Here is a 196,348-nt window from a genome sequence, read left to right as displayed (position 1 = left end):
CTGGCAGAACGGCAAGGTCGAACGACTCAACCGCACCCTGGCCACCGAGTGGGCCTACCGACGAGCCTTCACCAGTAACACCGAACGGCAAGCGGCCCTTGCGCCCTGGATCGAGCACTACAACACTGAACGACGCCACAGCGCACTCGGAGGACACCCCCCGATCAGCCGCCTGCCACCAACGTGATGGCCGGATACACCTAGCGGCGCTACCGCCGCACCAGGCCGGTCTCGTAGGCGAACAGCACCAGTCCGACCCGGTCGCGGCACTGCAGCTTGGCGAGCAGCCGGCCGATGTGGGTCTTGACGGTGCCCTCGGCCATGTAGAGCTTGCCGGCGATCTCGGAGTTGGTGGCGCCGGCGGCGATCTCGACCAGCACCTCGCGTTCGCGGTCGGTGAGCACGTCGAGCCGATGGTCCGAGCCGGGCGAGGCGGGCAGGGTGGGCACCACGTGGTCGAGCAGCCGGCGGGTCGCCGACGGCGCCATCACCGCCTCGCCGGCGGCCACGTCGCGGATCGCAGCGGTCAGGTCGGCCGGCCGGGCGTCCTTGAGCAGGAAGCCGGACGCCCCGGCCTTCAGCGCCGCGAACACGTATTCGTCGAGGTCGAACGTGGTCAGCACCAACACCTTCGTGCCGAGGCCGGACTGCACGATCCGGCGGGTCGCCTCGACGCCGTCCATCACCGGCATCCGGATGTCCATCAGCACCACGTCGACGGGCTGTGCGGCCAAGGCGCGCAGCGCCGCGGCGCCGTCGGCCGCCTCCCCGACGACCACGAGGTCGTCCTCGGCTTCGATCATCATCCGGAAACCGCTGCGGACCAGCGCCTGGTCGTCGGCCAGGAACACCCGGATCGGGCTCATCGATTCGCTCCTTGTCGGTTCTGAACGGGCAGGACGGCGCGGACGACGAAGCCGCCCAGCGCCAGCGGATGGGCCTCCAACCGGCCATCCATCGACGTGACCCGCTCGGCCATGCCGCGCAGGCCGTGCCCGGGGGTGGTGGTCACCGTTTCTGGGCCGGGGCCGTTGTCCACGATCTCGACCATGATCTCCGCCGCCGAGTAGGCCAGGGTGACCACCGCGGTCGCCGTTGGCCCGGCGTGCTTGAGGAAGTTGGTCAACGCCTCCTGCACCACCCGGTAGATGGTCAACTCCAGGGCGGGTGAGACCCGCGGGGGGTCGCCGTGCACCACCAGCGTCGCCCGGTCGGACGCCCGGTGCACCAGGTCGGGAATGTCGGCCAGCGACGGGGCAGGCTCCCAATCGGCCCCGCGTCGCTCGGGTTCGCTGCGCAGCACCCCGACGATGCGGCGCATCTCGCTGAGGGCCTCGCGTCCGGTGTCGGCGATGGTGTCCAGCGCTGTCAGCGCCGCCTCGGGGCGTTTGGCCGCCAGTGCCCGGCCGCCCTCGGCCTGCACGATGATCACCGACAGCGAATGGGCGACGATGTCGTGCAGTTCGCGGGCGATCGTGGCCCGTGCCCGGGATTCGGCCAGCCTGGCCTGCTGTTCCCGCTCGGCGAGCAGCAACTGGTAGCGCTCGTCGGCGGCAGCGACCCGGTCGGCATGGGCGGCGGACGATTCGCGCACCCGGCGCCCGATCGCGTAGGGGGTGATGATCAGGCCAAGGCAGACGAAGGCGGCCAGCACGAACAGCACGATGCCTCGGGCGCTGATGGCGAACCCCTGGGCGGCAGTCGACCAGCGCAGCGGCCCGATCACCGCACCGAACGCACCGATCACGACCACCGAACGCGCCAGCGGGCCGGGCACCCAGCGAGCCACCGAATAGGCGACGATCGGCAGCACCACCAGCGTGGTGGTGAAGGTGTTCACCACGATCACCTGGGCGATCCCCGCCAGGGTGCAGCCGGCCAGCATCAGCAGCGGCGAGTGCCGGCGCAGCACCAGCGGCAGCACCATCATCGACAGCACCAGCAGCAGCAGCATCCGGGGCACCGTGTTCCAGGCCGAGAACGTGGCGTAGGGCAGCACCGTGACGAGCAGCATGCCGCCCGCCAGCATGCCGTCGAGCACCCAGTCGTGCCTGGTGGCACCGGGCGGGAACAGCAGGTCGCGGGCGTTCATCGCCCCCAGCGTAGGCGGCGGCACCCCTCGGTTGCCTCGGGAATCTAGCCTTGGTGCCATGCGTACCCGGAGCGATCAGCTGGTGGCGGTCGCCACCCTGGGCGCGTTGGTCGTCGTGGCCGGGGTGCTCGGGCTGGTCTCGCTGTACCTGGGCGCAGTCACCCAGGCGATGTCGGGGGTGCAGCGGGGCGCGGCGCTGCCCGACTACCCGGGCCGTCCCGAGGCGTCCGCAGCCGACGGTGTGGCGCAGCCGGTGCGCTACCTGGTGCTGGTCACCGACGATTCCGGCACGCTGGCCAGCGCCTACCTGACCCAGCTGTCCGGCGCCCGCGACGGACTGCACCTGATCGGCCTGCCCGCCGACCTGCTGGTCGACGACGCGAACGGCCACGAGACGAGCCTGGCACACGTGGTCGGCAGCGACGGAGCCGGCGCCGTGCGCGCGATCGAGACGCTGCTGCAGCTGCGGATCGACCACCTGGTGGTGATCGACCTGGACGGCTTCACCCGCATCGTCGACGTCATCGGCGGCGTGACGGTGCGCAACGACGCCGAGATGTCGGCTGACGGCTGGCATTTCGCGGCCGGCGAGGTGCGGCTGACCGGCCCGCAGGCGCTGGTCTACCTCAGTGCGAACAAGCATCCGATGGTGCGGCTCGAACGAAGCGAGGCGGTGTTCGTCGAAGTGTTGCGCGGCATCGTCAGCGGGGACGCCCTGACCAACCCGGCGAAGGTCGAGACCATCGGTGACGTGCTGCACCACTGCGTCACGGTGGACGCCGATCTCACCCCCTCGGAGATCCGCCGGATGGCGCTGGACGTGCATGTGGTCTCCGAGTCGATCGGTGCCGCGCCGCTGCCCCTGGCCGGCGCGAGCGAACTCGACGGCACGGCGGTCACCGTGCCGGACGCCGACCGGCTCGCCGAACTTGCCCGCGCCCTGGCCGCCGACCGGGCGTCGGCCTGGACGGCCCGGCAGAGCGACCCCTGGGCACCGCTGGCGCAACTGCCGCCCCGCTGAGCGGTGTGCCCGCTGGCGCCCGGTTGGGCCGGTGTCCGGCCCGCGTTGCGGCGTCTGGCTCGCTGACGGTCAAGCTGAGCGCGGTGTCGAGCCGCCACCGCCCCGCTGAGCGGCGCCTGGCCGCGTCCGGCCCGCGCCCGGGGGGGTGCCGTTCTCATCAACGCGCACTGTTTTCGGAAACCGTGTCTACTTTCATGTCACAACACGAAAGTAGGCACGCTTGTGGTCAGTAGTCGGCGTTGATGAGAACGCATCCCCCTGGATAAGCGGCCCCTGTGGAGAAGTGGGCCCCCGTGGAGAAGCCCCGTGCGGACGGCAGAATCTGCCCGTCCGCGTTCCGTAGACTGCCGGGGGTGAAGCTTGTGCTGGGAATCGGGGTGCTCATCACAGTCGCGGTCGCCGCGCTGCAGCCGCGACGCCGGCGGCGGGCCCGGGTGGCCGCCACCTGGGCGGCCGAGACGGACCGGCCGTGATCGCCGTGCGGACGCCGCTCGTCACCCCGCTCGCGAACGCTCACCGGCCATGACCGCACCCGAGGGGCCGGATTTCGACGTGCTGGTGGCCGGCATGGTGTTCGCCGACGTGGTGTTCACCGACCTGCCCACGCCACCGCGTCCGGGAACCGAGGTGTGGGCCGGAGGCATGGGTTCATCGCCGGGCGGCATCGCCAACCTGGCCGTGGCGTTGTCCCGACTCGGCCTGCGCACCGGCCTGATCGCCGGCTTCGGCGACGACGGCTACGGGCAGTGGTGCCGGCAGGTGCTGACCGAGCAGGAGGGGGTCGACACCTCGATGTCGCCCGACTTCCCCGGTTGGCACACACCGGTGACGGTGTCCATGGCCTACGACGGCGACCGCGCGATGGTGACCCATGGCCACGAGGCGCCGGTGCCCGCCTCGGGGCTGCTGGCCGCCGGCGCACACGCCAGGGCGGTGATCGCCGAACTGGACGGCGACCCGTGGTGGCAGCCACTGCGCGCGTCGGGGGCTCTGGTCTTCGCCGATGTGGGCTGGGACGGAACCGGCGCCTGGGACCGATGCATCCTCGACCGGCTGGCGGGTTGTCACTGCTTCATGCCCAACCACCGCGAGGCCATGGCCTACACCCGCACCGGCACCCCCGAGGAGGCGCTGGAGCTGCTCGCCGAACTGGTCCCGCTGGCGGTGGTGACTCTCGGTTCACAAGGGGCGATAGCGACCGATGCGCTGTCCGGCGAGTGGTGCCGGGTGCCCGCGGTCGGGGTGGCCGCGATCGATCCGACGGGGGCCGGCGACTGCTTCGGGGCGGCGCTGGTGGCCGGCACCCTGGCCGGCTGGCCGCTGCCGGTGCGGCTAAGGTTCGCCGCGCTCACGGCGGGGCTGGCGGTGCAACAGTTCGGTGGTGCGCTGGCCGCTCCCGGCTGGGGAGACGTCAGCGACTGGTGGAATGCGGTGCGCCGGTCGGCGTCCACCGGTGAGCCGGAGGCCCTGCGGTTGCGCGAGGACTACGGGTTCCTGTCCGAGGTGATCCCGGCCGGTGAGTTGTCGGCGGTGCGCCGCGCCGAGGCGACGATCGCCACCTTCGCCCACCTGCCCGAGCCGCGCTGAGGTTCACAACCCGTCGACGTAGTCCTTGGCCTCCTTCAGCCCCCAGCCGGTGACGGCTCGCACCTGCCTGATCGCCTCGATCGGCCGTCCGGACGCCTTCAGCGCGCGGGCCTCGGCGTCCCAGCCTGGGGAGCCGGGCTGCGAGGTCCATCCTGGCTGGCCCGGCGCCTGCTGCTGGGGGACCGGCGGGTGGCCGGCCGGCGCGGCATCCGCACCCGGCCCGGCCGGGCCGACCTGCAGGGCCTCGATCGCCCGCCACAGGTCGGAGACCTGCTGTTCGAGGTTGCGCACCCGGGCGTCCAGTCCGGGATCGGGGGTGTCGTTGCCGCTGAACCATGCCATCCGGTCACCCTAGGTCGGCGGGGATTCACCACAGTGTGAGTCTGGACATTGAACTCAATGCCCGGACTCACAGTCTGGTCGTGGCGTCGGCGAGGCTGGTGGAGACGAAGGGACTCGAACCCTCAACCTCGACCTTGCAAAGGTCTTGCGCTGCCAGTTGCGCCACGTCCCCGGTCGGCGTCCGCGGGCGGGACGCCGCCGCACGGAACGTCGCCGATCTTAGCCGTCGCGGCCTGCGGACGCCCAGTCGCGCCGGCGTCCGGGCGTCCGGGCGTCCCGCGGAGGATCGACCGTCGGGCGCCGTCCAACTACCCTGGGAGCCATGTGGTCCAAGCGCGAGGTGATCGACTACGCCTTGCAGCGCCGCAATACCCTGCAGGCGCTGCGGCGTTCCCCGCGCACGCTTTCCCGCTCGGACGCCTGCGACGCCGACCCGATGCTGATCCGCTCGGCCCTGCACCACGGCGAGGACGCCGCCGACCGCTGCCCGATCTGTGAGGCCCGGATGGTGCACCTGCACTACGTGTTCGGCGAGCAGCTCGGCCAGTACTCGGGCAGGATCAAGTCCACCGCCGAGCTCGACGAGATGCAGAGCGAGTTCGGCGAGTTCAAGGTGTGCGTGGTCGAGGTGTGCACCGACTGCGGCTGGAACCACATGATCACCTCCTACCTGCTGGGCGACGGCGTGAAGCGCCGGCCGCCGCGCCGCCAACGCACCGTCGAGGACATCTATGGCTGAGGCCGCACAACCCGATTCCGGGCCGACCGACACCACGAAGACCGCCAAGGGTTCCCGCAAGCGCAGCAGCGGCTGGCGCCGATTCTTCACCTGGTTCGGCATCACCGTGCTGGCGCTGATGGTCGCCGGCGGCACAGTGCTCGGGGTCGCCTACGCGACGGTGCAGCTGCCCGACCCCAACGCCGACTTCCAGACCAACACCTCCTTCGTCTACTACAACGACGGCAAGGAGACGATCGGCAGCTACCAGATCCAGAACCGGCAGAGCCTGGCCTACGACGAGATCCCGCAGAACGTGAAGGACGCTATCGTCGCCGGCGAGAACCGCACCTTCTGGACCGATCCGGGCGTCTCTATCCCAGGCATGGTCCGCGCCGTCATCTCGGTGATGCGTGGCGAGGACGTGGTGGGTGGCTCGACCATCACCCAGCAGTACATCAAGGTGCTCTACCTGACCCAGGACAAGAGCTTCAGCCGCAAGTTCACCGAGATCCTGCTGGCGGCCAAGATGGGCAACGAGCTGTCCAAGGAGCAGATCCTCGAGGGCTACCTGAACACGGTGTACTTCGGTCGCGGCGCCTACGGCATCGAGGCTGCGTCCCAGGCGTTCTTCGGCAAGCCCGCGGCGAAGCTGACCGATCCCGAGGCCATCGTGCTCACCTCGATCGTCAACAACCCCGGCAACCTCGACCCGGCCAAGGGCAAGAAGCAGGCGGCCGACCTGCTCGAGCGTTACCAGTACACGATCAACGGGCTGGTCGAGATGGGCAAGATGACCGAGGTCCAGAAGGCCGAGATCTACGACGAGCTGCCGGAGTTCCCCGAGGTCGAGCGCGACTCGCAGTTCGGTGGCCCGAAGGGGTTCCTGCTGAACATGGTGCAGGACGAACTGCGCGACAAGGGCTTCACCGACCAGCAGATCGCCGGTGGCGGGCTGCACATCACCACCACGTTCGACGCCAAGGCGCAGGAGGCCGCGGTCAAGGCGGCGCAGAAGGTCACCGCCGACAGCGTCGCGGTCACCGGCAAGAAGGCCAAGAACCTGCACGCCGGTCTGGCGTCGGTCGACGTCGAGACCGGTGCCGTGATCGCGCTGTACGGCGGTCCCGACTTCGTCAAGGACAGCCGCAACTGGGCCACCACGGCACGACCCACGGGCTCGACGTTCAAGCCCTACGCGCTGGGCACGGCACTCGGCCAGGGCTTCACGCTCAGTGACACGCTGAACGGCTCGGAGTTCACCCCGCCCGGCGAGAGCACCCCGGTGCGCAACGCGGGCAACTCCAACTACGGCACGGTCACCCTGCTGCAGGCGACCACCCATTCGATCAACACCGCCTTCGTCGACCTCGAGGGCAGGATGAAGGACGGGCCGGAAGAGACGCTGAAGTTCGCCCAGCAGGCCGGCCTGCCGAAAGCCGCCGGCTGGGAGCCGGTCAGCCGCATTCCGCTCGGCATCCCCGAGGTCAGCCCGCTCAGCCAGGCCAGCGGTTACGCCACCTTCGCCGCCGACGGCAAGCACGCCGAGGCTCATGTGGTCGACGAGGTGAAGGACGCCTCGGGCGCGGTGATCTACCGGTCGAGTGTCAAGCCCGAACAGGCCATCGACGCCGACGTCGCCAACGACGTCGCCTACGCCCTGACCAACGTGGTTCAGGACGGTACCGCCTCGCGCGCCGGCAGCATGGGCTTCCCGATCGCCGGCAAGACCGGCACCTACTACATCCGGGACGCCGCCGGCGGCTCGAAGACCACCGCCTGCTGGTTCGTGGGCATGACCAAGCAGATCGCCACCGCCGTGATGTATGTGGCGGGCGACGAGGGCACCGGTGACCTCAACGACTACTACCCGGGCTTCTTCGGCTCGGGCCCGCCGCTGAGCACCTGGATGGCCTACATGCAGGTCGCCCAGCGGGGCCTGGACGACGTCCCCTTCGACGGCCCGACGCACCGGGTGTCGACCCAGAGCCCGAGCGTCCCCCCGGCCACCCGGACCGCGACGGCCACGCCGACCAGGTCGGAGACCGCCGAGCCGACCGAGACGGCGACCACCGAGCCCACCGACGAGCCCAGCACCGAACCCACCGACGAACCGACCGACGAACCCAGCACCGAGCCGACCGGCGGGGCGACGGACGAGCCCACGTCGCGGCCGACCCGCACGACTCGATGACCGATCAGCGCGTGCTCGGTGGCCGGATGGGTCAACGGGCCGAGGCGGCGGGGCTGTGGTTCAACCCGCAGCCGTGGGTGTTCCTGGCCGGCACCGTGTCGTATCTGGTGCTGATGCTGCGCCAGCTGCCCTGCCAGCTCGGCGCGTCGGTCTACAAGGCGATGTGCTACAGCGACATCGGCCCGCTGTTCTACGCGCGCGGCATCGCCGACGGGAAGATCCCGTTCATCTCCGCCGACGTCGAGTATCCGGTGCTGACCGGGGCGCTGATGGATCTGGCCCGCCGGATCACGGTGCTGCTCGGCGGTCAGGTCGGCCCCGACGTCCCCGATTCGGCCGTCCAGCATGCGGCGGCACTGTTCGTCGGCGTGAACGCGGTGCTGCTGTTCGGCTTCTTCCTGGTCGTGCTCTGGGCGCACCTGCGGCTGTCGCGGCCGTGGGACGCGATGATGATCGCGGCGGCGCCCGCGGTGATCACCACCGGACTGATCAACTGGGACTTCATGGTGCTGGCGTTCACCGCGCTCGGCGTCCTGGCCTGGTCGCGCCGGCGCCCGGGCTGGGCCGGGGTGTGGTGGGGCCTGGGCGTGGCCGCCAAGCTCTACCCGCTGCTGGTGTTCGTCCCGCTCGCGGTGCTGTGCTTCCGCAGCGGGCGGTTGCGGGCGTTCTGGACGTCGCTGGGCGCGGCGGCGGCCGCCTGGCTCGCGGTCAACCTGCCCGTGTACCTGATGACTCCGTCCGGCTGGCTGTACTTCTGGACCTTCAACGTCGACCGTGGTGCCGACCTGGGTTCGTTGTGGTACGCGCTCAGCCTGGCCGGTCACCCGGTCGACGACGCGTCCTCGGCGCAGACCCTCTGGATGGTGGTCGGGACGGCTGCGATCTGTGCGTTGCTGCTGCTCGCGCCGCGGCGTCCGCGCCTGTCGCAAGGCTTCCTGCTGCTGATGGTGTTGTTCCTGGTGGTGAACAAGGTCTACTCGCCGCAGTACGTGCTGTGGCTGCTGCCGTTCGTGGTGATGGCCCGGCCGCGGTGGCGCGACTGGGTGATCTTCGGGGTCGCCGAAGGGCTGTACTTCATGGCGATCTGGGCGCACCTGGACGGCACGCTGTCGTCGGGCTCGGGCGGCGACGGGCTATACATCGCCTCGATCATGGTGCGCATCGGCGTCCAGCTGTGGATCGCCGGGCTGGTGGTCCGCGACATCGTGCAACCCGAGTTCGACCCGGTCCGTAACCCGCAGTGGAACAGCAGGCACGCGGCGGCGCCGAAGCGTCTCGACGATCCCGACGGAGGCGTCCTCGACGAGGCTCCCGACGCGCCGTGGATGCGGCGCTACGTGCCCTGGCTGCGGTGAGCCGATGGCGACGCTGACGACCTGGCCGACCGGCGCCCCGGCGCCCGTCGCGGTGGCCCGCGACGGTGGCCGGCTGGTCGTCCAGACCTGGCTGTTCAGCCGGCTGCTGTTGGTCGGGGTCGCGCTGTGGGTGAGCGTCACCACCGGCCGCTCGGCCTCGGACATGCTGGCCAACTGGGACGTCCAGCACTACTTCGCGATCGCCCAGCACGGCTACACCGGCGGCAACGACATCGCCTTCTTCCCCGGCTGGCCGCTGGTGCTGCGGGCCTTCGCCACGCTGGGGCTGCCCATGTTGTGGGCCGGCGTCGGGCTCGCGCTGGTCTGCTCGGCATTCGCCGCGTCGGCGTTGCACCGGCTCGGCGGCCCGATCGCGGCCGTGGTCTGGTTGTTGGCCCCGACAACGGTGTTCACCCTGGTGCCCTACACCGAGGCGCCGTTCTGCGCGGCCGCCTTCTGGGCCTGGGAGCGGGCCAGGCGGGGACGCTGGGGTGCCGCCGCTTCACTGGCGGCGATCGCCTGCAGCCTTCGGGTGTCGGGGCTGTTCCTGCTCGGGGCGCTGGCAATCCTGGCGCTGACCTCACGCGGGGCCCGGGGGTCAGCGCCAGGCGTCCGGCCGGCGGCCGGCGCGCTGGCGGCGCCCGGTCAGCGCTGGACGTGGCCGTACCGCGACGACTGGCCGCAGCAGGCCGGCGGTCGCGGGGCGGACCTGAGGCAGTGGCTGGCGCTGCGCTGGGCGTCGCTGCGCGGGTCGGCGCAAGGCCCGGTGTGGCCGGGCCGGACGCAATCCGGCGAGGCGGGCGCGCATCGTCGCCGGTGGAGCCCGCCGCCCGGCAGCGGACGGGCGTTGGCCTGGCTGGCCCTGCCGGCCGCGGTGCTGGCCGGCTACGCCGGCTACCTGTTCTGGCTGACCGGGGACTGGTTCGCCTGGTACCACGCCCAGTCGGCCGGCTGGCCGCGCGGGTTCACCTGGCCATGGGTGGCGTTGCAGCACACCATCGAGGCGGCCACCTCGACCGCCTACCCGGCCTTCCCGGAATGGTCGTGGGTGTTCCGCGCTGAGATCGTCTCGATGGCGATCGGTCTCCTGGTCACCGTCGTGTGCCTGCTGAAGCGGCGCTGGGCCGAGGCGTCGTGGGTGGGGGTGCAGGTGCTGGCGTTCTCGTGCTCGTACTGGTTCCTCAGCGTGAACCGGGCGCTGCTGCTGTGGTTCCCCCTGTACATCCTGATCGGTGAGGCCATGTCGGGGGGCTGGAACGTGTCGCCCGGACGCCGCCGGTTGCGCGTGCTGCTGACCGTGCTTGGGTTCGTGGTGGCAGGCGCGGCGCTGTGCTTCTGGGCCTGGCTGTTCTTCACCGGACGCTGGGCGAGCTGAGAGCTCTCGCGAGATTACGTCACAGTCCGGGAGTGCTGAGGCGCGCACGGCGTCCGGCCGCCCAACGGTGACGTCATCTCGCGACCTTCTCGGCAGTCTGGGCCGATGAGGGGCTGTGGATAACTCCCCAAGGCCGTGGCCGACGTGCTGCGATGGCCCGGTGGACCGTACCGACGACCTCATCACCCTGACGACCGTGATGGAACGCAACAACGGCGTCCTGCGCCAGCGTGATCACGGGGCGTCCCGGGCCGCCTTCGACCGCCTGGTCCGGTCGGGCGCGATCGTGCGCGTTCTGCCGGGCACGTTCGTGGACGCGACGCTGCTGACCAACCGGCAGACCCGCTGCGCGGCGGCCCTGGCCACCTACCCGGCGTCCGTGCTGTGGGGTGCGGACGCCGTGGCGGCGCTGGCGGGCACGCTCACCGGCGTGCCGTTCGGGCCCCGCGATCGCGTCCTGCTCGCGCATGCGCAGTCGCGGTACGCGGCGTCGTCGGTGTCGTGGGTGCGCCGTCGCATCCCCGCCACGCACCGCGTGCGGGTCAGCGGGCTGCGGTGCCCGTCCGCCGCCTATCTGGCGGTCGAGGCGGCGGCGCGTGACTCCGGCGACCTCATCGAGCGATTCCTGCGCGAGGGACGCGTCACGCCGGACGAACTGCCGGCGATCCTGTCGCTGCTCGCAGGCACCCCGGGGCAGGAAGTTCGGCGCCGGATCGTGCGAACCAGCCTCGACAACCCATGGTCGGGTGGCGAGCGACTGCTGCAGGCCACGCTCCGCCGGAGCAGGATCACCGGTTGGGTGGCCAATGCCGCGTTGGACGGCGTGACGCTCCACCCGGACGTGTACGTCGAACAGGCGAGACTGGTGCTGGAGTTCGACGGGTACGGCGTCCACTCCAAGGCCGAGGTGTTCGAGGCAGATCGCCGGCGGCAGAACGCATTGGTGCTGGGCGGGTACCGCGTCCTGCGTTACACCTGGAAGCAGTTGACTGAGCACCCGGAGACCCTGATCGATCAGGTGCGGGCAATGCTGGCTCGCGAGATTACGTCCGATTCGCCGGCCCCGGCAGGCGGGTGAGGCGGGTCTGCTGCTCAGTGTGACGCAATCTCACGAGCCCGGACGCCGCTCCAGCCACTTCAGCGCCTCCCGGCGCGACAGCGGCGACAGCCGGGCGGTGTTGGCCGCCACGTAGTCGCGGACCCAGTCGGCGTCCGTCTTCGAGTAGTCGCGCAGCGCCCAGCCGATCGCCTTGCGGGCGAAGAAGTCGTTGTCGTCGAGGCTGCCCGCGATGGCATGGGTGAGCAGGTCGGTGTCGGTGGCCTCCCGGTGCCCGAGTTGGGCGATGATCGACACCCGACGCAGCCACAGGTTCTCCTCGCGCGACCAGCCCCGCAGCACCCGGGTCATCGTCGTCCGGTCGGCCCGCAGCAGGTCGCCGGCGACGTGCGACGCGTCGTCCACGACGTCCCACCAGGCGCCGCTGACGACCAGGTGGCGCAGCAGTCCGAGCAACGGCTCGTCGGCGACCGACGCCCAGGCCCGGAAGCGCCGGTGCCGCAGGACGCCGAGCGCGGCGTACCACTGCTCACGGTGGGTGGCGCCGTCCCACAGGTCGCGGATCACGCCCAGCCAAGCCGCCCGGTCGGCCGGCGGGTGGGACGCCACGGCGGCCGCGACCACGAGGCGCACCTGCGGCACGGTCAGCCCGTGGAACGGCATGCTCGAGCGCATGTAGCGCTGCTGGCCGGCGGCGCGTCCGGGATCGGCGCCGGCGGCCAGGCCGGCAGCGATGGCGGTGATCAGGTCGTGGGTCGACACGGCACTCAGCCGGTCTGGGCGCGACGTTCGGCCGCGACCCGGCGCCGGTACAGCCGGCGCTGCTCGGGCAACGACAGGTCGAACACGACGGCGAGGACGCGGATCACCGCGGTGACGACGACGCACACCACACCCGCCCACAGCACCGGCGCACCAAGGGCCTGCGCGACCGCGAGGACGGTGCAGCCTGCCCCGGCGGCGACGGCGTAGAGCGAGCCGACGTGCATCACCGCGACCGGCAGGCCCATCAGCACGTCGCGCAGCATGCCGCCCCCGACCGCGGCGCTCACCCCGACGAAGATGGAGGGGATGAGCGGCATGCCGACCCCCAGTGCCTTGGTCGCGCCCAGCGCGCCGAACATGCCGATCGAGACGGCGTCCAGCACGACGATGGCCCGGTTGAGCCGCTGGAACACGCCGGCGAGCAGCATGCCGATCAGGGACGCCGACGTGGCGGTGACCAGATACCAGTTGCTCAGCATGGTGGCCGGGGTGACGTTGACCAGCAGGTCGCGGATGATGCCGCCACCCATGCCCATCACCACGCCGATGATGGTGACGCCGAGCAGATCCACCCGCCGCTTGCCCTGGAAACCGGACGCGAACAGGGCCCCCTGGATGCCGCCCACCGCCACCGCGGTCAGGTCCGCCCAGAGCGGGATCACGAAGTAGGTGTCGTCCACCGGGTCATTGTTGGGCCGGCCGGGCGGGCTTGTCGAAACCGCCGCCGTGTCGACGCCGCGCTGGTGGCGGGGTGGGACGGCGAGCGGCGCGGCTCAGTCGTGGATCAGCCCGTCGAGCAGGGCGACGAGCTGGGCGGTGAGGCCGGTCGGGGCGTCCTCGCCGTTGAGCAGGCTCATGCTCACGGTGTTCTCGTACATCGCCCCGAGCAGTTCGATCACCTGCGGCATGGGCATGCCGATGCGGCCGCCCACCCGGTCGAGGGCCATCTGCAGCTGGCCGGCGATCGAGGCGCACAGGTTGGCGTGCACCGCCAGCCAGCCCTCCCGCAGCTCCGGCGTCCGCAGCGCGTGCAGCCGCAGCTCCATCATGGCGATCAGCTCGGTGCGCTCCTTCGGCTGCGCCTGCAGGAACAGCCCCACCGCGTCGCGGATGACCTGGGCGCGGCTCAGGCCCGACCCGGCGCCCGGCATCGATTCGACCACCTGCTGCAACGCGACCAGATGCTGTTCGCCCTTGCGGCGCAGCACGTCGAGGCAGAGCTCGTCCTTGGAGTCGAAGTTGGAGTAGAACGCGCCCCGGGTGAAGCCGGCCCGCTCGCAGATCTCCTCGACCGACGCCGCCAGCACCCCGCGCTCGGCGAACAACTCGACCGCGGCGTCCATCAGCCGTTCCCGGGTCGCCTGGCGGCGCGCGCTGAACTCACCGCCCGGCCCCTGCCGGCGGGCTCCGCGCTGAGCCTCTCGGATGCTGGTCATCGTCGAGATCCTAACAGTTTGCATACACGCTTGTACTGAATACACTACTGCATCGGATACGCGACTGTATCGAAGACGGAGAGGACGGCCCATGTCGTCATTGCTGTACCGCATCGGCCGCGCGTGCTACCGCCACGGCGTCCGGGTGCTGCTGGTGTGGCTGGCCGTACTCGCCGCCCTCGGCGGCACCGTGGGCCTGATGGGCGGGGCGAAGTTCAACGACAACTTCACCATTCCCGGTGCCTCCTCGCAGGTCGCCCTCGACCAGTTGAAGATGACCTTCCCGTCGGCCGCGGCGGCCACCGCCCAGGTGGTGGTACTGCTGCCCGAGGGTGAATCGCTGCACGACAAGGGGCTCAAGTCCAAGGTCGTCGACGCGCTGGACACCTTCAAGGAACTGCCGATCGTCGACGACGTCACCACGCCCTACAGCACGCACGTCGACGGGCTCATCTCCGACAACGGACGCGCCGGCCTGGCCAGCGTGCAGCTCAACGTCTCGATGACCTCCATCACCGACGCCCAGCGCGACAGCCTGACCGAACAGGCCGCCACCGTGGCCGAGCTGCTGCCCGGCTCGGAGGTGCATCTGGGCGGTGAGGTGTTCTCCACCCACATTCCACACATCAGCGTCGTCGAGGCGCTCGGCGTGGTGGTGGCGATCGTCGTGCTGCTGGTGGTGCTCGGCTCGGTGGTGGCCGCCGCCATGCCGGTGGGCACCGCCCTGCTCGGCGTCGGAATCGCGGTCGCCATCACGATGATCGCCTCACGGGTGATCGAGGTGAACTCGACCAGCCTGATGCTCGCGGTGATGATCTCGCTCGCGGTCGGCATCGACTACGCGTTGTTCATCGTCTCCCGGCACCGCGACCAGTTGCGCGACGGGTTGGACGCCGAGGAGTCCACCGCGCGCGCCGTCGCGACCGCCGGCTCGGCGGTGGTGTTCGCCGGTCTGACGGTGATCATCGCCCTGGTCGGGCTGTCCATCTCGGGCGTGCCGTTCCTGGGCGTGATGGGCGTGTTCTCCGCGGTCGGCGTGCTGGTCGAGGTGCTGCTGGCCCTCACCCTGCTGCCCGCCCTCCTGGGCTTCGCCGGCGCCCGGTTGCGGCCCGGGGTGCGGCGCGCCGCGCGGGCCGCGAAGGCGTCCGCCGACGACGGCGACGCGGCACCCGTGGCGCCGCGCAAGCGGTTCGACCTGCGGGCGGTGTGGGTGCGGCTCGTGACGGCCGTGCCGCTGCTCACCATCGCCCTGGTGATCGCCGGGTTGGGGGCGCTGGCCTACCCGGCCAAGGACCTGTCCCTGGCGCTGCCCAACTCGGGCCGCAACCCGGTCAGCTACGCCGACCGGGTCACCTTCGACGTGATCAGCCGCGAGTTCGGCATCGGCTACAACGGTCCGCTGGTCGTCACCGGCACGATCGTCGAATCCGACGACCCGCTCGACATCGTCGACGGACTGAAGGCCGACATCGAGGCCATGCCCGGCGTCCAACTGGTCGCCCTGGCCACCCCCAACGAGAACGCCGACACCGCACTGGTGCAGATCATCCCGACCACGGGCCCCGACGACCCGGCCACCGCTGAACTCGTGCACGCCCTGCGCGACAAGCACGACGAGTGGCTGCAGCGCTACGACATCGACACCTCGGTGACCGGCGCCACCGCCGTCCAGATCGACGTGTCACAACGGCTGGCCGACGCCCTGCTGCCGTTCGGCATCTTCGTCGTCGGACTCTCGCTGGTGCTGCTGACCCTGGTGTTCCGCTCGCTATGGGTGCCGCTCAAGGCGGCGCTCGGCTTCCTGCTCAGCGTGGGAGCCGCCTTCGGAGCCACCACGCTGGTGTTCAACAAGGGCTGGTTCGCCCAAGTCGTCAACGTGGGCGAACCCGCCCCGGTGATCAGCTTCCTGCCGATCATCCTGATGGGCGTGCTGTTCGGCCTGGCGATGGACTACGAGGTCTTCCTCGTCTCCCGGATGCGTGAGGAGTTCGTGCACGGCAACCGCGACCGGTTCGTCGAGGACGGCTTCATCCACTCCTCGCGGGTGGTCGTCGCGGCGGCGCTGATCATGTTCGCCGTGTTCGCCTTCTTCGTGCCCTCGGGTGAGGGTGCGATCAAGCCGATCGCGTTCGCGCTGGCCATCGGGGTTGCGATCGACGCGTTCGTCGTTCGGATGACGCTGGTGCCGGCGGTGATGAAGCTGTTCGGCAGCCGAGCCTGGTGGCTGCCTCGCTGGCTGGCCAAGCGGCTGCCCATGGTCGACATCGAGGGCGAAACGTTGGCGCACCAGTTGAGGCTGCAGTCCTGGCCCGAGGCCGGCGGGCACGTCGTCTACGGCCGCGGACTGGCCTGCGGCGACGCGTTCGGCGGTGTGGACGTCGCGGTCAAGCCCGGCGAGGTGCTGGTCGTCGAGGGTGAGGTGACCGCCCGGCGCAGCCTGCTGCTGGCGCTGTCAGGACGCCTCACACTCACCGCCGGCGACCTGCTGGTGGCTGGTCGGGTGCTGCCCGAGCAGGCCTCCGAGGTGCGCCGCATCGCCGCGGTCGCCACGCCGTCCCACCCGTCCCCGATCGCCGACTTCGACGGCCCGCTGCTGCTGGTCGAAGAGGCCGACCTGTTCACCGGTACGCAGCGTGCCCGGCTGGCCGAACGGCTCCGCGCCCTGACGCAGGGCGGCGGCTGCGCCGTCCTGGCCCACAGCCCGGGGTCGGATCTCACCGACCTGCTGCCCGGCGCGTACCGCACCCTGAACCTCCAAGGAGAACTCAGCCATGCCTGACACCAACCGTTTCTCGATCAAGACCCTGCTGGCCCTGGTGCTGGTGCCGGTGCTGGTCGCCGGCGGGTTCCTGTGGGGCACCTGGAACTCCGGTGACCGGCTGCACCAGGTCGAGGCCGCCGTGGTGAACCTCGACGAGGGCGTCACCCTCAACGACCAGTTCGTGCCGCTGGGCCGGCAGCTGTCGGCCGATCTGGTCGACTCGAACAAGGAGCAGAACTTCGGCTGGGTGCTGGCCGACGAGGCACACGCCTGGCCGGGGCTCGCGTCCGGCCGGTACGCGGCGGTGGTGGTGATCCCGAAGAACTTCTCCAAGGCGGCCACCTCGTACGCCAACGACGACCCGACGACCGCCGAGCAGGCCACCATCGAGGTGCACACCTCCCCGGTGGCCGGAGTGGCGGACGCCTGGCTGGGCAACGTGCTCGCCAACGCCGCCTCGCAGTCGCTGAACCGGACCCTGACCGAGGCCTACCTCGACCAGATCTACATCGGCTTCAACGACACCGGCAAGCAGTTCCAGACTGTCGCTGACGCGGCCGACAAGCTGGCCGACGGCACCGAACAACTGAGCGACGGCGTGACGTCGGCCGCGGACGGTGCGGGTGAGCTGAGCACCGGCATGAACAAGCTGTCCACCAGCGGCGCCCAGCTGGTCAACGGCGTCCAGCAGGTCGAGACCGGCGCGGGCTCGCTGGCCAAGGGGCTGCAGACCATGAAGTCGCAGACCAAGGACCTGCCGACGCAGGGCAAGCAGCTGGCGTCCGGGGTGAAGCAGTACGTGGCCGGCGCGAACAAGTTGGCCGACCAGCTCAGCGCGGCGGCGTCCGGCTCCGCAGAGCTGGCCGGCGGTGTGACGCAGCTCGCAAACGGGCTCGATGCATACCACCAGGCGATGACGGCGGCGTCCGAGGACCCGGACACGCTCGGAGTCGAGTGCCCCTATGAGCAGGTGCCCGAGCTCGGCGAGCAGCTGTGCGACGCCTACAACAACGGGATCCGCACCGGCACCGGGGCGGCCGCAAAGGGCGTCAGCCAACTCGCCACCGGACTGGGGCAGCTCTCAGACGAACTGAACGACAGCCTGCCATCGGCGGCCGAGCAGCAGGCGGCGGCCAAGCAGCTCGCCGCCTTCAAGGCCGGCGGCAAGGAACTCGTCACCGGATCGGCGCAACTCGGCACCGGACTGGGCCAGCTCAGCACCGGCATCGGCCAGGCCGCCGACGGCGCCACCAAGCTGGCCGACGGCCTGCCGCAGCTGACCTCGGGGGTGAAGGAGTACACCGGCGGGGTGACCTCGGCGGCGAAGGGCACCAGGGAACTGGCGTCCGGCCTGGATTCCGCGGCCGACGGCGGCGAGCAACTGGCCAACGGGTCGCGCACGCTGGCCGACGGGCTGGCCAAGGGCGCCAGCAGGATCCCCAGCTACAGCAAGGCCGACCGCGAGAACCTGTCGACCGTGGTGGCCGCGCCGGTGAGCAGCAGCGGCATCGACGGCGTGGTCGCCCCGACCGTGGCCTGGGCCAGCCTGCTGATCGCGCTGGCCCTGTGGCTGGGCGCGTTGGCGAGCTACGCGGTGGTGAAGCCGCTGGATTCGCGGCTGGCGCTGTCCACGGCGTCCAGCGCAACCCTGATCTGGCGGGCGCTGCTGCCGGGGGTGATCGTGGCCGTGGCCCAGGCGATCGTGCTGACCGCGATCGGGGCCGGGGTGCTGAGCCTGGCGCTGCCCAAGGCTGCTGCTCTGGCCGGCTTCCTGGTGCTGGCCGGGGTGTCGTTCGTGCTGGTCAACCACGCCCTGGCGGCCTGGTTGGGCAACGCCGGACGCCTGATCGCGGTCGCCATGGCCGTGCTCACCACGGTGAGCGCTGTGACCAGTGCGGCGCCGGCCTTCTTCGACTCGGCGCGTTCGGTCTCACCCGTCTCGCCGATGCTGGACGGCCTGCGCGCCCTGCTCACCGACTCCACCGGCGCCCCGGCGGCGGTGTTCACCCTGCTCGGCTGGGCACTCCTCGCGCTCGGGGCCAGCGCGGCGGCGGTGCTGCGCCGCCGGTCGCTGCGGCTGAACGAGGTGCCCGCCCTGGCGTAGGGGGCGAGTGGCCTGAAATGGGGACGGTTCCATTTCAGGCCATGCGTGGCCCGCGTATCCCGCCTTGTGAACGCCGATATGCCGGCGTGGAGGGCTGGCCTGAAAAGGAACCGTCCCCATTTCAGGCCACGCCGTCCACCCACGTGCCGTGGTGCAGGACGCGGGTGACACGCAGGTCGTCGTCGAGTACCACCAGGTTGGCCGGGCCGCCGACGGCGATGCCCTCGACGTCGAGCCCCATCGCTCGGGCCGGGTTGAGGCAGGCCTGCTGGACGGCCACCTGCAGCGCCTCCTCGCGGGGGGCCGAACTCCACAGCACGGCGTTGCGGAAGACCTGGTCCATGGTGGCGGTGCTGCCGGCTATCGTGTCGGTGCCGGCCACCCGGGCCACGCCGCCGGCGACGTCCACGTCGAGCGCACCGAGGGTGTAGGCGCCGTCGGCCATCCCGGCCGCGGCCATCGCGTCGGTGATCAGGGTCACCCGTTCGGGGCCGGCCCAGCTCGTCACGTCGCGGTACAGGGCCGGGTGCAGGTGCACCCCGTCGCAGATCAACTCGACCGTGACGCGGGGATCCTCGAGCAGGGCGGCGATCGGACCGGGTTCGCGGTGATGCAGCGGTCGCATCGCGTTGAACAGGTGGGTGGCCACGGTCGCACCTGCCTCGATGCCCGCCTTCGCCTCCTCGTAGGACGCGTTGGTGTGGCCGATCGCGGCGACCGCCCCGGCGTCCACCATGGCGCGGATCGCGGGCACGGCCCCGTGCAGTTCGGGGGCGATGGTGACCATCCTGATCGTGCCCCGGCCGGCCGCGAACACACCCTCGACCTCGGCGAGGTCGGGGTCGCGTAGCGAGGTCGGCTCGTGCGCGCCACAGCGGTGCGGCGACAACCACGGCCCCTCCAGGTGGACGCCGTCGAGCAGGCCGTCCTGCACCTGCTCGGCCAGCATCGACACCTGCCGCAGCAGTTCGGCCGGGTGGGCCGACACCAGAGAGGCGATCATCGAGGTGGTGCCGTGCCGGCGGTGCAGGTCACGCGCCGCCACCGACTCGGCGCCGGTGGCCACCGGGAAGGCCCCGGACCCTCCGCCGTGGGTGTGCATGTCGACGAAACCGGGCACCACGGTGACCGCGCCCAGCGCGTGGTCGGCCGTGGCGTCCGGGACGCCCGCGCCGAGTGCGGTGACCACGCCGCCGGAGACCTCCAGCCAGCCGGTGTCGAGCACCTCGGCCCCGGTGACGATCCGTTCTGCGGTGATCAGCATGCTGACCCGCCCTCCCTGTTGCCCGGCGCCGATCAGAGACCCTGCCAATCCGGCTTGCTGGCGTAGGTCTCGCGGTAGTAGCCGGTCAGCTGCAGCCGGGACGCCGCCGCCTCGTCGAGCAGGACGGTGACGTGCGGGTGGTGCTGCAGGACGGTGCCCGGCCACATGGCGCTGACCGCACCCTCGGCCAGCTGGTGCACGGCCTCCGCCTTGTTGGTGCCGCTGGCGACCAGCACGATATGCCGGGCGGCCATGATGGTTCCCAGCCCCTGGGTGATGCAGTGCGTGGGCACCTTACTGACGTCGTTGTCGAAGAAGCGGGCGTTGTCGACCCGGGTCTGCTTGGTGAGGGTCTTGATCCGCGTCCGGGACGCCAGCGACGAGCCGGGCTCGTTGAACCCGATGTGCCCCACCGTGCCGATGCCCAGGATCTGCAGGTCGACCCCACCGGCCTCGGCGATCGCGGCCTCGTAGGAGGCGCAGAACGCGGGGATGTCCGCGGCCAAGCCGTCGGGGCCGCGCACGGCGCTGTCGTCGAAGTCGACGCGGTGCACGAAATCCTTGCGGATGACGTTGTGGTAGGTCTCCGGGTGGTCGGCGGGCAGGCCGACGTACTCGTCGAGCGAGAAGCCCTTCGCCTGCGCGAACGACACCTCGCCGGCCTCGTAGCGTGCGGCCAGCTCGTCGTAGATGTGCAGCGGGGACGACCCGGTCGCCAGGCCGAGCACGGCGTCCGGCTTGCGCTTGAGCAGCGCGACGATGGCGGCGGCGCCCAGCTTGCCGGCTTCGACGGCGTCGGGACAGATGACGATTTCCATGACTGGTTCTCCTTGTGAGCGTGAGGTGACAGGGGTGGTGGGGCCGGCGGGGGTGGGCCCGGCCGGCCCGGAGGTGGTCGGTCAGCGGGCGGTGAAGACCGACTGCAGGGCGGCGACCTCGTCGCCGATCACCGAGTCGGTGAAGCTGATCGAGTCCGACTTGGAATCCATCACGACGACCGGGACGATCGGGTTGCGGCCGGTGGCCTCGACGGCCGGCACGTCGTAGGTGATGACCGCCTGGCCGACCTCGACCCGGTCGCCCTCGGCGACCAGCGCGGTGAAGCCCTGGCCGTCGAGCTGGACGGTGTCGATGCCGAGGTGCACCAGGACGCCGGTGCCCTCGTCGGTGACGATCACGTAGGCGTGCGGCCACAGCTTCAGGATGGAGCCGGCGACCGGGGCGACGGCGTCAACGACCTCGCGGGGCGGGTCGATGGCCAGCCCGTAGCCGACGATGCCCTGGGCGAAGGTGGCGTCCGGGACGTCGCGCAGGGCGACCGGACGGCCGGGGATCGGCGCGACGATGGTCAGGGCCGCGGACGTCGCGGGCACGGCCGGCACGCTGGCCGGGACGGATCCGTCGGTGGTCACCTCGGGGGCCTCGACGGCCGGGCCGGCCGGGTTGGCCGCCAACGCCTCGTTGATGTCGTTCTTCAACGCGTCGGCCTGGGTGCCGAAGATGGCCTGAACGTTGTTGCCCACCTCGATCACACCTGCGGCGCCGAGGGCCTTCAGCCGCGCCTGGTCGACCTTGCCCTTGTCGCCGACCTCCATCCGCAGCCGGGTGATGCAGGCGTCCACGGTGATCAGGTTCTCCCGGCCACCGAAGGCGGCGATCAGCTGTTCCGCCTTGGCGGTGCCGGCGGAGACGCGTCCGGTGCCCGCGCCGGCGTCCTCGTCGGTCAGGTTCGCGGCCTGCTCGGCGTCGAATTCGGCGTCGGGCTCACGGCCCGGGGTGCGCATGTTCCACTTCACGATGGCGAACCGGAACATGAAGTAGTACAGGGCGAAGAAGGCCACGCCCATGATCAGCAGCAGCGGGATGTTCTGCGCGGCGGGGGCGGTGCCGTACAGCACCAGGTCGATCAAGCCGGCCGAGAACGAGAACCCGAGATGGATGTCGAGCAGGTAGGCGATGGCCAGCGAGAGGCCGGTCAGCAGGGCGTGGATGACGTACAGCGGGAAGGCGACGAACATGAACGCGAACTCGAGCGGCTCGGTGACGCCGGTCAGGAAGGCGGTCAGGCCGGCGGCGGCCAGGATGCCGATGGCGAGCTTCTTCTGCTTCGGCTTGGCGACGTGGATCATCGCCAGGGCGGCGGCCGGCAGGCCGAACATGAGCACCGGGTAGAAGCCCGAGGTCAGCAGCCCGGCGGACATGTCGCCCTGCGCGAAGCGGGTCAGTTCACCGGTGACGACGTCGCCGCCGGGGGTGGTGTACGAGCCGTAGATGAACCAGATGTAGGTGTTGAGAATGTGGTGCAGGCCGATCGGGATGAGCATCCGGTTGGCGAACCCGTACAGGAAGGCGCCGAACGCACCCGAGCCGGCGATGAACGTGGCGACGCCGGTGAGCCCGCTTTCGAAGATGGGGTAGAAGTAGCTGAGCCCGAAGCCGATGATGAGGCTGGCCAGCGACACGACGATCGGCACGAAGCGGCGGCCGCCGAAGAAGCCCAGGTACGAGGGCAGTTGGATGTTGTGGTACCGGTCGAACAGCCAGGCTGTGACCAGGCCGACGATGATGCCGGCGAAGACCGAGTAGTTGATCATCGCCTGGTCGCCCGCGGCGTCGGTGACGCCATCGAGCACCACCGGCGACATGTTGGTGAACACGGCGTCGATCACGAGGTAGCCGGCGACCGCCGACAGGGCGGTGGAGCCGTCCGCCTTCTTCGCGAAGCCGATGGCGACACCGACGGCGAACAGCAGCGGCAGGTTGGCGAAGATGGCGCCGCCGGCGGCGCTCATCGCCTCGAAGAAGGGGCCGATCACCGGGGTCTTGATCTGACCCAACAGGTCGGGCTGGCCCAGCCGCAGCAGGATGCCGGCGGCGGGCAGCAGGGCGATGGGCAGCATCAGGCTCTTGCCGAGCCGTTGCAACTGGGCGAAACCGGGGATGCGGAACCCGGACTTCTTCTTGGTTACGGTTCCCTCGGCGGCGGTGCTCATTGGACTCCTCTATAGAATGACGGCTGGCCCGATTGGTGTAGACCATTGACTACAGATTGGCATAGACCAATAACTTCGTCAACACCTGGCGGGGATTTGGTCCAGACCAATAGGATCGGGGGCGTTGCTGGCAGTCTGCTCCGAAGCGAGGAAGCTGTGAAGGTCCCGAAGTACTACCAGGTCAAGAGCGAGCTCCTGGCGATGATCGCCGATCTCGCGCCGGGCTCGGCGGTGCCGACCGAGCGTGAGCTGGCGTCGCGCTTCGGGACGTCACGCACCACCGTGCGGCAGGCGATCGCCGAGTTGGTGATCGAGGGCCGGCTGGTGCGCACCCAGGGCAGTGGCACGTTCGTGGCCCAGCCGAAGCTGATGCGGGTGCGCCCGCTCACCTCGTTCTCGCAGGATCTGACTTCCGAGGGTTGGCGGCCCGGCAGCGTGCTGCTCGGCATCGCCGAGGTACCAGCTGAAGGAGAGGCCTGCGAGCACCTGCGGGTGGCTCCGGGTGCGGCGATCCACCGGGTCGAGCGGCTTCGGACCGCCTTCGACGAGCCGATCGCCCACGAGGTGGCGCTGCTGCCCCGGGTGCTGCCGGGACTTCAGCGGCGGCTGGCCGAGCACGGCTCGCTGTATCGGACGCTGCACGAGGACTACGGCCAGCAGGTGGTGACGGCCGAGGACACCGTGGAGACCGCGATGGCCGACCCGGTCACCGCCGACCTGCTCGGAGTCGAGACCGGCCTGCCGTTGCTGCTGGTGCATCGCACCGGCTGGGACGCCGAGGGCGAGCCGGTGGAGTGGACGACGTCGAAGTTCCGCGGCGACCGGTTCCGGTTCGTGTCCAGGCAGCGGCTCGACTGGTCCGCCCCCGATGCCGGGGGCGGCTTCCACCTGGACGCCGTCGGCCCGGAAGATGCGGCCGGCCCGGTCCGCTAGCCGTCGACGGGCGGTTCGGCGTCCCTGGACGCCTCGGCGTCGGCGGCCTGGGCCTGCTCCGTCGCCGCCTTGCGCAGCGCGACCGCGCGGTGGAAGTCGGCCTGCGTGGGCATGCCGTAGGCGCGGGCCGTCGAATCGTGCAGTTCGACCACGTAGCGGTAGATCCGTTCGGCGAACTGGTGGGCGATCTCGCCCGGCGCCGCCTTCAACGCCCGGCCGAACACCACGTGCACGTGCGGACGCCCCTGCGGCGGACGGGTGGTGCCGTACGGCATCGCGGCGAAGGCGCCGACCAGGGCGATCGGCAGCACCGGCACGTTGCGGCTGATCGACAGCGCCGCGTGCCCGGGGGTGAACCCCTTCATGGCGCCGGTCCGCGAGCGGGTGCCCTCGGGGAACAGCAACAGTGGCACGCCCTCACTGAGCAGGACGCCGGCCATCCCGCGCCGATTGCGCAGGCCCTTGCGGTCGACCGGGAAGGCGTTGAAGAACAACCGGGTGGCCGCCGTGGTGTACCACGTGGTGAAGAAGTAGTCGGCGGCGGCCCCCGCCGCCAGGTTGCGGCTCAGCCGGCGGGGGAGCGCCCCCATGATCAGCGGCGCGTCCAGGTGGCTGGAGTGGTTGGCGACGGCGATGAACGGTGCCTTCAGGCTGTCGAGGTTGCGCCGTCCGTGTTCGTGGACGTGCAGGGCCGACCAGATGTACGGCTTCATGATCAGCTGCTGGGCAGCGAACCGTGCGGCCACTCCCTGGGGGGAGGTGTACTTCCTGGATTCGTCGTCAGCCACCACGTCCCTTCCCGCCGCATCGAAAGTTCACCGAATCGTCGCGCAGCACACCCTAGGCGAGGGCCGTCACTCCCGGCTTCTGCTCAACATACGGGAGGCCAACCGGACGGCGGAACGCGGCGCGTGCCTGGCTAGGAGTTTCTGTAGTTTCCAGCGTTTGGTGGGCACCGAAATGGCCCGCCCTTTGTCGGCATCGGCCAAAGTCTCGCGGGCAACTCTGTCGGGTTCCACCCAGACGAAATCGGGAATGGATGACGTCGTGATGCCGGCCCGGTCGTGGAACTCGGTTCGCACCCAGCCCGGGTTGACGGCGGTCACGGTCACGCCGCTGCCGTGCAACTCGTTGGCCAGGCCCTCCGAGTAGGCCAGCACCCAGGCCTTGATCGGCGAATAGGCGCCCTGGCTGATGTAGGCGGCCAGCGAGGCGACGTTGATGATCGTGCCGTGCCCGCGCTCGCGCATGGCCCGTCCGGCCGCCCCACCCAGGGCGAGCACGGCCAGGCACATCACGTCGATCGCCCGCTCGTGGGCGGGCAGATCGTCGTCGAGCAGTTTCACGTGCAACCCGTAGCCGGCGTTGTTGACCAGGACGTCGACCGGACGTTCGGCGTCGGCAAGCCGGGCAGCGACCACCAGCACGTCGTCGCGCACGGCCAGGTCGGCCGGGAGCGTCTCGACGCCGACCCCGTACCGATCGCCCAGCTCAGCGGCCACGGACGCGAGCCGGTCGGCGTCCCGGGCGACGAGCACCAGGTCGTGGCCGCGCTCGGCCAGTGCCCGGGCGAAGGCGGCGCCGATGCCCGAGGTGCCACCGGTGACGAGTGCGGTTGTCATCGGTCCACGCTAGCGGCAGCGCGGCGACCGACCTACTCTCAGGCATGGACAATGCCGACCTGATGCTGGCCACCGCCGAGGCGTTCGTGGCCGTGGTGAGCGAGATCCCGCACGACGCCTGGGAGCGTCCCGGGTTGGGGGTCTGGGACGTCCGTGCCCTGGTCGGCCACACCGGGCGGGCCATCAGCACGGTGACCACCTACCTGGACCGGCCGGCGTCGGTGGTCCGGTGCGAAACCGCCGCGGCCTACCTCTCGGGTCTCCACACGATGGACGCCGCGGCCAACGAGGAGGTGGCCGGACGCGGCGTGCAGGCGGGGCACGAACTGGGCGACGAGCCGGCCGAGGTGCTGGAGAACCTGGTCGAGGGGCTGCGGCGACGCCTGGCGGCGATCGACACCGACCCCGTGATCGACACGGCGTTCGGCGGCATGCGGCTCAGCGACTACCTGGAGACCCGGCTGGTCGAGTTGGTGGTGCACTGCGGGGACATCGCCGCCGCCACCGGTCTCGAGGACGGCCTGCCGCCGCAGGCCGTGCAGCGGACCCTGACGATCGTTGGTGAGGCGGCGGTGCTGAACGGCCGCGGCCTGGCCGCGATCCGCCGGCTCACCGGTCGCGACGGATCGGACTTCCAACTCTGACGGTCTCACTCGAAGCGGACGCGCCGCCGCCGCCGGCCCGGTAGGGCACGCTTGGCCCGTGACGCCCCTCTCGACGCGAGCCGCGGGGTCGTCGGCCGCGTCCGCCCGCCGGGTGCGGCCGATCCGTGGACAGGCGTGGTTGGTCACGCCGGGTCTGCTGGCGGCGCTGCCCGCAACGGCCGCGACCTATCTGCGGGTGGTCCCGCCGACCACCGAGCTCGGGGCGAAGATGGCCGCCTTCATCCCCTACGGGTTGGTGTTCTGGCTTCCGGCGTGCGTTCTGCTGGGGATCGCGACGATCCGGGCCTGCCGGCACGCGAGCCGCGGGCGCGGCGTCCTCGCCGCGCTGAGCGCGCTGGTGGTCGCCGGCCTGGCCGCGACCGTGGTGTGGGAGGGGCCGGCCTTCGTCGCCGACGGGCCACCGGCCCGCACCGCGCCGCTGCGGATCCTGAGCATCAACGTCGCCTCGCGGGCGGACACCGACGCGGTGGCCCAGGTCGCCGAGCGCGCCGACGTGGTGGTCTTCGTCGAGGCCGGCAGCGAGTGGGCGGGGACGCTGATCGACGGCTTCCACAAGCGGTTTCCGCACCAGGTGCCGCGGCCGGGCGAGCCGGGCTTGGGCGGATCGATGATCTTCTCCCGCTATCCGATCGAGTCCGCGCAGCCGCTTCCGGCGAGCTCGTTCCAGCAATGGTCCGCCGTAATCGACACCCCGCAACTCGGGCGGCTTCGGGTGGTGGGGGTGCACCCGTGCAACCCGTTCTGCGGGGTGGACCTCTGGCGGCAGGAGGCCGAGCAGCTGCGCGGGTGGCTGGACGGCCGCGATCGCAGCATCCCCACCGTGGTGGCCGGAGACTTCAACGCCGTCGACGATCACCTGCCGATGCGTGAGCTGTACGAGGACGGCTTCCGCAGCGCCGCCGACCTGGCCGGCGCCGGCTTCGTCCGCACCTGGCCGGCCGGCCGCCGGGTGCCGCCGCTGATCGGCATCGATCACATCCTGCTCGACGACACCCTCACCGCGACCGCGTTCACCACGACGGCGGTGCCCGGCACCGACCACCTCGGGGTGCTGGGCACCATCGCCGGGGTCGGCTGAGGAGCGCCGTTAGCCCTGGTGCGAGCCGGCCGTGGCGGCGTCCGCCATCGGTCCCGGGCTCGCCACCACGACCAGTTCGGCGCCGACCTTGCTTGCGATCCGGTCGAGGGCCCGGACGCCAATGTGGGTCACGTAGCCGGTGCGCCGCGTGGGTACCGGCGTTCCGGCGTCCGGTCGCCCGGTGAGCCGGCGGGCACCGGACGTCGGGGTCGCGGAGTTCACGCCCTCACCCTAGCCAGGTCAACCGGCGGGCCCGCCTCAGGCGCCGATCGCCTCCTTGGTCTCGCGCGCCATCGCCAGCTCCTCGTTGGTGGGCACCACCAGCAGGGTGATCGCCGAATCCGGACCCGAGATGACCCGGGGCTCCTTCGATCGGGTGTCGTTGGCGGCGGCGTCCAGGGTGACGCCCAGGAAGGCGAGTCGGTCGGCGATGGCCGCCCGCAGGCCCGGGTTGTTCTCTCCGACCCCCGCGGTGAAGGTGATCGCCTTCACGCCGCCGAGGACGGCGATGTACGAGCCGATGTAGCTCAGCAGCCGGTGGGTGTAGACGTCCAGGGCGAGCCTGGCGTCGGCATCCCCCTCGGCGATCAGCTCGTTGATGTCGCGGAAGTCGGTCACGCCGGACAGGCCGAGCATGCCCGACTTCTTGTTCAGCAGGGTGTCGATGTCGTCGATGCTCATGCCGAGCCGCCGGGCCAGGAAGGCGTGCAGCCCGGGGTCGACGTCACCGGAGCGGGTGCCCATCACGAGCCCGGCCAGCGGGGTGAGGCCCATGGACGCCTCGACGGCTTCGCCGCCGCGCACCGCCGAGATCGAGGCGCCGTTGCCGAGATGGCAGACGATCTGGTCGAACGACTCGTACGGTTCACCGAGCACCTCGGCGACCTTTCGGCTGACGTAGCTGTGCGAGGTGCCGTGGAAGCCGTACTTGCGGATGCCGTGCTCGGCGGCCAACTCGCGCGGGATGGCGTAGGTGTAGGCCTCGGCGGGCAGGGTGGAGAAGAAGGCGGTGTCGAAGATCGCCACGTGCGGCACGTCCGGCAGGCTGCGCATCGCGGCCTCGACACCGGCCAGCCCCGGCGGGTTGTGCAACGGTGCCAGCGGGGACACCTCGCGCAGGCGGTCGAGCACCTCGTCGGTGAGCACCGTGGTCGAGTTGAAGAAGGATCCGCCGTGCACGATGCGGTGCCCGACCGCGCGCACCGAGGTCAGGGCCGGGCCGTGCTCGTCGAACATCTTCACCAGCACGGTCAGCGCTCGGCCGTGGTTGGGGAAGCCGCGGGTCTCGTGGAAGGTCTGGCCGTCGACGGTGTGGTCGATGGTTCCGGACTCGTCGCCGATGCGCTGGATGATGCCGGACGCCAGGACGTCCTCGTCGTCGGCGTCGATGACCTGGTACTTGATCGAGGACGATCCCGCGTTGAGCAGCAGGATGGGGGTTGTCACGGGTGCTCCTAGGGTCGGGTCAGTGGGTCTCGGTCTGGGCCTGGATGGCGGTGATCACGACGGTGTTGACGATGTCGTCGACCAGCGCGCCGCGGGACAGGTCGTTGACGGCCTTCTTCAGGCCCTGCAGGATCGGGCCGATCGCCACCGCACCCGAGGACCGCTGGACGGCCTTGTAGGTGTTGTTGCCGGTGTTCAGGTCGGGGAAGATGAACACCGTCGCCCGGCCGGCCACCGCGGAATCCGGCAGCTTGGTGCGCGCCACCGCCGGGTCGACGGCGGCGTCGAACTGGATCGGGCCCTCCAGCGCCAGGTCGGGACGCCGCTCGCGGACCAACTCGGTGGCCTGCCGGACCTTGTCGACGTCGGCTCCCGAACCCGAGGTTCCGGTGGAGTAGGAGAGCATCGCGACCCGCGGCTCGATGCCGAAGGCGACAGCGGTCTCGGCCGAGCTGATCGCGATGTCGGCCAGCTGTTCGGCCGTGGGGTCGGGGTTGACGGCGCAGTCGGCGTACACGTGCACCCGGTCGGGCATGCACATCAGGAACGAACCCGACACCACCTTGACGCCCGGCTTGGTCTTGATGAACTCCAGCGACGGCCTGATGGTGTTGGCGGTGGTGTTGATCGCCCCCGAGACCATGCCGTCGGCCATTCCCAGGTGCACCATCATGGTGCCGAAATAGGACAGGTCCTTCATCTTCTCCCGGGCCTGCTCGACGGTGACGCCCTTGTGGGCGCGCAGTTTCGCGTACTCCTCGGAGAACCGCTCGACCAGCTCGGGGTTGGTCGGGTTGACCATCTCGGCGCCGTCCAGCACCCAGCCCATCGCCGAGGCGCGGGTCTTGATCTCGACCGGGTCGCCGAGCAGGGTCAGGTCGGCGACGCCGCGCTGCAGCAGGATGGACGCCGACTCGAGAATGCGGTCGTCGGACGACTCGGGCATCACGATCCGGCGCCGGTCACGGCGGGCCAGCTCGTTGAGCTGGTAGCCGAACATCAGCGGGGTGACCGCCTTGGACGGCTCGACCTCGATCGCCTTGATCAGGGCCTCGGCATCGACGTGTTCGGCGAAGATCCGCCGTGAAATCTCCACCTTGCGCGGCGAGGAGGTGAACAGGCCGTGGGTGTTGAAGACGGCCTTCGCCGTGGTGTAGGTGCCCTGGTCGGTCATCCCGATCGGCAGGTCGAGATGCATGCCGTCGAACAGCTTGCGCACGTTGTCGGGGATCGGATATCCGCCCGTGAGGATCACCCCGGTGAGTTGCGGGAACGAGCCGGAATGGTGGGCTAGGATGAGGCCGGGCAGCAGGTCCGAGCGGTCGCTCGGCATCAGCACGGTCGCCTCGGTGACCAGCCGGGACAGGATGTTCGGCAGGGTCATGGCGGCCACCACCACGTCCTGCGACTCGCGGTCGAGCAGATCGGGGTTGCCCAGCACCTGGCGGGCGCCGACCGCCTCGAACTGGTCGCGCAGCGTCGGCGCGATCAGCACCGGGTCGGACGGCAGCGCCGCCACCACCAGGTGGGTGAGGTCGCGCAGGGCCCGGGCCGTCCCCTCCAGGATCTCGGGGTTCACCCGGTTGGCGAACACGCCGATCGTCTGCACGTGGTGCGCGGTGAACTCGTTCAGTGCCGACTCTGCGGCGCTGCGGATGTCGTCCACGTCGCGATCGTGGCCACTGACGACCAGCAGCAGCGACGAGCCCAGGTTCGCGGCGACGTCGGCGTTGAACGACAGCTCGGTGGGGCTGGTCACGTCGGCGTAGTCGGAGCCGAGCACGACGATGGCGTCGAAGCGGGGGCTGATCCGGCCGAACTTGTCGACGATGGTCTGCAGGGCGCGCTCAGGGTCGCTGCGCATCTCGTCGTAGGTGATCCCGACGGCGTCGTCGTAGTCGAGCGTCACCCCGGGTTGGCCGAGCATCATCTCGAGGATGTCGTCCGGACCGCCGGAGCGGACCAGAGGACGGAACACGCCCACCGACTCCACCTCGCGCAGCAGGGTGTCGAGCAGGCCGAGCGCGACCACGGACTTGCCGGTCTGACCTTCGGGGGCGGCGACATAAATGCTTCGAGTCACGCCTGACAGGCTATTGGGTCGGCCGCACGATGTCTGCCGAGGGTCCAAGGTCGCGCGTTCCCGTGGTTGGACGAGCACGCGGGTGCGTCATCCCGGGGCTTGCCCCGGGATCTCGGTTGTCGAGCCAGTCGGGCGGAGCGTCTTGTCCGATTTATCAAGGGCTCTAAGGTGATCTGTGGATAACTAATACCGGTTTCTGATGCTTGTGGATTACTTGTTGGGTGTTCGAAACGCGTCAGGGGCGGTGTGTAGCGTGTGAGGTATGGAGAACTCGTTCGGGCATCACAGCGATCACGATCTGGTCGCGGTGCTCGATGGCGTTCTGGACGCCCTGACCGATGACCGGCTACGGCTGGAGTCTCCGCAGCAGCGGTTGGGGTTGGCGGTGGCGGCGGTGCGGGTCGCCTCCCGAGTAAGCGTCTGGGTGCAGGGACTGATGGCCGGTGTTGAGGCCGACGAGGTGGCGGTTCGGGTGTATGGCACGTCGACCACGACCTGGTTGGCCGACGCGGCCCGGCTCACCCCGCGCGAGTCGCGCCGGCTGATCCGTGCCGGTGAAGGTCTGGCAAAGTTCGGGTTGGTGGGTGAGGCTGCCCGCACCGGGGAGGTGTCGGCAGTCCAGGCCGAAGCGATCACGAGTGTGCTGGCCGAACTGCCCGACGACTTCGACACCGACCAGATCATCGAGGGTGAATCCACCATGATCGGGTTCGCCCAGACCCATAACAGTGCCGAGCTGCGCCGATTGACTCATCATCTGGTCGAGGTGCTGTCGCCCGAGACGGTCGAGGCGCGTGAGGCCGGGCGGCTCGAAAGGGAAGCAAGGCTGGCCCACGCCCGCCGGTTCCTCACCCTCACCGATGACGGGCACGGGTCGGTGCTGGTCCGGGGCAGTCTGCCCGTGGTCGATGCCGAACCGTTTAGGAAACTCATCGACAGCTACGCCGCGCAGCTCACACGCGGCCTCGAGGCAGCCGACCCGCTGCAGCCCACGGTGACTGCGGCGCAGCGCCGCGCCGATGCGCTGTGCCGGCTCGTGGAGCGGCACCAGCACCAAGCACTCGCACCCTGCCTGGGCGGGGACCGGCCCCGGCTGGTGGTCACCCTGTCCTACGACACCCTGCTGCGCAGGCCCACGACATCGGCACGACCGGCACGACCGGCACGACCGGCACGGGGCAGGGCATCGCGCCCAGCGTGCTACGGCGGCTGCTGTGCGACGCCGACATCCTGCCCATCGTGCTCGGCGGTCCCTCCGAGGTCCTCGACGTCCGCCGACAACAACGCCTCGTCACCGCGCCGATCCGGGCAGCCCTCAATCACCGAGACAAGGGCTGTGTGTTCCCCGGCTGCGACAACCCACCCGAAACCTGCCACGCCCACCACATCGAGCCCTGGTGGAACGGCGGCACCACCGCCCTAGCCAACCTGGCACTGCTCTGCCCCCACCACCACGCCCTCATCGAACCCAGCCACAACCCCACCACCCACCGATGGACCCTAACCCTGCGCCCCGACGGCACCAGCGAGATCCGGCCACCCCGCAGAGTCGACCCCCACCAGAAACCCCGCATCCACGCCCGCTTCCTCACCCGCAGACGCAACTGACAAACACCCCGCTTGAACGAGATCCCGGGGCAAGCCCGGGATGACGAGGACCGCCGACGCAACCGACAGGCGCCCGGGGAGACCCCGGAGCGACCAGGGCCGCTGGTGCGCTAGAACCGCTCGGCCAGCCAGGTCAGGTCGCGGACGTGCTCGGCGACGCCGCCGGGGGTCTCGATCACGACGGGAGCGTCGGCGCTGCGCAGCACGTCGGCGACCCCGTCGGGGTCGCAGTGGCCGGTGCCCCAGTTGGCGTGCCGGTCGGCACCGGAGTCGAAGGCGTCCCGGGAGTCGTTGGCGTGAATCAGGTCGACCCGGCCGGTGATGGCACGGACGCGGTCGACCAGGCCGAGCAGCTCGTTGCCGCCGGCATGCGCGTGGCAGGTGTCGAGGCAGAAGCCGACCATGTCGGCGTTCTTCGACTCCGAGACCGCCGCCCACAGCCGCTCGATGCTGGCCAGAGTGCGAGCCATCGCGTTGGTCCCGCCGGCGGTGTTCTCGATCAGCAACGGAACGGCGATGTCGAGGCCCTCGACCGCCTTGAACCAGTTGGTGTAGCCGATCTCGGGCGCCTCCTTGGCGCCCAAGTGGCCGCCGTGCACGATGACGCCCGCCGCCCCGATCTCTGCGGCGGCGGTGAGCTGCTTCTGCAGGTGCTGCCGCGACGGGATGCGGATGCGGTTGTTGGTGCTGGCCACGTTGAGCACGTAGGGGGCGTGCACGTAGAGCGCGACACCGGCGGCCTCGGCGTCCGCCCTGAGCGCCGCGGCACCCCCGGCATAGGCGACCTGCGGACCCTTCCAGCCCTGCGGGTCGCCGAGGAAGAACTGGCTCACCCGTGCGCCGCGGGCGTTCGCCTCGGCGATCGGGTCGGCCTGGTCGACGTGTGCTCCCATGGCGATCATGCCCGCGAGCCTAGCCGTGGCTACTCGATGGTCACCGGCCGGGACGTCGCCGACGTCGGCGCGTAGCGGGTGCTGGCGGCCGTCACCACGACCGTCAGTGCCGCCGAGCGCTGGCCGTCGGTCGGGGTGTAGGTCTGGGCTGTGGCGCCGTCGATCGGGGTGCCGTCGGCGTACCACTGGTAGCCGAAGGCCGGCGTCACCTTCACGTCGGGGTCGTCCGCCGACGACCAGGTGCCCTCGGAGGCGGTCACGGTGCCGCCCACGACGGCGTCCCCGCTCACCGAGACGCCGCTCGTCGACAGGGATCCGGCCGCCACCTTGGAGGTCTCGGCGGACAGCCGGTTCACCGCCGGGTAGCCCTCCTTGGTGCCGATCACCCGCACCCGCAGCCGCTTGCCGTAGTCGGCTGCGGTCACGGTGTAGCGGCGTGCGGTCGCCCCGTCGATCACCTCGCCGTCGCGGTACCACTTGTAGCGGTAGGAGACGGGATCGGGCTGCCAGACTCCGCGTTTGAGGCCGATGTTCTGCCCCACCCGCGGGGTGTTGTCCTCGATGGTCACGGGGTAGCTCGTGATACCCGAACCCACCGTTGCGGTCGCCTTGGAGTACGTGGCCACCGAGGTGTAGCCCTTGCGACTGGCGCTGACCCGCACCTTGATCGTGCTGCCCTTGTCGGCCGCGGTGAGGGTGTAGGTCTTCGAGGTCGCGCCGGAGATCTGCTTGCCGTCGCGGTACCAGCGGTAGCTGAACGTCGCCGGCGGCGTCCAGCTGCCGGTGTTCGCGGTCAGCTCGCCCCCCACCCGGACGATGCCGTCGATGACCGGCGTCGCGGTCGCCAGGAACGTCTTGGGCTGCACCGTGGCGTTGACCGTGTAGGTGTAGTCGGTGATCCAGCCCCGCAACTTGGCCCGCACCCGCAGCCTGAGGCCGCGGCCGATGTCCGCCTCCCGCACCTGGTAGGTCGACGACGAGGCGCTGGAGATGTCCTTGCCGTCGCGTTGCCACTGGTAGGCGAACGACGTCCCGGCCGGAAAGCCGGCCCCGGGCGTGCCCTTGAGGATCGACCCGTAGACGTAGGTGCCGCTCACACTCGGGCGGGGCGTCGGGAAGACGCCCTTCACGGTGTCGGTGGTCTCGTCGGAGGTCTTCACGACGCTGGACGCGCCCAGGGTGGCACGCACCCGGACCGTGATGGCGTGACCCACGTCGTCGGCGGTCAGGGTGTAGGTCTCGCCGGTCGCACCGGGGATCGATCTGCCGTCGCGCTGCCAGCGCTGGTTGAACGTGGCGCCGGCGGGTGGCCAGGTGCCTCGGACCAGCCGCAACGTCAGCCCGACCCGTGCGCTGCCGGCGATCGCCGGGACGTTGGACGGGTACGGGGTGAAGGGGCCGACGCTCACCCGCGTCCAGCTGGTCGACGACGAGCGTCCGATCACCGGCAGGCAGGCCGCGTAGGACCTGGTTCCGCACGGTCCCAGCTGCGGAACCGTCAGGACCTTGCCCGTCCACCACGAGGTCTGCGCCATCGCCCCGTCCCAGGACAGCGAGATGTGCACGTGGTCCTTGTGGTTGGCCGTCCACGAACCCCGGTCGGCCATCGTGCGCCAGCCCAGCTCCTGGTAGTAGATCGACCAGATCCGCTGGTTCCAGATGATGTACATGATGCCGAGCCGGTAGGCGACCTCACCGTTGTTCGCCGTCACCCACGTGATCATCTCGTTGACCTTCGCCCGATCGGACGCCTTGCGCGAGTCCATGTGCCAGTCGAGGGCCCGCCCCTCCTTGTGCTCGGAGACACCGCCGCTGCTGCAGAACCGGGAGATGCCCCAGTTGGCACCGCCCCACTTGGCGATCAGCGCCTTCATCAGCCGGGAGGTGCCCGGCTTGGCCTCGGGACTGCAGGTGCTCTGCGCCTTGTACCCCAGGTGGGCGTCGATGCCCGGCGTCTGCAGGGTCTTCGGCGGCGGCGGATTGCTCGCAGCGGTGGCCTGGCTGATCGGCGCCACCAGGACGAGAAGGGCGGATGCGGCGGCTAGCAGTGCTCGTGGGCGCATGAGGTCTCACAACGTCGGCGGGGGCTTTGGTGCAGGCTAAGCCGATTCGCCGCCGAGTGACACTAGGTCTCAAGGAAGCCTCGACACCTGTGCGTCCGCCCTGCAACCGCTGTGCGAAACACCGGTGCTCGTCACCGTCCCGGCTCGGGCGGACGCACGCTCAGGTTCCAGTCGACGCTCAGGTCCCCGCGGCGGAACCGTTCGTAGGCGTCCACGTCGCGATCGCGGAACTCGTTCCGCGAGCGGACCCGGTAGCGCACCACCTGCGCGGTGCCGATCACCCACGGCACGAACTGGAACGACATCGCCCAGCCGAATGCCTCGGCCGTGTGCGGCTGTCCTGCCGGCGTCAGGGCGTCCAGGATCAGCCCGACGGTCAACACGCTGACGATGGTGGCGATGAAGCCGCCCTGGTTGATCACGCCGGTCGCGCTGCCCTGCTGGTCGGCCGGGTTGGACGTCCGGGCGTAGTCGAAGCCGATCATCGACACCGGGGCACAGGTCCCCATCGCGGCCGCCAGCACGCCCAGCAGCCACAGCGGGGCGGTCCCTGGCCAGAGCAGCACCGCCGCCCAGGCGGTCATCTGGAAGCCGAGCGTGGCCAGCACCAACGTCGAACGGTGGAACGGCCGATGGGCGACGAACTGCCCGACCAACGGCGCGACCAGCACCGCCACCAGCGTGATGCAGGTCAGCATCAGCCCCGCGTTGATCGGGTCGACGTGCTGGGCCTCGACCAGGTACGGGTAGCCCCAGAGCAGGACGAAGAAGTTGCCGCTGAACGTGCAGGAGAAGTGCACCCAGAAGCCGAGCCTGGTGCCGGTGCGGCCCCAGACCTCGCGCAGGGTGCCGGTGATGTGCCGGCGCGAGATGGGGGTGCCGGATCGGTTGCGGTGTTCGGGGGTGTCGCGCACGAACGCCGCCAGCAGCCCGACGAAGACCAGGCCGAGGAAGGCCGGGGCCAGGAAGGTCGTCGTCCAGCCCGCGCTGCGCAGCAGCAGCGTCACCGGGACGGTGGCGGACATGGCGCCGAGCTGGCCGAGGAAGCCGGTGATCTGGGTGAACAACGGCACCCGCATGGTGGGGAACCACGAGTTGACCAGGCGTAACACGCTCATGAAGATGACGGCGTCGCCGGCCCCGGTGAACACCCGGGCGAGCAGGGCGGCGGGGTAGGTGGACGCCAGCGCGAAACCGACCTGGGCCAGCGCCAGCACGGTGATGCCGCCGATCAGCAGCCGGCGCGGGCCGAACCGGTCGACGGCCAACCCGGCCGGCACCTGGAGTGCGGTGTAGACGAGCAGCTGCAGCATGGTGAATGTCGCGAGCTGGGAGGCGTTGATGCCGAAGCGGTCCTGGGCGAGCAGGCCGGCCACCGACAGCGAGCTGCGCAGGAACACGGTGAGCATGTACGAGCCGACGCCGACACCCCACACCAGCATGGCGGTACGGGTGATTTTCGTCGGGGGGACCACTGGTCAGGTCTATCAGCGGGCCGGCCGGGTGCGGCTCTCGTGGTCGCGCCTCGGACGGCGTGGGCGTCCGACCGTGTCACGATGGGCGGGGCCCCCGGCGGGCGGGGCCGGCGGACGAAGGGGGTGGCGGTGACGGTGGCACGAAGGCGGCTGGCCGCGACCGTCGCGGCGCTGCTGGCGGCCACGGTCGGCGTCCAGCTCAGCGGGTGCACGGCCGGGGCCGGGACGGGCGCCACCGGCCCTGCGTCGGCTGCGTCGGATCCGACCAGCGATGCGTCGGAGGGTGTGCCCAGCCCGGGCGGCGCGCCGGGCACCTCGACGACCAGCCCGGCGGGCCCGAGCGCGACCGCGTCCGACACGCCGGCGCTGCGGCCCGCGTCCACGCCCGTCGACGACCGCTCGGGCAAGGCGCGCAACACACCGCTCACCGTCAACGGCATCGTGGTGGTCTCGGCCGAGCACCCGGTGGGCTCGCGCTACACGCCCGAGTTGGCGTCCGGCCAGCCGCTGGCGAAGCCCGCTGCGAGGGCCTTCACGAAGCTGCAGCGGGCGGTGCGCATGGCCGGACTGCGACTGGACGTGGTCTCCGGCTACCGCTCCTACGGTGCCCAGTCGGCGCTGTACAACAGCCGGCTGGCCAGCATGGGACGCGCCTGGACGGCCAAGTACGTCGCCAAGCCGGGCACCAGCGAGCACCAGACCGGGCTGGCCGTCGACCTGCGCAGCCCGTCCGGCCGCGGCACCAGCTTCGACGACACCAGGGAGTGGCGCTGGCTGCGCCGCCACGCCCAGGACTACGGCTTCGTGCTGCGCTACCCGCAGGGGACGACGAAGATCACCGGGATCGGCTTCGAGCCCTGGCACTGGCGCTACGTGGGCGTTGCGCAGGCCACGGCCATCCGGGCACTGGGTGCGGACGTCACGATCGAGGAGTACCTGCGCCTGACCTGAAAATGGGGACTGTCCCCATTTCAGGCCACCCGATTGGCGGCGGCGGGGTACGGACGGCTAATGTTGACCGTTGGTGCCTCCTGGCACCAACTGCATCACGCCCTCCTGCCATGGGAAATGCTCATGGCCGCTCGAGACCAGAGGAGGTGGAGTTCGCGTATGCGTCAGTACGAAGTCATGGTGATCATCGATCCCGACGTGGACGACCGTCAGGTGAACGGCGTCCTGGAAAAGCCGCTGGCGGCTTTCACGAAGTCCGGTGGAACCGTCGACAACCTGGACATCTGGGGACGTCGCCGGCTCGCCTACGACATCCGGAAGAAGTCCGAAGGCATCTACGCCGTCATCAACCTGACCGCTGAGCCCGCTGTCGTGAAGGAGCTGGACCGCCAGTTCACCCTGAACGAGCAGATCATGCGGACCAAGGTCATCCGGCCCGACACCCGCTAGGCGTTTCTGTCGGCCCCGGCCGGCAGGCTCTGATCGACACACTCACCCGATCGAAAGAACACACTCATGGCAGGCGAAACCCAAATCACCGTCGTCGGCAACCTGACGGCTGATCCCGAGCTGCGCTTCACCCCGTCCGGGGCGGCCGTGGCCAATTTCACCGTCGCCTCCACCCCGCGGACGTTCGACCGTCAGACGCAGGAGTGGAAGGACGGGGACGCCATGTTCCTCAACTGTTCGGTGTGGCGGCAGGCGGCCGAGAACGTCGCCGAGTCGCTGACCAAGGGCATGCGGGTCGTCGTCCAGGGCCGGCTGAAGTCGCGCACCTACGAGACCCGTGAGGGCGAGCGTCGCACCGTGTTCGAGATCGACGTCGACGAGGTCGGCCCCTCGCTGCGGTACGCCTCGGCCAAGGTCTCCCGAAACTCCGGCGGAGGTGGCGGCAACTACTCCGGTGGCGGCGGCAACTCCGGCGGTTCGGACGCCTGGTCGTCGGGCGGCGGCAACGCCGGGGGCGGCAACAGCAACCGGTCGGCCGGCAACGACCCCTGGGCGCAGGCCCAGAGCGAGGAGCCTCCGTTCTGATCGGCCGCGGCTGATCGTCGGTTCCGGCGACTCACCCACTCACTCACCCATGTCATTCCGGCTCCGGCCGGGCTCACTCAGAAGGAGAGCACCACAATGGCCTCATCGCAGCGCAAGCCTGTGAACAAGAAGAAGATCGCGCCGGCCAAGTCCGTGCGGATCGGCCACATCGACTACAAGGACACCGCGACCCTGCGGAAGTTCATCTCCGAGCGCGGCAAGATCCGTGCCCGCCGGGTGACCGGCCTGTCCGTCCAGGAGCAGCGCAAGGTCGCCATCGCCGTCAAGAACGCGCGCGAGCTGGCCCTGCTGCCGTACGCGTCCACCGCCCGCTGAGAAGGAAGGACCCACGCATGAAGCTCATCCTGACTGCACCGGTCGACCACCTCGGCATCCCCGGCGAGATCGTCGAGGTCAAGGACGGTTACGGCCGCAATTACCTGCTGCCCCGCGGTTTCGCGATCAAGTGGACCAAGGGTGCCGAGAAGCAGATCGACGGCATCAAGCGGGCGCGCGACGCCCGTGAGATCCGCAACGTCGAGCATGCCAAGGAGATCCGCACCCAGCTCGAGGCGCTGGCCGTCTCGCTGCCGGCCAACGCGGGCGACAGCGGCAGGCTCTTCGGCGCCGTCACCCCGGCCGACATCGTGCTGGCCGTGAAGAAGGCAGGCGGCCCGGCCGTCGACAAGCGCGCCGTCGAGATCGCCAAGCCGATCAAGACCGTCGGTACGCACACCGTCGGCCTCAAGCTGACAAGCGGCGTGACCGCCCACATCAACGTGAGCGTCGTCGCCGCCTGATCCAGGCACCACCACGGCGAGGCGGGGAATTCCCCGCCTCGCCGTCGTTTGTGCGGACCCGCCCCAACCGCCGGGGCCGCATCGAGTAACCCCAGCAGGAGAACGACATGGCGCAGCATCTGCCCTACCGGGCGCTGTTGCGCACCCAGGGCACGTCGTTCGTCGTGCTGGGCTTCCTGGGCCGGCTGCCGACCGGCGTGCTGCCGTTGTCGCTGCTGCTGTACGCACACCACCAGCTCGGCTCCTTCGCACTGGCCGGCCTGGTGGCCGCTGCGCTCAGCCTGGGCGGCGCCTTCGGCGCGGTGCTCGTCGGTCACCTGTCCGACCGGTTCGGGCACCGGCTGGTCGGTGTGGCGGCCACCGTCGTCCAGACCTGCGCACTGATCGGATTCATGCTGACCTGCCGGCCCGGCGCCGCCCTGGCCGTCCCGTTGGCCTGCGCCGCGCTGACCGGCTTCGCGAACCCGCAGCTGGGTGCGATGGCCCGGGCCCGCTGGTCGCAGGCCGCGGCGACGCGTCCGGACCGGACGACGTTCACCGCCTCCGCGATGGCGTGGGAGGGGGCCGTCGACGAGGTGTCGTTCGTGCTCGGGCCGGTGCTGGCCACCGTGCTCGCAGCGGTCTCGCCCCAGGCTCCGCTGCTGGCCACGCTGGTGCTGGCCTGGGTCGGTCAAGTCGGCTTCGCGCGGCACCGCACTGCGCTGCCGCCGGCCGGCCACGGCAGGCAGCGGCACGCCGAGGCCCCCGACCGGGTCGACCTGGCGGCGCTGGCCTGGCTGGCGCTGGCCGCCGGCGGCGTCGGGCTGATCTTCGGCGGTTCGCAGACCAGCGTCGCGGCGTTCTTCACCCTGCAGGATCAGGAGGCCGTCGCGGGCGCGGTGTACGGCGCGATGGCGCTGGGCAGCGCCGGCATGGGCCTGCTCAGCAACCGACTGCCGCGGCGGCTCGGGGCCGGGGCGCGGATCGCCTGGTTCGGCCTGGCGTGTGTGCTCGTGGCGCCGCTGCTGACGCTGGCCTGGGACGCCCCGAGCATGGCGGCGGCGTGCCTGCTGGTCGGCGTGATGGTGGGCCCGATGCTGGTGTCGTCGTTCGCCGCGGCCGAACGCATCACGCCACCGGAGCGGACGGGCACCGTGATGACCGTGCTGTCCACCGCCCTGGTGGTCGGGGTCGCGGCCGGTGCGGCGGTCGCCGGGCAGCTCATCGAGGCGTTCGACCCGCACGTCGCGGCCTGGATCGCCACGACTGGGGCCACGGTCTCAGCGGTCGCCGGGCTGGTGCTGCTGCGCACCGAGCGGGCCGGCACACCGCCTCAGCGCAGATCCTGATCGCGATCCGGCCGGCAGCGGGTCGTAACCCGGGGCGTCCGGCCCGCTCGCCTAGGGTGAACCGGTGGATCGACGCGAGACCAGACAGCCGAACTGGGGGCGGATCGGACTGATCGCGGCGTGCGTCGCCGCCCTGATCGGGCTGGTGGTCGGCGTGCGCGCGCTGTCCGCGCCCGTTGAGCGGGCCGGTGAGCCGACGATCGCCGTCCCCGCCCCGACCGGCACCCGGTTCACTGCGTCCGCGACCCCCACTACGACTGCGACGCAGACCGGGACGCCGTCCGGCACCGCGACCGCGACCGGCACCGCCACCGAACAGCCGACCACGACACCGACCAGCACGATGAAGTCCTCGGGCAGATACACCTGGTCGACCTCCACGGCGGACGCCGCCGGTTCGGAAGGCACCCTGTACCGCTACGCGATCGCGGTCGAAACCACCGCCAAGGTCAAGCCCGACACCGCCGCCGGCGCCGTCGCCGAGGTACTCAACGACCCGCGCAGCTGGACCGGCGACGGCGACGTGCGCTTCGCCCTGGTGCCGAAGTCCAAGGCCGACATCACGCTGTACCTGGCCAGCACCGGCACCGCCGCACAGCTGTGCGGGTCGGACGCCGACGCGGCCTACAGCTGCGCCACCCAGGACGCCGTCGTCCTCAACGCCGAGCGCTGGAAGGCCGGGGCGTCCACCTACGCGAGCCTGGCCGACTACCGCACCTACCTGGTGAACCACGCCGTGGGGCAACTGTTGGGCGAGAAGCAGCGGGACTGCGGCGGCGCGGGCAAGAAGGCGCCGGTGATGATGCAGCAGAGTGTCGATCTGGACGGCTGCACCGCCAACCCCTGGCCCTGAGCGTCAGTGACTCAGTAGCCCACGGTGAACCGCTCGCGTTGGTGCACGGGCCGCTCGAGCTCGTCCAGCACGGCGACGGCCAGGTCGGCGCCCGAGATGAACGAGTTGCCGTCGGCGTCGCTGACCAGCACGTCGCCGCCGACGCGGTAGTGGCCCGTCCGCTCGCCGGGAACCCAGGCGCCGAAGCCGGCGGCCGGATGGACGTAGAACCAGTCCCGACCGGTGGTGTCGGCCTGCAGGTCCTCCAGCACACCGATGGCCTCCTCGGCCTCGGCCCGGGCCTGTTCCGGGAAGTCGCCGTCGATCAGCCGCGGGCCGCCCGGCGCCACCAGGCTGCCGCCCGCACCGCCGATCACACCGAGCCGGACGCCGGGGTCCAGCGCCGCGAGCAACTCGCTCACCGCGGGCCGCACCTTGCCGCTCATCTCGCCCCGGCCGGGCACCGAGAACACGACGGCATCACTTCCCCGCACCGCCTCGGCCACCGCCGTGGTGTCCAGCACCGACGCCCGAACCTGCCGTAGGCCCTCGATGGGTTCGGCGGGTGCCGAGCGGGCCACCGAGGTGACCTCGTGGCCGCGGGCCAGGGCCTCGTTGACGATGTGGGCGCCGGCGTAGCCGGTGCCGCCGATGACTGCAATGCGCATCTGGAGCTCCTTCGGGAACGGTGCTGGTGGCCGTCGACGGACACCCACCCCGGATAAGGACACCGGGCCCCGATTCATTCCGGTATCTGCCGGACGCCCCCACCCCGCTTGTGGCGGATCGGAAGGCACCGCCATGACAGCCTCGCAGCACCCACCAGCCGTCGCACGCCGGCTGATCGCCTCGCACGCCCTCGCGGGTGGGCCCTGGGTCTGTCCGACGCCGCCCTGGTTGGCGCGGCGATGCTGGGCGCGCTGGCCGCCTCAGTCCTCGGCGGGGTCGGTCTCGGCGTCGTGCTGGGTCGGATGCACCGTGCCCGGCTCGTGGTCGGCGGGCCCGTACAGCGCGTACACCTTCATCGGCTCGTCGCCGATGTTGGTGATGTTGTGCCAGGTGCCGGCGGGCACCAGGACGGCCCAGTCGTCCTCGACCTCTTCACGGAAGCTCAGGTCTGACTTCTTGGGGCCCATCTCGACCAGCCCCTTGCCCTGCTCCAGGCGCAGGAACTGGTCGTTCTCGGGATGCACCTCGAGCCCGATGTCGCCGCCCACCGGAATCGTCATCAGGGTGAGCTGCAGGTGTGCGCCCGTCCACACCGTGGTGCGGAAGTTCTCGTTGGCGAGCGTCCGCTTCTCGATGTCGACGACGTACGGCTCCTTGCCGTAGTCCTTGTTCTTCCTCACGGTCATGCTGGTTTCTCCCTTCGGCGTCCCTGCCATCCTTGCCGATCGGCCCGACGGTTTCGAGCGAATCGGCGGAGACGTCCGGCCGGCTACAGGCCGATCCGGTCGAACTCTGCGGCGGCCAGCGTGCGGCCGAGGTCGATGAGTTCGGCGCAGCGCTGGAAGTCGAGCACCGAACACGTGTCGACGGGTACGCCGATCAGCACGTCCGGGGGCTCCAGCACCGTGCGGGCCACCTCGATCCTCGCCTGCATCACGTCGAGGGTGCGGCCCAGCAGGTCCATGATGTTCACATCCGACGGCAGGTCCTCGTACGGCTTGTCCGGCTCGGGCGGGCTGAGCAGTTCGTGGATGCGTCGGCCGGCCCAGCTGTCGCTGAGCGTCTCGCCGATCCGGGCGCCCCACGACGGCTGCTTCGCGTCGGTGGCGATGTCGCCGTTGTCGGCGCTGGCGGCGTCGGAGGACTCGTGGCTGGGGCTGCCCCCGTTGTGCAGCCCCGGCGGCCGGGCGAACAGCGACACCGCCACGCTCACCGAGCCGGGCATCTCCATGGCGGCGGCCATCGGCAGCGGGTTGAGCAGGCCGCCGTCCACCAGCAGCCGCTCATCGATCCGTACCGGAGTGAACACCGCGGGTATCGCGATGGACGCCCTGATGGCGGCGATCAACGGGCCACTGCGGAACCACACTTCGCGAACCTGATCGATGTCGGTCGCGACGGCCGTGTAGGGGATGGGCAGGTCCTCGATCCGGACGTCGCCGACGAACCGGTGCAGCTCCTTGATCACCCGTTGCAGCCGGACCAGTCCCGGAGCGCCCAGGGTGAGGTCGGTGAGGCGCATGTAGTCGGCCCTGGTGAGGGTGCGCACGTACGCGCTGAACTCGTCGATCGTGCCGGCCGCCAGGACGCCGGCCACCAGGGCGCCCATCGAGGTGCCGGCGACGCCGACGACCTCGTGGCCGCGTTCCCGCAGCTCTTCGATCACGCCCAGGTGCGCGAATCCCCGCGCGCCGCCGGAGCCCAGTATCAGGTTCACCTGCACGCCCCGAGTCAATCACGTCCGGACCGAAGGCCGATCCTGGTCGCTACGATCCGAGGAGGACCAACGGAGGTGTCGATGAACCACACAGACGTCCGAACGGCAGTGGTGGTCGGGGCGGGGGCAATGGGGTCGGGCATCGCCGCCCACCTCGCCAATGCGGGCGTGGCTGTCACGCTGCTGGACGTCGTGCCCGACGACGCCGGCGACGACCGTTCCCGACTGGCGCGCGAAGCCATCGCGCGGCAGGTCAAGGCCGGAGGCTTCATGCTGCCGGTGTTCGCCGAGCGGGTGAGGCCCGGCAACGTCGTCGACGACGTGGACGCCTACCGCGGCGCCGACTGGGTGATCGAGGCGGTCTTCGAGGATCTCGGGGTGAAGCGCGCCCTGTACGCCACCATCGAGGCGCAGCGCGGGCCGGACACGATCGTCAGCTCGAACACGTCCACGATCCCGCTGGCGCAGCTCGTCGAGGGCCGCGACGAGGGCTTCGTGCGGCACTTCGCAATCACCCACTTCTTCAACCCGCCGCGGCAGTTGCCGCTGCTCGAACTCGTGGCCGGGGCGGCGAGCGAGCCATCCGTGGCTGAGCGGCTGCAGCGGGCGGGGGACCACCAACTGGGCAAGACGGTGCTGCGCTGCCGGGACACCCCCGGCTTCCTGGCCAACCGGATCGGCAACTTCTGGATGGCCGCGGCGGCCGCCGAAGCGCTTCGCGGCGAGGTCGACATCGAGACCGCCGATGCGGTGATGGCCCGGGCCTTCGGCACGCCCCGCACCGGCGTCTTCGGCCTGTTCGACCTGGTCGGGATCAACCTGGTGCCGCTGATCTGGACCAGTTTCCTGAAGCTGCTCCCGGCCGGCGACGGCTACCACCGCTACGACATCACCGCCGATCCCACGTTCACCGGGCTGCTCGACCGCGGGCTGCTCGGGCGCCGTGGTCCGGGCGGATTCACCCGCCGGCAGAAGACCGCCGACGGGCCCGTCGACGAGGTCATCGACACCGCCACCTTCGAATACCGGCCGCGGCGCACCCCGGCCGACCCGGTACTGGCCGCGCGGGGGTTGAGGGCTGCCTGCGAGACCGACTCGGCCGGTGGCCGCTACACGTGGGCGGTGCTGCGCGAACTGGTCGACTACTGCTGCCTGACCGCACCCGCCATCGCCGACCACATCGGACTGATCGACGACGCGATGAAGCTCGGGTACGCCTGGCAGGCCGGACCGTTCGAGCTGGCCGACCAGGTGGGCGCCGGCTGGCTGGTCGAGCGCTTCGAGGCCGACGCACGCCCCGTGCCCACCCTGCTGCGGCAGGCCGCCGACGCCGGTGGGTTCCGGCCGCAGCCCGGCAAGCTGCTGGCCGGCGACGGCACCGTCGTCGACGAGCCCGCGGTGCCGCTGCGGGTGGCGGACGCGGTCGGCGTGCTGGCCGAGAACGAGTCCGCCGCCCTGGTGGACCTGGGCGATCAGGTGGCGTGCCTGACCCTCAGGACGAAGATGAACGTGTGCGAGCCGGGCCTGTTCGACCTCGTCGACCAGGCCCTGGAGCTGGGCGCGGCGGGACGGTTCGCCGCGCTGGTGATCGGCACCGACCATCCGCGGGCGTTCTCGGCCGGCGCCAACCTGAACGTGTTCGCCGGCCTGGTCGAACGCAACGACGCCGACGAACTGCGCAGGTTCACCGAACGCGGCCAGCAAGCCTTCGCCAGGCTGCGGGCCGCGTCGTTCCCGGTCGTGGCCGCAGCGCACGGGCTCGCCTTGGGCGGCGGCTGCGAACTGATGCTGGCCGGGCAGCACATCGTCGCCGCTGCCGAACTGTACGCGGGCTTCCCCGAACGCAAGGTCGGCCTGATCCCGGCCTGGGGCGGGGTCACCCGGTCGGTGGTGCGGGCCACCCTGCGCGGGCACCCCGACCCGGCCGCGCGGGCGTTCGCGCTGGCCTCGACCAGCGCGGTCAGCACCTCGGCCTTCGGCGCCCGAGCCGAGGGGTTGCTGGTGCCGTCCGACGAGATCGTGATGAACGCGTCCCGGGTGCTCGAGCGGGCGAAGGCGGTCGCGCTCGAGCTCGTCGGCGCCGAGCGGCGCGCCGAGCCGGCGTCCTACCCCCTGCACGACCCTCGGCTCGAAGCGCTGGACGCCGGCTGGGCGGACGCCTCGGCGACCGACCGGCGCATCGTCGGGGCGTTGGCCGGCATGCTGACCGGCGACGAGTCCGTCACCGAGCAGGAACTGCTGCGCCGTGAGATAGCGGTCGCGCTGGAACTGGTCGTGCTGCCCGCCAACCAGGACCGGATGCGGCACATGCTCACCACCAACCGCCCATTGGAGAACTAGCCGAGGCCTACCGCGCGGCTGGACATCGTGGGTCCCAACCCGGCGGGTTGCGGAAAAACCGTTCCCGTCCCCGCGCCCGACTGATTGACTGGTCCCATGGCGACGCGTGGACGGGTACCGGCGGCACTCGGCCTGGCTGTCGGCCTGGCCGTGACCATGGCGGGCTGTGGCTCGCCGCCCTGGGAGGAGGGCGCCTCAACCAGCGCGACACCCACGCCGTCGGCCTCGCCCTCGACCGCCGAGCCGGTGGTCAACGACCTCGCCGAAGGGTCGTTGAAGCGGAACCTCAAGGCGGGCGCGGCGTCGCTCGAGGTGCACTACTGGTCGACCCTCGACCTCGGGCAGTGGACTCCCGAGGTGTCCAAGCCCTTGACGGTGGCCGTGGTGGGCACCCTGCAGGGGGGCGCCAAGGGCCAGCAGATCTTCCTGACCTCGGTGCGTGCCGCGGGCACCGCGACCGGCGCCGACGGCACCGCCCACGAGCTGGACGCCGTGGAGGACAACGCGACCGTCAGCCCCGGCTACCTGATCAGGAAGCCGAACTCGTACCAGCAGGTGCTGACCCTGCCGGGGGCACCCGCCGGAAGCACGGCCATGCGGATCACGCTGACCTACCAGCTGCTCATCCAGTCGGAACCGAAGGCCGACACCTACCTGCGACAGGCCGTGAGCGACACCGTGCAGGTGCCGCTGGTGACCGTTGCGGCCACCTCGGCGACACCCTGACCAGCCGGTTCGCACCGGGTTGATCCAAACCTCAAGAACCTCAAGAACAGGCCGGTGTGAGTCTTGATCATCTCTTGATCGCAGGCTCACCGTTGCCTGGGGCCAGCTAATGGTTGAAGGTGCAATCTTTCCTCACAAGCCTTCCAGAAGTGAGAAACCATGAGCATCACCCACCTCGACGCAGCCCCTCAGGACGCTTCCGCCCTGATCGAGGACGCCGCCCCCGCCGCCCCGGCCCACCCGCACGGCGACCTGTCCCGCTACGTGCGTCAGCATATGGCCGACATCGAGTCGCTGCCGACCTACCGGCCGGTGATCGGCTGCATCATCCCGGCCTACAACGAGGCCGAGACCATCGAGGCGGTGCTGCGGTCGCTGCTCAAGCAGACCCGGCTGCCCGATCAGATCCACGTGATCGTCAACAACACCACCGACGACACCTTCGAGCTCGCGGCCAAGTTCGCCGGCCCCCGCACCGCCAAGAAGCGCAACAAGGGTGAGAAGCAGCGGCAGACCACCGAGGTCTTCGTGCACGACATCGGCGAGAACCCCGACAAGAAGGTCGGTGCCCTCAACTACGGCTTCTCCCTCGTCCCGGACGCCGACTACCTGCTGGGCGTGGACGGCGACACCACGCTGGCGAAGGACTGCGTCGAGCGCCTCGAGGAGGAGATCGTCTCCGATTCGCGGATCGGCGGCATCTCGGCCATCTACACCATCGACGACGGCGGGTTCAAGGGCTTGGTGGCCCCGCTGCTGATCGCCGGCCAGCGCGCCCAGTTCGCTGCCTTCAACATGCAGAACATGCTGCGGGGCCGCAACATGGCGGTGCTCGGTGGCCAGTGCTCGATCTTCTCGATGAAGGCGCTGCGCGAGGTCATGGTGGCCAACCACCAGAGCACCCCCTGGGTCAACGACTCCGAGGTCGAGGACAGCCTGCTCAGCCTGCAGATCAAGTCGGCCGGCCACCTGACCAAGATCTCCGCCCGGGCCCGCGCCTCGGTCGGCGGCATGACCACCCTGCGCGCCCTCGACGGGCAGCAGGTCAAGTGGAACTACGGCGCCATCGACCTGATGTGGCCCGGCCAGCGCGGCGACACCAAGGGCCAGCCGTTCCACCCGAACCTGCGGCTGCGCTGGGCCGAGAACTTCGGCATGGCGACCAACATCTTCACCCGCGTGCTGTTCATGCTGCTGCTCGCCGCGGCCCTATCGATCAACGCGTTCGTGTTCTCGCCCTGGTGGCTGATCCCGCCGGTCGTGGCGATCATGCTCAACGTCCGGATTGCGATGAGCATGAAGGAGCGCAACTGGAAGGACGTGCTGTTCGCCGCCAGCGGCATCGGCGCCGAGCTCTACATGTGGCTGCGGGCCGGCCACTTCGTCCGGGCCTGGGCGAAGTTTCTCTCCAAGGTGCAGACCGACAACTGGGCCGAGCAGGCCAAGGCCGAGCGCGGCTCGGGCAACAGCCACCTGGTTCCGCTGATCGTGCTGGGCGTGACCTTCGTGGTCCTCGGCTGGACCTGGTTCCAGCTGCCGGTGATGATCCAGAGCTCGATCCTGTGGCTCGGCTGGCCGCTGCTCTACGTGGTCACCATCGCCCAGACCATCGTGATGTTCGCCAAGCTGATCCGCCGCCAGCACGGCTACCGGGTCTGACAGACCTCGACGCAGCAGCCCCCCGTCCGCACGCGGACGGGGGGCTGCTGCAGTATCGGCGAGGGTGCCGGTGTCACCCGACCCACCGGGTTGTCCACAGGGTCATCCACAGCGGGGGATAACTACAACCGTGTAAGTCGGTGCCACTACTTCGCCGCGATCGCGAACCTGGCGCCGGTGCTGCCGTACATCACGCCGGGGCCGGTCCAGCTGTAGGACTTGGACGCCGAACCCTTCTTCAGCCGGTAGCTGAGGGTGCCCTTCATGCCGTGCCCGGCGGGCAGCTTGTCCATCGCCGCCAGCAACTGGTCGAAGCTGCCGGCCGACGACATTGCATCCTCCCAGTCGGAGCACAGGATCACGCCCTGGCTGGTGATGACGCAGCTGTCCTCGTCGGAGTCGGCGGAGGTCACCGACGCCTTGAAGGTGCCTGTCGTCCTGGCGCTGGACGGCAGGCTGACGGTGAACGGCGTCCCCGTCAGGGTGCCGGTCGGACGGTCGTTGCGGTAGCGGGTGTACACGGCCCGCAACTGGTACGAGCTGCCGGCCTTGAGCTTCTGCCCCGACAGTGCCGCCCAGCTCGAGCCGCCCTTCTTCTGCACCCGGTCCAGCGTGTAGTCGATCGAGTCGGACGAGGTCAGCTTCAGGGTCACCTCGACCCCGGTCAGCGTGATGTCCTCGAAGCTCTGGTCGTACAGCGACCACACGTCATCGGCCGGCGGAGTGCCTGCCTCGTCGGGGAAGAAGTACCGGTCGGCGACGTAGCTGGCGTTGCTGAGCGATCCCAGGGAGCCGTTGGCGCGGCGGAACCCGATGGTCCAGTTGACCTTGCCGGTGCCGGCCGCGTACTGGTCGAGTTGTTCGTAGGCCGCCTGGCCGACCAGGTACGCCGTCGCCGTGGCCGCCACCTCCTGGTCGGAGACCTCCGCGGAGTACCCGGCGACCCGGTCTCCGGAGGCATTCACCACGGTGACCGACAGCGGCATCGACGTGACCGCACCCATGCTGCCCTTGATGCCGGTGTTGCGGTCCTCGGTGATCATGCCGATCGGTTTGCCGATCGAGGTGACCTGCTTGTACGAGCCGACCACGCCGGTGGCGTCCGGCACGATCATCGCCGCGGACGCGTTGGCGAGCAGCAGCGACGTCCGGCCGGTGAACGCCATCGGGTGCCCGAAGGCCCAGACCGTGGTGCCGCAGACCGCGGTGACGGTGCCGATGCCGCCCAGCTGCAGGTCGCCGCTGGAGTACAGGGCGGCGACGTTGCCGCCAGCCACCAGCGGGACGTCGAGGTCGTCGTCGACCGCGTTCGGCGCCGGCAGGAAGTTTCCCGCGCGCAGGAAATCGGCGGACGCCGCGGCGCGGGGCGTGCGGGCCAGGGTCCGGTTGGTGAAGGCGTTGCTCTTGGCGCCGGCCCCGCCGGCCACGTTGACGGTGGCCATCTGGTGCAGCGAACTGCCGTTCAGCGACCTGCCGGCCACCTTGTCGCCGGCCCGGCTGGTGCGCAGGTTGGAGGTGTTCACCGTCACCCGTTCGGCCTGATTCAGGCCGGTGCTGCCGATCGACTTCATGTACTCGGCCGGGGTGACTCCGGCGATCGGCAGGTTGTCGTTGTTCAGGCTGTAGGCGACGGCGCCGATCAGCCGGCCGTCGGCGTCGTAGACGGGGGAACCCGACATGCCGGCCCAGATGCCGGCCGGCTTGAGCCCGTTGGTGCCGTCGATCACCGGGCTGCTCATCCGGAACAGCAGCATGTCCCTGCCCTTGCCGAGGGCGTCTTTGATGTGGCCGATGTACTCCCCGGTGAACTGCTCGGGGGTGACGCCGCTGGTCACGCTCAGGCCCGTGACGGCCGTGCCGGCCGGCATGGTTTCGGCGTCACTGACCGGCAGGTAGGGCTGGGTGCCGTCGGCGCAGAAGAAGACGTCTGCGGCCTGTGCGGCCGGCGCTGCGCCGACCGCTCCGGCCAGCAGCACGGCTGCGGCCAGCGTCGCCGTCACCGGCCGCAGCCGGCGCCCGACCCTCCCGTCCGCACTTGGTGGAATCCCGGCTTCGCTTCGTGCGCGCATGGGACGTGTCCTGTCCGTCGGGGGGAGGGGTGAGCCTACCGCCGGCACTATCGACCGCGGCGGTTGGGCGCCCCCGGATCCCCCGAACGATCCCCCCGCAGGCGCAGCCGCAGGCTAGCAGTCGAAGCGAGGGCACAACAGGCGCACAGGCGGCCCTGTGGATAATCAATTCGTGAGTGTCCTTAAGGTTCCAAAAAGCCTTGTCAGAGAGCTGATCGCGGCTTCGGAGCGGGTCTTTCAGCAGGCGAACACCCCGGTCGGATCGAACGTCGCACGCACCTGCGCCAGCCTCGCCACGGCGTCCGGCTCGAACAGTGCGGCGGCGTCGGCCGGCGCCTCGCTGAAGTTGCGTCGCCCGGCAGCTGTTCCTCTCCGCCTACACGGTTCAGGATCACCTGAAGTCGGTCTTCGAGAAGGCCGGTGTCCGCAGCCGCCGGGAACTGATCGCCCGGGTCTACTTCGACCAGTACGTGCCCCGGATGTCCACGCCACTCGGCCCGGACGGCTTCTTCCGGAACCGGCCGCCCGTCGCGGCCGTGGTCGGCGGTCAGGCCGGGGTGTCGGCCAGGTAGAACCAGCGCCCCCCGCCGCGCTTGACGAAGGCGGACCGTTCGCTGACGGTGCCGCGTCGCGCGTCGTCGCGCCAGCCCGCGACGAAACCGACGATTCCCATCAGGTCGTCGGCCGAGCCGTCCACCGTCTCGACGATCTCGAGCCCTGTCCACTCCCGGTCGTCCAGTTCGAGCGCATCGGGCCGGGTGCGCGGGTGCCAGGTGCGCAGCAGGTACTCCGGGTCACCCAGCGCGAACGCGGTGTAGCGCGACCGCATCAGGGCCTGGGCGGTCGGCGGCCAACTCTCCCGGCGCAGGTACGGCGCGCAGCAGTCGGCGTAGCGGCCGCCGCCGCACGGGCAGTCGGCGGTGCCGGCGAGGGTGCGGGTCATCCGCGGCCGCCTTCGAGCAGGGCGAGTTCCTCGTCCACGTACGGATCCTCCCGCCCGGCGGCGGCCAGATCGGCCTTCAACCGCCGCTGCTGGGCCAGTGCCTCGTCGGTGCGGCCCAGGTTCCGCAGCGTCCAGGCCACCATCCACCGCGCCGCATCGGTCGCTTCGACGTCGTCGCCGCTTCGTCGCTCGGCCAGGGCCTCGTCGAAGGCGGCCAGGGCAAGCTCCCAATGCCCCAGATCGCTGTAGGCCATGCCCAGATTGTTCAGGATGGACGCCGACCAGGCCCGGGCGGCGGGATCGGTCGAGCGCCGGGCCCGCCGCAGCAACTGATTGGTGTACTCGACCTGTTCCTCGCCGCTCAGGGTCAGCGCGACCATGTGCCCGGCGTCGATGGCCAGCACCTCGAGTACGGCGGCGTCCGCGGCCGTGAGGGCCGCCCGGAACATCGGCGCGCTGCCCTGCACGTCACCGCTGGACCGGTACACCCGGCCACGTTCCAGCAACACCCGCACGTGGACCTCGACCTGCGTCGACTCGATCGCGTCCAGCACCACCAGCGCCTCGGCGAAGCGACCCTGCAACCCCAGTGCCCGGGCCACCTCGGTGCGCAGCACCGCTGCCTGCAATTCCGACGCCCCCACCAACGCCAGCCGCAGCCGCTGCTCCGACCCGGCGGGGTCGTTGAAGTCCCACAGTCGCCGCACGTCGTCCACCATGCGACAAGTGTGCTCTTGGACTGCAGGCTCGAGGGTCCCGGTGCGGCGGCGCGGGGACCGGAGATAGTCAGCCGCCGGCCGGCGCGGGTGCATCGTCGGGTTGGCCGTACCGCTCGGTCAGCCGGCGGTACGACCGGGTGGTGAACGCGAACAGGGTGATCGCCAGCCCGGCGATGGCCGACAGCAGGAAGACCAGCGCGATGCCGCGCGCCTCGCCCTCGCCCAGCAGCCAGCTGAGCTGAGAGCGCCCGGCCTCTGAGTTGGTGTACGGGATCAGCCAGAACTCCGCGATCGGACCGATCGCGAAGGCGCTGAGGGGTGCCGCGGCGACCTCGACAGTCTGCGCCAACCCGAAGACCCGGCCCTGCTTGGCGAACGGCACCACCTTCTGCAACACGGTCTGCTCGGCGGCCTCGACGACCGGGATGAGCGCCATGTACAGCAGCACGCCGACCGCCATCAGCACGATGCTCTCGCGGATCGTGAACAGCCCGCCGATCACCCACATGACCAGGTTGGCCAGCAGCAGAGCGCGCAACGGTGCGGGACCGAGCCCCCGCTTCGTCACCCAGCCCGCGCCGATGATGAAGCCGAGGCTGAGCACGCCCCACAGCACACCCCACACCTCGACGGACACCAGCGAGAGCCCGTAGGGATCCATCAGGGCGATGAACACGCCGCCGAGCAGGTTGTTGAAGCAGGCGAACAGCACCAGGCCGGTCAGCCCGGGCACCTCACGCACGGCGCGGAAGGCGCCGGCGAAGTCGACCGGCGCAGCGGCTTCGGCGTTGTGCACCACCTCGGCCTCGGGCACGGCGACGGTGAGCAGGTGCACCAACGACACCATGGTCAGCGCACACGAGATGACGATGGCCCAGAGCATGCCCAGCTGGCCGACCACCAGGCCGGAGAACACCGAGGTGACCGCGAAGCCGAAACCGCCGACCATGCCGACCAGGCCGTTGGCCTTGTCGCGCTCGGACGCCGGGATCAGCAGCGTCACACAGGTGGCCAGGGCGATGCTGCGGGCGCTCTCGACGACGGCACCGAGCAGGACGAGCCCGACGAAGGCCGCGAACTGCCAGCTGCCGAACCGGAGCAGCTCGGCGGTCGGGGTGGCCAGGAACACGCCCAGCGCGAGCAGGAAGCAGCAACCGGTGATGATCGTCGAGACCACCATCACCTGTTTCTTGCGGGTGCGGTCGACCCAGCTGCCGAACGGGATGCCCATCACCGAGACGAACGCCATGAAGGACCCGCCGATGATCGCCGTCAGGAACACCGACTGGGTCTCGAGGTACACCCAGAAGGTGAGCGAGAACCACAGGAAGCTGGTGGTGACGTTGGCGATGAGGGTGTTCGCCAACAGCTGGTGGAACAGGCCGCGGCCGACCGCCGCGTCGACCGGTCGATCGGTCGCGGGTCGGTCGTTCACCGGTCCGTCGGTCACTGGGCCTCCAAGCGCTGGGCCCATCGTGCCAGCGACGACTGACACAAAACGCACAACCGGCCCCTGGGGGCGGCCAGCACCGCCCGGGTTAGGATTCGGGCATGGCCGAGACCCGCAAGTACCGCCCCGCCACCAGTGCCGTCGGCGATGCCATCCGTGCCGCGCTGGGCGAGTCCGTGCGGCCGGTGGCCCCCGGCAGCCGTCCCGAGCCCGAGCCCACCCCGCAGCAACCGGCCGCTCCGGTCACCCTGCGCACCTTCACCTTCGGAGGATCCCGCACGCCACAGGAGGATGAGTGAGATGACCGCCGAGCGACCTTCGCGACCCTTCGGCCGCTGGCTGCACCGCAACCACGGATTCGCCGACCGCCTGCACGCGGTCGGCTGGGACTACGTCTCGACCAACTGCGAGGTGCGACGCTGGTCGCACAACGCCACCAAGCTGCCCAAGGTTCCCTGAGGCCGGCCCAGCTCGGACGCCCCCGGCGTCCGCCGGAATGAGGGACCCCTGTTCCTCAGCCGTGGATGCGGGGTAGCAGGGCGGTGGACTCCTCGTCGGGGGCGTCCTCGGGGGCGGTGCTGCTGCCCGGCAGCCGCACGATGAACTCGGCGCCGCCCTCGGCGGAGCGTCCGGCCTTCACCCACCCGCCGTGCGCCTTGATCGTCTGCGCCACGATCGAGAGCCCGAGCCCCGAACCGGGGGTGTTGCGGGCCGAGGGGGAGCGCCAGAACCGGTCGAAGACGTGTGGCAGCTCGTCATCGGGGATGCCGGGGCCCTGGTCGGAGATCCGCAGCCGGTCGCCCTCGAGCAGCACGTGCACCGTGCCGGAGGGCGGGGAGAACTTCACCGCGTTGTCCAGCAGGTTGGTGATCGCCCGTTCGAGCAGGTCCGGTTCGCCGACCAGGTAGAACGGGTGCAGTTCCACGTCGAAGGTGAGGGAGGGTCCGCGTCGCTTGGCACGGGCCACGGCACTGTTCACCACGTCGCGCAGATCGACCGGCTCGGGATGCGGCTGCATCGAATCCTCGCGGCTGAGCAGCACCAGGTCGCCGACCAGGGTGGTGAACTCGCCGAGCTGGCCGGCGACGTCGCGCAGAATGTCGGCCCGGGCACCCTCGGGCAGCATCCGGCTGCGTTCGTCGGCCACCAGCAGCTCGACGTTCGTGCGCAGTGAGGTGAGCGGGGTGCGCAACTCGTGCCCGGCGTCCGCGATCAGCCGGCGCTGCCGTTCGCGCGACAACTGCAGCGACCGCAGCATGGTGTTGAACGAGCGGCTCAGATCCTCCAGTTCGCCGGAGCCGTCCACCTCGATCGGATTCAGTTCGTTGGTGTCGGTGACCCGGGCGACGGCCTCGCTCAGTCGTTCGACGGGTCGGATCGCCGAGCGGGCGATGACGAAGCCGATCGCGCTGGAGACCCCGACCCCGAGCACGCCGAAGAAGGTGAGCGACCAGGCCAGCGTGGCCATGATGTTGTTGGTCGGCTCCAACGGCCGGCCCAGCACCAGGGCGTAGCTCTCGTCGCTCGAGGTGAGTGGCACCGCCACGATGCGGTACGGCTGCCCGTTGGACGCCTCACCGGTGCGCGCGGACCAGCCCTGCTGGCGGCGGGCCACCGACAACTCCTGGACGCCGGGCACCAGCGTGACCGACGCGCCCGGCAGGGTGCTGATCCGGTTGTCGGAGCGCACCAGCATGACCGTCACGTTGGCCGCCTTGAGCGCGTTGGTGTCCAGCCCGCCCATGCCCTCGATGTCGACCGCCACCCAGTTCGCGGTGACCGCGGCGATGTCGACCAGTTCGTTGTCGAGCTGGTTGTAGACGGTGATCCGGGTGATCAGCCAGGCGGCGACGCCGGTGAGCGCCACCGCGGATGCCACCGCGGCGGCGGTCAGGGCCGCCAGCCGGGCCCGCAGCGGCCGCTCGCGAACCGCGAGCAGCTGGGTCAACCAGGCCCTCACGGGGGTGTCTCGCGCAGCACGTACCCGATCCCGCGGACGGTGTGGATCAGCCGGCTCTCACCCTCCCCTTCGGTCTTGCGCCGCAGGTAGCCGATGTACACCTCGAGCGAGTTGGCGGTGGTGGGGAAGTCGAAGCCCCACACCTCGTTCAGCAGCCAACCGCGTTCGAGCACCTTGCGCGGGTTCTCCAGGAAGGTCTGCAGCAGGGCGAACTCGGTGCGGGTCAGGCTGATCCGGCGTCCGCCGCGCTGCACCTCGCGGGTCTGCGGGTCGAGCGACAGGTCCCCGAAGGTGAGCACCTCGCTCCCGGTCTGCTCCTCGGTGGCGGGCTTCGAACGCCGGGTCAGTGCCCGCAGCCGGGCCAGCAACTCGTCCAGTGCGAACGGCTTCGCCATGTAGTCGTCGGCGCCGGCGTCCAGCCCGTCGACGCGGTCGTTGACGGCGTCGCGCGCGGTGAGCACCAGGATCGGCACATCGTTTCCCGTGGAACGCAGCATCCGGGTGGTCTCCAGCCCGTCGAGCCGCGGCATCATCACGTCCATGATCACCGCGTCGGGCCGCAGCGCCGACAGCCGGGCCAGGGCCTCGAGACCGTCCGAGGCCGCGGTGACCTCGTAGCCGGAGTACTGCAGGGAACGGGCCAGGGAGTCGCGAACCGCCTGGTCGTCGTCGACAACGAGGATGTGCATGCCCTCAGCCTGCCATGACGGCGAAGGCGCGGGTGCCCTGACCGGCGGTCCGACCCTCAACCCTGCAGTTCGCGGACCCGCCGAAGCACCCCCGGCATGGCCGCCTCGATCGCCGTCAGGGTGCCGTTGAAGCCGTCGGCCGAGCCGTACCAGGGATCGGGGACGCCCGAGCCGGGTTCGGCGTCCGGGTCGAAGTCGGTGAGCAGGGCGAGGTTGTCGGCGTCCGGCACCAGCCGGCGCATCCGCGACAGGTGCAGCGGTTCGGCGGCGATCACCAGGTCGGCGTCACGGATCTCCTGCGCGGTGATCTGGTGCGCCGAGTGGCCGCCGGTGCGGTAGCCGTTACGGGCCAGGACGCGCTGGGCGCGCGGGTCGATCGGCTCGCCCCGCTCTTCGCTGGAGACCCCGGCCGAGCTGAACGTGACGCCGGTGACACCCTCGGCGGCGGCGCGCCCTTCGGCGACCCGTTCGGCCATCGGCGAGCGGCAGATGTTGCCCCAGCAGACGAAGACGACCTCGGTCACGTCAGCGGTTCACCTCGCTGCGCGAGGTGAACGATGAGTTGAGGATGAACGACACGATCGACACGATCAGCGCGCCCCAGAACGCCGACCAGAAGCCGTCCACCTGCCAGCCCAGGTGCAACTGCTCGGCCACCCACGCCGTCAGCCACAGCATCAGCGCGTTGATGACCAGCAGGAACAGTCCCAGGGTGATCAGCAGCAAGGGTGCCGAGGCGAAGGCGAACAGCGGTTTCACCAGTGCGTTCACGATGCCGAAGATGGCCGCGACGGCCAGGATCGCGAGGAATTGGTTCTGCGGTTCGGACGCGGTGACCTTGATGCCCGGTACCACCCAGGTGGCGAACGCGAGCGCGGCCGCGCTGAACAGGAAACGCAGGAACATGACTGAATTCTGTCATGGCATTGTTCTCCTATCGAATTGACCGACAGATGGGCCCACCGTGAACCTGCGCCACCGTCACTTCCTCAAGGAGCTCGACTACGCCCCGGCCGAGTGGCGACGACTGCTCGACCTGGCCGCCGAGCTGAAGAAGGCGCGCGCCGACCGGGCCGAGGCGAAGCGGCTGGAGGGGCTGACCATCGCGTTGATCTTCGAGAAGCCCTCCACCCGCACCCGCTCGTCGTTCGAGGTGGCCGCCTACCAGCAGGGCGCCAATGTCAGCTACTTCGACGAGACCGGCGCACACATGGGTCACAAGGAGTCGATCGCCGACACCGCCCGGGTGCTGTCCCGGTTCTACGACGGCATCCAGTACCGCGGTTCGCGACAGGACATCGTCGAGACGCTGGCTGCGCACAGCAGCGTGCCGGTGTGGAACGGCCTGACCGACGAGTGGCATCCCACCCAGAGCCTGTGCGACATGTTCACCATGCGTGAGTCGTCCGGCCTGGAGGACCGCGACATCAGCTTCGCCTACGTCGGCGACGCCCGGTTCAACCAGGGCCGGTCGCTGCTGATCGCCGGCGCGATGATGGGCATGGACATCCGCATCGTGGCTCCCGAGCCGCTGCAGCCCGACGGCAAGCTGGTCGCCACCGCGCGCCGGATCGGCGCCGGCACCGGGGCCCGGGTGACGGTCACCGACGAGGTGGACGCCGTGCGCGGCGTCGACTTCGTGCACACCGACATCTGGGTGTCGATGGGCGAGCCGAAGGAGGTCTGGGCGGAGCGGATCGAGCTGCTCACCCCGTACCGGATCACCACCGAACTGCTGGAGCGCACCGAGAACCCCGACGTGAAGTTCATGCACTGCCTGCCCAGCTACCACGACCTCGGCACCACGGTGGCGCAGCAGATCCTCGCCGAGACCGGCCGGGAGGTGTTCGAGGTGACCGAGGAGGTGTTCGAGTCGCCCGCCTCGGTGGTCTTCGATCAGGCCGAGAACCGGCTGCACACGATCAAGGCGGTGCTGGTGGCCACCCTGGCCTGACAAACTCCGCCGCGAACTGCAACGCGGCGCCCGGCGTCGGCGTGTGCAGGGTATGACGCTCACCCGGGAGGCGCCTGTGACGGCCGGCTTCGACGAGTACGTGGCCGAACGTTCGGTCGCGCTGCAACGGTTCGCCTACCTGGTCACCCGCAACGCCGACGACGCCCGCGACCTGGTCCAGGACGCACTGCTCGGCCTGTTCCCGCGCTGGCGGCGGGTCAGCGCCGGCGGCAACGTGGACGCCTACGTGAAGCGCAGCATCGTCAACGCGTCGATCAGCCGGTGGCGGCGCAGCGGGCGCGAGCAGCCCGCGGAACTGCCGGAGGCGTCGCTCGCCACCCCCGACCATGCGCCCGGCGTGACCGACGCCGAGCTCGCCTGGCAGCTGTGCGAGACGCTGCCACCGCTGCAGCGGGCGGCGGTGGTGCTGCGGTTCTACGACGACCTGGGCTACGACGAGATCGCCGGCATCCTCGGCTGCCCGCCGGCCACCGCCCGTTCCCACGTGCACCGGGCGCTGACCCGGCTGCGGACCCGACTGATCGAGGACGACTCCGATGACTGAACACGACGATGACGCCACGACCGAGGCCGACGACCGCGCCGCGCGGGCCTTCCGCGAGACGTTCTCGAAGCACGCCGACGACGGCGGCTTTCAGCCGCTGACGGTGGCGGGGGCGACGGCGTCCGGACGCCGCGGGCTGCCGCGCTGGCTACCGGTCGCGGCCGCGGCGGTGGTGGTCGCGGCGATCGCGATCCCGGTGGTGCTGAACCTGCGCGGCGCGGCTCCGGCCTCCGCGCCCGGCGACCACGCCCCGGCGCCCGAACGGGCTACCGGCGCAGCCAGCACCGCCGATGACGCCCGGCCCGGGTGGCGGTGGGAGTCGCGGCGCACGCTCAGCTACCAGGTGCCCGCTTCGTGGGGGTACGGCTGGTCGCCGGCGAGCGACTGGTGCGCGTCGGGCGGCCAGCAGGCCACCGGGCCCATCGTCGACATCGCCCCGGACAACAGGGCCGTCCGGGCGATCGCCTGCCCGCGGGCGATCCCGGCCGGGCAACTGCCGACGTTCGTGTCGGTGGTCGCCACCGACGGCACCGCCGACCGGGGTTGGGACCTGCCCGCGGGGTGGTCGGTGACCCGCGGCGCCGACATCGAGGGCTACCGGGTCGAGGTCGTGCACTCCGCGGGCCAGGCGAGCGTCGCGGAGCAGATCGTCGAGTCGGCCCGGCCGATCGGCCGGCAGGAGCCCAACGGGTGCCTGGCCACGGCGGACGTCACGGACACCGGCTCGGACCCGGTCGTGCGGCCGTCGGGGGTCGCGCCCGCCTCGGCCTCGCTGTGCCAGTACGAGGTGGCCAGCGGGCAACTGCTGGCGGCCACGCGGCTGCCGGTCATCCAGGCCGGCCGGCTGGCGCGGGTCCTGGACGCGGCGCCCGCCGGCACAGGCCCGGACGACCCCTCGTGCGAATCGTCCGGCGACACTGCCGCGATCGTCCGGCTCTGGTACGGCGGACTCGCCCAGGACGTCGTGGTCCGCTACGCCGGCTGCACCGGCAACGGCGTCTTCACCGGCACGACGACCCGTGTGCTGACCGGTGAGGTGTGCACCACGGTGCTGCAGCCGCCGCTGACCTTCAGCACCGGTCATGGTGCGGCCGGACGCCTGTGCGCCCCGGTCGCGACACCGTCGGCGTCCCCGACGCCCAGCCGCACCCGGTGAGCCGCCGACCAACGCGCCCCTACCTGGTGACCTTCACCGCGAGCGTGATCATGGTGCGCGAGTCGTAGGCCTTCAGCACCAGCCGCTGGGTGCCGAGCGCCGCCTTCTTCGGCACCGTGAACTGCACCGTCGCCTTGCCGTCGACGACGTCGCCGAAGCCGACCGCCTTGCGCTTGTCGCCCACCTTCAGGAAGGCCAGCACGGTGTCGTTGGTGATCGCGTTCGACTTGAAGTCGAGGGTGTCGAGGGCGACGGAGTCCTGCGGGACGCCGACGGTGAACGAGACCTTCTTGTTCCGCTTGAGCGTGGCGGGCAGCGTGTGCACCGACACCGCCTGCTTGCCGAACGACGGCTTCACCGTGCCCTTGTCCTTGATCCACTGCACCCACGCCTCGAGGTCGGCGCGGCCGGTATCGGCGGTGTTGACGCCCTTGGCGATCTCGCGGAAGTTGTCGCCGCCGGCGATCAGGAACGAACCCGAGCCGATCGTGTACAGCTTCTTGGCCTTGATCGGCGATCCGTTGACCCTGATCGAGGTGATCCGGCTGCCCTCGGGCAGCGAGGCGTCGTAGGTGTAGGTGACGTTGCTGCTCAGCCCCAGCTGCAGGTAGGGACGGGTGGGCACGTTGCCGTTGCTGTCGCGCTGCCACTGCTGCTCGAGCACCGTCTTCACCTGGGCGCCGGTCAACTGCGTGGTCATCAGCGAGTTGGCGAACGGCAGAATGCCGGCGGCCTCGGCGTAGGTGATGGCGCCCTTGTCGAAGTCGGCGCGGGTGCCGCCCGGGTTCTGCATGCCGATGAACGTGTCGTCGCCGTCGCTGAGCACGTCATGGAACATCTGTGCGACCAGGTTCGACAGCGTCGACTCGCGTGCCCTGTCGTCACCGATCTTGCCGTCGGCGCCGACGGTCAGCGCCCGGGTGATGGGCTTGGACGCCTTGCCGATCACCTGCTGGCCGATCTCGTTCGCCTTGGTGATCGCGTCGTCGACGATGGCCTTCGCCTCCGCGACCCGTGGGTAGGTGCTGAGCAGGTCGGCGACCGGGGTCGAGGTGACCGGCAGGATCGTGGTCGCGTACGAGCAGGTCGCGCCGGTGGTGGCGTCCAGGGCGAGCTTGACCCGGCCGACGTTGGAGGCGTAGCTGCCGGCCTGGAACAGCGGCCTGGTGCCGCCCTGACCGGGGGCGTCGTAGGCGTAGACCTGGTGGGTGTGGGCGTTGACCACGACCTGGGCCCGGGGATCCAGGTCGTTGACGATGCTCGCGAAGGCGGGCGAGGCGGCCACGTTCTGAGCCATGGTCTGGGTGCCGTTCGCTGCCCCCTCGTGGATCACCGCGATCACCACATCGGCCTCGCCGTTGCCGGGATCGCCGTCCTTGAGGTCGTCGATCACGCCGTTCATCGCGGTCACCGGATCGGTGATGGTCAGCCCGGTCAGTCCGGCCGGCGACACCAGGCTGGGCAGGTCGCCGGTGACCGCGCCGACGAAGCCGATCGACAGCCCGCCCCTGTCGACGACGGTGTAGCCGGGCAGCACCGACTTGCCGGTGGCGTCGTCGATCACGTTGGCGCCAAGGTAGGGGAAGTTGACGCCGGGTGCGATCCGGTCGCGTAGGTCGGACCAGCCCTGATCGAACTCGTGGTTGCCCACGGCCGAGGCGTCCAGGTCGAGGGTGTTGAGCAGGTCGATGGTCGGCTCGTCGTTCTGCGCCGCCGAGTTGAACAGGCTGGCGCCGACGCTGTCGCCGGCCGAGATGACCAGCGTGTTGTCCTCGCCGGCCAGTGCCCGCTGCTCTTCGAGCGTGCCGACCCAGGCGACCGTGTCGGGGCTGCTGGCCGCGATCCGGCCGTGGAAGTCGTTGAAGGTGAGCAGGGTGAGCGGGGTGGTGTCGTCGCAGACGGCCAGCGGCAACGCCGCCCGCGCGTACCCCGAGGGGATCGCCGTCAGGACCAGAGCCGTTGCGATGCCGATGCCGAGCCGAAGCTTCATTGGGGTCCTCTCCCGGGGTTGGACCTCAGCATTCTTTGCTGTCGCAAGGCCGCCGCGCAAGGACTTCCTGAGTGATTGCTGAGTAACGATTCGGCCACGAACGGGGGGCGGCGCCGGAGGCCCTGCGTGGCCCGGCAACGCAGCCGAGTGTCGGGGGCAACTGTCATGATGACCCGATGGACACCTGGATGGGCGGTACGGCCGAGCGGCCGGCGCGGTTCTTCGCGGGTCCGTCCGCCTTCGACGCCTGGCTAGCCGTGCACCACGACGTCGAGACCGAACTGTGGATGGGCCTGTTCAAGAAGCATGCGGCCGACCGGGGGCTGACCTGGCCCGACGCCGTCCCGGTCGCCCTGTGCTGGGGCTGGATCGACTCCTCGATGCACCGCCTCGACGACGACACCGTCCGGCAGCGCTGGACGCCGCGGCGTCCGGCCAGCAACTGGAGCGCGGTCAACATCAGGCTCGTCGAGGAACTGACCCTCGCGGGGCGGATGCGGCCGCCCGGGCTGGCGGCGTTCGAACGTCGCCGTCGCGAACCCGCCGGCTACAGCTACGAGGCGGGCGATTCCGAGCCCGCGCCCGCGCTGCCGGCCGAGTACGAGCGGCGGTTGCGGGCCGACCCGGCCGCGGCGTCCTTCTTCTACGAGCGGGCCACCACGTCGTACCGGCGCACCTGCGTCGCGTGGGTGCTTCAGGCGAAGACCGAAGCCACCCGCGACAAACGCATGACCGCCCTGATCGCCGACTGCGCCGCCGGCCGGCTGATCGCTCCCCAGCGCTACGGCACGCCGCCGAAGTGGGCGCAGCCGTGACCGGCCGGACGCCGCGGGTCGCGATCGTCGGCGGCGGGCACAACGCGCTCACCGCGGCCGCCTACCTCGCCCGGGCCGGGGCAGAGGTGACCCTGCTCGAACGGCTCGACGTGCTCGGCGGCGCGGCGATCTCGGCGCAGGCCTTCCCCGGGGTCGAGGCCCGGCTGTCGCGCTACGCCTACCTGGTCAGCCTGCTGCCCCGATCGGTCGCCGCCGACCTCGGTCTGGGGGTCGAACTGGTCCGGCGGCGGTACTCCTCGTACACGCCGGTGCCGGGCAGCGACCGTGGACTGCTGATCGACAACGGCGACCGGGCGGCCACCGAGGCCTCGTTCGCGTCGATCGGCGCCGCCGCCGACGCCGAGCGCTTCGCCGCCTTCTATCGCCGGGTGGCGGCGTTCGCCGGGCCGCTGTTCGACACCATGACCGGCCCGCTGCCCACGGCGTCCGCAGCTCGCGAGGTGATCGGCGCCGACTGGGCGGGGTTCGTCGAGCGGCCGATCGGCGAGTTGATCGAGGCGTCCGTGGCCGACGACCTGGTGCGCGGGGTGATCGCCACCGACGCGCTGATCGGCACGTTCAGTGACCTGTCCGGCGACACCGAGGGCAACATCTGCCTGCTGTACCACGTCATCGGCGGCGGCACCGGCGACTGGGACGTGCCGGTCGGCGGCATGGGGGTGGTCTCCGGCGGCATCGAGCGCGCGGCACGGGTGGCCGGGGCGCAGATCCTGACCCTCGCCGAGGTGACCGCGATCGATCCCGATGGTCAGGTGACCTACTGCCGGGGCGGCGACGAGCACCGGTTGGCCGCCGACCTCGTGCTGTGCGGGGCGGCCCCCGGCGTGCTGGCCGGACTGCTGGGTGAACCCGTCGCGGCGTCCGGTGCCCAGGTGGGTGAGGGTCGTGCTCGAGCGGCGGAGGGCGCGCAGGTGAAGGTCAACCTGCTGCTGCGGCGGTTGCCGGCGCTGCGGCAACCGGGGGTGCCGGCCGAGGCGGCGTTCGGGGGCACGTTCCACATTCAGGAGGGATTCGGCCAGCTGCGGGCCGCCCATGCCGCGGCGCTGGCGGGCCGGCTGCCCGACCCGCTGCCCGCCGAGATCTACTGCCATTCGCTGTCCGATCCGTCGATCCTCGGCCCCGAGCTGCGTGAGCGCGGCTACCAGACGCTGACCCTGTTCGGGCTGCACGTGCCCGACCGGCTGCTCGGACGGTTCGGCAACGACGAACTGCGTGACGAGCTGCGCCGGGCGGCGCTGGCCAGCCTCGATTCGGTGCTGGCCGAGCCGATCGAGCCGCTGCTGGCCACCGACGCCGAGGGCCTGCCATGCATCGAGGTGAAGACCACCGCCGACCTCGAAAAGGCGCTGTCGATGCCGGGCGGGAACATCTTCCACGGCCCGCTCGCCTGGCCGTGGGCGGGTCCCGACGAGGCACTGGACACCCCCGCCCGGCGCTGGGGTGTGGCCACCGGACACGACCGCGTCCTGCTGTGCGGGGCGGGGGCGCGGCGGGGTGGTGGCGTGTCGGGCATCGCCGGGCAGAACGCGGCGATGGCGGCGATCGAGATGCTGGGGCTGTAGGGCCACCACCGTGACGACGGCAGACCGAATCCGAGGAGGCATCATGAGCGACGACAACGATCCCAAGGCAGTCCTGCTGCATTATCTGGACGTCGACCGCGACGCCGTGCTGTGGAAGCTCGAGGGGTTGAGCGACTACGACGTCCGGCGTCCGCTGACGCCCACCGGCACCAACCTGCTCGGCCTGGTGAAACACCTTGCCATGGTCGAGTTGGGCTACTTCGGTGAGGTGTTCGACCGGGTGCCCGAGGTGAGTGTGGGCTGGTGGGCGAGCGAGAACGCCCGGTTCGAAGAGATCAACATCGATATGTACGCCACGGCCGAGCAGACCCGCGACGAGGTCGTCCGGCTGCTGGTGGACGCCGCACGCAACACCACGGCGACCTTCGCCGCCCTCGAACTCGACGCCCCCGGGTTCGTGCCGTGGTGGGGGCCGGAGCGGGGCCGGGTGACGCTGCACCGCGTCGGAGTGCACCTGCTGACCGACCTGTGCCGGCACGCCGGGCACGCCGACATCCTGCGCGAACAGATCGACGGCTCGGCCGGGCTGGGGCGCCGGGTGGACAACCTGCCCGGCCTGGACGCCGACGGCTGGGCCGCGTACCGGGCCGAGTTGCAGACGATCGCCGAGCAGTTCCGCTGAGCGGGAGGAGCGTCAGTCCTCGTGGTCGGGTTTGGTCTGGGCCGGCGGGGTCGGGGCCGACGTCTTTCGGCGCAGGTGTCGCAGCACCGGCCAGGCGATCAGGCCCAGCACCAGAGCGAACGGCAGCAGGCCGCCGACCAGGGTGAGCAGCAGGGTGATCGACTGCTGCAACGCCTGCCAGGCCCGCTGCAGGCCGACCAGCAGCGGATTGTCGGGATCGGTGCCCTGCCCGGGCCGCACCAGGGTGACGGTGACCGGCGCCCGGTCGACGGCGTCCGCGAGGGCCTTCTGCCTGGCCAGCAGCGCTTCGAGCTCGGACTGCCGCTCGGTGAGCTCGGACTCGACCCGGGCGATGTCGGCGATCGAGCCGGCCCGCTCCATCAGCGTGCGGATCCGTTCGATCGACTCCCGCAGGGTGCGGATCCTGGCCTCGACATCGACCACCGCGTCGGTCACGTCGGTGGCGGTGACCGTGCGGGTGACCAGCTCGGCGTAGGTGGCGGCCTCGGTCATGAAGGCGTCCATCGACTCGGCGGGCACGCTGAACTCGATGCGGGCCGAGGCGCTTCGGGTGTCGTCACCGCTGCGGATCTGTTCGGACGCCACGAAGCCGCCCAGCCGCTCGGCCAGCTGCCGCAGCCTCTCGGCCAGGCCGGTCAGGTCGTCGCCGCGCAGGCTGAGTGCGCCGGTGCGGACGATGCTGCGGCCGGCCTCGGTGGGACCCAACTCGGTGGGGGCGGAGGTCGCCTGCGGGGCGGCGCCGTCACCGGCGCGCCCCACCTCGGGCGACTCGCCCGACGAGGTGGCGCCGAGCTGGGTGCAACCGATCAGGCCGGCCAGGGCCAGCAGCACCAGGGTGGTCAGGGCGAGGCGGAAACGTGACGTCTGCATGTCGTACTCCACGTACGGCGGTGCCGCCGCGTTGCACGTGTGAACACAGTGTGAGTCCCAGCATTGAACACGATGTCGAGACTCACACTGTCTCTCCGCCGACAGGTCAGCCGTCGGGACCGCCGCGCAGCTCCAGCCCGATCTGCGCCGCATCCACCACCGCAAGGGCGTGCGACAGCACGTCGGCGTTGAAGACACCGTCGTCGCGCGCGTCCAGCAGGGCCGCCCGCTGCGCGGCCAGCACGTCGAGCCGCAACTGCTTCATCGGCCTGCCCTGCTCGGCGGTGCGCTCGCGTTCGGAGACCTGGTGCAGCAGGTCGATCACCCGGGCGCGCTCATCGGCCTCGGCGGTGGCGTCCTCGGGGCTGTCCGGACGGCGCAGCCAACCCACTACCAGGGGCAGGCTGGCGCCCTGGATCAGCAGCGACCCGCCGGCCAGGAAGTAGGCGACCAGTACCAGTGCCGCCCGGCTTGGAGTGTCCGAGGGCAGCGTCTGCGCGGCGGCCAGCGACACCGCGCCGCGCATGCCGGCCCACACCAGCAGCCCGCCCTCGCGCGGACCCAACGGCTGGTTGAGCAGATAGTCCAGATCGGCACGCTGGCGCCGCAGCCGGGTCTGGAACATCTCCAGCCGGTCCGCACTCCAGGCGCGCAGCGTGCGTCGCCGATCCTGCCGCTGCTGCGCCCGCCGCGCCGCCCAGGGCCGCAGCGGCCCGCGCGGCCCGCGACCGCCCGGCCGGTGGTCGTCCACCTGTGGTGGGTCCAGCTCGAGGTGCGGGTCGGCGATCCGCTGCTCGATGTAGTCCTGGATCGCGGCCCGGCGCTCCTCCATGCCGAGGAAGCGCTTGGTGCGCCGACGCTGCCCGATGATCAAGGTGGTGACGTAGCCGGCCCGGATCAGCAGGGTGAACAGCAGGCCGACCCCCGCGACCCAGCTGACCAGGACGAGCGTCCCGTCTCCGTGCGTCGAGTGGGTGAGCAGGCCGTGCAGCTGCAGACCCATCAGCAGGAAGATGCCGCTCTCGAGCACCAGCTCGACGGTCTTCCAGTTCTGCGTATCGGACAGCCTGGCCCGGGGCGACAGCAGCCGTGGCGCCCCGTAGCCGGTCACCATGCCGGCCACCACCGCCGCCACCAGACCGGACGCCTCCAGCTGTTCGGCGGGCACGGCGGCGAGGAACGGCGCGGCGTAGGAGAGCACCGTCGACACCGTCGGATCGGCCACTCGGGAGCGGGCCAGCAGCAGCAGCCAACCGACCGCGAAGCCGATCACCACCGCCAGCCCGAGCGCCCACAGGAACGACAGGGCCACCCCGCCCAACGCGATGGAGCCGGCGCCGGCGGCGACCGCCGACCGCAGCAGCACCAGCGCGGTGGCGTCGTTGAGCAGGCTCTCGCCCTCGAGCATGGTGAGCACCCGCCCCGGCACCCCGACCCGGCGGGCGATGGCGGTCGCCACGGCGTCGGTCGGCGACACGATGGCGCCCAGCGCCACCCCCCACGCGAACGAGACGTCGAGCACGGCGGAGAAGAACCAACCCAGGGCAAGGGCGCTGACCAGCACCAGCACCACCGACAGGCCGGTGATCGAACGCAGCTCGCGGCGGAAGCTCATCGTCGGCATGGACACCGCGGAGGCGTACAGCAGTGGCGGCAGGATGCCGATCAGCACCCACTCGGGTTCGATCTCGAGCAGCGGCACGCCGGGCAGGAAGCTGACGACACTGCCCACCACCACCAGCAGTAGGGGAGCGGCGAGCCGCACCGCTCCGCTCAGCAGGGACGCGCCGACGATGCAGAGCAGTCCGACCGTCAAAAGGACGACGACGACCTCGGGTTCCATGGCCGTCGACTACGCAGCCTCGGCGCGGGCCCGCAGGAAGCGCCCGAAGTGTGGAACGGTGAAGGCGATCCGGCCCCGTTCGCTGGCGTAGATCAGGCCCTTCTTGATCAGCGCGTCCCGGGCGGGTGACAGCGACTGCGGCTTGCGGCCCAGGATCTCGGCCACCAGCGCCGACGGCACCGCGCCGGCATCGTCGGGGTCGGCGTCCGCCATCGCCCGCAGGTACTCGCGCTCGGCGCTGGTGGCACGCTCCAACCGGGACCCGAAGAAGCCGACGGCGAGTTCGTGCTCTGCCTGCGGGGCGGCGACCGCGACGTCCTCGACGGTGATCGGGGAAGCCGTGGCGACATCCCAGGCGACCTTGCCGTAGGCCTGGACGAAGTAGGGATAGCCGCCGGTCACGGCGTACATGGCCGCCAGCGCGTCGGCGGTGAAGGACGCCCCCTCGTCCTCGGCGGGGGCGACCAGCGCGAGATCGGCCGAGCCGCGGTCGAGCCGGTCGATCCGGCTGTAGGCGAACAGCCGCTCGGAGTACGATTTGGCCGCGCTCAGCACCGCGGGCAGGTGCGGCAGCCCCGCGCCGACCACGATCAACGGCAGCCGTTGCTGGCCCAGCTCGTGGCAGGCGGCGCACAGGGCCGAGACGTCGTCGGCGCCGAGATCCTGCAACTCGTCGATGAACACCGCCACACCCCTGCCCTGATCGGCGGCCAGCCCGGCCACGTCGGTGAGCAGTTCGACCAGGTCGATCTCGATGTCGCCGGAGTCGGCCCGCCCGGTGATGCTGGGTGCGCTGATGCCGGAGTTCCACCGGTCGAAGGCCTTCGCGGTGGGCGGCGCCGCCTTCTCGACGAACGCCTTGAGGGTCGAGAGCACGCCCAGGGCGTCCGGGTGACCCAGCTCGCGGATCGCCATGTGCAGGGCCGCGCCGAGCGGTCGCCGGATGCCCAACTCGGGTCGCGCCTCGAGCTTGCCGGTGCCCCAGCCGGCGCGGACGGCCTGGCTGCGCATCGCGTTCAGCAGCACCGTCTTGCCCACGCCGCGCAGCCCGACCAGCACGATGGACCGCTCGGGGCGTCCCTTCGCGACGCGTTCGATGACGAACCTGAATGCCTCGAGTTGGGTGTCCCTGCCGGCGAGTTCGGGCGGCCGCTGCCCGGCGCCGGGCGCGTAGGGGTTCCTGATCGGGTCCATGATCGGACTGTATTGCGATGTCTAGGGGGAACCCGAGAGCGAGCCAGAGTGTCGCAGAGGAACCGTCAGCCGAGGTCGGCGAGGGCCTCGATCGGCGCGGCCTGCGCCGCTTTGTGCGCCGGCAGCACCGACGCCACGGTCGCGGCGACCAGCACGAGTACACAGGTGCCCAGGGTCAGTGCCCAGTCGACCTGCACCGCCACCCGGGGCAGGCCGAGCTGGGTCTCCAGCGCGGACGCCCCGGCCCAGCCGAACCCGATGCCGAGGGCCAGCGACAATGCCACCGCGACGATGCCCAGCAGCAGCGCCTCGATCAGCAGCATCCGGCGCAGCCCGGCACGTTGCAGGCCGAGCGCGCGCAGCAGGGCCGACTCGCGGGTGCGTTCGAGCACGGACAGGCCCAGCGTGTTGGCCACCCCGACCACCGCCACCAGCACGGCGACGAACAGCAGTCCGTTCAGGATCAGGCTGACGGCGTCCAGCAACACCAGCAGGTTCGCCTTGCGGGTGGCGCCGCCGCCGACCACCAGCCCCGGATTGTCGGGCAGCAACTCGGTGGTGAGCCGCTGCAACTGCGTGGTGGCGGCAGCCGGGTCGGCGACCGAGGCGAGGATCAGGCCGGGGCGGTCGGTCACCCCGAAGGCCGCCAGCGTCTCTGGGGTGACCACGGCGACGTCGGTGCCGAGATTGACCTCGACGGGGCGCAACCGCTGCAGCGTGCCCAGCAGCGGCGTCACCTGCACCTGAGAGTCGGGGCCGAGCTTCAGCAGCACCATCACGTCGTGCGGCAGGCCGATCTCGCCGTTGGCGACGGCCACGGGACGGCCGACGATCGCCTCCGCCTCGGGGGGCACCGTGGTCACCGGCAACGGCTGGAACAACCCCGCACCGGCGATCACGTTCATCGGTTCGGTGACCTGCAGCATGGCCGCGCCGGTGACGCCGGGGACGGCCCGAACGGCATCCGACGCGCCGGGGGAGAAGCCTGCCAACTGGTTGTCGACGCGGTTGCCGCTCGGCCCCCCGCCGTTGGGGTCGGACAGGTCGGCCTCGAGCACTGCCGACTGCAGGGTGACGTCCACCGGGTACCGCTCGTCGACCTGAGAGAAGGCGCTGGCCCTGCCGGTGGCCGCGCCGACCTGGATGGTGATCACCAGCCCGACCGCGATCAGCAGGGCCCCGACGGTCGCACCGACCCGTCCCGGGTTGCGGCCGGCGTTGCCCAGTGCCAGCCGCAGTTCGGGGCGCAGCCGCGCCGGCGTCCGGCCCCACCGGCGCAACAGTGCCGACAGCAGGCCGGACGCCGCCAATAGCACCGCCACCCCCACCGCCGCCGCGCCCGATGCGGTCAGCGCCACCCCGGCCACCGCCGTGGGAGTGAGCCCGAGCGCCATCACGGCCGCCCCGGCCACCGCCAGGCAGGCACTCACCGCCAGCCTGGCGCGTTGATGCTGCAGGGCGGCCGCGGGAGGCTCGACCGGTCGCAGAGCCTCCAGCGGCGCCACCCGGGTGGCCTGCAGCAGGGGCACCAGTGCCGCCCCGACGGTGACCACCACCCCCAGGACGCCGATCAGCGCCACCCGGTCGACCGGCACCACCAGCCCGAACTGGAGCGACCTGGTCACGAGTCCGGCGATCAGTGCCGAGGCGCCGATGCCGAGCCGAATGCCGGCTGCGGTGCCGGCCAGCCCGAGCAGCAGGGCCTCGGCGAGAGTGCCGCCCAGTACCTGACCGCGGGTGGCCCCAACCAGCCGCAGCAGCGCGAGATGCCGGCGACGCTGGGTCATCAGCACCGCGAAGGTGTTGGTGATGATCAACCCGCCCACGACCAGTGCGATCAGGCCCGCCCCGCCGAGCACGGCGGAGATCCAGTCCGAGCCGGAGGCCACCTCGCGGATCGCGTCCTCGCGCACCTGCGCGGCGGTGTGGGACTGCACCAGGTACTTCATGAAGCCCCAGTCGGTGAGCTGCTGCTGCACCGCCGCCGCCACGGCGTCGGCCTGGTCGGGGTCCTCCAGCTTCACCAGCAGCCAGATTCCGACGCCGTCGCCGGACGAGCCGGGGGTGGTGCCGGCGAACTTCTTGGGGTTGACCAGGATGCGCAGGTCGGGCGGCGGGAAGGCGGCGTCCAACTGATCGATCAGGGCGAAGGTGATGTATCCGGGCGGGTCGGCGAAGCCGCGCTGGTCGGTGAGCCCGACCACGGTCAAGGTGTGGGGCGGCTTGCCGTCGAGGGTGACGGTGTCGCCCAGGCCGAGCCCGAGCTGGCCGGCGGTTTCGTCGGTGAGCACGATCTCGGACGCCGTGGTGGGCAGCCGGCCCGCGGTGACGTCGTACCAGCGCAGGGCGGGGTCGGCCGGCGACGACGTCAGCATTACCCCGGCGGTGGCCCGGCCGTTGCTGATCCGGCCGTACACCTGGCTGAACCGTTCGACCTGCTGCACCCCCGGCTGCTCGCCGAGCAGGTGTTCGGCCACCGAGAGCGCGCCGTCGCGCTGCTCGCGCGCGTTGTACGCGTGCCACAGGTGCGTCTCGACCACGACGTCCGCCTTCGACACGAACAGCGAGTCACGCTTGGCCAGCGTCTGCGACTCGGTGACCGCCGAGGTCTGGGTGGCGACCAGGAAGCCGATGGCCAGCACGATCGCCGCCAGCGTGGAGGCGTAGCGAGCGGGCCGCATCCGGATCTCGCGCCAGGCATCGCTCACACTTCGCACCGCCCCAGTCTTACCCCACAGGGGCCAGCCGCTGCGTCAACGCACGACGGACAGCTCGGCCCCCTCGGGTGCTGGGCGGGCGGCGCCGGCTGTGGCGGCGCCGGCCTTGGCCAGCAACCCGCCCACCACCAGCTGCACGGCGGGGGTGTTCTCGACGGCGCGCCGGACCATCACGTGGATGCTGCGCAGGGGTGTCGGGTTGACCACGTCGAGTGCGTGCACGCCACCCGGGAGCTGAAGGCTGCACAGCCGGGGCATCACCGCGATGCCGATGCCCGCTTCGACGAAGGCGATGGCCGTGGTGTGGTCGTCGGTGCGCACCGCGTACGAGGGGGTGAAACCCGCCGAGACCGCCGCGTTGTCCAGGTTGATCACGCACCAGGACGCCTGGGGGGCGTGGGCGATCCAGCGGTCGCCGGCCAGTTCGGCCAGGTCGACGGTGTGGGAGCCGGCCAGCCGGTGCCCGGACGGCACGACCGCCACGTAGGGCTCGTCCAGCAGGTGGTGGGCGACGAAGCCGGGCGGGCAATGGAAGTCGGGGCGCTCCACCATCACCTCGACGTCGGTGCGCTCGTCCTCACCGCTGGGCAGGTCGCGCACTCTCAGGTCGAGCCGCAGCCGGGGGTGTTCGGCGAGCACCCGGGCCACGATGTCGGGGATCCACGCCATCGCCGCCGAGGTGAAGTAGGCCATGCTGAGTGAGCCGGCGCGCCCCTCGCGCAGGTCGGACACCTTCTCCTCGACGTCGGCGAGTTCGCCGAACAGGCTCTCGGCCGCGGCCGCCAGCTCGAGCCCGGCGTCGGTGGGCTCGACGCCGCGCCCGGCCCTGCTGAGCAGCACCAGGCCGGTCTCCCGGGCCAGCGCCGACACCTGCTGGCTGACCGCCGAGGGTGTGTAGCCGAGGTTGGCCGCGGCGGCCTGGATGGATCCGGCGGCCACGACCGCGCGGTAAATCCTGAGGCGCTGTACGTCGACCATGGCGGTCATGCTAGTCCGACGCTGATGAATGAAGGTCGAATCGTCAGTTCTGCTTCACCGAGGTGAGTTGGGCCAGTTCGCGCAGCTCGGCCAATTCGCGGCGGTAGCTGGCCGTCGCCTCGGAGTCGGCATCCATGCCGAACGGGATCCGCGGCAGGTTGCTGGTGCGGCGGTGCGTGCGTTCCAGCAGGCCCAGCAGCCCGATCAACAGGGCCGCGGCGACGAGGTACTCGATAGCGCGGGGGCGGGGCCGGACAGGTGCGCGGCGCGGGGTCTCGACCACCGGCGTCCGTCGGGTGAAAGATGGGGACGCGGGCGAGGACGCTCGCGGAAGGGAGTCCGGTCCTGCTCCAGGTGCCCGGTCGAGCTGGCAGCCGAACCGGCCGGGATACTTTGACCTACGGTTACGTAACCGATAAGTTAGCCGAGCGTTAGGAGACGGCCCCCTGCGTCGGGGCCCGAAAGGAAGCGACGTGTCCGAGCCCGCTGTAGACGATTTCGTGCAACTCCTCACCCCCGACGGGGAGCGCGTCCAGCACCCGGAGTTCGACTTCGCCGGCAGTGACGACGAGATCGCCGGCTACCTGCGGGAAATGGTCCTGGCCAGGCGTTTCGACTCCGAGGCGACGGCCCTGCAGCGCAAGGGGGAACTGGGCCTGTGGCCACCCGCGCTCGGCCAGGAGGCGGCCCAGGTGGGGTCGGTGAACGCCACCCGATTGCCCGACCACGTCTTCCCGTCGTATCGCGAGCACGCCGTCGCCCTGCACCTGGGCGTCGACCCGGTCGAGATGCTCGGCACCTTCCGCGGCACCGCGATGGTGCCCTGGGACACCGCCGCGATGGGGCTGCACCTGTACAGCTTCGTCATCGGCACCCAGACCCTGCACGCCACCGGCTACGCGATGGGGCTGCAACGCGACGGCCTGGTCGGCAACCCCGAACCCGCCGACAACGGCGCGGTGATCGTCTACTTCGGCGACGGCGCCACCAGCCAGGGCGACGTCAACGAGGCGTTCATCTTCGCCGCGTCGTACACCGCGCCGGTGGTGTTCTTCTGCCAGAACAACCAGTACGCGATCTCCGAGCCGATCGCGCTGCAGTCGAAGATCCCGCTGTACCGCAGGGCGTCCGGCTTCGGCTTCCCCGGCGTCCGGGTCGACGGCAACGATGTGCTCGCCGTCCAGGCCGTCACCGCCTCGGCCATGCAGCGCGCCCGCCGCGGCGAGGGACCCACCCTGGTCGAGGCCTACACCTACCGGATGGGCGCCCACACCACCTCTGACGATCCGACCAAGTACCGCTCCCGCGACGAGACGGACGCCTGGCGCGCCCGTGACCCGATCAGTCGCGTGCAGACCTACCTGCTCAGCGCCGGCGCCATCGACCAGGCCTGGCTGGACGCCCTGGACGCCGAGAGCGAAGAGCTCGCGGTCCGCGTCCGGGAGGGTTGCCTGGCGCTGCGGGAGCCGAAGCTCGAGGAGTTCTTCGAGCACACCGTGATCGACCCGGGCGAGGTGCTCCTCGAGCAGCGCGACGAGTACCTCGAATACGAGGCGGGCTTCGCCGACGAGGGCGAGCCGGTACCGAGCGAAACCCACGAGCGGGTCCAGGAGGCTCTCTGATGCCGACGATGACTCTGGCCAAGGCGCTGAACGCCGGCCTGCGCCGGGCCCTGGAGGCCGACCCCAAGGTGCTGCTGGCCGGCGAGGACATCGGCAAGCTCGGTGGCGTGTTCCGGATCACCGAGCACCTGCAGCGCGACTTCGGCCCCGACCGGGTGATCGACTCGCCGCTGGCCGAGTCGGGCATTCTCGGCACCGCGATCGGGCTGGCGCTGCGCGGATACCGGCCGGTCGTCGAGATCCAGTTCGACGGCTTCGTCTACCCCGCCTACGACCAGATCGTGTCGCAGCTCTCCCGCTTCTACTTCCGCTCGCACGGCCGGCTCAAGATGCCGGTCGTGGTGCGCATCCCCTACGGCGGCGGCATCGGCGCCATCGAGCACCACTCCGAATCTCCCGAGGCGTACTTCGCGCACACCCCCGGGCTGAAGGTGGTGACCTGCTCGAACCCGGTCGACGGCTACTGGATGATGCAGCAGGCGATCGCCTCGAACAATCCGATCATCTTCTTCGAGCCCAAGCGGCGCTACCACGAGAAGGGCGAGGTCGACACCGAGGCCGAGCCGATGCCGCTGTTCCAGGCCCGGGTGGTGAAGCCCGGCGACGACCTGACGCTGATCACCTACGGCCCGATGGTGCGCACCTGCGTCGAGGCCGCCATCGCCGCCGGCGAGGAGGGCCACGACATCGAGGTGGTCGACCTGCGCTCGCTGTCCCCGCTCGACATGGCCACGGTGACCGAGTCGGTGACCAAGACGGGGCGGGCGATCGTGGTGCACGAGGCGGCGATGACGCTGGGCATGGGTGCCGAGATCGCGGCCCGGCTGCAGCAGGACTGCTTCTATTCGCTGCAGGCACCGGTGCTCCGCGTCACCGGCTACGACATTCCGTACCCGCCCAGCCGGGTGGAGAGCTCGTTCCTACCCGACCTCGACCGGGTGCTCGACGCGGTCGACCGATCCATGGCGTTCTGAGGAGGACCAGATGCAGGAGTTCCGGCTACCCGACCCCGGCGAGGGACTGGTCGAGGCCGACATCGTCCGCTGGGTCGTCTCCGAGGGCGACGAGGTGAAGGTCAACGACGTCCTGGTCGAGATCGAGACGTCGAAGTCGATCGTCGAACTGCCGTCGCCGTGGGCCGGCCGGATCGCCCGGCTGATGGTCGACGAGGGCACCACCGTCGAGGTGGGGACGCCGATCGTGCTGATCGACGACGGGGTGGGTGCCGGCGACGAACCTGCGCCGGCGGCCGACTCGTCCGCCGGCGTCCAGCCCACCGTCGAGCCGATCTTCGACGAGGCGTCCGGCCAGGTCAGCGTGGACGCCGGCGGCGGCTCGACCGCCACCACCGACCCGTCGGCGGAACCGGCCGGCGATCCTGAGTCGCAGTCGTTCCTGGTCGGTTACGGCGTGAAGTCGTCGTCGCTGGCCCGGCGTCCGCGCAAGTCGGCCGGCGGCATCGGCAAGCCGATCGGACCCGTCTCCGAGCAGGTGCAGGACGCCTACCAGACCGACCAGCCGGTGTCCCGGCCGATCGACCAGGCCACCACCACCGGACCGCTCACCGCCGAGCCGACCGGCGAGCCGCTGCCGCGTCCAGGCCGGACGCCCCGGCCGGCCTCGGCGTCCAGGCGGGCGCTGGCCAAGCCGCCGGTGCGCCGGCTGGCCCGTGACCTGGGCCTCGACCTGGACGAGGTGGACGGCACCGGACCCGACGGCACCATCACCGCCGACGACGTGCTCGCCGCGGCCGTCGTCCAGCGGGGTGCGCCCGCGCCTTCCGGGGTCACCTCGCGGGTGCCGCTGAAGGGCGTCCGGCGCGAGATGGCCCGAACCATGGCCGAGTCGTTCAAGGTGCCGACCGCGACGGTGATCATGCAGGCCGACGTCACGGCGTCGATGGAGCTGGTCGAGCGGCTCAAGGCCCGGCGCGAGTTCGCCGGCCTGCGGGTCTCGCCGCTGCTGATCTTCGCCAAGGCCGCCTGCCTGGCGATCGCGCGCAACCCCGACCTGAACTCGACGCTCGACATGGCCGCCAGCGAGATCGTCCGCAACGAGGACGTGAACCTGGGCATCGCCGCGGCGACACCGCGCGGGCTGCTGGTGCCGAACATCAAGCGCGCCAACCGGATGAACCTGCTCGAGCTGGCCGAGGCGCTGCACAACATGGTGCAGACGGCGAAGTCGGGACGGGTGCCCCCCGAGGACATGACGAAGGGCACGTTCACGATCACCAACGTGGGCGTGTTCGGGGTGGACGGCGGGACGCCGATCCTCAACCTGGGCGAGTCGGCGATCATGTGCTTGGGCACGATCGCCCGCCGGCCCTGGGTGGTGGGCAAGGGCGCCGAGGAGCAGATCGTGATCCGCTCGGTGTGCACTCTGTCGCTGACCTTCGACCACCGGCTGGTGGACGGCGAACTGGCCTCGAAGTTCCTCTCCGATGTGGCGGCGATCCTCGCCGACCCCGGTTTGGCGATGATGTTCTGAGCTGCCCCGCGCCGCGTCGTTGGCCTCGTGAGAGGCTGGGCGCATGGCGCGTGACGAGGTGCTGATCAGCGTCGAGGCCCTGGCCGGGCTCGACTCGGTCGACCTGCTGGACGTCCGCTGGCGGCTGGGTGAGCCGGCCGCGGCGGGCCGGCAGAGGTATCTGGAGGGGCACCTGCCCGGGGCCCGCTTCCTCGACCTGGAGACGGTGCTGACCCGGCACGGCGACCCGACCGAGGGACGCCACCCGCTGCCCGATCCCGACACCCTCGCCGAGGGCCTGGGCGCCCTCGGCGTGACCGGCGAGGTGCCGATCGTCATCTACGACGAGGCGGGCTCGTTCGCCGCGTCCCGGGCCTGGTGGGTGCTGCGCTGGGCCGGGCTCGACGTGCGCGTGCTGGACGGCGGCCTCGCCGCCTGGACGGCGCAGAACCGGCCGCTGGCCAGCGGGGACGCAGCGGTCGAGCCAGTCGCACTCGAGCTCACCGTCGGCCACCTGCCGACCATCGACGCCGACGAGGCAGGCGACTTCCCCGGCACCCTGCTGGACGCCCGCGCCCCCGAGCGCTACCGCGGCGAGACCGAGCCGATTGATCCGGTCGCCGGACACATCCCGGGGGCCGTCAACCAGCCGGTCAGCCGGTTCTTCACCGCCGACGGCCGCCTGCCCGACGATGACGCGCTGGCCGCGATGCTCGACCACCCGGGTCCGCTGGGCGCCTACTGCGGGTCGGGGGTGAGCGCCGCGCAGCTGGTGCTGGCCGGTGCCGCGCTCGGGTGTCCGATCGCTCTCTATCCGGGGTCGTGGTCGGCGTGGAGCAACCAGGGCCGCCCGGTCGCGGTCGGGGACCCGCGGCCATGACCTACCCGACGACCGCCACCACGCTGCTGGACGCCGTCGAGGCCAACCTGCGCGGCGTTCGGGCCCGGGTCGGTGACCGGCTGGTGCTGGCCGCGGTGAAGGCCGACGCCTACGGCCACGGCGCGGTCGCGGTGGCGTCCATGATCGAGCGCACCGGGGCGGCGGACTGGCTGGGGGTGGCCACCGTCGGCGAAGGGCTCGAGCTGCGCGGCGCCGGCGTCCGGTTGCCGATCCTCAAGCTGTCGCCGGTTCGCGAGGACGACGACGTCGAGGCCGCCCTGGCCGCTGACCTCACCCTGTCGGTGGTGGACGACGCGTCGGCCGACCAGGTCGCCGCCGCGATGCGCAGGCTGGGGCTGAGCGACGTGGCCGTGCACCTCAAGGTCGACACCGGCATGCGCAGGGTGGGGGTCGAACCCGAGGACGCCCCGGCGCTCGCCGGCCGGATCGCGGCGTCCGGGCTGCGGCTGCAGGGCTTGTTCAGTCACCTGCCGATCTCGGACAACCCGGCCGGAGCCGCGTTCACCCGCGAGCAGATCGAGCGCTTCGCCGGCACCGCCGCCGCCGTCGAGGACGCCGTCGGCCCGGTCGAGCTGAAGCACCTGGCCAACTCGGGCGCCGTGCTCGGCCACCCGGCGGCCTGGTTCGACCTGGTCCGGCCGGGGATCATGATCTACGGCAGCCTGCCCGACCCGGAGGCCGAACCTACGGTGCCGCTGAGGCCCGCGCTGCAGTGGCGCACCGCGGTCACCTTCGTGAAGCGGGTGGAGGCGGGCGAGACGGTCAGCTACGGACGCACCTGGACGGCGCCACGTGACACCTGGATCGCTACCATTCCGGTCGGCTACGGCGACGGCTACTCGCGCCTGCTGTCCAACCGCGGCCGGGTGCTGATCGGCGGCCGGTCGCACCCGATCGCCGGCCGGGTCTGCATGGACCAGACGATGGTCGATCTCGGCCCGGAGACATCGGTGCGGGTGGGTGACGAGGTGGTGCTGGTCGGCCGCAGCGGCGAGGAGGAGATCACGGCGACCGAGCTCGCCGACCTGATGGGCACCATCCCGTACGAGGTGACCTGCCTGATCACCCCCCGGGTGACCCGCGACTACCTCCCCGCGCTCGCCTAACTACCGAGCCGTGCAGCCGGAGAGCGGCTCAGTCGGGCGGTATCGGACCGCCTGGCCGTTCGCGCTGCACCAGGTCGAGCAGTTCGTGCCAGGCCTCGATCTTCATCCGCTCGCGCTCGTAGCCGGCACCGCGGTTCGCCTCGGCCGCCTCGATCCGGCGCCAGTCGTCGAAGGTGGACGGCGCGAAGCCCCTGGCCGCGAGGGCTTCCAGCAGGTCGATCCGGCCGGGCAGCGGTCCGAGCTCGGCCAGATCGGCCAGCACCTGCTCCACGGTCTCCTTGGCGTCGGACTTGTTGGTGCCGATCACCCCGACCGGTCCGCGCTTGATCCAGCCCACCACGTACTCGCGGGGGGCGACGGCGCCGTCGTCGGCCAGCACCCGCCCGTGCACCGACGGGATCACCCCGAGCTCCTCGTCGAACGGCACGTCGGGCAGCCGCACGGCGCGGTAGCCGATCGCCCGCAGCACCAGCTGGGTGCTGAGCTGCTCGGTCTCGCCGGTGCCCACCACCCGCCCGTCGGCGTCCATCCGGGTGCGTTCGAGCACCAGCCCGGTGACAGGGTCGCCCTGCACCTCGACCGGACGCCGCCAGAACAGGAAGTGCAGCCGCACCCGGGGGTGCCCGGCAGGCTCCGCCCTGGTGCGGTCGACCGCCTCGCGCAGCACCGTCAGGTTGGCACGGCTGCGCCGGTCGAGCAGGTCGTCCTCCACCCATTCGAACGACTCGGGTTCCACGCTCACCTGCACGCCGGGCGTGCGGCAGAGCTCCCGCAGTTCGGGGGTGGTGAAGCTGGCGTGCTGCGGTCCCCGGCGTCCGATCACCCACACGTCGGTCAACCGGGCCCGCCGCAGCTCGGCCAGCACGTCCTCGGGCATGTCGGTCTCGTCGAGCGCCGCCGGGTCCTTGGCGAGGATGCGGGCCACGTCGACGGCCACGTTGCCGACCCCCACCGCCACCGCCTGCCGGACGCCGAACAGCGACTGCGCGGCAGCGTCCGGATGCCCGGAGTACCACGCGACGAACTCGCGCGCCGAGCGGCTGCCGGCGGCGTCCTCACCCGGGACGCCCATCCGCAGGTCCTCGCTGGCTCCGACGGCATAGATCACCGCGTCGTAGCCGGCCAGCAACTCCTCGCGGGACACGTCGCGGCCGAAGTCGACCAGCCCCAGGAACCGCACCGCCGGGGCGTCGAACACCCGGGCCAGGGCGTTCGCGACCGACTTGATGGACGTGTGATCGGGCGCCACCCCGTAGCGCAGCAGCCCGTACGGGGTGGGCAGCCGGTCGAAGATGTCGACCGCGACGTCGTCGCGGGCAGTCAGCTGCTGCGCGGCGAAGAGGCCGGACGGCCCGGCCCCGACGATCGCGACGCGAAAGCGGGGCCCTGGCATGGCAGGCACCCTACGCGCAGAACGCCGGTCACCGTCGGACGCCGGCCTGGGCGCACACCGACAGGACCGGCACGAAACCGGCGTCGTTGCCGCCGACCTGCACGGTCACGTAGTCGGTGGACGCCGTCACCTGCGCCAACTGGCTGGACGCCACGTCGGCCAGCTCGGCTCCGCTACAGGCGGCCTGGGTCAGTTTCCAGCCGGTCGCCCTGGCGATCAGCCGGGGGCAGACCCCGATCACGGCCATCTCAGAAGTGTTCCTTCAGCACCGGACGCCACTTGTTCGACGGCAGGTGCGGATGCATCGCCCCCAGTGCCGTCGCGTACTTGGAGATCCGGTCCGGCCGATGCCCGAGCGACCACAGCAGCCGGTCCATCCCCGCCGGCCGGCCGGTCGACTTGGTCTCGATGATCGCCAGTTCCGGGCGGGCGAGCCAGCCCCCGGTACGGACGTCCCACCAGGCCAGGCCGGAGTCGACGGTCACCCGGGTGCGGCTCGGTTCGTGGAACAGGGTGATCCGCCGGTAGTCGACCCGCAGTGCCGCGGTGAGCGACGCCACGTCGACCCCGCTCACGCCGGCGTCGGCCAGGGTGTCGGCGACGAAGGCGGCCCCTTCGGCGGTGAGGCGTCCGTCGTGCAGGTGCTGCCCGGGCAGCCGGGTCTTCACGGTGTGCTCACGAAACCGGGTCTTCACCTCCAGGAAGCAGGCCCCGTTGGATTCGTAGCGCCGGGTGCGGACCTTGTAGCGGCGGCGCCGGTCGCGGGCCGCCCGCAGAAAGCTGTCGAGTCCCGGGGTGTCCAGATAGGTCGAGGTGTAGCCCAGGTCGGTTCGTCCGCCGATCTCCAGCACCCGGGTGGTGGCCCCGTCGACCAGATCGAGGGCCATCGCGGCGTCGCCGGCGGCCAGGGCGTACTTGCGGTCGACCCGGGTGAGCAGGCTGCCCCGGGCGATCAGCTCGTCGAGGTCGATGGTGGGCAGGGCCAGGGTCGTGGCGGTCATGACACTCCTTACCGGTGGCTTTCCGTTCACCGGAAGTTCACCAAGCGCGCCTGTGCCACGGCTGTGACCGCTCGGGCAGGCGGCAGTGAAGGGCAGGTGCGGGTCAGCCCGCGAATCTGTCGGGACCGCCCTGCGCCATCACCTCGACCGACCCGTCGGGACGTTCGATCAGGCTGAACGCCCGCCCGCCGGCCAGGAAGAACCACTCGATCAGGTCGAGCCCCGGCTCATGCACCGGGCGGCCGGCGGTCACCCCTTCGAACTCCAGGTGGTGCTCGGCGGCGTAGTGCCGGGCCGCCTTCACATACGACGGCTCGGCCGCCCGGGCGGCAGCACGCCGATGCTCGAGATCGGGAATCGCCGCCTGGCGCGCCGCCACGTAGCCGGGCAGGTCGTCGTCGTCGAGGACGACCAGCTCGTCGCGGCTGAGCAGCAGCCTGCCGTTCGCCACCGACAACTCGTCGCTGATCGCGAAGAAGCGGTCGTCCAGTGGCGCGAGTTGGGGCAGTGGGTGGAAGCCGTCGGCGTCCAGGTAGCCGCCGTCGAGGAAGGTCAGCAACTGCTCCTGCGGGACGGCGCCGAGCGTGTCGAGGAAGTCGGCCCACACGTCCGTGGCGTCGGCGCGGCCGAGTTCGTCCAGGGCCGCGCCGATGTGGGCGAACAACTCGCGCTGGCCCGGTCCGGCGGTGTTGGCCAGGAACTGGGAGTGCCCGCCGTTGGAGACCTGGGCGAAGTAGTAGTCGAGCAGGTAGTGGCGAACTGCTGCCGGGCTGACCTCCTCGGGCATGAGGAGCGCCTCGTACAGGTCGTTCAGCACATCGATCAGCGAGTACAGGGCCTCCTCGGGGTCGCCGGTGTCGGCGGCCGACCGCAGGATCACGACAGCGCGCTCATCAAGGCCGTCTGCGGGTTTGGGCATGCGGTCAGCCTGTCACTACGAGGCCGCGCCCGCGGAGGATTCGACCGAACCGTCCTCCGGAGACGGCTCAGCCTGCGGCCGCGGCCAGCGCACCGGCCAGCAGGGCCGGCTGGGTCACCTGCGGCCAATGACCAGAATCCAGGTCGACCAGGTGCAGCCGGGTCACCTTCGCCAGTTCTGGAAGCTCACCCGACGCGAGCCACTCCCGTGCGTCGGAGGGGGTGAACTCGGGGCAGATCAGCGTCACGTCCACGTCGTAGCGGGCCTCGTCGGCGAGCCGGACGACGCCGCGCGCCACCTGCTCGGGCACCGGAACCATCCGGTCGACCAGGGCCCGGCGGGTGTCGGGATCGAGGTCGGCGGCATCCGGGCCCTCGAACTGTTCCCAGCCCGGGAACGGCATCTCGCCGTCAGCGATCGGCAGGAAGTCCGCGTACGCCTCGCCGTCAGCGACGGGGAAGCCGCCGATCAGGGCGACGCCGGCCACCGGCCGGGCGTCCGCAGCCAGCCAGGCCAGGCTCGCCGCCGCCGAGTGGCCGACCACCAGGGGCGGGGCGTCGCAGTCGTCGACCGCGGCCAGCACCGCCGCCACCTGGTCGTCGAGGGTGACGTCGGTGGCGCCGTCGCCCTGCCCGGGCAGCAGCACCGGCAGTGCTCGGTGGCCGAGCCGGTCGAGTTCGGCGACAACGGCGTCCCATTCCTGAGGCCGCAGCCACAGCCCGCCGATCAGCACGATGTCGGTCACGGTGTCTCTCCTTCGTCAAGGGTCACCGGCGACGCTAGTCGGCAATGCGGACGGCCTGCGTCCGGAATAGTGAACCGGCTCAGCCGCGACGGCGGACGAACTCACGTCGCGCGTACTGGCCCAGGGCGTAGGTGAAATAGCCGTCCGCCGCCGCGCCGACACCGCCGCCCACCAGCGGAATGCGCTTGGCCACCTGCACCACGGCGTGCTTGCCGGCCATCTTGGTGCCCAGGTCGGCGAAGACGCGTTCGCTGATGGTGCGGTCCAGCGCCGGATCGAACACCGGGGCGGTCGCCACCACCATCGGGGCGGCGGGGAGCCTGCCCGAGCCGACCTGCTTGCGGACCTCGTCCTCGCCCAGCATCGCCAGGGTGAGCGCCACCCGGACCCGGCGGTCGTTCACGTCGTAGCCGCGCAGGTGTGCCACCGAGGCGATCATCCGCATCTGCACCACGGCCAGGCCGGCCAGGTTGGCCGGCAAGGCCACCGGCAGGGTGAGCAGGCCGCCGAGGTTGGTCAGGAAACCCTGCGCACCGGCCAGGCCGACGTGCTGCATGATCAGCCAGTCGACGGCGGCCTCGTGCTCGCCGCGGGACTGCAGCGACCGGGCCGCCGCGGCCCGAGCCCCGGGGATCCGGCCGTTGCCGTCGATCGCGAACTCGAGGATCTGCCGCAGCACGCCGCCCGCAACCTCCGGGGCGCGCTGGACGAGCGTCTTGCTGGGATCAGGGGTGGACATCGCGGCGACTCCTCGCGTGGCTGACTGCGGCGTCCAATCTACCCACCGGCGATCGACCGGCCATGGGGGAGTCCCCGGCGGCTCCCCTGATCGCGCCGCGGCGGGTGGCACAATGCAGAAATGAGTCGCCCCGGCATCTTCGGACCGCCGCGGGACTGGCCGGCGCAGGACCTGATCGGGCTCTCCGACGAACTCGACCCCGACCTGGTCGTGCTGGCCTACCGCTGCGGCGTGTTCCCGATGCCGCTGCACAACGCCTGGTTCCCGGCCCGCATGGGCTGGTGGTCGCCGATGCGCCGCGGCGTCCTGCTGCCCGACGGGTTGCGGGTCACCCGGTCCCTGCGCAAGTCGGCGAAACACTATGTGACGACGGTGGACGCCGCCTTCGACGAGGTGATCGCGCGGTGTGCGGACCCGCGGCGCCCGCACGGCTGGATCGACCACGACATCGTCGACGCGTTCACCGCGCTGCACCACCGCGGGGTGGTGCACAGCGTGGAGGCCTGGACGCCCGAGGGCAACCTGGCCGGCGGGCTGTACGGAATCTCGGTCGGCGGGCTTTTCGCCGGCGAGTCGATGTTCCACGACCCCGACATCGGGCGGGACGCCTCCAAGGTGGCCCTGCTGCGGTTGGTGTCCGCCATGCAGCGCGACGGGCAGGCCGATCGGATCATCGACGTCCAATGGCGCACCGACCACCTCGCATCGTTGGGGGTGATCGAGATCGACCGCGACGAGTACCTCGGCGTCCTCGACGAGACGCTGGCGTTGTCCGCACCTGACTGGGCCGCCGAACGTGGCCGGACGGATCGTGGAGGGGAGGAGACCGGTGCCTGAACTGCCCGAGGTCGAGGCGCTGCGGTCGTTCCTGACCGAGCACCTGGTGGGCCAGACGATCGCGCGGACCGAACTGCTGGCGTTCAGTTCGCTGAAGACGTTCCAGCTGCCCCTGTCGGCGTTGCACGGCGCCGAGGTCGACCAGGTAAGGCGCTACGGCAAGTTCCTCGCCGTCGACGCCGGCGGCACCTGGCTGGTGTTCCACCTGGCCAGGGCCGGCTGGCTGACCTGGAAGGACGCCATGCCGGCCAAGCCGGCCAGGCCGGGACGCGGCCCGCTGAGCCTGCGGGTGGTGCTGGCCGACGACTCGGGCTTCGACCTGACCGAGATGGGCACCCAGCGCAAGCTGGCCGTGTACGTGGTGGACGACCCCGGACAGGTCCCGGGGATCGGCAGTCTCGGGCCCGATCCGCTCGCCGACGAGTTCGACTCCACGGCGCTGGCCGGCATCCTCACCACCGCGGGCCGCTCGCAGCTCAAGGGGGTGCTGCGCGACCAGCGGGTGATCGCCGGGATCGGCAACGCCTACAGCGACGAGATCCTGCACGCCGCGAAGCTCAGCCCGTTCAAGCCCGCCAACGCCCTGTCGGCCGACGAGCACGAGCGGCTGTTCCGGGCGATCAAGGACGAACTGGGCGAGGCGATCGCCCGCTCGGTGGGCCGGGCCGCCAAGGAACTGAAGGGCGAGAAGAAGATCGGCCTGCGCGTCCACGGCCGCACCGGCGAGCCCTGCGACGTGTGCGGGACGCCGATCGCCGAAGTCTCCTTCGCAGACTCGTCGCTGCAGTACTGCCCGACCTGCCAGACCGGCGGCAAGCCGCTGGCCGACCGGCGGCTGTCGAAACTGTTGAAGTAGCGGCAGCCGTCGTCCCCGGCTCGAGCCGGGATCTCCCACCGCCCGCCCGTACCCCGATAACAAAGCAGTTGCGAGTCCGGCCGCCCACTACGGGCGGGACACTCTCGCCGCTAGTCTCGCCCATGCCCGTTCCTTGCCCCCGGAGGAGTTCCGCAGATGTCGAGCGCCCTGATCGATCGCGCTCGCGCCGTGCTGGCCCAGCCGTGGACGAGCAACGCCACCCTCGGCCTGCGGCTGATCGTCGGCGCGACGGCGGTGACCATCGTGGTGGCGTTCATGGGCCCCTCGGCCGTGGCGCTGCGGCTCGGCCCGCGCAGCAGCCTGATGCCGCCCTGGTACCTGCCCGCCGGGCTGGTCTCGCTCAACGAATGGGTCGCGGTGATCGCGCTGTGGCTGGCCCTGGCCGCCGGGTCCATCGGGTTGTGGGTCTGCTACCGGGCGGTGGACGCCGGCTGGCGTCCGAACGTGCGCCGGCTGTTCGTGCTGGGCGCGCTGCTCTCGACGGTGACCGCGCTGGTGCCGCCGCTCACCTCGGCCGACGTGCTGATGTATGCCGCGTACGGACGCCTGATGGTGCTCGGCTGGAACCCCTACGACATCGTGCCGGGCAGCATCATCCGGCAGGAGTACGACCCGGTGATGCGCTGGGTGGAGGCGCCCTGGCAGGACACCCCCTCGGTGTACGGACCGATCGCCTCGTTCAGCCAATGGCTGGCCGCCACCCTGGGCGGCGAGAGCATGCACCAGGTGGTGTTCTGGCTGCAGATCTTCGCCCTCGTCCCGTTCCTGGTCGTGGGGGCGATCGCGGTGAAGCTGGCGCACGACGACCCGGCCTTCCAGACCCGTGCGGTGCTGTTCACCGTGCTCAACCCGATCATGATCTGGTCGATCTGCGCGCAGGCGCACAACGAGCCGCTGACCCTGGTGTTCGCCGTCGCCGGGCTCTGGTTCATCCGCCGCAACGCCTGGCTGGCCGGGGTGGGCATCGGGCTGGCCGGCTGCGTCAAAGTGTCGCTGGTGTACTACGGCCTCGCCATGGTGTGGGGGTACCGGCACCAGCCCCGCAAGGTCCTCCAGCTCTGTCTCGCCGCGGCCGTCACCATCGGGCTCGGTTACGGCCTGTTCGCGCCCGAGGCGCTGTTCGCCGCCGCCCGCAACACCTCCTACGTCTCCGCCGGCTCGTGGGTCGAGTGGTTGCACGCGCTCGGCACGCTCACCATCGGTGACGCCGCCTCCCGCCGGGTGATGAGCGCGCTCGGCTTCATCGGGCTGCTGGTGATCGGCTGGATGCTGTCGCGCGTGCTGCCCTGGGTGACCGCGCCCGGTGCACCCGCCGGGACCGATCCGCGACGTGACCCGCTCACCATCACCGTGCGGACGGCGGCGCTGCTGACCGCGGCCTGGCTGATCACCTCGCCGTACACCCTCAGCTGGTACGACCTGATCACCTGGGTGCCGCTGGCGCTGATGGCGCCGAACCGGCTCGACGTGATCACCATGTGGCGCGGCACCTGGCTGTCGCTGGCCTACGTGACCGGACGGGTGATCGAGTTCGGTCCCGGGGTGTTCGTGGCGGGCTTCATCATGCGCGACGTGCTGTGCACCGCGGCGCAGATCGCCGCCATCGTGTGGGTGGTGTGGTGGTGGCGCCGCGAGGGCGCCGAGATGCCGAGGCTGCGGCTGCTGCGCGACAGCTGGCGGCGTTTCCGCGGGCGCTCGGCCCAGACCTAGCCGGGTCGCGGCCTGCACTCCGCTGCCGCGGCTGCTGCTGCCCCGTGCCTCGTTACACTCACCCGGGTGAGCACCGACCCCCGCCGACAGGGACTGGCCGGCGCCGGTCGCTGGCTCGTCGCGGCCGGTGCCGGCGTCCTCGTGGCGGTCGTCCTGCTGGGCGTCATCGGCGCGGTTGCCGGGCCGGTGTTGCCCGCGCCCACCGTTGCGGCGCCGACGCCCGGTCCGGCGTCCATGGTGCCGTCGAGGCCGGCGGAACGGGTGCTGGTCGACCCGCTGACCCACCGGCTCGAGGTCGAGCCGTACCTGGTCGGTGACCTGCCGGGCAAGCCGTTCGTGTTCGAATCGCCGACCTGGATGAAGGGCATCTTCGCCGAGGCGACGATCGGCGGGGTGACCGGCGACAAGGACTGGCAGGACACCCAGACCCTGCCTGCGGCGATCATCGTCGCCGACGTCGAGCCCAAGGCGGTCGTGGTCGGCGACCTGGCCGTGACCGGGCGCGGCATGGTCTTCGAACTCGGCACCCGGTTGTACAAGGCACTGGGCGACCTGAAGGTTAGCGAGCTGGCCTCCGACCCGGCCACCACCGTGGGCGACCTGCCGGCCCAGTGGGCGCACGGCGTGGTCAGCGGCACCCGCGCCGACGGCACCACCGAACGGGCCGAGCTGCGGCTGCTGCTGGTCGCGCTGCCGAACGAGCGGCACTTCGCCTACGTCGAGGTGCGGCCGGCGCTGCCCGCCGCGCAGCAGTACTTCGCCGCCATGGACGCCGCGGCGGCGTCCCTGCGCCGCGCGTCCTGACCCTCGTGGGGGAACCGCGGGCAGTTCTCCCTACACTGTCCCGGTGACCCAGACCCCCGCAGCCACGGACGCCGCGCGCACCGACGCCGGACCGACCCGGCTGGTGGTGGTGGGGGCCGCGGCCGGCATGGGTCGCTGGCTGTCCGACCATCTCTTCGCCGACCTGCCCTGGCAGCAGGTGGTGCTGGTCGACACCGCCGCCGCTCTGGCGCAGCTCGCCGGCGCCGCCGAGGCCTACCGCGGCGTCGACGTGACCACCGGCACGCTGGCCGAGGTGGCCGGCGAGCTCGACCGGCCGGGCTTCATCATCTGCCTCGCCGTGCCCGACCGGGCCGAGCGCGAGGTGCTCGCCGAACTGGACGCCGCGGTGCCCGGCGACGCGCCGATCATCGTGGTCGGCGCCAGCTTCGCCTGGACGATGGACGTGCTGGCCGCGGTTCCGGGCCGCACCGCCGTCGCGCTGCACCCGCTGATGGACACCGCGACCCGGTCGCTGGACGGCCAGACCGTCTGCGCGAGCGAGGTGCGGGGTGTCGCCACCGGCTGGCTGGCCGAGGCGATCACCAGCCGTGGCGGCCTGTACACCGTGCTGTCACCCGAACGCCACGACCGGATCATGACCTACGTGCTGACGATGACGCAGGCGTCCCTGCTGGGCTTCGTCACCGCCGTGGCCGACAGTGGGCTCGATCTCACCGACGAGCTGTGGGCGACCCGGACGCCGCTGTTCGAGGCGCTGCTGGGGCTCGGGGTGAGCGTGCTCGAGGAGAATCAGGAGCTCACCCTGGCGCACACCCACGCCACCCTCGACGGCGCCCGCGCCGGCGACGAGCTGGACGCCGCGGCCCGCGCGGTCGCGGCGGCGGCGGCGTCCGACACGTTGCCGGCCAGGATCGCCGCGACCCGCGACGCGTTCAGCGGGGCGCTGTTCGACACCGTCCGCAACACCGCGCAGGCGACGCTGGGCGCCGGGCAGTCGAAGCGGGCAGCGTTGGCCCGGGTGCGCAGGCTCGGCGGGCTGGTCGGGCTGCACCCCACCGGACGCCCCGACAAGCTGCGCGTCGGCCGGCTGGTCGAGCTGACCCCGGTCGAGCTGGTGCTGGAGGAACTGCTGATCGGCCCGCGCGGCGAGGCTGCGCTGCTGGCCGGCCCCGGCGTCCGCAACGCCGCCAAGCTCGGACGCCGCCGCAAGGTCGTCCGCACCCGGTTCGGGATCGGCCACGTCGAGGTGCTCGCCGAGGCGGAACTCGAGGTCGCCCTGGACGCCTGGCTGGCGCACCTGCGCCGCGACATCCGCTTCCTGGTGCCCGAATCGGTGGCCGGCGAGGGGGTGGCGTCGGTGATCCGCGAGCAGCGCGGGGTCGGCCAGGCCCGGCTGGTCTCCGAAGCGGTGCGCACCGGCCAGCGGGCCGTCGTGATCCGCACCGGCATCCGCGCCGACCTCGACGTCGACGAGACCATCGAACGCCTGCGCCGCGCCGTCGAGGTGGCCTACGCCTGGCCGCACGGCGTGGCCCGACCGGTGCACGCCCGTGGCCTGACACTGCGCTACCTGGGACCGCCCGGGTCGTTCTCCGACAGCGCGGCCCGGCAGTTCGCGGTCGGCCTGACCGGCTCGGGCGCCCACGACGTCGCGCTGGAGGCGGCCGGCTCGTTCGATGAGGTGCTGGCCGTCACCGCGGCGGGCGGGCTGGGCGTGCTGCCGATCACCAGTTCGGCATCGGGGCTGGTCAGCCGTGCCACCCGTGCCCTGCTGGCCAGCGACGCCCAACTCATCGCCGGCGGCGTGGTCGACGTCGCCGTCCGGTTCGACGCCTACGCCGCCGAGCCGCTGGTGCTCGCCGAGCTGAAGGGCGCGCCGGTGTTCAGCCACCCGCAGGCGCTGGCCCAGTGCGCCGGCTTCATCACCAGGTGGGGGCTGGAGCCGCAGCCGACGGCGTCCACCACCGACGCGCTGCTGCGGCTGGCCGAGGCCGGCCGCCCGGCGATCGCGATCGCGTCGTCGGGCGCCGAGGCCGACCATCCGTCGGTGCACGTGGTCGAACGTGAGATCGACGACCTGTCCGGGTCGATCACCCGCTTCCTGATCGTCGGACGCCCCGGCGTGTTCGACACCCACCGCGACGGGTCCGACCCCACGCTGCGCAGCATCGTGCTGGCACCCTCGGTGGCCTCCATCGCGCATCTGATCGGGCGCGGTGTCGGCTTCGACGAGTTGCTCACCGACCCCGACGGGCAGTGCCTGTGGGTGTCGAGCCACCCGGCGTCCGACCTGCCGGCCGGGGTGCGCGGCCTCGGCGAGGTGCCCTGGTCGCCGCGGACGCCGGTGGTGCGGCCCGCGCCCGGCTGAGCAGGCCCGCTCAGCGCTTCTCGGGCACCATCACGTTCAGGGTCTTCGGCACGATCCGGGCGTGCAGCTTGCGGCACTCGCCGGCGGCGTCCCCGTCGAGCTGGTACTCGACCGGCTCGGAGGTCTCGATCAGCACCTCGGAGCCCTGGCCGCGGTCGATCTCGGACGCCTCCTTACCCGGCAGCAGGACGCTGGTGGTGATCCGCAGCCAGTCGGCGACGCTGGCCGGCGACGCCACGAACAGGTCGAGCTTCCCGTCGTCGAAGCGGGCGTCCGGCAGCAGTTGCAGGTTGCCCTGCAGCGAGCCGACGTTGCCGACCATCACCAGCCCGGCATGCCGTTCCATCGGCTCGGCGCCGTCCAGGCTCACCGTCACGTCGAACGAGGGCAGGTTCGCGGCGTCCCCGGCGGCCACCACGTAGGCGGCCGGGCCGATGATCTTCTTCAGGCCGTCGTCGGTGCCGCTCATGATCCGGGCGTCCAGGCCCATGCCCGCCATGACCGCGATGTGCTCGGGGTGGTCGGCGTCGTCGATGGTGAGCTCGACCAGGTCGATGCTGTCCACCCGGCCGTGCAGCACGACGTCCAGCGCCTCGGACTCGTCCAGCGGCACGCCCAGGTTGCGGGCCAGCAGGTTGCCGGTGCCCGAGGGCAGCAGCCCCACCGGGACGCCCGTGCCGGACAGCTCCGAGCACACCACCCGCACGGTGCCGTCGCCGCCGGCCACCATCACCAGATCGACGCCGGCCTCGACCGCGGAGCGCGTCATGCTGCGGCCGGGGTCGTCGACGCTGGTCTCCAGGAACATGGGCGTCCAGCCGCTCTCCGAACAGGCGAACTCGACGTGCCGGCGGAACGCCGCCCAGTCGGGGATCTTGGTCGGATTGACCACGATCGCGCACCGTTTGGGCTTGTCGGACGCCGCTGCCGCGGCTTTGGTGGGCCGCGCGGGCTGCATGTGGACGCGGGTGATGGTGAGCGCCAGGCTGGCGGTGAAGCCGCCCAGCATGAAGCCGCCGACGATGTCGCTGAGGAAGTGTGCGTGCAGCAGCCAGCGGTCGAGCGCCACCAGCAGCACCAGGGCGACCCCCAGGTAGCGCAGGAACTCGATGACGCCACGCGGCTGCCGGGTCGTGGTGGTGACCGACACGACCACCAGGGCGGCGGTGATCGTCGCCACCATGTGTCCCGACGGGTACGACCAGCCGCTGCTGGTGATCAGGTCGCTGAGCGTGTCAGTGGGCCGCGGCCGCTGCACCAGGAACTTGACCAGTTCGTAGCCGCCCCAGCCCAGGCCGACGGCCAGCACGACGCCGACGGTGAGGTTGCGCAGCCGGCGCCGGTAGGCCCAGACCGCCACCCCGAGCAGGCCGGCGTACAGCACGAACGGGTGGAACACGATGGCCAGCGCGGCGGCGACCTGGACGACCGGGTTCTGCCAGTGCGGCAGCGGCGCCACGACGGCGTCCAGGCCGGTCAGCGCGCCGCCGTACAGCAGCGCCGTCCACACCCCGAAACCCACGCCGAAAGTGACCGTGGCAAGGGGTCCGACTCCGAGCCGCCTACTCCGCATGCGTCATTGTGGCACCCAGGACGAGGGCGTTTCGTCAGGGCAGCGTCGGATCGTCCAGGAAAATCAACCGAAGGGGTGGAGAGCAGCGACCCCGTGACGGTGGTGCAGAAGTCGAGGATCTGTGGATGGGCTCGCACCGACGCCAACCCCGGTCAGGACGGGGCAGCCGGGGCCGATAGGCTGAACCGGTGATCGACCTGAAGTTGCTGCGTACCGAAGCCGACCGTCTCCGTGCCGCGCAGGAGGCGCGCGGCGAGTCCGCCGAGCTGGTGGATCGGCTGGTCGAGGCGGACGAGGCGCGCCGCTCGTCCATCGCCGCGTTCGAGGGGCTGCGGGCCGAGCAGAAGACGCTCGGCAAGGAGGTGGCGAAGGCGAAGGGCGACGACAAGGCCGCCCTGATCACCCGCACCCGCGAGCTGGCCGGCCAGGTGAAGGCGGCAGAGGCGGCGGCGGCCGAGGCCGGCCAGGCCTTCGACGAACTGATGCTGGCGCTGCCCAACCCGGTCTTCGACGACGTCCCGCGCGGCGGCGAGGACGACTTCACGATCGTCTCCAGCCACGGCACCCCGCGCGACTTCGCCGCCGAGGGCTTCGAACCGCGCGACCACCTCGAGCTCGGTGAGCTGCTGGGTGCGATCGACATGCCGCGCGGCGCGAAGGTGTCGGGCGCCCGGTTCTACTTCCTCACCGGCCAGGGCGCGCTGTTGGAGCTGGCGCTGGTCAACCTGGCCATGGCGAAGGCCACCGAGTGGGGGTTCACGCCGATCCTGCCGCCGGCGCTGGTCAAGCCGTCGGCGATGGAGGGCACCGGTTTCCTCGGCCAGGCTGCCCAGGACGTCTACCACCTGCCGGCCGACGACCTGTACCTGGTCGGCACCTCCGAGGTGGCGCTCGCGGCCTACCACAGCGACGAGATCCTGGACGCCGCGACCCTGCCCCGGCTCTACGCCGGCTATTCACCCTGCTACCGGCGCGAGGCGGGCAGCTACGGCAAGGACACCCGCGGCATCTTCCGGGTGCACTGGTTCGACAAGGTCGAGATGTTCGTCTACTGCCGTCCGGACGAGGCGGACGAGTTGCACCGCAAGCTGCTGGGCTTCGAGAAGGAGTTCATCAGCGCGCTGGAGATCCCGTTCCAGGTGCTCGAGGTGGCCTCCGGCGACCTGGGGCTCAGCGCGGCGCGCAAGTACGACTGCTACGGCTGGATCCCCACCCAGGGCCGGTACCGCGAGATCACCTCGACCTCGAACTGCACCACCTTCCAGGCCCGCCGGCTGAACGTCCGGATGCGTACCGACGCCGGCACCGAGCCGGTCGCAACCCTCAACGGCACGCTGTGCGCGATGACCCGGACGATCATCACCATTCTGGAGAACCATCAGCAGCCGGACGGGTCGGTGCGCATCCCCGAGGCGCTGCGGCCCTACCTGGGCGGTCGCGAGTTCCTGACTCCGGTCGGCTGATCCAGCGGCGCGGTGAACCGCGCCTGCAGCCGGCACAACTAGCACGCGGCCACGTGCGCCCACAGGTAGCTGAGCCGTTGATGCCAGCCCTCCCAGCAGACGAACACCAGCCCGGCGGCGGTCAGCAGCAGCATGAAGGGGACTTTTCGTGGCGTCGTTGCCGCCCTCCAGCATGCTTCGCCGCCCGGCCCCACTTCAACGCCGAAGGCGGACGGGGGCGACGGTGTGGACGCCAGGTTTGCCGTCGGCGGCGTCGGCTGAAAGCCTGAACGGGCAATGGTGTACACGAACTCCGGATGGCGGCCCCGGCTGGTCGCCCTCGACATCGACGGCACCCTGATGGGCGGTGACGGCACGGTGCCGGACGCCGTCCGGGCCGCCGTGGCCGGCGTGGTGGCCGCCGGCGTCCCGGTGGTGCTGAGCACCGGACGGGGCTGGACCGGCACCAAGCCGCTGGCCGACCTGCTCGACCTGCCGCCCGGCCAGCACGTCTCGTCCAACGGGGCGGTGCGAGTCAGCTACCCGCCGCTGGAACTGCTCGAGCGGGTCACCTTCGATCCCGCCGACGTGGTCGACCGGGTGCTGGCCGAGCATCCCGAGGCGATGGTGGCGATCGAGGTGATCGGTGAGGGGTTCAAGGTCAACCGGCCGTTCCCCGAGGGCGAGCTGACCGGTGAGCTGGTCCAGGTCGAGTTGGGCGAACTGGTCGCCGAACCGGTGACCCGCGTCGTCGTGCGCGACCCAAACGCCTCCGAGGACGACTTCCTGCGGCTGGCGCACCGGCTCGGGCTGCAGGGGGTCAGTTACTTCATCGGGTACACGGCCTGGCTGGACATCGCCCCCGAGGGGGTCGACAAGTCCTACGGCCTGGCCGGAGTGTGCAGGGACCTCGGGGTGGACCCCGCCGACGTGCTCGCCCTGGGCGATGGCCGCAACGACATCGAGATGCTGCGCTGGGCGGGACGTGGAGTGGCGCTGGGCGAGGCCCCGGAGGTGGTGAGGGCCGCGGCCGACCACGTCACCGGGCCGTTTCTCGACGGGGGAACGGCCGAGGAACTGCGCCGCTGGTTCTGACGGCTATAACAGCTTGGGAACACTTCATCGACATCCAGTCGCGCTTACGTGATCGACCGCTAGCCCCGGGAACAGGCGGCAACCCGCTGCCCTCAGGGATGGGAATCACAACGTGACAAAGCTGAACACCCTACGCCGCGGCGTGGCTGTTGCGGCGGCGGTCACCCTGCTCGCCGGGTTCGGCGGCTGTGTGCAGAGCCAGCGGAACAGTAGCCCCGGCGCCTCCGGTGAGGCCGGCGGCGACACCAAGGACACGTTCGTCTTCGCGGCCTCCTCCGATCCGGTCATGCTCGACCCGGCGATGGCCAGCGACGGCGAGACCTTCCGGGTCGCTCGGCAGCAGTTCGAGGGCCTGCTCGCCGCATCCTGTTGATGGTGCCGGTGCTGTTCGGACTCAGCGTGCTGCTCTTCCTGTGGCTGCGCGCCTTGCCGGGGGACCCGGCCCGGGCGCTGCTGGGCGAGAAGGCGACACCCGACGCGATCGCCAGGATCAACGAGCAGTACGGCTTCGACAAGCCGCTGCTGCAGCAGTACCTCACCTACATCGGCGCCGATCTGTTCGGCCCAGTGGCACGACACCCGGTGACCCGGCCGAGTCGCTGGTGGTCGAGGCGGCGGTCCCCGAGTAGCCGCACGCAACTGGTGCGCCCCCGAGGGGGCGCACCAGTGGGGTGTCTCAGGCGACCCGGCGCTCGCGCGTCCGGGTGCGGCCCAACAGGGCCGCGAAGGCGTCCAGCACCCGCTGCATGCTGGGTCGCACGACCGCCAGCTTGTTCTCGGCCGGTGCGTTGCGGGCGCGCCGCATGTGCCGCTTCACGGTGGACAGCGAGCACCCCAGGCGCATCGCGAGCACCTCGAGGCTTTCGTGCGGGTTCGCCTGGCGCAGCCGGACGACCTCTTCGTGGTTGAGCTGGTGCGACCCGCGTACGACGCCGGCGAGGCTGTCCAGATCCTCGGGCTCGACGCGGACGCCGAGAGTGGCGCGGAGCTGCCCGCGCTGGGTTTCGGTGGTGCCCGCCACGAAACCGGCGACGTCGTGCTTGACCACGGCGTCGTAGAGGCAGGACTCGAACAACGGGCACTGGGCGCACGCGTTCGCGGCCCTGGCCTGCAGCAGTGCGGCCTGACGCTGGCGCGCGGCGTCCCCGCGGGCCCTGGCCGGCTCCTCCAGCAGTTCGTGCTGGAACAGCGCCGGATCCTCGATGCAGGCGGCGCGCTGGGCGCTGGTGCTATGCAGCATGTCGTACTCACTTCCGTGACTGGTCCTCATCGGGGTTGGACGCGGACAATCACGATTCGGTTGCAACTCCCCCGGAAAACCCGCCGAACCGTCCCTGGTGAGAACCTGTCGAGGGGAATCCGCTGCCGGCCTGCCCATTTGCGCGAGTCAGTCCCTGGCCGAACTAGCAGCGACGATAACCTGACCCTCACTACATGATCCAGGGGAGCACTACCCATGCAGGCGTTCCACCGGAAGCCGGAGTGGTTGTCCGTGATGGTGGACGGCACCGTCAAGCAACTCAACCCGTTCTCCGGCACCGAGGTCTGGACGGTCGCCGGACGCGGCAACAGGCCGCTGGGCGGTTCGCTGCCCGAGCCGTTGCCACTCGACCCGGAGGCGCACGGCCGCCACTGCCCGTTCTGCGAACAGCGCTACCTCGAGACGCCACCCGAGAAGGCCCGGGTGTGGCGGCGTCCGGACGGGGGGTGGCAGACGCAGTACGGCACCACCGCCGAGCAGTTGTTCAAGACCACCGCCGAGTTCCGGCGGGTGCCGAACCTGTTCGAGATCCTCAGCTACGACTACTGGCACGCCAACTACGGCTACACGCTGCCTCCGCGGGTGGCGGCCCGGAAGGCCGCCTACCTGGCCTCACCGGCGGGCCGGGCGCATGTGTTGGGGGTGGCCCGCACGAAACTGCTGGCGGGCGGCCGTACACCCGATCAGGTGGACGCCATGACCGAGGCCGAGCAGGTGGCCTTCGCGTCCGGCTTCTTCGGCGGCGGGCATGACGTCATCATCAGCCGCCGACACTTCGTAGACGGTGCGGTGGACAACACCCAACTGGCGGGCGCCGGAACGATGTCGGTCGACGAGCACGCCGCGCTGGTCGTCTTCACCGTCGAGTCGATCCAGGCGCTGCTCAACCTGAACCGCTACGCCCGCTATGTGGTGGTGTTCCAGAACTGGCTGCGGCCGGCCGGGGCGTCGTTCGACCACCTGCACAAACAGCTGGTGGCGATCGACGAACGCGGCGTCCAGGCCGAGCGGGCGGTGGCGATGCTGCGGGCGAACCCGAACGTGTTCAACGAGGACGCCGTCAACTACGCCGGCTACCGCAACCTGGTGCTGGCCGAGAACGACCACGCGATCGCCTTCGCCGGCTTCGGGCACCGGTTCCCGTCGCTGGAGATCTACTCCAAGAGCGCCGAATGCGACCCGTGGGAGCAGTCGCCCGAGGAGGTGCAGGGCATGTCCGACCTGCTGCACGCCATGCACGCCGCCACCGGGGTGGAGGTGCCGTGCAACGAGGAGTGGCACTACCGGCCGCTCGACGTCGACGTGGCCATGCCGTGGCGGGTGGTGCTGAAGTGGCGGATCTCGACCCTGGCCGGCTTCGAGGGAGCCACCAAGATCTACCTCAACACCCTCGACCCGTGGGCGATCCGTGACCGGATGCTGCCCCGGCTCGAGGCGCTGCGCGACGACGGGCGGATCGCCGCCGGCCTGCGGATCGGCGACGAGGCCGAAGTCCGGCCCAACTCCCTGCGCTACCACCGTGCCGGCGGCTGAGCCGGGCAGACGACGACTGCGCCGGCCTCGGGCAGAATGGTGACCGACGCCCCAGGAAGGAAGTGCATGTCAGAGCAGCAGTGGCAGAACCTGCCGATGCCGCCCGAGCGTGGCGGTCAGGGCTGGGACGGCTTCTCCGCCGACCCGCGCAAGACCAAGTTCCAGAGCCTGCGGGCCTCGGACGCCGACCGCGGCAACGCCGCGACGATGCTGTCCGCGGCACTGGCCGAGGGTCGGCTGGATTCCTACGAGTACGACCAGCGGCTCGGCCAGGTGATGAAGTCCAAGACGCTGGGCGAGCTGCTACCCATCCTCGGCGACGTGACTCCCGACCCGAAGGCGCAGGCCGCGGCGGCGTCCGTGGCGCGGCAGCAGAAGGCCGGAGAAGTCATCTGGGGGATGTTCCCGCGCTGGTGGCTGGGCCTGGCGTTGATGCTCAACGCGATCTGGCTGATGACCTGCCTGACCTCGGGACGGCTCATCTACTACTGGCCGATGTGGCCGATGCTGGGCACCGCGATCCCGATGATCATGGGCCTGATGGCGAACGGGGGACCCAAGCGCGCCGAGCGTACGGCGATCGAGTCGAGGCAGCAGCCGCCGGAGAACGACCTGCGCTGAGCCTGGACGCGCGCACGGGCCCGCCTGCTGGGACGGCGATTCCGGCGACCGGTATTCGGCGGCTGCCGGTCGAGGACGGGGGCGGCGAAGCCGATCCGTCCCCGGTGCAGTCTGCGACCCCGGTCATCGTCGGGGAGCCGGTCGTTGGTGGCTCCCTCGCCGTCGAGCCGGGAGCGTGGGAGGAGGGCGCCGCGTTCGGCTACCAGTGGCTGGCCGATGGTGTCGAACCTGGAAGCGGCGACCGGGCCGGAGCTGGCCGTGACCGCGGCCGAGCACGGCAAGCGGATAAGCGTCCGAGTCACCGGCGCCAAGGATGAGCCGGCGGACGTCACCGAGGAGTCGGCGCCGACCCTGCGGGTGGCGCACCTCGAGCGTCCGGGTATGGCCGGCGTCCCGGCTGTCCTCGAAACACGTGGGCACACGGGGTCATGGACCGATGAGCCCGCGGTTTTTTCCTGTCGGTGGCGGTTGCTAGGTTCGACGCCGTGCCTGTGATCGAAGCCCGCGGATTGGTCAAGTCCTACGGCGACCTGAACGCCGTCGACGGCATCGACTTCGAGGTCGCCGGGGGCGAGTCGTTCGGCTTGCTCGGCCCCAACGGGGCCGGCAAGTCGACCACGATGAGAATGATCGGGGGCACGTCGCTGCGCAGCGCCGGCACACTCACCGTGCTCGGCCTCGATCCCGAGACCCACGGCCCCGAGGTGCGGGCCAACCTGGGCGTCATCCCGCAGCAGGACAACCTCGACTCCGAACTGCGCTGCCGCGACAACCTGATCACCTACGGTCGCTACTTCGGGCTGCCGCGCAGCCATCTTGAGCAGCGAGCGGACGCCCTGCTCGAGTTCGCCCAGCTCACCGAAAAGGCCAACGACAAGGTCGACAACCTGTCCGGCGGCATGAAGCGGCGGCTCACCATCGCTCGCGGGCTGATCAACGAGCCGCGCATCCTGCTGCTCGACGAGCCCACCACCGGCCTCGACCCGCAGGCCAGGCACATCCTGTGGGATCGGCTGTTCCGGCTGAAGGAAGAGGGGGTGACCCTGGTCGTCACCACCCATTTCATGGACGAGGCCGAGCAGCTGTGCGACCGGCTCGTCGTGATGGATCACGGTCGGATCGTCGCCGAGGGATCACCGGCGCAGCTGATCCGGCAGTACTCGACGCGGGAGGTGCTCGAGGTACGGTTCGGCTCCGAGCGCAACGCGGCGGTCGTCGAGCAGCTCGACGGCATCGCCGAGCGGCTCGAGGTGCTGCCCGACCGCATTCTGCTCTACGCCGCCGACGGCGAGGCCACGCTCGACCGGGTCACCTCGCTCGGGCTGCAGCCGCTCACCTCGCTCGTGCGGCGGTCCTCGCTCGAGGACGTGTTCCTGCGATTGACGGGCAGGTCCCTCATTGACTGAAGACACCCGTCCGGCCCTCGCCGTCGCGGACTCCAACCGCCTCGCCTACTCGGGCGGAGGCGTGCCCGCCTCCGCACAGGCCCGGCGCGCCCGGCGCTGGGGGTGGTGGCTGTACGCCGAGTACCGGTTGGCGTCGATGCGCGCCTACCTGCAGACGATCGCGCTGCGGGCGATCGGGCTGCCCCTGCTCTATCTATCGTCGATGGGGCTGGGGCTGGGCGCCCTCGTCGACTCGGGCGCCGGCGGAGTCGACGGGGTGAGCTACCTGGTCTTCGTCGGGCCGGGGCTGCTGGTCTCGTGCATCGTGATGGAGGCCAGCGGCGAGTTCACCTTCCCGGTGATGAGCGGCTTCAAGTGGCAGAAGCACTACTTCGCGGCGTCCGCCAGCCCGCTCTCGCCCAGCCAGGTGGCACTCGGTGAGGTCGTCGCCGTAGGGCTGCGCTTCGTCGTCGAGTCCGCGGTGTTCTGGGGCTTCCTGTTGCTGTACGGGGCCATCACCGCGCCGTCCTCGTGGCTGATGATCGTGATCGCGCCGCTGGCGGCGCTGGCCTTCGGCGCCCCGCTGCTGGCGTTCGCCGCCACCCAGAACGACGAGGGCTTCCAGTTCTCATTCATCCAGCGGTTCGTGGTCATGCCGATGTTCCTGTTCGCAGGCACCTTCTTCCCGCTGGCCGCGATGCCGCCCTACCTGCAGTGGATCGGCTGGGTCTCGCCGATGTGGCACGGCACCCAGCTCGCCCGGGTCGTCGGCTACGGCATGCCCAACCCGCCCTGGCTGACGGCCCTGCACGTGCTGGTCCTGCTCGTGCTGCTGGTCGGCGGCACCTGGCTTGCCACCCGTGTCTTCACCCGCAGGCTGACCCGATGAGCGCCATGGCGGGCCTGTACGCGGGCAACGTTCGGGCCGTCCTCGAGCGTGGGTTCAAGGTGATCGGCAACCAGAACTGGGTGATCCTGGTTTCGGGCTTCTTCGAGCCGGTCTTCTACCTACTGGCAATGGGATTCGGGCTGGGCGGTCTGGTCGGTGAGGTGACCGGACCGGACGGGCGTCCAATGAGTTACCTGTCGTTCATCGCGCCGGCGCTGCTCGCCACCTCGGCGATGAACGGCGCCATCTACGACTCGACGTGGAACGTGTTCTTCAAGATGAAGTTCGCCCGCATCTACGAGGCGATGCTGTCGACCTCGCTGGGCCCGCTCGACGTGGCGGCCGGCGAGATCGCGATGGCGCTGTTCCGGGGGTTCCTGTACGCCTGCGGGTTCCTCGGCGTGATGACCGCGCTGGGCGTGGTCACGTCGTGGTGGGCGTTGGCGATGGTGCCGGTGGCCCTACTGATCGCGCTCGGGTTCGCGGCGGTCGGCATGGCTGTGACGAGTTGGTTCTCGACCTTCCAGCAGATGGAGCTGATCAACATAGTGCTGCTGCCGATGTTCATGTTCAGCGCCACCCTGTTCCCGATCGACATCTACCCGCAAGCCGTGCAGTGGTTCATCCAGGCGATGCCGCTGTGGCACGGCGTGGAGTTGATGCGGCAGCTGTCGATCGGGGCGTTCGGCGCGATGACGGCCGTGCACCTGGGGTACTTCCTGGTGATGTCGGTGGCGGGGGTCGCGTTCTGCACGATCCGGCTGCGCGCGCTGTTCCTGCGCTGAGGGTGGTCAGGCCGACTGGCCGACCTCCTTGGTGCCGACGCGGACGCGGTTGCCGTCGGGGTCGGTGACCTCGAAATCGCGGGCCCACGGGTGCTGCTCGATCTCGACCCCGAACTCGGCCGCCACGGCGTCCACGTCGGGAACCCAGACGAAGACCAGGGCGGGGCCGTCGGCGTCCGCGACGTTCTCGCTGAGGAAGATGTCGGCACCGTCGCGGCGAATGCCCATGAAGCGGTGCGTGGTGCCGCCGCCGTACCGGTGGGTGAAGTCGTGGCGGAAGCCGACACGCTGCCACCAGGCCAGGGACGCGTCGACGTCGCTCACTCGAAGGATCGGAACCACCTGGGTCATCGCGGGCCTCTTCCTCGTTGCCTTCGTCCATGATGCCGTGCGGGGTCGGCGACAGCGCTGCGGACCCGCCGGGTCGTCCGCACAGCGAATCGACAGACTCGCCGGTTCGGCGTAACGTTGCCCGGCTATGCACGATTTCCCCCCGCGGATCGACGCCTACACGCGCGCCGAAACCGCTCGACCTGACACGCGCAGCCCGGCACGTTTTCTGCTGTGGACGCTGCGGGTGCAGTTCGACGTGCTCGCGTTGCTGGCCCTGTCCAGCGTGGCGTGGTTCCTACCCGGGGCGCTCAGCCCGTTCCTGCTGGGACGGGCCATCGACTCCGGCATTCTGCTCGGCGACTGGGGGGCCACCCTGACCTGGGCGGGACTGCTGTTCGCGGTCATCGTGGTGGGTGCGGCCAGCGGCATCCTGCAGCACACGCTCGCCGTCCGCGGCTGGCTGATCTCCCTGTACGGCACCCAGAAGCTCGCCGCGCGCAAGTCGGCGCAGCTCGGCCACGTGCTGAACCGCAGACTGCCGACCGGCGAGGTGCTCAGCATCTCCTCCTCGGACAGCGACATCTTCGGTTCCACCTTCGAGGTGGTGGCCCGAGGACTCGGTGCCTTCGGGGCGTTCCTGCTGGTCAGCGGCCTGATGATAGGCACCTCGCCGATGCTCGGCCTGGTCGTGCTGGTCGCTGCGCCGCTGCTGGTGGGGGCGTCCGCACCGGTGCTGCGTCCGTTGAACACCGCGCAGACCGCCGAACGGGCGCAGAACGGCGAACTCACCTCGATGGCGGCCGACATCGTGGCCGGGCTGCGCATTCTGCGTGGCATCGGCGGCGAGAAGACGTTCGGCGACAACTACGCCGGCCAGTCGCAGCGGGTCCGGCGGCTCGGGGTGATCACCGGCACCTGGCGCGCCGTGGTCGAGACCCTGTCGGTGCTGCTGTCCGGCCTGCTGCTGGTGATCCTGGTCTGGCTCGGTTCACACGAGATGATGGCGGGCCGGCTCAGCCTGGGCCAGCTGATCAGCTTCGTCGGCTACGCGATCTTCATGGTGTGGCCGCTGCAGACGTTGTTCGAGGTGGCCCAGAAGTGGGTGCAGGGCCTGGTCTCGGCGCGGCGCACGATCGCCCTGCTCGGCGCCGAACTGCCGTGGCGCGACGGGTCGCTGGAACTGTCGCAGCGGCCGACCCTGCACGACCTCGCCTCGGACGTGACGATCCGGCCAGGCGAGTTCGTGGTGGTGGTGGGCGCCGACCCGGACGAGTCCGCAGCGTTGGCCGACCGGCTGGGCCGCTACCTGCCGACGGTGACGCACCCCGACTCGTCCGACGACGAGGAGGCGCGCGGCCGGGCGGCCCGGCGAGCGCGCGCCGAGGTGGAGCGGCGGCGTTCGGAGCGGGCCGCCGAGGACGCCGAGGTGGCCACCCGGCCGTGGGGCGTCACCGCAGACGGCCTGGACTACCAGCACTACCGGCTCGCCTCGCTGCGGGAACGGGTGCTGGTCTGCGACGCCGGCAGCCAGCTGTTCGCCGGCACCTTCCAGCAGGCGGTCGACCCGCTCGGCAGCCACAGTCGCGAGCAGGCCGAGGACGCGCTGCGCACCGCCGCCGCCGAGGACGTGTTCGCCGGCCTGCCGCACGGGTGGGCGTCCCGGATCGACGAGAAGGGACGCGGGCTGTCGGGCGGTCAGCGGCAGCGGGTGGTGCTGGCCAGGGCGCTGCTGGCCGACCCGCAGGTGCTGATCCTGGTCGAGCCGACCTCGGCCGTGGACGCCCACACCGAAGAGGCGATCGCCGGAAGGCTGGTCGAGCACCGGCGGGGCCGCACCACGGTGGTGATGACTGCCTCCCCGCTGCTGGTGCATCGGGCCGACAGGGTCGTCTTCCTGGCCGACGGACGCCAGGTCGCCACCGGCGCCCACAACGAACTGATCGCTGAGCGGCCCCAGTACCGGGCCGTGGTCAACCGAGGAATGGAGGAGAGCGATGTCCACTGACGTGTTGTCGGCGTCGGCCTCCACCTGGTCGGACGAGCCCAACGCGTTCCGGTTGCCGCCCGAGCTGGCCACCCCGTCCCGGCGCGGTCCGATCGCGATGCTCGCCGACCCGGTCGGGCAGCTGCGCGGACTGGCCACCCGCTTCCGCATCCGGCAGCGCCGCGCCCAGGAGTTCTTCGCGGCCTCGCGCAATCCCGAGCGCGGGCTGCCGGTGGCCCACAACAGCCGGGCGCTGGAGTTCGTGCGTGGCCTGCTGGCCACCCGCAAGGGCCTGCTGGCCGCCGTGATCGGGTTCAACGTGCTGGCCGCCACGGCCGGACTGGTGGTGCCGCGGATGCTGGGCGACCTGGTCGATGACGTGGCGGCCGGGACCACTCCGCTGGCCGCCGTCGACGCGATCATCATGGGCGTCGCCGGGGTGGTGGTGCTGCAGTCGGTGCTGACCTTCGCCGCCCGCCGGGTCTCGGCCGTGTTCGGCTACGACATGCTGGCCGCCGCCCGCGAGGAGATCGTGCGGACGGTGCTGCGCCTGCCGCTGGGCCGGGTCGAGTCGGCCAGTTCGGGTGACCTGCTCACCCGGATCACCTCCGACGTGTCGAAGATGAGCGAGTCGGTGCGCTGGGCCTTCCCGCAACTGGTGATGTCGCTGGTGGTCACGGTGCTGACCGTGGTGGCGATGGTGCTCAACTCGTGGTTCCTGGCGCTGCCGCTGGCGGCGTCCATGCTGGTGCTGGTGCTGGTCACCCGGTCGTACCTGCGTCGCGCCATGCCCGGCTACATCACCGAGTCGGGCAGCTATTCGCAGATCAACTCGACGATGACCGAGACCGTCGAGGGGGCCCGGACGGTGGAGGCGCTGGGCCTGGCAGAGCGTCGGGTCCGGATCGGGGACGACGACATCGAGGTGTCGAACAACGCCGAGCGGTACACGATGGCGCTGCGGAACCTGATGTTCATCTTCCTCGACATCGCCTACCAGACGCCGCTGGTGGCGGTCGTGCTGCTGGGCACCTGGGGCTACGCCAACGGCTGGGTGACGATCGGTGCGATCACCGCGGCCGCGATCTACGTGCAGTTGCTGGTGGAGCCGCTCGACAGGCTGATCCAGGTCGCCGACCGGTTGCAGATCGGGCTGGCCGCGACCACCCGCCTGCTCGGCATCGCCGAGGTGCCGCAGGACCGGACGCCTGGCGATCGGCGTCCGGTCGACAACCATCTGGTCGGCCGTGACCTGCGCTTCGCCTACCGCGAGGGCGTCGACGTGCTGCACGGAGTCGACCTGGACCTGCGGATCGGCGAGCGGCTGGCGATCGTCGGGCCGTCCGGCTCGGGCAAGTCGACGCTGGGCCGGCTGCTGGCCGGCATCAACGGCCCCCGCACCGGCTCGGTGCGGGTCGGCGGGGTCGAGTTGATGCAGTTGCCGCTGCAGTCGCTGCGCACCGAGGTGGCACTGGTCACCCAGGAGCACCACGTGTTCGTCGGCACGGTGCGCGACAACATCGTGCTGGCCCGCGACGAGCAGCTGTCGCCCGAGCAGGGGGACGCCGCGGTGCTGGCGGCGTTGAGCGCGGTGGACGCGCTGGATTGGGTGGAGCGGCTGCCCCGCGGGTTGGACACCATGCTGGGTCACGGACGCACCGAGCTGACCCCGGCGCAGGCGCAGCAGGTGGCGCTGGCCCGACTGGTGGTCGCGGACCCGCACACCCTGGTGCTCGACGAGGCCACCTCGCTGATCGACCCGCGCACCGCGCGGCACCTGGAGGGGTCGATGGCGGCCCTGCTGTCCGGACGGACCGTGGTCGCCATCGCGCACCGGCTGCACACCGCCCACGACGCCGACCGGATCGCCGTGGTGATCGACGGCCGGATCGCCGAACTGGGCTCGCACGACGAACTGATCGAGACCGGAGGCGAGTACGCCCGGCTGTGGCACACCTGGCGCAGCTGACCGGGAGCGGCGCGAGGCGCTTCCCCTCACCCGGTGGGGATGGGCCTCACCAGGTGAGGATCAGCTTGCCGAAGGCGTCGCCCGAGGCCAGGTGCCGGTGCGCGGCGGCCACGTCGGCGATCGCGAACCGGGTCTCGGCGGCCGGCCTGATCCGGCCGTCGGTGTACAGCGGCCACACCGAGCGGGCCACCTCGGCGCAGATCGCCGCTTTCTGCTCGACCGGACGCCCACGCAGGCTGGTGGCGATCACCAGGGCACGCTTGGCCAGCAGCGTGCCGAGATCCAGGGTGCCCTTGCGGCCGCCCTGCATGCCGATCACCACCAGCCGGCCGTCGTCGGCGAGGGCCTCGACGTTGCTGGGTAGATACTTGGCGCCGATCACGTCGAGGATCACGTCGGCGCCGTGTCCCGCACTCGCCCCCCGGACGGCGGCCAGCCAGTCGTCGTGGTAGTCGAAGGACGCCTCGGCGCCGAGGTCGCGGCACAGGTCGAGCTTCTCGGTGTTGCCGGCGGTGGCGAACACCCGGCAGCCGAGTGCACGGGCGTACTGGATGGCGAACGTGCCGATGCCGCCGGTGCCGCCGTGCACCAGCAGGATCTCGCCGGGACGCAATGCGACCCTGGTCAGGTTCGAGGTGACGGTGGCTGCGACCTCGATCAGCCCGGCTGAGGTGACCAGGTCGATGCCCTCGGGCGGCCGGACCACCTGCCCGGCCGGCACCGCCACGTACTCCGCGTAGCCGCCACCGGCCAGTAGCGCCACGCATTCGTCACCGGGGCTCCAGCCGGTGACCTCCGTGCCGACAGCGCTGATCACGCCGGACACCTCTAGCCCGATGATGTCGGTGATGCCGGGTGGCGGGGGGTAGTGCCCCTGTCGTTGCAGCAGGTCCGCCCGGTTCACCCCCGAGGCCATGACCCGGATGAGCACCTCTCCGGGTTCGGGCACGGGGTCGGGCACCTCGGACAGCCGCAGGACGTCTGGATCGCCGAAGGAATCGGTCACGACAGCACGCATGGCACCCAGCCTTGCACCATCTCGGCGGCGTCGGGCGTGGATCCAGTCGCACCGGACCCCGCCCGGACCAGTAGAGTGGTGCGTCGGGCGAGGTCGCATAGTGGACTAGTGCAGCCGCCTTGAAAGCGGCCGAGTGGAAACGCTCCGTGGGTTCGAATCCCACCCTCGCCGCGTGTCGTCCCGCATTCACGTGCTCACCCCACCCCTGCCGCTGCGCGCCTTCGCCGTTGCCGCCGGGCTCGCCCTTATCGGCGCTGTGCTGGTCGTCGCGACGTCTGCGGCGGGCCTACCGGCTGCGCTCGGGATCGTCGGGTGGGCGCTGCTCGCCGGGGCGGTGGCGTTGTTGGTGGCGTCCGCGGTGAGCTGGCGGCGGATGCGCGTGCGGGTGGAGCTGACCGACGACGGCTACATCATCACCGGCCCGGACAGGCAGCAAAGCGGCCGCTGGAGCGAGGTGACGAAGGTCACCCAGTCACCGACCAGCCTCACCCTGCACCACGGCCCGGACCAGCGCGTCCTCCTGGTCAGCCATCGCGGCGTGACCGCGGAACTGATCCACCTCAGTGGCGACCTGGCCCGCCGGCTGGACGCCAGTCGTGGCTACACCAGCCGGCTGTAGCCGCTACTTCTGCGGGTTGTAGGCGCACGAGTCGCTGAGGTTCTCCGACTTGCCGGTCGCCGACTTGGTGGGCGTGCGGGTGCTGGACTTCGTCGCCGTGGCGGTGGCGGTGGCCGACGCTGACGGGCTGGACGTCTTGGCCGCCTCTGCCTTGTCGGCCTCCTTCAGCGCCTGCTGCACCCGGCGCTGCACAGCCGGCCAGGGCGGGTTGGCGCTCACCCAGCCGGCCACCCCGGGCTGGAACACCACGCTGTGCAGGTTGGTGTTCTTCACCTTCAGGGCCAGGTCGATCATCTGCGGCAACACCCGCCGGGGAATGTCGGTCTCGATGGTCTTGGCCCCTGCGGAGGCGATCTTCTCGAAGTTGGCCAGCACGACCTCGGGTTTCGCCTGCTGCACCACGGCGTTGATCACGCAGCGCTGGCGCTCCATCCGGCTGTAGTCGGAGCCCTCGACGTGGTACCGGCCGCGGGCGTACCACAGTGCCAGCCGGCCGTTGAGGTGCTGGTCGGGACCCGGCTCGATCCAGCCCGACGGCGGGGTGCCCTCGGTCGTCTGGCCTCCGATCGGGATGCGGTAATTCACGTTCAGGGTGATGCCGCCGAGGGCGTTGATGAACTCCTTGAAGCCGTCCATGTTGATGATTACGTAGTAGTCGAGCGTGCCCAGCCCGAGCGCCTCGCCGACGCCGACCTTCATCACCTGAGCGCCCAGGTTCTTCACGTCGCCGAGCAGATCCTTCGGGATGCGTTCGGGAATGTTGTTGTACATGGCGTTGAGGAAGTATTCGGGGTTGGCGCCGTTCACCCCGTCGTAGAAGCCGTTGGGGTAGTACTGGTGCAGCGGCGAGTCCACCGGGAACGGGATCCGGGCCGTCTGCCGGGGCAGCGAGAACAGCGTGGTCACCCCGGTGTGCACGTCGATCGAGGCGACCATCACGGCGTCCGCACGCAGCCCGAGGCTGACGTCGCGATTGCCGCCGTTGTCGCCGCCGATGACGAGCACGTTGATCCGGTCCGTGTCGCCCCACGGGTCGGCCTCGGTCGTCGACCCGGGGCTGGCTGAGCCGGTGGCCTGGGGTTCCTCGTCGGAGAAGACGGTGCCGAGGAACTGGGCCGTCGACCAGGAATACTCGGCGCCGACCGCGAGCGGGGTGGCGACCGCCAGGGACAGTGCGCCCACCAGGACGCCGCCGGTGATGCGCTGGGCGGTGGTCGGGTTGGGTGGGCGCAGAGCCAGGTGGCTGGTCGCGATCACCGTCACCCAGGCGACGGCCAGCACCAGGAACCCGATGGCCAGGCCGGCGAGCACGTCGGTGTTGGTGGCCAGGGTGGTGATTCGGTTGCGGCCGCCGGTGCCCAGATAGACCAGGGTCAACAGCAGGGCCGCGAACAGGCCCATCGCGATGGCGCCCGACACCCGGCGCCCGGCCCGCCACAGGCCGAGGCCCGGAACGACGGTGCCCAGAACCGTCCACAGCATGGAGGTGCGGAAGCGGCCCGTGCCTGGTCCGGCGGCGCGACGCGGCTGCTCGGACGCGTCGGCGTCCGTCTCGGCGGTTTCGGCCGCGCTGCCGGCGTCGCCATCGCCCGCTTCCTCGGGCAAGGCGCGCTTGGGTTCGGTCATGCAGGTTCCTCTGTCCGGGTTCGGGACACGCCGATTCTAGATGTTGACTTGGCCGTAAACCATTGACCCGCATCCCGCCGTTGAGGGTTGCGGCTGGCCCGGGGTGCCCGGGTAGCGCTTTGGCGAGCGACGAGCGGGTGCAGTACGATCGGACTTCGGCTGAGGAGGTGTCGCCTAGTCAGGTCTATGGCGCCCGCCTGCTAAGCGGGTTTGGGGGTCAACCCCATCGTGGGTTCAAATCCCACCACCTCCGCTCTGAGAGCGAAGCGCCCCTCCCGAGGGTTACTCGGGAGGGGCGCTTCCTGTTCGGTGGGGCCGTCCAGTGGCTGCCCACGGTGCTCGGGGGTTAGCCGAGGTCCCTTCCTGCGGAGGAGATCACCGTGGTGAGCCAGCGGTAGGGTTCCGGTAACCGTCACGGTCGCCGGCGGCCCAGGCGTCGGCGTCCAGCACCGCGGTGTAACGCAGCAGCGCGGAGCGCCGGCGTCGTGGCGTGTCCACCTGGGTCTGCTTGGTGGCCTGCCGCTCGCGTCCCACATCAAAATGCTGTGACGCCGGGCCTTTGGCGGCGAATAGAGTGTCGTGAGTTACAGTGCCGTTAAGCGTGGAATGGTGCTTGTGGGTCGCAACTTAGCCATCTAAAATATCGGCTATGAAGAAGGCACGAGTGTCCCGATTGCGCAGCGCCACCGTTGGCTCTGGCGCTCTCACTAGGCCGTACGCTGGTGGTGCGGCCCGAATGTGTTGTCGTTGACCCTCGCTTGGCGCCGCCCTCGAGGCTTGGCACCTTCTTTCAAATCTGCGCCCACAACTGTTGCAGTTCGTGGGTTATACCGTGCAACTGGTTCCTGATATTCATTCATCCGCCAAAAACCGACGGCAGCATTGCCGCTACCGATCGGACGCCCCCAGCGAAGGCAGACATCATGACCGACATCGCCAACGATCCACCCCGCCGGTTACTACTGGTCGGCCACGGACTCATCCCGGGCATCAGCGCCACTGGCCTGTACGCCGGCCGCGTTCCGGGCCTGCCGGCCGACCTGGACCTGTACCAGTTGCCCGTGCCCGCCTTCGAGCTGAGACCTCAGGGTGACGCGTCGTCGACCCCCCACGTCGCTGAACGTCTCGCCGAGTTGGACGAGCTCGAGCAGGTGTTCGAAGAGCTCGCCGCGTTCGGTGAGCAGGGGCATCGGGTGCTCGGGCTCGCCGTCGCAGGGCGCGTGGTCAACTCGCGTTCCGGCCGAGCATGGCTCGAGCGGGTCCGTGCGATCGCACAGGGCATTGCCGGCCTGTCACTGGAGGTGTGGACGGTGACCGCGGGCCAGGCGTCCCTGTACGACGCGACCGCACAGCCGATCCGCACGGCGTCCTAGCCGCAACTGGCCGCGACGTACTGGCCCCGGCCGCGGCAGTGCGCCAGAGTGGGCGGATGCGCGCCGACAGCCATGACCTGATCCGCGTCCGGGGTGCCCGGGAGAACAACCTGGTCGATGTCGATGTCGACCTGCCGAAGCGGCGGTTGACGGTGTTCACCGGGGTGTCGGGTTCGGGCAAGAGCTCGCTGGTGTTCGGCACCATCGCGGCCGAGAGCCAGCGGCTGATCAACGAGACGTACTCGGCGTTCGTGCAGGGGTTCATGCCGACGCTGGCACGTCCGGAGGTGGACCTGCTCGACGGGCTGACCACCGCGATCATCGTCGACCAGGAACGGATCGGCGCCAACCCGCGCTCGACGGTCGGCACGGTCACCGACGCCAACGCGCTGCTGCGGATCCTGTTCAGCCGCCTGGGCGAGCCGCACATCGGGCCGCCGAACGCGTTCTCGTTCAACGTGCCCTCGGCGTCCGGCAGCGGCGCGATCACTGTGCAGCGGGGCGACAGGACGCTCGCCGAGAAGGCGTCGTTCAGCGTGCTCGGCGGCATGTGCCCGCGCTGCGAGGGACGTGGCAGCGTCACCGACTTCGACCGCACCGCGCTCTACGACGAGGCCAGATCGCTCAACGAGGGGGCCCTGCTGGTGCCCGGCTACTCGATGGAGGGCTGGTACGGCCGGATCTACCGCGCGTCCGGCTTCTTCGATCCGGACAAGCCGATCAGGAGCTTCACGAAACGGCAACTGCACGACCTGCTCTACAAGGAGCCCACCAGGATCAAGGTGGAGGGCATCAACGTCACCTTCGAGGGGCTGATCCCGAGGATCCAGAAATCCATGCTGGCCAAGGACGTCGAGGCGATGCAGCCGCACATCCGTGCCTTCGTCGAGCGTGCCGTCACCTTCGCCGACTGCCCCGAGTGCGGCGGCACCAGGCTGGCGCCCGAAGCTCGCTCGTCGAGGATCGCCGGGATCAACATCGCCGACGCCTGCGCGATGCAGATCACCGACCTCGCCGAGTGGGTGCGCGGCCTGGACGAGCCGAGCGTGGGCCCGCTGCTCGGTTCGCTGCGTGACAGCCTGGACGCCTTCGTCGACATCGGGCTCGGCTACCTGTCGTTGAGCAGGCCGTCCGGGACGCTGTCCGGCGGCGAGGCGCAACGGACCAAGATGATCAGGCACCTCGGCTCGTCGCTGACCGACGTCACGTACGTGTTCGACGAGCCCACCGCGGGGCTGCACCCGCACGACGTGCAACGGATGAACGACCTGCTGCTGCAGCTGCGGGACAAGGGCAACACCGTGCTGGTGGTCGAGCACGAACCGGAGACCATCGCGATCGCCGATCACGTGGTCGACCTGGGGCCGGGCGCCGGCTCGGCCGGGGGGCGGATCTGCTATCAGGGCAGCGTCGAGGGGCTGCAGGGCAGTGACACGGTGACCGGCAGGCATCTCGCCGACCGGGTCGCTGTCAAACAGTCGGTGCGGACGCCGTCCGGCGCCCTCGCCATTCGGGGCGCCGGCGCGAACAACCTGCGGAACGTGGACGTCGACGTCCCACTGGGCGTCCTGGTGGTGGTCACCGGGGTGGCCGGCTCCGGCAAGAGCTCACTGCTGCACGGGTCGATCCCGCCCGGCGAAGGCGTGGTGTCGATCGATCAGAGCCCGATCCGGGGGTCGCGGCGCAGCAACCCGGCCACCTACACCGGCCTGCTGGAACCGATCCGCAAGGCGTTCGCCAAGGCGAACGGGGTCAAGCCGGCGCTGTTCAGCGCCAACTCCGAAGGCGCCTGCCCGGCCTGCAACGGTGCCGGGGTGATCTACACCGACCTGTCCGTGATGGCCACCGTCGCCACCGTGTGCGAGGCGTGCGAGGGCCGCCGGTTCCAGCCCGCGGTGCTGGAGTACACCCTCGGCGGGCGCAGCATCGCCGACGTTCTGGCGATGCCGGTCGACGAGGCGTCCGACTTCTTCGCGGCGGGCGATTCGCGGGTGCCGGCCGCGCACGCGGTCCTGGCCAGGCTCGCCGATGTCGGGCTCGGCTACCTGAGCCTCGGCCAGCCGCTGACGACGCTGTCCGGCGGTGAGCGTCAGCGCCTCAAGCTCGCCGGTCGGATGGGCGATCCGGGCGGGATCTACGTGCTGGACGAGCCCACCACCGGCCTGCACCTGGCCGACGTGGCCAACCTGCTGGGGCTGCTGGACCGCCTCGTCGAGGCCGGTACCTCGGTGATCGTGATCGAACACAACCTGGCGGTGATGGCGCACGCCGACTGGATCATCGACCTGGGTCCCGGTGCCGGCCACGACGGCGGACGGGTGGTGTTCGAGGGGACGCCGGGCGAGTTGGCAGCGGCGGCGTCCACTCTGACCGGGCAGCACCTGGCGGCCTATCTCGCCTGAGCCGTCTCGCCTGTGAGTCGCGACGGTTGAGTCGCATCAGTCGTTGTCGCGGACCAGCTGGAACGTACCCTTGCCCACCGTGAGGGTGAGGTCGGCTCCGGAGCAGGTCGCCGAACCCTTGCCGTGCAGTCCGAGAACGTCGGCGACCTGACTCATCTTCAGCGTCCGGGACGTGCCGTCATGCGTGAGGCGCGCGGTTCCGTTGGAGCTGCCGAGGGTGAACCTGAGCGACGATCCGGAGCCGGAGTAGGTGCCCTTGATCTCGCCGTCGAGCACCAGCTTGCCGGTGTCGCCGGCAAGGGTGAGGCTGATCGGGGTGTCGTCGTCGAAGTCGATCTCGTAGCGGCCGTTGTCGAAATCGACCGACACGTCGCCGCCCGTGCCCTTGCCCAGCGAGCCGTCGACGCCGGTCACGTCGAACGACTGCAGGGTGTACTCACCGGCCGGGCAGTCGGCGGTGGTGCTTGCCGAAGACGTGGCCGATCCGGTCGTGGGCGCAGGCGAGGCGTTGACCGGGGTGGCGCTCGAGGTGACCGCGGGGGCTGGGGCCGAACTGGGCGCGGCCGGCTGGCCGCTGCAGCCGACGAGCAGCGCGACGAGAGCGGTCGGCACGATCAGGCGTCCTCGAGTGCTGGGCATGCCAGCGAGAGTACTCGGCGCGCCCGGCCCGGACGTGACCGCCCGCCTCGAGGCCGCCGGCCAAGCCGCAGTGCGCCGCTCGCGCCTAGGACGCGGCGATGCGATCGCGCAGGGCCTGCAGTTCCTCCCTCAGCTGGGCGGGCAGATGCTCGCCGAACCTGGCGAAGTACTCCTCGGTGAGGTCGGTCTCCCGACCCCACGAGTCGGGGTCGAGGGCGAACAGCTGGTCGAGCTGATCGGCGGTGATGGTGAGCCCCTCCACGTTGAGATCGTCGCGCCGGGGCTGGCGTCCGTTCAACGCGTCGACCGCATCCACCTCGCCGTTGACGCGGCGCAGCGCCCACTCGATGGCGCGGGCGTTGTCACCGAAGCCGGGCCACAGGAAGCGACCGTCGGCGTCCTTGCGGAACCAGTTGACCTGGAAGACGCGGGGCGCGTGTTCGCCGAGCTGCTCGCCGAGCCTCAGCCAGTGGCCCCAGTAGTCAGCCATGTTGTAGCCGCAGAACGGCAGCATCGCAAACGGGTCGCGGCGCAGTTCGCCGACCGTACCCTCGGCGGCGGCCGTCTGTTCGGAGCTGACTGTCGCACCGACGAACACACCGTGCTGCCAGTCGAACGTCTCGGTGATCAGGGGCACGTTGCGGGCTCGGCGTCCCCCGAACAGGATCAGGTCGATCGGGACGCCTGCCGGGTCGTCCCACTCGTCCGCGATCGACGGGATCTGCGAGGCGTGCACCGTGAAACGGCTGTTCGGGTGGGCTGCCGGAGTTGGGGACTCAGGGGTCCAGTCGTTGCCCTGCCAGTCGATCAGATGGGCCGGCGGTTCGTCGGTCATCCCCTCCCACCACACGTCGCCGTCGTCGGTCAGGGCGACGTTGGTGAAGATGGTGTCATGCGACAGGGACGCCAGAGCGGTGGGGTTGGTCTTCTCCGACGTGCCCGGCGCGACGCCGAAGATGCCGGCCTCGGGGTTGATCGCGTACAGCCGGCCGTCCGGACCGGGACGCATCCAGGCGATGTCGTCGCCGATCGTCTCGACCTTCCAGCCCGGGATCGTGGGTCGCAGCATCGCCAGATTGGTCTTGCCGCAGGCCGATGGGAAGGCTGCGGTCAGGTGGTAGGTGCGGCCGTCGGGACCGGTGATCTTGAGGATCAGCATGTGTTCGGCCAGCCAGCCCTCGTCGCGGGCCAGCACCGAGGCGATCCGCAGCGCGTAGCACTTCTTGCCGAGCAGCGCGTTGCCGCCGTAGCCGGAGCCGAACGACCAGATTTCGCGGGTCTCGGGGAAGTGGGTGATGTACTTCTCGTCGTTGCACGGCCACGGGATGTCGGGCCGTTCCACGCCGTCGGCGGTGATCAGCGGGTAGCCGACCGAGTGCACCGACGGCACCCAGTACTCGCCGGCGCCGATCCTGGCCAGCGGCTCGGCGCCCATCCGGGTCATGATCCGCATGCTGACCACGACGTAGGGGGAGTCGGTGATCTCGATGCCGAGCTTGGAGATGTCGCCGCCGAGCGGACCCATCGAGAACGGCACCACATACATGGTGCGGCCGCGCATGCAGCCGTCGAACAGACCGGCCAGGGTCTGCTTCATCGCGGCCGGGTCGGCCCAGTTGTTGGTGGGGCCGGCGTCCGCCTCGTTCTCGGAGCAGATGAAGGTGCGTGCCTCGACGCGTGCGACGTCGGAGGCCGATGACCGGGCCAGGTAGCTGTTGGGACGCTTGTCCGGGTTGAGCTTGACGAAGGTGCCGGCCTCGACCATCTCGGCGTAGAGCCGGTCCCGCTCATCTTCGGATCCGTCGCACCAGTACACGGCGTCCGGCTGGGTCAGCTCGGCCACCCCTGTCACCCACTTCACCAGCGCCTCTGGTGCATCGGTCGGCGCGTTGAGGGCTACATCTGGGGTGAAGATCGACATGGAGTACTCCTTCTGCCTGCGACGTTGCAGACGGTTGCTCCTCACCAGTCTGCCGCACCAAAAAGGGTGGCCGTGGTCGGTTGGACTCACTGCGCCGTGATCGCGTAAACTGATCCATCGTGGTCGGCATCGTCCGGCCCACCCGAGCGCTCGTAGCTTAACGGATAGAGCAGCTGACTACGGATCAGCAGGTTGGGGGTTCGAATCCCTCCGAGCGCGCCACAGGCGCCGGTGTTTCGGCCGCGCTTCCTGCTCTCGACAAGCTGTTTCACGCTCACTAGGGTCGGTGGGCATGGCGGTGCCCGCGAGCGTTCCCGAGTGGCTGAGACCAGTCGGCCTGCCTGTTCATCGGATGCCGTCGGCGCAGGCGCTGCAGCGACTCAAGGCCGGCAACGAACGCTATTGCAAGCAGCGCGCGGGCGAGGGCGCACCCCCCGGTGACGCTGCGCCTGCGCAGTTTCCGTTCGCGCTGGTCGTCGGATGCCTGGAGCCAGGGGCCGCTGCCGAGGAGTTCTTCGCCGAGCGACCGGGGGCGATCCTGTGCCTGCGCACGGCCGGGCCCAGTCTCGGCGCGGACGCAGTGGCGGGCATCGAGTACGCCGTGCTGGTCCAGAACGTGGCCGTGGTCCTGGTGCTGGCACACCGGGGGTGCGCGGCCGTGGAGACGGCGCGGGTGGCGCGACAGGCGGGCGTCGCACTGCCGGGCTCCCTGGACGGTTGGGTGCGTTCCGCCGCCGCGGGGACGCCGCCGCCCACCTCCGCCGACCCCGGGCGAGGCGGACTCGTGCCGCGACCCGTTGCGGCGCTGGTACCGGTCGCGGCAGCGGGGGGCCAGGCTGCACCGCCTACTGCCGGCGAGCCCGTTGAGGCTCACGTTCGAGCGTTGCGGGCCGATCTGCGCCGCGCCGACTCGTTGCTGACGTTGACCCGCTCCGGGAAGGTGAAGATCGCCGGCGGAGTGCTCGACCGCGACAGCGGTGCGATCGACTTCCTGCCCGACGAGCCGGACCCGTTCGATCTGGCGGACGAACCTGCCGCGGTGGTGCGGCCGGACCCCACCCGCTACGGCAGCTGAGCCGTACACCGCGGACCTCACGCGACCCGCCACGAGAGGTCGAGGGGGAACGGCAGCCGACGCAGCACTGTGTCGAGGCGGCTGTCGTTGGCGTCATGGTCATTGTCTGGTGACGGGGTGGACTCGTCGGCGGCGTTTTCGTGGGGCAGCGGTGGAGGCATGCTGGCGTAGTAGTGCCCGCTCGGGGTGCGGATCGTGACGCTCCCACCGGCAGCGGCACCGGCACCGGCACCGGCACCGGCATCGGCACCGCCGCTTTCGCCGAACTCGCCGGGCCGCGCGTGCCAGCCGGGGGACTCCTTGACTTGATTGCACCGTTCGCAAAGCCCTTGGCCGTTGTGGATCGAGGTCACGCCTCCCGCGTGGACCGGCAGCACGTGGTCGGCGTGCCGGATGGGTGCCCCGCACCACGGCGTCCGGCACACGACGTCGCGGAGTGCCAGGAACCGCCGCATCCCCTTCGAGAAGCGACGTGCCTTCGTCTCCATCGCGACGAGCCGCCCGGTGCCCGGCGCGGCGTACAACCGCCGCAGCCAGCCCTGGTCGCACGCCGCCGCGGCGCCGGCCAGGCGGCGCCCCATCGCTGCCGGGATCGGACCGTAACCGGACACGCGTGCCGGGACGTCACTGGTGCCGAGTAGGGCCCCGTCGGTGATGACCAGCTGCACCTCGATCGGTACGTGCGAGGCCTGGGAGTGGCCGATCACCCGCTCGACGAGGGTGTCGGCCATCAGCTGCCCCTTGCCGCGGTCATCGCCCGCCGCACGTGCCCGGGCGGCTTCGCGGGACAACGCAGCGAACACGCCCACACCCTGGGTCACCGGCAGCAGCGCCGACAGCAGAGCCATGCCTTCGGGTGCCGGCCGGAGCGAGACCCGGCGATCGGCCTCGGCTCTGGCGTTGCGCTCGACCACGCTCTGCGGATCGAGCTCGTAGCCGAGACGACGAGCCTGCGCCACCACCTGCCCATTGGCCAACCCTGCGAGCCGCCCCGAGAGGGCGGCGTCGACCAGGGCTCGATCACCTCGCGATAGGCACGCGGTCTCTCGCGCCACCAGGCTCGCCCGGTATTCAGAGATCTCGCCCGCCGCGAACAGCTTCATCGTGGCGGGCAACTCCGCCTCGAGCGCCCATGCCAGGCTGAGCAACCGGGCGCCACGGGAGGGGGACTCGCGACGCGCCAGGGCGACCTCCGCCGCCACCGACCGGGCAACTCCCTTCACGGGGCGATGCTGTGCGGCAGCCTCGGCCTTGCGCACGCTCAACAGCTCCAGGGCCAGCCGCGCCTGCTCGGCGGCTGCAGCATTCTTCGCCCGCTCCAGCTCGCCGATCCGCTCGACCAGGGCGGCCGCACCGGCGATGCCGCCTGGGTCGCGAAGAGTGTCGAGCGCATCCATGAACCGAGTATAATAGATCACCTGTACTATTACGAGGTCTGTGGATAGTGAGTCTTGGTCACTTTGCCAGGCTGCGCACCGTCTCGATGGTGTCCGCCTCGGCCGCGGTCTTGTCGTCGCGGTAACGCAGCACCCGGGCGAAGCGTAGGGCGAGCCCGCCGGGGTAGCGGCTGGAGCGTTGCAACCCGTCGAAGCCGATCTCGACCACCTGCTCGGGGCGCAGGTACACCGTCCCCTCGTCGCGGCGCTCCTCCAGGGCGAGGAAGCGCTCGGTCTGCCATGCCAGCATGGCGTCCGTCATTCCCTTGAATGTCTTGCCGAGCATGACGAAGCCGCCGGACGCGGGGTCGCGGGCGCCCAGGTGAATGTTGGACAGGGTGCCGCGACGGCGTCCGGACCCCCATTCGACCGCAAGGACCACCAGGTCGAGGGTCAGAACCGGCTTCACCTTCACCCACGACGAGCCGCGGCGCCCGGCCTCGTAGGGTGCATCGAGGCGCTTGAGGACCACGCCCTCATGCCCCGACGCCAGCACCCGGGTCGCGAAGTCGTCGGCGGCCTGCGCATCGTCGGTGACGAGGCTCGCCACCCGCAACGACGCCGGCACGAGCTCGGCGAGCAGCGCGACACGCTCGCGGAAGGGTAGATCGAGCAGGTCGTCGTCACCGGCGGCGAGCACGTCGAAGAAGAACGAGGACATCGGCGCCGCCGCCCGCACCGTGGTGGCGTCCGACGTCATCGACCGGGCAGCCGTCTCTTGGAACGGCCGGGGCCTGCCGTCGGGGCTGAGCGAGAGCGCCTCGCCGTCGAGGACCAGCCGTTGGGAATCGAGCCGGGCCACCGCCTCCACGACGTCGGGCAGTCGGTCGGTGACGTCGTCGAGACTGCGACTGAAGACCCGGATGTCGTCACCGTCGCGATGCACCTGGATGCGGATTCCGTCGAGCTTGGCCTCGACGGCCGCCTCTCCGCCCAACTGGGCCACCGCCTCGGCAACGGACTTGGCGCTGGCGGCCAGCATGGGCTTGATCGGACGCCCCACCTGCAGCCCGATCGCGCGCACGGCATCGGCCCCCTCGATCAGCGCGGCGCGGGCCACCGCCGGTGTGGAGCCGGACAGCATCACTGCCCGGCGGACGGTCGCCGCGGGCAGGCCGGACGCCCTGATCAGTGCATCCACCAGTACGCCCTCGAGGGCGCCCTGCCTCGTCTCGCCGGTGATCAAGCCGGCCAGCCAGCGTTGCTCGTCGTCGGTGGCTCGGGACATCAGCTCGTCGAGCCGGCTCTTCCGCGCCAGTTGGGAGCCGGGGCCGGACAGCCTCGACAGTTCGTCGAACCTGGCGTCGGTCTCGACGACGGTGAGGGACGGTTCGGCGGCGGGTGGCACCCCGGCCCTGGCCGACCGCCAACCCACGCCCGTGCGACGCTGCCGCAGCGACCCTGAGAGGTAGGAGGCGACGATCTCGACCTCGTCGGCGCCGGCCCGGGCGAGAGTGTCGGCCAGGGCAGCCACCTTGGCCAAGCGGGACCGGGTGGCGGACACCAGGGCCGAGGTGGTGACGAGCTCTGCCAGCAGCATGGGCTCATTCTGCAGGCCGGGTCCGACAGAACCTGGCTCAAACGGCTCTTCTGTGGACAGGTGAGGGCCACCAAAACTCTGCCTGTGGATAACTCCGAGACGTCGCGGAAAGCGGCTGATCGCATGTCAGACTTGCCGCCAACCCCCGGGAGGAGAGAAATGAGGCGAGTTGAACTGGGTGCCGTCGCGGCGCTGGCCGCCGCCCTGCTGGCGGGGTGTGTGCAGCCGGCGGAGCCGACGCCCAGTGCCAGCCCGACGCCCACGTATCTGTGCACTCCCGAGGCCGGTGGTGATGAGGCGCCCTGCTCCGAGGCGGACTACCAGAAGATGAAGGAGAAGGACGCCCTGTACGCCGAGGCCGAGCAGGTGTACCGGAAGTACTTGGCGGCGTATCACGCGGTCGCGGAGAAGGGGGGTGCAGACAAGCTGCCGAGTTCCATCAGCACACTGATTGGCGACAAACAATTGGCGTCGAATATTGAGCAGGATCTACTGGATTTGAAGAACTCTGGATTGCACGTCAGGGGCCCCGGCATCACCGTTAAATCTGTGGAACGCCTCCCGGGGAAGGCAATGTCAGGCTCAGACGTCACGCTTCGTTTCTGCTCCGATGCCAGTGCGAACGCGGTCCTCAAAGGAAGCAAGAAGGTAAATATGGGCGCAATCTCTGTCGATACTGTCTATCTTCGTAGCTTCGATGCTTCTGTGAAGATTGTGGCAATTCAGTATAAGGCGGGAAAATGTGGCGGCTAGTGACGGCACTCCTACTCATCGTGACCTCGTCTGTGTGGGCGGCGGCGGACGTTTCGGCTGCCACGTGTCCAAAGGGCTCGGTATGGGTGAAGACGACCAAGTATGTGAAGAACGCGTCCAGTGGCAAGCATGCAACGATCTTCTATCAGAGCAAGGATGACGAAAGGGCTCAGACTCAAGGGGGGTACTGCAAGAAGCTTGGTGGCGGCGCCGGTGCGGCTGCAGATGGCGGGGAGCAAGTCGATACCGTTAATGGCACCACCTACTGCCGGGTCGATTCAATCATCCAGGGCATCAGCAACGAAGAAATGAACGACGGCTATCTGACCATCGAAGGAAACCGCTGGGTACGCTGCCCGCCTGGAATCAACATCGAGGATGCCGTCTCCGCAACTCTCGACCTCGACGCCATAGCGCGCTCGCTCGCCGTCCAGCTGCACCTGCCCGATGCGACTCCGATCTTTTCACCAGATCCGAAGAACAACGAGTGGAAGATGCTCACCGTCGGATTCCCGGTCTGGTTGCGCACCGACGGTCCCGACAGCAAGTCGACCACCGCGTCCGCCCAGGGCCTCACCTTCCGGCTTAGTGCGACCCGCACCTCGACGAACTTCACCATGGGCGACGGAAAGACCCTCACCTGCACCGCCATGGCGCGCTACTCGGAGACCGTGAAGGCCGGCTCGCCGTCGCCGAATTGCGGGCACACCTATCAACAGCCCTCCGGCAAGGGGCGGTACACGGTGACCGGCACGCACCACTGGACGATCGCCTGGAGTGTCGACGGGTTCTCCGGGTCCTTCCCGATGACCTACTCCGACTCGGCCACGATCCGCATCGGGGAACTGAGCTCCCTGAACCGCTGACCGGCGCACCGCCCGCCACCCTCGCGCGTCCAGGTCTGTGGGTGCGGTACGGCACTATGGCGGCATGACGGCATCGGTCACGGTGGGGCAACCACTCACCCGCGCCTGGCGTCCGCTGTGGCCGTGCCCGGTCCGCCAAGTGTGGCGTCACTGGCAGCGCGGCGCCGGAGACCCCACCTACCGCATCGAGAACGGACGCCACTGGCGCGGCCTCCGCACCCCGCTCGGGCCCGCTACGCTGTGCGTCGAACCCCTCGACGCCACCGGAACGATCAAGGCCGAGGCGTGGGGTACGGGAGCCGACTGGGCGCTCAGCAACCTGCCCTCGATGTTGGGCGCCGACGACGACCCCACCGGTTTCGCCCCCCGTCACGCCAACCTCGCGCAGGCGCTGAAGGAGAATCCGCACTGGCGACTCGGCCGAGGCGGCATCGTGTGGCAGGCGCTGCTGCCGGCCATCATCGAGCAGAAGGTCACCGGTCAGGAGGCGTTCGGCGGCTTCCGACGACTGGTCCACTTCCACGGCGAGCGCGCTCCGGGCCCGGGCGCGACCCTGCACCTGTGGATTCCTCCCGGCCCCGACACGGTGCGGCTCATTCCCTCGTGGGAGTGGCTGAAACTGCACATCGACCCGGCCCGCTCGCGACCGATCGTGCGCTGTGCGCAGGTCGCCGACGCCCTCGAACGCACCCTGAACGTCCCGCTCGAACTGGCCGACACCCGGTTGCGTTCGATCGCGGGCGTGGGTGTGTGGACGTCGGCCGAAGTCCGCTTCCGGGCCCACGGGGACGCCGACGCGGTCAGCTTCGGCGACTACCACATCCCCAACGAGATCGGGCACGCCCTGGTCGGCCACGACCTCGACGATGACGCCTTGGCCGAACTGCTCGAGCCGTATCGACCGCACCGGCACCGGGTACAGGCGCTGCTCGGCATGCGCAGATGGCGTGAAAGGCACGGCCCGCGGCTGGCGCCGCGCACGCACCTTCCCGCTCAGTGAACCGGCCCCTCACCCGCTGGCCGGTACCCGGCGGTCGACCAGGGTGGACAGCACGATCGCGGTCTCGGTGTGGTCGATGCTGGCCGCGGACCTGATCCGCTCCAGCACCTCTTCCAGATGCCGCACGTCGGTGGCCAGCACCCGGATCAACGCATCCGGCTGCCCGGTGATCGTCCACGCGTTGGTGACCTCAGCGATGCCCTCCCAGGCGTGGCGGAGTGCCTCGGGACTGATCGCCCCCGAACAGTAGACCTCCACGAATGCCTCCGTGCGCCAGCCGCCGGCCGCCGGGTCGACCACCGCGGTGAAGCCGCGGACCACCCCTTCGTCCAACAGCCTGTCGACCCGACGCTTCACCGCGGGCGCCGACAGATTCACCTCGGCGCCGAGCTCGGCGTAGGTGGCCCTCCCGTCCCGGATCAGCAGCGCCACGATCCGTCGGTCCAGATCGTCCATCTCAACCCCCGACCAGTTGCGCAATGAATCACCGAAATTGGTGTTGAGGCGCAACATATCAGGGGTGAAGACGCAAGGGCCGTACGACGTAGAGCCTCACCGCCCTACCTACTCTGTAGCCATGACTCTCGCCGCGCCCGTCGTCGCCAGCCGGATCGACCGCTTCCGTCCGCGTCGCTACGCCATGACGCGGCCTGACCATTTCGCTGTCGAATACGCAATCAACCCCTGGATGGACACCTCGGTGCCGGTCTCGGCCGAGCGCGCCGTCGCTCAGTGGCAGGCGCTGGCCGACCTCTACCGCTCCCTCGGCCACACCGTCGACGAGGTGCCGTCGGTGGCCGGGCTGCCCGACATGGTGTTCGCCGCCAACGGCGCCACCGTTGTCGGCGGCATCGCCTACGCCGCGCGCTTCCGCTACCCGCAACGGGCCGCCGAGGCCACCGCCTACACGACCTGGCTCGAGTCCGCCGGGCTCGGCCCCGTCCACCCGGCGAGCGCGGTCAACGAGGGCGAGGGCGACTTCCTGGTCTGCGGTGACCGGATCCTCGCCGGTTACGGCTTCCGCACCGAACTGGCGGCCCACGCCGAACTGGCCGCGATCACCGGCCGCGCCGTGGCCAGCCTCGAACTGGTCAACCCCTGCTACTACCACCTCGACACCGCCGTGGCCGTGCTCGACGACGACCTGATCGCCTACTACCCGGCCGCGTTCAGCGCGGATTCGCAGCGCCTGCTCGCCGAGCTGTACCCGGACGCCATCATCGCCACCGACTCCGACGCCGAGGTGCTCGGACTGAACGCGGTCTGTGACGGCTACCACGTCGTGCTGTCGGCGCTGGCCACCGGGCTGATGGCGCAGCTGCGCGAACGCGGCTTCGAACCCATCGCTGTCGACCTCTCCGAACTGTTCAAGGGCGGCGGCTCGGTGAAGTGCTGCACGATGGAGATCCGGGCGGCGCAGTAGGCCCTCGATCGGGTGAAACAGGACCGGAAGAACCGTCCCCTCGGTCCAGCTACCGCGCGCGGAACACCAGGGTGAAGCCACCCGGTTCGATCAGCACCCGGCGCCCACCGATCAACCCCCCGAACGTCCGCGCACCGTTGCGGTCGTAGCTGCTCACCTGCACCCGGCCACCGGACGACGCCAGCACCCGCACCTCGCGGCGATCACTCTTCGAAGTGAGCAGCTCCACCGCACCGGTCGTGCCGGACGCCGTGAGCCGGGCCACCTCGGGCATCAGCAGCAGCGCGTCCAGTACGGCCGTGCCGCCGGAGACCTCGGCCGTCACCCGCTCGGCTCCGGCCAGCGCCGGACGCGCGAGGGCGACCGGGGTGAGCCGCACCGGGGAGGCCGCGTCACCCTGCTCGCCGACCGCCCCGACCCGCACGCTGCCCAGGGGTCGTGAGCCGGCCGCGAACCGCACCACCGCGTCCGAACCGTGCTCGAGGGCCAGCACCGGCTGCACCAGCACCGGCTCGTCGGACGCCGGCAACGCCCACTGCGCCCGCGCGCCGTCGCCGGCCACCACCTGCCGACCGCTCCACAACGACTCTCCGGTCCAGGCCGCGGCAGGGTCCTGGGTCACCGCGTCGCCGCTCCAGGTGCCGGCCTCCGCCTCGACCACCGTCAGCCCGTCGCGGACACCGATCGTCGCCGACGCCTTGGCGAGCGTGGCCAGCTCGCGATCGGCGTCCAGCACCTGCATGGTGAGCAGCCCGTGGATCGTCGACTCCGCACCCGAGTTGCGGTTCAGCCGCCCGTCGGCCTCGACGCCGTCGAAGGTGACGCCGGTCGCCGGGTCGTAGGTCGGCCGGCCCGAACGGTTCGCTCCGAAGAACCAGCCGGCGCTCACCCCGGCCAGCCGGCGGATGCCTTCGCGGCCCGCCACCCGGCCCACCTCGTAGCAGGCCCGCACCCGGGCGTCCGCCCCGTAGGCGATCTGGACCTTCTCCAAAGGCACCGGCAGCCAGCCGTTGTCGGGGCCGGTGGCGGTGAGCAGCTGGGCGGTGAAGCCGGCCGTGTCGCCGATCGCGGGGCTCAGCAGGCTGCGGTCGCCGAGGGCGCTGGACGCGGCGGCCAGTCCCTGCGCCATCTCGGCACCCCAGGCGTGCCAGTCGTCGAGTGATTCCGCCCACGGCAGCAGCGCCCGGAACGGCCACTGCGCGGTGCTGCCCGCGTGGAACTCGGCGATCCCGCGGGCCAGCCGGCGGGTGGCGCGAATGGCGGCCCGCGAACCCGTCGCCCTGGCATACGGCGCCAGCCCGAGCAGCGCCTCGGAACTGGCGTCCGCGCCCTGCGTGATCAGCCACGCCGGCACCCGCACGCCGTGCAGGTCGTGGTACTGCCCGTAGCGGACCAGCGTGTCCCGCTCGAGGGCGGCGATCGCCAGCTCCATCCGCTCGCGCAGGAAGGCGGCGAAGGCCCGGTCGCGCCTGGCGAACGCCACGTAGCCCTCGCCGAAGGCCCACAACGCCCGGGCCGTCCAGTACGACTCGCCTGCGTCGGCGGGGTTGGGGTTGTCCGGCGGGGTCGGGGTCGGGTTGAGCGTGCCGTCGGGCTGCATCCAGAGCAGGAACTCGCCCGCGTGGTCGCCGGTCAGGGTCTGGAAGTAGGCCAGGCCGCGCAACTGCTGGTAGGCCTGCCGGCGGGCGTGCGCCGATCCGGTTGCCCGCCACTCACGCAGGTACACCACCGCGGCCCGGGCGATGTCGTCGGAATCGTAGGCGCCCTGACCCCACGTGTCGGACTCCGCGTCGTAGCTGCCGCCGCCGACCGGGGTGTAACCGCCGTCGTCGTTCACGTTGGCGTACACCCACAGCAGCCCCACCTCGGGCTCACGCCCGAGCCGGTAGGTGGTGTGGGCGGCCGTCGCCGACAACCGCACCGTGGTGGTGAGGTCGTCCAGGTGGGCCAGGTTGGTGAGCCGGTCGGCCGCCCCGGCCGGGGTCGCCGCGGTGACGGCGCCGACCCCGGTCAGGACGCCTGCGGCGCCGGCCGCGCCGATCAGGGTGCGCCGGCGGAGGGTGGGTTGCTGGGTCATCGTCGACCTCCAAGGTTGGGGTGGTTCAGTCGGTGGCGTTCACCGTTGGTCTCGTTCGATGCGGGCCACACCGATCGCCTCGTCGGCCATGCCGTAGAAGGTGAACAGGGTGCCCTCGACCTCGGCGATGGCGGTGGGGAAGACCACGTTGGCGACGATGCCGACCCGTTCGTCGGCGGTTTCCGCGCTGAGCAGCGGCAACGGCGTCCGGGCCAGCACCAGCGACGGATCGTCGGCGTCCAGGATGAGGCCGCCGGCGGCGTAGTGCACGTCCTTCTGGGGGGTGAACGGGTCGTCGGAGATGCTGCCGGATACGCCGTGGTACAGCAGCAGCCAACCTTCGGGGACCCGAACCGGCGGCGGCCCGCCACCGATCTTGAGGTGCTCCCAGGCGGCCTCTGAGCGGGCGATCTCGCGGTGCCCGAACGGCCGCAGCAGCGCTTCGGGGTCGGCCACGGCGTCCGCGAGCCGCACGTACGAAAGCCAGATCGCCGCCCGCGGGTCGTCGATGCCGGTCGGCAACTGCGTCCGCTGGCCCGGCAACTCGAACATCGGCCGGTGCAGGAACGCCAGGCACGGCGTCCCGTCCGGGCCGGTCACCGGCTCGGGGAAGAAGGCCAGATCCTTGTTGGGGAACAGGTTCAGGTCAGTGTCGAGGGCGTCCTCGTAGCGGAACTGGAACGGTCCCAACCGGGTGAACTCCGCCAGGTCGGTCGAGACCGCCAGGGCGGCCCGCGGGCCCAGCGGTCCGTAGGCGACGTACGGCATCAGGTAGAGCCCCAGCTCCGGCACCCAGGTCAGCCGGGGGTCCTCCACGCCGCCGTGGTCGGAGCCGCGCTCCCAGGAGCGCTCCGGCGCCAGGGCGATCCCGCGTCGCTGCACGCCGATCGGCGTCCCATCGCCGATCACCACGTCGGCGACCGCGATCCGGGAGAAGTTGCCGTGCGCCACCACCCGGGGGAACAGCAGCAGCCGGCCGTCCGGCGTCCGGGCCGCTGCCGGATTGAGCACCCCCTCAGCCTCGCGCGGGTCGTGCGGATCGGGTCGCATCACCACCCCGGCCCGGACGAGCCGGTACGGGAAGTCCCTCGATGCAGTAGTCACGGTCACACCTCAGCCCTTCACCGCGCCGCCGACGACGCTGGCCACGAGATAGCGCTGCAGGAACAGGTAGACCAGCAGCAGCGGGGCGGCGACGATCATGGTGGCCGCCGACAGCAGCGTCCACTCGCTGGTGTAGGTGCCCTTGAAGTTGAACAGCCCCAGCGTCACCGGCCAGTGCTCCTGGCTGGTGAACAGGATGGTCGCCAGGATGATGTCGTTCCACACCCCGATCGCCTGCAGGATGAATGCCGTCGACAGCACCGGCATCATCAGCCGGGGCAGGAACGTGAACATGTAGCGCAGGTAGCCGGCGCCGTCCATCGCGGCGGCCTCGTCGATCTCGCGCGGGATCGAGTTCAGGTACCCGGTGACCAGCAGGGGTCCCACCCCGACCCCGGAGGCCATGATCAGGATGTAGCCCAACGGGGTGTCGTACAGGTTCAGCCGCAGCGCCAGCTGGAACACCGTCACCAACGTGTTGGGCAAGAACAGCATCGCCGCGAACAGCCCCTGCCACACCTTCGGGTGTTTGACGTAGCCGCGCGCCACCGGAAAGCCGATCATCAGCGACATCACGGTGCCCACCGTGGCGGCGACCAGCGTGTAGACGACCGAGTTCAGCACGTAGGCGGCGAAGTTGCCCTGCTGCCAGGCCTGGACGAAGTTGCCGAACTGCGGGTCCTTGACCAGGCCGGTCGGATCGACCAGGAACTCCGCGTTGCTCTTCAGGGCCGTGTTGACGAGGAACAGCAGCGGGTAGAGGTAGATGACGACGACCAGCCCCATCAGCGCATACGACACCCACGCCCAGGCCCGGTGCGGACGCCCACCGATGCCCTCGGACGCCGGGGTCTGCAGTCCGCTGCTGCCGGTGGGGACGGCGGCGACCGGCAGCGTGCTCATAGCGCTGTCTCTCGCCGGCGCAGGTAGGCCAGGCTGGCCAGCGAGATGATCGCGACGATGACGAACTGCACCATCGAGATGGCGGCCGCGTACCCCTGCGACAGGACGGTACCGCCCTGTGCGCCGCCGAAGCCCTGGGTGAAGATCGCCAGGCTGAGCACCTGGGTCGCCGGGTTGATCGGACCGGTCAGCACGTAGATCAGCTGGTAGCTCTGCAGTGAGCCGATGATGCACAGCAGCGTGTTCGCGGTGACCGCCGGAGCGAGCAGTGGAATCGTCACGTTGCGCAGCTTCTGGCCCGACGTGGCACCGTCGATGTCGGCCACCTCGTACAGTTCCTGCGGGATGGCCTGCAGGCCGGCCAGGTAGATCACCACCGCGACCCCGATGCCGCTCCACACCTGGACGAAGATGACCAGCGCCATCGCCAGGTTGGGGTCGCCGAAGAACGCCGACGACGACCCGAAGGCCGCCCAGAGCTGCTGAGCCGGGCCGGCGGCCGGGTTGAAGATCAGGGTGAAGATCAACCCGATCACCGTGACCCCCAGAATGGTCGGCAGGAACACCACGGCCCGGGCGAAGTTGCGGCCCTTGAGCCGCTGGTTGAGCAGCACCGCGATCAGCAGCGCCAGGCTGTTCTGGAACAGCGTGACGGCGAACGCGAACACGAACGTGTTGGTCAGTGCCACCGTGTTGTAACCCAGCTGGGCGGCGCTGAAGAACGTGCGGTAGTTCTCCAGCCCCACCCAGTGCACCGGCAGGAACGGCAACGAGCGGATGTCGGTGAACGAGATCACCAGGATCCCGACCGCCGGGATCAGCGAGAACACCACCACCAGCGCCATGCCGAGGGCGAAGGTCAGCTGCGCGGTGCTGCGCCGGCCGAAGACGATGTAGTTCCTCACCGTCGGCTACTTCGCGGCGTCCCAGTCCTTCTGCGCGGCGCCGGCCGCGCCCTGGGCGTCCATCGACCCCATCGGTTTCACCGCGTTCCAGTTGAACGGCAGGGCCGCAGCTTGACCGGCGGAGGTGTTGGCGATCCAGATGGTGTCCCAGGCCGGCTCGAAGTTCTTCGTGTACGGCGCGATCTCGGTGTAGAACGGGTCGCCCTCGACACCCTCCTGCGACGGTGCGAAGCCGGCCTTGTCGTTGAACAGCTTGTAGTTGTCGGCGAAGAACGACAGCCACGCCAGCGCGGCGGTCGGGTTCTTCGCATTGGTCGGCACCGCCAGGCTCAGCTCGACCTTGCCGCCCAGGTAGGCGTTGTCGGCGGCGTTGTTGCTCGCCGGCAGCGGGAAGTAGCCGAAGTCGACCTTGTCGGCCTCGTTCAGCGAGCCGACGTTCCAGGTGCCGTCGGAGATCATCGCGGCCTTGCCGGTGAGGAACTCGCTGGTCATCTGGTTGTAGTTCGAACCGGCGAAGTTCGCCTGGCCGTAGCCGTACAGCTGCTGCACCTTGGTCAGCACCTCGAGCTGGGTGCCCTCGTTGAGCGCAACGGTGTGCTCGTAGAGTCCCTTGGCGAGATCCTGCTTCGCCTGGGCGGTGGGGTACAGGCTCTGCACGACGCTCAGCATGACGATGCCGGCGGTGTCCTTGCCGCCGATCGAGATCGGGGTGATTCCCTTCGCCTTCAGGGTGTCGCACACCTTGATGAACTCGTCCCAGGTGGTCGGGACGGTGATGTTGTTGTCGGCGAAGATCTTCTTGTTGTAGGTCAGGCCGGTGTAGTAGGACAGTCCGGTGGGCACCGTGTAGTTGCGGCCGTTGTAGGTGATCTTCTCGAGCACCGAGGGCTGGAACTTCTTCATGAACGGCTGATCGGTGAGGTCCATGAACCCCCCGGCGTCCGCCAGCCTGGCGTCGTCGCCCTTGTTGCTCTCGGGCACGTAGTCGGGCAGCTGCTTCGGGTTGGCCAGACCGACGTCGATGGTGCCGGCGCTGAGCCGGGACGCGCGGGCCTGGTTGTAGTTCTCGTTCGGCACCGCGGTGAAGTTGAGCTTCACCTCCGGGTACTGCTTGGCGAAGGCGTCGTTGACGGCCTTGAAGCCCGCGTCCGAACCGGACGCGCTGGAGACCAGGATGTTCAACTCACCGGTGACCTGGGAGGCCTCGGTCGGCACGCTGGCCGAACTGGCCGGCGCTCCGCCGGAACAGCCGGCCAGGGTGAGTGCCCCGACCGTTGCGAGCGTGATCAGGCCGGTGGCCAGGGGAGCGCGGCGACCGCGCAACATCGTTGTTGCCATGAGTCCCTCCGGGTATCCGAAACGTTTCGGTAACTGACCGTAACACCGGGACGCCCCCGAGGGCGAGACCTGCGCGCCCACTTCCCTGCCCTCGGGAGTTTCCTCTCGGGGAGCCCAGCCCTGGAGGCGGGTCAGCGTCGGGGTCGGGCGGTCGAGGCCCGCACCAGCAACTCGGCCGCGGGGATCTCGGTGTGTTCGGGCTCGCCGCCGGCGATCAGCCGCAGCAGCAGCCGGGCCGCCTCGGCCCCCAGGTCGTGCGGCGCGGTCTGCACCGTGGTGAGCGGCGGCGCAGTGAAGCCGGACAGCTGGATACCGTCGAAGCCGGTCACCGAGACGTCGCCCGGCACCGTGAAACCCATCGCGTTCGCGCGGGAGATGAACCCGATCGCGGTCAGGTCGTTCGCACACAGCACCGCCGTCGGTGGGTCGGCCGACCCGAGCAGCTCGTCGGCGGCCCGGGCGCCGCCCTCGGAGGTGAAGTCGCCGCCCACCAGCGGCCCCGCCACCACCCCGGCGTCCGCCAACTCGGTCCGCCAGGCGTCCTCTCGCTCGCCGGAATGGACGAAGCCGGGGGACCCCGAGACGTGAGCGATCCGGGTGTGGCCAAGGTCGAGCAGATGCCGGAGCAGGGCCCGCAGCCCGGGCAGGTGCTGCTGGTGCACGGTGGAGACGAAGGGCCGCTTGTCGCCGGAGTTGATGGCGACGGCGGGCAGCCCCAGGCGTCCGACCACCTCGAAGCGGGGATCGTCGGCCTGCACATCGGTCAGGAAGATGCCGTCGACGGTCTCGCTGCGCGCCCACAGCGGAAGCCGCTGGAGCACCCGCTCACGGCTGCCGGCCAGCTGCAGCAGCAGCGCGTAGTGGGCCTCGTCCAGCACCGTCTCGACACCACCGATGAAGCCGGCGAAGAACGGGTCCGCCTCGAGAACGGACGCCGGCCGCTGCACCAGCAGCCCCACCGCCCACGCCTGCCGGGCGACCAGGCTGCGGCCGCGGATCGACGGTACCCAGCCGAGCCGTTCGGCGATCCCGGTGATCCGGACCCGGGTGGCCTCCGACACTCCCGCGCGTCCGTTCAGCGCGGCGGACACGGTGCTGATCGCCACCCCCGCCTCACGGGCGACGTCGGTGATGCTGACCCGCACGCCGGCGTCGGGGCGGGGGCGACGAGCCTGGCCGCGGGGCCCCGTCATCCGGGTTGGCATGCGCCGATCCTGCCACCGTCGCAGGGGTGCGCCCAAGCTCGGTAGGGTTGCGGCTCATGGCCCTGACTCCACTGGAACTGCCCGCCGACGACTGGATCGGGTGGCTCGACGAGCGTGGCCCCGGCCAGCTCGACGTGGCCCGGGCGGCCATCGCAGAGTTGAAGCGGTCCGACCCGGAGCGCGTGCTCGCGCTGTGGAACGATGCCGCGATCGCCCGACGCAACGCCGGGGCGGTGGCCGGCTTGCTGTCGTCGGTGCATCCGGAGGCCGCCGTCATCGAGGCGGCCGAGGCGCTGGAGGTCGAGGCCGACCGGTACTCCACCGACCTCTACCTCGACACCGACGTGTATGCGGCGCTCAACCGGGTCGATCGCGACAGCCTGGACGCCGGGGCGGGCCGGGTGCTGGACAAGGCGCTGCAGTCGTTCCGGCGCTCCGGCGTCGACCGCGACGAGGAGGTCCGCAACCGCGTGCGGGAGCTGGAGGAGCGGCTCACCGAGCTCGTTCAGGCGTTCTCGCGGAACATTCGCGACGGCCGGCGCGAGACCCGGGTACCGGCGTCCGCCCTGGCCGGCCTGCCCACTGACTACGTCGAGTCCCATCCCGCCGACGCCGACGGACTGGTGGCGGTGTCCACCGACTATCCCGACGTGCTGCCGTTCCTCACCTTCTCGACCGACCCCGACGCGCGCCGGGCGGTGGCGACCACGTTCTTCAACCTCGCCTGGCCGGTCAATGACGAGGTGCTGGCGGCGATGCTCGCGGCCCGCCACGAGCTGGCCACCCTGCTCGGCTATCCGGGCTGGCCCGACTACGACGCCGAGGTGAAGATGATCGGTTCGGGGGCGGCCATCGCCGACTTCATCGACACGATCAGCGCCGCGGCCGAGGCGTCCGCCCGGCGCGACCTGGCGGTGCTCGCCGAGCGGGCCGCCGCCGACGGCGAGACCGTCATCGACCTGTCGAACTGGCGGCACTACTACGAACTGATCAAGCGCGAACGGTTCGGGGTGGACGCCCACGAGGTGCGCCGTTACTTCGACTTCGGCAAGGTGCACGACGGGCTGCTCACCATCACCGGCCGGCTGTTCGGGTTGAGGTTCACCCCCGTGGAACAGGGGGTGGCCCGCACCTGGCATCCGGACGTGACCACCTTCGACGTCAGCTACGCCGCCGACGGTGCGCCGGTGGGGCGGATCCACCTCGACCTGCACCCGCGGGAGCGCAAGTACAACCACGCGGCCCAGTTCGAACTGGTGGCCGGCATCGTCGAGCGGCAGCTGCCCGAGGGCGTGCTGGTGTGCAACTTTCCTCGCGGGCTGATGGAGCACCGCGACGTCGTCACGCTGTTCCACGAGTTCGGCCACCTCATCCACCACCTGCTCGGCGGCGGCCAGCGCTGGCTGCGGTTCTCGGGCGTCGCCACCGAGTGGGACTTCGTCGAGGCTCCCAGCCAGCTGCTCGAGGAGTGGGCCTGGGACGCCGAGGTGCTGCGGCTGTTCGCCACGGACGCCGAGGGCGCCCCGATTCCCGAGGCGTTGGTGCAGCGGATGCGGGCAGCCGACGAGTTCGGCAAGGGGCTGCTGGCCCGCACCCAGATGTTCTACGCCACCCTCGCCCACCGGTTCCACGCCGAGCGGCCGGCCGACCCGACCGCGGCGATGCTCGACCTGTACGAGACGTACAGCATGGTGAAACCCCTGGCCGGGACGCACTTCTACGCCGGCTTCGGGCACCTGGCCGGGTACACGTCGGCCTACTACACCTACATGTGGAGTCTGGTCATCGCCAAGGACCTGTTCAGCGCCTTCGACCCCGACAACCTGCTCGACCCCACGATGGCCGGCCGCTACCGCGACGCGGTGCTGGTGCCCGGGGGGAGTGCGGACGCCGCCGACCTGGTCGAGGACTTCCTCGGCCGGCCCTACCGTACGGAGGCGTTCGAGCGCTGGCTCAACAGCTGACGGCGTCCCGGCGTCAGTCGGCGAGCACGGCGTCCCGGAGCACGCTCAGCGGCAGCGAGCCCAGGTTGAGCGCGCGGCTGTGGAAGTCCCGCAGCGAGAACGAAGCGCCCGCCTTGGCCTCGGCCTCGGCGCGCAGCTCCTGCCAGAGCCGCTGCCCGATCTTGTACGAGGGCGCCTGCCCGGGCCAGCCCAGGTAGCGGTTCAGTTCGAAGCGCAGGAACTTCTCGTCCATGTTCACGTTCGCGCGCAGCAGCTCCCAGGCCTTCTCGGCGTCCCAGGTGCCGCCGCCCCAACGCTGCGGGGCCGGCTTGCCGAGATGGACGCCGATGTCGAGCACCACCCGGGTGGCGCGCATCCGCTGCCCGTCGAGCAGGCCGAGCAGATCGCCCGGGTCGTCCATGTAGCCGAACTCCTGCATCAGCCGCTCGGCGTACAGCGCCCAGCCCTCACCGTGCCCCGACACCCAGCAGACCAGCCGCCGCCACAGGTTCAACTGGTCGCGGTTGTGCACCGCCTGGCCGATCTGCAGGTGATGGCCCGGCACGCCCTCGTGGTAGACGGTGGTCTTCTCCCGCCAGGTGTTGAACTCCGTCACGCCCGGCGGCACCGACCACCACATCCGCCCCGGGCGGGTGAAGTCGTCCGACGGCCCGGTGTAGTAGATGCCGCCGTTCTGGGTGGGGGCGATCATGCACTCGATGGTCCGCACCGGCTCGGGGATGTCGAAGTGCACGCCGTTCAGCTCGGCGACGGCCTCGTCTGCGGTCGACTGCATCCATTCCCGCAGCGCGTCGGTGCCGCGCAGCTTGCGCGCCTCGTCGGCGTCCAGCACCGCGACGGCGTCGGCGACGGTGGCGCCCGTCCCGGCGATCGTCTCGACCACGGCGTCCTGCTCGGCGGTCACCCGGGCCAACTCGTCCAGGCCCCACTCGTAGGTCTCGTCCAGGTCGACCTCGGCGCCCAGGAACAGCCGCGACCAGAGCCGGTACCGGTCGCGTCCCGACGCGTCGGCGGCCGGCGCCTGCGGCTCCAGGTCGCGCAGGAACGCGGCCAGGGTGCCGTACGCCTGCGCGGCGGCCACCCCGGCGCGGTCCAGTTCGAGCGCCAGCGCACCGCCGTGCTCGGCCGTGCGGTGGAAGGTGGTGAAGAACGAGTTCTCGGGATCGGCCAGCTGATCGGCCTGGACGATGCCCTCCCGCACCTGCAGCGCGGGCGGCACGTAACCGCGTCGGACGCCCTCGCGCAGGCAGGCGAGGTAGCCGTCGACGGCCTGCGGGACGCCGGCCAGCCGGGAGGCGATGTTGGACCAGTGCTCCTCGGTCCGATTGGGCATCACGTCGAACACGTCGCGGAAACCCTGCAGCGGCGAGGCGATGTTGTTCAGCGCCCGGAACTGCTCCCCGGCCTCGTGCAGCTCGTGCAGCAGGCCCAACCGCTCGCGCATGGCCGCCACGGTGACCCGGTCTGTCTCGTCGCGGGGGGTGACCGCGTCCAGCTTGGCGAGGGTGTCGCGCGCCAGGGCATCGTCGGCGTCGTGGAAGTCCGGGTCGGCCGCACTCATCAGGTGGTCGTAGCCGGACAGTCCGATCGCGGTGCCGAACAGGGGATCGAGCTCGGCGCGGGCCAGGGTGTAGGCGTCGGCGAGGGCATCGACCTCGCTCGGTTCACGGGTGGTCACCCGCCCGACCCTACCGCCGCCCGCGACCGACCGGACGCCCGGCCAGGGGGTCGGCGAAGGCTGCCGCCGGGCAGCGCCCGGCTAGACTGTGGCCCCTCATGACGAAGACCGCGCCGAGCGGGCGGGTGCGTCAGGACATTCAGGGGCTGCGTTTCGTCGCCGTCCTGCTGGTGGTCGTGTACCACGTCTGGCTCGACCGGGTCTCCGGCGGCGTCGACATCTTCCTGGCCCTGTCCGCCTACCTGCTCACCCTCGCCTTCGCCCGCCGGCTCGACGACGGGCGGGCGTTGGCCCTGCCCCGGTACTGGACGCGGACCTTCGCCCGGATCGTGCCGCTGGCGGTGCTGACCATCCTCGCCGTGGTACTGCTCGCTCCGGCGGTGCTGCCGGTGACATCGTGGTCGCAGACCCAGCAACAGGCTGTGGCCAGCGCGCTGTACTGGCAGAACTGGTGGCTGGCGGCCCACGACGTCTCCTACTACGGCACCGGTGTCCCGCTGCCGCTGCAGCACTTCTGGTCGCTGTCCATCCAGGGCACCGTGTTCGTCGTCTGGCCGCTCATCTTCGCCGTGGCCGGGCTGGTGGGGCGGCGCTGGCCGCAGGTGCGGCCGCGACGCCTGCTCGTCGCCGCGTTCGGCCTGATCTTCGTCGGCTCGCTGGCCTGGTCGGTCTGGATCACCGCCACCGACCAGGCCTTCGCCTACTTCGACACCCGCGGCCGGCTGTGGGAGTTCGCCTTCGGCTCCCTGCTCGCGCTGCTCGGGGTCCGGCTCTCGGCCGCCGTCCCCGCCCGCGTGGGCAGGGCGCTCGGCTGGGCCGGGCTCGCCGGCGTCCTGCTCGTCGGCATCGTGGTCAACGTCAGGGACGCCTTCCCGGGCTGGGTGGCGCTGGTGCCGCTGGCCGCCGCCGGGTCGGTCCTGCTGGCCGACCCCGACGACCGGCACGGGGTCGGACGCCTGCTCGGCCGGCCCTGGCTGGCCGGGCTCGGCAACGCGTCCTACGCGCTGTACCTGGTGCACTGGCCGATCCTGGTCGGCTATGTGGTGCTGATCGACCGCGACGAGCCCAGCGTGCTGGAGGGGGCGGGCATCATCGCCGCGTCGCTGCTGCTGGCCATCGGGTTGCACCGATTCGTCGAGGGACCGCTGCGGTCGCTGACCTCGCGCTGGGGGCCGTGCCGCAACCTTCTGCTGGTCGTGGTGGGTATCGGCCTGGTGCTGGCCTGCGTGACCGGCTGGCGACAGGTGGTGCGCAGCGCGCCCACCCCGGCCCCGAGCGTCGCGGTCGAGCAGCATCCCGGCGCCCGGGTGCTCGCCCCCGAATGGAAGGCGCACGGCGTGCCCACCGAACCCTCGGTGCCGACGCTGGCCGAACTGCCGCACCAGTGGGCCTTGGAAGGCCCCTCCTGCCCCACCGACTGGGAGCTGCCCGGCCGGGCGCAGCAGCAGTGCATGGTGCTCACCGATCCGACGATGGCCAGCGCCGAGGACGCCGACGACGCGGCGTCCACCCTGCCGCTGGTGGCCGGTCCGGACACCGAACGGGTCCTGCTGATCGGCAACTCGCACGTGCAGCAGTGGTCCACCGCGATCCGCGAGATCGGTCGCGAACGCGGCTGGCAGGTCCTGCTGATCTACGAGCAGAGCTGCTACCTGGCGCCGGCCGGCGACCCGATCAACGACGGCGAGAAGAAGTGCGTCGACTTCTGGCCGGACGTGCTGGACGCCATCGAACCGTTGGACCCCGACCTGGTGCTCACCGTCGGGACCCGGTCCGAGGTCGACGGCGAGACCGTGCTCGAGGCGGGGATCGCGGCACTGGCCGAGCATGCCCGCGAAGGCCGGACGATCATCGCCATGCGCGACACGCCACGTTTCGCCGAGGGCCTGGTGCAGTGTCAGGCCGCCCGGTCCGACGGCGACCCACCATGCACGGCCGACCACCCGATGCTGCGGGCGGCGAACCCGCTGACGCCGCTGGTGGGGCCGATCACCGGGATGACCACCTTCGACCCGAACCCGATCGTGTGTCCCGACAAGGTCTGCGTACCCGAGATCGGCAATGTGAAAGTGTGGATGGACAACCACCACCTCACCCGTGACTACGTTGAGACCACGACGGAGCTGGTGCTGGCTTGGGTGAGGCAGGCGATCGAAAGGGCGTGAGCATGGAGATCTGGGCACACCGCGGTGCAAGCGCGCGGCAGCCGGAGAACACCATCGCCGCGTTCGTCGCCGCCATGGAGGCGGGCGCGGACGGGGTCGAACTCGACGTACAGCTCAGCGCGGACGGCGTCCCGGTGGTCATCCACGACGAGAAGGTGGAGCGCACCCACGCCGGCACCGGCTGGGTCGCGTCCCACACCGTCGAGCAGTTGCAGGCCCTGCCGTCGGTGCTGAAGCCGAAGGCGGACCCGCTGACCACCCGGATACCGACGCTCGCCGAAGTGCTCGACCTGCTCGCCGCCGGCAACCAGCGGATCAACATCGAACTGAAGAACAGCGTCAAGCCCTACAAGGGACTCGAGGCGAAGGTGCTGGCCATGATCGCCGAGCGCAAGCTGGGCAAGCGGGCGGTGCTGTCGTCGTTCAACCACTACTCCCTGCAGCGGCTGCGCGAGCGCGGCTGGACCGGCGAACTGGCCGCCATCCACGACGGCATGCTGCGCGAGGCCTGGCGCTACTTCCGCGAACTGGACGTGCAGGCGGTGCATCCGTCGCGGCACGTGCTGATGGTGCCCGGCTACGTGACCCGGGCGCATCGGGCCGGCTTCCGCATCCGGGTCTGGACGGTGAACAAGGCCGCGCAGCGGCAACGCTGCGTGCGGCTGGGTGTCGACGGCATCTTCACCGACGTGATGAAGCCCAGCCCCAGCTGGTAGGACGTCGACTCGACGCGCTCGCCGAGGGGCGCTGCCGCTAGGTTGGACGCCATGAGCAGCCCCTGGCGTCCGGACCTGTGGGACGAGGTCCCCGGCTTCGCGTTCACCGACATCACCTACCACCGGGCCAAGGACGTGCCGGCGGTGCGGATCGCCTTCGACCGGCCCGAGGTGCGCAACGCGTTCCGGCCGCACACCGTCGACGAGTTGTACACGGCGCTCGACCACGCCCGCCGCTCGCCCGACGTGGGGTGCGTGCTGCTGACCGGCAACGGACCGTCGGCCAAGGACGGCGGCTGGGCGTTCTGCTCGGGCGGCGACCAGCGGATCAGGGGCCGCTCGGGCTACCAGTACGCCGAGGGTGAGACCGCCGAGACCGTCGATCCGCTGCGCGCCCAGGCCGAGGGCGGCCGGCTGCACATCCTCGAGGTGCAGCGGCTGATCCGGTTCATGCCCAAGGTGGTGATCGCCCTGGTGGGTGGCTGGGCGGCCGGCGGCGGACACTCCCTGCACGTAGTGTGCGACCTGACCCTGGCCTCGGCCGAGCATGCCCGGTTCAAGCAGACCGACGCCGACGTCGGGTCGTTCGACGCCGGCCTCGGCTCGGCCTACCTGGCCCGACAGGTCGGCCAGAAGGTGGCGCGGGAGATCTTCTTCCTCGGTCAGACCTACGACGCGCAGCGGGCCTACGAGATGGGTACGGTCAACAAGGTGGTACCGCACGAGCAGCTCGAGGACGTCGGCCTGGAGTGGGCGGCGCTGGTCTGCGGTAAGTCGCCGACCGCCCAGCGGATGCTGAAGTTCGCCTTCAACGCCGTCGACGACGGGCTGATCGGTCAGCAGGTGTTCGCCGGCGAGACCACCCGGCTCGCCTACATGACCGACGAGGCGGTCGAGGGCCGCGACGCGTTCCTGCAGAAGCGGACGCCGGACTGGTCGGATTTTCCCTACTACTTCTAGTTTCGGGGCTCAACAACGCGTCGAGGTGTAACGAGGCTGTCACGGCTGTTGTGGGGCCAGGGGGTTACCCGTGCGCTGGCCGTGGCCCTAGGGTGACGGCAACCCTCGCCGAAAGGTCACCATCATGGCGGACACAATCGTTGGCTGGTTGAACGACAATCTCACCTGGGTGCTCATCTTCGCCCTGCTCGCAGCCGGGCTGTATTTCACCATTCTCACCAAGGGCGTGCAGTTCCGGTTGTTCGGGGCCATGTGGAAGGTGATCTTCAAGTCCCGCGGCAACGCCGAGGGCGGCATCTCGTCCTTCCAGGCCTTCTGCATCTCGCTGGCCTCCCGGGTCGGCACCGGCAACATCGTCGGGGTGGCGATCGCGCTGACCCTCGGCGGGCCGGGCGCCATCTTCTGGATGTGGCTGATGGCCCTGCTCGGCATGGCCACCGCGTTCACCGAAGCCACGCTCGCGCAGCTGTACAAGATTCCGCACCCCGAGGACAAGACGTTCATCGGTGGCCCGGCCTACTACATCCAACGCGGCCTCAAATCGCGCCCCGTCGGCATCGTGTTCGCCGCCTGCCTGATCTTCACCTTCGGTTTCGCCTTCCAGATGGTGCAGTCCAACACCATCTCGGGCGTGGTCGAGGGCACCTGGGGCATCGACCCGCTGTGGACGGCGCTCGGCGTCGCGGCACTGACCGCGGCGGTCATCTTCGGCGGCATCAAGTCGGTCGCCAGGGTCACCGAGATCATGGCGCCCGGCATGGCGCTGGTCTACGTGCTGCTCGCGCTGGCCGTGCTGGTCCTCCGTGCGCCCGAGGTGCCCGGCGCGATCGGTGAGATCTTCGCCGGGGCGTTCGGTCTCAACGAGGCATTGGCCGGCACCGCAGGCGGCGTCATCGCCGCCATGCTGAACGGCGTCAAGCGGGGCATGTTCTCCAACGAGGCAGGCATGGGCTCGGCGCCCAACGCGGCCGCAACCGCCACCACCAGGCATCCGGTGAACCAGGGGCTGATCCAGTCCGCCGGCGTCTTCGTCGACACCATCCTGGTCTGCACGGCGACCGCGGTGATGATCATCCTGGCGGCCCCCGAGATCTACACCCCCGGCGTCACCGAGAGTTCCGTCGCGGCCACCCTCACCCAGAGCGCGCTCGCCAGCGAACTCGGTGCCTGGGTGACGCCGGTCATGGCGCTGCTCATCTTCGTGTTCGCCTACTCGTCGGTGCTGGGCAACTACACCTACGCCGAGGTCAACCAGGACTTCATCGGCGGTGGTCGCGTCGGCAACATCCTGCTGCGCTGCCTGATCGTCGTCGCGGTGTTCTGGGGCGGCATCCAGGAACTGGCGTTCGTGTGGTCGGTGGCCGACGTGGCGATGTCGGTGATGGCGGTGATCAACCTCGGCGCGTTGTTCCTGCTCGGCAAGCGTGCGGCCGGTGCCCTGAGGGACTTCGAATCGCAGAAGGGCGTCGCCTTGGAGGACCGCTCGTTCGACCTGGCCGGCAACCCGTACCTGCCCGACGACATTCCCGGCGAGGTGTGGCACAGCGAGCACTCCGGGACTGCGAAGGCGGAGGTCTGACCGTCAGCCGTTGGGGGCGGCTTCGGCCAGGCCGAGGAAGCGGCGCAGCGGCTCCGCGCCCTGCACGCTGAGGGCCGGGGGCCGGACCAGGGCGTCCGGGGTGAGCAGGTAGTCGTTGTTGGTCGCCCAGCCCTCACCACGCGCCGAACGGTGCGTGCCGTTGGGCCGGTAGCCGACCGCCAGGCTTACCCGGTTGGAGGCGACGTTGTCGGCGAAGGCCGACGACGTGACCTGCTCGAAGCCCAATTCGTCGAACAGGAAGGCGCACAGCGTTCGGCGCATCAAGGTGCCGATGCCGCGTCCCTGGTGGCGCAGGCCCAGCCACGAGCCCGTCTCACCCGCCCGGGTCCGGCGGAAGTCGTTGGTGACCACCCCCTGGGTGCCGACCAGTTCGCCGTCGTGGCGCACGGCCAGGTCGAGGCTCCAGGCGTCCGGGGCGAACCGGGCGCGCAGCCCCCAGTGGTACCGCAGAAACTCGACGTGGAACCGGTCGGGTGTCGTCAGCGTCCACGGGTGCAGGAACGGCATCCGATCCGGCGGATGAACCCCGTCGGCGGCCAGGTTGGCCAGCTCGATCGCCGTGTCGTCGTCGATGCCGCCCAGTTCGACGGGGCCTGCGCTGATCCGCAGCCCGATCGGCGGGTAGGCGTCAACGAGGGTCCGGTGGTCGGCGGTCATGCGCCGACCCTACGGGTACCCGGCAGGATGGACGCCATGACCGACACCCTCTTCGGAACCCTGGACGCCGTGCCGGCCGCGCAGCGCCCCGACCTGCTGGCGCCGCCGGTGGCGGCGGCGATCGGGCTCATCCCCGAGGCGCTGGTGGCCGAGATCGACCCGGCCCACGCCGACACCGAGCAGCTGTGTGCCCACTACGGCGTGCCGATGGACGCCTCGGCGAACGCGGTGATCGTGCGCGGCACCCGGGCCGGCGTCGAGCGGCACGCGTGCTGCATGACGCTGGCCCACCGCCGGCTCGACGTCAACGGCGTCATCCGCCGCCGCCTCGACGCCCGCAAGGCGTCCTTCGCGCCGATGGACTATGCGGTCGAGGCGACCGGCATGGAGTACGGCGGCATCAACCCCGTCGGGCTGCCCGAGGGCTGGCCGGTCTGGGTCGACGGCGCCGTCGCCGACCGCGACTGGGTCTGCATCGGCTCGGGCGTGCGGCACTCCAAGCTGTTCATCCCGGTCAGCGGATTGTTGTCGCTGCCCGGCGCCGAGCGGGTCGACGACCTGGCCCGCGACGTCGGCTGAGTGTCGGTCCACATCGGGCACCGAGTTCGGTGCCCGATGTGGATCAACCCTGCACGGCCCGTGCGCAGGCCTGCCGGATCAGAGCGGCGAAGGCGTCCACGTCGGCCTCGGTGGTGTCGAAGGAGCACATCCAGCGCACCTCGCGGGCCGCGGCGTCCCAGTCGTAGAAGAAGAACCGCTGCCGCACCACGTCGGCGACCCCGGCCGGCAGCCGGGCGAAGACGCCGTTGGCCTGGGTCGGGTAGGCGAACTCAACGCCGTCGACATTCTCGACCGCCGCCCGCAGTCGGGCCGCCATGGCGTTCGCGTGGCTGGCGCTGCGTAGCCACAGGTCACCCTCGTACAGCGCGACCAGCTGGGCCGACACGAAGCGCATCTTGCTGGCCAGTTGCATGTGCGTCTTGCGTAGGAACGTCAGGCCGTGGCAGCGCTCGGGGTCGAGCACCACGATTGCCTCGGCGCCCATCGCGCCGTTCTTGGTGCCGCCGAGGGTGACCAAGTCGACGCCGGCGTCGGTGGTGAAGGCGGCGAAGCCGACGCCCAGCGCGGCGGCCGCGTTGGAGAGCCGGGCGCCGTCCACGTGCACCGCCAGGCCGAGGGCGTGCGCGTGTTCGGTGAGCGCGGCGATTTCGTCGGGGGTGTAGAGGGTACCGAGCTCGGTGGACTGGGTGATGGACACGGCCAGAGGCTGCGCCCGGTGCTCGTCGCCGAACCCCCACGCCTGTTCGTCCAGCAGCTCCGGCGTCAGCTTTCCGTCGGGGGTGTCCACCGGGTACAGCTTGAGGCCGGCTACCTTCTCGGGCGCGCCACCCTCGTCGACATTGATGTGGGCACTCTTCGCGCACACCACCCCGCCCCAGCGCGGCAGCACCGACAGCAGGCCGGTGACGTTGGCGCCGGTGCCGTTGAACACCGGGAAGGTCTCCGCCTGCTCACCGAAGTGTCCTCGGACCACCTCGGCCAGCCGGGCGGTGTACGCGTCGTTGCCGTACGAGGATTGGTGTCCGCCGTTGGCGTCGGCGAGGGCGTCCAGCACCTCGGGGTGGACGCCGGAGTAGTTGTCGCTGGCGAAACCGCGCCTGGCCGGATCATGGAGTTGCACCCGGCCATCCTGCCACCGCCTGCGCCACCGCTGGAAACGGGGCCTGGCTAGGGGTGTGGCGATCCGGGGGCGCACCCGGATCCCCACGCCGACGCCGACACCGAGGGGGTTGGCCTCCGTGCCGGTCTGCGGCAGTTGGCCATCGCCGGGCGGCGGGGTCGGGGAGCTCGTCGTCGGCGAGGTGGCCGGCGTGCTGCCGGTCACGCTCGGAGTCGGGCTCGGGGTCTGGGAGGTGCTCTCAGACAGGGTGGGCGTCGGGGTCGCGGCCTGTGTCGAGCCGTCCCCGCTCACGCCACCGTCGTAGACCGTCGCCGAAGCGTGCACCGGGCGGGTCTTACCGGCCTGGCTCAGGGTGCCGGCTCGGAGTACGAGCTGCGCTGCTCGGTGACCAGGGCCGCACCGAGCAGCCGGTAGTACTGGCCGGCCGCGGTGCTGGTGAACACCTCGGTGCCGACGTGGTACTGCAGGTCGTAGGACTGCCCGGGGGTGACCGTGACGCGCACGGACGCGAACAGGAACCCCGAGTAGGTGATGTCGGTGTGGGTCTCGACGTAGTCGTTGAAGGTGACTATTTTAGGAAAACTAAATCCAAGCCCGGGCATCTGCACCAGCGCTGCGTCACCCACCGGGTGACACCTTTGACACGGTGGTTTGCACCAGGGGAGAACTCTTCGCCGGCTCAGTCGAACAGCGCCGCGAGGCGGCCGCCGAGCTCGTCGACATGGGTGTGACGCGAAAAATCCCGGTCGGGGTAGGCGGCCGCATCGGCGTCGGAATACAGCGCCACCACCCGCTCGACGTGCACCGTGGCGGGGGTGTCGCGCAGCGCGTGCCCGACCGCCAGCAGCCAGGTCTCGGCGGCCGCCTTGGCGGCCAGGTAGTTGGCGTTGCCCGCGGTCGGCCGGGCCACCCCGGCCTGCGAGACGATCGCGAACCGGCCGGCAGGCGCGGCGCCGACGGCGTCCACGAAGGCGCGGGTCGTGTTGCGCAGGGTGCCGACCAGCATGGTCTGCAGCCAGTCCCAGTCCTCGTCTGTCTGGCCGGCCAGGCCACCGCCGCCGCGCCAGCCGCCGACCAGGTGGACCACGCCGTCCACGGCGCCCAGTTCGGCGGCCAGTTCCTGCACCGCCGCGAAGTCGCGCAGATCGCACTGCTCGGGCCCGACCTCGATCGCCTCGTGGCCCGCCGCCCGGAGAGCGGCGGCGGTGGCGTCCCCCAGCGCGCTGCCCGCGCCGGCGATCACCACCCGCATCAGGCGTCCACGCCGGTGATGCCCGAGGTGGAGGCGATGACGTCGCGCATCTTCTTCTCGAACGCCTCGTAGAACATGCTTAGCGGGAACTCGTCGTCGAGCACCTTGTCGGTGAGCTCGCGGGGCAGCCCGGTCAGCGGTAGGTCACCGGCCTTCCAGGCGGACGCCGGGTGCGGCTCGAGCGTGCCGGCGACGAGTTCGTAGGCGGCCAGCCAGTGGGCGATCTTGGGCCGGTCGATCGAGCGCCAGTAGAGCTGCTCGATCTCGGCGCCCAGGGCGTTCACGCAGTCCGGCACCTGCTCCCAGTCGAAGGCGAGCCGGGTGTCGGTCCAGTGCAGCACGTGATGCTGGTGCAGCCAGGCGAACAGCAACTGTCCGCCCAGGCCGTCGTAGTTGCGCACTCGGCTGCCGGTGATCGCGAAACGGAAGATCCGGTCGAAGATCACGCAGTACTGCACCAGCCGGGCGTGGTGGGCCAGCGCCACGTCATCGGCGGAGGGCTCGCTCAGCGCAGCGACCCGGCGGTCGATCGCGGACGCCTCGCGGAACGCGGTCAGGTCGCAGCGCAACTCCTCCAGCGAATAGAGAAAGAAGGGCATCCGCTGCTTGATCATGAACGGGTCGAACGGCAGGTCGCCACGCATGTGGGTGCGGTCGTGGATGAGATCCCACATCACAAAGGTCTCTTCGGTGAGCGACTGGTCGTCGAGCAACTCGGCCGCCTCGGCGGGCAGGTCCAACTTGGTCACCTCGACCGCGGCGCGCACCACCCGGCGGAACCGCGCCGCCTCGCGGTCGGCGAAGATCGCACCCCAGGTGAACGTCGGCAGCTGCCGCATCGCCACGGTCTCGGGGAACAGCACCGCCGAGTTGGTGTCGTAGCCGGCGGTGAAGTCGAGGAAGCGGATCGGCACGAACAGCTTGTTGCTGAACTCGGACGCCTCGAGGTCGGCCACGAAGTCGGGCCAGATCACCTGCACCAGCACGGCCTCGACCAACCGGCTGCGCGAGCCGTTCTGGGTGTACATCGGGAAGACGATCAGGTGGGTCAGCCCGTCGACCCGGTCGAGCTGCGGCTGGAACGCGACTAGTGAGTCGTGGAAGTCGGGTTCGCCGAAGCCGTCGGTGGCCCAGCGGTCGAAGTCGACGCGGACGGCGTCCAGGTAGCCGGCGTCGTGGGGGAACAGCGGGGCCAGTTCGGCGATGCCGGCGGTCAGGTCGCCGACCAGGGCGGCGGCCCGATCGTGCGAGGCCGCATCGTCCACGGCGCCGGTGGCCGATTGCAGGGTCTGGAGTGCGGTGGCGGCGTCCTTGATCCGGAGCCAGGCGGGGTGCTGGGTGAGCTCCGACACGACGGGTTCGACGACGGTTGTCATGGCTGATTCTCACATGATGCTCGCTGGAAACGGAAGTATCGACGTCCGTTTCGCCAAGATGACGCTTGGTTGTTCGTTACAACCATGTTTGACGACAAATATTACGGTCTCGTTTTGACCTCGGAACGTCTGCGTTCCGTTCAGGTAACGGTTGAGGGTTGGCACTCGAGGGGGCTTGTGTGCTAGCCAGCCCGTGATTCACCATGACGGAACCGGTGGTTGGGTGGAGGAGGCGAGCGACGTGAACGAGCCAGAGGATCTCCCTGTCGAGGTGTCCCCCTTCCAGGCCCAGGGCAGGCTGGGCGGGTTCCTGGTCTCCGGCCGTTGGCCCGCCAACACCGTCGAATGGGCACGGTTCCTGCTGCTCGCGGTGCGGATGGCGACCGTGCCAGGGATGCTGCCCACCAGCACCGTGTTCCGGGTGCGTGAGGAGCTGCCCGACGAACCGGTGCCCGGGGCGGTCGGGCTGGTTCTGGCCGAGGGGCCGGTACTGGGCGAGAACGCGGTGTCCCCGGGCCAGTTCGCCCGTCACCAGCCGCCGGGCCTGATCGTGCTGCACCCGCCGAACGAGATCCGGCCGTCGCTGCCCGACTCCGACGACGTGGCCGCCGGTTGTGTGCTGTTGCCCGGCATTCCGCACCTGGGCCTGGAGCACCGGGCGGCCTGGGTCGAGGCCGACCGCCGCGGCAACATCACCCGCATGGTCAGCCGGGCCGGCATCGACCCCTACGAGGACGCCGACACCGCCGTGCTGGCCCTCTTCGTCGCGGCCTGACGGGAGCCGTCAGCCGGCCGGGGTGAGCAGAATTGTCGGCCACTCGGGGTTGTGGCCGTGCAGCAGCACCAGGAAGACCACCACGTCGAACAGCAGGTGCACGGTGATGACGTAGGCGAGGTTCTTGGTGAGCTGGAAGATCGCGCCCTGCACCAGCGCGAACGGGATGGTCAGCAGCGGCCCCCAGGACTGGTAGCCGAGTTCCCACAGGAACGACACGAAGATCATGGCCTGCAGCAGGTTGGCCTGCCACAGCTTGAAATGCCGCCGGTAGAGGGCGAACACAGTGCAGATGAAGAACAGCTCGTCCCAGATGCCGACCGCGTTCACCCCGATGAACAGCCGGGCCACCTCGTCGGTGGTGTGGATCGCGGGCCAGTTCTGGTAGACCCCGGTGCTCAGGAAATACCACGGCAGGATGAGGTAGCCGGCCACCACCACTACCCCCAGGTAGGTCCATTGGGCACGGTTCCACCGCCATCCGCCCCACGGGAACACGATCGGGTCACGACGGAACACCCAGCGCACCAGCACGTAGGGCACGATCAGCGCCGCTGAGAGCACCACGGTGAACCGGACCATGCCCGCGTCGGACAGGTCGGCGGCCAGGTCGGACAGGCTGAGCACGATGATCCCGGACGCCACCGCGGTCAGGTCGGGCAGCAGGCCGTCGGAGAGGGTGGTGAAGTCGCACAACCAGGCGCCGAAGACACCCGAGGCCAGCATGAACGTACCGGCCAACGGTTCGCGGAAGACCAGGAAGAACATCGCCGACAGCCCCAGGAGCACGGCGGGCAGGGTCGCCCAGGTGGAGTCCTTGACGTAACGGTCGTCGCTGCGCCGGTCCATGGAGCGAGTCTGTCACGGGTGATCCGAGGCGGTGACTGCCACACTGGCGGACATGAGCCCGTCCGAGCAGCACCTCGAGATCGAAGGTCGCAGGGTCAAGGTGACCAACCTCGACAAGGTGCTCTACCCGGCCACGGGCACCACCAAGGGCGACGTGATCGCCTACTACCAGGCGATCGCGCCGGTGTTCCTGCCGCACGCCCGGGGGCGTCCGGCGACCCGGAAACGGTGGCCCAACGGCGTCGGCACCCGCGAGCACCCGCAGACGCCCTTCTTCCACAAGAACCTCGACCCGAAGTCGACGCCGGGCTGGGTGCGCACGTTCACCATCGAGCACAGCGAGGGCGACAACACCTATCCGCTGATCGACGACGCCGCGACCCTGGTCTGGCTAGCCCAACTGGCCGCGCTCGAGTTGCACGTGCCGCAGTGGACGGTGCTCGACGGCGAGGTGCAGCCGCCGAACAGGCTGGTGATCGACCTCGACCCGGGCACGGGCGCCGGCATCGAGCAGTGCGTCGAGGTGGCGCAGCTGCTGCGCGAGGTGCTGGACGCCGTCGGCTTCGCGTCCGTCCCGGTGACCAGCGGCAGCAAGGGCATCCACCTGTACGCCGCCCTGGAGGCGGCGATGACCTCCGACGAGGTGTCGGCGTGGGCGCACGAGCTGGCCCGGTCGATGGAGGCGATGCACCCCGCACTGGTCGTCAGCGACATGAAGAAGACGCTGCGCGAGGGCAAGGTGCTGCTCGACTGGAGCCAGAACAACGCCGCCAAGACCACCATCGCGCCCTATTCGCTGCGCGGCCGCGAGCACCCGACGGTGGCCGCACCCCGCGCCTGGGACGAGCTGGATTCCGGGCTGCGCCAGTTGGAGTTCGACGAGGTGCTCGAACGGGTCGCCTCGCTCGGCGACCCGATGGCGGCGTTGGAGGGGACGTCCGACGGTGCGGCCGATAATGGGGACAGTCTCCATTTCAGGCCGGAGTCGTCGGCAGCCGGGTCAGACCGCCTCGCCACCTACCGCTCGATGCGGGACGCCGGCCGGACCCCCGAGCCCGTCCCGCAACAGCCGCCGCAACCGCGTCCGGACGGCAACTCGTTCGTCATCCAGGAGCACCACGCCCGCCGGCTGCACTACGACTTCCGGCTCGAGCACGACGGGGTGCTGGTGTCGTGGGCGATCCCCAAGGGGCCGCCGACCGACCCCGACGTCAACCACCTCGCGGTGCAGACCGAGGACCATCCGCTCGAGTACGGCAGCTTCGAGGGTGACATCCCCAAAGGCGAGTACGGCGGCGGGCACGTCGACATCTGGGACGCCGGAACCTATCAGCTGGAGAAGTGGCGCGACGGCAGGGAGGTGATCGCCACCCTGACCGGACGCCCCGGCGGCGGTCTGGGCGGGGTCCCGCGCCGGTTCGCGCTGCTGCACACTCGGATGGGCGGCGAGGAGAAGAACTGGCTGATCCACCTGATGAAGCCGGCAGAGCCGGACGACACCGAGGTGGGGTCGGGGGAGTCGGGGGACGCGTCGGGTGCGGCGCAGGTCACCGACGCTGAGCCCGACACCTCCGTCGCGCCGATGCTCGCCACGGCCGGCACCGCCGCCGACGTGCAGGGCGAGGGCTGGGTGTTCGAAGTGAAGTGGGACGGCTACCGCGCCATCGCGACGGTCGCCGGCGGCGAGGTCAGGTTGACCAGCCGGCGGGGTCTCGACCTGACCCGCGACTTTCCCGAACTGGCCGAACTCGGCGCCCTCATCGAGGGACACGACGCCATTCTCGACGGCGAGGTGGTCCTGCTCGATGAGCAGGGACGCCCCAGCTTCGAGAAGCTGCAGAACCGCAGCCAGTACCCGGGCGAGGCGCACTACATGGCCTTCGACCTGCTGCGGCTGGACGCCCGCTCGCTACTTCGTGAGCCGTATACGACCCGGCGGGAGAGGCTGGCCGCCCTGATCGGTGACGGCACCCGTCGCGTCCACCTCGGCGAGCAACTGGGCACCGACGCCGACGAGGCGCTGGCCATCAGCCGCGAACTGGGCCTGGAGGGTGTGGTCGCCAAGCGCGCCGACAGCGTCTACCAGCCCGGCCGCCGGGGCCACACCTGGATCAAGATCAAGCATGTCCTCACCCAGGAGGTGGTGATCGTCGGCTGGGCGCCCGGCGAGAGCGCCCGGGCACGCACCATCGGCGCGTTGCTGATGGCGGTGCCGGACGCCACCGGCGCGCTCAGCTACGTGGGCCGGGTCGGTACCGGCTTCACCGAGAAGGACCTGGCCGACACCAGGCTCGTACTGTCCGAGATCGAGGTGCCGGGCACCGCCGTGCCCGACATCCCCCGGCAGGACGCCAAGGGCGCCCACTGGGTCGAACCGATCCTGGTCGGCGAGGTCAGCTACGGGGTGTGGACCAACGCCGGCCGGCTGCGGATGCCGGTGTGGCGGGGCTGGCGTCCGGACAAGACCGTCGAGGACATCAGCCTTCCTGACTGAGCGCCTGCCAATCGACCGGCTCGATGCCGTCGGCCAGGTCGTTGAGCTCGTAGGCCTGCTTGCCGTCGATCGCCTCGCGGATGATGTCGGCATGGCCCGCGTGCCGGGCGATCTCGGTGCACAGGTGCACCAGCACCCAGCGCACCTCCCAGTGGGTCAGGTCGGCCGGGAACCACGGCGCCGCCGGCACCGGCACCTTGCCGTCGAGCGGGATCTCTCCGGCGACGATCCGGTCGAGCTGGGCGGAGACGCCGGCGACCCGCTCGTCGAAGGCGGCCAGCAACTGCTCGCCGGTCAGGCCGTCGATGGGGTCGGGCTCGCCCTCGGTGATACCGCGGCTGTACTCGGCCGAACCGCCGACGGTGGCCTCGATGCCGACGCCGTACTGCTGGGCCACCAGGCCGACGTGGTCGATCAGGTCGGCCAGGGTGAACGCGCTGACCGTCGAGCGCCGGTGCCAGTCGGCGTCGCTCAGGCCGTGGGTCGTGGAGCGGACCTGGGCCAACTGGTTGCGCAGGAAGCTCGCCAGCACCGGGGCCTCGCCGGTCGCGTTCGGAGTGAGGAAAGCCATGGTCGGTGTCCTTTCGTCGTCGCCCGCCTGACTGATAATCCAAGTCTGTCCCTCAAATAGGACAGGAACAGTCCTTTGGTTCATGGGATCGTGGAGCCATGTCCACCGACACCACCGAGCGGGCGCTGCGGGTGCTGGGGCTGCTGCAGTCCCGGCCGGGATGGACGGCGTCCGAGCTGGCCGGCGACCTCGGCGTGACCACCCGCACCGTGCGCAGGGACATCGAGCGGCTCCGGCAACTCGGCTACGCGGTCGAGGGCGAACGCGGTGTGGCCGGCGGCTACCGGCTGTCCCGCGGCAGAGCCGTCCCGCCGCTGCTGTTCACCGAGGACGAGGCGGTGGCGATCGGGCTGGGCCTGCAGCGCACCGCTGCGCTCGGTGAGGGCGCCGAGGCCGAGGACGCCGTCAGCGCGCTCGCCAAACTGGACGCCGCCCTGCCGGCCCCGCTGCGGGAACGGCTGCGCGACCTGCGTGACACGGTGCGACACACCGGCCTGCCGACGCGCCGATCTGCTCCCGAGTCGCTCACCCGGCTCGCCGCCGCCATCCGCAACCGGTCGCGGATCGGCTTCGGCTACCCGCCGACCCGCTCCGGCCGGGGTGACCTGGCCAGGCGCTGGGTCGAGCCCTACCAGCTCGTCGCCAGCGACAACGGCTGGTACCTGTCCGGCTTCGACCTCGACCGGGACGACTGGCGGCTGTTCCGGCTCGACCGGCTGACCGACCTGGCGGTGTCCACCTTCGGCTACCGCCCCCGCTCCGATGCCCCGGACGCCGTCCAGCGGCTGGGGCGCATCCCGGCCGAGTCGTACCGGCACACCGCCGTGGTGGTGATCGAGGCGCCGATCGGCCCGTTGAGCGACTGGTTCGGCCACTACAGCAACCGGCTGCGCGCCCTCGACGAGCGGCGCACCGAACTGCGCGCCGGCACCGACCACCCCGAACACGTGCCGTCGTGGCTGACCGGACTCGAGGCGCCGTACACCGTGCTCGGCGATGTCGCCGTCCGGGACGCCTTCGCCGCCGCCGGGCGGCGGTTGCTGGCGGCCGCGGCGTCCGGGATCGAGCCGGGGGAGTCGTAACAGCCGCGCAACGCCGGCCCTGGCCCGCCCTGGCATGCTGGCAGGCATGCCCAAGGTCACCCTGTTGTGCGGTCCCGCCGGTTCCGGCAAGACCACCCATGCGCTGAAGCTCGAACGGCGTGGCGCCGTCCGGCTGTCGATGGACGAGGCGGTGTGGGACGACGGCTGGCAGCAGGACGAACCGCCGCAACACCGTCTCGACGAGCTCTACGCCGGGCTGAAGCGGGACTTCGACGAGGCGCTGGCGCACGGCAAGGACGTCGTGGTCGACCTGTCACTCGCCGACCGGGCGGTGCGGGACGAGTGGCGGCGGCTGTGCGGGGCGGCCGGCGTCGGCTACGAACTGCTGGTGTTCACCGCGCCCTTCGACGTGCTGTGGCAGCGGGTCAAGCAGCGCAACGACCGGCACGAGGCGAACGCCCTGCGGCTCACCGAGTCGAGGCTGCGGCTCTACGTCGACGGCTTCGACTGGCCGGGCGACGACGAGGACGCCGAGGTGGTCAGCACCGGCTGACAGTGCCGGGGCTCAGCCGCCCGCCACCTCAACGGTCGCGGCCCAACCCTGCGGCGCGGCCACGTTGAACATCCACTCAATGCCGTACTTGTCCTTGACCAGGCCGTACACGTCGCCCCAGACCTGCATCTCCAGCGGCTGGCCGATGCTGCCGTCGGCGGCCAGGGCCTCGAACCAGCGGGTCTGGGTCTGAAGGTCGTCGCCGAAGAACGAGCAGTAGACCCGGGTGCCGCCCCAGGTCTGTTCGGCGCCGGGCATCGCGTCGGAGGCCATGATCGTGAAGCCGTCCCCGGTCAGCTGGCCGTGCATCAGCCCCTCCTCGGGGGCGTCCGGGACGCCGAACTCACGGAAGCCGAACAGCTGCAGGTCGCCGCCGAGGATGCCGTGATAGTAGGTCATCGCTTCCCGGCCGTTGCCGGGGAAGTTGAGGTAGGGGGTCAGTTGGATGGTCATCGGTTCTCCTCTCGTCGGGTCGGGGCGGTCACAGGACGATGTACTGGCGGCCGTCGATCAACTCGCGGGCGGCGTCCAGCTGGCCCGCGTGCACGGCGGTCTCGACCAGCACGTGGACGAGCACGCTGCGCAGGTCGGGGAAGGACAGGCCGGCCGATTCCCACCAGTACTCCGGGTGCCGCGGCGGGGCGTCCAGCTCGGTGGCCTCGATGAGAGCGTCGGACGCCGCGGCCGCGCCCCGGTAGGCGGCGAGCACGGCCTCGGCCGGCTCGTCGGGCCCGACCAGCCAGTCGGCGTTGTCGCCCTCGGGCCAGTAGTCGAGGTCGCCGCCCGCCATCACGGTCTCGAACCAGTAGCGCTCGTCCGAGAAGGTCAGGTGCCGGACCAGGCCCAACGGCGTCCAGCCCGACGGCAGCACGGGGCTGCGCAGCTGCTCCTCGGAGAGCCCCTCGAGTTGGGCCAGCACGTGCCTGCGTTCGCCCCGAAGCCTCCCCAACAGCAGGTTTCGCTCGTCCGGCATGCACCGCTCCTCTAATGTTGACGCTGTGAACATCGCGTGCCGGCCACAGTAGGTGCTGCCCGATGCCCGAGGCAAGAGCGCACCCCTACCACCACGGCGACCTGCGCGCGGCGCTGGTCCGGGCCGGCTACGGGCTCGCCCTGGACGAGGGGCCGCAGGCCGTCACCCTGCGGGCGGTGACCCGTCGGGCCGGGGTCAGCCCCACCGCCGCCTACCGGCACTTCGCCAACGTCGACCAGTTGCGGGCCGCGGTCGGGATGCGGGCGTTGGGGGCCCTGGCCGGGGTGATCGAGGCCCATCAGGCGGCGTTGCCGGCGGCGCACCGGGCCCGGCCACGGGACCTGCTGACGGCGGTCGGCGACGGTTACATCGCCTACGCGCTGGACAATCCCAACGGCTTCCGGACAGGCCTGTTCGGGCTGCTCGACATGGGGCACGCCGAACTGCCCGAGGGGGCCGGTGACGGTGGACGCACACCCTTCCAACTGCTGACCGACGCGTTGGCGGCGGCGGCCGCACAGGGGTCGCTGCCGCCCGACTCGGTTTCGTCGGCCGCGGTGCACTGCTGGTCGAGCGTGCACGGGTTCGCCTCGCTGGCACTGCTCGGACCGTTGCGGGGCCAGGCCCGTCACGAACTGGACGCCCTGGGTCGCCGACTGGTCCGCGACGTGGTGGCCGGCGTCCTCGGCCCCGCGTCGTAGGGCGCCCGGTGACCGGTCGGCCCGCGGATGGCACACTGCCCGGGTGGTGGAGTTCGACTTCGACGGCACGGTGATCGAATGGCGGGGACCGGCGCCGTACCACTTCATGCGGCTGCCCGGCTGGGTGGCGGACGAGGTCCGCGAGCTGGCCAGGGCGGTGACGTACGGCTGGGGCGTCATCCCGGTCGAGGCGGTCACCGGTGCGACCACCTGGACGACCTCGCTGTTCCCCCGCGACGGCGGTTATCTGCTCCCGGTCAAGGACGCCGTGCGTGCCGCGGAGTCGATCGGGCTGGGGGATTCGATCGGGGTGACGCTGCGCATCCGCGGATTGTGAGCCTGCGCATCCGCGGATTGTGAGCCTGCTCCGGGTACGGAATGCCATGTCGCATTCCTGCTAGGAAGTGTCTCTGGAGGCGGCCATGATGGAGCCATGATCCCGAACCGTGAGGTGTGCCTGCGGGCAGTCGCGAGCCGCGACGCCCGCTTCGACGGCGAGTTCTTCACCGCCGTGCGCACCACCCGGATCTACTGCCGGCCCAGCTGCCCGGCGCTCACCCCGCGACCCGAGAACACCTCTTTCTACGCCAGTGCCGCCGCGGCGCAGGATGCCGGCTACCGCGCCTGCCGTCGTTGCCGGCCCGACACCGTGCCCGGCTCGGCCGCCTGGGACGTTCGCGCCGACACCGTCGCCCGGGCGATGCGGCTGATCGGCGACGGGCTGGTCGACCGCGAGGGCGTGCCGGGGGTGGCCGGACGCCTCGGCTACTCGGTGCGCCAACTGCAGCGGGTGCTGGCCGGTGAGCTCGGCGCCTCGCCGCTGGCGCTGGCCCGAGCCCAGCGTGCCCACACCGCCCGGGTGCTGCTCGAGACCACCGACCTGAAGCTGGGCGAAGTGGCCTTCGCCGCCGGGTTCGGCTCGGTGCGCTCGTTCAACGACGCGATCCGGGCCGCGTTCGCGCTCACCCCCGGCGAGTTGCGGGCCCGGTTGCGCCGCGACCGGCGTCCGCGGCGGCTGGGTGCGGTCGAGTTGCGGCTGCCGGTGCGGCGTCCGTTCGAGGCGTCGAACCTGTTCGGACACCTGGCCGCCACCGCCGTACCCGGGGTGGAGGAGTGGCGCGACGGCGCCTACCGGCGCACCCTGACCCTGCCGCACGGGCCGGGCATCGCGGCGTTGGCGCCGCGCGCCGACCACGTCACCGCGACCCTGTGGCTGGCCGATCCGCGCGACCTGACCCCGGCGATCGGCCGCTGCCGGCGGCTGCTCGACCTCGACGCCGACCCGGTCGCCGTCGACGAGGTGCTCGCCGCCGACCCGGCGTTGGCGCCCCTGGTCGCCGCCGCGCCCGGACGCCGGGTGCCGCGCGGCGTCGACGGCGCCGAGACCGCCCTGCGGATGGTGCTCGGCCAGCAGGTGTCGACGGCGGCGGCCCGCACCCAGACGGCCCGCGTGGTGCGCCGGCTGGGCACGCCCGTCGACGACCCGGGCGGCGGCCTCACCCACCTCTTTCCCGGCCCGGACGCCGTGGCGACGCTCGCCCCCGCCGACCTGGCCGGCCCCCGACGACGCGCCGAGACGCTGATCGGGCTGGCCAGCGCACTGGCCGGGGGCAGTATCGACCTGTCCGCGGGCGCCGACCGCAGCGAGGCGCGGCGCGCATTGGCCGCCCTGCCCGGCATCGGGCCGTGGACCGTCGAGAACGTCGCCATGCGGGCGCTCGGCGACCCGGACGCCTTCCCCGCCACCGACCTGGGGGTCGTGCGCGCCGCGCAGCGGCTGGGCATCGGCGGGCTCGCGACGGCGTCCGAACGATGGCGCCCGTGGCGCAGCTACGCCACCCAGTACCTGTGGTCGGTGCTCGACCACCCGATCAACCGAGTTCCGGAGGCATCATGAACATCTCCACGCTGGCCAGCCCGGTCGGCCCCATCTGGGTCGCCACGGACGCCGACGGCAACCTCACCGCCGTCCGGTTCGGCGAGCCGCCGGTGCCCGTCCCGGCTTCGGTGGCGTCCGACACCGCGGCGCGGCAGTTGCGCGAATACTTCGCCGGCAAGCGCACCGACTTCGACCTGCCGCTGGCGCAGACCGCGGGGACGCCGTTCCAGCGGATGGTGTGGGCCGCGCTGACCGGGATCGGGTTCGGCGAGACCTGGAGCTACGGACGCCTCGCCGCGCACATCGGCCAGCCGACCGCGTCCCGCGCGGTGGGGCTGGCCAACAGCCGCAACCCGATCGCGATCGTGGTGCCGTGCCATCGGGTTATCGGCGCCTCGGGGGCGCTGACCGGCTACGCGGGCGGGATGGAGCGCAAACGCTGGCTGCTCGACCACGAACGAACCGAGCAGCCGGCGCTGGCCTGATCGGGGCCGGCAGGGCACAGTGAGGTCATGGCGGACAGTGTCGAGCAGTACCTCGCCGACGTGCCTGAGGCCGGACGCCCCTGGCTGCAGGAGTTCTGGGCGTTCGTCGAACGGCGGGTGCCGCAACTGTCGTTGACGATGTTCCGCGGGGTGCCGATGTTCAAGTTCGCCGACAGCTACCTCAAGGGCTACGTGATGTTCACCGCGACCAAGACGCACTTCGTCGCGCACGCCATCGACTTCGACCTGGTCGCCGAGACCCGCGAGGCGATCAGGGGGGCCGCCGGGGGCAAGGGCTCTGTCAGCGTGACGTATGCCAACACCGACGCCAAGCCCCGCCTGCAGCAGTTCGTCACCGACGTGCTGCGCCGGCACGGCTACCTGGAGGACTGACCCGGGTCGCGCTCAGCCGCCCTGGTTGCCGGACCGCTTGGTCACCGCCGCGGCGAGCCGCTTATTCTCCTCGCGGTTGCCCGTCGCTGAACAGCGTGGCGATCCACAGGGCCAACAGGGTGGAGACGATGCCGGTGCCGCCGAGCACGGCACCGTCACCGACGCGATGAGCAGGTTCGGGACGGGAGCGTGTGCCGGGGCGATCAGGCGTCGTCGAACTGGAGCTCGCCCAGTTCGTTCCAGCCGTCCTGATCGATCTCGTAGGAGATGATCCTGGGCCGGGCGGTAACGTACTCGCCCAGGCTCGCCATCGCCTTGGCGAAGTGGTCGGAGTTGACGTGCCGGCCACCAGCGTCGCCGTCGGCGAACGCCTCGATGAGCACGAACTCGTTGGGGTCGTCCACGCTGCGGGACCAGTCGAACCACAGGCAACCGGGCTCGGCTCGGGTCGCCTCGGTGAACTCCTTGGAGATCTCGATCCACTCCCCGGCGTACTCGGGTTTGACGGGCCACTTCACAGTGATGGTGATCATGGCGCCAGTCTGCCCATGCCGCGCCCCTCCCCGCCACCCCGCCCCCGTCTGGCCGGCTGCGGCCGGCCGCGAGACGGTTCTTCACCGACGCGGTCGTCGCCATCGCGATGACGCTGCTGATTCTGCCGCTGATGGTTGCCGATCCCGACAGCCCTGGTCGGCGGTCTCGACCTGGTCAATGAACACACCGGCGCCTACGACGTGCTGCTCGTCACGCTGTATGCCGGCACGATGGCTTTGAGCTCGCTGTTGCTGTTCCTGCTGTTCACCCTCGCCGCGCTGCTGGCCGCCCTGCTGCCCGCGGTCAACCTGCTCAGCATGTGGCTGCTGGTACTGGCCGGGCCGTTGCACACGGTGTTGCTGCGACGCCTCAAGCCGCTTCAGCAGCAGCCCTGACCGGTGCGGCGCTCGTCGGCGTCCGAACGCTGCCGCCACCAGGTGCGCTCGTCCAGCGGCGGATGGTCGGGGTGCTGCAGCCGGTGCCGGGCCACGTAGCGGGCATAGGCCGAATCGCCCATCAGGTCCGCCACGAAGCCCCGCATCGACCGCCAGCCGTTGCCGATCAGCTCGGTCATGACGAGCTGGTCCCGTCGTCGCCGAAGTGCGTGTCCGCGGCGTCGGCGCCGTGTCCCGCCCTGACCGCACGCGTGCTGTGCCCGGCCAGCAGCGCCGGGTCGCCGACGACCGCGTACTCGGCCTCGACCTTGCGTTCCAGCGGCGTCGCGATCAGGTGGGTGGGGGCGAAGTAGTTCGACTCGACCCTGCGGTCTTCCGACGAGGTGAAGTCGCCCGAAGTGATCGTGCGCCGGATGCGCAGCGCGGCCATCACGAGCACGACGGCCACGGCGCCGACGAACAGCACCGACAGCGTGCCCTGGATGAACGTGTTGCGGGCCACCGCCTGCTGGATCGCCAGGTTGCCGGCGTCCAGGCTGCCGGAGGCGATCTTCGCCTGGGCGTCGGCGTACTGCTTCCAGTAGCCGAGCGCCGGGTCGGAGGAGAAGATCTTCTGCCAGGACGCCGTGAACGTCGTGGCCACGTCGATGGCCAGTGGCACCAGCGGGATCCACACCCACTTCAGGTAGCCCTTTCGGACGACCATCACCGTCACCACCGTCAACGCGACGGCGGCGATCAACTGGTTGGCGATGCCGAACAGCGGGTACAGGGTCTGGATGCCGCCGCGCGGGTCGGTGACGCCCATCAGCAGCAGCGAACCCCAGGCCGCCACCACGACGGCGGTGCTGATCCATGAACCGATCCGCCACGACGGGTTGGCGAACTTCGGCACCCAGTTGCCGATGGCGTCCGAGAGCTGGAAACGCGCCACCCTGGTCACGGCGTCCACCGCGGACAGGATGAACAGGGCTTCGAACATGATCGCGAAGTGGTACCAGAAGCCCATCATGCCGGTGCCGCCGATGATCGGGACGCGGTGCAGGATCTCGGCCATGCCGACCGCCAGGGTGGGGGCGCCGCCGGTGCGTGACACCACGGACGCCTCACCGACGTCGGCGGCGACCTCCTCGAGAGCGTCGGCGCCGGTCACCACCCGCTCCTGGCCGTTGGGCTCGGTCACCCGCCACTCGACGGTCACCGGGGTGCCGTCGGGGTTGACCGCCAGCTTCTCCACGGCGGCGGTTGCCGCCTCGGCCTTCTCGGCGCCGGTGGAGGTGGCGCTGATCGAGGTGCCGGCGGCGGCGTTGATCGACGCGGTCGACATGTTCATCGCGAAGTAGACGCCCTGGTTGAGGCTGACCGCCGCGCACAGGGCGGCGACGGCCACGAACGACTCCATCAGCATGCCGCCGTAGCCGATGAAGCGGGACTGGGATTCCTTCTGGATCATCTTCGGCGTGGTGCCTGACGACACCATCGCGTGCATGCCCGACAGTGCACCGCAGGCGATCGTGATGAACAGGAAGGGGAACAGCGCGCCGGCGAAGACCGGTCCGGCGGTGTTGAAGGCGAAGTTGGTGAAGGCCGGCATCTGGGCGATCGGCCGCACCAGCAGGATGCCCAACGCCAGCACCACGATGGTGCCGACCTTCATGAACGTGGACAGGTAGTCGCGCGGGGTCAGCAGCAGCCAGACCGGCAGCACCGCGGCGAAGAAGCCGTAGATGACCATCGCCCACACCAGCGCGGTGGGAGACAGGTGCAGGTACTCGCCCAGCGGGCTCTCAGCCACCCAGCGGCCGCCCACGATGGCGCCGATCAGCAGCACGAAACCGACGACCGAGACCTGGGTGATCTTGCCGGGCTGGACGAACCGCAGCCACACCCCCATGACGAGCGCGATCGGGATCGTGCAACCGACGGCGAAGACACCCCACGGGCTCTCGGCCAGGGCGTTGACGCAGACCATCGCCAGCACCGCCAGCACGATCATCAACATCGCGAAGACCACGACCAGAGCGATGGTGCCGCCGACCGGGCCGATCTCGTCGCGGGCCATCTGGCCGAGCGAGCGGCCGCCGCGCCGCATCGAGTAGAACAGCACCAGCATGTCCTGGACGCCGCCGGCGATGATCACGCCGAAGATGATCCACATAGTGCCGGGCAGGTAACCCATCTGTGCGGCCAGCACGGGCCCGACCAGTGGTCCGGCGCCGGCGATCGCGGCGAAGTGGTGGCCGTACAGCACCACGCGGTGGGTCGGGTCGAAATCGGTGCCGTTGTTGATCCGTTCGGACGGGGTGGCGTTGGTGTCGTCCGGACGCATCACCGTGCGCTGCACGAACAGCGCGTAGAAGCGGTAGCCGATCATGTAGGTGCAGACGGCGGCGATGACGAACCAGATCGTGTTCACCTGCTCGCCGCGGACGATGGCCAGCATGGTCCAGGCCGTGGCGCCGAGCAGCGAGACGACCACCCAGATGGCGATCTTCACCGGCGTCCACCTGCCGTGGGGGCGCAGGGAGACCGGGGTGCCGTGCTGGTTACGGACGATCAGTGCTTCTTCGTCGTCGGTGTAGGTGGGGAGGGCGGGGCGGGTATCGACGCTCATTGTCGAAGAACCTTCCGGGGGGAGGAACTGGTGATGTCATCCTCCACCCGATCTGCGTTCCTGTGACGTGTTCATGCGGAAACTGTGTCCGGTCCGTGGGTGCCTGGCTGTCGTCGGGCGCGACTAGCCTGTCCGCATGCTCAGTGCCTTGCACGCCATGATCTACTCCGACGATCCGCCCGCGACCCGGCGTTTCCTCGCCGAGGTGCTGCGCTGGCCCTTCGTCTCCGAGGGCGAGCGGGGCGATGCCGGCACCGGCGTCGGCACCGGCGGCACCGACCCGGCGGAGTGGCTGATCTTCCGCTCCGGTCCGAGCGAGTTGGGTGTCCATCCGACCCGCGAGGGCGAGTGGAGTGCGCCTCGACATCATGAACTGACCCTCATGTGCGACGACCTCGACGCCACCATGGCCGAACTCGCGGGCCTTGGTGCGACGTTCAGCACCGAGCCCCGCGACCAGGGCTTCGGCAGGACGGTGCTGCTGCAGGTGCCCGGGGCGGACGACATCATGCTGTACCAGCCGGCGCACGCGACCGCCCACGACCTGCCCGAACACCCGCCGCTGCCGGCCCGGCGGCCATGACCCGTCGCGCCGTCCGCGCCGGCGAACCGGACGTCCCACCCGTCGAACGGACGGGGCACGTCTGGCGGGTTCGGTCTGCGTCCGCGGCCCGGCAGGTGCTGCGGGAGCGGCGCGCGACGACCCAGGCCGGGTTCACCGCCGAATGGATCCCGAAGGGGTTCCTGAAGCACCACCCGATCCTGATCTCCGACGGCCCGCTGCACGACGAGCAGCGCTCCGCCGTGGGACGGTTCTTCGCCCCGAAGGTCGTCGCCGAACGCTACCTGGCGCTGATGGAGCAATGCGCCGACCGGCTGCTCGCGGCGTCCGGCAGTGAGGTGGTGCTGGACGAACTGGCGCTGCTGTACACCGTCGAGGTGACCGCGCAGGCGGTGGGCCTCACCGAGTCGAGCGTGCCGGCGATGGCGCGCCGGCTGGAGTCGTTCTTCAACCAGCCACCCTTCGACATCACCCGCGCCGATCTGGGCCGGACGCCGCGGCAGTGGGCGCTGGCGGCCTGGCGCGGGTTGCTCCCCGTGCTGCGGCTGTATCTGGCCGACGTCCGTCCGGCGATCCGGGTGCGGCGCAGAACCCCCGGCCAGGACGTGATCAGCCACCTCATCGGGCAGGGCTACACCGACGCCGACATTCTCGTGGAGTGCGTCACCTACGGCACCGCCGGCATGGTCACCACTCGCGAGTTCATCGCGATGGCGGCCTGGCACCTGGTCGGCGACGAGGCTCTCCGGGCCCGGTACCTGGTGGCCGGGCAGCCGGAACGGCACGCCATCCTCAACGAGATCATCCGGCTCGAACCGGTGGTCGGGCACCTGTACCGGCGGGTTCGACAGCCGTTCACGTTCACCGAGAGCTCGACAGGATCGACCGAGCGCACCACGCATACCCCCGCACCGGGCGACCTGATCGACCTGTGCATCCTGCCCGCCAACGCCGATCCCGCCACCGTCGGCGACCACCCGCTGGAGGTGTGCCCGGGGCGTCCCCTGCCGGCGGGCGTGAACGACGCGGTGCTCAGTTTCGGCGACGGCGCCCACCGCTGCCCCGGCCAGCCGCTGGCGATCCTCGAGGCGGACGTGCTGCTGCGCAGGCTGCTGGCCCACGGCGTCCGGGTCGTCAGCGAGCCGACGATCGGCTGGGACGAGCTGATCGCCGGCTACACCCTCCGCGGTTTCCGGCTGCAGGTCGGTACCGCCACCTGATCGTCTCCTGAGCGTCACCCGAGAGTCGCCGTGGCGTTGCTGGGTGCTGTTGGACTCCGGCTGTCCGACAACCCAGGAAGGATCCCCATGAGGAACCCATCGAAGCGCGTCGTGCGGGCCGGTGTGGCCGCTCTGGCGCTCACCGCGGCCACCGGCACCATCGCGTCCGTCGCCGCCACCGCACCCGACCTCACCGTGCTGCATGGCGCCAACCGCAACGACGGCGACAAGACCAAGGAGGTTCGGCAGTCGGTGATCGGCGGCAAGGCCCGCAACGTGATCCTGCTGGTCGGCGACGGCATGGGTGACTCCGAGATCACGATCGCCCGCAACTACTACAAGGGTGCCGCCGGACGGTTCGCCGGCATCGACGCGCTGCCGCTGACCGGGCAGTACACCACCTACTCGCTGAACAAGACCACCAAGAAGCCCGACTACGACCCAGACTCGGCCGCCACCGGCACGGCCTGGGCGACCGGCTTCAAGTCCTACGACGGTGCCATCTCGGTCGACGTCAACGGCAGGTCGCGGGCCTCACTGCTCGAACTGGCGAAGCAGAAGGGCCTTCGCACCGGCAACGTCACCACCGCCGAGATCCAGGACGCCACCCCCGCCGTTCAGGCCGCGCACGTGACCGCACGCTCCTGCTACGGGCCCGCCGTCACGTTGACCACCTGCCCGACCAACGCCATCGAGAACGGTGGCGCGGGTTCGATCACCGAGCAGATCATCGCCACCCGCGCCGACGTCACCCTGGGCGGCGGTGCCAAGACCTTCAACGAGGTCGCCACCGCCGGTGAGTACGCCGGCAAGACCCTCACGCAGCAGGCCTACGAGCGCGGCTACCAGATCGTCAGCGACGCTGCCGGACTGGCCAAGGTGAAGAAGGCCAACCAGAACAAGCCTCTGCTGGGCCTCTTCGCCTCCGGCAACCTGCCGGTGCGCTGGGTGGGTCCCGAGGCGACGTCCGACGGCGGCAAGAAGGATCCGGTGCGCTGCACCGCCAACCCCGACCGGGCCGCCGACCAGCCGACGCTGGCCGACCTGACCAGCAAGGCGATCAGCCTGTTGAACACCAAACGCAACGGGCCGGGCTTCTTCCTGCAGGTCGAGGGGGCCAGCATCGACAAGCAGGACCACGCCGCCAACGCCTGCGGGCAGATCGGTGAGACCGTCGACCTGGACGAGGCGGTGAAGGTGGCTCTCGACTTCGCAGCCAAGGACGGCAACACCTCGGTGTTCGTCACCGCCGACCACGCCCACACCAGCCAGATCGTCGAGGCCGGTTCGGTCACACCCGGCTATACGGTGAACCTGCTGACCGCCGACGATGCTCCTATGACGATCAACTACGCCACCTCGGAGAAGGGTTCGTCGATGCAGCACACCGGCACCCAACTGCGGATCGCGGGCTACGGTCCGGGGGCCGCCAACATCACCGGGCTCACCGACCAGACCGACCTGAACACCACGATCCGGCGGATTCTGGGGCTGGGCCAGAAGAAGTCGTAGCCGCTGGCCGAGCCGTCCAGGCCGTCCCCACCTTCCCGTTCGTCGTGAAAGTGGGGACGGTCCCTGCGTTCACACCCGTTGCACGGACCGGCCCGGACCGGTCACGCCGTGACCTGGTCAACGCGGGGCCGGATCTCAGAACTCAGCGACCACGCCTGCGGTTCTTCGTTGCGATCGCGGCGCTGAGCACGGTGGCGAACGTGCACCAGGCGGTGTAGGCACCCAGGGCGATCGCCTTGCCGGCGCCCTGCCGTGCCGCCCGCCGGGTCAGGTCGGCGCTGCTTGCGGCCAGCGCCGCCGCCGTCACCGTAGCGGCGACGGGGGAGTGCGCCCGGAAGAAGACCCCGCTCCAGGAGGCGTTCAGCGCCAGGTTGAGCGCCAGGGCGCGCTCGAACGCCTCGGCCTCCGCCTCGTCGCCGCGCTCGCGGGCGTCGGCGACGGTGGCGGTGCCGGCCACGGCGATCAGCCCGTACAGGGTCGTCCAGACCGGTGCGAACACCGCGGCGGGCGGCTGGATCGGCGGCTTGCGCAGCCGCCGGTACCAGTGGCTGGTCGGGTCGGTGAGCAGGCCGCCGGCCACGGCGGTGCCGGCCACGCCGGCCCCGACCGCGGCGAGCGTGCGCCCCCACAGCGTCGGGTCCACGTCGTCCAGCGCCGCGGTGATCGCATCGTCGAAGCCCGTCGCGCCGCCGTCGGGTTCGCCCAGCAGTTCCTCGGCGTCGAACTCGCGCCGCACCGCGTCGTGCATCAGCGAACCCACCAGCGGCCGGGCGATGCCCGACGGGATCGGGGTGACCAGCCCCACCCAGTGGCTGGCCAGCTTCGGGGTCAGCACCGGCACGGTCAGGATCGCGCGCGGGAACAGGCCGGCGAGCTCGGCGTAGCGCTTCATCATTTGCCGGTAGGTGAGCACGTCGGGCCCGCCCAGGTCGAAGCTGCGGTTCACCTCGGCCGGCAGGGTGGCGGCGGCGAGCAGGAAGTGCAGTACGTCGGTGATCGCGATCGGCTGGATCGAGTTGTCCAACCACTTCGGCGCCACCATCGCCGGCAACCGCTCGGTCAGGTGCCGCAGCATGTCGAATGATGCCGAACCCGCGCCCAGCACCACCCCGGCCTGCAGCACGGCCGTCGGCACCCCCGAGCCGAGCAGGATCTCGCCCACCTCGACCCGCGAGGCCAGGTGCTCCGACAGCTCGCCGTCGGGGTGCAGCCCGGACAGGTACACCAGCCGGCCCACGCCCGCGTTCCGTGCGGCCCGGGCGAAGCCCGTCGCCAGTTCCCGGTCCCGGGCGACGAAGTCTCCGTGCCCGTCCATCGAGTGCAGCAGATAGTAGGCGACCTCGACCCCCGCCAGCGCCTCGGCCAGGTCGGACGCCGACGCGGCGTCCCCGCGGCGCACCTCGACCCGGTCGCGCCAGGCGTCGGGCAACCGGTCGGGATTGCGCGACAGCACGGCCACCTCGTGGCCGGCCTCGAGCAGCCGCGGCACCAGGTGCGAGCCGATGTAGCCGGAGGCGCCGGTAACCAGAACCTTCATGTCATCTCCAAACGTCCAGGGCCCACGGCAGCGCGAGGAGCATGCCGAGCGACCAGGTGAGGTGGGTCACGATCGGGCCCAGGACGCCGCCGGTGACCCGCCGCTGCAGCCCGGTCAGCAGCCCCAGCGCCACCGCGGCGAGCACCAGCAGCGCGACGCCGGACAGCACCGTGGCCAGGGCGTAGGCGGCGGTGCTGAGCCAGACCCGCCAGCGGTGCGGTGCGGCGGCGAAGACCGCGCCGCGGAAGAACAACTCCTCGGCGACGCCGTTGACCGCGGTGATCGCCGCCACGATCGGCAGCGAACCGAACCGGGCGTGCGCCAGCAGCGAGTCGACCGGCGCCCGCAGCGGGTCCACCCGGCCGACCAGCACCGCACCGGCCAGGAACAGCGCCAGCAGCAGGGCGCCGAGGATGAGGCCCTGCAGTAGCGAGCGGCTGGAACCTCCGTCGCGGGTCCGGGCCGTGCCCAGGTGCAGCGGGCCGGACGCGAAGGCCCCCACCACCCAGATCGCCGCCACCCCCACGGTGGCCGGGTAGAACAGCGGGTCGCCGGGACTGATCGACAGCGACCAGCCGAGCATCAGGGCCCCGGCCAGCAGGGTGGCCGCGGTGACCACCCTTCGCCGCCGGATCGGGCCCGGCTCCTCGCCCTGGTCGGAGCGCACCGGATCGACGAGGCTGGCGCGGAAGAAGGCGCGCAGTTCGGCGAAGACCGGCACCGGTCAAGTCTAGGCAGTGTCCGTGCGCGACAACCCACCCGGTCGGGGGGCCTGCGCCCGCAGGCCGGCGAGCCGGCCGAGCAGCGCCGCCATCGCCGGGATGTCGGGCACGGTCAGGCTGGCGTGGGTGTCCCGGTCGCCGACGAGCACCCCCAGATCGCCTTCGCCCAGGCTGGCTAGGGCGTCCTCGTCGGTGGTGTCGTCGCCGGCGAACAGCACCGCCGTCGCGCCGGTGAGCTCGCGCAGCACCCGCACGGCGGTGTCCTTGCCCTCGTCGCGGAAGGCGTACTCGACGATGTTGTGGCCCAGCCGGCGGCGCCACCGGGGCGCCTCGGTGCGGACCAGTTCGTCCATCGCCTCGGTCGCCGTGGCCGAGGTGACCTCGTCGGCCAGCCGGGTGTGGACGGCGAAGCCGAACGTCTTGGGCTCGACCCAGACCCCCTCCCACGGCTCGACCAGGCCTTCGGCCTTCCCGCGCAGCTCGTCGCGCAGCGCCATCGCCTCGGCGTCGTCGTCGGTGGCCTCGGCCTGGCCGCCGGTCCAGAACTCGGCGCCGTGCGATCCGGCCAGCAGCAACGCGGAGTCGTCGTCGTGCTCGGCGATGATCCGCAGGTCGGGCAGTGCCCGGCCGGACACCAGCGCGACGGTGGTGTCGGGCAGGGCGGCCAGCGCGGTGACCGCCTCGCGGGCCTCGGGCAGCATCCGGGCCGCCATCGGCTCGTCGGTCAGCGGCGCGAGGGTGCCGTCGAAGTCGAGCGCGACCAGCAGCCGTTCGGTGCGGGCCAGCGTCTCCACGGTGGCGCTCATTCGGTCACGTCCTTGCCGCGCACCTTCGACAGGGCGTCCAGGAAGTCCTTCGACCACGCCTCCACGTCGTGTTCGATGACCCGCTTGCGCAGCGACCGCATCCGTCTGCGCTGTTCGGCCGGCGGCATCTCGACCGCCTGCATGACGGCGTCCTTCAGGCCCTCGATGTCGTGCGGGTTGACGTGCACGGCGGCGCGCAGCTCATCGTGGGCGCCGGCGAACTCGCTCAGCACCAGCACGCCGCGGTTGTCGGTGCGGGCCGCGACGTACTCCTTGGCCACCAGGTTCATCCCGTCGCGCAGGGCCGTCACCAGCATCACGTCGGCCGCCAGGTACAGCGCCACCATCTCCTCCTTGGGGAACGACTGGTGCAGGTAGCGGATGGCGGTGTGGCCGACGGTGTCGAAGTCGCCGTTGATCCGGCCGACGGTCAGCTCGATGTCGTCGCGCAACTGGGCGTAGGTCTCGACCCGTTCGCGGCTGGGGCTGGCCACCTGCACCAGGGTGGCGTCGGCGTTGGCCAGCCGGTCCTCCTGCAACAGTTCGCCGAAGGCCTTCAGCCGATGCTGGATGCCCTTGGTGTAGTCCAGCCGGTCCACCCCCAGCAGCACCGTGGCCGGGTTGCCCAACCCTTCGCGGATCTCCCGGGCCCGGGCCTTGATGTCGTCGCGCTGCGCCAGTTCGATGTAGGACTCGGCGTCGATCGAGATCGGGAACGCCTTGGCCAGTGCCTTGCGGCTGCCCCCGTCGGGCAGCGGCACTGTGATGCCGGACGCCTTGGTGTCGTACTTGAACAACCGCCGCACGGCGCGGGCGAAGTTGCCGGCGTCCGCGACCCGCTGGAAGCCGATCACGTCCGCGCCCAGCAGCCCCTCGAGCACCTGCCGGCGCCACGGCAGCTGTGAGTACAGCCCGTAGGCGGGGAACGGGATGTGGTGGAAGTAGCCGATGGTCAGGTCGGGCCGCGCCTCGCGCAGCATGGCCGGGACCAGCTGCAGCTGATAGTCCTGCACCCACACGGTGCCGTCGGTTGCGGCCGCCTCGGCGGCGGCGTCCGCGAACCGCTGGTTGACCCGCACATAGGCCTCCCACCAGGGGCGACGGTAGCGCGGAGCGGCGATCACGTCGTGGTACAGCGGCCAGATGGTGTCGTTGGAGAAGCCTTCGTAGTACAGCTCGACGTCTTCGGCGCTGAGCGTCACCGGGATGAGGTCGGTGCCCTCGAACTCGAACGGTTCCAGCTCGAGGTCGGGTTTGCCCGGCCAGCCGACCCAGGCGCCCTCGGCCTTGCGCATCACCGGCTCGAGGGCCGTGACCAGGCCGCCCGGCGACCGCTTCCAGCCGCCCTCGCCGTCGGAATCGACGGAGAGCCGGTTGGCGACGACGACGAAGTCGGCTTTGTTCACGATGAAGCTCCTCGGTGAGTCGGCTGAACCTCCACGCTATCGCGCTGCCAGGGACGCGGCCGGTTCGGCGTCCGGTCGGCCCGGGTCGGCAGCCGACCACCCGGGTAGGTTGCAGGCATGCGTTACCAATCGGTGGGAGACAGCGGCCTGCGGGTCTCGGTGGTGGGCGTGGGCTGTAACGCCTTCGGCGCCCGGATCGACTACAACCAGACCAAAGCGGTGGTGGACGCCGCGATCGAGCACGGCATCACCCTGTTCGACACCGCGGACTCCTACGCCGACGGCACCAGCGAGGAGTACCTGGGCCGGGCGCTGGGGTCGCGCCGCGAGGACGTGATCGTCGCCACCAAGTTCGGCATGGGTGATCACGACGCCGAGCACTTCGGCACGCACGGCTCGCGCCGCTACGTGCGCCGGGCGGTGGAGGCCAGCCTCCACCGGCTCGGCACCGACTACATCGACCTGTACCAGCTGCACCGGCCCGATCCGATCACCCCGATCGAGGAGACCCTCGAAGCGATGAGCGAACTGGTCGCCGAAGGCAAGGTGCTCTACCTCGGATCGTCGAACCTCACCGCCTGGCAGGTGACGGACGCCGACTGGACGGCGCGCAACTCGGGCCTGCAGCGGTTCGTCTCGGCGCAGAACGAGTACTCGCTGTACAACCGGGCCGCCGAGGACGAACTCGTTCCGGCCTGCGAGCACGCGGGCATCGGCGTGCTGCCGTACTTCCCGCTCGCCTACGGGCTGCTGACCGGCAAGTACAGCCGGGGCGAGGCAGCCCCCGAGGGCAGCCGGCTGGCCAGCCAGACCGCCCGGCTGGAAGGTGCCGACTGGGACCGGATCGAGGCGCTGCAGGGCTACGCCGACGCCCGCGGCCTGTCGTTGCTCACCGTCGCGATCGGCGGCCTCGCCGCCCAGCCGGCCGTGCCGAGCGTGATCAGCGGCGCGACCCGTCCCGAACAGATCGCCGCCAACGTCGAGGCGGCGCAGTGGCAGCCCACGGCGTCCGACCTGGCCGAGCTGGACGAGTTGCGGCACAACCCGGCCTTCTCGTACACCACCTTCGCCTGACGCCGATGGTGGCGCGCTCGGCCCCCGACCTGCTGGCGCTGCACGGCGTCCGGGTGCTGGGCGGGCCGAGCACCGAGGCGGTGGCCCGGCGGTTCGGGCTGTCGTCGGACGATGTGCGCGAGCATCTGCTCGACTTCCAGGCCTACGGCTGGGTGAGCCGGCACGACGTCTACGGCGAGTCCTGGTCGCTCACCGAGCGGGGCCGGGCCGAGAACGAACGCACGCTCGCGGCCGAACTGGACGCCGTGGCGGGCCGGGCCCTGGTGGCCCAGGTGCACCAACGGTTCCGGCCGCTGAACCGGCGGCACGGAGTGGCCTGCACCAACTGGCAACTGCGGCCGACCCGGTGGGACCGGTTCGCGGCCAATGATCACGACGATCCGGTCTGGGACGCCCGGGTGCTGGTCGAACTCGAAGCGGTGGACGCCGCGCTCGCCGACCTCAACGCGGTGCTCAGCGGAGTGCTGCACCGCTTCGACGGGTATGCGCACCGGCACCACCAGGCGCTGTCGAAGGTGCGGCACGGTCGCCACGAATGGCTGGACGCGCCCGACCGGGCATCGGTGCAGCTGGTCTGGATCCAGTTCCACGAGGATCTGCTGGCGACCCTGGGCATCCCCCGCGGCTCCGACGACTGAGCGTCAGCTGCGCTCGGCGTGCCGGCGCACCGCCCCTACCCGGACGAGAGCCGGCGACCGGGCGTCGAAGGCGCGCAGCCCCAACAGCCGCAACCCGTACCAGACGAGGTTGAAGCCGGTGATCGCCCACGGGATCGTGGTGGCGATGATCGAGCCCGCGTCCGCGATCAGGAACGCGAAGGCCAGCCACAGGCACTGGTTGACGAACGCACCGATCGTGAACACCGCCGAGACGCCCTTGACGTGCTCGGCCCGGACGAGCTCGACGCTCTGGCCGCCGGTGGCGGCGATGGCAGGAGGGATCGCGGCCAGCCCGTAGATCGCCGATCCGAACAGCACGTCGATGCCGATGATCACCGCCGCCGAGGCCAGGGCCGGCCACAGCGTCCGGACGAGCGGGACCCGGCGCGCGCGGGTCAGCAGCACGACCAGTGGCAGGGTGGTGCTCAGCGCGAAGACGTTGGTCAGCCACTGCGGCGGCTGCTCGATGCGCAGGCCGTGCACCAGCCAGATGACGTTGACCACCAAGGTGGCCTGCCAGGCGAACAGCGACAACCCCTCGACGTTGCGGGTGCGCAGCAGCTTGAGCAACTGGGGCAGGCCCAGCGACATCCCGACGGCGGTGGCGAGCCAGCCGACCACCTGCACGACGGTCACCGGGCCGCCACGTCGTGCCAGAAGCAGCGGGTCAGCCCACGCCGGACAGGGTCGTAGCCGGTCCACTTGGCGGCCGGCACGTCGTCGCGGCCGACCTCGGTGAAGCCGCGGCCGAGGAAGAACTCCGCCGCGTTGTCCGAGACGGTGACGGCGAAGACGGCCCGTAGCCCCAGCTCGGCGGCCTGCGCCAGCAGGCCCTGCACCAGCAGCCCGCCGGCGCCCGCACCGGAGAACTCGCTGACCGTGATCAGCCCGGACACCTCGGCCACGTCGAGGCCGGCGTAGCGATCGGTCTCCAGGCCCACCACGCCGGCCAGGTGGCCGGTACGGATGACCCGCGCACCGAGCCCGCCGGCGGCGATCCGGGCGATCTCGCTGCGGCTGCGCGGCTTCAGGACGCCGTCGCGCACCCCTTGCGCCACCAGCGCCTCGACGGCGGGTAGGTCGTCGACCCGCAGCGCTGCCAGCGCCAGGTAGCCGCCGAGGGTCATCAGGGTGCCGGCGCCGTCGAAGGTGAACAGCTCGGCCTCGAGATCCTCGGCCCGGCACAGGTTCACGCTGTAGGCGCCGCCGCGCAGGGCGCGTTCGGCGGCGGGCAGCAGGTGGCCGATGCCGCGGCGGTCCAGTTCCCGCTGCAGCGGCCGCCGGTACAGCTGCAGGTCGGCGAAGCTGCGCGGCGGATCGCCCCAGCCGCCGTCGGGGTCGGTGAGCACCACTTTCGTGGCCCGCAGTCCCGCCGCCAGGGTGCCGGCGACCTCGAAGACCCGGCCGGGCGCGGCGACGAGTGCCACGTGCTCGTCGGTGACGGTCAGCCACAATCGGGCCAGTCCGGCCCGGTCGTCGGGTTCGGGGGCGCCCACCACCGCCGAGCGGCCGGTCAGCGCCGCCTGCATCCGCCGGGCGTCGGCATCGCCGTCGAGCACCAGCACGAACCGGGTGTCGCCCGGCTCGAAGCCGGCCACGGTGCGCGCAACGGCGTCCACGCCCCCCTCGGTGAGCGCCGGCAGCGCCACCAGGATCGTGATGCCGCGGAACTCCTCGACGAAGAAGGCGCGCTCGGCGCCCGGGATGTCGCCGGGAAGACCGGGGTGTGGCACCGGGGGCCGCCGCCTGATCGGGCGGGGCCTGCTGGGCGGGACGGCGTTCATCACCGCCAAGTGTGGCCCGCCCGGCAGTCGCTCGCTGACGCTTTCGCGCGCCGGACAGCGCCGCTGGTCCGCCCCGGGCACACGACCACTAGGCTGAGCGCTGGAGTGCCGGGAAGTCTGGTCGGCCGTCCCGGCGTCCCGGGGCGTCGCCGCCACTGCAGAGAGGCCACCCGATGACCGTGACAGCCACCCCCACCCGCTTCGCCCGGCTCGCCCGGTGGCTGGCCGACGAGGTGCACGGCGGCGTCCTGCTGCTTGTCGCCGCGGTGCTCGCGGTGGTCTGGTCCAACTCTCCCTGGGCACAGGGATACGAGGACCTTTCGCACTGGGTGCTGGGCTGGGAGCCGCTGCACCTGGACCTGTCGCTGGCGCACTGGGCGTCGGACGGGCTGCTGGCGATCTTCTTCTTCGTGGTCGGGGTCGAACTCAAGCACGAGGTGGTTGCGGGCAGCCTGCGGCACCCGAAGGAGGCGGCCGTGCCGGTGCTCGCCGCGGTCGGCGGCATGGTGCTGCCGGCGCTGCTGTTCCTGGCCATCGTGCTCGGCACCGGCAGCCACGACGCGGTCGAGGGGTGGGCCATCCCGACCGCCACCGACATCGCGTTCGCGCTGGCCGTCCTCGCCGTCTTCGGACGCGGCCTGCCGCGGGCGCTGCGGGTGTTCCTGCTGACCCTGGCGGTGGTGGACGACCTGCTGGCCATTATCGTGATCGCCGTCGTCTACACCGACCACATCGATCTGGTGACACTGGGCTGCGCGCTGGCCGCCATCGTGGTGTACGGGGTGCTGGTCCGGCTGCGCCGCACCGGTTGGTGGGTACTGGTGCCGGTGGGGGTTGTCGCCTGGGGCTTCATGCACGCCTCGGGGGTGCACGCCACGGTGGCTGCGGTGCTGTGCGGCTTCTGCGTCCCGGCGCTGGTCGTGCACGGCGAGGACGAGCCGCGCACCCATCGCTACGACGAGGCCGTCCGGCCGCTGTCGACCGGCGTCGCGCTGCCGGTGTTCGCCTTCTTCGCCGCCGGCGTCTCGCTGTCCGGGTCGGCCGGCGGCAGCGTGTTCTGGGCGGTGCTGGTCGGGCTGGTGGCCGGCAAGGTGCTCGGCGTGCTCGGGGTCACCGCGCTGGTCACCACACTGACCCCGCTGCGCCTGCCGGATGCCATCGGCCTGCGTGACCTGCTGCCGGTCGGTTTCCTGACCGGAATCGGGTTCACCGTCTCGCTGTTGATCACCGAACTGTCGTTCGAGGGCGGCGAGCACCTGGGGGCGGCGAAGGTGGGCATCCTGGCCGGGTCGCTGCTGGCCGGTGTGCTGGGCGCGGTGCTGCTGCGATGGGACGCCCACCGGGCCCGTGATGCCGACATGAACGTCGACGGCGTCCCCGACGTGGACACCGGCGTCATCGACTGACGGCCACCAGCCCCCGGTCGACGAGGCGGCCCGCGAAGGCGCCCAGCACCGCCAGGCCCGCGGCGACCGCGACGCTGCCGACGAACAGCCCGATCACCTCGGGGACCATCAGCACTTGGGGCCGACCAGGGGCAGCATCAGCGCCAGGCTGGTGACGGTGGCGGCGCCCAGCGCCGCTCGCAGCGGCAGCAGCGTCTCGCGCAGGCCGGCCGAGTCGAGGGTGCCCAGCCCCCAGGGTGGTCAGTGGCGCAAGCAGCAGCAGGGTGGCGATCATGGCGAGCACCAGGGTCTACATCCACCAGGTGGTGCAGTGGCCGGGCAGCACGCCGCCGGTCACCGGAGCCGAGGCCAGCGCGGGTTCGCCGGCGTCCGGCAGGGTGACCGGCTCGTCGGTGGTGTTGGTGACGCAGCGGAAGGCGTCCACGGCGGCGGGCCGCTCGAAGGCGAGGACGCCGGGTGGGGCGTCCAGCCAGCGCAGCGGCCGGCCGGCCAGCCCCCGGCGCAGCCGCAACGCGCGGCGGACGGCGTGCAGCATCGAGCCCGGGTCGGCGAGGCCGGCCTCGACGGTGTGCGCGGTGAACCAGTCCGGTTGCGGCAGCCAGGTGCCGGCTGTGCCGGAGAAGCCGAACGGGGGCCGATCGCCCGACCACGGGATCGGTACCCGGCAGCCGTCGCGGCCGAGCCGGCGCCCGCCGGTGTTGCGGAACAGCGGGTCGCGGCGCGCCTCGGGAGGCAGGTCGAGCACCTCGGGCAGGCCGAGTTCGTCGCCCTGGTACAGGTAGGCGGCGCCCGGCAGTGCCAGCTGCAGCAGGGTGGCGGCGAGCGCCCGGCCCGGCATCCGGGTGGCGAGCCTGGTCATGTCGTGGTTGCCGAGCACCCACGTCACCGGGGCGCCGGTGGTCGCGGCCAGATCGAGACCACGCTCGATCACCGCCCTCAGCGCCGCGGCGTCCCACGGGGTGACCATGAAGTCGAAGAAGAACGCCTGGTGCAGCTGATCGGGGCCCACGTAGTCGGGCAGGGCGAGTTGACCGAGCCCGGTCACCTCACCGATCAGCGGCCGCTGGACGCCGTCGCCGCGTTCGCGCTCGTCCACGATGGTGCGCCAGTGCCGGTAGACGGTGTGCACCTCGGGCCGGTTCCAGGCGTGCGGGTTGAGCGCGTCGCCGTTGCGCTCGTCGATCTCGGGGTCGTCGGCGTCGGGCAGGTCTGGGTGCTTGAACAGGCCCTGGGCGGCGTCCAGCCGGAAGCCGTCGACGCCGCGGTCGAGCCAGACCCGCAGCACGTCGTCGAAGAACGCGACCGTGCCGGGGTGGCGCCAGTTCAGGTCGGGCTGCTGCGGGGTGAACAGGTGCAGGTACCACTGCCCGTCGGCGACCCGCGTCCAGGCCGGGCCGCCGAACATGGCCCGCCAGTTGTTGGGCGGCCGCTCACCGGCGGGGCCGCGTCCGTCGGCGAAGTGGAACCGGGCCCGTGCGGGTGAGCCGGCGGGGGCGTCCAGCGCGGCGCGGAACAGCGGGTGCTCGCTCGAGCAGTGGTTGGCGACGATGTCGATGATCACCCGCAGGCCCAGCTCGTGGGCGTCGGCGAGGAACGCGTCGAAGTCGGCCAGGGTGCCGTAGTCGGGCTCGATGCCGGTGTAGTCGGCGACGTCGTAGCCCTGGTCGGCCTGCGGCGAGGGATAGAACGGGTTGAGCCACACCGCGTCGACGCCCAGGTCGCGCAGGTACGGCAGCCGGCCCCGGATGCCGGTGAAGTCGCCGATGCCGTCGGCGTCGGAGTCGGCGAACGAGCGCGGGTACACCTGGTAGACGACGCCGTCGCCCCACCAGGTCGGCTGGGTGGTCGTGGGCATGGTGCAGAGTCTGCCGTCCCGTCTGGCAGGATGGACGACTCCACCCCGTTGCGAGAGGATCCCGATGCGAATCCCCAAGGTGCTGGCGCTGGTGCTGGCCGGAGGCAAGGGGTCCCGGCTGGGGGCGCTCACGCAGCGCCGGGTGAAACCGGCGCTGCCCGTGGCCGGCACCTACCGGCTGATTGACATCTCGCTGTCGAACCTGGTGCACTCGCACATCTCCGACGTGTGGCTGGTGCAGCAGTACCTGCCGCATTCGCTCAACCAGCACCTGGCCAACGGCCGCCCCTGGGACCTGGACCGCTCGCACGGCGGGCTACAGGTGCTGCCGCCGTTCGAGGGTGCCGAGGGCGAGGGGTTCGCGCAGGGCAACACAGACTCGATCTACCGGCAGGCCGGTCAGATCCGTGACTTCGATCCCGACCTGGTGTTGGTGCTGAGCGCCGACCACCTGTACACGGTCAACTTCCTCGACGTGATCGACACGCACCTGGCGAAGGAGGCCGGGCTGACGATGGTCGTCACCGAGGTGTCGGAGGACCCGTCGCGCTACGGCGTGGTGCAGGTCGACGACGACGGGCTGGTGACCGGCTTCGACTACAAGCCCGAGGAGCCGCACGGCACCCTGGTGACCGGTGAGATGTTCCTGTTCGACACAGGTTTGCTGTTGGAGGCGCTGGACGAGCTGGCGACGCGGGGTGAGCTGGAGGACTACGGCCACGACCTGGTGCCGTACTTCCTGGCCCACCACCGGGTGGCGGCGCACCGGCTCGACCGGTACTGGATGGACCTGGGCACGCTGCGCTCGTACTGGACGGCGCACATGCAGCTGATCGACGGCGAGGGCGCGGTGCTGGACGACCCGGCGTGGCCCATTCTTTCGGCTCAGCCCCAGTTGCTGCCGGCCCGGGTGCACCGATCGGCTCGGGTGATCGACTCGCTGGTCTCGGCCGGCGCGGAGATCCACGGCACCTTGGAGCACTCCGTGGTGGGGCCGAACGTCGTGGTCGAGGCGGGCGCGGTGGTGCGTGACTCGGTGCTGCTCGACGGGGTGGTGGTGGCCTCCGGCGCCGACCTGGAGCGGGTGATCGTCGACATCGGCGCCACCGTGCCCGGACGCGCGATCGGCGGCCCGGACCGGGTCACCCTGATCGGGGCGGACGGCACCGTCGACAGTCGCGAACCCCTCGACTGAGTCGAGCGGTCCGGCGTCAGGCGGACGCCGTGCGCGCGATCGCGTCCCGCATCACGGCCGCCCGCGAACCCGTCGTGGCGTGCACCCGGCGTTGTCGGTCGGCACCGGTGCCGGTGCGCAGCAGCCGGTCCAAGCCGTCGGCGACCAGGTCGCGCTCCCCGATGGCGTCCAGGGCGTCACCGACGGCGTCGACCAGGGTCGAGACCGCGTCGGCGGCCGGCACCAGGTCACGGCTGACCGGGTCGACCAGGCTGCCGGTCAGCCCGTACCGGGCGGCCCGCCAGGTCGCGGCCCGCTGCCACTGCGGCGGGCTCGGCTCCACCGCGTCGCCGGCCGCCCAGGCCCGGGACGTCGTGGTGACCAGGGCGCGCACCAGTACCGCGATCAGCACCGCGTCGTCCACGTCGGTGCACACGTCGGCGACGCGCACCTCCACCGTCGGGTACTTCGCCGACAGCCGGGCGTCGAAGTAGACCATGCCCTCGTCGAGCGCCGACCCGGTGGCGACCAGTTGCGCGACGGCGGCGTCGTAGCCGGCCGCGTCGCCGAACGGCCCCGACGGCCCGGCCGTCGGCCACAGCCCCCAGATCGCCGACCGGAACGACGCGTAGCCGGAATCCTCGCCCTGCCACCACGGCGAGTTCGCCGACAGTGCCAGCAGCACGGGCAGGAACGGCGGCAGCCGGTCGATCACGCCGGCGCCCTCGTCACGCGAGCCGACCTCGACGTGCACGTGTTGGCCGCAGGTCAGCGACTGCCGGGCCAACAGGCCGAACTCGGCGGTCATCCGCTCGTAGCGCTCATCGGCGGTGGCGGTCGGCCGGACCCGAAACGGACTGGTGCCGATCGCCGCGACCGCAGCCCCCGACGCCGCAGCCCCGGCCGCCATGGCCGAGCGCAGCTCGACCAGTTGCGCGCGCAGCTCGGTGGCGGTGGTGCACGGCAGCGAGCCGAGCTCGGCCTGCTCACGCTTGAACTCGTGCTCGACGGCGTCGTCGCCGAAGTCGCCGTCGTCGGGCAGTTGCTCGTTGGCCCGGTCGACGACCTCGTCGCCGGCCGGCAGGGGACGCCCCCGCCCGGCCTCGACGACCAGGAACTCCTCCTCGACGCCGAACGTGGCGGGCCCGGTCTGGTTCACCCGCGAAGCCTAGCTGCGGCGCCGGCGGCGTCCGAGCGCCGGGACGATCGTCAGGCCAGCGCGAAGCTCGTTCCGGCCACCGTGGGCCCCAGCACCATGCCCGTGCCGGGGGTGTCGTACCAAGCAGCTGCCTCGTCGTCCCACAGGCGCTGTTGATCGACCATGCCGCCATCCTGCACGACCGCGCGCTCCGAGGAGGTCGCCAAGGATGAGACGCCCCGGCCCACGGTCGCGAGATTTAGGTTAGGTTGGCCTTGCCTATTGCCGGAGAAGACCACTCAAGGGGGTCCGGTGGAACCCGTTCACTCCGCACTCATCGTGCAGGACGCCGCGCTGGCTGCGCGCTCACTGTCGCTGGCGCACCGGCTGCTGGCCGGCTCGGGTCGCACGGCGATGCTCGCCTACGACCTGTCGCCGATGGCCGAGACCTCCGCCATGTGTCACGCCCTCAGCGAGCTCGGCGAGTTGTTGGTGGCCTGTGTGGCCGACCCCGAGGTTCCGGTCACCACCTGGGGCCAGGTGCCGTTGCGCGTCCGGCTCGAGATCGTCAAGGAAGCCCCGGAATGGTCGGTGCGGATCGCGTCCAGCGCGGTGCACCTGCTCGGCACCCTGGAGTGGCTATCCGACGACGAGCAGGCCGAGCGGCTGGCCGATCCGGACCTCGACCCGCGGGTGGCGCATCTGGCCGGACTGCCGGGCGGACGCCTCGGCGTCGTGGCCACCGACCGGGTGCTGCTGCACGACAGCGCCGGGGTGACCCCCCTCGCGTACGAGGAGATCGTCGAGACCCACCTGAGCCGTCCCGCCTACCCGGGACCGGCCGACGAGTGGGAGGCGCGCGAACTGATCGGCGCCGTCTCGCCGATCGACGCGCTCGACCTGTTCGCGGCCGCGGACGCCGGCTGGGACGCCGCGATCGAACTGTCCGGACGACAGCAGGACACCTGCCCGCACATGCACGGTCAGCTCTACTGCGTCGACATCGACCAAGTGGGGCTCACCCTGATGAGCGTGTCCGACAGCTACTCACGGGTGGTGCTGTTCGCCTTTTCGCGGCCGGCCCGAAACGCAGCGGAGCTGGCCGAACTCGTCGGCCAGCTCCTGGGAACTGCGGCAGGTGTCGCCTGCGGGACTCAGCGCGCTTCGTAGCTGAGGCAGTCGGCGGTGTCGCCGACGGTGATGGCGCCGGCGGTGCACAGCAGGTCGCTGTTGTGCACGCACTCGAGACGCTTGCACGAGCCCACCTGACCGTTCGGCGACGAGAGGGCGGCGCGGGCGTCCAGCTCGACGAACGTGACGCAGGACGCCTTCTCGGCTCCGCCGACGGTGATGGCCAGGGCGGTGCAGCCGCCGTTGTTGAACGCGCACGCGGTGGTGCTGCAGGTCTGGACGAGGGTGCTCATCATGGTCTCCTTGGATCGCTCTCGACGTTCGGTATGACCTCAAAATAGTCGCGGCAATTGGCCGTGCCAAGCACTGTTAGCCTTACCTAAGTGCCATTCAAAGAGACGAAATCGATTTTTCGTAAATCTGGTTCAGGATGGACTAACAGGCTGTTGACAAGGTGTGAAACCGGCATGAGGGATATGCGTCGTTTGACGCAAACCACCTGACAAATGTGTGAGAGTTGTTTTGCGTAAATCGTCAGCAATGCTATTCAGTCGTGGATGCGCGAGGAGCTCAGCCGCAACGTCATGTCCGGGTCGCGGTGATCGAAGAACTGGCTGGCGCCCAGATCCAGGGCCGCGACGGTGGCCAGTTCGTCCTCGGTGAGGGTGACCGATTCCATGGCGCTCTCCTGTCGTCGGGCTCGTGCGAGGGGCGGCACGACGACAGTAGTGTGCGCCCACGAGCAACGGTCGCGCGAGGCTGTTCCGACCGGAGCCGACGGAAGGAGGACCACCTCGAGGCCACCTGACAACCGTTTCCGGACGGGTGGATCAGGTTGAGCCCGTACCGTCGTCAGCAGCGAAGGAGGCATCCGATGAAGGTCGTGCTCGCACCGGATTCGTTCAAGGAGTCGATGTCGGCCGCCGAGGCGGCCGCGGCGATGGCGCGCGGCGTCCGGGCGGTGTACGCCGATGCCGAGTGCGTCGAGGTGCCGATGGCCGACGGCGGTGAGGGCACCGCCGAGGCGCTGGTGGACGCCCTGGGCGGACAGTGGCGCGAGGTCGCCACAGTCGACGCGCTGGGTCGTCCGATCACCGCCCGCTATGGGCTCACGCCCGACGGCCTGGCCGTCATCGAGGTGGCCGCCGCTGTCGGCATCGGCCTGATCCCGCCCGCCGAGCGGGAGGTGATGGCCTCCTCGTCGGCCGGGGTGGCCGACCTGGTCCGCGACGCCCTGGACGCGGGCGCCACGCACGTCATCGTCGGACTGGGCGGGTCAGCCACCACCGACGGCGGCGCCGGCCTGCTGGCGGGGCTGGGTGCGGTCTGGCTGGACGCCGACGGCGTCGCGCTGGCGGCCCACCCCGAGGCGCTGACCCGGCTCGACCGGGTCGACCTGACCGGTCTCGACCCGCGACTGGAGCGGGTGGAGATCGAACTCGCCTGCGACGTGACCAACCCGCTGCTGGGGCCGTCGGGCTCCGCCGCCGTGTTCGGACCGCAGAAGGGGGCGAGCCCCGAGCAGGTGCCGGTGCTGGACGGCGTCCTGACCAGGATCGCCGACGCCCTGGTCGCGGCCGGACGTGCCGACGTACGTGAGGTGCCCGGTGCCGGCGCGGCCGGCGGGCTCGGGGCGGCGTTCCTGTCGCTGGGCGGACGCCGCCGCAGGGGCGTCGAGGTGGTCGCCGAGGCCGCGGGCCTGGCCCGGCACGTCGCCGGCGTCGACCTGGTGCTCACCGGCGAGGGTTCGATCGACTCGCAGACGCTGGCGGGCAAGACCCCGGCGGGCGTGGCCGAGGTGGCCGCGGCGTCCGGGGCGCCGGTGATCGCCTTCGCCGGACGGCTCGGCGAGGGTGCCGAGGAACTGGTGGGCAACGGCTTCGCCGCCGTGGTGTCGATCACCACCGGTCCGTGCGATCTGGCCACGGCGCTGGCCGACGGCCCGGCGAACCTCGAGCGTGCGGTCGCCACCGCACTGCGGCTGTACCGGCTGGGCGCGACCCGGTGACCGGCCGACTAACCGACGATGCTGCCGCCCCAGTGGACGAAACCTGTCGTGCTGGGTCACAGGCTGCTCCACGAATCGAGCCTGGTTGAACGTGCCTGCACGACACCGCAGTCATCGCTGTCCGGACGGTCGAATCCGCAGGTCGACACCAACAGCGCACTGGTGCGGGCGCTGTCGCTGCGGACGCCGATCGAGCTGCCGAACCTGGCATGTGCCTTCGGGCTGCCGGGAACGCCCGGCGAGCTCTGCGTGATCAGCCGGTAACCGCCCTTGTCGAAGCTGGTCACCGTCAGTGAGCCGGCGTACTTCACCTTCCCCACCTGGTCGTACAGCGCCGCCACGACCACGTCGTAGGAGGCGCTGCGGGTCAGGCCGCGGGCGAACGCCACACTCGACCCGAAGGCGTCTTCGTACCGGGCGATGCCCGGGGACCACGTACAGCCGGCCCTCCGTACCGAAGGACGCTTCACCGGTTGGCCGGAGCTGACCCCCGGACACCGCATCGGCGCAGCCGTCGCCCTCGAGCTCGCCCAGCGCCGCCGCGGAGAGGCTGACCGACCTTTCGACGTTCGGGTCGAGATCCCTCGCACCGATCAGTACCTCGACGACGACGGTCACTGCTGCATGTCGACGAAGCGGCTGTAGTGGCCCTGGAACACGGTCTGAATGGTCGCGGTCGGCCCGTTGCGGTGCTTGGCGACGATGAAGTCGGCCTCGCCGACCCGGTCGGAGTCGCGGTCGTAGGCGTCCGCGCGGTGCAGCAGGATCACCATGTCGGCGTCCTGCTCGAGCGAGCCGGATTCGCGCAGGTCGGACAGCATCGGCTTCTTGTCGGTGCGCTGCTCGGGGCCACGGTTGAGCTGTGACAGTGCGACCACCGGCACCTCGAGCTCCTTGGCGAGCAGCTTCATCTGCCGGCTGAACTCCGACACCTCGAGCTGTCGGGATTCGACCTTCTTGCCCGAGGTCATCAGCTGCATGTAGTCGACGATCACCAGCTTGAGATCGTTGCGCTGCTTGAGCCGCCTCGCCTTGGCCCGGATCTCCATCATCGTCAGGTTCGGGCTGTCGTCGATGAACAGCGGCGCGCTCGACACCTCGCCGGTCTTGCGCGCGATCCGCTGCCAGTCGTCGTCGGAGAGCTGCCCCTTGCGGATGTGGTTCAGCGCCACCCCCGCCTCGGCCGAGATCAGTCGCTGCACGATCTCGGACTTGCCCATCTCGAGTGAGAAGAAGCAGCTGGTCAGCTTGTTCTTGATGGATGCCGCACGGGCGAAATCGAGCCCCAGCGTCGACTTACCCATGCCGGGGCGGGCGGCGACGATGATCATCTGCCCGGCGTGCAGGCCGTTGGTCAGCTCGTCGAGGTCGGCGAACCCCGTCGGCACCCCCGACATCACGCCGTGCTGGCTCAGCGATTCGATCTCGTCGAGGGTGCGCTCCATCAGCGCGCTCAGCGGCTCGTAGTCGTCGGACGTCTTGCCGTCGGCCACCTCGAAGATCGCCTGCTGCGCCCGGTCGACGATGTCGGACACCTCGCCACCGCCGGTGTAGCCCATCTGGCTGATCTTGATCGACGCCTCGACCAGCCGGCGCAGCACCGCCTTCTCCTTGACGATGTCGGCGTAGAACGACGCGTTCGAGGCGATCGACACGCTCTGCAGCAGGTCGTGGAGGTAGATGTGACCGCCGACCTTGCCGATCTCACCGCGCTTGGTCAGCTCATCGGCGACCAGGATCGTGTCGGCCGGTTCGCCGCGTCCGTACAGGTCGATGATCGCGTCGAAGATCTGCTCGTGCTTGGGCAGGTAGAAATCGCGACCGCGGACGATCTCGGCGACGTCGCCGATGGCGTCCTTGCTCAGCAGCATCGCCCCGAGCACCGACTGCTCGGCCTGGACGTCCTGCGGCGGCGTCCGGTCGACCTGACTGAACTCGCGCGGATCGTCCTCGTACGGGGGGAGCGACGCGACTGACATTTCCCTCCCTGGAGCGCGAACCATCCCTACAGCGGGCACGTTAGCCGTGCACGCTGACAGAACCGGTTGAGTACCGGCGACAGCTCTGCGTTTGGTCGTACAAAAGTTCGATAGTGGTACTGCTCATGACCGCCACCCAGTCCGATCTGCGCGGCGGTAGAAGCCGACGATAGACCCGCCCTCGGGCCAGCGTCCAACGGGGGTTATCCACAGGAACGACTTTTCGTTGTGGATTCTGTGGAGGCACGCCGTGCAGCCTGTGTACGACGCGCCGAAGCTGCGGTGGATGAAAACTCGATGGTCCCCAGAACAAGCCATTGACTAGGGTATTTAACATGTCATTCATGTGAGTTTCACCTTAATGGACGCTGAGTAGGAGTCTGTCGGGTCCACTTGACAACGAACCCGGTGAGGGGTGTGGCGCCGGCTGCACCCAGGTTGTCCACACTGTGTCGCAGCCGCCGCATACCCGTAGGGGGTATAGTGACAAGGGTCGATGAGAAGCGCCTTTCACCACGGGAGATCAAATGTCACAGACGTCCCACGACGCCCTCTCCCCCAGTGGCAATGCTGACGTCTCAGCAGAAGTCTCGCACGGCTATCTGAGCAGCAAGGACGATTACCTGAAGCGGCTGCGGCGGATCGAGGGCCAGGTCGGCGGACTGTCGCGCATGGTGGCCGACGAGCGCTACTGCATCGACATCCTCACCCAGGTCTCGGCCACCACCAGGGCGCTGGAATCGCTCGCCCTGGAACTTCTCGACGACCACCTGCGGCACTGCGTCGTCCGGGCCGCGAAGGCCGGCGGCGAAGAGGCAGAGACCAAACTCACCGAAGCACGGGCGGCCATCGCCCGGCTCGTCCGTTCCTGAACCGAAGGAGAAATCGTGCAGAACACCTACACCGTCGAGGGCATGACCTGCGGCCACTGCGTCGCCGCCGTGACCGAGGAGGTCAAGGCCATCCCCGGCGTCACCGACGTCGACGTCGTCCTCGAGGGCGGACGCCTCACCGTCACCTCGGACGCCCCGGTCGACTTCGACAGGATCGTCGAGGCCGTCGCCGAAGCCGGCGACTACACCGTCGCCTGACCCCGCACGGGCCGATCCCGGCGCGAGCGGTCGGGCGGCGCCGCCCCAGACCACCACGTCGAAGAACGAAGCCATGACCATCAGCGACACCACAAGCACCGGCCACACCACGATCGAGCTCGACATCGACGGGATGACCTGCGCCTCGTGCGCGGCCCGGATCGAGAAGAAGCTCAACAAGGTGGACGGCGTGACCGCCTCGGTCAACTACGCCACCGAGAAGGCGAAGGTGCTCGCCGAGGCACCGATCCCGGTCGGCGACCTGATCGCCGTGGTCGAGAACGCCGGCTACCACGCGGCCCTGCCCGATCCGGCCAGGCCCGAGGTCGATCACGCCGCCGAACTGCGCTCTCGGGTGATCGTGAGCGCCGTCCTGGCCGTGCCGGTGATCGCCCTGGCCATGGTGCCGGCCTGGCAGTTCCCGGGCTGGCAGTGGTTGTCGCTGCTGCTGACCGTGCCGGTCTACGGCTGGGCGGCGCTGCCGTTCCACCGCTCGGCACTGGTCAACGCCAGGCACGGTGCCACCACGATGGACACCCTGATCAGCCTCGGCACCACCGCCGCCTTCGGCTGGTCGCTCTACGCGCTGCTGTTCACCCACGCCGGCATGATCGGCTTCACCCACGGCTTCGAGTTCGTCCTCGACCGTGGCTCGGGCGGCGACAGCATCTACTTCGAGGCCGTCGTGGCCATCGTCACCTTCCTGCTGCTCGGACGCTGGTTCGAGGCCCGCTCGAAGCAGCGAGCCGGCGAGGCCGTCCGGGCGCTGCTGACGCTCGGCGCCACCGAGGCCACGCTGCTCCGCGGCGGCGTCGAAACCCGGGTGCCGGTGGACTTCCTCAAGCCGGGTGACGTGTTCGTCGTCCGGCCCGGCGAGAAGATCGCGACCGACGGCGAGGTCGTCGAGGGCTCCTCGGCCGTGGACGCCTCGATGGTGACCGGCGAATCGGTTCCGGTCGACGTCACCGTCGGGGACGCGGTGACCGGCGCCACCGTGAACGCCAACGGACGCCTGCTGGTGAAGGCCACCCGGGTCGGCGCCGACACCCAGCTGGCCCACATCGCCCGGCTGGTCGAACTCGCCCAGACCGGCAAGGCCAACGTGCAACGCCTGGCCGACCGGATCAGCGCGGTGTTCGTGCCGGTCGTCATCGGCCTGTCCGGGCTGACCCTGCTGGGCTGGCTGCTGGCCGGGGCCGGCTTCGGCTTCGCGGCCTCGGCCGCGGTCGCGGTGCTGATCATCGCCTGCCCGTGCGCGTTGGGCCTGGCCACCCCGACCGCGCTGCTGGTCGGCACCGGCCGCGGCGCCCAGCTCGGCATCGTGATCAAGGGTCCCGAGATCCTGGAACGCACCCGCGATGTCGACACCGTCGTGCTGGACAAGACCGGCACCGTCACCACCGGCACCATGACCGTCGTCGACACCGTCGGGCGAGCGGAACCGGGGGAGGGTCAGGAGTGGCTGCGGCTGGCCGGGGCGGCCGAGTCGGCGTCCGAGCACCCGATCGCCCGGGCGATCGCCGCCCACGTCGGCTCGGACGCGGCGGTCACCGACTTCGAGAACCTGCCCGGACGCGGCGTCCGCGCCACGGTGGAGGGCCACGAGGTGCTCGTCGGCACCCCCGCCCTGGTCGGGCTGGACGTCGACGCCCCGGGCCCCGCACAGGCTGCGCTCGACGCCTTCGTCGGCGCGCAGGCGCAGGGCCGAACCGCCGTCCTGGTGGCGATCGACGGCGAGGTGCGCGGCCTGGTCGCCGTCGCGGACGCCGTCAAGGACACCTCGGCGGACGCCGTGGCCGGGCTGAAGCAGCTCGGGCTCACTCCGGTGCTGCTCACCGGCGACGCCCGCCGGGTCGCGGACGCCGTGGCCGCCGAGGTCGGCATCGAGCGGGTCATCGCCGAGGTGCTGCCCGCGGACAAGCTGGCCGAGATCCGCCGGCTGCAGTCGCAGGGCCACCGGGTGGCGATGGTGGGCGACGGGGTCAACGATTCGGCCGCGCTCGCCCAGGCCGACCTGGGCATCGCCATGGGCACCGGCACCGACGCCGCCATCGCGGCGTCCGACCTGACGGTGATGCAGGGCGACCTGCGGCTGGCCGGCACCGCGATCCGCCTCTCCCGGGCCACCCTGGCCACCATCAAGGGCAACCTGTTCTGGGCGTTCGCCTACAACGTGGCCGCGATCCCATTGGCCGCCCTGGGCTTCCTCAACCCGATGATCGCCGGCGCGGCGATGGCGCTGTCGTCGGTGTTCGTGGTGCTGAACAGCCTGCGCCTGCGCCGGTTCGCGCGGCGGGGCTGAGGTCCCCATCGGTCAACTCCGGACGCCGAGGGTGGGCCTCGACAGGCCCGACCTGCGTGGGCTAGTGCAGCCGCCCGCCGAGCCGTGGCCGGCCCAGGTCGGGCTTCAGGTGGGCGCTGACCGCGACCGGGCGTCCGGCCATCAGGTCGGTGTAGATGCCCAGCATCTCCGACGCCTGCCGCTCGATCGTCCAGCGGCCCGCCAGCTCACGGCTGCGGTCGGCTGCGCGGGTGGCGAAGGCCGGATCCTTCAACTGCCGCAGCATCGACATGATCGCCTGGCTCAACGACACCATGTTCTGCCGGGCCACCAGCGCGTTCACGCCCGGGTCGACGACCAGGTTCAGCTCCGGGTCGACCACCACCAGCGGCAGTCCGCACAGCGCCGCCTCGTGCAGCACCAGCGCCTGGGTGTCGGTCAGCGACGGGAAGACGAACACGTCCGAGCCGGCGTAGTAGGCGGCCAGCTCCTCGTGCGGCACCCGGCCCACCAGCCGCACCCCGCCACCGCGGGACGCCCGCAGCATCCGACGCCGCAACGACTGGGTGGTCTCGTGGAAGTCACCGACGATCATCAGTTCCGCGTTCGGTTCGAAGTCGCGGACCAGCTCGAAGGCGTCCAGCAGCAGCTCCAGCCCCTTCTCGGGCGACACCCGGCCCACGTACAGCAGCCGTGGCCCCCGTCCCGGCGGCAACGGTGCGCGCGCCGGCAGCGGGTCGGCGCCGTTGGGCACCACCCTCACCTTGGCGCCCGGCGACAACTCGAGCACCCGTTTGCCGGTCTTGTCCGACGGCGTGGTCACCAGGTCGGCGGTCGCCAGCATGTCGGACGCCGCCTGCAGCAGCTCCAACTGCGCGCCGCCGCGCCGCGGGCGCTTCAGCCGCAGCTTGCGCAGCTTCTCCCACGGCTTGGATTCGGCCCGGGCGGCGAACAGGCGGTAGGCGGCGTTCAGGAACGGTCCGAGGTGCCAGTAGTGCTCGGCGTAGGCCTCCAGGTCGGTGTGCCAGGTGACCACCAGCGGCCGGTTGGCGCGCTGCGCTACCCACATGCCCAGCAAACCCACCCCGCCCAGGCCGTGCACATGCACGATGTCGGGCGGATCGGCCACCAGCTGCGCCAGCCGGAACTCCAGGTCCTTGCCCAGCGACAGCCGGATGCCGGCCCCCGGGATCGGCACCGACGGCATCCGGATCTCCCGGCGGTGCGGGTTGCCGGCCAGCGGGTTGGGACCCTTCGCCTCGGGGGCCACCAGCAGCACCCGGTGCCCGGCGGCCAGCACCTGCGACTCCAGGAACTGCACCGCGTACAGCAGCCCCGAGTGCGCCGGGCCGTAGTTGTCGGTGAACTGCGCGACCGTCAGCGGACGCCCGGCGGCTGTGGGTGCGTTGGTGCCGGCGTCGACGGTGACCCGGGGGAATTCGAAGGTCATCGGGTTGTCGGCGTCCGGCTGGGCGGGCTGATCGTCGGCCATGCCCGACAGGTTATCGCCGTCGCCCGGCGGGCCCGGCCGCTACCGGTGCAGCGAGCCGTAGGTGCGCCGGGCGTTCTCGAGCGCCGCGACGTAGCCGGCCCGGGCCTGCGACGTGCCGTCGGCGTCCGTCGGCACCGCCAGCAGGCCGCGGAAGTCGTCCAGGGAGTGGAAGCCGCGCCGCGACATCCACTCCGCCAACCCCTCCAGCAGCACCGCGGCGTAGCCGGCGCCGTGCCGCACCAGGGCCGAGGTGGACATCACCACATCGGCACCGACCAGCAGGTACCGGACCAGGTCGGATGCCTCCTCGACCCCCGAACTGGCGGCCAGTGACGCGTCGGTGTGCCGCGACAACGCCGCTATCCAGGTGCGCGGCAGCCGTCCCTCGAACCGCGACGACAACGCCACCGACGGACGCACCGCCATCACCTCGACGTCGACCTCGGGTTGCAGGAAGCGGTTGAACAGCACCAGCCCGGACGCCCCGGCCTCGACCAGCCGCAACGCCAGGTTGCCCGGCGAGGAGAAGTACGGGCTCAGCTTCACCGCCACCGGCAGCCGCACCGACTCGCACACCGCGGACACGATGTCGACGTGCCGCTGCTCCACGGCTTCGCCCGACATGGTCAGGTCGCCGGGCACGAAGTAGATGTTCAGCTCGAGCGCGGCGGCGCCGGCGTCCGCCAGCTGCCGGGCGATGGCGGTCCAGCCGCCCATGCTGGCGCCGTTCAGGCTGGCGATCACCGGCACGTCCACCGCCGAGGCGGACGCCTCCAGATGCCGCAGGTAGGCGTCGGCCACACCGCGCTCGGTGTCGTCCACCCCCGGGAAGTAGCTCAACGCCTCGGCGAACGACTCGTCGTGCTGCTCTTCGAGGGCGGCGTCGCGGGCCTGTTCGGCCCGCACCTGCTCCTCGAACAGCGAGTACAGCACGACCGCCCCCACCCCGGCTCCGGCCAGCTCCCGGACGCCGTCGACACCGGTCGACAGCGGCCCGGCCGAGGCGACCAGCGGGCTGCGCAAAGCCAGCCCCAGATAGTCCGTGTGCAGGTCCATGACGCCCCTTCCCGCCGGCCTCAGCGTGCGTCGGCGGCGAACATCGCCGCCGGCCTCGAGGCCAGCTCCTCGTATTCCGCCCAGCGCCGGTTCACCTGGTCCTGGCCGAACGCCAGCATCCGCTCCGCCTCTTGCGGGTGGCTGTTGGTGAGCATCCGGAACCGCAGCTCGCGGTCGTGGTAGTCGCGCAACGCGATCCTCGGCCGCGGAGAGTCGAGCAGGAACGGGTTCCGGTTCGCCTCGCGCAGCACCGGGTTGAACCGCATCAGCGGCCAGTGCCCGGAGTTGACCGCGCGGTACTGCTGGTCGAGGCCCTGCCGCATGTCGATGCCGTGGGCGATGCAGTGGCTGTAGGCCAGGATCAGCGACGGCCCGCGATACATCTCGGCCTCGCGGAACGCCTTCAGCGTCTGCTGCGGGTCGGCCCCCATCGCCACCCGGGCCACGTACACGTTGCCGTAGGCGATGGCCTGCATCGCCAGGTCCTTCTTGTAGGTGGTCTTGCCGGCGGCGGCGAACTTCGCCACCGCCCCCACCGGGGTCGACTTCGACGACTGCCCGCCGGTGTTGGAGTACACCTCGGTGTCGAGCACCAGCACGTTCACGTCGCGGCCCGACGCGAGCACGTGGTCGAGCCCGCCCGAGCCGATGTCGTAGGCCCAGCCGTCACCGCCGACGATCCACACCGACCGGCGCAGCAGATGGTCGGCGACGCTGCGCAGGTCCTCGACCAGCCGCAGCCGCTCCGGCTGCAGCGCGGTCGCGGGCGGCACCTCGGTGCTGGTCTCCGCCTCGGGGGCGACCGGCTGGCCGCGGCGTCCGGTCAGTTCGACGTCGGTGCCGGGGTCGGTCATCACCAGCGGGAAGGTCACCGTCACGTGCTGCGGCGACAGCCCGGTGGTCAGCATCTCGTCGAGCAGGACCTTCAGCGCCTCGACCCGGGCGCGCTGGTGGGACAGCTCCGACTCGTACTGCTGCGGCGCGCCCAGCACCAGCTCGACCAGGTCGTCGCCCAGCTCGGGACGCAGCGCGTCCAGGCGCTGCCGGGCCAGGTCGGTCTGCAGGTCGGCGGCGAGCCGCAGCCCCAGGCCGAACTCGGCGTTGTCCTCGAACAGCGAGTTCGACCAGGCCGGCCCCCGGCCGTACTTGTCGCTCGACCACGGGGTGGTGGGCAGGTTGCCGCCGTAGATCGACGAGCAGCCGGTGGCGTTGGCGACGCTGCTGCGGCCGCCGAAGAGCTGGGTGAGCAGCTTCAGGTACGGCGTCTCGCCGCAGCCGCTGCAGGCGCCGGAGAACTCGAACAGCGGCTGCAGGAACTGGGTGCCGCGCACGGTCGCGAAGTCGACCCGGGACCGCTTGTTCACCGGCAGGGTCTCGAAGAAGGCGACGTTCTCGCGCTCCTGGGTGCGATCCAGCACGGGGGCCAGGTTGATCGCCCGCCGCTCGGGTGCCTTGATGGGCGTGACCGGGCAGGCCTCGACGCACAGGCCGCAGCCGGTGCAATCCTCGGCGTACACCTGCAGGGTGTAGCGCGAGCCGGGGAAACCCGCGGCGTTCAACGGGGCCGACTGGAAGTGCTCCGGGGCGCCCTCCAGCTCATCGGCCTTGTAGTACTTGGCGCGCAGCACGGCGTGCGGGCAGACGAAGGCGCAGTTGCCGCACTGGATGCACGCCTCGGCGTCCCATTCGGCGATGACGTCGGAGATGTTGCGCTTCTCGTACTTCGTGGTGCCCGAGGGGTAGCTGCCGTCCACCGGCAGCGCCGAGACCGGCAGCGCGTCGCCGAGGCCGGACAGCATCGCGCCGGTCACGGTGCGGACGAAGTCGGGGGCGTCCGCCGGCACCGGCGGCAGCCGTTCGGCGTCGCCGACCGGCTCGGCGGGCACCTCGACGCGGTGCAGCGCCGCCAGGGCGGAGTCGACGGCGGCCTCGTTGCGCGCCACCACGTCGGCACCCTTGCGCGCGTAGGTCTTGCGGATCGCCGCTTTCACCTTCTCGATCGCCAGCTCGGGTTCGAGCACCCTGCTGATCGCGAAGAAGCACGTCTGCAGCACCGTGTTGGTGCGGTTGCCCATGCCGGCGGCCCGGGACACCGCACCGGCGTCGATGCTCCACAGCTCGATCCCGAGCTCGATGATCCGCTGCTGCATCGACCGCGGCAACGCCCCGAACACCCGCTCGGTGGGGTAGGGCGAGTTCACCAGCAGCACCGTGCCGGGCCGGGCGAACTCGAGCACGTCGACCCGCTCCAGGATCGAGAAGTGGTGACAGCCGATGAACCCGGCCGCGTTCACCAGGTACGGCGCCTCGATCGGACGCGGCCCGAACCGCAGGTGCGACACGGTGCGCGAGCCGGACTTCTTCGAGTCGTAGACGAAGTAGCCCTGCGCGAACACGCCGGGCTCGGAGCCGAGGATCTTGATCGTATTCTTGTTGGCCCCGACCGTGCCGTCGGAGCCCAGCCCGTAGAACACCGCCCGGTGGGTGTCGGCGTGCTCCAGGTCGAGATCGGCCGCGTACGGCAACGACAGCCGGGTGACGTCGTCGTTGATCCCGATCGTGAACCGCGGACGCGGCACGTCGCCGGCCAGCTCGTCGTAGATCGCCACCACCATCGGCGGCGTGAACTCCTTGGACGACAACCCGTAGCGGCCGCCGATCACCAGCGGCATGGCGGCCCCATCGCGGGAATGCGCCTCGCCCAGCGCCGACAGCACGTCCAGAAACAGCGGCTCACCGCCCGAACCGGGCTCCTTGGTGCGGTCGAGCACCGCGATCCGGCGTACGGACGCCGGCAGCGCCGCCAGCACCTGCTCGGTCGGGAACGGCCGGTACAGCCGCAGCTGCAGGCAGCCGACCCGGCGGCCCTGCGCGGTCAGCGCGTCGACGGTGTGCCGCACCGTCTGGGCGCCCGAGCCCATCACCACGATCACCTGGTCGGCCTCGGGGTGGCCGTGGTAGTCGACCAGGCCGTAACGGCGTCCGGTCACCGCGGCGAACTCGTCGAGGCATTCGGCGACGATGCCGGGCACCGCCGCGTAGAACGGGTTCACCGTCTCGCGGGACTGGAAGTAGGTGTCCGGGTTCTGCGCGGTGCCCCGGATGATCGGGTGCTCCGGCGACAGCGCCCGGCGGCGGTGCTCGCGCACCAACTCCTCGGGCACCAGGGCCCGCAGGTCGTCGTCCGACAGCATCTCGAGCGTGTTCAGCTCGTGGCTGGTGCGGAAGCCGTCGAAGAAGTGCAGGAACGGGATCCGGGAGCGCAGCGTGGCGGCCTGAGCCACGGCGGCCAGGTCGTGCGCCTCCTGCACCGAGGCCGAGGAGAGCAGCGCGAAACCGGTCTGCCGCACCGCCATCACGTCCTGGTGGTCGCCGAAGATGCTCAGCCCCTGCGCGGCCAGCGAACGGGCCGCGACGTGGAACACCGTCGAGGTGAGCTCGCCGGCGATCTTGTACATGTTCGGGATCATCAGCAGCAGCCCCTGCGAGGCGGTGAAGGTGGTGCTCAGCGCCCCACCCTGCAACGCGCCGTGCAGGGTGCCGGCCGCGCCGCCCTCGGACTGCATCTCGATCACCGTCGGCACCGTGCCGAAGATGTTGCGCCGGCCCTGCGCGGACCATTCGTCGGCCAGTTCGGCCATCGTCGAGCTGGGCGTGATCGGGTAGATGCTGCACAGCTCGTTGAGCCGGAAGGCGACGGATGCGGCGGCCTCGTTGCCGTCGATGATGGCTTTCATTTCGGCTCCGGGATCATCTCGATGGCGTGCACCGGGCACTGCTCGAAGCAGGTGGCGCAGCCGGTGCATTTGGCGTAGTCGAAGCGGTAGCGGTGGCCCTTGCCGAGCTTGACGATGGCGTCCTCGGGGCACGACCCGAGGCAGCCGTCGCACTCGAAGCAGTTGCCGCAGGACAGGCAGCGGGCCGCCTCGACGTGGGCCTGCTCGACACCGAGCCCGCCGTGGATCTCGTCGAAGTCGGTGACCCGGTTGGCCGGGTCGAGCTCGGGCTGGGTGCTGCGCCGGTTGTCGCCGAAGTACCACAGGTTGAGCGTCTCGAACGCGGCCAGCGGATGCTTGTCGGCGTCGTCCAGCACCCGGCTGGCCAGCCAGGCGTCGATGGTCCGCGCGGCGCGCTTGCCGTGCCCGACGCCGACCGTCACGGTGCGTTCCGAGGGCACCGCGTCACCGCCGGCGAAGATGCCCGGCACGTCGGTCATCAGGGTGCGTGGATCGACCTGCACGACGTCGCGGTCGAAGCGGATGCCGGGGATGGCTTTCAGGAAGCCCGAGTCGGCCTCCTGGCCGAGGGCGAGGATCACCGTGTCGGCCTGCAGCGTCTCGAACCGGCCGGTGCCGACCGCGCGCCCGTCGTCGTCGAGTTCCATGATCTCGACGGTCATCGCGTCGCCCTCGTCGACCGACGAGATGGTGCGCAGCCAGTTCATCGTGACGCCCTCGGCCTGGGCCTCCTCGCGTTCGGAGACGTGGGCCGGCATCTGCTCGGCGGTGCGCCGGTACACCACGATCGACTCCTCGGCACCCAGCCGGCGGGCCACCCGGGCGGCGTCCATGGCCGTGTTGCCGCCGCCGTAGACGGCGACCCGGCGGCCGATCACCGGACGCCCGCCACTGGCCACGTCGCGCAGGAAGCTGACCGCGTCGACGATCCGCGAGGCGTCCCGGGTGGGAATGTCGACCCGCTTCGACAGGTGCGCGCCGATCGCCACGAAGACCGCGTCGAAGCCGCCCTGCGCCTGCTCGGCGAGCAGGTCGGTGACCCGGTGGTCGGTGACTATCCGGACGCCGAGGTCGACCAGCCGGGCGACCTCGGCGTCCAGTACGGCCCGCGGCAGCCGGTACTCCGGGATGCCGTAGCGCATCATCCCCCCGGGCGCGGCCGAGGCGTCCCGGATCTCCACCGCGTGGCCGAGCATTGCGAGCTGGTAGGCCGCCGACAGCCCCGACGGCCCGGCGCCCACCACCAGCACCCGGCGTGAGGTCGGTGGGCGGTGGGCGCTGAACCGCCAGCCGCGCTCGATCGCCAGGTCGCCCAGATAGCGCTCCACCGAATGGATCGACACCGCCCCGTCGAGCTCGATGCGGTTGCAGGCCGACTCGCACGGGTGGTAGCACACCCGGCCGTGGATCGCCGGGAAGGGGTTGTTGCGGGTCAGCTCCCGCCAGGCCGCCTCGTCGTCACCGGCCTTGACGAGCCGCAGCCACTCCTGGATGTTCTCACCGGCAGGGCAGGCGTTGTTGCACGGTGGCAGCAGGTCGACGTAGACCGGCATCCGGGTGCGGATGGGGCCGACCCGGCCGACCGACTCGGCCAGGTCGGGCAGGTGGGTCATGTCGAGGCGCAGGGGCTCGCTCATGGCGTCCTCTCAACGGTGAGTTACGCCCTTCACGCTACGCCCGCAACACCCGCCGCACAGGCGGTTCGGCAGGCTGCTACCGGACTCTGTCGGCCGGCACCGACCAGGTGTTGCAGGCGCCCAGTTCGGACGCCGCCAGGCCCTGCGCTCCCCAGTACTTCTGCGCCTTCACCGAACCGTGCCCGACCGGATCGTCGGTGCTGCCCCACACTTCGCGGAAGTAGCTGTGGTCGTCGACCGTCAGCGCGAAGCTGGGGACCGACACGAACAGGTAGTACGTCATGCAGAACACCTGCAGCTCGATGCGCCGGGTGATCACCGCGTCTCTCTCGCTCAGGCCGCGGGAGGCGTCCAGGATGCCCACCATGCCCTGGACGTGGTGGGAGTACTCGTGGATCACCACGTCGGCCACCACGAGTCGCCCGTAGATCCGGTCGCGGTACACCTGGTCGGAGAGGTAGATGGTCTGATCGCCCTCGCAGTAGAAGGCGTAGGCGTCGGTCTGGGTGCCGCAGCTGGAGTCGACGTGCTCGTCGTAGAAGACGTGCTCGACCTCGGTGAACTCGCCGCCGGCGCTCTCGACCAGCGGCCGGTAGATGACGGCCAGGCAGGTCAGCAGGTCGGCCACCTGCTCGGTGTATTCCGGCCTGGTCTTCGGCTCCTCCACGCTGGGGCAGCGGCCGGTCGGCGACAGGTCGTACAGCGGGTTGTCGGTCAGCGGATCGCCGGTCGTCGACGTGCCGGAGGGTTGCGGGCCGGCGGTGGGCCGGCCCCTCCCGGTGCCGGACGCCGTCGGCTCGGCGGCGGACAGCGGGAACCACTGCTGTAGGCCCGCCAGCGTGACGGTCAACGCCAGTGCGAGCACCAACAGGAAGCCGCCCAGCCCGGGCGCGCGCCGCCGGCGCGCCGCCGGCAGCGGCTGGAAGTGCGAGGACCCGACCGGAACACCCGCCCTGGTCGCCGGGCCGGAACCGAAGCTGGCCGGAAGGCGGTGGGCGGCGTCCCAGCCGTCGCCTCGGTGCAGCGGGTCGGTCACGGCTCAACGATAGGTGACCGCGCCCACCCCCAATTCCAGTTGCCGGTCACAGCGGGCGATGACGTCCGGGTCGTGGGTGATCACCAGCAGCGGCAGCCGTCCCATCGAGCTGAACACGTCGTCGAGCAGCGCCTCGGCGGTGACCGCGTCCAGGTGCTCCGAGGGCTCGTCGAGGACGATCGCCTGGAAGTCGCCGGCGAACAACCGCGACAGTGCCAGCCTTCGGGCCTCGCCGCCGGACAGGGTGGCGCCCTGCTCGCCGACCACACGGGCGGGGTCCAGGCCGAGCCCGGCGGCGGCGAGGGCCTCGGCGATGGCGGCATCGTCGGCGTCGCGGTTGCCGATCCGGACGTTCTCGGCGATCGAGGTGGCGAAGATGTGCGCGTCCTGGGCGAGGTAGCCGACCCGTCCGGTCACCCGGACGCCGCCCGCCTTCGGCGGGATGAGGCCCAACACGGTGGCGGCCAGGGTGGTCTTGCCGGTACCCGAGGGGCCGACGACCGCCACGCTCTCGCCCGGCTCGACGACCAGGTCGATCCCGTCGTGCAGGACCGGACCGCCCGGCCAGCCGATCGCCAGGCCGTCGAGCACGATCGGGCCCGGCACGAGGGCGCCCGTGGGCAGTTCGCGATCGCCGGCGCCGACCGGTTCGGCGTCCAGCACCTCGCGGACGCGGCGCAACGCCGCCAGCGCCCGGGTCGCACTTTGGCCCGCCTGGGTGAGGGTGGCCAGCACCTCGTGCAACGCCAGCGGGGTGAGCACCAGCACCGCCAGCATCACCGGCTGCAGGGTGCCTGCCGCCACCTGTGGGCCGCCGATCAGCAGCGCGGCGATGACCGCCACCGCGGCGGCGAGCACCTGGCAGCCCGACGCCACCCCGCGCACCCAGGCGCCGCGTTCGTCCAGCCGGCGCAGCCGGTCGTCCACCGCCAGCACCCGCTCCAGCTGGGTGTCGGCGGCGCCGTAGGCGACCAGGTCCGGGGCGGTGCGGGCCAGCTCGTGGACGCCGGCCGCCAGTTCGCCGCGGGTGGGGGCCGTGGCGGCGTCCCAACGCCGCGACACGCGCTGCGCCAGGGCGGGCACCAGCGCCCCGCCGACCAGCGCCGACCCCACCAGCACCACCGCGGTGGCCGGCGAGAGCACCGCGAATGCGGCGGAGGTGGCCACGATCACCAGCGACGCCGACACCCCCGGCACCAGGAAGCGGACCACCAGGTCCTGTACGGCCTCGACGTCGCTGATCACCCGGGCCAGCAGGTCGCCGCGCCTGGTGCCGAGCAGGGTGGTGCGGGCGAGGTGGGTGTAGGTGTCGAGCCGCAGGGCGCTCTGCAGCCGCAGTGCGACGTCGTGACCGACCAGCCGCTCCAGATAGCGGAACAGGCCGCGGCTGATGCCGAAGACCCGCACGCCGATCGCCGCAACCTGCAGGTACAGCACCGGCGGGTGTTCGGCCGCCCGCGAGAGCAACCAGGCCGAGACCGCCATAAGGGCCACCGAGGAGGCGCCGGCGCCGAACGCCAGCAGGGTGGCCAGCGCGGTGCGGCCGACCGCGCCCGGCACCGGGGCGAACAGCCACCGCCAGCCCGGGCCGCCGCTCGCCGCCCGCGCCACCGTCATGGCAGCAGGATAGGCGAGCGGCCAGGGTCGTGCTGCGGCTGCACGTTGCGCAGTACCCTTGCCGGCAACCGGCGCGAGGGGAGCTCCGGGAGAGGACAGCGATGACTCAGCCGCCCAATCCGCCCAGCGGAGGCTCGCCGCAGCAGCCCGGCGGGTGGACGCCGCAGGGCGATGACGCCGCCAGACCCGGTTGGCAGACCGACCCCACCCAGCAGTTGCCGGCGGGCCAGCAGTACCCGCCCACCCGGCCGATGCCGGCGCAGGGGCAGAACCCCGACGGCTGGGGACAGACCCCGCAGGCCGGCGGCCAAACCGGCTACGGCGCGGGCGGCCAGTACGGCACTGCCGGCCAGTACGGCCCGCCCGGCCAGTACGGCCCGCCCGACCAGTACGGCCCGCCCGGCCAGTACGGCCCGCCGGGTGCCGGTGGTTTCGGCGCCCCGCCCACACCGCCGCCCGCCCCGCCCGGGGCCGGTGGCGGGGGCCGTAATCCGCTGCCCGTGATCATCGGCATCGTCGCCGGTGTGATGGTCCTCGGCCTGGTGGCCTGGTGGATGTTCCTGCGTCCGGCCGGCACCGCCACCCCGACCCCCAGCGTGGCGACGACACCGGCCGGCACGGCTTCGCCCAGTGTCGCACCGCCGTCGGTGCTGATCACCCCCACCTCCTCGCCCACGGCGTCCGGCCTGCCGAGCGCGTCGACCGGCAGCCGCAGCCCCAGCGCCGGGCCCTCGGGCAGTGCGGCGTCCGAATGCAGCGACGAGCTGACCACGGTGCAGTGCCAGTGGGCGGAGTACCTGGCCAAGTTCCTGGTGATCGACAGCTGCCGGCCGGACAGCAGCGACACCGCCCGCAGCGCCTTCAGCTGCAGGGCGAACCCGCGCGGCACCCTGGACGGCACCGCGACGGTCACCATGCGTTGGGCGAGCAGCAACAAGGACCTGACCGCGCTGATGACCGACTTCTTCTCCCGGGCCGGGGTCGCCAAGAGCAGGATCGGCAGCAACTGGAAGAACCCGCCGGCCCACACCAACTGGTGGTACAACGATTCGCCGAAGACGATCCGGGGCAAGCTCGGTTCCGCGGACGCCAAGGACGGCACCGGCCGGATCGCCTGGACGTTCAGCAAGCAGCTGTTCTACATCGAGGCCGTCTCCGAGGGTGACGACGCCGAGAAGCTGCTCGACTGGTGGTCCGCGGACTGATCCTCAGCCGGCCGGGCTGAGCGGGATCAGCCGGTCGGCCCGGGCGATCACGGCCGGCCGGTGCGACACCGCCAGCACCGTCGCGCCGAGCCCGCTCAACGCGTCCAGGACGGACGCCTCGGTGGCGCCGTCCAGCCCGGCGGTGGGCTCGTCCAGAACCAGCAGGTCGGCGCGTCCGCTGCGCACCCGCAGTGCCGCCCGGG

181 protein-coding genes, 4 tRNA genes and 2 pseudogenes (1 of these 187 only partly in view) are annotated in these 196,348 nt (G+C 70.7%); 96 read left to right on the top strand and 91 right to left on the bottom strand.

Annotation, left to right across the window (positions count from 1 at the left end):
* Nucleotides 1-187: integrase core domain-containing protein (locus OIE40_RS14675; RefSeq protein ID WP_264700629.1), on the top strand; the 187-nt coding region annotated here is incomplete at its 5' end.
* Nucleotides 188-209: 22 nt separating this feature from the next.
* Here the strand turns inward: OIE40_RS14675 and OIE40_RS14670 are convergent.
* Together OIE40_RS14670 and OIE40_RS14665 are read right to left on the bottom strand one after the other, a co-directional pair.
* Entirely contained in the window at nucleotides 210-866 is a 657-nt protein-coding gene (locus OIE40_RS14670; RefSeq protein ID WP_264703421.1) for a response regulator, read from the bottom strand.
* On the bottom strand, nucleotides 863-2,092 hold the full coding sequence (locus OIE40_RS14665; RefSeq protein ID WP_264703419.1) for a sensor histidine kinase: 1,230 nt from the start codon (nucleotides 2,090-2,092) through the stop codon (nucleotides 863-865). Before OIE40_RS14665 ends, OIE40_RS14670 begins: the two co-directional genes overlap by 4 nt.
* 58 nt (nucleotides 2,093-2,150) lie before the next feature.
* Here OIE40_RS14665 and OIE40_RS14660 point away from each other — a divergent pair, with 58 nt between their 5' ends.
* Complete coding sequence (locus OIE40_RS14660; RefSeq protein ID WP_264703417.1) at nucleotides 2,151-3,113, top strand: LCP family protein; 963 nt, start codon at nucleotides 2,151-2,153, stop codon at nucleotides 3,111-3,113.
* Nucleotides 3,114-3,635: 522 nt separating this feature from the next.
* Nucleotides 3,636-4,700 carry a PfkB family carbohydrate kinase gene (locus tag OIE40_RS14655; RefSeq protein ID WP_264703415.1) on the top strand — a complete coding sequence of 355 codons (1,065 nt, stop codon included), beginning with the start codon at nucleotides 3,636-3,638 and terminating at the stop codon, nucleotides 4,698-4,700.
* A gap of 3 nt (nucleotides 4,701-4,703) precedes the next feature.
* Here the strand turns inward: OIE40_RS14655 and OIE40_RS14650 are convergent, their stop codons facing one another.
* Both OIE40_RS14650 and OIE40_RS14645 read right to left on the bottom strand, forming a co-directional pair.
* On the bottom strand, nucleotides 4,704-5,042 hold the full coding sequence (locus OIE40_RS14650; RefSeq protein WP_264703413.1) for a ribosomal protein L7/L12: 339 nt from the start codon (nucleotides 5,040-5,042) through the stop codon (nucleotides 4,704-4,706).
* A 96-nt stretch (nucleotides 5,043-5,138) separates the two neighbouring features.
* A tRNA-Ala gene (locus tag OIE40_RS14645) sits at nucleotides 5,139-5,214 on the bottom strand.
* A gap of 150 nt (nucleotides 5,215-5,364) precedes the next feature.
* Between OIE40_RS14645 and OIE40_RS14640 the strand changes: the two genes are divergently transcribed.
* The 5 genes and pseudogenes from OIE40_RS14640 (at nucleotide 5,365) to OIE40_RS14620 (ending at nucleotide 11,762) form a co-directional block, all read left to right on the top strand.
* Complete coding sequence (locus OIE40_RS14640) at nucleotides 5,365-5,781, top strand: DUF5318 domain-containing protein (RefSeq protein ID WP_264703411.1); 417 nt, start codon at nucleotides 5,365-5,367, stop codon at nucleotides 5,779-5,781.
* Complete coding sequence (locus OIE40_RS14635; protein ID WP_264703409.1) at nucleotides 5,774-7,954, top strand: transglycosylase domain-containing protein; 2,181 nt, start codon at nucleotides 5,774-5,776, stop codon at nucleotides 7,952-7,954. The genes OIE40_RS14640 and OIE40_RS14635 overlap by 8 nt, the downstream gene beginning before the upstream one ends.
* Nucleotides 7,951-9,309: a glycosyltransferase family 87 protein gene (locus tag OIE40_RS14630; protein WP_264703407.1), complete on the top strand. Its 1,359-nt coding sequence runs from the start codon at nucleotides 7,951-7,953 to the stop codon at nucleotides 9,307-9,309. Before OIE40_RS14635 ends, OIE40_RS14630 begins: the two co-directional genes overlap by 4 nt.
* A gap of 4 nt (nucleotides 9,310-9,313) precedes the next feature.
* Nucleotides 9,314-9,886, top strand: a pseudogene (locus OIE40_RS17075) (mannosyltransferase family protein); the annotation flags it as partial.
* A 958-nt stretch (nucleotides 9,887-10,844) separates the two neighbouring features.
* Nucleotides 10,845-11,762 carry an endonuclease domain-containing protein gene (locus OIE40_RS14620; protein ID WP_264703402.1) on the top strand — a complete coding sequence of 306 codons (918 nt, stop codon included), beginning with the start codon at nucleotides 10,845-10,847 and terminating at the stop codon, nucleotides 11,760-11,762.
* A 30-nt stretch (nucleotides 11,763-11,792) separates the two neighbouring features.
* On the opposite strand, the gene OIE40_RS14615 is transcribed toward OIE40_RS14620, so the two are convergent.
* The 3 genes from OIE40_RS14615 to OIE40_RS14605 all read right to left on the bottom strand — a co-directional run bounded on the left by OIE40_RS14615 (nucleotide 11,793) and on the right by OIE40_RS14605 (nucleotide 13,942).
* Nucleotides 11,793-12,503, bottom strand: coding sequence for a DNA alkylation repair protein (locus OIE40_RS14615; RefSeq protein ID WP_264703399.1), 711 nt, complete (start codon nucleotides 12,501-12,503; stop codon nucleotides 11,793-11,795).
* Nucleotides 12,504-12,508: 5 nt separating this feature from the next.
* Complete coding sequence (locus tag OIE40_RS14610; protein ID WP_264703397.1) at nucleotides 12,509-13,186, bottom strand: trimeric intracellular cation channel family protein; 678 nt, start codon at nucleotides 13,184-13,186, stop codon at nucleotides 12,509-12,511.
* 93 nt (nucleotides 13,187-13,279) lie between these two features.
* A complete protein-coding gene (locus tag OIE40_RS14605) occupies nucleotides 13,280-13,942 on the bottom strand; it encodes a TetR/AcrR family transcriptional regulator (RefSeq protein ID WP_264703395.1) in 663 nt (220 codons plus the stop codon).
* 91 nt (nucleotides 13,943-14,033) lie between these two features.
* Here OIE40_RS14605 and OIE40_RS14600 point away from each other — a divergent pair, with 91 nt between their 5' ends.
* Nucleotides 14,034-16,721, top strand: a complete 2,688-nt coding sequence (locus OIE40_RS14600; RefSeq protein WP_264703393.1) for an MMPL family transporter — start codon at nucleotides 14,034-14,036, stop codon at nucleotides 16,719-16,721.
* Nucleotides 16,714-18,807: a YhgE/Pip domain-containing protein gene (locus OIE40_RS14595; RefSeq protein WP_264703391.1), complete on the top strand. Its 2,094-nt coding sequence runs from the start codon at nucleotides 16,714-16,716 to the stop codon at nucleotides 18,805-18,807. The genes OIE40_RS14600 and OIE40_RS14595 overlap by 8 nt, the downstream gene beginning before the upstream one ends.
* 121 nt (nucleotides 18,808-18,928) lie before the next feature.
* Here the strand turns inward: OIE40_RS14595 and nagA are convergent, their stop codons facing one another.
* From nagA to OIE40_RS14580, 3 genes are all read right to left on the bottom strand, one after another.
* Nucleotides 18,929-20,071: an N-acetylglucosamine-6-phosphate deacetylase gene (gene nagA / locus OIE40_RS14590; RefSeq protein WP_264703390.1), complete on the bottom strand. Its 1,143-nt coding sequence runs from the start codon at nucleotides 20,069-20,071 to the stop codon at nucleotides 18,929-18,931.
* Nucleotides 20,072-20,103: 32 nt separating this feature from the next.
* Complete coding sequence (gene nagB, locus OIE40_RS14585) at nucleotides 20,104-20,889, bottom strand: glucosamine-6-phosphate deaminase (protein WP_264703389.1); 786 nt, start codon at nucleotides 20,887-20,889, stop codon at nucleotides 20,104-20,106.
* Nucleotides 20,890-20,970: 81 nt separating this feature from the next.
* Complete coding sequence (locus OIE40_RS14580) at nucleotides 20,971-23,064, bottom strand: glucose PTS transporter subunit IIA (RefSeq protein ID WP_264703387.1); 2,094 nt, start codon at nucleotides 23,062-23,064, stop codon at nucleotides 20,971-20,973.
* A gap of 156 nt (nucleotides 23,065-23,220) precedes the next feature.
* Here OIE40_RS14580 and OIE40_RS14575 point away from each other — a divergent pair, with 156 nt between their 5' ends.
* Nucleotides 23,221-23,997, top strand: coding sequence for a GntR family transcriptional regulator (locus OIE40_RS14575; RefSeq protein WP_264703385.1), 777 nt, complete (start codon nucleotides 23,221-23,223; stop codon nucleotides 23,995-23,997).
* On the opposite strand, the gene OIE40_RS14570 is transcribed toward OIE40_RS14575, so the two are convergent.
* On the bottom strand, nucleotides 23,994-24,785 hold the full coding sequence (locus OIE40_RS14570) for a lysophospholipid acyltransferase family protein (RefSeq protein ID WP_319805237.1): 792 nt from the start codon (nucleotides 24,783-24,785) through the stop codon (nucleotides 23,994-23,996). The genes OIE40_RS14575 and OIE40_RS14570 overlap by 4 nt on opposite strands.
* A gap of 66 nt (nucleotides 24,786-24,851) precedes the next feature.
* Nucleotides 24,852-25,619 (bottom strand): SDR family NAD(P)-dependent oxidoreductase, encoded by a 768-nt coding sequence (locus tag OIE40_RS14565; RefSeq protein WP_264703381.1) that lies wholly within the window; start codon nucleotides 25,617-25,619, stop codon nucleotides 24,852-24,854.
* Between the two features lie 44 nt (nucleotides 25,620-25,663).
* On the opposite strand from OIE40_RS14565, the gene OIE40_RS14560 reads away from it, so the two are divergent.
* Both OIE40_RS14560 and OIE40_RS14555 read left to right on the top strand, forming a co-directional pair.
* The gene (locus OIE40_RS14560; protein WP_264703379.1) at nucleotides 25,664-26,263 is read left to right on the top strand and encodes a maleylpyruvate isomerase family mycothiol-dependent enzyme; all 600 of its coding nucleotides are present in this window, start codon (nucleotides 25,664-25,666) and stop codon (nucleotides 26,261-26,263) included.
* 58 nt (nucleotides 26,264-26,321) lie between these two features.
* Nucleotides 26,322-27,362, top strand: coding sequence for an endonuclease/exonuclease/phosphatase family protein (locus OIE40_RS14555; RefSeq protein ID WP_264703377.1), 1,041 nt, complete (start codon nucleotides 26,322-26,324; stop codon nucleotides 27,360-27,362).
* A 9-nt stretch (nucleotides 27,363-27,371) separates the two neighbouring features.
* On the opposite strand, the gene OIE40_RS14550 is transcribed toward OIE40_RS14555, so the two are convergent.
* Genes OIE40_RS14550 through pta form a run of 3 tightly spaced genes read right to left on the bottom strand, consistent with a single transcriptional unit; the run spans nucleotide 27,372 to nucleotide 30,891 of the window.
* Complete coding sequence (locus OIE40_RS14550; protein WP_264703375.1) at nucleotides 27,372-27,584, bottom strand: hypothetical protein; 213 nt, start codon at nucleotides 27,582-27,584, stop codon at nucleotides 27,372-27,374.
* A gap of 36 nt (nucleotides 27,585-27,620) precedes the next feature.
* The gene (locus tag OIE40_RS14545; RefSeq protein WP_264703373.1) at nucleotides 27,621-28,808 is read right to left on the bottom strand and encodes an acetate/propionate family kinase; all 1,188 of its coding nucleotides are present in this window, start codon (nucleotides 28,806-28,808) and stop codon (nucleotides 27,621-27,623) included.
* A 19-nt stretch (nucleotides 28,809-28,827) separates the two neighbouring features.
* Complete coding sequence (gene pta, locus OIE40_RS14540) at nucleotides 28,828-30,891, bottom strand: phosphate acetyltransferase (RefSeq protein WP_264703371.1); 2,064 nt, start codon at nucleotides 30,889-30,891, stop codon at nucleotides 28,828-28,830.
* A gap of 262 nt (nucleotides 30,892-31,153) precedes the next feature.
* On the opposite strand from pta, the gene OIE40_RS14535 reads away from it, so the two are divergent.
* Together OIE40_RS14535 and OIE40_RS17070 are read left to right on the top strand one after the other, a co-directional pair.
* The gene (locus OIE40_RS14535) at nucleotides 31,154-32,314 is read left to right on the top strand and encodes a DUF222 domain-containing protein (protein WP_264703369.1); all 1,161 of its coding nucleotides are present in this window, start codon (nucleotides 31,154-31,156) and stop codon (nucleotides 32,312-32,314) included.
* Nucleotides 32,230-32,499, top strand: coding sequence for an HNH endonuclease (locus OIE40_RS17070; RefSeq protein ID WP_264703367.1), 270 nt, complete (start codon nucleotides 32,230-32,232; stop codon nucleotides 32,497-32,499). Before OIE40_RS14535 ends, OIE40_RS17070 begins: the two co-directional genes overlap by 85 nt.
* A gap of 110 nt (nucleotides 32,500-32,609) precedes the next feature.
* Here OIE40_RS17070 and OIE40_RS14525 read toward each other — a convergent pair whose 3' ends face one another.
* The 3 genes from OIE40_RS14525 to OIE40_RS14515 form a co-directional block, all read right to left on the bottom strand.
* Nucleotides 32,610-33,401 carry a deoxyribonuclease IV gene (locus OIE40_RS14525; RefSeq protein WP_264703366.1) on the bottom strand — a complete coding sequence of 264 codons (792 nt, stop codon included), beginning with the start codon at nucleotides 33,399-33,401 and terminating at the stop codon, nucleotides 32,610-32,612.
* Nucleotides 33,402-33,421: 20 nt separating this feature from the next.
* Nucleotides 33,422-35,407 carry a VldE C-terminal domain-containing protein gene (locus OIE40_RS14520; RefSeq protein ID WP_264703364.1) on the bottom strand — a complete coding sequence of 662 codons (1,986 nt, stop codon included), beginning with the start codon at nucleotides 35,405-35,407 and terminating at the stop codon, nucleotides 33,422-33,424.
* A gap of 179 nt (nucleotides 35,408-35,586) precedes the next feature.
* Entirely contained in the window at nucleotides 35,587-36,930 is a 1,344-nt protein-coding gene (locus tag OIE40_RS14515; protein ID WP_264703362.1) for an MFS transporter, read from the bottom strand.
* A 129-nt stretch (nucleotides 36,931-37,059) separates the two neighbouring features.
* Between OIE40_RS14515 and OIE40_RS14510 the strand changes: the two genes are divergently transcribed.
* The 7 genes from OIE40_RS14510 (at nucleotide 37,060) to OIE40_RS14480 (ending at nucleotide 41,897) form a co-directional block, all read left to right on the top strand.
* Nucleotides 37,060-37,881: a M15 family metallopeptidase gene (locus OIE40_RS14510; protein ID WP_264703360.1), complete on the top strand. Its 822-nt coding sequence runs from the start codon at nucleotides 37,060-37,062 to the stop codon at nucleotides 37,879-37,881.
* A 159-nt stretch (nucleotides 37,882-38,040) separates the two neighbouring features.
* The gene (gene rpsF, locus OIE40_RS14505; protein ID WP_264703359.1) at nucleotides 38,041-38,331 is read left to right on the top strand and encodes a 30S ribosomal protein S6; all 291 of its coding nucleotides are present in this window, start codon (nucleotides 38,041-38,043) and stop codon (nucleotides 38,329-38,331) included.
* 66 nt (nucleotides 38,332-38,397) lie between these two features.
* On the top strand, nucleotides 38,398-38,916 hold the full coding sequence (locus tag OIE40_RS14500) for a single-stranded DNA-binding protein (RefSeq protein WP_264703357.1): 519 nt from the start codon (nucleotides 38,398-38,400) through the stop codon (nucleotides 38,914-38,916).
* Nucleotides 38,917-39,012: 96 nt separating this feature from the next.
* Entirely contained in the window at nucleotides 39,013-39,252 is a 240-nt protein-coding gene (gene rpsR / locus OIE40_RS14495; RefSeq protein WP_264703355.1) for a 30S ribosomal protein S18, read from the top strand.
* Between the two features lie 17 nt (nucleotides 39,253-39,269).
* Nucleotides 39,270-39,716 (top strand): 50S ribosomal protein L9, encoded by a 447-nt coding sequence (gene rplI, locus OIE40_RS14490; RefSeq protein ID WP_264703353.1) that lies wholly within the window; start codon nucleotides 39,270-39,272, stop codon nucleotides 39,714-39,716.
* Nucleotides 39,717-39,823: 107 nt separating this feature from the next.
* Nucleotides 39,824-41,044, top strand: coding sequence for an MFS transporter (locus tag OIE40_RS14485; RefSeq protein ID WP_264703351.1), 1,221 nt, complete (start codon nucleotides 39,824-39,826; stop codon nucleotides 41,042-41,044).
* A 64-nt stretch (nucleotides 41,045-41,108) separates the two neighbouring features.
* The gene (locus tag OIE40_RS14480; protein WP_264703349.1) at nucleotides 41,109-41,897 is read left to right on the top strand and encodes a DUF3152 domain-containing protein; all 789 of its coding nucleotides are present in this window, start codon (nucleotides 41,109-41,111) and stop codon (nucleotides 41,895-41,897) included.
* A gap of 11 nt (nucleotides 41,898-41,908) precedes the next feature.
* On the opposite strand, the gene OIE40_RS14475 is transcribed toward OIE40_RS14480, so the two are convergent.
* The 3 genes from OIE40_RS14475 to OIE40_RS14465 all read right to left on the bottom strand — a co-directional run bounded on the left by OIE40_RS14475 (nucleotide 41,909) and on the right by OIE40_RS14465 (nucleotide 44,268).
* Entirely contained in the window at nucleotides 41,909-42,544 is a 636-nt protein-coding gene (locus OIE40_RS14475; RefSeq protein WP_264703347.1) for an NAD(P)-dependent oxidoreductase, read from the bottom strand.
* Nucleotides 42,545-42,805: 261 nt separating this feature from the next.
* The gene (locus OIE40_RS14470; RefSeq protein ID WP_264703346.1) at nucleotides 42,806-43,231 is read right to left on the bottom strand and encodes a cupin domain-containing protein; all 426 of its coding nucleotides are present in this window, start codon (nucleotides 43,229-43,231) and stop codon (nucleotides 42,806-42,808) included.
* Between the two features lie 83 nt (nucleotides 43,232-43,314).
* On the bottom strand, nucleotides 43,315-44,268 hold the full coding sequence (locus OIE40_RS14465; protein WP_264703344.1) for a patatin-like phospholipase family protein: 954 nt from the start codon (nucleotides 44,266-44,268) through the stop codon (nucleotides 43,315-43,317).
* Between the two features lie 75 nt (nucleotides 44,269-44,343).
* On the opposite strand from OIE40_RS14465, the gene OIE40_RS14460 reads away from it, so the two are divergent.
* From OIE40_RS14460 to OIE40_RS14450, 3 genes are all read left to right on the top strand, one after another.
* Nucleotides 44,344-46,602: a 3-hydroxyacyl-CoA dehydrogenase/enoyl-CoA hydratase family protein gene (locus OIE40_RS14460; RefSeq protein ID WP_264703342.1), complete on the top strand. Its 2,259-nt coding sequence runs from the start codon at nucleotides 44,344-44,346 to the stop codon at nucleotides 46,600-46,602.
* 96 nt (nucleotides 46,603-46,698) lie between these two features.
* Nucleotides 46,699-47,328, top strand: a complete 630-nt coding sequence (locus OIE40_RS14455) for a hypothetical protein (protein ID WP_264703341.1) — start codon at nucleotides 46,699-46,701, stop codon at nucleotides 47,326-47,328.
* Nucleotides 47,329-47,487: 159 nt separating this feature from the next.
* A complete protein-coding gene (locus tag OIE40_RS14450; RefSeq protein WP_264703339.1) occupies nucleotides 47,488-48,987 on the top strand; it encodes a glycosyltransferase family 2 protein in 1,500 nt (499 codons plus the stop codon).
* 146 nt (nucleotides 48,988-49,133) lie between these two features.
* Here the strand turns inward: OIE40_RS14450 and OIE40_RS14445 are convergent, their stop codons facing one another.
* A complete protein-coding gene (locus tag OIE40_RS14445) occupies nucleotides 49,134-50,987 on the bottom strand; it encodes a serine protease (protein WP_264703337.1) in 1,854 nt (617 codons plus the stop codon).
* A gap of 431 nt (nucleotides 50,988-51,418) precedes the next feature.
* Between OIE40_RS14445 and OIE40_RS14440 the strand changes: the two genes are divergently transcribed.
* Nucleotides 51,419-51,628, top strand: coding sequence for a hypothetical protein (locus tag OIE40_RS14440; protein ID WP_264703439.1), 210 nt, complete (start codon nucleotides 51,419-51,421; stop codon nucleotides 51,626-51,628).
* Here the strand turns inward: OIE40_RS14440 and OIE40_RS14435 are convergent.
* The 3 genes from OIE40_RS14435 to OIE40_RS14425 all read right to left on the bottom strand — a co-directional run bounded on the left by OIE40_RS14435 (nucleotide 51,604) and on the right by OIE40_RS14425 (nucleotide 54,168).
* Complete coding sequence (locus tag OIE40_RS14435; RefSeq protein ID WP_264703335.1) at nucleotides 51,604-51,999, bottom strand: YchJ family protein; 396 nt, start codon at nucleotides 51,997-51,999, stop codon at nucleotides 51,604-51,606. The genes OIE40_RS14440 and OIE40_RS14435 overlap by 25 nt on opposite strands.
* Nucleotides 51,996-52,718 carry a tetratricopeptide repeat protein gene (locus OIE40_RS14430; RefSeq protein WP_264703333.1) on the bottom strand — a complete coding sequence of 241 codons (723 nt, stop codon included), beginning with the start codon at nucleotides 52,716-52,718 and terminating at the stop codon, nucleotides 51,996-51,998. Before OIE40_RS14430 ends, OIE40_RS14435 begins: the two co-directional genes overlap by 4 nt.
* Before the next feature lie 67 nt (nucleotides 52,719-52,785).
* The gene (locus tag OIE40_RS14425) at nucleotides 52,786-54,168 is read right to left on the bottom strand and encodes an MFS transporter (RefSeq protein WP_264703331.1); all 1,383 of its coding nucleotides are present in this window, start codon (nucleotides 54,166-54,168) and stop codon (nucleotides 52,786-52,788) included.
* Between the two features lie 101 nt (nucleotides 54,169-54,269).
* On the opposite strand from OIE40_RS14425, the gene OIE40_RS14420 reads away from it, so the two are divergent.
* Nucleotides 54,270-54,467, top strand: coding sequence for a hypothetical protein (locus tag OIE40_RS14420; protein ID WP_264703329.1), 198 nt, complete (start codon nucleotides 54,270-54,272; stop codon nucleotides 54,465-54,467).
* Nucleotide 54,468: 1 nt separating this feature from the next.
* Nucleotides 54,469-54,627 carry a hypothetical protein gene (locus tag OIE40_RS14415; RefSeq protein WP_264703327.1) on the top strand — a complete coding sequence of 53 codons (159 nt, stop codon included), beginning with the start codon at nucleotides 54,469-54,471 and terminating at the stop codon, nucleotides 54,625-54,627.
* Nucleotides 54,628-54,682: 55 nt separating this feature from the next.
* Here the strand turns inward: OIE40_RS14415 and OIE40_RS14410 are convergent, their stop codons facing one another.
* From OIE40_RS14410 to OIE40_RS14395, 4 genes are read right to left on the bottom strand one after another with little or no spacing between them, the layout of a single operon-like run.
* A complete protein-coding gene (locus tag OIE40_RS14410) occupies nucleotides 54,683-56,128 on the bottom strand; it encodes a sensor histidine kinase (RefSeq protein ID WP_264703326.1) in 1,446 nt (481 codons plus the stop codon).
* A complete protein-coding gene (locus tag OIE40_RS14405; protein ID WP_264703323.1) occupies nucleotides 56,125-56,817 on the bottom strand; it encodes a response regulator transcription factor in 693 nt (230 codons plus the stop codon). Before OIE40_RS14405 ends, OIE40_RS14410 begins: the two co-directional genes overlap by 4 nt.
* 56 nt (nucleotides 56,818-56,873) lie before the next feature.
* A complete protein-coding gene (locus OIE40_RS14400; protein WP_264703322.1) occupies nucleotides 56,874-57,341 on the bottom strand; it encodes a low molecular weight protein-tyrosine-phosphatase in 468 nt (155 codons plus the stop codon).
* Between the two features lies 1 nt (nucleotide 57,342).
* A complete protein-coding gene (locus OIE40_RS14395) occupies nucleotides 57,343-57,723 on the bottom strand; it encodes a phage holin family protein (RefSeq protein ID WP_264703320.1) in 381 nt (126 codons plus the stop codon).
* 58 nt (nucleotides 57,724-57,781) lie between these two features.
* On the opposite strand from OIE40_RS14395, the gene argF reads away from it, so the two are divergent.
* Genes argF through OIE40_RS14380 form a run of 3 tightly spaced genes read left to right on the top strand, consistent with a single transcriptional unit; the run spans nucleotide 57,782 to nucleotide 60,492 of the window.
* The gene (gene argF / locus OIE40_RS14390) at nucleotides 57,782-58,771 is read left to right on the top strand and encodes an ornithine carbamoyltransferase (protein ID WP_264703318.1); all 990 of its coding nucleotides are present in this window, start codon (nucleotides 57,782-57,784) and stop codon (nucleotides 58,769-58,771) included.
* A 52-nt stretch (nucleotides 58,772-58,823) separates the two neighbouring features.
* Entirely contained in the window at nucleotides 58,824-59,336 is a 513-nt protein-coding gene (locus OIE40_RS14385) for a SigE family RNA polymerase sigma factor (RefSeq protein ID WP_264703316.1), read from the top strand.
* The gene (locus OIE40_RS14380) at nucleotides 59,329-60,492 is read left to right on the top strand and encodes a hypothetical protein (protein ID WP_264703314.1); all 1,164 of its coding nucleotides are present in this window, start codon (nucleotides 59,329-59,331) and stop codon (nucleotides 60,490-60,492) included. Before OIE40_RS14385 ends, OIE40_RS14380 begins: the two co-directional genes overlap by 8 nt.
* A gap of 19 nt (nucleotides 60,493-60,511) precedes the next feature.
* On the opposite strand, the gene OIE40_RS14375 is transcribed toward OIE40_RS14380, so the two are convergent.
* Entirely contained in the window at nucleotides 60,512-62,482 is a 1,971-nt protein-coding gene (locus OIE40_RS14375) for a bifunctional metallophosphatase/5'-nucleotidase (protein WP_264703312.1), read from the bottom strand.
* 176 nt (nucleotides 62,483-62,658) lie between these two features.
* On the opposite strand from OIE40_RS14375, the gene OIE40_RS14370 reads away from it, so the two are divergent.
* Genes OIE40_RS14370 through OIE40_RS14360 form a run of 3 tightly spaced genes read left to right on the top strand, consistent with a single transcriptional unit; the run spans nucleotide 62,659 to nucleotide 65,523 of the window.
* Nucleotides 62,659-63,297, top strand: a complete 639-nt coding sequence (locus OIE40_RS14370) for a YdeI/OmpD-associated family protein (protein WP_264703310.1) — start codon at nucleotides 62,659-62,661, stop codon at nucleotides 63,295-63,297.
* Complete coding sequence (locus OIE40_RS14365) at nucleotides 63,282-64,880, top strand: phytoene desaturase family protein (RefSeq protein WP_264703309.1); 1,599 nt, start codon at nucleotides 63,282-63,284, stop codon at nucleotides 64,878-64,880. Before OIE40_RS14370 ends, OIE40_RS14365 begins: the two co-directional genes overlap by 16 nt.
* A gap of 43 nt (nucleotides 64,881-64,923) precedes the next feature.
* Nucleotides 64,924-65,523: a DinB family protein gene (locus tag OIE40_RS14360; protein ID WP_264703308.1), complete on the top strand. Its 600-nt coding sequence runs from the start codon at nucleotides 64,924-64,926 to the stop codon at nucleotides 65,521-65,523.
* Nucleotides 65,524-65,535: 12 nt separating this feature from the next.
* On the opposite strand, the gene OIE40_RS14355 is transcribed toward OIE40_RS14360, so the two are convergent.
* The 6 genes from OIE40_RS14355 to OIE40_RS14330 form a co-directional block, all read right to left on the bottom strand.
* Nucleotides 65,536-66,414, bottom strand: a complete 879-nt coding sequence (locus OIE40_RS14355; RefSeq protein ID WP_264703306.1) for a DUF4349 domain-containing protein — start codon at nucleotides 66,412-66,414, stop codon at nucleotides 65,536-65,538.
* A gap of 106 nt (nucleotides 66,415-66,520) precedes the next feature.
* Entirely contained in the window at nucleotides 66,521-68,257 is a 1,737-nt protein-coding gene (locus OIE40_RS14350; RefSeq protein WP_264703305.1) for a cation:proton antiporter, read from the bottom strand.
* Between the two features lie 9 nt (nucleotides 68,258-68,266).
* Nucleotides 68,267-69,451: an ATP-binding protein gene (locus OIE40_RS14345; protein ID WP_264703303.1), complete on the bottom strand. Its 1,185-nt coding sequence runs from the start codon at nucleotides 69,449-69,451 to the stop codon at nucleotides 68,267-68,269.
* Nucleotides 69,452-69,516: 65 nt separating this feature from the next.
* Nucleotides 69,517-72,168, bottom strand: a complete 2,652-nt coding sequence (locus tag OIE40_RS14340; protein WP_264703301.1) for an FtsX-like permease family protein — start codon at nucleotides 72,166-72,168, stop codon at nucleotides 69,517-69,519.
* A 36-nt stretch (nucleotides 72,169-72,204) separates the two neighbouring features.
* Nucleotides 72,205-73,146, bottom strand: a complete 942-nt coding sequence (locus tag OIE40_RS14335; protein ID WP_264703299.1) for a LysR substrate-binding domain-containing protein — start codon at nucleotides 73,144-73,146, stop codon at nucleotides 72,205-72,207.
* A gap of 43 nt (nucleotides 73,147-73,189) precedes the next feature.
* Nucleotides 73,190-73,429, bottom strand: a complete 240-nt coding sequence (locus OIE40_RS14330) for a hypothetical protein (RefSeq protein ID WP_264703297.1) — start codon at nucleotides 73,427-73,429, stop codon at nucleotides 73,190-73,192.
* 190 nt (nucleotides 73,430-73,619) lie between these two features.
* Here OIE40_RS14330 and OIE40_RS14325 point away from each other — a divergent pair, with 190 nt between their 5' ends.
* From OIE40_RS14325 to alr, 5 genes are read left to right on the top strand one after another with little or no spacing between them, the layout of a single operon-like run.
* Nucleotides 73,620-74,768, top strand: coding sequence for a thiamine pyrophosphate-dependent dehydrogenase E1 component subunit alpha (locus OIE40_RS14325; protein ID WP_264703295.1), 1,149 nt, complete (start codon nucleotides 73,620-73,622; stop codon nucleotides 74,766-74,768).
* Nucleotides 74,768-75,742: an alpha-ketoacid dehydrogenase subunit beta gene (locus OIE40_RS14320; RefSeq protein ID WP_264703293.1), complete on the top strand. Its 975-nt coding sequence runs from the start codon at nucleotides 74,768-74,770 to the stop codon at nucleotides 75,740-75,742. The genes OIE40_RS14325 and OIE40_RS14320 overlap by 1 nt, the downstream gene beginning before the upstream one ends.
* A gap of 10 nt (nucleotides 75,743-75,752) precedes the next feature.
* Nucleotides 75,753-77,258: a dihydrolipoamide acetyltransferase family protein gene (locus tag OIE40_RS14315; RefSeq protein ID WP_264703291.1), complete on the top strand. Its 1,506-nt coding sequence runs from the start codon at nucleotides 75,753-75,755 to the stop codon at nucleotides 77,256-77,258.
* A gap of 43 nt (nucleotides 77,259-77,301) precedes the next feature.
* A complete protein-coding gene (locus tag OIE40_RS14310; protein WP_264703289.1) occupies nucleotides 77,302-78,117 on the top strand; it encodes a sulfurtransferase in 816 nt (271 codons plus the stop codon).
* Nucleotides 78,114-79,244, top strand: a complete 1,131-nt coding sequence (alr, locus tag OIE40_RS14305) for an alanine racemase (protein ID WP_264703287.1) — start codon at nucleotides 78,114-78,116, stop codon at nucleotides 79,242-79,244. Before OIE40_RS14310 ends, alr begins: the two co-directional genes overlap by 4 nt.
* A 28-nt stretch (nucleotides 79,245-79,272) precedes the next feature.
* Here the strand turns inward: alr and OIE40_RS14300 are convergent, their stop codons facing one another.
* The 6 genes from OIE40_RS14300 to OIE40_RS14275 all read right to left on the bottom strand — a co-directional run bounded on the left by OIE40_RS14300 (nucleotide 79,273) and on the right by OIE40_RS14275 (nucleotide 84,041).
* Nucleotides 79,273-80,637: an FAD-dependent oxidoreductase gene (locus tag OIE40_RS14300; protein WP_264703285.1), complete on the bottom strand. Its 1,365-nt coding sequence runs from the start codon at nucleotides 80,635-80,637 to the stop codon at nucleotides 79,273-79,275.
* A 28-nt stretch (nucleotides 80,638-80,665) separates the two neighbouring features.
* Entirely contained in the window at nucleotides 80,666-80,884 is a 219-nt protein-coding gene (locus tag OIE40_RS14295; RefSeq protein ID WP_264703284.1) for an SGNH/GDSL hydrolase family protein, read from the bottom strand.
* A gap of 1 nt (nucleotide 80,885) precedes the next feature.
* Nucleotides 80,886-81,638: a polyphosphate polymerase domain-containing protein gene (locus OIE40_RS14290; RefSeq protein WP_264703283.1), complete on the bottom strand. Its 753-nt coding sequence runs from the start codon at nucleotides 81,636-81,638 to the stop codon at nucleotides 80,886-80,888.
* 103 nt (nucleotides 81,639-81,741) lie between these two features.
* A complete protein-coding gene (locus tag OIE40_RS14285) occupies nucleotides 81,742-82,557 on the bottom strand; it encodes a DMP19 family protein (RefSeq protein WP_264703282.1) in 816 nt (271 codons plus the stop codon).
* A 67-nt stretch (nucleotides 82,558-82,624) separates the two neighbouring features.
* The gene (locus OIE40_RS14280; protein ID WP_264703280.1) at nucleotides 82,625-83,302 is read right to left on the bottom strand and encodes an alpha/beta fold hydrolase; all 678 of its coding nucleotides are present in this window, start codon (nucleotides 83,300-83,302) and stop codon (nucleotides 82,625-82,627) included.
* A 79-nt stretch (nucleotides 83,303-83,381) separates the two neighbouring features.
* Nucleotides 83,382-84,041: an EcsC family protein gene (locus OIE40_RS14275; protein ID WP_264703278.1), complete on the bottom strand. Its 660-nt coding sequence runs from the start codon at nucleotides 84,039-84,041 to the stop codon at nucleotides 83,382-83,384.
* A 120-nt stretch (nucleotides 84,042-84,161) separates the two neighbouring features.
* Between OIE40_RS14275 and aat the strand changes: the two genes are divergently transcribed.
* The 5 genes from aat (at nucleotide 84,162) to OIE40_RS14250 (ending at nucleotide 90,619) form a co-directional block, all read left to right on the top strand.
* Complete coding sequence (gene aat / locus OIE40_RS14270) at nucleotides 84,162-84,878, top strand: leucyl/phenylalanyl-tRNA--protein transferase (RefSeq protein WP_264703277.1); 717 nt, start codon at nucleotides 84,162-84,164, stop codon at nucleotides 84,876-84,878.
* On the top strand, nucleotides 84,871-85,734 hold the full coding sequence (locus OIE40_RS14265) for an Fpg/Nei family DNA glycosylase (protein ID WP_264703276.1): 864 nt from the start codon (nucleotides 84,871-84,873) through the stop codon (nucleotides 85,732-85,734). Before aat ends, OIE40_RS14265 begins: the two co-directional genes overlap by 8 nt.
* A gap of 156 nt (nucleotides 85,735-85,890) precedes the next feature.
* Nucleotides 85,891-87,465: an MptA/MptB family glycosyltransferase gene (locus tag OIE40_RS14260; protein ID WP_264703274.1), complete on the top strand. Its 1,575-nt coding sequence runs from the start codon at nucleotides 85,891-85,893 to the stop codon at nucleotides 87,463-87,465.
* Nucleotides 87,466-87,531: 66 nt separating this feature from the next.
* A complete protein-coding gene (locus tag OIE40_RS14255) occupies nucleotides 87,532-88,269 on the top strand; it encodes a hypothetical protein (protein ID WP_264703273.1) in 738 nt (245 codons plus the stop codon).
* Between the two features lie 43 nt (nucleotides 88,270-88,312).
* Entirely contained in the window at nucleotides 88,313-90,619 is a 2,307-nt protein-coding gene (locus OIE40_RS14250; RefSeq protein WP_264703272.1) for a prephenate dehydratase domain-containing protein, read from the top strand.
* 10 nt (nucleotides 90,620-90,629) lie between these two features.
* Here the strand turns inward: OIE40_RS14250 and OIE40_RS14245 are convergent, their stop codons facing one another.
* The gene (locus OIE40_RS14245) at nucleotides 90,630-92,141 is read right to left on the bottom strand and encodes a bifunctional phosphatase PAP2/diacylglycerol kinase family protein (protein WP_264703271.1); all 1,512 of its coding nucleotides are present in this window, start codon (nucleotides 92,139-92,141) and stop codon (nucleotides 90,630-90,632) included.
* Nucleotides 92,142-92,380: 239 nt separating this feature from the next.
* Here OIE40_RS14245 and serS point away from each other — a divergent pair, with 239 nt between their 5' ends.
* The 4 genes and pseudogenes from serS to OIE40_RS14225 all read left to right on the top strand — a co-directional run.
* On the top strand, nucleotides 92,381-93,655 hold the full coding sequence (serS, locus tag OIE40_RS14240) for a serine--tRNA ligase (protein ID WP_264703270.1): 1,275 nt from the start codon (nucleotides 92,381-92,383) through the stop codon (nucleotides 93,653-93,655).
* A 309-nt stretch (nucleotides 93,656-93,964) separates the two neighbouring features.
* Nucleotides 93,965-94,729 (top strand): HAD family hydrolase, encoded by a 765-nt coding sequence (locus OIE40_RS14235; protein ID WP_264703437.1) that lies wholly within the window; start codon nucleotides 93,965-93,967, stop codon nucleotides 94,727-94,729.
* Between the two features lie 112 nt (nucleotides 94,730-94,841).
* Nucleotides 94,842-95,102 (top strand): hypothetical protein, encoded by a 261-nt coding sequence (locus OIE40_RS14230; protein ID WP_264703269.1) that lies wholly within the window; start codon nucleotides 94,842-94,844, stop codon nucleotides 95,100-95,102.
* Nucleotides 95,102-95,221: pseudogene (locus OIE40_RS14225) on the top strand (peptide ABC transporter permease); the annotation flags it as partial. The gene OIE40_RS14230 and the pseudogene OIE40_RS14225, both read left to right, overlap by 1 nt.
* 184 nt (nucleotides 95,222-95,405) lie before the next feature.
* Here OIE40_RS14225 and OIE40_RS14220 read toward each other — a convergent pair.
* Nucleotides 95,406-95,969, bottom strand: a complete 564-nt coding sequence (locus tag OIE40_RS14220) for a WhiB family transcriptional regulator (RefSeq protein WP_264703268.1) — start codon at nucleotides 95,967-95,969, stop codon at nucleotides 95,406-95,408.
* Between the two features lie 216 nt (nucleotides 95,970-96,185).
* Between OIE40_RS14220 and OIE40_RS14215 the strand changes: the two genes are divergently transcribed.
* From OIE40_RS14215 to OIE40_RS14190, 6 genes are all read left to right on the top strand, one after another.
* Nucleotides 96,186-97,523, top strand: coding sequence for a DUF4921 family protein (locus OIE40_RS14215; RefSeq protein WP_264703266.1), 1,338 nt, complete (start codon nucleotides 96,186-96,188; stop codon nucleotides 97,521-97,523).
* A 66-nt stretch (nucleotides 97,524-97,589) separates the two neighbouring features.
* Entirely contained in the window at nucleotides 97,590-98,144 is a 555-nt protein-coding gene (locus tag OIE40_RS14210; protein ID WP_264703264.1) for a DUF1707 SHOCT-like domain-containing protein, read from the top strand.
* A 216-nt stretch (nucleotides 98,145-98,360) separates the two neighbouring features.
* The gene (locus OIE40_RS14205) at nucleotides 98,361-98,639 is read left to right on the top strand and encodes a hypothetical protein (protein ID WP_264703263.1); all 279 of its coding nucleotides are present in this window, start codon (nucleotides 98,361-98,363) and stop codon (nucleotides 98,637-98,639) included.
* Entirely contained in the window at nucleotides 98,630-99,550 is a 921-nt protein-coding gene (locus OIE40_RS14200; RefSeq protein ID WP_264703262.1) for an ABC transporter ATP-binding protein, read from the top strand. The genes OIE40_RS14205 and OIE40_RS14200 overlap by 10 nt, the downstream gene beginning before the upstream one ends.
* Nucleotides 99,543-100,418, top strand: a complete 876-nt coding sequence (locus OIE40_RS14195; RefSeq protein WP_264703261.1) for an ABC transporter permease — start codon at nucleotides 99,543-99,545, stop codon at nucleotides 100,416-100,418. The genes OIE40_RS14200 and OIE40_RS14195 overlap by 8 nt, the downstream gene beginning before the upstream one ends.
* Nucleotides 100,415-101,203 (top strand): ABC transporter permease, encoded by a 789-nt coding sequence (locus OIE40_RS14190; RefSeq protein WP_264703260.1) that lies wholly within the window; start codon nucleotides 100,415-100,417, stop codon nucleotides 101,201-101,203. Before OIE40_RS14195 ends, OIE40_RS14190 begins: the two co-directional genes overlap by 4 nt.
* A 6-nt stretch (nucleotides 101,204-101,209) precedes the next feature.
* Here the strand turns inward: OIE40_RS14190 and OIE40_RS14185 are convergent, their stop codons facing one another.
* Nucleotides 101,210-101,554 (bottom strand): glyoxalase superfamily protein, encoded by a 345-nt coding sequence (locus OIE40_RS14185; RefSeq protein WP_264703258.1) that lies wholly within the window; start codon nucleotides 101,552-101,554, stop codon nucleotides 101,210-101,212.
* 127 nt (nucleotides 101,555-101,681) lie between these two features.
* Here OIE40_RS14185 and OIE40_RS14180 point away from each other — a divergent pair, with 127 nt between their 5' ends.
* A complete protein-coding gene (locus OIE40_RS14180; RefSeq protein WP_264703256.1) occupies nucleotides 101,682-103,541 on the top strand; it encodes an ABC transporter transmembrane domain-containing protein in 1,860 nt (619 codons plus the stop codon).
* Nucleotides 103,531-105,489 carry an ABC transporter ATP-binding protein gene (locus OIE40_RS14175; RefSeq protein WP_264703255.1) on the top strand — a complete coding sequence of 653 codons (1,959 nt, stop codon included), beginning with the start codon at nucleotides 103,531-103,533 and terminating at the stop codon, nucleotides 105,487-105,489. Before OIE40_RS14180 ends, OIE40_RS14175 begins: the two co-directional genes overlap by 11 nt.
* A 46-nt stretch (nucleotides 105,490-105,535) precedes the next feature.
* On the opposite strand, the gene OIE40_RS14170 is transcribed toward OIE40_RS14175, so the two are convergent.
* Nucleotides 105,536-106,507 carry an NAD(P)H-quinone oxidoreductase gene (locus OIE40_RS14170; RefSeq protein WP_264703254.1) on the bottom strand — a complete coding sequence of 324 codons (972 nt, stop codon included), beginning with the start codon at nucleotides 106,505-106,507 and terminating at the stop codon, nucleotides 105,536-105,538.
* Between the two features lie 86 nt (nucleotides 106,508-106,593).
* Here OIE40_RS14170 and OIE40_RS14165 point away from each other — a divergent pair.
* Both OIE40_RS14165 and OIE40_RS14160 read left to right on the top strand, forming a co-directional pair.
* Nucleotides 106,594-106,678 (top strand) — tRNA-Ser (locus OIE40_RS14165).
* 1 nt (nucleotide 106,679) lies between these two features.
* Nucleotides 106,680-107,126: a hypothetical protein gene (locus OIE40_RS14160; RefSeq protein ID WP_264703253.1), complete on the top strand. Its 447-nt coding sequence runs from the start codon at nucleotides 106,680-106,682 to the stop codon at nucleotides 107,124-107,126.
* Nucleotides 107,127-107,129: 3 nt separating this feature from the next.
* Here OIE40_RS14160 and OIE40_RS14155 read toward each other — a convergent pair whose 3' ends face one another.
* Entirely contained in the window at nucleotides 107,130-108,752 is a 1,623-nt protein-coding gene (locus OIE40_RS14155; protein WP_264703251.1) for an LCP family protein, read from the bottom strand.
* Between the two features lie 163 nt (nucleotides 108,753-108,915).
* Between OIE40_RS14155 and OIE40_RS14150 the strand changes: the two genes are divergently transcribed.
* Nucleotides 108,916-109,005 (top strand) — tRNA-Ser (locus tag OIE40_RS14150).
* Between the two features lie 122 nt (nucleotides 109,006-109,127).
* Here the strand turns inward: OIE40_RS14150 and OIE40_RS14145 are convergent.
* Nucleotides 109,128-109,286, bottom strand: a complete 159-nt coding sequence (locus tag OIE40_RS14145) for a hypothetical protein (RefSeq protein ID WP_264703248.1) — start codon at nucleotides 109,284-109,286, stop codon at nucleotides 109,128-109,130.
* Nucleotides 109,287-109,675: 389 nt separating this feature from the next.
* Between OIE40_RS14145 and OIE40_RS14140 the strand changes: the two genes are divergently transcribed.
* Together OIE40_RS14140 and OIE40_RS14135 are read left to right on the top strand one after the other, a co-directional pair.
* Nucleotides 109,676-110,125, top strand: coding sequence for a hypothetical protein (locus OIE40_RS14140; protein ID WP_264703246.1), 450 nt, complete (start codon nucleotides 109,676-109,678; stop codon nucleotides 110,123-110,125).
* A 56-nt stretch (nucleotides 110,126-110,181) separates the two neighbouring features.
* Entirely contained in the window at nucleotides 110,182-112,527 is a 2,346-nt protein-coding gene (locus tag OIE40_RS14135) for an excinuclease ABC subunit UvrA (protein WP_264703244.1), read from the top strand.
* A 36-nt stretch (nucleotides 112,528-112,563) separates the two neighbouring features.
* Here the strand turns inward: OIE40_RS14135 and OIE40_RS14130 are convergent, their stop codons facing one another.
* Nucleotides 112,564-113,166, bottom strand: coding sequence for a hypothetical protein (locus OIE40_RS14130; RefSeq protein WP_264703242.1), 603 nt, complete (start codon nucleotides 113,164-113,166; stop codon nucleotides 112,564-112,566).
* Nucleotides 113,167-113,251: 85 nt separating this feature from the next.
* Nucleotides 113,252-115,087, bottom strand: a complete 1,836-nt coding sequence (locus OIE40_RS14125; protein WP_264703240.1) for a phosphoenolpyruvate carboxykinase (GTP) — start codon at nucleotides 115,085-115,087, stop codon at nucleotides 113,252-113,254.
* 146 nt (nucleotides 115,088-115,233) lie between these two features.
* On the opposite strand from OIE40_RS14125, the gene OIE40_RS14120 reads away from it, so the two are divergent.
* Nucleotides 115,234-115,309, top strand: a tRNA-Arg gene (locus OIE40_RS14120).
* A gap of 70 nt (nucleotides 115,310-115,379) precedes the next feature.
* A complete protein-coding gene (locus tag OIE40_RS14115; protein ID WP_264703238.1) occupies nucleotides 115,380-116,162 on the top strand; it encodes a carbonic anhydrase in 783 nt (260 codons plus the stop codon).
* Nucleotides 116,163-116,179: 17 nt separating this feature from the next.
* Here OIE40_RS14115 and OIE40_RS14110 read toward each other — a convergent pair whose 3' ends face one another.
* Nucleotides 116,180-117,559 carry an HNH endonuclease gene (locus OIE40_RS14110; protein WP_264703236.1) on the bottom strand — a complete coding sequence of 460 codons (1,380 nt, stop codon included), beginning with the start codon at nucleotides 117,557-117,559 and terminating at the stop codon, nucleotides 116,180-116,182.
* Nucleotides 117,560-117,617: 58 nt separating this feature from the next.
* On the bottom strand, nucleotides 117,618-119,138 hold the full coding sequence (locus tag OIE40_RS14105) for an ATP-dependent DNA ligase (RefSeq protein WP_264703234.1): 1,521 nt from the start codon (nucleotides 119,136-119,138) through the stop codon (nucleotides 117,618-117,620).
* A 159-nt stretch (nucleotides 119,139-119,297) separates the two neighbouring features.
* Between OIE40_RS14105 and OIE40_RS14100 the strand changes: the two genes are divergently transcribed.
* From OIE40_RS14100 to OIE40_RS14090, 3 genes are all read left to right on the top strand, one after another.
* Nucleotides 119,298-119,891 (top strand): hypothetical protein, encoded by a 594-nt coding sequence (locus OIE40_RS14100; protein ID WP_264703232.1) that lies wholly within the window; start codon nucleotides 119,298-119,300, stop codon nucleotides 119,889-119,891.
* A gap of 86 nt (nucleotides 119,892-119,977) precedes the next feature.
* Nucleotides 119,978-120,757, top strand: coding sequence for a hypothetical protein (locus OIE40_RS14095; RefSeq protein ID WP_264703230.1), 780 nt, complete (start codon nucleotides 119,978-119,980; stop codon nucleotides 120,755-120,757).
* A gap of 64 nt (nucleotides 120,758-120,821) precedes the next feature.
* Nucleotides 120,822-121,757 (top strand): DNA-3-methyladenine glycosylase family protein, encoded by a 936-nt coding sequence (locus OIE40_RS14090; protein ID WP_264703228.1) that lies wholly within the window; start codon nucleotides 120,822-120,824, stop codon nucleotides 121,755-121,757.
* Nucleotides 121,758-121,766: 9 nt separating this feature from the next.
* On the opposite strand, the gene OIE40_RS14085 is transcribed toward OIE40_RS14090, so the two are convergent.
* Nucleotides 121,767-122,213 carry an Lrp/AsnC family transcriptional regulator gene (locus tag OIE40_RS14085; protein WP_264703226.1) on the bottom strand — a complete coding sequence of 149 codons (447 nt, stop codon included), beginning with the start codon at nucleotides 122,211-122,213 and terminating at the stop codon, nucleotides 121,767-121,769.
* 121 nt (nucleotides 122,214-122,334) lie between these two features.
* Between OIE40_RS14085 and ddaH the strand changes: the two genes are divergently transcribed.
* Entirely contained in the window at nucleotides 122,335-123,180 is an 846-nt protein-coding gene (gene ddaH, locus OIE40_RS14080; RefSeq protein ID WP_264703224.1) for a dimethylargininase, read from the top strand.
* 49 nt (nucleotides 123,181-123,229) lie between these two features.
* Here the strand turns inward: ddaH and OIE40_RS14075 are convergent, their stop codons facing one another.
* The 6 genes from OIE40_RS14075 to OIE40_RS14050 form a co-directional block, all read right to left on the bottom strand.
* A complete protein-coding gene (locus tag OIE40_RS14075; protein WP_264703222.1) occupies nucleotides 123,230-125,257 on the bottom strand; it encodes a hypothetical protein in 2,028 nt (675 codons plus the stop codon).
* A 39-nt stretch (nucleotides 125,258-125,296) separates the two neighbouring features.
* Nucleotides 125,297-126,361 carry a glycoside hydrolase family 130 protein gene (locus OIE40_RS14070; protein WP_264703220.1) on the bottom strand — a complete coding sequence of 355 codons (1,065 nt, stop codon included), beginning with the start codon at nucleotides 126,359-126,361 and terminating at the stop codon, nucleotides 125,297-125,299.
* A 9-nt stretch (nucleotides 126,362-126,370) separates the two neighbouring features.
* Nucleotides 126,371-127,264 carry a carbohydrate ABC transporter permease gene (locus OIE40_RS14065; RefSeq protein WP_264703218.1) on the bottom strand — a complete coding sequence of 298 codons (894 nt, stop codon included), beginning with the start codon at nucleotides 127,262-127,264 and terminating at the stop codon, nucleotides 126,371-126,373.
* The gene (locus OIE40_RS14060) at nucleotides 127,261-128,169 is read right to left on the bottom strand and encodes a carbohydrate ABC transporter permease (protein ID WP_264703216.1); all 909 of its coding nucleotides are present in this window, start codon (nucleotides 128,167-128,169) and stop codon (nucleotides 127,261-127,263) included. The genes OIE40_RS14065 and OIE40_RS14060 overlap by 4 nt, the downstream gene beginning before the upstream one ends.
* Before the next feature lie 6 nt (nucleotides 128,170-128,175).
* On the bottom strand, nucleotides 128,176-129,507 hold the full coding sequence (locus OIE40_RS14055; protein ID WP_264703214.1) for an ABC transporter substrate-binding protein: 1,332 nt from the start codon (nucleotides 129,505-129,507) through the stop codon (nucleotides 128,176-128,178).
* Between the two features lie 131 nt (nucleotides 129,508-129,638).
* On the bottom strand, nucleotides 129,639-130,712 hold the full coding sequence (locus OIE40_RS14050; RefSeq protein ID WP_264703213.1) for a LacI family DNA-binding transcriptional regulator: 1,074 nt from the start codon (nucleotides 130,710-130,712) through the stop codon (nucleotides 129,639-129,641).
* Between the two features lie 56 nt (nucleotides 130,713-130,768).
* Between OIE40_RS14050 and OIE40_RS14045 the strand changes: the two genes are divergently transcribed.
* Entirely contained in the window at nucleotides 130,769-132,676 is a 1,908-nt protein-coding gene (locus OIE40_RS14045; protein ID WP_264703211.1) for a M3 family metallopeptidase, read from the top strand.
* A 13-nt stretch (nucleotides 132,677-132,689) separates the two neighbouring features.
* Here the strand turns inward: OIE40_RS14045 and OIE40_RS14040 are convergent, their stop codons facing one another.
* Entirely contained in the window at nucleotides 132,690-134,354 is a 1,665-nt protein-coding gene (locus OIE40_RS14040; protein WP_264703210.1) for a DUF885 domain-containing protein, read from the bottom strand.
* 98 nt (nucleotides 134,355-134,452) lie between these two features.
* Between OIE40_RS14040 and OIE40_RS14035 the strand changes: the two genes are divergently transcribed.
* From OIE40_RS14035 to OIE40_RS14020, 4 genes are all read left to right on the top strand, one after another.
* Nucleotides 134,453-136,519 carry an acyltransferase family protein gene (locus OIE40_RS14035; protein ID WP_264703209.1) on the top strand — a complete coding sequence of 689 codons (2,067 nt, stop codon included), beginning with the start codon at nucleotides 134,453-134,455 and terminating at the stop codon, nucleotides 136,517-136,519.
* Nucleotides 136,520-136,521: 2 nt separating this feature from the next.
* The gene (locus tag OIE40_RS14030) at nucleotides 136,522-137,235 is read left to right on the top strand and encodes a glycerophosphodiester phosphodiesterase family protein (protein ID WP_264703208.1); all 714 of its coding nucleotides are present in this window, start codon (nucleotides 136,522-136,524) and stop codon (nucleotides 137,233-137,235) included.
* A 51-nt stretch (nucleotides 137,236-137,286) separates the two neighbouring features.
* Complete coding sequence (locus tag OIE40_RS14025) at nucleotides 137,287-138,195, top strand: 1,4-dihydroxy-2-naphthoyl-CoA synthase (RefSeq protein ID WP_264703207.1); 909 nt, start codon at nucleotides 137,287-137,289, stop codon at nucleotides 138,193-138,195.
* Between the two features lie 124 nt (nucleotides 138,196-138,319).
* Nucleotides 138,320-139,774, top strand: a complete 1,455-nt coding sequence (locus OIE40_RS14020; protein WP_264703206.1) for an alanine/glycine:cation symporter family protein — start codon at nucleotides 138,320-138,322, stop codon at nucleotides 139,772-139,774.
* A gap of 3 nt (nucleotides 139,775-139,777) precedes the next feature.
* Here OIE40_RS14020 and OIE40_RS14015 read toward each other — a convergent pair whose 3' ends face one another.
* Nucleotides 139,778-140,452 (bottom strand): GNAT family N-acetyltransferase, encoded by a 675-nt coding sequence (locus OIE40_RS14015; RefSeq protein ID WP_264703205.1) that lies wholly within the window; start codon nucleotides 140,450-140,452, stop codon nucleotides 139,778-139,780.
* Nucleotides 140,453-140,488: 36 nt separating this feature from the next.
* Here OIE40_RS14015 and OIE40_RS14010 point away from each other — a divergent pair, with 36 nt between their 5' ends.
* Complete coding sequence (locus tag OIE40_RS14010; protein ID WP_264703203.1) at nucleotides 140,489-141,031, top strand: YbaK/EbsC family protein; 543 nt, start codon at nucleotides 140,489-140,491, stop codon at nucleotides 141,029-141,031.
* A gap of 43 nt (nucleotides 141,032-141,074) precedes the next feature.
* Here the strand turns inward: OIE40_RS14010 and OIE40_RS14005 are convergent, their stop codons facing one another.
* The 4 genes from OIE40_RS14005 to OIE40_RS13990 all read right to left on the bottom strand — a co-directional run bounded on the left by OIE40_RS14005 (nucleotide 141,075) and on the right by OIE40_RS13990 (nucleotide 144,761).
* A complete protein-coding gene (locus tag OIE40_RS14005; RefSeq protein ID WP_264703202.1) occupies nucleotides 141,075-142,133 on the bottom strand; it encodes a threonine aldolase family protein in 1,059 nt (352 codons plus the stop codon).
* Between the two features lie 347 nt (nucleotides 142,134-142,480).
* The gene (locus OIE40_RS14000) at nucleotides 142,481-142,759 is read right to left on the bottom strand and encodes a hypothetical protein (RefSeq protein ID WP_264703200.1); all 279 of its coding nucleotides are present in this window, start codon (nucleotides 142,757-142,759) and stop codon (nucleotides 142,481-142,483) included.
* 53 nt (nucleotides 142,760-142,812) lie between these two features.
* Entirely contained in the window at nucleotides 142,813-143,385 is a 573-nt protein-coding gene (locus OIE40_RS13995; protein ID WP_264703198.1) for an SDR family NAD(P)-dependent oxidoreductase, read from the bottom strand.
* A complete protein-coding gene (locus tag OIE40_RS13990; protein ID WP_264703196.1) occupies nucleotides 143,385-144,761 on the bottom strand; it encodes a DUF6421 family protein in 1,377 nt (458 codons plus the stop codon). Before OIE40_RS13990 ends, OIE40_RS13995 begins: the two co-directional genes overlap by 1 nt.
* 241 nt (nucleotides 144,762-145,002) lie before the next feature.
* Here OIE40_RS13990 and OIE40_RS13985 point away from each other — a divergent pair, with 241 nt between their 5' ends.
* Nucleotides 145,003-145,536, top strand: coding sequence for a peptidase (locus OIE40_RS13985; RefSeq protein WP_264703194.1), 534 nt, complete (start codon nucleotides 145,003-145,005; stop codon nucleotides 145,534-145,536).
* A 9-nt stretch (nucleotides 145,537-145,545) separates the two neighbouring features.
* Here the strand turns inward: OIE40_RS13985 and OIE40_RS13980 are convergent, their stop codons facing one another.
* Nucleotides 145,546-146,385 carry a CPBP family glutamic-type intramembrane protease gene (locus tag OIE40_RS13980; protein WP_264703192.1) on the bottom strand — a complete coding sequence of 280 codons (840 nt, stop codon included), beginning with the start codon at nucleotides 146,383-146,385 and terminating at the stop codon, nucleotides 145,546-145,548.
* A gap of 52 nt (nucleotides 146,386-146,437) precedes the next feature.
* On the opposite strand from OIE40_RS13980, the gene OIE40_RS13975 reads away from it, so the two are divergent.
* Nucleotides 146,438-148,879, top strand: a complete 2,442-nt coding sequence (locus OIE40_RS13975) for an ATP-dependent DNA ligase (RefSeq protein ID WP_264703191.1) — start codon at nucleotides 146,438-146,440, stop codon at nucleotides 148,877-148,879.
* Here the strand turns inward: OIE40_RS13975 and OIE40_RS13970 are convergent.
* On the bottom strand, nucleotides 148,863-149,450 hold the full coding sequence (locus OIE40_RS13970) for a DinB family protein (RefSeq protein WP_264703189.1): 588 nt from the start codon (nucleotides 149,448-149,450) through the stop codon (nucleotides 148,863-148,865). The two genes, OIE40_RS13975 and OIE40_RS13970, sit on opposite strands and share 17 nt — an antisense overlap.
* A 98-nt stretch (nucleotides 149,451-149,548) precedes the next feature.
* Between OIE40_RS13970 and OIE40_RS13965 the strand changes: the two genes are divergently transcribed.
* Together OIE40_RS13965 and OIE40_RS13960 are read left to right on the top strand one after the other, a co-directional pair.
* Nucleotides 149,549-150,532 carry a helix-turn-helix transcriptional regulator gene (locus tag OIE40_RS13965; protein ID WP_264703187.1) on the top strand — a complete coding sequence of 328 codons (984 nt, stop codon included), beginning with the start codon at nucleotides 149,549-149,551 and terminating at the stop codon, nucleotides 150,530-150,532.
* A 46-nt stretch (nucleotides 150,533-150,578) separates the two neighbouring features.
* The gene (locus tag OIE40_RS13960) at nucleotides 150,579-151,046 is read left to right on the top strand and encodes a P-loop nucleotide/nucleoside kinase family protein (protein WP_264703185.1); all 468 of its coding nucleotides are present in this window, start codon (nucleotides 150,579-150,581) and stop codon (nucleotides 151,044-151,046) included.
* A gap of 12 nt (nucleotides 151,047-151,058) precedes the next feature.
* Here OIE40_RS13960 and OIE40_RS13955 read toward each other — a convergent pair whose 3' ends face one another.
* Nucleotides 151,059-151,499, bottom strand: coding sequence for a VOC family protein (locus OIE40_RS13955; protein ID WP_264703183.1), 441 nt, complete (start codon nucleotides 151,497-151,499; stop codon nucleotides 151,059-151,061).
* Nucleotides 151,500-151,527: 28 nt separating this feature from the next.
* A complete protein-coding gene (locus tag OIE40_RS13950) occupies nucleotides 151,528-152,019 on the bottom strand; it encodes a DinB family protein (RefSeq protein ID WP_264703182.1) in 492 nt (163 codons plus the stop codon).
* Between the two features lie 62 nt (nucleotides 152,020-152,081).
* Between OIE40_RS13950 and OIE40_RS13945 the strand changes: the two genes are divergently transcribed.
* The 5 genes from OIE40_RS13945 (at nucleotide 152,082) to OIE40_RS13925 (ending at nucleotide 155,477) form a co-directional block, all read left to right on the top strand.
* Entirely contained in the window at nucleotides 152,082-152,720 is a 639-nt protein-coding gene (locus tag OIE40_RS13945) for a TetR/AcrR family transcriptional regulator (RefSeq protein ID WP_264703180.1), read from the top strand.
* Nucleotides 152,721-152,763: 43 nt separating this feature from the next.
* Nucleotides 152,764-153,057, top strand: a complete 294-nt coding sequence (locus OIE40_RS13940) for a DUF1905 domain-containing protein (protein ID WP_264703178.1) — start codon at nucleotides 152,764-152,766, stop codon at nucleotides 153,055-153,057.
* 96 nt (nucleotides 153,058-153,153) lie between these two features.
* Nucleotides 153,154-154,617 (top strand): DNA-3-methyladenine glycosylase 2, encoded by a 1,464-nt coding sequence (locus tag OIE40_RS13935; protein WP_264703176.1) that lies wholly within the window; start codon nucleotides 153,154-153,156, stop codon nucleotides 154,615-154,617.
* Nucleotides 154,614-155,084, top strand: coding sequence for a methylated-DNA--[protein]-cysteine S-methyltransferase (locus tag OIE40_RS13930; protein ID WP_319805236.1), 471 nt, complete (start codon nucleotides 154,614-154,616; stop codon nucleotides 155,082-155,084). Before OIE40_RS13935 ends, OIE40_RS13930 begins: the two co-directional genes overlap by 4 nt.
* A gap of 27 nt (nucleotides 155,085-155,111) precedes the next feature.
* Nucleotides 155,112-155,477 carry a hypothetical protein gene (locus OIE40_RS13925; RefSeq protein ID WP_264703175.1) on the top strand — a complete coding sequence of 122 codons (366 nt, stop codon included), beginning with the start codon at nucleotides 155,112-155,114 and terminating at the stop codon, nucleotides 155,475-155,477.
* A 203-nt stretch (nucleotides 155,478-155,680) separates the two neighbouring features.
* On the opposite strand, the gene OIE40_RS13920 is transcribed toward OIE40_RS13925, so the two are convergent.
* Entirely contained in the window at nucleotides 155,681-156,010 is a 330-nt protein-coding gene (locus OIE40_RS13920) for a putative quinol monooxygenase (protein WP_264703174.1), read from the bottom strand.
* A 135-nt stretch (nucleotides 156,011-156,145) separates the two neighbouring features.
* Between OIE40_RS13920 and OIE40_RS13915 the strand changes: the two genes are divergently transcribed.
* On the top strand, nucleotides 156,146-156,406 hold the full coding sequence (locus OIE40_RS13915; RefSeq protein ID WP_264703173.1) for a hypothetical protein: 261 nt from the start codon (nucleotides 156,146-156,148) through the stop codon (nucleotides 156,404-156,406).
* Here OIE40_RS13915 and OIE40_RS13910 read toward each other — a convergent pair.
* Nucleotides 156,391-156,585 (bottom strand): YbdD/YjiX family protein, encoded by a 195-nt coding sequence (locus OIE40_RS13910; protein WP_264703171.1) that lies wholly within the window; start codon nucleotides 156,583-156,585, stop codon nucleotides 156,391-156,393. The two genes, OIE40_RS13915 and OIE40_RS13910, sit on opposite strands and share 16 nt — an antisense overlap.
* Entirely contained in the window at nucleotides 156,582-159,020 is a 2,439-nt protein-coding gene (locus OIE40_RS13905) for a carbon starvation CstA family protein (protein ID WP_264703170.1), read from the bottom strand. The genes OIE40_RS13910 and OIE40_RS13905 overlap by 4 nt, the downstream gene beginning before the upstream one ends.
* A 136-nt stretch (nucleotides 159,021-159,156) precedes the next feature.
* On the opposite strand from OIE40_RS13905, the gene OIE40_RS13900 reads away from it, so the two are divergent.
* From OIE40_RS13900 to phoA, 3 genes are all read left to right on the top strand, one after another.
* On the top strand, nucleotides 159,157-159,603 hold the full coding sequence (locus tag OIE40_RS13900) for a VOC family protein (RefSeq protein WP_264703168.1): 447 nt from the start codon (nucleotides 159,157-159,159) through the stop codon (nucleotides 159,601-159,603).
* Nucleotides 159,600-160,802 (top strand): cytochrome P450, encoded by a 1,203-nt coding sequence (locus tag OIE40_RS13895; RefSeq protein WP_264703166.1) that lies wholly within the window; start codon nucleotides 159,600-159,602, stop codon nucleotides 160,800-160,802. The genes OIE40_RS13900 and OIE40_RS13895 overlap by 4 nt, the downstream gene beginning before the upstream one ends.
* Nucleotides 160,803-160,889: 87 nt before the next feature.
* Complete coding sequence (gene phoA / locus OIE40_RS13890) at nucleotides 160,890-162,314, top strand: alkaline phosphatase (protein WP_264703163.1); 1,425 nt, start codon at nucleotides 160,890-160,892, stop codon at nucleotides 162,312-162,314.
* Between the two features lie 142 nt (nucleotides 162,315-162,456).
* On the opposite strand, the gene OIE40_RS13885 is transcribed toward phoA, so the two are convergent.
* From OIE40_RS13885 to OIE40_RS13870, 4 genes are read right to left on the bottom strand one after another with little or no spacing between them, the layout of a single operon-like run.
* The gene (locus OIE40_RS13885; protein ID WP_264703162.1) at nucleotides 162,457-163,851 is read right to left on the bottom strand and encodes a tryptophan-rich sensory protein; all 1,395 of its coding nucleotides are present in this window, start codon (nucleotides 163,849-163,851) and stop codon (nucleotides 162,457-162,459) included.
* A 1-nt stretch (nucleotide 163,852) separates the two neighbouring features.
* Nucleotides 163,853-164,572: a CPBP family intramembrane glutamic endopeptidase gene (locus OIE40_RS13880; protein ID WP_264703161.1), complete on the bottom strand. Its 720-nt coding sequence runs from the start codon at nucleotides 164,570-164,572 to the stop codon at nucleotides 163,853-163,855.
* A gap of 9 nt (nucleotides 164,573-164,581) precedes the next feature.
* Nucleotides 164,582-165,379 carry a trehalose-phosphatase gene (gene otsB / locus OIE40_RS13875; RefSeq protein WP_264703160.1) on the bottom strand — a complete coding sequence of 266 codons (798 nt, stop codon included), beginning with the start codon at nucleotides 165,377-165,379 and terminating at the stop codon, nucleotides 164,582-164,584.
* Nucleotides 165,376-166,788, bottom strand: a complete 1,413-nt coding sequence (locus tag OIE40_RS13870; RefSeq protein WP_264703434.1) for an alpha,alpha-trehalose-phosphate synthase (UDP-forming) — start codon at nucleotides 166,786-166,788, stop codon at nucleotides 165,376-165,378. The genes otsB and OIE40_RS13870 overlap by 4 nt, the downstream gene beginning before the upstream one ends.
* 114 nt (nucleotides 166,789-166,902) lie before the next feature.
* On the opposite strand from OIE40_RS13870, the gene OIE40_RS13865 reads away from it, so the two are divergent.
* Together OIE40_RS13865 and OIE40_RS13860 are read left to right on the top strand one after the other, a co-directional pair.
* On the top strand, nucleotides 166,903-167,859 hold the full coding sequence (locus tag OIE40_RS13865; RefSeq protein WP_264703159.1) for an aldo/keto reductase: 957 nt from the start codon (nucleotides 166,903-166,905) through the stop codon (nucleotides 167,857-167,859).
* Nucleotides 167,860-167,864: 5 nt separating this feature from the next.
* Entirely contained in the window at nucleotides 167,865-168,497 is a 633-nt protein-coding gene (locus OIE40_RS13860) for a transcriptional regulator (RefSeq protein ID WP_264703157.1), read from the top strand.
* Nucleotides 168,498-168,500: 3 nt separating this feature from the next.
* On the opposite strand, the gene OIE40_RS13855 is transcribed toward OIE40_RS13860, so the two are convergent.
* Nucleotides 168,501-169,154, bottom strand: a complete 654-nt coding sequence (locus OIE40_RS13855; protein WP_264703156.1) for a PQ-loop domain-containing transporter — start codon at nucleotides 169,152-169,154, stop codon at nucleotides 168,501-168,503.
* A complete protein-coding gene (locus tag OIE40_RS13850; RefSeq protein WP_264703153.1) occupies nucleotides 169,151-170,251 on the bottom strand; it encodes a GNAT family N-acetyltransferase in 1,101 nt (366 codons plus the stop codon). The genes OIE40_RS13855 and OIE40_RS13850 overlap by 4 nt, the downstream gene beginning before the upstream one ends.
* A 224-nt stretch (nucleotides 170,252-170,475) precedes the next feature.
* On the opposite strand from OIE40_RS13850, the gene nhaA reads away from it, so the two are divergent.
* Nucleotides 170,476-171,708, top strand: coding sequence for a Na+/H+ antiporter NhaA (nhaA, locus tag OIE40_RS13845; RefSeq protein WP_264703151.1), 1,233 nt, complete (start codon nucleotides 170,476-170,478; stop codon nucleotides 171,706-171,708).
* A gap of 289 nt (nucleotides 171,709-171,997) precedes the next feature.
* Here nhaA and OIE40_RS13840 read toward each other — a convergent pair whose 3' ends face one another.
* On the bottom strand, nucleotides 171,998-173,563 hold the full coding sequence (locus OIE40_RS13840; protein WP_264703149.1) for an alpha-amylase family glycosyl hydrolase: 1,566 nt from the start codon (nucleotides 173,561-173,563) through the stop codon (nucleotides 171,998-172,000).
* A gap of 64 nt (nucleotides 173,564-173,627) precedes the next feature.
* Between OIE40_RS13840 and OIE40_RS13835 the strand changes: the two genes are divergently transcribed.
* Entirely contained in the window at nucleotides 173,628-174,758 is a 1,131-nt protein-coding gene (locus OIE40_RS13835) for a glucose-1-phosphate adenylyltransferase family protein (protein WP_264703147.1), read from the top strand.
* A gap of 16 nt (nucleotides 174,759-174,774) precedes the next feature.
* On the opposite strand, the gene OIE40_RS13830 is transcribed toward OIE40_RS13835, so the two are convergent.
* Nucleotides 174,775-175,896: a carboxylate-amine ligase gene (locus OIE40_RS13830; protein ID WP_264703145.1), complete on the bottom strand. Its 1,122-nt coding sequence runs from the start codon at nucleotides 175,894-175,896 to the stop codon at nucleotides 174,775-174,777.
* Nucleotides 175,897-176,187: 291 nt separating this feature from the next.
* Between OIE40_RS13830 and OIE40_RS13825 the strand changes: the two genes are divergently transcribed.
* Entirely contained in the window at nucleotides 176,188-177,045 is an 858-nt protein-coding gene (locus tag OIE40_RS13825) for a hypothetical protein (RefSeq protein WP_264703144.1), read from the top strand.
* On the opposite strand, the gene OIE40_RS13820 is transcribed toward OIE40_RS13825, so the two are convergent.
* Both OIE40_RS13820 and OIE40_RS13815 read right to left on the bottom strand, forming a co-directional pair.
* The gene (locus OIE40_RS13820; protein WP_264703142.1) at nucleotides 177,030-177,299 is read right to left on the bottom strand and encodes a DUF1540 domain-containing protein; all 270 of its coding nucleotides are present in this window, start codon (nucleotides 177,297-177,299) and stop codon (nucleotides 177,030-177,032) included. The genes OIE40_RS13825 and OIE40_RS13820 overlap by 16 nt on opposite strands.
* Nucleotides 177,300-177,553: 254 nt before the next feature.
* On the bottom strand, nucleotides 177,554-177,685 hold the full coding sequence (locus OIE40_RS13815) for a hypothetical protein (protein WP_264703140.1): 132 nt from the start codon (nucleotides 177,683-177,685) through the stop codon (nucleotides 177,554-177,556).
* Nucleotides 177,686-177,880: 195 nt separating this feature from the next.
* Between OIE40_RS13815 and OIE40_RS13810 the strand changes: the two genes are divergently transcribed.
* On the top strand, nucleotides 177,881-179,014 hold the full coding sequence (locus OIE40_RS13810; protein ID WP_264703138.1) for a glycerate kinase: 1,134 nt from the start codon (nucleotides 177,881-177,883) through the stop codon (nucleotides 179,012-179,014).
* A gap of 56 nt (nucleotides 179,015-179,070) precedes the next feature.
* Here the strand turns inward: OIE40_RS13810 and OIE40_RS13805 are convergent, their stop codons facing one another.
* Entirely contained in the window at nucleotides 179,071-179,403 is a 333-nt protein-coding gene (locus OIE40_RS13805; protein ID WP_264703136.1) for a hypothetical protein, read from the bottom strand.
* Between the two features lie 225 nt (nucleotides 179,404-179,628).
* The gene (dnaB, locus tag OIE40_RS13800; protein WP_264703133.1) at nucleotides 179,629-180,993 is read right to left on the bottom strand and encodes a replicative DNA helicase; all 1,365 of its coding nucleotides are present in this window, start codon (nucleotides 180,991-180,993) and stop codon (nucleotides 179,629-179,631) included.
* A gap of 527 nt (nucleotides 180,994-181,520) precedes the next feature.
* Here dnaB and OIE40_RS13795 point away from each other — a divergent pair.
* From OIE40_RS13795 to OIE40_RS13785, 3 genes are all read left to right on the top strand, one after another.
* Nucleotides 181,521-181,865 (top strand): metal-sensitive transcriptional regulator, encoded by a 345-nt coding sequence (locus OIE40_RS13795; RefSeq protein WP_264703131.1) that lies wholly within the window; start codon nucleotides 181,521-181,523, stop codon nucleotides 181,863-181,865.
* Between the two features lie 15 nt (nucleotides 181,866-181,880).
* Entirely contained in the window at nucleotides 181,881-182,084 is a 204-nt protein-coding gene (locus OIE40_RS13790; protein ID WP_264703129.1) for a heavy-metal-associated domain-containing protein, read from the top strand.
* 73 nt (nucleotides 182,085-182,157) lie between these two features.
* The gene (locus OIE40_RS13785; protein WP_264703127.1) at nucleotides 182,158-184,386 is read left to right on the top strand and encodes a heavy metal translocating P-type ATPase; all 2,229 of its coding nucleotides are present in this window, start codon (nucleotides 182,158-182,160) and stop codon (nucleotides 184,384-184,386) included.
* 61 nt (nucleotides 184,387-184,447) lie between these two features.
* Here the strand turns inward: OIE40_RS13785 and OIE40_RS13780 are convergent, their stop codons facing one another.
* The 6 genes from OIE40_RS13780 to cydC form a co-directional block, all read right to left on the bottom strand.
* Nucleotides 184,448-185,857 carry a glycosyltransferase gene (locus OIE40_RS13780; protein ID WP_264703125.1) on the bottom strand — a complete coding sequence of 470 codons (1,410 nt, stop codon included), beginning with the start codon at nucleotides 185,855-185,857 and terminating at the stop codon, nucleotides 184,448-184,450.
* Nucleotides 185,858-185,896: 39 nt separating this feature from the next.
* Entirely contained in the window at nucleotides 185,897-186,913 is a 1,017-nt protein-coding gene (locus OIE40_RS13775) for a dihydroorotate dehydrogenase-like protein (protein WP_264703123.1), read from the bottom strand.
* A 20-nt stretch (nucleotides 186,914-186,933) separates the two neighbouring features.
* Nucleotides 186,934-190,650 (bottom strand): pyruvate:ferredoxin (flavodoxin) oxidoreductase, encoded by a 3,717-nt coding sequence (nifJ, locus tag OIE40_RS13770; protein ID WP_264703121.1) that lies wholly within the window; start codon nucleotides 190,648-190,650, stop codon nucleotides 186,934-186,936.
* Nucleotides 190,647-192,287, bottom strand: a complete 1,641-nt coding sequence (locus OIE40_RS13765; RefSeq protein ID WP_264703120.1) for an NAD(P)-binding protein — start codon at nucleotides 192,285-192,287, stop codon at nucleotides 190,647-190,649. The genes nifJ and OIE40_RS13765 overlap by 4 nt, the downstream gene beginning before the upstream one ends.
* A gap of 76 nt (nucleotides 192,288-192,363) precedes the next feature.
* On the bottom strand, nucleotides 192,364-193,323 hold the full coding sequence (locus tag OIE40_RS13760; RefSeq protein ID WP_264703118.1) for a neutral zinc metallopeptidase: 960 nt from the start codon (nucleotides 193,321-193,323) through the stop codon (nucleotides 192,364-192,366).
* A 3-nt stretch (nucleotides 193,324-193,326) separates the two neighbouring features.
* Nucleotides 193,327-194,940, bottom strand: coding sequence for a thiol reductant ABC exporter subunit CydC (gene cydC, locus OIE40_RS13755; RefSeq protein ID WP_264703116.1), 1,614 nt, complete (start codon nucleotides 194,938-194,940; stop codon nucleotides 193,327-193,329).
* Nucleotides 194,941-195,041: 101 nt separating this feature from the next.
* Here cydC and OIE40_RS13750 point away from each other — a divergent pair, with 101 nt between their 5' ends.
* On the top strand, nucleotides 195,042-196,145 hold the full coding sequence (locus OIE40_RS13750; RefSeq protein ID WP_264703115.1) for a hypothetical protein: 1,104 nt from the start codon (nucleotides 195,042-195,044) through the stop codon (nucleotides 196,143-196,145).
* Nucleotides 196,146-196,148: 3 nt separating this feature from the next.
* Here the strand turns inward: OIE40_RS13750 and cydD are convergent, their stop codons facing one another.
* Nucleotides 196,149-196,348: the 3' end of a thiol reductant ABC exporter subunit CydD gene (gene cydD / locus OIE40_RS13745; protein WP_264703431.1), read on the bottom strand. 1,396 nt of this gene lie beyond the right edge of the window; the window shows 200 of its 1,596 coding nt (coding positions 1,397-1,596); the start codon falls outside the window, past its right edge; it ends in the stop codon at nucleotides 196,149-196,151.

It is taken from the genome of Micropruina sonneratiae (assembly GCF_025972045.1).
In the GTDB taxonomy this organism is placed as follows: Bacteria; Actinomycetota; Actinomycetes; order Propionibacteriales; family Propionibacteriaceae; genus Micropruina; species Micropruina sonneratiae.
The sequence above is the reverse complement of the archived record's forward strand: the minus strand, read 5'-3'. Positions and strand labels throughout refer to the sequence as shown.

Coding starts and splice junctions, on each gene's coding strand:
- OIE40_RS14670 (WP_264703421.1), bottom strand. CDS start 866: ATGAGCCCGATCCGGGTGTTCCTGGCCGACGACCAGGCGCTGGTCCGC.
- OIE40_RS14665 (WP_264703419.1), bottom strand. CDS start 2,092: ATGAACGCCCGCGACCTGCTGTTCCCGCCCGGTGCCACCAGGCACGAC.
- OIE40_RS14660 (WP_264703417.1), top strand. CDS start 2,151: ATGCGTACCCGGAGCGATCAGCTGGTGGCGGTCGCCACCCTGGGCGCG.
- OIE40_RS14655 (WP_264703415.1), top strand. CDS start 3,636: ATGACCGCACCCGAGGGGCCGGATTTCGACGTGCTGGTGGCCGGCATG.
- OIE40_RS14650 (WP_264703413.1), bottom strand. CDS start 5,042: ATGGCATGGTTCAGCGGCAACGACACCCCCGATCCCGGACTGGACGCC.
- OIE40_RS14640 (WP_264703411.1), top strand. CDS start 5,365: ATGTGGTCCAAGCGCGAGGTGATCGACTACGCCTTGCAGCGCCGCAAT.
- OIE40_RS14635 (WP_264703409.1), top strand. CDS start 5,774: ATGGCTGAGGCCGCACAACCCGATTCCGGGCCGACCGACACCACGAAG.
- OIE40_RS14630 (WP_264703407.1), top strand. CDS start 7,951: ATGACCGATCAGCGCGTGCTCGGTGGCCGGATGGGTCAACGGGCCGAG.
- OIE40_RS14605 (WP_264703395.1), bottom strand. CDS start 13,942: ATGACCAGCATCCGAGAGGCTCAGCGCGGAGCCCGCCGGCAGGGGCCG.
- OIE40_RS14600 (WP_264703393.1), top strand. CDS start 14,034: ATGTCGTCATTGCTGTACCGCATCGGCCGCGCGTGCTACCGCCACGGC.
- OIE40_RS14595 (WP_264703391.1), top strand. CDS start 16,714: ATGCCTGACACCAACCGTTTCTCGATCAAGACCCTGCTGGCCCTGGTG.
- nagA (WP_264703390.1), bottom strand. CDS start 20,071: ATGCTGATCACCGCAGAACGGATCGTCACCGGGGCCGAGGTGCTCGAC.
- nagB (WP_264703389.1), bottom strand. CDS start 20,889: ATGGAAATCGTCATCTGTCCCGACGCCGTCGAAGCCGGCAAGCTGGGC.
- OIE40_RS14580 (WP_264703387.1), bottom strand. CDS start 23,064: ATGAGCACCGCCGCCGAGGGAACCGTAACCAAGAAGAAGTCCGGGTTC.
- OIE40_RS14565 (WP_264703381.1), bottom strand. CDS start 25,619: ATGACAACCGCACTCGTCACCGGTGGCACCTCGGGCATCGGCGCCGCC.
- OIE40_RS14560 (WP_264703379.1), top strand. CDS start 25,664: ATGGACAATGCCGACCTGATGCTGGCCACCGCCGAGGCGTTCGTGGCC.
- OIE40_RS14535 (WP_264703369.1), top strand. CDS start 31,154: ATGGAGAACTCGTTCGGGCATCACAGCGATCACGATCTGGTCGCGGTG.
- OIE40_RS14525 (WP_264703366.1), bottom strand. CDS start 33,401: ATGATCGCCATGGGAGCACACGTCGACCAGGCCGACCCGATCGCCGAG.
- rpsF (WP_264703359.1), top strand. CDS start 38,041: ATGCGTCAGTACGAAGTCATGGTGATCATCGATCCCGACGTGGACGAC.
- OIE40_RS14500 (WP_264703357.1), top strand. CDS start 38,398: ATGGCAGGCGAAACCCAAATCACCGTCGTCGGCAACCTGACGGCTGAT.
- rpsR (WP_264703355.1), top strand. CDS start 39,013: ATGGCCTCATCGCAGCGCAAGCCTGTGAACAAGAAGAAGATCGCGCCG.
- rplI (WP_264703353.1), top strand. CDS start 39,270: ATGAAGCTCATCCTGACTGCACCGGTCGACCACCTCGGCATCCCCGGC.
- OIE40_RS14485 (WP_264703351.1), top strand. CDS start 39,824: ATGGCGCAGCATCTGCCCTACCGGGCGCTGTTGCGCACCCAGGGCACG.
- OIE40_RS14475 (WP_264703347.1), bottom strand. CDS start 42,544: ATGCGCATTGCAGTCATCGGCGGCACCGGCTACGCCGGCGCCCACATC.
- OIE40_RS14470 (WP_264703346.1), bottom strand. CDS start 43,231: ATGACCGTGAGGAAGAACAAGGACTACGGCAAGGAGCCGTACGTCGTC.
- OIE40_RS14460 (WP_264703342.1), top strand. CDS start 44,344: ATGAACCACACAGACGTCCGAACGGCAGTGGTGGTCGGGGCGGGGGCA.
- OIE40_RS14455 (WP_264703341.1), top strand. CDS start 46,699: ATGGCGACGCGTGGACGGGTACCGGCGGCACTCGGCCTGGCTGTCGGC.
- OIE40_RS14450 (WP_264703339.1), top strand. CDS start 47,488: ATGAGCATCACCCACCTCGACGCAGCCCCTCAGGACGCTTCCGCCCTG.
- OIE40_RS14435 (WP_264703335.1), bottom strand. CDS start 51,999: ATGACCCGCACCCTCGCCGGCACCGCCGACTGCCCGTGCGGCGGCGGC.
- OIE40_RS14430 (WP_264703333.1), bottom strand. CDS start 52,718: ATGGTGGACGACGTGCGGCGACTGTGGGACTTCAACGACCCCGCCGGG.
- OIE40_RS14420 (WP_264703329.1), top strand. CDS start 54,270: ATGGCCGAGACCCGCAAGTACCGCCCCGCCACCAGTGCCGTCGGCGAT.
- OIE40_RS14415 (WP_264703327.1), top strand. CDS start 54,469: ATGACCGCCGAGCGACCTTCGCGACCCTTCGGCCGCTGGCTGCACCGC.
- OIE40_RS14405 (WP_264703323.1), bottom strand. CDS start 56,817: ATGCACATCCTCGTTGTCGACGACGACCAGGCGGTTCGCGACTCCCTG.
- OIE40_RS14395 (WP_264703320.1), bottom strand. CDS start 57,723: ATGTTCCTGCGTTTCCTGTTCAGCGCGGCCGCGCTCGCGTTCGCCACC.
- OIE40_RS14385 (WP_264703316.1), top strand. CDS start 58,824: ATGACGCTCACCCGGGAGGCGCCTGTGACGGCCGGCTTCGACGAGTAC.
- OIE40_RS14380 (WP_264703314.1), top strand. CDS start 59,329: ATGACTGAACACGACGATGACGCCACGACCGAGGCCGACGACCGCGCC.
- OIE40_RS14375 (WP_264703312.1), bottom strand. CDS start 62,482: ATGAAGCTTCGGCTCGGCATCGGCATCGCAACGGCTCTGGTCCTGACG.
- OIE40_RS14370 (WP_264703310.1), top strand. CDS start 62,659: ATGGACACCTGGATGGGCGGTACGGCCGAGCGGCCGGCGCGGTTCTTC.
- OIE40_RS14360 (WP_264703308.1), top strand. CDS start 64,924: ATGAGCGACGACAACGATCCCAAGGCAGTCCTGCTGCATTATCTGGAC.
- OIE40_RS14355 (WP_264703306.1), bottom strand. CDS start 66,414: ATGCAGACGTCACGTTTCCGCCTCGCCCTGACCACCCTGGTGCTGCTG.
- OIE40_RS14350 (WP_264703305.1), bottom strand. CDS start 68,257: ATGGAACCCGAGGTCGTCGTCGTCCTTTTGACGGTCGGACTGCTCTGC.
- OIE40_RS14345 (WP_264703303.1), bottom strand. CDS start 69,451: ATGGACCCGATCAGGAACCCCTACGCGCCCGGCGCCGGGCAGCGGCCG.
- OIE40_RS14335 (WP_264703299.1), bottom strand. CDS start 73,146: ATGGTCGACGTACAGCGCCTCAGGATTTACCGCGCGGTCGTGGCCGCC.
- OIE40_RS14320 (WP_264703293.1), top strand. CDS start 74,768: ATGCCGACGATGACTCTGGCCAAGGCGCTGAACGCCGGCCTGCGCCGG.
- OIE40_RS14315 (WP_264703291.1), top strand. CDS start 75,753: ATGCAGGAGTTCCGGCTACCCGACCCCGGCGAGGGACTGGTCGAGGCC.
- OIE40_RS14310 (WP_264703289.1), top strand. CDS start 77,302: ATGGCGCGTGACGAGGTGCTGATCAGCGTCGAGGCCCTGGCCGGGCTC.
- alr (WP_264703287.1), top strand. CDS start 78,114: ATGACCTACCCGACGACCGCCACCACGCTGCTGGACGCCGTCGAGGCC.
- OIE40_RS14300 (WP_264703285.1), bottom strand. CDS start 80,637: ATGCCAGGGCCCCGCTTTCGCGTCGCGATCGTCGGGGCCGGGCCGTCC.
- OIE40_RS14295 (WP_264703284.1), bottom strand. CDS start 80,884: ATGGCCGTGATCGGGGTCTGCCCCCGGCTGATCGCCAGGGCGACCGGC.
- OIE40_RS14290 (WP_264703283.1), bottom strand. CDS start 81,638: ATGACCGCCACGACCCTGGCCCTGCCCACCATCGACCTCGACGAGCTG.
- OIE40_RS14285 (WP_264703282.1), bottom strand. CDS start 82,557: ATGCCCAAACCCGCAGACGGCCTTGATGAGCGCGCTGTCGTGATCCTG.
- OIE40_RS14275 (WP_264703278.1), bottom strand. CDS start 84,041: ATGTCCACCCCTGATCCCAGCAAGACGCTCGTCCAGCGCGCCCCGGAG.
- aat (WP_264703277.1), top strand. CDS start 84,162: ATGAGTCGCCCCGGCATCTTCGGACCGCCGCGGGACTGGCCGGCGCAG.
- OIE40_RS14260 (WP_264703274.1), top strand. CDS start 85,891: ATGTCGAGCGCCCTGATCGATCGCGCTCGCGCCGTGCTGGCCCAGCCG.
- OIE40_RS14220 (WP_264703268.1), bottom strand. CDS start 95,969: ATGCTGCATAGCACCAGCGCCCAGCGCGCCGCCTGCATCGAGGATCCG.
- OIE40_RS14215 (WP_264703266.1), top strand. CDS start 96,186: ATGCAGGCGTTCCACCGGAAGCCGGAGTGGTTGTCCGTGATGGTGGAC.
- OIE40_RS14210 (WP_264703264.1), top strand. CDS start 97,590: ATGTCAGAGCAGCAGTGGCAGAACCTGCCGATGCCGCCCGAGCGTGGC.
- OIE40_RS14205 (WP_264703263.1), top strand. CDS start 98,361: ATGGTGTCGAACCTGGAAGCGGCGACCGGGCCGGAGCTGGCCGTGACC.
- OIE40_RS14190 (WP_264703260.1), top strand. CDS start 100,415: ATGAGCGCCATGGCGGGCCTGTACGCGGGCAACGTTCGGGCCGTCCTC.
- OIE40_RS14185 (WP_264703258.1), bottom strand. CDS start 101,554: ATGACCCAGGTGGTTCCGATCCTTCGAGTGAGCGACGTCGACGCGTCC.
- OIE40_RS14180 (WP_264703256.1), top strand. CDS start 101,682: ATGCACGATTTCCCCCCGCGGATCGACGCCTACACGCGCGCCGAAACC.
- OIE40_RS14175 (WP_264703255.1), top strand. CDS start 103,531: ATGTCCACTGACGTGTTGTCGGCGTCGGCCTCCACCTGGTCGGACGAG.
- OIE40_RS14170 (WP_264703254.1), bottom strand. CDS start 106,507: ATGCGTGCTGTCGTGACCGATTCCTTCGGCGATCCAGACGTCCTGCGG.
- OIE40_RS14155 (WP_264703251.1), bottom strand. CDS start 108,752: ATGACCGAACCCAAGCGCGCCTTGCCCGAGGAAGCGGGCGATGGCGAC.
- OIE40_RS14140 (WP_264703246.1), top strand. CDS start 109,676: ATGACCGACATCGCCAACGATCCACCCCGCCGGTTACTACTGGTCGGC.
- OIE40_RS14135 (WP_264703244.1), top strand. CDS start 110,182: ATGCGCGCCGACAGCCATGACCTGATCCGCGTCCGGGGTGCCCGGGAG.
- OIE40_RS14130 (WP_264703242.1), bottom strand. CDS start 113,166: ATGCCCAGCACTCGAGGACGCCTGATCGTGCCGACCGCTCTCGTCGCG.
- OIE40_RS14125 (WP_264703240.1), bottom strand. CDS start 115,087: ATGTCGATCTTCACCCCAGATGTAGCCCTCAACGCGCCGACCGATGCA.
- OIE40_RS14115 (WP_264703238.1), top strand. CDS start 115,380: ATGGCGGTGCCCGCGAGCGTTCCCGAGTGGCTGAGACCAGTCGGCCTG.
- OIE40_RS14110 (WP_264703236.1), bottom strand. CDS start 117,559: ATGGATGCGCTCGACACTCTTCGCGACCCAGGCGGCATCGCCGGTGCG.
- OIE40_RS14105 (WP_264703234.1), bottom strand. CDS start 119,138: ATGCTGCTGGCAGAGCTCGTCACCACCTCGGCCCTGGTGTCCGCCACC.
- OIE40_RS14100 (WP_264703232.1), top strand. CDS start 119,298: ATGAGGCGAGTTGAACTGGGTGCCGTCGCGGCGCTGGCCGCCGCCCTG.
- OIE40_RS14090 (WP_264703228.1), top strand. CDS start 120,822: ATGACGGCATCGGTCACGGTGGGGCAACCACTCACCCGCGCCTGGCGT.
- OIE40_RS14085 (WP_264703226.1), bottom strand. CDS start 122,213: ATGGACGATCTGGACCGACGGATCGTGGCGCTGCTGATCCGGGACGGG.
- ddaH (WP_264703224.1), top strand. CDS start 122,335: ATGACTCTCGCCGCGCCCGTCGTCGCCAGCCGGATCGACCGCTTCCGT.
- OIE40_RS14075 (WP_264703222.1), bottom strand. CDS start 125,257: ATGACCCAGCAACCCACCCTCCGCCGGCGCACCCTGATCGGCGCGGCC.
- OIE40_RS14065 (WP_264703218.1), bottom strand. CDS start 127,264: ATGAGCACGCTGCCGGTCGCCGCCGTCCCCACCGGCAGCAGCGGACTG.
- OIE40_RS14055 (WP_264703214.1), bottom strand. CDS start 129,507: ATGGCAACAACGATGTTGCGCGGTCGCCGCGCTCCCCTGGCCACCGGC.
- OIE40_RS14050 (WP_264703213.1), bottom strand. CDS start 130,712: ATGCCAACCCGGATGACGGGGCCCCGCGGCCAGGCTCGTCGCCCCCGC.
- OIE40_RS14045 (WP_264703211.1), top strand. CDS start 130,769: ATGGCCCTGACTCCACTGGAACTGCCCGCCGACGACTGGATCGGGTGG.
- OIE40_RS14035 (WP_264703209.1), top strand. CDS start 134,453: ATGACGAAGACCGCGCCGAGCGGGCGGGTGCGTCAGGACATTCAGGGG.
- OIE40_RS14030 (WP_264703208.1), top strand. CDS start 136,522: ATGGAGATCTGGGCACACCGCGGTGCAAGCGCGCGGCAGCCGGAGAAC.
- OIE40_RS14025 (WP_264703207.1), top strand. CDS start 137,287: ATGAGCAGCCCCTGGCGTCCGGACCTGTGGGACGAGGTCCCCGGCTTC.
- OIE40_RS14020 (WP_264703206.1), top strand. CDS start 138,320: ATGGCGGACACAATCGTTGGCTGGTTGAACGACAATCTCACCTGGGTG.
- OIE40_RS14015 (WP_264703205.1), bottom strand. CDS start 140,452: ATGACCGCCGACCACCGGACCCTCGTTGACGCCTACCCGCCGATCGGG.
- OIE40_RS14010 (WP_264703203.1), top strand. CDS start 140,489: ATGACCGACACCCTCTTCGGAACCCTGGACGCCGTGCCGGCCGCGCAG.
- OIE40_RS13995 (WP_264703198.1), bottom strand. CDS start 143,385: ATGCGGGTGGTGATCGCCGGCGCGGGCAGCGCGCTGGGGGACGCCACC.
- OIE40_RS13990 (WP_264703196.1), bottom strand. CDS start 144,761: ATGACAACCGTCGTCGAACCCGTCGTGTCGGAGCTCACCCAGCACCCC.
- OIE40_RS13980 (WP_264703192.1), bottom strand. CDS start 146,385: ATGGACCGGCGCAGCGACGACCGTTACGTCAAGGACTCCACCTGGGCG.
- OIE40_RS13975 (WP_264703191.1), top strand. CDS start 146,438: ATGAGCCCGTCCGAGCAGCACCTCGAGATCGAAGGTCGCAGGGTCAAG.
- OIE40_RS13970 (WP_264703189.1), bottom strand. CDS start 149,450: ATGGCTTTCCTCACTCCGAACGCGACCGGCGAGGCCCCGGTGCTGGCG.
- OIE40_RS13965 (WP_264703187.1), top strand. CDS start 149,549: ATGTCCACCGACACCACCGAGCGGGCGCTGCGGGTGCTGGGGCTGCTG.
- OIE40_RS13960 (WP_264703185.1), top strand. CDS start 150,579: ATGCCCAAGGTCACCCTGTTGTGCGGTCCCGCCGGTTCCGGCAAGACC.
- OIE40_RS13955 (WP_264703183.1), bottom strand. CDS start 151,499: ATGACCATCCAACTGACCCCCTACCTCAACTTCCCCGGCAACGGCCGG.
- OIE40_RS13950 (WP_264703182.1), bottom strand. CDS start 152,019: ATGCCGGACGAGCGAAACCTGCTGTTGGGGAGGCTTCGGGGCGAACGC.
- OIE40_RS13945 (WP_264703180.1), top strand. CDS start 152,082: ATGCCCGAGGCAAGAGCGCACCCCTACCACCACGGCGACCTGCGCGCG.
- OIE40_RS13935 (WP_264703176.1), top strand. CDS start 153,154: ATGATCCCGAACCGTGAGGTGTGCCTGCGGGCAGTCGCGAGCCGCGAC.
- OIE40_RS13930 (WP_319805236.1), top strand. CDS start 154,614: ATGAACATCTCCACGCTGGCCAGCCCGGTCGGCCCCATCTGGGTCGCC.
- OIE40_RS13925 (WP_264703175.1), top strand. CDS start 155,112: ATGGCGGACAGTGTCGAGCAGTACCTCGCCGACGTGCCTGAGGCCGGA.
- OIE40_RS13920 (WP_264703174.1), bottom strand. CDS start 156,010: ATGATCACCATCACTGTGAAGTGGCCCGTCAAACCCGAGTACGCCGGG.
- OIE40_RS13910 (WP_264703171.1), bottom strand. CDS start 156,585: ATGACCGAGCTGATCGGCAACGGCTGGCGGTCGATGCGGGGCTTCGTG.
- OIE40_RS13905 (WP_264703170.1), bottom strand. CDS start 159,020: ATGAGCGTCGATACCCGCCCCGCCCTCCCCACCTACACCGACGACGAA.
- OIE40_RS13900 (WP_264703168.1), top strand. CDS start 159,157: ATGCTCAGTGCCTTGCACGCCATGATCTACTCCGACGATCCGCCCGCG.
- OIE40_RS13895 (WP_264703166.1), top strand. CDS start 159,600: ATGACCCGTCGCGCCGTCCGCGCCGGCGAACCGGACGTCCCACCCGTC.
- phoA (WP_264703163.1), top strand. CDS start 160,890: ATGAGGAACCCATCGAAGCGCGTCGTGCGGGCCGGTGTGGCCGCTCTG.
- OIE40_RS13885 (WP_264703162.1), bottom strand. CDS start 163,851: ATGAAGGTTCTGGTTACCGGCGCCTCCGGCTACATCGGCTCGCACCTG.
- otsB (WP_264703160.1), bottom strand. CDS start 165,379: ATGAGCGCCACCGTGGAGACGCTGGCCCGCACCGAACGGCTGCTGGTC.
- OIE40_RS13865 (WP_264703159.1), top strand. CDS start 166,903: ATGCGTTACCAATCGGTGGGAGACAGCGGCCTGCGGGTCTCGGTGGTG.
- OIE40_RS13860 (WP_264703157.1), top strand. CDS start 167,865: ATGGTGGCGCGCTCGGCCCCCGACCTGCTGGCGCTGCACGGCGTCCGG.
- nhaA (WP_264703151.1), top strand. CDS start 170,476: ATGACCGTGACAGCCACCCCCACCCGCTTCGCCCGGCTCGCCCGGTGG.
- OIE40_RS13840 (WP_264703149.1), bottom strand. CDS start 173,563: ATGCCCACGACCACCCAGCCGACCTGGTGGGGCGACGGCGTCGTCTAC.
- OIE40_RS13835 (WP_264703147.1), top strand. CDS start 173,628: ATGCGAATCCCCAAGGTGCTGGCGCTGGTGCTGGCCGGAGGCAAGGGG.
- OIE40_RS13820 (WP_264703142.1), bottom strand. CDS start 177,299: ATGAGCACCCTCGTCCAGACCTGCAGCACCACCGCGTGCGCGTTCAAC.
- OIE40_RS13815 (WP_264703140.1), bottom strand. CDS start 177,685: ATGGAATCGGTCACCCTCACCGAGGACGAACTGGCCACCGTCGCGGCC.
- OIE40_RS13810 (WP_264703138.1), top strand. CDS start 177,881: ATGAAGGTCGTGCTCGCACCGGATTCGTTCAAGGAGTCGATGTCGGCC.
- dnaB (WP_264703133.1), bottom strand. CDS start 180,993: ATGTCAGTCGCGTCGCTCCCCCCGTACGAGGACGATCCGCGCGAGTTC.
- OIE40_RS13795 (WP_264703131.1), top strand. CDS start 181,521: ATGTCACAGACGTCCCACGACGCCCTCTCCCCCAGTGGCAATGCTGAC.
- OIE40_RS13785 (WP_264703127.1), top strand. CDS start 182,158: ATGACCATCAGCGACACCACAAGCACCGGCCACACCACGATCGAGCTC.
- OIE40_RS13780 (WP_264703125.1), bottom strand. CDS start 185,857: ATGGCCGACGATCAGCCCGCCCAGCCGGACGCCGACAACCCGATGACC.
- OIE40_RS13775 (WP_264703123.1), bottom strand. CDS start 186,913: ATGGACCTGCACACGGACTATCTGGGGCTGGCTTTGCGCAGCCCGCTG.
- nifJ (WP_264703121.1), bottom strand. CDS start 190,650: ATGAAAGCCATCATCGACGGCAACGAGGCCGCCGCATCCGTCGCCTTC.
- OIE40_RS13765 (WP_264703120.1), bottom strand. CDS start 192,287: ATGAGCGAGCCCCTGCGCCTCGACATGACCCACCTGCCCGACCTGGCC.
- cydC (WP_264703116.1), bottom strand. CDS start 194,940: ATGACGGTGGCGCGGGCGGCGAGCGGCGGCCCGGGCTGGCGGTGGCTG.
- OIE40_RS13750 (WP_264703115.1), top strand. CDS start 195,042: ATGACTCAGCCGCCCAATCCGCCCAGCGGAGGCTCGCCGCAGCAGCCC.